At 69.8% G+C, this 203,614-nt stretch carries 183 protein-coding genes and 2 pseudogenes; 82 read left to right on the forward strand and 103 right to left on the reverse strand.

The window, feature by feature from the left end:
- The first annotated feature begins 17 nt into the window (after positions 1-17).
- The 7 genes from ACFY12_RS03880 (at position 18) to ACFY12_RS03910 (ending at position 4,338) form a co-directional block, all read left to right on the forward strand.
- The gene (locus ACFY12_RS03880) at positions 18-281 is read left to right on the forward strand and encodes a hypothetical protein (RefSeq protein ID WP_390714078.1); all 264 of its coding nucleotides are present in this window, start codon (positions 18-20) and stop codon (positions 279-281) included.
- The gene (locus tag ACFY12_RS03885) at positions 262-777 is read left to right on the forward strand and encodes a DUF6879 family protein (protein WP_390714079.1); all 516 of its coding nucleotides are present in this window, start codon (positions 262-264) and stop codon (positions 775-777) included. The genes ACFY12_RS03880 and ACFY12_RS03885 overlap by 20 nt, the downstream gene beginning before the upstream one ends.
- A gap of 3 nt (positions 778-780) precedes the next feature.
- A complete protein-coding gene (locus ACFY12_RS03890; RefSeq protein ID WP_390714080.1) occupies positions 781-1,629 on the forward strand; it encodes a helix-turn-helix domain-containing protein in 849 nt (282 codons plus the stop codon).
- Positions 1,630-1,907: 278 nt separating this feature from the next.
- On the forward strand, positions 1,908-2,102 hold the full coding sequence (locus ACFY12_RS03895; RefSeq protein ID WP_390714081.1) for a hypothetical protein: 195 nt from the start codon (positions 1,908-1,910) through the stop codon (positions 2,100-2,102).
- A gap of 90 nt (positions 2,103-2,192) precedes the next feature.
- Positions 2,193-2,402, forward strand: a complete 210-nt coding sequence (locus ACFY12_RS03900; RefSeq protein WP_390714082.1) for a hypothetical protein — start codon at positions 2,193-2,195, stop codon at positions 2,400-2,402.
- A gap of 312 nt (positions 2,403-2,714) precedes the next feature.
- Entirely contained in the window at positions 2,715-3,701 is a 987-nt protein-coding gene (locus ACFY12_RS03905) for a helix-turn-helix domain-containing protein (protein WP_390714083.1), read from the forward strand.
- A 49-nt stretch (positions 3,702-3,750) separates the two neighbouring features.
- The gene (locus ACFY12_RS03910) at positions 3,751-4,338 is read left to right on the forward strand and encodes a Uma2 family endonuclease (protein ID WP_390714084.1); all 588 of its coding nucleotides are present in this window, start codon (positions 3,751-3,753) and stop codon (positions 4,336-4,338) included.
- A gap of 6 nt (positions 4,339-4,344) precedes the next feature.
- Here ACFY12_RS03910 and ACFY12_RS03915 read toward each other — a convergent pair whose 3' ends face one another.
- The gene (locus ACFY12_RS03915) at positions 4,345-4,974 is read right to left on the reverse strand and encodes a PH domain-containing protein (RefSeq protein WP_390714085.1); all 630 of its coding nucleotides are present in this window, start codon (positions 4,972-4,974) and stop codon (positions 4,345-4,347) included.
- 213 nt (positions 4,975-5,187) lie between these two features.
- Here ACFY12_RS03915 and deoC point away from each other — a divergent pair, with 213 nt between their 5' ends.
- From deoC to ACFY12_RS03930, 3 genes are read left to right on the forward strand one after another with little or no spacing between them, the layout of a single operon-like run.
- Entirely contained in the window at positions 5,188-6,183 is a 996-nt protein-coding gene (gene deoC / locus ACFY12_RS03920) for a deoxyribose-phosphate aldolase (RefSeq protein WP_390714374.1), read from the forward strand.
- A 7-nt stretch (positions 6,184-6,190) separates the two neighbouring features.
- A complete protein-coding gene (locus ACFY12_RS03925) occupies positions 6,191-7,621 on the forward strand; it encodes an aldehyde dehydrogenase family protein (protein ID WP_390714086.1) in 1,431 nt (476 codons plus the stop codon).
- Positions 7,614-8,510, forward strand: coding sequence for an aldehyde dehydrogenase family protein (locus ACFY12_RS03930; protein WP_390714087.1), 897 nt, complete (start codon positions 7,614-7,616; stop codon positions 8,508-8,510). Before ACFY12_RS03925 ends, ACFY12_RS03930 begins: the two co-directional genes overlap by 8 nt.
- 123 nt (positions 8,511-8,633) lie before the next feature.
- On the opposite strand, the gene ACFY12_RS03935 is transcribed toward ACFY12_RS03930, so the two are convergent.
- The gene (locus ACFY12_RS03935; protein ID WP_390714088.1) at positions 8,634-8,918 is read right to left on the reverse strand and encodes a hypothetical protein; all 285 of its coding nucleotides are present in this window, start codon (positions 8,916-8,918) and stop codon (positions 8,634-8,636) included.
- Positions 8,919-9,101: 183 nt separating this feature from the next.
- On the opposite strand from ACFY12_RS03935, the gene ACFY12_RS03940 reads away from it, so the two are divergent.
- A complete protein-coding gene (locus tag ACFY12_RS03940) occupies positions 9,102-9,758 on the forward strand; it encodes an ATP-binding protein (protein WP_390714089.1) in 657 nt (218 codons plus the stop codon).
- A 245-nt stretch (positions 9,759-10,003) separates the two neighbouring features.
- On the opposite strand, the gene ACFY12_RS03945 is transcribed toward ACFY12_RS03940, so the two are convergent.
- Positions 10,004-10,837 (reverse strand): SigE family RNA polymerase sigma factor, encoded by an 834-nt coding sequence (locus ACFY12_RS03945; protein WP_390714090.1) that lies wholly within the window; start codon positions 10,835-10,837, stop codon positions 10,004-10,006.
- Positions 10,838-11,072: 235 nt separating this feature from the next.
- Here ACFY12_RS03945 and afsQ1 point away from each other — a divergent pair, with 235 nt between their 5' ends.
- From afsQ1 to ACFY12_RS03970, 5 genes are all read left to right on the forward strand, one after another.
- Positions 11,073-11,750, forward strand: a complete 678-nt coding sequence (afsQ1, locus tag ACFY12_RS03950) for a two-component system response regulator AfsQ1 (protein WP_390714091.1) — start codon at positions 11,073-11,075, stop codon at positions 11,748-11,750.
- On the forward strand, positions 11,747-13,588 hold the full coding sequence (locus ACFY12_RS03955) for an ATP-binding protein (RefSeq protein ID WP_390714092.1): 1,842 nt from the start codon (positions 11,747-11,749) through the stop codon (positions 13,586-13,588). The genes afsQ1 and ACFY12_RS03955 overlap by 4 nt, the downstream gene beginning before the upstream one ends.
- Positions 13,585-14,301, forward strand: a complete 717-nt coding sequence (locus ACFY12_RS03960; protein WP_390714093.1) for a hypothetical protein — start codon at positions 13,585-13,587, stop codon at positions 14,299-14,301. The genes ACFY12_RS03955 and ACFY12_RS03960 overlap by 4 nt, the downstream gene beginning before the upstream one ends.
- A 167-nt stretch (positions 14,302-14,468) precedes the next feature.
- Positions 14,469-15,023: a VanZ family protein gene (locus tag ACFY12_RS03965; protein ID WP_390714094.1), complete on the forward strand. Its 555-nt coding sequence runs from the start codon at positions 14,469-14,471 to the stop codon at positions 15,021-15,023.
- A gap of 46 nt (positions 15,024-15,069) precedes the next feature.
- Positions 15,070-15,279, forward strand: a complete 210-nt coding sequence (locus tag ACFY12_RS03970; protein WP_390714095.1) for a PspC domain-containing protein — start codon at positions 15,070-15,072, stop codon at positions 15,277-15,279.
- 118 nt (positions 15,280-15,397) lie between these two features.
- Here ACFY12_RS03970 and ACFY12_RS03975 read toward each other — a convergent pair whose 3' ends face one another.
- Both ACFY12_RS03975 and ACFY12_RS03980 read right to left on the reverse strand, forming a co-directional pair.
- The gene (locus ACFY12_RS03975) at positions 15,398-15,742 is read right to left on the reverse strand and encodes a hypothetical protein (RefSeq protein WP_390714096.1); all 345 of its coding nucleotides are present in this window, start codon (positions 15,740-15,742) and stop codon (positions 15,398-15,400) included.
- A gap of 166 nt (positions 15,743-15,908) precedes the next feature.
- Positions 15,909-17,045: an adenosine deaminase gene (locus ACFY12_RS03980; protein WP_390714097.1), complete on the reverse strand. Its 1,137-nt coding sequence runs from the start codon at positions 17,043-17,045 to the stop codon at positions 15,909-15,911.
- Between the two features lie 103 nt (positions 17,046-17,148).
- Here ACFY12_RS03980 and ACFY12_RS03985 point away from each other — a divergent pair, with 103 nt between their 5' ends.
- A complete protein-coding gene (locus tag ACFY12_RS03985) occupies positions 17,149-17,928 on the forward strand; it encodes an alpha/beta hydrolase (RefSeq protein ID WP_390714098.1) in 780 nt (259 codons plus the stop codon).
- A 72-nt stretch (positions 17,929-18,000) separates the two neighbouring features.
- On the opposite strand, the gene ACFY12_RS03990 is transcribed toward ACFY12_RS03985, so the two are convergent.
- Complete coding sequence (locus tag ACFY12_RS03990) at positions 18,001-19,056, reverse strand: LysR substrate-binding domain-containing protein (RefSeq protein WP_390714099.1); 1,056 nt, start codon at positions 19,054-19,056, stop codon at positions 18,001-18,003.
- 65 nt (positions 19,057-19,121) lie between these two features.
- Here ACFY12_RS03990 and ACFY12_RS03995 point away from each other — a divergent pair, with 65 nt between their 5' ends.
- On the forward strand, positions 19,122-20,474 hold the full coding sequence (locus tag ACFY12_RS03995) for an MFS transporter (protein WP_390714100.1): 1,353 nt from the start codon (positions 19,122-19,124) through the stop codon (positions 20,472-20,474).
- A 170-nt stretch (positions 20,475-20,644) separates the two neighbouring features.
- On the opposite strand, the gene ACFY12_RS04000 is transcribed toward ACFY12_RS03995, so the two are convergent.
- The 5 genes from ACFY12_RS04000 to ACFY12_RS04020 all read right to left on the reverse strand — a co-directional run bounded on the left by ACFY12_RS04000 (position 20,645) and on the right by ACFY12_RS04020 (position 23,121).
- Positions 20,645-21,922: a thymidine phosphorylase gene (locus ACFY12_RS04000; protein WP_390714101.1), complete on the reverse strand. Its 1,278-nt coding sequence runs from the start codon at positions 21,920-21,922 to the stop codon at positions 20,645-20,647.
- A 163-nt stretch (positions 21,923-22,085) separates the two neighbouring features.
- The gene (locus ACFY12_RS04005; protein ID WP_390714102.1) at positions 22,086-22,334 is read right to left on the reverse strand and encodes a hypothetical protein; all 249 of its coding nucleotides are present in this window, start codon (positions 22,332-22,334) and stop codon (positions 22,086-22,088) included.
- Between the two features lie 12 nt (positions 22,335-22,346).
- Positions 22,347-22,601, reverse strand: a complete 255-nt coding sequence (locus ACFY12_RS04010) for a hypothetical protein (RefSeq protein ID WP_390714103.1) — start codon at positions 22,599-22,601, stop codon at positions 22,347-22,349.
- Entirely contained in the window at positions 22,598-22,801 is a 204-nt protein-coding gene (locus ACFY12_RS04015) for a hypothetical protein (protein ID WP_390714104.1), read from the reverse strand. The genes ACFY12_RS04010 and ACFY12_RS04015 overlap by 4 nt, the downstream gene beginning before the upstream one ends.
- Positions 22,801-23,121 carry a hypothetical protein gene (locus ACFY12_RS04020; protein ID WP_390714105.1) on the reverse strand — a complete coding sequence of 107 codons (321 nt, stop codon included), beginning with the start codon at positions 23,119-23,121 and terminating at the stop codon, positions 22,801-22,803. Before ACFY12_RS04020 ends, ACFY12_RS04015 begins: the two co-directional genes overlap by 1 nt.
- A 296-nt stretch (positions 23,122-23,417) precedes the next feature.
- On the opposite strand from ACFY12_RS04020, the gene ACFY12_RS04025 reads away from it, so the two are divergent.
- Together ACFY12_RS04025 and ACFY12_RS04030 are read left to right on the forward strand one after the other, a co-directional pair.
- The gene (locus ACFY12_RS04025; protein WP_390714106.1) at positions 23,418-24,779 is read left to right on the forward strand and encodes a tetratricopeptide repeat protein; all 1,362 of its coding nucleotides are present in this window, start codon (positions 23,418-23,420) and stop codon (positions 24,777-24,779) included.
- 35 nt (positions 24,780-24,814) lie between these two features.
- On the forward strand, positions 24,815-25,315 hold the full coding sequence (locus tag ACFY12_RS04030; RefSeq protein WP_390714107.1) for an NUDIX domain-containing protein: 501 nt from the start codon (positions 24,815-24,817) through the stop codon (positions 25,313-25,315).
- A gap of 113 nt (positions 25,316-25,428) precedes the next feature.
- Here the strand turns inward: ACFY12_RS04030 and ACFY12_RS04035 are convergent, their stop codons facing one another.
- Entirely contained in the window at positions 25,429-25,785 is a 357-nt protein-coding gene (locus tag ACFY12_RS04035) for a hypothetical protein (protein ID WP_390714108.1), read from the reverse strand.
- A 166-nt stretch (positions 25,786-25,951) separates the two neighbouring features.
- Entirely contained in the window at positions 25,952-27,106 is a 1,155-nt protein-coding gene (locus tag ACFY12_RS04040) for an alpha/beta hydrolase family protein (protein ID WP_390714109.1), read from the reverse strand.
- A gap of 85 nt (positions 27,107-27,191) precedes the next feature.
- On the opposite strand from ACFY12_RS04040, the gene ACFY12_RS04045 reads away from it, so the two are divergent.
- A complete protein-coding gene (locus ACFY12_RS04045) occupies positions 27,192-28,160 on the forward strand; it encodes an ArsR/SmtB family transcription factor (RefSeq protein ID WP_390714110.1) in 969 nt (322 codons plus the stop codon).
- A gap of 82 nt (positions 28,161-28,242) precedes the next feature.
- On the opposite strand, the gene ACFY12_RS04050 is transcribed toward ACFY12_RS04045, so the two are convergent.
- Positions 28,243-28,644, reverse strand: coding sequence for a cytidine deaminase (locus ACFY12_RS04050; RefSeq protein WP_390714111.1), 402 nt, complete (start codon positions 28,642-28,644; stop codon positions 28,243-28,245).
- A 204-nt stretch (positions 28,645-28,848) separates the two neighbouring features.
- Here ACFY12_RS04050 and ACFY12_RS04055 point away from each other — a divergent pair, with 204 nt between their 5' ends.
- Positions 28,849-30,069: an RNA-guided endonuclease InsQ/TnpB family protein gene (locus ACFY12_RS04055; RefSeq protein WP_390714112.1), complete on the forward strand. Its 1,221-nt coding sequence runs from the start codon at positions 28,849-28,851 to the stop codon at positions 30,067-30,069.
- Between the two features lie 34 nt (positions 30,070-30,103).
- Here the strand turns inward: ACFY12_RS04055 and ACFY12_RS04060 are convergent, their stop codons facing one another.
- From ACFY12_RS04060 to ACFY12_RS04100, 9 genes are all read right to left on the reverse strand, one after another.
- A complete protein-coding gene (locus ACFY12_RS04060) occupies positions 30,104-31,384 on the reverse strand; it encodes an ABC transporter permease (protein WP_390714113.1) in 1,281 nt (426 codons plus the stop codon).
- Positions 31,381-32,544: an ABC transporter permease gene (locus ACFY12_RS04065; RefSeq protein ID WP_390714114.1), complete on the reverse strand. Its 1,164-nt coding sequence runs from the start codon at positions 32,542-32,544 to the stop codon at positions 31,381-31,383. Before ACFY12_RS04065 ends, ACFY12_RS04060 begins: the two co-directional genes overlap by 4 nt.
- Positions 32,541-34,034, reverse strand: a complete 1,494-nt coding sequence (locus ACFY12_RS04070; protein WP_390714115.1) for an ABC transporter ATP-binding protein — start codon at positions 34,032-34,034, stop codon at positions 32,541-32,543. The genes ACFY12_RS04065 and ACFY12_RS04070 overlap by 4 nt, the downstream gene beginning before the upstream one ends.
- 286 nt (positions 34,035-34,320) lie before the next feature.
- Positions 34,321-35,352, reverse strand: coding sequence for a BMP family protein (locus ACFY12_RS04075; RefSeq protein WP_390714116.1), 1,032 nt, complete (start codon positions 35,350-35,352; stop codon positions 34,321-34,323).
- Positions 35,353-35,568: 216 nt separating this feature from the next.
- Positions 35,569-36,816: an amidohydrolase gene (locus tag ACFY12_RS04080; RefSeq protein WP_390714375.1), complete on the reverse strand. Its 1,248-nt coding sequence runs from the start codon at positions 36,814-36,816 to the stop codon at positions 35,569-35,571.
- 131 nt (positions 36,817-36,947) lie between these two features.
- On the reverse strand, positions 36,948-38,333 hold the full coding sequence (locus ACFY12_RS04085) for a hypothetical protein (RefSeq protein WP_390714117.1): 1,386 nt from the start codon (positions 38,331-38,333) through the stop codon (positions 36,948-36,950).
- Between the two features lie 28 nt (positions 38,334-38,361).
- Positions 38,362-39,324, reverse strand: a complete 963-nt coding sequence (locus ACFY12_RS04090) for an N-acetylneuraminate synthase family protein (protein WP_390714118.1) — start codon at positions 39,322-39,324, stop codon at positions 38,362-38,364.
- 127 nt (positions 39,325-39,451) lie between these two features.
- Positions 39,452-40,720: a cytidylyltransferase domain-containing protein gene (locus tag ACFY12_RS04095; RefSeq protein WP_390714119.1), complete on the reverse strand. Its 1,269-nt coding sequence runs from the start codon at positions 40,718-40,720 to the stop codon at positions 39,452-39,454.
- A 104-nt stretch (positions 40,721-40,824) separates the two neighbouring features.
- Positions 40,825-42,180 carry a DUF6716 putative glycosyltransferase gene (locus ACFY12_RS04100; protein WP_390714120.1) on the reverse strand — a complete coding sequence of 452 codons (1,356 nt, stop codon included), beginning with the start codon at positions 42,178-42,180 and terminating at the stop codon, positions 40,825-40,827.
- Positions 42,181-42,367: 187 nt separating this feature from the next.
- Here ACFY12_RS04100 and ACFY12_RS04105 point away from each other — a divergent pair, with 187 nt between their 5' ends.
- The 3 genes from ACFY12_RS04105 to ACFY12_RS04115 are packed head-to-tail and all read left to right on the forward strand — an operon-like array spanning position 42,368 to position 46,082.
- The gene (locus ACFY12_RS04105; protein WP_390714121.1) at positions 42,368-43,345 is read left to right on the forward strand and encodes a glycosyltransferase family 2 protein; all 978 of its coding nucleotides are present in this window, start codon (positions 42,368-42,370) and stop codon (positions 43,343-43,345) included.
- On the forward strand, positions 43,345-44,844 hold the full coding sequence (locus ACFY12_RS04110) for a polysialyltransferase family glycosyltransferase (RefSeq protein ID WP_390714122.1): 1,500 nt from the start codon (positions 43,345-43,347) through the stop codon (positions 44,842-44,844). Before ACFY12_RS04105 ends, ACFY12_RS04110 begins: the two co-directional genes overlap by 1 nt.
- Positions 44,841-46,082, forward strand: coding sequence for an acyltransferase family protein (locus ACFY12_RS04115; protein WP_390714123.1), 1,242 nt, complete (start codon positions 44,841-44,843; stop codon positions 46,080-46,082). Before ACFY12_RS04110 ends, ACFY12_RS04115 begins: the two co-directional genes overlap by 4 nt.
- Positions 46,083-46,099: 17 nt before the next feature.
- On the opposite strand, the gene ACFY12_RS04120 is transcribed toward ACFY12_RS04115, so the two are convergent.
- Positions 46,100-46,576 carry a DUF1453 domain-containing protein gene (locus tag ACFY12_RS04120; protein ID WP_390714124.1) on the reverse strand — a complete coding sequence of 159 codons (477 nt, stop codon included), beginning with the start codon at positions 46,574-46,576 and terminating at the stop codon, positions 46,100-46,102.
- 72 nt (positions 46,577-46,648) lie between these two features.
- On the opposite strand from ACFY12_RS04120, the gene ACFY12_RS04125 reads away from it, so the two are divergent.
- A complete protein-coding gene (locus tag ACFY12_RS04125; RefSeq protein ID WP_390714125.1) occupies positions 46,649-47,266 on the forward strand; it encodes a TetR/AcrR family transcriptional regulator in 618 nt (205 codons plus the stop codon).
- Positions 47,267-47,346: 80 nt separating this feature from the next.
- Here ACFY12_RS04125 and ACFY12_RS04130 read toward each other — a convergent pair whose 3' ends face one another.
- Entirely contained in the window at positions 47,347-48,051 is a 705-nt protein-coding gene (locus tag ACFY12_RS04130) for a TetR/AcrR family transcriptional regulator C-terminal domain-containing protein (RefSeq protein ID WP_390714126.1), read from the reverse strand.
- 38 nt (positions 48,052-48,089) lie between these two features.
- Between ACFY12_RS04130 and ACFY12_RS04135 the strand changes: the two genes are divergently transcribed.
- A complete protein-coding gene (locus ACFY12_RS04135) occupies positions 48,090-49,823 on the forward strand; it encodes an FAD-dependent monooxygenase (RefSeq protein ID WP_390714127.1) in 1,734 nt (577 codons plus the stop codon).
- Here ACFY12_RS04135 and ACFY12_RS04140 read toward each other — a convergent pair.
- The 6 genes from ACFY12_RS04140 to ACFY12_RS04165 all read right to left on the reverse strand — a co-directional run bounded on the left by ACFY12_RS04140 (position 49,804) and on the right by ACFY12_RS04165 (position 57,633).
- On the reverse strand, positions 49,804-51,699 hold the full coding sequence (locus ACFY12_RS04140) for a hypothetical protein (RefSeq protein WP_390714128.1): 1,896 nt from the start codon (positions 51,697-51,699) through the stop codon (positions 49,804-49,806). The genes ACFY12_RS04135 and ACFY12_RS04140 overlap by 20 nt on opposite strands.
- 89 nt (positions 51,700-51,788) lie before the next feature.
- Positions 51,789-52,628 carry a nucleic acid/nucleotide deaminase domain-containing protein gene (locus ACFY12_RS04145; RefSeq protein ID WP_390714129.1) on the reverse strand — a complete coding sequence of 280 codons (840 nt, stop codon included), beginning with the start codon at positions 52,626-52,628 and terminating at the stop codon, positions 51,789-51,791.
- A gap of 81 nt (positions 52,629-52,709) precedes the next feature.
- Positions 52,710-53,339, reverse strand: a complete 630-nt coding sequence (locus tag ACFY12_RS04150; protein ID WP_390714130.1) for an SUKH-4 family immunity protein — start codon at positions 53,337-53,339, stop codon at positions 52,710-52,712.
- 66 nt (positions 53,340-53,405) lie between these two features.
- Positions 53,406-55,118 carry a nucleic acid/nucleotide deaminase domain-containing protein gene (locus ACFY12_RS04155; protein ID WP_390714131.1) on the reverse strand — a complete coding sequence of 571 codons (1,713 nt, stop codon included), beginning with the start codon at positions 55,116-55,118 and terminating at the stop codon, positions 53,406-53,408.
- 400 nt (positions 55,119-55,518) lie between these two features.
- Positions 55,519-56,916 (reverse strand): gluconate:H+ symporter, encoded by a 1,398-nt coding sequence (locus ACFY12_RS04160; RefSeq protein ID WP_390714132.1) that lies wholly within the window; start codon positions 56,914-56,916, stop codon positions 55,519-55,521.
- Positions 56,917-57,003: 87 nt separating this feature from the next.
- The gene (locus tag ACFY12_RS04165; RefSeq protein WP_390714133.1) at positions 57,004-57,633 is read right to left on the reverse strand and encodes a gluconokinase; all 630 of its coding nucleotides are present in this window, start codon (positions 57,631-57,633) and stop codon (positions 57,004-57,006) included.
- 131 nt (positions 57,634-57,764) lie between these two features.
- Between ACFY12_RS04165 and ACFY12_RS04170 the strand changes: the two genes are divergently transcribed.
- The gene (locus ACFY12_RS04170; RefSeq protein WP_390714134.1) at positions 57,765-58,466 is read left to right on the forward strand and encodes a FadR/GntR family transcriptional regulator; all 702 of its coding nucleotides are present in this window, start codon (positions 57,765-57,767) and stop codon (positions 58,464-58,466) included.
- A 146-nt stretch (positions 58,467-58,612) separates the two neighbouring features.
- Here ACFY12_RS04170 and ACFY12_RS04175 read toward each other — a convergent pair whose 3' ends face one another.
- Entirely contained in the window at positions 58,613-60,214 is a 1,602-nt protein-coding gene (locus ACFY12_RS04175; protein WP_390714135.1) for a methylmalonyl-CoA mutase, read from the reverse strand.
- A 162-nt stretch (positions 60,215-60,376) separates the two neighbouring features.
- Between ACFY12_RS04175 and ACFY12_RS04180 the strand changes: the two genes are divergently transcribed.
- Positions 60,377-61,228, forward strand: coding sequence for a L,D-transpeptidase family protein (locus ACFY12_RS04180; RefSeq protein ID WP_390714136.1), 852 nt, complete (start codon positions 60,377-60,379; stop codon positions 61,226-61,228).
- Between the two features lie 114 nt (positions 61,229-61,342).
- A complete protein-coding gene (locus tag ACFY12_RS04185; RefSeq protein WP_189748194.1) occupies positions 61,343-61,690 on the forward strand; it encodes a VOC family protein in 348 nt (115 codons plus the stop codon).
- Positions 61,691-61,723: 33 nt separating this feature from the next.
- Here the strand turns inward: ACFY12_RS04185 and ACFY12_RS04190 are convergent.
- From ACFY12_RS04190 to ACFY12_RS04200, 3 genes and pseudogenes are all read right to left on the reverse strand, one after another.
- Positions 61,724-62,596, reverse strand: a pseudogene (locus ACFY12_RS04190) (IS5 family transposase).
- Positions 62,597-63,076: 480 nt separating this feature from the next.
- Positions 63,077-64,258, reverse strand: a complete 1,182-nt coding sequence (locus ACFY12_RS04195) for a hypothetical protein (protein WP_390714137.1) — start codon at positions 64,256-64,258, stop codon at positions 63,077-63,079.
- On the reverse strand, positions 64,258-65,205 hold the full coding sequence (locus ACFY12_RS04200; protein ID WP_390714376.1) for an RNA polymerase sigma factor: 948 nt from the start codon (positions 65,203-65,205) through the stop codon (positions 64,258-64,260). The genes ACFY12_RS04195 and ACFY12_RS04200 overlap by 1 nt, the downstream gene beginning before the upstream one ends.
- Before the next feature lie 728 nt (positions 65,206-65,933).
- On the opposite strand from ACFY12_RS04200, the gene ACFY12_RS04205 reads away from it, so the two are divergent.
- Positions 65,934-66,218 (forward strand): hypothetical protein, encoded by a 285-nt coding sequence (locus ACFY12_RS04205; protein WP_390714138.1) that lies wholly within the window; start codon positions 65,934-65,936, stop codon positions 66,216-66,218.
- 78 nt (positions 66,219-66,296) lie between these two features.
- Here ACFY12_RS04205 and ACFY12_RS04210 read toward each other — a convergent pair whose 3' ends face one another.
- Positions 66,297-68,063: a glycoside hydrolase family 20 protein gene (locus ACFY12_RS04210; protein WP_390714139.1), complete on the reverse strand. Its 1,767-nt coding sequence runs from the start codon at positions 68,061-68,063 to the stop codon at positions 66,297-66,299.
- A gap of 698 nt (positions 68,064-68,761) precedes the next feature.
- Between ACFY12_RS04210 and ACFY12_RS04215 the strand changes: the two genes are divergently transcribed.
- The 5 genes from ACFY12_RS04215 to ACFY12_RS04235 all read left to right on the forward strand — a co-directional run bounded on the left by ACFY12_RS04215 (position 68,762) and on the right by ACFY12_RS04235 (position 72,952).
- Complete coding sequence (locus ACFY12_RS04215; protein WP_390714140.1) at positions 68,762-69,202, forward strand: 2-oxo-4-hydroxy-4-carboxy-5-ureidoimidazoline decarboxylase; 441 nt, start codon at positions 68,762-68,764, stop codon at positions 69,200-69,202.
- A gap of 332 nt (positions 69,203-69,534) precedes the next feature.
- Positions 69,535-69,915, forward strand: coding sequence for a succinate dehydrogenase, cytochrome b556 subunit (gene sdhC / locus ACFY12_RS04220; protein ID WP_079123594.1), 381 nt, complete (start codon positions 69,535-69,537; stop codon positions 69,913-69,915).
- A gap of 6 nt (positions 69,916-69,921) precedes the next feature.
- Positions 69,922-70,401, forward strand: a complete 480-nt coding sequence (locus ACFY12_RS04225) for a succinate dehydrogenase hydrophobic membrane anchor subunit (RefSeq protein ID WP_066925929.1) — start codon at positions 69,922-69,924, stop codon at positions 70,399-70,401.
- A gap of 20 nt (positions 70,402-70,421) precedes the next feature.
- Complete coding sequence (sdhA, locus tag ACFY12_RS04230; protein ID WP_390714141.1) at positions 70,422-72,176, forward strand: succinate dehydrogenase flavoprotein subunit; 1,755 nt, start codon at positions 70,422-70,424, stop codon at positions 72,174-72,176.
- A complete protein-coding gene (locus tag ACFY12_RS04235) occupies positions 72,176-72,952 on the forward strand; it encodes a succinate dehydrogenase iron-sulfur subunit (RefSeq protein ID WP_066925923.1) in 777 nt (258 codons plus the stop codon). The genes sdhA and ACFY12_RS04235 overlap by 1 nt, the downstream gene beginning before the upstream one ends.
- 173 nt (positions 72,953-73,125) lie before the next feature.
- Here the strand turns inward: ACFY12_RS04235 and ACFY12_RS04240 are convergent, their stop codons facing one another.
- The 3 genes from ACFY12_RS04240 to ACFY12_RS04250 form a co-directional block, all read right to left on the reverse strand.
- A complete protein-coding gene (locus ACFY12_RS04240) occupies positions 73,126-73,623 on the reverse strand; it encodes an FBP domain-containing protein (protein WP_390714142.1) in 498 nt (165 codons plus the stop codon).
- Positions 73,624-73,805: 182 nt separating this feature from the next.
- The gene (locus ACFY12_RS04245; RefSeq protein WP_390714143.1) at positions 73,806-74,531 is read right to left on the reverse strand and encodes a hypothetical protein; all 726 of its coding nucleotides are present in this window, start codon (positions 74,529-74,531) and stop codon (positions 73,806-73,808) included.
- 197 nt (positions 74,532-74,728) lie between these two features.
- Positions 74,729-75,052, reverse strand: a complete 324-nt coding sequence (locus tag ACFY12_RS04250; RefSeq protein ID WP_390714144.1) for an SCO4848 family membrane protein — start codon at positions 75,050-75,052, stop codon at positions 74,729-74,731.
- Between the two features lie 10 nt (positions 75,053-75,062).
- Here ACFY12_RS04250 and ACFY12_RS04255 point away from each other — a divergent pair, with 10 nt between their 5' ends.
- Positions 75,063-76,628, forward strand: coding sequence for a D-alanyl-D-alanine carboxypeptidase family protein (locus ACFY12_RS04255; RefSeq protein ID WP_390714377.1), 1,566 nt, complete (start codon positions 75,063-75,065; stop codon positions 76,626-76,628).
- A gap of 44 nt (positions 76,629-76,672) precedes the next feature.
- Here ACFY12_RS04255 and ACFY12_RS04260 read toward each other — a convergent pair whose 3' ends face one another.
- The 3 genes from ACFY12_RS04260 to trpS form a co-directional block, all read right to left on the reverse strand.
- Positions 76,673-77,557 (reverse strand): YihY/virulence factor BrkB family protein, encoded by an 885-nt coding sequence (locus ACFY12_RS04260; RefSeq protein ID WP_390714145.1) that lies wholly within the window; start codon positions 77,555-77,557, stop codon positions 76,673-76,675.
- A gap of 126 nt (positions 77,558-77,683) precedes the next feature.
- Complete coding sequence (locus tag ACFY12_RS04265) at positions 77,684-78,289, reverse strand: 2'-5' RNA ligase family protein (RefSeq protein WP_390714146.1); 606 nt, start codon at positions 78,287-78,289, stop codon at positions 77,684-77,686.
- 347 nt (positions 78,290-78,636) lie between these two features.
- Positions 78,637-79,650 carry a tryptophan--tRNA ligase gene (trpS, locus tag ACFY12_RS04270; protein ID WP_390714147.1) on the reverse strand — a complete coding sequence of 338 codons (1,014 nt, stop codon included), beginning with the start codon at positions 79,648-79,650 and terminating at the stop codon, positions 78,637-78,639.
- A 321-nt stretch (positions 79,651-79,971) separates the two neighbouring features.
- Here trpS and rocD point away from each other — a divergent pair, with 321 nt between their 5' ends.
- Positions 79,972-81,192 (forward strand): ornithine--oxo-acid transaminase, encoded by a 1,221-nt coding sequence (gene rocD, locus ACFY12_RS04275; protein ID WP_390714148.1) that lies wholly within the window; start codon positions 79,972-79,974, stop codon positions 81,190-81,192.
- A gap of 289 nt (positions 81,193-81,481) precedes the next feature.
- Here the strand turns inward: rocD and ACFY12_RS04280 are convergent, their stop codons facing one another.
- Together ACFY12_RS04280 and ACFY12_RS04285 are read right to left on the reverse strand one after the other, a co-directional pair.
- Positions 81,482-82,678, reverse strand: coding sequence for a glutathionylspermidine synthase family protein (locus ACFY12_RS04280; protein ID WP_390714149.1), 1,197 nt, complete (start codon positions 82,676-82,678; stop codon positions 81,482-81,484).
- 125 nt (positions 82,679-82,803) lie between these two features.
- Entirely contained in the window at positions 82,804-83,286 is a 483-nt protein-coding gene (locus ACFY12_RS04285) for a hypothetical protein (RefSeq protein WP_390714150.1), read from the reverse strand.
- A 287-nt stretch (positions 83,287-83,573) separates the two neighbouring features.
- Here ACFY12_RS04285 and ACFY12_RS04290 point away from each other — a divergent pair, with 287 nt between their 5' ends.
- Positions 83,574-84,374 carry a DUF6796 family protein gene (locus ACFY12_RS04290; RefSeq protein ID WP_390714151.1) on the forward strand — a complete coding sequence of 267 codons (801 nt, stop codon included), beginning with the start codon at positions 83,574-83,576 and terminating at the stop codon, positions 84,372-84,374.
- A 234-nt stretch (positions 84,375-84,608) separates the two neighbouring features.
- Entirely contained in the window at positions 84,609-85,271 is a 663-nt protein-coding gene (locus tag ACFY12_RS04295; protein ID WP_390714152.1) for a DUF4232 domain-containing protein, read from the forward strand.
- Between the two features lie 114 nt (positions 85,272-85,385).
- On the opposite strand, the gene ACFY12_RS04300 is transcribed toward ACFY12_RS04295, so the two are convergent.
- Entirely contained in the window at positions 85,386-85,784 is a 399-nt protein-coding gene (locus ACFY12_RS04300; protein ID WP_390714153.1) for a hypothetical protein, read from the reverse strand.
- Complete coding sequence (locus ACFY12_RS04305; RefSeq protein ID WP_390714154.1) at positions 85,781-86,041, reverse strand: hypothetical protein; 261 nt, start codon at positions 86,039-86,041, stop codon at positions 85,781-85,783. Before ACFY12_RS04305 ends, ACFY12_RS04300 begins: the two co-directional genes overlap by 4 nt.
- Positions 86,042-86,116: 75 nt before the next feature.
- Here ACFY12_RS04305 and ACFY12_RS04310 point away from each other — a divergent pair, with 75 nt between their 5' ends.
- The gene (locus ACFY12_RS04310; protein ID WP_390714155.1) at positions 86,117-86,779 is read left to right on the forward strand and encodes a LysE family translocator; all 663 of its coding nucleotides are present in this window, start codon (positions 86,117-86,119) and stop codon (positions 86,777-86,779) included.
- Positions 86,780-86,828: 49 nt separating this feature from the next.
- Here the strand turns inward: ACFY12_RS04310 and ACFY12_RS04315 are convergent, their stop codons facing one another.
- The 4 genes and pseudogenes from ACFY12_RS04315 to ACFY12_RS04330 form a co-directional block, all read right to left on the reverse strand.
- Entirely contained in the window at positions 86,829-87,377 is a 549-nt protein-coding gene (locus ACFY12_RS04315; RefSeq protein ID WP_390714156.1) for a DUF1062 domain-containing protein, read from the reverse strand.
- 228 nt (positions 87,378-87,605) lie between these two features.
- A pseudogene (locus tag ACFY12_RS04320) lies at positions 87,606-88,186 on the reverse strand (IS5 family transposase); the annotation flags it as partial.
- Between the two features lie 183 nt (positions 88,187-88,369).
- Complete coding sequence (locus tag ACFY12_RS04325) at positions 88,370-88,777, reverse strand: hypothetical protein (protein ID WP_390714157.1); 408 nt, start codon at positions 88,775-88,777, stop codon at positions 88,370-88,372.
- Positions 88,746-88,958: a helix-turn-helix transcriptional regulator gene (locus tag ACFY12_RS04330; protein WP_390714158.1), complete on the reverse strand. Its 213-nt coding sequence runs from the start codon at positions 88,956-88,958 to the stop codon at positions 88,746-88,748. The genes ACFY12_RS04325 and ACFY12_RS04330 overlap by 32 nt, the downstream gene beginning before the upstream one ends.
- Positions 88,959-89,118: 160 nt before the next feature.
- Between ACFY12_RS04330 and ACFY12_RS04335 the strand changes: the two genes are divergently transcribed.
- Positions 89,119-89,562, forward strand: a complete 444-nt coding sequence (locus ACFY12_RS04335) for a hypothetical protein (protein WP_390714159.1) — start codon at positions 89,119-89,121, stop codon at positions 89,560-89,562.
- A 155-nt stretch (positions 89,563-89,717) separates the two neighbouring features.
- Here ACFY12_RS04335 and ACFY12_RS04340 read toward each other — a convergent pair whose 3' ends face one another.
- The 8 genes from ACFY12_RS04340 to ACFY12_RS04375 all read right to left on the reverse strand — a co-directional run bounded on the left by ACFY12_RS04340 (position 89,718) and on the right by ACFY12_RS04375 (position 95,500).
- On the reverse strand, positions 89,718-90,554 hold the full coding sequence (locus ACFY12_RS04340) for a hypothetical protein (protein ID WP_390714160.1): 837 nt from the start codon (positions 90,552-90,554) through the stop codon (positions 89,718-89,720).
- An 8-nt stretch (positions 90,555-90,562) separates the two neighbouring features.
- A complete protein-coding gene (locus tag ACFY12_RS04345) occupies positions 90,563-91,906 on the reverse strand; it encodes a WXG100 family type VII secretion target (protein WP_390714161.1) in 1,344 nt (447 codons plus the stop codon).
- A complete protein-coding gene (locus ACFY12_RS04350) occupies positions 91,903-92,220 on the reverse strand; it encodes a WXG100 family type VII secretion target (RefSeq protein ID WP_390714162.1) in 318 nt (105 codons plus the stop codon). The genes ACFY12_RS04345 and ACFY12_RS04350 overlap by 4 nt, the downstream gene beginning before the upstream one ends.
- Before the next feature lie 213 nt (positions 92,221-92,433).
- Positions 92,434-92,982 carry a GNAT family N-acetyltransferase gene (locus ACFY12_RS04355; RefSeq protein WP_390714163.1) on the reverse strand — a complete coding sequence of 183 codons (549 nt, stop codon included), beginning with the start codon at positions 92,980-92,982 and terminating at the stop codon, positions 92,434-92,436.
- On the reverse strand, positions 92,979-93,866 hold the full coding sequence (locus ACFY12_RS04360; protein WP_390714164.1) for a protein kinase: 888 nt from the start codon (positions 93,864-93,866) through the stop codon (positions 92,979-92,981). The genes ACFY12_RS04355 and ACFY12_RS04360 overlap by 4 nt, the downstream gene beginning before the upstream one ends.
- Entirely contained in the window at positions 93,836-94,453 is a 618-nt protein-coding gene (locus tag ACFY12_RS04365; RefSeq protein ID WP_390714165.1) for a hypothetical protein, read from the reverse strand. The genes ACFY12_RS04360 and ACFY12_RS04365 overlap by 31 nt, the downstream gene beginning before the upstream one ends.
- A 5-nt stretch (positions 94,454-94,458) precedes the next feature.
- Complete coding sequence (locus tag ACFY12_RS04370; protein WP_390714166.1) at positions 94,459-94,869, reverse strand: hypothetical protein; 411 nt, start codon at positions 94,867-94,869, stop codon at positions 94,459-94,461.
- A gap of 418 nt (positions 94,870-95,287) precedes the next feature.
- The gene (locus tag ACFY12_RS04375; protein WP_390714167.1) at positions 95,288-95,500 is read right to left on the reverse strand and encodes a hypothetical protein; all 213 of its coding nucleotides are present in this window, start codon (positions 95,498-95,500) and stop codon (positions 95,288-95,290) included.
- Between the two features lie 333 nt (positions 95,501-95,833).
- Between ACFY12_RS04375 and ACFY12_RS04380 the strand changes: the two genes are divergently transcribed.
- The gene (locus ACFY12_RS04380) at positions 95,834-97,174 is read left to right on the forward strand and encodes a tetratricopeptide repeat protein (RefSeq protein ID WP_390714168.1); all 1,341 of its coding nucleotides are present in this window, start codon (positions 95,834-95,836) and stop codon (positions 97,172-97,174) included.
- Between the two features lie 56 nt (positions 97,175-97,230).
- Here ACFY12_RS04380 and ACFY12_RS04385 read toward each other — a convergent pair whose 3' ends face one another.
- The 3 genes from ACFY12_RS04385 to ACFY12_RS04395 are packed head-to-tail and all read right to left on the reverse strand — an operon-like array spanning position 97,231 to position 99,261.
- The gene (locus ACFY12_RS04385) at positions 97,231-97,632 is read right to left on the reverse strand and encodes a hypothetical protein (protein ID WP_390714169.1); all 402 of its coding nucleotides are present in this window, start codon (positions 97,630-97,632) and stop codon (positions 97,231-97,233) included.
- Positions 97,633-97,654: 22 nt separating this feature from the next.
- Positions 97,655-98,941, reverse strand: coding sequence for a WXG100 family type VII secretion target (locus ACFY12_RS04390; protein ID WP_390714170.1), 1,287 nt, complete (start codon positions 98,939-98,941; stop codon positions 97,655-97,657).
- A complete protein-coding gene (locus ACFY12_RS04395; RefSeq protein WP_390714171.1) occupies positions 98,941-99,261 on the reverse strand; it encodes a WXG100 family type VII secretion target in 321 nt (106 codons plus the stop codon). The genes ACFY12_RS04390 and ACFY12_RS04395 overlap by 1 nt, the downstream gene beginning before the upstream one ends.
- A 395-nt stretch (positions 99,262-99,656) precedes the next feature.
- Here ACFY12_RS04395 and ACFY12_RS04400 point away from each other — a divergent pair, with 395 nt between their 5' ends.
- Complete coding sequence (locus tag ACFY12_RS04400) at positions 99,657-100,196, forward strand: GNAT family N-acetyltransferase (protein ID WP_390714172.1); 540 nt, start codon at positions 99,657-99,659, stop codon at positions 100,194-100,196.
- Positions 100,197-100,367: 171 nt separating this feature from the next.
- On the opposite strand, the gene ACFY12_RS04405 is transcribed toward ACFY12_RS04400, so the two are convergent.
- Entirely contained in the window at positions 100,368-100,925 is a 558-nt protein-coding gene (locus ACFY12_RS04405; protein ID WP_390714173.1) for a DinB family protein, read from the reverse strand.
- 177 nt (positions 100,926-101,102) lie between these two features.
- The gene (locus ACFY12_RS04410; protein ID WP_390714174.1) at positions 101,103-102,554 is read right to left on the reverse strand and encodes a PLP-dependent aminotransferase family protein; all 1,452 of its coding nucleotides are present in this window, start codon (positions 102,552-102,554) and stop codon (positions 101,103-101,105) included.
- Positions 102,555-102,601: 47 nt separating this feature from the next.
- Between ACFY12_RS04410 and ACFY12_RS04415 the strand changes: the two genes are divergently transcribed.
- Positions 102,602-103,159, forward strand: coding sequence for a carboxymuconolactone decarboxylase family protein (locus ACFY12_RS04415; protein WP_390714175.1), 558 nt, complete (start codon positions 102,602-102,604; stop codon positions 103,157-103,159).
- A 91-nt stretch (positions 103,160-103,250) separates the two neighbouring features.
- Here ACFY12_RS04415 and ACFY12_RS04420 read toward each other — a convergent pair whose 3' ends face one another.
- The 11 genes from ACFY12_RS04420 to ACFY12_RS04470 form a co-directional block, all read right to left on the reverse strand.
- The gene (locus ACFY12_RS04420; protein WP_390714176.1) at positions 103,251-104,438 is read right to left on the reverse strand and encodes a trypsin-like serine peptidase; all 1,188 of its coding nucleotides are present in this window, start codon (positions 104,436-104,438) and stop codon (positions 103,251-103,253) included.
- A gap of 246 nt (positions 104,439-104,684) precedes the next feature.
- Positions 104,685-105,593 (reverse strand): ABC transporter substrate-binding protein, encoded by a 909-nt coding sequence (locus ACFY12_RS04425; RefSeq protein WP_390714177.1) that lies wholly within the window; start codon positions 105,591-105,593, stop codon positions 104,685-104,687.
- Positions 105,594-105,788: 195 nt separating this feature from the next.
- On the reverse strand, positions 105,789-107,879 hold the full coding sequence (locus tag ACFY12_RS04430) for an ABC transporter permease (protein WP_390714178.1): 2,091 nt from the start codon (positions 107,877-107,879) through the stop codon (positions 105,789-105,791).
- Entirely contained in the window at positions 107,876-108,082 is a 207-nt protein-coding gene (locus ACFY12_RS04435; protein WP_390714179.1) for a hypothetical protein, read from the reverse strand. The genes ACFY12_RS04430 and ACFY12_RS04435 overlap by 4 nt, the downstream gene beginning before the upstream one ends.
- The gene (locus tag ACFY12_RS04440; protein ID WP_390714180.1) at positions 108,082-109,191 is read right to left on the reverse strand and encodes a glycine betaine/L-proline ABC transporter ATP-binding protein; all 1,110 of its coding nucleotides are present in this window, start codon (positions 109,189-109,191) and stop codon (positions 108,082-108,084) included. Before ACFY12_RS04440 ends, ACFY12_RS04435 begins: the two co-directional genes overlap by 1 nt.
- 2 nt (positions 109,192-109,193) lie before the next feature.
- On the reverse strand, positions 109,194-110,735 hold the full coding sequence (locus ACFY12_RS04445; protein ID WP_390714181.1) for a GMC family oxidoreductase: 1,542 nt from the start codon (positions 110,733-110,735) through the stop codon (positions 109,194-109,196).
- Positions 110,736-110,853: 118 nt separating this feature from the next.
- Positions 110,854-112,362, reverse strand: coding sequence for an aldehyde dehydrogenase family protein (locus tag ACFY12_RS04450; protein ID WP_390714182.1), 1,509 nt, complete (start codon positions 112,360-112,362; stop codon positions 110,854-110,856).
- Positions 112,363-112,590: 228 nt separating this feature from the next.
- Positions 112,591-112,911, reverse strand: coding sequence for a DMT family transporter (locus ACFY12_RS04455; protein WP_390714183.1), 321 nt, complete (start codon positions 112,909-112,911; stop codon positions 112,591-112,593).
- Positions 112,912-113,079: 168 nt separating this feature from the next.
- On the reverse strand, positions 113,080-114,237 hold the full coding sequence (locus ACFY12_RS04460; RefSeq protein ID WP_390714184.1) for an SRPBCC family protein: 1,158 nt from the start codon (positions 114,235-114,237) through the stop codon (positions 113,080-113,082).
- 136 nt (positions 114,238-114,373) lie between these two features.
- Complete coding sequence (locus ACFY12_RS04465) at positions 114,374-115,369, reverse strand: aldo/keto reductase family protein (RefSeq protein WP_390714378.1); 996 nt, start codon at positions 115,367-115,369, stop codon at positions 114,374-114,376.
- Between the two features lie 101 nt (positions 115,370-115,470).
- Positions 115,471-119,874, reverse strand: a complete 4,404-nt coding sequence (locus tag ACFY12_RS04470) for an amino acid adenylation domain-containing protein (RefSeq protein WP_390714185.1) — start codon at positions 119,872-119,874, stop codon at positions 115,471-115,473.
- Positions 119,875-120,463: 589 nt separating this feature from the next.
- On the opposite strand from ACFY12_RS04470, the gene ACFY12_RS04475 reads away from it, so the two are divergent.
- The gene (locus ACFY12_RS04475; RefSeq protein ID WP_390714186.1) at positions 120,464-121,306 is read left to right on the forward strand and encodes a hypothetical protein; all 843 of its coding nucleotides are present in this window, start codon (positions 120,464-120,466) and stop codon (positions 121,304-121,306) included.
- A gap of 100 nt (positions 121,307-121,406) precedes the next feature.
- Here the strand turns inward: ACFY12_RS04475 and ACFY12_RS04480 are convergent, their stop codons facing one another.
- Positions 121,407-121,979 carry a carboxymuconolactone decarboxylase family protein gene (locus ACFY12_RS04480; RefSeq protein ID WP_390714187.1) on the reverse strand — a complete coding sequence of 191 codons (573 nt, stop codon included), beginning with the start codon at positions 121,977-121,979 and terminating at the stop codon, positions 121,407-121,409.
- A gap of 109 nt (positions 121,980-122,088) precedes the next feature.
- Between ACFY12_RS04480 and ACFY12_RS04485 the strand changes: the two genes are divergently transcribed.
- Positions 122,089-122,298 carry a DUF5988 family protein gene (locus tag ACFY12_RS04485; protein ID WP_390714188.1) on the forward strand — a complete coding sequence of 70 codons (210 nt, stop codon included), beginning with the start codon at positions 122,089-122,091 and terminating at the stop codon, positions 122,296-122,298.
- Between the two features lie 141 nt (positions 122,299-122,439).
- Here the strand turns inward: ACFY12_RS04485 and ACFY12_RS04490 are convergent, their stop codons facing one another.
- Genes ACFY12_RS04490 through ACFY12_RS04500 form a run of 3 tightly spaced genes read right to left on the reverse strand, consistent with a single transcriptional unit; the run spans position 122,440 to position 125,598 of the window.
- Complete coding sequence (locus tag ACFY12_RS04490) at positions 122,440-123,387, reverse strand: hypothetical protein (protein ID WP_390714189.1); 948 nt, start codon at positions 123,385-123,387, stop codon at positions 122,440-122,442.
- Positions 123,388-123,389: 2 nt separating this feature from the next.
- A complete protein-coding gene (locus tag ACFY12_RS04495; protein WP_390714190.1) occupies positions 123,390-123,764 on the reverse strand; it encodes a hypothetical protein in 375 nt (124 codons plus the stop codon).
- Positions 123,751-125,598: a hypothetical protein gene (locus ACFY12_RS04500; protein WP_390714191.1), complete on the reverse strand. Its 1,848-nt coding sequence runs from the start codon at positions 125,596-125,598 to the stop codon at positions 123,751-123,753. Before ACFY12_RS04500 ends, ACFY12_RS04495 begins: the two co-directional genes overlap by 14 nt.
- Positions 125,599-125,874: 276 nt before the next feature.
- Here ACFY12_RS04500 and ACFY12_RS04505 point away from each other — a divergent pair, with 276 nt between their 5' ends.
- The 3 genes from ACFY12_RS04505 to ACFY12_RS04515 all read left to right on the forward strand — a co-directional run bounded on the left by ACFY12_RS04505 (position 125,875) and on the right by ACFY12_RS04515 (position 128,596).
- Positions 125,875-127,326, forward strand: a complete 1,452-nt coding sequence (locus tag ACFY12_RS04505; protein WP_390714192.1) for an amidase — start codon at positions 125,875-125,877, stop codon at positions 127,324-127,326.
- 467 nt (positions 127,327-127,793) lie between these two features.
- Positions 127,794-128,219, forward strand: coding sequence for a hypothetical protein (locus ACFY12_RS04510; protein WP_390714193.1), 426 nt, complete (start codon positions 127,794-127,796; stop codon positions 128,217-128,219).
- Between the two features lie 161 nt (positions 128,220-128,380).
- Positions 128,381-128,596 carry a hypothetical protein gene (locus tag ACFY12_RS04515; protein ID WP_390714194.1) on the forward strand — a complete coding sequence of 72 codons (216 nt, stop codon included), beginning with the start codon at positions 128,381-128,383 and terminating at the stop codon, positions 128,594-128,596.
- 147 nt (positions 128,597-128,743) lie between these two features.
- On the opposite strand, the gene ACFY12_RS04520 is transcribed toward ACFY12_RS04515, so the two are convergent.
- The 6 genes from ACFY12_RS04520 to ACFY12_RS04545 form a co-directional block, all read right to left on the reverse strand.
- Positions 128,744-129,733, reverse strand: a complete 990-nt coding sequence (locus ACFY12_RS04520) for a malate dehydrogenase (RefSeq protein ID WP_390714195.1) — start codon at positions 129,731-129,733, stop codon at positions 128,744-128,746.
- Positions 129,734-130,270: 537 nt separating this feature from the next.
- On the reverse strand, positions 130,271-131,326 hold the full coding sequence (locus ACFY12_RS04525) for a DUF2690 domain-containing protein (RefSeq protein WP_390714196.1): 1,056 nt from the start codon (positions 131,324-131,326) through the stop codon (positions 130,271-130,273).
- Positions 131,323-132,204, reverse strand: a complete 882-nt coding sequence (locus ACFY12_RS04530; protein ID WP_390714197.1) for a helix-turn-helix domain-containing protein — start codon at positions 132,202-132,204, stop codon at positions 131,323-131,325. Before ACFY12_RS04530 ends, ACFY12_RS04525 begins: the two co-directional genes overlap by 4 nt.
- Before the next feature lie 506 nt (positions 132,205-132,710).
- Positions 132,711-135,188 carry an ATP-binding cassette domain-containing protein gene (locus tag ACFY12_RS04535; protein ID WP_390714198.1) on the reverse strand — a complete coding sequence of 826 codons (2,478 nt, stop codon included), beginning with the start codon at positions 135,186-135,188 and terminating at the stop codon, positions 132,711-132,713.
- Between the two features lie 159 nt (positions 135,189-135,347).
- On the reverse strand, positions 135,348-135,905 hold the full coding sequence (locus ACFY12_RS04540) for a DUF3017 domain-containing protein (protein WP_390714199.1): 558 nt from the start codon (positions 135,903-135,905) through the stop codon (positions 135,348-135,350).
- Positions 135,906-135,953: 48 nt separating this feature from the next.
- The gene (locus ACFY12_RS04545; protein ID WP_390714200.1) at positions 135,954-136,808 is read right to left on the reverse strand and encodes a bifunctional methylenetetrahydrofolate dehydrogenase/methenyltetrahydrofolate cyclohydrolase; all 855 of its coding nucleotides are present in this window, start codon (positions 136,806-136,808) and stop codon (positions 135,954-135,956) included.
- A gap of 334 nt (positions 136,809-137,142) precedes the next feature.
- Between ACFY12_RS04545 and ACFY12_RS04550 the strand changes: the two genes are divergently transcribed.
- Positions 137,143-137,922 (forward strand): RDD family protein, encoded by a 780-nt coding sequence (locus tag ACFY12_RS04550; RefSeq protein ID WP_390714201.1) that lies wholly within the window; start codon positions 137,143-137,145, stop codon positions 137,920-137,922.
- A 113-nt stretch (positions 137,923-138,035) separates the two neighbouring features.
- Positions 138,036-138,701: a hypothetical protein gene (locus ACFY12_RS04555; protein ID WP_390714202.1), complete on the forward strand. Its 666-nt coding sequence runs from the start codon at positions 138,036-138,038 to the stop codon at positions 138,699-138,701.
- 104 nt (positions 138,702-138,805) lie between these two features.
- On the opposite strand, the gene purH is transcribed toward ACFY12_RS04555, so the two are convergent.
- A complete protein-coding gene (gene purH / locus ACFY12_RS04560; RefSeq protein ID WP_390714203.1) occupies positions 138,806-140,398 on the reverse strand; it encodes a bifunctional phosphoribosylaminoimidazolecarboxamide formyltransferase/IMP cyclohydrolase in 1,593 nt (530 codons plus the stop codon).
- A complete protein-coding gene (gene purN / locus ACFY12_RS04565; RefSeq protein ID WP_390714379.1) occupies positions 140,395-140,997 on the reverse strand; it encodes a phosphoribosylglycinamide formyltransferase in 603 nt (200 codons plus the stop codon). Before purN ends, purH begins: the two co-directional genes overlap by 4 nt.
- A gap of 527 nt (positions 140,998-141,524) precedes the next feature.
- Between purN and ACFY12_RS04570 the strand changes: the two genes are divergently transcribed.
- Positions 141,525-142,538, forward strand: a complete 1,014-nt coding sequence (locus tag ACFY12_RS04570) for a hypothetical protein (protein ID WP_390714204.1) — start codon at positions 141,525-141,527, stop codon at positions 142,536-142,538.
- A gap of 79 nt (positions 142,539-142,617) precedes the next feature.
- Here ACFY12_RS04570 and ACFY12_RS04575 read toward each other — a convergent pair whose 3' ends face one another.
- Positions 142,618-143,538 carry an NAD(P)-dependent oxidoreductase gene (locus tag ACFY12_RS04575; RefSeq protein ID WP_390714205.1) on the reverse strand — a complete coding sequence of 307 codons (921 nt, stop codon included), beginning with the start codon at positions 143,536-143,538 and terminating at the stop codon, positions 142,618-142,620.
- A gap of 104 nt (positions 143,539-143,642) precedes the next feature.
- On the opposite strand from ACFY12_RS04575, the gene ACFY12_RS04580 reads away from it, so the two are divergent.
- Positions 143,643-144,005: a winged helix-turn-helix transcriptional regulator gene (locus ACFY12_RS04580; protein ID WP_390714206.1), complete on the forward strand. Its 363-nt coding sequence runs from the start codon at positions 143,643-143,645 to the stop codon at positions 144,003-144,005.
- A 150-nt stretch (positions 144,006-144,155) separates the two neighbouring features.
- Entirely contained in the window at positions 144,156-144,545 is a 390-nt protein-coding gene (locus ACFY12_RS04585; protein ID WP_390714207.1) for a VOC family protein, read from the forward strand.
- A gap of 74 nt (positions 144,546-144,619) precedes the next feature.
- Here ACFY12_RS04585 and ACFY12_RS04590 read toward each other — a convergent pair whose 3' ends face one another.
- Positions 144,620-145,060: a MarR family winged helix-turn-helix transcriptional regulator gene (locus tag ACFY12_RS04590; protein WP_390714208.1), complete on the reverse strand. Its 441-nt coding sequence runs from the start codon at positions 145,058-145,060 to the stop codon at positions 144,620-144,622.
- Between the two features lie 112 nt (positions 145,061-145,172).
- Between ACFY12_RS04590 and ACFY12_RS04595 the strand changes: the two genes are divergently transcribed.
- Both ACFY12_RS04595 and ACFY12_RS04600 read left to right on the forward strand, forming a co-directional pair.
- Entirely contained in the window at positions 145,173-146,096 is a 924-nt protein-coding gene (locus ACFY12_RS04595; RefSeq protein WP_390714209.1) for a zinc-binding alcohol dehydrogenase family protein, read from the forward strand.
- Between the two features lie 156 nt (positions 146,097-146,252).
- Positions 146,253-146,723: a pyridoxamine 5'-phosphate oxidase family protein gene (locus tag ACFY12_RS04600; RefSeq protein ID WP_390714210.1), complete on the forward strand. Its 471-nt coding sequence runs from the start codon at positions 146,253-146,255 to the stop codon at positions 146,721-146,723.
- A gap of 94 nt (positions 146,724-146,817) precedes the next feature.
- Here the strand turns inward: ACFY12_RS04600 and ACFY12_RS04605 are convergent, their stop codons facing one another.
- From ACFY12_RS04605 to ACFY12_RS04615, 3 genes are all read right to left on the reverse strand, one after another.
- The gene (locus tag ACFY12_RS04605; protein WP_390714211.1) at positions 146,818-147,057 is read right to left on the reverse strand and encodes a hypothetical protein; all 240 of its coding nucleotides are present in this window, start codon (positions 147,055-147,057) and stop codon (positions 146,818-146,820) included.
- On the reverse strand, positions 147,054-147,272 hold the full coding sequence (locus ACFY12_RS04610) for a hypothetical protein (protein WP_390714212.1): 219 nt from the start codon (positions 147,270-147,272) through the stop codon (positions 147,054-147,056). The genes ACFY12_RS04605 and ACFY12_RS04610 overlap by 4 nt, the downstream gene beginning before the upstream one ends.
- Positions 147,273-147,456: 184 nt before the next feature.
- Complete coding sequence (locus ACFY12_RS04615) at positions 147,457-147,774, reverse strand: hypothetical protein (RefSeq protein ID WP_390714213.1); 318 nt, start codon at positions 147,772-147,774, stop codon at positions 147,457-147,459.
- A gap of 197 nt (positions 147,775-147,971) precedes the next feature.
- Here ACFY12_RS04615 and ACFY12_RS04620 point away from each other — a divergent pair, with 197 nt between their 5' ends.
- On the forward strand, positions 147,972-148,706 hold the full coding sequence (locus tag ACFY12_RS04620; protein WP_390714214.1) for an XRE family transcriptional regulator: 735 nt from the start codon (positions 147,972-147,974) through the stop codon (positions 148,704-148,706).
- A 300-nt stretch (positions 148,707-149,006) separates the two neighbouring features.
- Here the strand turns inward: ACFY12_RS04620 and ACFY12_RS04625 are convergent, their stop codons facing one another.
- The 4 genes from ACFY12_RS04625 to ACFY12_RS04640 form a co-directional block, all read right to left on the reverse strand.
- Positions 149,007-149,537, reverse strand: a complete 531-nt coding sequence (locus tag ACFY12_RS04625) for a hypothetical protein (RefSeq protein WP_390714215.1) — start codon at positions 149,535-149,537, stop codon at positions 149,007-149,009.
- Between the two features lie 7 nt (positions 149,538-149,544).
- The gene (locus ACFY12_RS04630; protein WP_390714216.1) at positions 149,545-150,888 is read right to left on the reverse strand and encodes a DNA/RNA non-specific endonuclease; all 1,344 of its coding nucleotides are present in this window, start codon (positions 150,886-150,888) and stop codon (positions 149,545-149,547) included.
- Positions 150,888-151,208: a WXG100 family type VII secretion target gene (locus ACFY12_RS04635; protein ID WP_390714217.1), complete on the reverse strand. Its 321-nt coding sequence runs from the start codon at positions 151,206-151,208 to the stop codon at positions 150,888-150,890. The genes ACFY12_RS04630 and ACFY12_RS04635 overlap by 1 nt, the downstream gene beginning before the upstream one ends.
- A gap of 243 nt (positions 151,209-151,451) precedes the next feature.
- Positions 151,452-153,155, reverse strand: a complete 1,704-nt coding sequence (locus tag ACFY12_RS04640) for a DUF6350 family protein (protein WP_390714218.1) — start codon at positions 153,153-153,155, stop codon at positions 151,452-151,454.
- Positions 153,156-153,331: 176 nt separating this feature from the next.
- Between ACFY12_RS04640 and ACFY12_RS04645 the strand changes: the two genes are divergently transcribed.
- A complete protein-coding gene (locus ACFY12_RS04645; protein WP_390714219.1) occupies positions 153,332-154,282 on the forward strand; it encodes a hypothetical protein in 951 nt (316 codons plus the stop codon).
- Between the two features lie 290 nt (positions 154,283-154,572).
- Here the strand turns inward: ACFY12_RS04645 and sucD are convergent, their stop codons facing one another.
- Positions 154,573-155,457 (reverse strand): succinate--CoA ligase subunit alpha, encoded by an 885-nt coding sequence (gene sucD, locus ACFY12_RS04650; protein ID WP_390714220.1) that lies wholly within the window; start codon positions 155,455-155,457, stop codon positions 154,573-154,575.
- Positions 155,458-155,478: 21 nt separating this feature from the next.
- Complete coding sequence (gene sucC / locus ACFY12_RS04655) at positions 155,479-156,657, reverse strand: ADP-forming succinate--CoA ligase subunit beta (protein ID WP_390714221.1); 1,179 nt, start codon at positions 156,655-156,657, stop codon at positions 155,479-155,481.
- Positions 156,658-157,351: 694 nt separating this feature from the next.
- On the opposite strand from sucC, the gene ACFY12_RS04660 reads away from it, so the two are divergent.
- The 19 genes from ACFY12_RS04660 (at position 157,352) to ACFY12_RS04750 (ending at position 188,163) form a co-directional block, all read left to right on the forward strand.
- Positions 157,352-159,208, forward strand: a complete 1,857-nt coding sequence (locus ACFY12_RS04660) for a phage tail sheath family protein (RefSeq protein WP_390714222.1) — start codon at positions 157,352-157,354, stop codon at positions 159,206-159,208.
- Positions 159,209-159,314: 106 nt separating this feature from the next.
- Positions 159,315-159,839 (forward strand): phage tail protein, encoded by a 525-nt coding sequence (locus ACFY12_RS04665; RefSeq protein WP_390714223.1) that lies wholly within the window; start codon positions 159,315-159,317, stop codon positions 159,837-159,839.
- A gap of 97 nt (positions 159,840-159,936) precedes the next feature.
- A complete protein-coding gene (locus ACFY12_RS04670) occupies positions 159,937-160,701 on the forward strand; it encodes a hypothetical protein (RefSeq protein WP_390714224.1) in 765 nt (254 codons plus the stop codon).
- Positions 160,694-161,539: a hypothetical protein gene (locus ACFY12_RS04675; protein ID WP_390714225.1), complete on the forward strand. Its 846-nt coding sequence runs from the start codon at positions 160,694-160,696 to the stop codon at positions 161,537-161,539. The genes ACFY12_RS04670 and ACFY12_RS04675 overlap by 8 nt, the downstream gene beginning before the upstream one ends.
- Positions 161,536-162,351, forward strand: a complete 816-nt coding sequence (locus ACFY12_RS04680; protein WP_390714226.1) for a DUF4255 domain-containing protein — start codon at positions 161,536-161,538, stop codon at positions 162,349-162,351. The genes ACFY12_RS04675 and ACFY12_RS04680 overlap by 4 nt, the downstream gene beginning before the upstream one ends.
- 32 nt (positions 162,352-162,383) lie before the next feature.
- Positions 162,384-164,336, forward strand: a complete 1,953-nt coding sequence (locus ACFY12_RS04685) for an ATP-binding protein (protein ID WP_390714227.1) — start codon at positions 162,384-162,386, stop codon at positions 164,334-164,336.
- The gene (locus tag ACFY12_RS04690; protein WP_390714228.1) at positions 164,327-164,734 is read left to right on the forward strand and encodes a hypothetical protein; all 408 of its coding nucleotides are present in this window, start codon (positions 164,327-164,329) and stop codon (positions 164,732-164,734) included. Before ACFY12_RS04685 ends, ACFY12_RS04690 begins: the two co-directional genes overlap by 10 nt.
- Positions 164,731-171,444, forward strand: coding sequence for a DUF4157 domain-containing protein (locus tag ACFY12_RS04695; protein WP_390714229.1), 6,714 nt, complete (start codon positions 164,731-164,733; stop codon positions 171,442-171,444). The genes ACFY12_RS04690 and ACFY12_RS04695 overlap by 4 nt, the downstream gene beginning before the upstream one ends.
- 14 nt (positions 171,445-171,458) lie before the next feature.
- Positions 171,459-172,136, forward strand: a complete 678-nt coding sequence (locus ACFY12_RS04700; protein WP_390714230.1) for a hypothetical protein — start codon at positions 171,459-171,461, stop codon at positions 172,134-172,136.
- Complete coding sequence (locus tag ACFY12_RS04705) at positions 172,133-172,801, forward strand: hypothetical protein (RefSeq protein ID WP_390714231.1); 669 nt, start codon at positions 172,133-172,135, stop codon at positions 172,799-172,801. Before ACFY12_RS04700 ends, ACFY12_RS04705 begins: the two co-directional genes overlap by 4 nt.
- A gap of 3 nt (positions 172,802-172,804) precedes the next feature.
- The gene (locus ACFY12_RS04710) at positions 172,805-173,197 is read left to right on the forward strand and encodes a hypothetical protein (RefSeq protein WP_390714232.1); all 393 of its coding nucleotides are present in this window, start codon (positions 172,805-172,807) and stop codon (positions 173,195-173,197) included.
- Positions 173,190-174,332, forward strand: a complete 1,143-nt coding sequence (locus ACFY12_RS04715) for a hypothetical protein (protein ID WP_390714233.1) — start codon at positions 173,190-173,192, stop codon at positions 174,330-174,332. The genes ACFY12_RS04710 and ACFY12_RS04715 overlap by 8 nt, the downstream gene beginning before the upstream one ends.
- Before the next feature lie 39 nt (positions 174,333-174,371).
- Positions 174,372-174,896, forward strand: coding sequence for a phage baseplate assembly protein V (locus tag ACFY12_RS04720; protein WP_390714234.1), 525 nt, complete (start codon positions 174,372-174,374; stop codon positions 174,894-174,896).
- Positions 174,897-175,308: 412 nt separating this feature from the next.
- Positions 175,309-175,695: a GPW/gp25 family protein gene (locus ACFY12_RS04725; protein ID WP_390714235.1), complete on the forward strand. Its 387-nt coding sequence runs from the start codon at positions 175,309-175,311 to the stop codon at positions 175,693-175,695.
- 32 nt (positions 175,696-175,727) lie between these two features.
- On the forward strand, positions 175,728-179,117 hold the full coding sequence (locus tag ACFY12_RS04730) for a putative baseplate assembly protein (RefSeq protein WP_390714236.1): 3,390 nt from the start codon (positions 175,728-175,730) through the stop codon (positions 179,115-179,117).
- Positions 179,114-183,049, forward strand: coding sequence for a putative baseplate assembly protein (locus ACFY12_RS04735; protein ID WP_390714237.1), 3,936 nt, complete (start codon positions 179,114-179,116; stop codon positions 183,047-183,049). Before ACFY12_RS04730 ends, ACFY12_RS04735 begins: the two co-directional genes overlap by 4 nt.
- Positions 183,046-185,229 carry a hypothetical protein gene (locus ACFY12_RS04740; RefSeq protein ID WP_390714238.1) on the forward strand — a complete coding sequence of 728 codons (2,184 nt, stop codon included), beginning with the start codon at positions 183,046-183,048 and terminating at the stop codon, positions 185,227-185,229. The genes ACFY12_RS04735 and ACFY12_RS04740 overlap by 4 nt, the downstream gene beginning before the upstream one ends.
- A gap of 199 nt (positions 185,230-185,428) precedes the next feature.
- Positions 185,429-187,237 (forward strand): DUF6519 domain-containing protein, encoded by a 1,809-nt coding sequence (locus ACFY12_RS04745; protein WP_390714239.1) that lies wholly within the window; start codon positions 185,429-185,431, stop codon positions 187,235-187,237.
- Positions 187,237-188,163, forward strand: a complete 927-nt coding sequence (locus tag ACFY12_RS04750; protein ID WP_390714240.1) for a peptidoglycan-binding protein — start codon at positions 187,237-187,239, stop codon at positions 188,161-188,163. Before ACFY12_RS04745 ends, ACFY12_RS04750 begins: the two co-directional genes overlap by 1 nt.
- A 164-nt stretch (positions 188,164-188,327) precedes the next feature.
- Here the strand turns inward: ACFY12_RS04750 and ACFY12_RS04755 are convergent, their stop codons facing one another.
- From ACFY12_RS04755 to ACFY12_RS04775, 5 genes are all read right to left on the reverse strand, one after another.
- A complete protein-coding gene (locus ACFY12_RS04755) occupies positions 188,328-189,368 on the reverse strand; it encodes a hypothetical protein (RefSeq protein WP_390714241.1) in 1,041 nt (346 codons plus the stop codon).
- Positions 189,369-189,471: 103 nt separating this feature from the next.
- Positions 189,472-190,470 carry a hypothetical protein gene (locus ACFY12_RS04760; RefSeq protein WP_390714242.1) on the reverse strand — a complete coding sequence of 333 codons (999 nt, stop codon included), beginning with the start codon at positions 190,468-190,470 and terminating at the stop codon, positions 189,472-189,474.
- Between the two features lie 135 nt (positions 190,471-190,605).
- The gene (locus ACFY12_RS04765; RefSeq protein ID WP_390714243.1) at positions 190,606-191,823 is read right to left on the reverse strand and encodes a VWA domain-containing protein; all 1,218 of its coding nucleotides are present in this window, start codon (positions 191,821-191,823) and stop codon (positions 190,606-190,608) included.
- Positions 191,824-191,828: 5 nt separating this feature from the next.
- Positions 191,829-194,609 (reverse strand): DUF5682 family protein, encoded by a 2,781-nt coding sequence (locus tag ACFY12_RS04770; protein ID WP_390714244.1) that lies wholly within the window; start codon positions 194,607-194,609, stop codon positions 191,829-191,831.
- Positions 194,606-195,718, reverse strand: a complete 1,113-nt coding sequence (locus ACFY12_RS04775; RefSeq protein WP_390714245.1) for an AAA family ATPase — start codon at positions 195,716-195,718, stop codon at positions 194,606-194,608. Before ACFY12_RS04775 ends, ACFY12_RS04770 begins: the two co-directional genes overlap by 4 nt.
- Before the next feature lie 330 nt (positions 195,719-196,048).
- On the opposite strand from ACFY12_RS04775, the gene ACFY12_RS04780 reads away from it, so the two are divergent.
- Both ACFY12_RS04780 and ACFY12_RS04785 read left to right on the forward strand, forming a co-directional pair.
- Entirely contained in the window at positions 196,049-197,410 is a 1,362-nt protein-coding gene (locus ACFY12_RS04780; RefSeq protein WP_390714246.1) for an SWIM zinc finger family protein, read from the forward strand.
- A gap of 309 nt (positions 197,411-197,719) precedes the next feature.
- Entirely contained in the window at positions 197,720-199,321 is a 1,602-nt protein-coding gene (locus ACFY12_RS04785) for a DUF5691 domain-containing protein (protein ID WP_390714247.1), read from the forward strand.
- A 155-nt stretch (positions 199,322-199,476) separates the two neighbouring features.
- On the opposite strand, the gene ACFY12_RS04790 is transcribed toward ACFY12_RS04785, so the two are convergent.
- The gene (locus tag ACFY12_RS04790; RefSeq protein WP_390714248.1) at positions 199,477-199,935 is read right to left on the reverse strand and encodes a cobalamin B12-binding domain-containing protein; all 459 of its coding nucleotides are present in this window, start codon (positions 199,933-199,935) and stop codon (positions 199,477-199,479) included.
- Positions 199,936-200,307: 372 nt separating this feature from the next.
- Between ACFY12_RS04790 and ACFY12_RS04795 the strand changes: the two genes are divergently transcribed.
- Both ACFY12_RS04795 and ACFY12_RS04800 read left to right on the forward strand, forming a co-directional pair.
- Positions 200,308-201,267, forward strand: coding sequence for an esterase/lipase family protein (locus ACFY12_RS04795; protein WP_390714249.1), 960 nt, complete (start codon positions 200,308-200,310; stop codon positions 201,265-201,267).
- Between the two features lie 190 nt (positions 201,268-201,457).
- Positions 201,458-203,254: a peptidoglycan DD-metalloendopeptidase family protein gene (locus ACFY12_RS04800; RefSeq protein WP_390714250.1), complete on the forward strand. Its 1,797-nt coding sequence runs from the start codon at positions 201,458-201,460 to the stop codon at positions 203,252-203,254.
- Positions 203,255-203,614 lie beyond the last annotated feature (360 nt).

Here is a 203,614-nt window from a genome sequence, read left to right on the forward strand (position 1 = left end):
TCAGGGAGGGGTAAGACATGAAGCTACGTTTCCTCGGGATCATCCCGAACACGCCCGACATCGATTCACCAACCATCTGGCTTGACGAAAAGTCGGGTGACCTGCTGATCCAGTCTTACAAGGCCACCGCAGAAGAGGTGAAGGCATGCCAAGAGATCGGCTCGATCCCCGGCCATTCCACGGCTGTCCCGAACCACGAGACGATCATCCGGCTGCCAAAGGTCATGCGCCAGTACATCCCCCGCTCGGAGGACAGCACCGTTGAAGAACCCCGTACTTGAGGGCCTGGCGAAGGCCCAGCGCTCCGCCGTTCATCTGGAGATGCGCGACGCCTACCAGCCCACAGACCCGGAGTTCATCGCGTGGCAGAACGGGAAGCGCCTTGATCCTGCTGCCGACCGTTCGTCCTGGTGGCGTCCGTTCCTGGACGTGGTAAATGAGACGACCGAACGCGGCGTCGTCATGCGACGGGCACGGATCGTGTCGGAACCGGTGACGGACTACATCAAGTACGAGCACGACGTAACGTTCCCCAACGTGGCAGCCGGAGAGCTAATCCGCTGGTTGCCCCGACGCAAGGCCGCTGACATTCCACTGCCTGGCACCGACCTGTGGATGTTCGACGGGGCCTCCGTGCTGTTCACCTACTTCTCCGGCGTCGGTGAGGTAGTTGACCGGGAGTGGCGCACGGAGCCGGCCGTTGTGAAGCTGGTCAATTCGGCGTTCGAAGCGGTGTGGGAGCGGGCTACGCCGCACGAGGAGTACAACCCCGTCTGAGTCATGGCAGTTTCGTCATCATCCAGCGTCCAGGCGGCCCGGCAGGTACTGGCAGATCGCCTTCGCGAGATCTGCCGGGACGCCGGCTTGGAAGGCAAGCAGCTCGCTCAGACATGCGGTTGGCATCCATCGAAGGTGTCCCGAATCGCGACTGGGAAGACCTCGCCCAGCACCGACGACATCCGCACGTGGTGCCAGGCGTGCAATGCGGAGGACCAGACGGAAGACCTCATCGCCTCTCTTCGGAACGTAGAGGGCATGTGGTTGCAGTGGCACCGCATGGAGCGCAACGGCCTTCGACGCGCCCAGGAAGCCGTTCTGCCGCGCTACGAGCGCACCCACTGGTTCCGGTGCTACTCGCCCAGTTTCATCCCTGGCCTCATACAGACTTCCGGTTACACAGAAGACGTGTTGCGGGCGGTCCAGCGAAGGCGGGTTGAAATCGACGACGTGGCCGACGCCGTGGCAGCGCGCATGGAGCGTCAGCGCGTGCTGTATGAGGGGCAACGCCGCTTCGCCTTCCTCGTTGAGGAGTCGGCGTTGCGCAACGGACTGGGTAGCACCGACACGCAGATTGAGCAGCTTGAACACTTGCTGACGGTCAGCTCACTGCCAAACGTCAGCGTCGGAGTGATCCCAGTCAAAGTCGGCAGGACACGCATGCCGGTAGAAGGCTTCGTGATCTTCGACAAGGTGCAGGCCAACGTGGAGTTGGTATCCGGCTATCTCACACTCACACAACCCAGCGAAGTGGCCATGTACGCCGACACGTTCGCCATGCTTGCAGACATGGCCGTATATGGCACGAAGGTTCGCGCGTTGATCACAGCGGCTATGGACTCGCTTGGGTGATCGTCTTGCAATCATGTGCAATCGGCTGGGAGTTGGAGCCCGCCAGCTCCTAACGTTGTCGCCATCGAGGTGACGCGCAAACCAAACGGCGGAGATGCCATGACATCCCCGATTCGATACAGCCGAGTCAAAACCTGAGACTCCCGCCCCGGCGGCGGAAACCTGGACAGTCGAGCAGCCGGGGCGGGTGACCACCGCAGGGAAAACCCTGCGGACCTACGGGCCATGCCTTCGACAGTACGGCGGCACGGCCCCCTCGCGAAAGAGGAGGTTGATAGATGAGCGCTGTAGCAGTGGAGACGTACGAGACACGCGTGCCCGACGCCGAAGGATGGCGCGGAATCCCGTTCCGACACCCCCGGGACCTCGTGGTCGTCGCCGAGGCCGACGGCGGAAAGCACGACGGTGGGCCCATGCCCCCGGAGGCACCCCGCGACCCCGCTCCCAGCGGCGGAGACGGCGATAAGAAATAGGTCATGCCGTAGGCGCATCTGACCACCGGCGTCCGGGCTCAAAGGTCCGGACGCCGGCCATTTTCCAGGGCGTTCAAGCAGGAAGGCAACGTGAGCAACGGCGGCGCAGAGCACAAGATCACTGGATGTCCTGGCTGCGACGCCGAGGAACACCAAACGGCCGTACGGGAACGCGAGAAGCAGCAGAGTCAAGAACGCGCCATGTCGGCCAGCCTGGTCCTGGCCATGGCTGTCGTCGGTTTGGTGTTGATCGGCCTATGGGCTGGCGTGATGGCGCTCCTGTCACGCGCCTTCAGCTGACCGACCAGACCCCCGCCTCACCGCAACGCGGTGAGGCACGTCCCGGTGGGTCAGTTGCCGGTGCGGCCCGACATCAACTACCCAATAACCAGGGGAAGAAAGAACCCTTCCCAACCCCACCGGCCTGCCCGTCACCCACAAGGGTGGGATTCGCCAACTGCGCTGGATTTCGGGCGGGTTGACGGTCATATGCTCGGCGCAACAACCGCAAGAAAGACGTCGGCCCCCGGCGGGACTAGCGATCCCGGTCGAGGGCCTGACCACCGAGGAAGCTCACTTCCTGATGGATACGCAGAGGAAGTTCACTCCCTGATGGGTACCCAGAACCCTAGCGCGCCTTCGTGTGCCGCGTCTCCCGTTCCCGCGAACGTTGACCCGTCCGTGGCCGTGACCGCGGCCGTGACCGCGACCGTGGACGATGCCACGGCGGCCGTGGCCCGCCCCGGCATCGTTCACGCCAACATCCGCCACACCAGCCGCTTCACGGTCGTCGGCAACCACCTCGCCCAGCACCGCGGGCTCACCCTCACCGCGATCGGGCTCGCCCTCCACATCCAGTCGCTGCCCGCCGGGGCCAAGGTCACCATCAAGGCGCTCGCGGCCCGCTTCCCGGAGGGCGAGACCCGGATCGCCGCCGCACTGCGGGAACTGGAGACGCACGGCTACCTGGCGCGCATCCGGAAGCGCCTCCCGAGTGGCCGCATCGTCACGCACACCATTTCGTACAACCAGCCGCGCACGGCCATCACTTCGGCTTCTGAGCCACCCCAGGCACCCGAACCACCGCAGACCTCCGTACCGCCCCCGGCCCCGGCCTCCACTCCCGCCCCGGATCCCCTGCCCGAACCCGCAAAGACCCCTGCACCCACCGCCGCCCCCGCACCCGCACCCCGCCCCGTACCTCGGGAACCGCTCCCCGAGCCGCGCACCCACGACCTGGAACGTCACCGCACCGCCGCCGCCCTCCTCGCGGAGCTGCGCCGCCACGAGCCGCGACTGCTGCTCGCAGAACGGGACGTCCGCCGCCTGGCCCCGGCCGCGGCGGCCTGGCTGGAACGCGGCGCCACCCCTGACGCCGTACGCCACGCCCTGACCGCACGTGTCCCCGACGACCTGAAGCACCCGGCCGCCCTGCTCGCACACCGCCTCACCGCGCTGCTGCCGTCGCCCCTGCCCCCCAGTCCGGCGGCTGTACGACCCGCCCCGTTCCAGACCTGCGAAGGCTGCGACCGCGCCTTCCGCGCAGCAGAACCCGGCCACTGCCGCGACTGCCGCCCCGACAACAGAAAGGCCGCCTAGCATGAACGTAACGACCCTTGCCCCTGAGCACAGACGAGGAGCGCACACGGTGACCATCGCCCCGGACGGCACACGAAACGGCGGCTCCCAGTACCAGGCGATGCGGGAATTCGTGGAGTCCATGAGCGACACGCTTCCCGGCAAATTCGAGATCACCAAGGAAGGGATCGTTCACGACATGATGGCACCGGTAGGTCCGCACGAGCTGACCGTGGCACAGGTCAGCCGACGCCTTGAGAGGATCATGCCGGACAGGCTTCTGGCCCACACGGGGACCCCTGATGTGGAAAGCCAGCCCGAGGGCATCATGCGTCACCCCGACATCATGGTGATCGCCTGGGAGGACATGGAGATCCAGGGCTCTTTCGACCCCCACACCATCATCGCTGCCATTGAAATCGTCTCCCGCTCCAACCCGGACAACGACTGGGTGAGCAAGGTGCGGGACTACCCACTGCTCGGCATCCCCATTTACGTGATCTTCGATCCGCGCGAGGGAGAGGGCGCAGTCCTCTCGGACATCCACTCCACCCCCGATGGGCCCCGCTACGCCACCCGCAAGGACTTCGTCTACGGCGAGGACGTCACTATCGGCGAGTGGACGATCTCCACCGAGGGCCTGCCTCTCTACCCGTAGCGGCTCTCAGAGAGCGATCATCACCGCGAGCCCGATAGCGCCCACCACGCTCGGTGAGATGACCTCGTACGCCCACCGGACCACCGGCTTCCCCTGGGCGCTCTCCCGCTCCTCTCCCCGTTCCTTGATCTCGCGGAGTTCGTCCAGCGCCTGATCGGCCATGGCGCGGGGCACAGGGCCGACGTCGGCGTTCGGGCCGAAGCGGGGCCGGGGTGCGGTGGCGCCGCGCATCGCCTGCCGGTTTGCCTTCTTGCGCTGGCGGAGGGAGACCGGGATGGCCCACATCTGGTACTTGTCGCCGCCGGTGGTGAACACCTCGGTAGAGAACGACGCCCGCAGGCCCTCCACCGCGCCCCACGGGAGAGTGATCGTGCGGAAGGGGTTGCGGATGGTCAGGCGGTCCTGGCCCGCTCGTACCACGGGACGGAGGGTATAGGCGGTGACCAGCGGTACGAGGAGCAGCAGGGCGAAGAGCGCCGTGAGGCGGGTGTGCGCGGCGCCCCGGAGGAGGGCGTCGCCGCCGAGCCAGAGGGCGAGCACGAGGAGGAGCACACCGCCGGCGAGGGCCGCGGGCGAGCGGTAGCTGCGCTCGGCGTACTGCTGCGGAGGCGGGGTGGTCCGGTCCTGGGGCGTCATGCCGCCGATTCTGCCCGACCGTCCGGATGCCGGACATTGCGTTACGGCATCAGTCCTCTCTGCCTCAGACATCGGCCATGCGTTACGGCATCAGTCCTCGCTGCCTCAGACATCGGAGATTGCGTTACGGCATCATTCGGGCGCGGCGCCGGATTCGGTCCCGTAGGAGGGATGACACGACGCTACGCGCGTAGATATGCTCCCCTCGTGACCATGCCCATCACTGTTCCCGCATACGGCAAGGAAGCCGCGGGGCGTCTGGCGTCAATGGCGGACGTGACCGCCGATGACGGTGCGCTGCGCCGCTTCCTCCACGGCCTCCCGGGGGTCGACGCGGTCGGGCTGGACGCCCGCGCCGCCACCCTCGGCACCCGCTCGATCAAGACCACGGCGAAGGCGTACGCCATCGACCTCGCCATCTCGATGATCGACCTGACGACCCTTGAAGGCGCGGACACCCCGGGCAAGGTCCGGGCGCTGTGCGCCAAGGGCATCCAGCCGGACCCCACCGACCTCACCGCACCCAAGGTCGCGGCGATCTGCGTCTACCCCGACATGGTCGCGACGGCCAAGGAGGCGCTCGGCGGCTCCGGTATCCACGTCGCGTCCGTCGCCACCGCCTTCCCGGCCGGCCGCGCCGCGCTGCCGGTGAAGCTCGCCGACACCCGGGACGCGGTCGCGGCCGGGGCGGACGAGATCGACATGGTGATCGACCGGGGTGCCTTCCTCACCGGCCGCTACATGGAGGTCTTCGAGGAGATCAAGGCCGTCAAGGAGGCGTGTGCGCGCCCGGACGGCAGCGCCGCGCACCTCAAGGTGATCTTCGAGACCGGTGAGCTCCAGACGTACGACAACGTCCGCCGGGTCTCCTGGCTGGCGATGCTGGCCGGCGCCGACTTCATCAAGACCTCGACCGGCAAGGTGAGCGTGAACGCGACCCCGCCGGTCACGCTGCTGATGCTGGAGGCGGTGCGCGACTTCCACGCCGCCACCGGCGTCCAGGTCGGTGTGAAGCCGGCCGGCGGCATCCGTACCACCAAGGACGCGATCAAGTACCTGGTGATGGTGAACGAGACGCTCGGCGAGCCCTGGCTGACCCCGGACTGGTTCCGCTTCGGCGCCTCCAGCCTCCTGAACGACCTGCTGATGCAGCGCCAGAAGCTCAGCACCGGCCGCTACTCCGGCCCCGACTACGTCACGGTGGACTGAGGCACCCATGACCTTCGATTACGCACCCGCACCCGAGTCCCGCTCGGTCGTCGACATCGCGCCGTCGTACGGCCTGTTCATCGACGGCGAGTTCGCCCCGGCCGCCGACGGCAAGGTCTTCAAGACCGTCTCCCCGTCGAGCGAGGAAACGCTCTCCGAGGTCGCGCAGGCCAACTCCGACGACGTCGACCGTGCCGTCAAGGCGGCCCGTAAGGCGTTCGGGAGGTGGTCCGCGCTGCCCGGTGCCGAGCGCGCCAAGTACCTCTTCCGGATCGCCCGGATCATCCAGGAGCGCTCGCGCGAGCTGGCGGTGCTGGAGACGCTGGACAACGGCAAGCCGATCCGGGAGTCCCGGGACGCCGATCTGCCGCTGGTCGCCGCGCACTTCTTCTACTACGCGGGCTGGGCGGACAAGCTCGACCACGCCGGCTTCGGGCCGAACCCCCGGCCGCTGGGTGTGGCCGGCCAGGTCATCCCGTGGAACTTCCCCCTCCTCATGCTGGCGTGGAAGATCGCCCCGGCCCTGGCGACCGGCAACACGGTCGTCCTGAAGCCGGCCGAGACCACCCCGCTGTCCGCGCTCTTCTTCGCGGACATCTGCCGTCAGGCCGGGCTCCCCAAGGGCGTCGTCAACATCCTTACCGGCGACGGCTCGACGGGCGCCGCGCTGGTGGCCCACCCGGACGTCGACAAGGTCGCCTTCACCGGCTCCACCGCGGTCGGCAAGGCCATCGCCCGTACGGTCGCCGGCACGGACAAGAAGGTGACGCTGGAGCTGGGCGGCAAGGCGGCGAACATCGTCTTCGACGACGCGCCGATCGACCAGGCCGTCGAGGGCATCGTCAACGGCATCTTCTTCAACCAGGGTCAGGTGTGCTGCGCGGGTTCGCGCCTGCTGGTCCAGGAGTCGGTCCAGGACGAGCTGCTGGACGCCCTCAAGCGCCGGATGCGGACCCTGCGGGTGGGCGACCCGCTCGACAAGAACACCGACATCGGTGCCATCAACTCCGCCGAGCAGCTGGCCCGGATCACCGCGCTGGCCGACGCCGGCGAGGCGGAGGGCGCCGAGCGCTGGGCCCCGGCCTGCGAACTCCCCTCCTCCGGCTACTGGTTCGCACCGACCCTCTTCACGGGCGTGACCCAGGCGCACCGGATCGCCCGGGAGGAGATCTTCGGCCCGGTGCTGTCCGTGCTGACCTTCCGTACGCCGGAAGAGGCCGTCGCGAAGGCGAACAACACCCCGTACGGCCTCTCCGCCGGCATCTGGACGGAGAAGGGCAGCCGCAGCCTGTGGATGGCGAGCCGGCTGCGCGCGGGCGTCATCTGGTCCAACACGTTCAACAAGTTCGACCCGGCCTCGCCCTTCGGCGGCTTCAAGGAGTCGGGCTACGGCCGCGAGGGCGGCCGCCACGGTCTGGAGGCGTACCTCGATGTCTGACAAGCCTGACAAGACTGGCAAGACCGACAAGTCCGAGCGGCTGAGCGTTCTCAAGACCTACAAGCTGTACGTCGGGGGCAAGTTCCCCCGGTCCGAGAGCGGGCGGGTGTACGAGGTGACCGACTCCAAGGGCAACTGGCTGGCCAACGCCCCGCTGTCGTCCCGCAAGGACGCCCGGGACGCGGTGGTCGCCGCCCGTAAGGCCTTCGGCGGCTGGTCGGGGGCCACGGCCTACAACCGCGGCCAGATCCTCTACCGGATCGCCGAGATGCTGGAGGGCCGCCGCGACCAGTTCATCGCCGAGGTCGCGGACGCCGAGGGGCTGTCGAAGTCCAAGGCCGCCGCTCAGGTGGACGCGGCCATCGACCGCTGGGTCTGGTACGCGGGCTGGTCCGACAAGGTCGCCCAGATCGCGGGTGGCGCCAACCCGGTCGCCGGGCCGTACTTCAACCTCTCCGCCCCCGAACCGACGGGTGTGGTCGCGGTCCTGGCGCCGCAGGAGTCGTCCTTCCTCGGACTGGTCTCGGTGATCGCCCCGGCGATCGTCACCGGCAACACGGTGGTCGTGGCGGCGTCCGAGGGCGCGCCGCTGCCCGCGCTGTCGCTGGCCGAGGTGCTGGCCACCTCCGACCTGCCGGGCGGGGTGGTCAACATCCTCTCGGGCCGTACGGCGGAGATCGCGGCCCCGCTCGCCGCCCACCAGGACGTCAACGCCATCGATCTGGCGGGCGCCGACGCGGAGTTGGCGAAGACCCTGGAGGAGGCCGCGGCGGACAACCTCAAGCGGGTGCTGCGCCCCGGCCCGGTGGACTGGGCCGCCGCCCCGGGCACGGGCCGCCTCCTCGCCTTCCTGGAGACGAAGACGGTCTGGCATCCGATGGGCGTCTGACGTCTACGCGCCAATACGCGCCAAACCGTGCGGGGCCTCACCCTTCGAGAGGTGGGGCCCCGCACGGCCATGGAGAAGCGAGTCAGAAGCGGTCTGAGGTGGCCAGAGGTGGCCACAAGCGGGTCAGAAGTGGGTCAGGCCCTTGGTGCTGATCTTTTTGAAGTCGCCGACCTGGGTCTCGATGGTGTTGCTCAACGGGTTGGAGAGCACCAGCATTTCGGTCAGCCCCGCGATGGCGGTGGCGCTGGGGTTGCCGCGGGCCAGGGCACGCGCCTTGTCTGCCGGCATCGCACCGGCCGTCGCCGTACCGCCCGCCGCGACCGCGACACCGGCCGCGGACATCACCAGCCCGACGCGCAACAGGGTGCGCGGGATGCGACGGGTCTTGAGACGTGTGGGGGAGGACATGTGCCACCTGCCTGGGGATCGAAGCGCCGCACGAGCGGAGGACGGGAACGACCGGCTGCCGGCTCGACCGGGCAACCGTTTCCGTATTCGTTCAACTCCGCAGCGTAGTTACTGTCGGGCGCCCGATTCCAGCTCGCACGCCAGGGGTACCCCACTCGGCCCAATGAGCGACAATCAGTGCCCGTGAGCCCCCACTCCTCCGCCCTCCCGGCCCTCCCCGCGTCCACCCGTGTCGTCCTGCTGACCGGCCCGTCCGGTTCCGGCAAGACCTCCCTCGCCGCCCACACCGGCCTGCCCGTCCTCAACCTCGACGACTTCTACAAGGAGGGGACGGACCCGACGCTTCCCCAACTGCCGGGCGGCGGCGCCGACTGGGACTCACCGCTCTCCTGGGACGCCGATGTCGCGGTCGCGGCGATCGACGCGCTGTGCCGTACGGGGCGGACCGAGGTGCCCGTGTACGACATCTCCGTCAGCGCCCGGGTCGGCGCGTCGGAGCTCGACCTCGGGGGCGCGCCCCTGTTCATCGCGGAGGGGATCTTCGCCGCCGATGTCATCGCAGCCTGCCGGGCGGCGGGCCTGCTGGCCGATGCGCTGTGCCTGTGCGGCCGTCCCGCCACGACCTTCCGCCGACGGCTGGTGCGCGATCTGCGCGAGGGCCGGAAGTCGGCCCCGTACCTCGTCCGCCGCGGTCTGCGGCTGCTCCGCGACGAACGCTCGGTCGTCGCCCGCCAGACGGCGCTGGGCGCCCACCCGTGCGCGAAGCCCGAGGCCCTGGCCCGGATATCGGCCGCGGGCGCGGGCGCGACGGAAGCGGTGGGCGCGGGCGTACGTGCCTGACCCGCGTCCCTGCGCGGGCGTACGTGCCTGACCCGCGTGCCTGCGCGGGCGTACGTGCCTGACCCCCGGCGCCTGACCCTCGCGCCTGGCCCCGTCCCTGACCGAGGGCGCACGAAGAAGCGGGCTCGGACAGACCCCCGGCCGTCCGAACCCGCTCCCTTCCCCCGTATCCCCCGTGTCCCCGTATCCCCCGTTCGTTTCCCCCGTAGCCCTCGGGCTCCCCCGACCCCTCGGGCGACCATCCCTCAGGCGACCAGCTCGCCGAAGGACTCCTCCTGGTCACGGCCGAAGCTGAGGACCTCGTCGTCGCGCAGCCGGCGCAGGGCGCGCCAGATGCTCGACTTCACCGTGCCGACGCTGATGCCGAGAATGTCCGCGATCTCCGGGTCCGTACGGCCCTCGTAGTAGCGCAGGACGAGCATGGTGCGCTGGTTCTCGGGCAGCCGGGCCAGCGCCTGCCACAGCACGGCACGCAGTTCGGTGCCACGCATCGCGTCCACGTCACCGGCCGTCTCCGGCAGCTCCTCGGTCGGGTACTCGTTGAGCTTGCGGCGGCGCCAGGCGCTGATGTGCAGGTTGGTCATGGTGCGCCGCAGATAGCCGCCGAGCGCCGCCTTGTCACTGATCCGGTCCCAGGCCCGGTAGGTCGAGAACAGCGCGCTCTGCAGCAGGTCCTCGGCCTCGTAGCGGTCGCCGGTCAGGTGATAGGCGGTGGCGTACAGGGAGGCACGGCGCTCCTGGACGTAGGCGGTGAAGGCCGCTTCGGCCGTACCCGCCTCCGACGCGGAGCGCCGGTCCCCCGTGGCCTCCCCGTACTCCGCTCCCCCGGTGGTTCCCCCGTGGGCGGCGTCACTCTCCCGCCGCCCGTTTCCCCCGTCGACCTCCACCGTGGTCGCGTCGATGGCCACCATGTACGGCGGCCGATGACGCCCGGCGCCGCGAGCGCACCCCCGCAGGGAGGTGCCGCCACTCACACCGGACTTCTCGATGTTCCGCACACCGGACTTCTCCGCGACCCGTACGACGTCATGAAGTCGCGTGATAACTGCGCTGGAAGTGCTGCCGTGCAGTGTGGTCATCTCGCGCCCCCCGTCGTAGAGCCAGCTCGTTCGGTTTCTCCCGGTCGGGGATCAGCGTTGATCTCTCCCGGTGCGGAAGACTCTGCCAACCCAGTTTCATCGCGTTGTCCGCCGACTGTCACAGGCCTGTCACAGGGGCAGCCGGGCGCCACCGTACGGATCCCACCCGTGCGGGCCTGGTGTCCCTGGGCGCCGTCGGTCGATGTCCCGGCGTCCATGGGACAGAATGGCTGCCGTGCCTTTCCTGTTGCTGATCGAGGACGACGACGCCATCCGCACGGCCCTCGAACTCTCGCTGTCCCGCCAGGGCCACCGTGTGGTGACCGCGGCGTCGGGCGAGGACGGCCTGAAGCTGCTGCGTGAGCAGCGCCCGGACCTGATCGTGCTGGATGTGATGCTGCCGGGCATCGACGGTTTCGAGGTGTGCCGCCGGATCCGGCGTACCGACCAGCTGCCGATCATCCTGCTCACCGCCCGCAACGACGACATCGACGTCGTGGTGGGGCTGGAGTCCGGCGCCGACGACTATGTCGTCAAGCCGGTCCAGGGGCGGGTGCTGGACGCCCGTATCCGGGCGGTGCTGCGCCGCGGCGAACGCGAGGCCAGTGACTCGGCGACGTTCGGCTCACTGGTGATCGACCGCTCGGCGATGACGGTCACCAAGAACGGCGAGGACCTGCAACTGACACCGACCGAGCTGCGGTTGCTGCTGGAGCTCAGCCGCCGGCCCGGCCAGGCGCTGTCCCGGCAGCAGCTGCTGCGGCTGGTGTGGGAGCACGACTATCTGGGCGACTCACGCCTCGTGGACGCCTGTGTGCAGCGGCTGCGCGCGAAGGTGGAGGACGTACCGTCCTCGCCGACGCTGATCCGCACGGTCCGTGGTGTCGGCTATCGACTGGATTCCCCGCAGTGACGGAACGTTCCCACACGGCCGGATCGGCGGACGGCGACGGCAAGGGTGACAGCAACCGCGACGGCAACCGTGACGGCGACGGCACCGCGGCACGGCGCCTCCTGCGCCTGCTCCGCCGCCCCGCGGGGCTGCTGCGCTGGACCAGCCTGCGGCTGCGGCTGGTCGTGGTGTTCGCGCTGGTGGCGCTGACCGCGGCGGTCTCCGCGTCCGGCATCGCGTACTGGCTGAACCGCAACACCGTGCTCGACCGCACCCAGAACGCCGTCCTCAACGACTTCCGCAAGTCGCTGGAGGACAGTACGCGGTCCCTGCCGCTGCGCCCGCGGTGCAACGAACTGCAGGACGCGGCGCGGCAGATAGCGAGCGGGCCGCAGAACTACGCGGTACTGCTGACCGGTGTGGACCGCGCGGGCAAGGACTGCGTGGCCACCACCAACAAGGATCTGCTGACGCCCCAGCGGGTGCCCGAGTCGCTGCGCCGAGCGGTCGGCGAGGTCCGTCCGGTCAGCGAGTCCAACCGCTACCCGCACCATCTGTACTGGCAGCGCCGGGAGGTCGGGGGCGTGCCCTACCTCGTGGCCGGCGCCAAGGTGATCGGCGGCGGGCCGACCGGCTACATCATGAAGTCGCTGGCCGCCGAGCGGCAGGACCTCAACTCGCTCGCCTGGTCGCTGGGGATCGCCACGGCGCTCGCGCTGGTCGGCTCGGCGCTGCTGGCGCAGGGCGCCGCGACGACCGTGCTGCGGCCCGTACAGCGGCTGGGGCACGCGGCGCGCCAACTGGGCGAGGGGCGGCTGGACACCCGGCTGCGGGTAACCGGCACCGATGAACTCGCCGACCTCTCCCGTACGTTCAACCGTACGGCGGAGCGGCTGGAACAGCGGGTGGACGAGCTGAGCGCCCGGGAGGCCTCCTCCCGGCGCTTCGTCGCCGACATGTCGCACGAACTCCGTACGCCCCTGACGGCGATCACCGCGGTCACCGAGGTCCTGGAGGAGGAGGCCGACTCCCTGGACCCGATGATCGCGCCCGCCGTCCAACTGGTGGTCAGCGAGACCCGGCGGCTGAACGACCTGGTGGAGAACCTGATGGAGGTCACCCGCTTCGACGCGGGGACGGCGCGGCTGGTGCTGGACGATGTCGATGTCGCGGACCAGGTGACCGCCTGTATCGACGCGCGGGCCTGGCTGGACGCGGTGGAACTGGACGCCGACCGCGGCATCGTGGCCCGGCTGGACCCACGGCGCCTCGACGTCATACTGGCCAACCTGATCGGCAACGCCCTGAAGCACGGCGGCTCGCCGGTCCGGGTGTCCGTGCGTACGGAGGAGGCCCACCGGGGCGGCGAGGCGACGGACGCGGCCGAGGGCGGCGCCCCGGCCACCGCCGCACCCGGGTCCGACGCGGAGGGCGAGCCGGGAGCCGTCGGCGAGGAGACCTCGGCGACGGCTGCGGGGGTGGCCAGGACGGCCAGGACGGCCGGCGAGCAGCTGGTCATCCGCGTACGCGACCACGGCCCCGGCATCCCCGAAGAGGTGCTGCCGCACGTCTTCGACCGCTTCTACAAGGCCAGCGCCTCCCGGCCGCGCTCGGAGGGCAGCGGCCTCGGCCTGTCCATCGCCCTGGAGAACGCCCATATCCACGGTGGTGAGATCACCGCGGCCAACCTCCCCGAGGGCGGCGCGGTCTTCACGCTGCGGCTGCCGATGGACGCCTCTCCGCTGGCGGACGGCGGCCGGGACGGCGACCCGGACGGCGCCCCCGGCAATGGCATGGGCAGTGGCATGGGCAGTGGCACGGACAGTACGACCGGCGAGGGCACGGAGGGCAGGCGATGAGGCTGACCACCGGACGGAGCCGGCGGTGCCGGCGGCACGCGGCCGGGGTGGCGGTCCTGCTGCTCGCCGTCGCGGGCTGCGGGATCCCAGGCACGTCCGTACCGGTCGACGCGGGCGGCGCGCCCTCACGGGTGAGCTGCGACGCCCCTACGGACGGGACGGCGTCGGCGTCGGCTACGGGGTCGGCGGACGCCACGGGCTCGGCGAACGGGACCCCCTCGGCGAGCGCCACAGCCACGCCCACAACCACAGCCACAGCCACAGCCACTGCGCACGGCGAGCCCGGCGGCACACAGGTCACCGTCTACCTGGTGTGCGGCTCGGCGCTGGCACAGGTCGAACGGACCCTCCCCCCGGCCACCGGCACGTCGCCGGCCACCGGCACGCCCGCCGCCGACCCGCGGCTGCGCACCGCCCGCGCCCTGCTGGAGGAGCTGCAGCGGACACCGTCCCCGGCCGAGGCGAAGGCCGGCTTCAACAGCGCTCTGCCCACGGACCTCAAGGTCACGGGCCCCCGCCCCGGCGACCCGGCGGACGCCCTCCGTCTGAACACCCCGCCCGACGACCTCCCGCCCTTCGCCCTGTCCCAGCTGGTCTGCACCTACGGCGCGCACCCGGGCCTGGGGCGGACGCGCGGGGCGCTGCTGGGCGGACCGGGGTCCGACGCGCCGCAGCGCTACAAGTGCGGTGACCCTTCCGCGGCGCTCGACTGACGTACCGCACGACCGACCGACGTACCGCACCGCACGATCGACGTACCGCACCGCACGACCGACCGGCCGACGTACCGCACACGCTGTACCGCACACGTCGTACCGCAGCGCCAGCCGCTGCCCCGCCCTGGCGGAACCGCACAGCCGGCCTCGGCGTCATCGCCATCGTGCAGCGACATGGCCCCGGCACCACCGCCGCCCCCCGTACGCGCGTCACGGGACTTCTGCTCCTTGTGGCGCATCTGCTGATCGTCGGCTGGCTCACGCTGCGTCCTCGAACGGTGCCGTGGGTGCCGGCCGCAAATCTCAAGCCGCTGGCGACGATCCGGGCCGAGCTGGCACAGGGGCTGTCGTGGGAGGCCGTACTGCACCTGGGCGGGCCGGTGCTCCTGCTGGCGCCGCTGGGGGTGCTGCTGCCGCTCTCGGCCGGGCGTCTGAACGTTTCCCCGCTGGTGTCGCTGACCCGTACCGTCTTCGCCGGCGCGATGATCGCGCTGGCCATCGAGCTGTTGCAGTCAGGGGTACCCGGACGGGTCCCCGATGTCGACTCGGTGCTGCTGAACACACTGGGAGTGGCGGTGACGCACCTGGCGGTCGTCCCCAGGGCCCGGTTCGTACTCCGTCGCCGGTACGAGCATCTCAGGGGTGCGACCCCGAGAATCTCCAGGGTTGACGTCGCCCCGCAGGCTGACGTGCTCTCGGGCGGCCGGACCTACTTTTGAGGCATCGGGGCAGACGCCCCACGAAGCCGAAAAGGAGTTGTCCGTCATGGCCGCCGCACTGGTCCGCCCCCGCAACAACCGAATGATCGCCGGAGTGTGCGCGGGCCTGGCCCGTCGCTTCGGCACGACGCCCGCGACGATGCGCGTGATCTTCGTCCTGTCGTGCCTGCTCCCCGGCCCGCAGTTCCTGGTCTACCTGGCGCTGTGGATACTCCTGCCCACCGAGAACAACAGCACCGGCGCCTCCACCTGGTGATACCCGGACGGGCCGGGGCCTCATAGCCCCATGTCGTCATGACGCCATGACGCCATGACAACGCCCCGGCCGGCAGCGCGAGGGCTGCGACCGGGGCCGCCTTCAGCCAGCCGACTCGTCAGCCCAGCTTGGGCAGGGGCTTGCCGCCCAGCTTCGGAAGGGACTTGCCGACGGTGTTGTGGGTCGGCAGACCTCCGAGCAGCGGCTCGTTGCCCTTGGTGGAGGCCAGCTCGGGGTTGACCTCGTTGCCGGCCGGCTTGGCGGCGGAGACGGTCTTGGTGGCCCCCGAGAGGGCATGGGTGGCGTCGCCCACCGACAGGTTCGACAGCGCACCGGTGGCGTCGGTGGAGGCGGTCACCGGAGACGCGGCGCTGGCGGCGCCCGCGGCGGTGACGGCGAAAGCGGCACCGAGCGCGGCGGTACCGATGGCCTTGATGGTTCCCTGCTTCGTTCCCTGCTTCATCGAATTACGTCCTCATGATGGGGGCTTGACCGGCAAATCAACTTAGTGATGCGGCAACCGGCGTCGCAATCAGCCACAGGGCGAAGAAAAAACGGCCGGTGGACATTCCACCGGCCGTTGCGCTATATGCTCGCGCTACTCCCTCCTCGGAGGGCGAAACCACTGATCAGGAGGGGGTCCCACCCACGGGACGGAAGAGCCATTCGGCCCGCAATTCCGCGTAACCGGGCTTGATGACATCGTTGATCATGGCCAGACGTTCATCGAAAGGAATGAAAGCTGATTTCATCGCATTGACTGTAAACCACTGCATGTCATCGAGCGTGTAGCGGAATGTCTTGACCAGGTGCTCGAATTCCCGGGACATGTTCGTGCCGCCCATCAGCCGATTGTCGGTGTTGACCGTGAGCCGGAACTGCAGTCGGCGCAGCAGGCCGATGGGGTGCTCGGCGTAGGACGAGGCGGCGCCCGTCTGGAGGTTGGAGGTCGGGCACATCTCCAGCGGGATGCGCTTGTCCCGTACGTACGAGGCGAGCCGGCCGAGCTTCACGGAGCCGTCGTCGGCGACCTCGATGTCGTCGATGATCCGGACGCCGTGGCCGAGGCGGTCGGCGCCGCACCACTGGAGCGCCTGCCAGATGGACGGCAGGCCGAAGGCCTCACCGGCGTGGATGGTGAAGTGGTTGTTCTCCCGCTTGAGGTACTCGAACGCGTCGAGGTGGCGGGTGGGAGGGTAGCCGGCCTCGGCACCGGCGATGTCGAAGCCGACGACACCGGAGTCGCGGTAGCGGTTGGCGAGTTCGGCGATCTCCAGGGCGCGCGCGGCGTGCCGCATGGCGGTGAGCAGCGCACCGACCCGGATCCGGTGACCGTTCTCCCGGGCCCGCCGTTCGCCTTCCCGGAAGCCCTCGTTGACCGCTTCGACGACCTCTTCGAGGGTCAGCCCCTGCTCCAGGTGCTGCTCGGGGGCGTAGCGGACCTCGGCGTAGACGACACCGTCCGCGGCCAGGTCCTCGGCGCACTCGGCGGCGACGCGCTGGAGGGCTTCCTTGGTCTGCATGACGGCGCAGGTGTGCGCGAAGGTCTCCAGGTAGCGCTCCAGAGAACCGGAGTCGGCGGCCTCGCGGAACCAGATCCCGAGCTTCTCCGGGTCGGTCTCGGGCAGCCCTTCATAGCCGGTCTCGCGGGCCAGGTCGACGACCGTGGCCGGGCGCAGGCCGCCGTCGAGGTGGTCGTGGAGCAGCACCTTGGGTGCGCGGCGGATCTGTTCGGTGGTGGGGAGGGTGGTGGTGTCGCTCGTCATCTGCGCACTCTAGCCCCTACGCGCGTAGATATCACCGAACGATACGTAACAGTGACCGGTACACAGGGTGGCGGGCACCTCTCCTTCTGCCATCGTTCTGGTCATGGCTCAGCAAGCGCTGCCGGTGCGTGAGGCCCGGCTGGGAAGTCCGCTGGGAAATCCGCTGGGAAGGAACGGCACGCGACGGGCGGTGAACGGGGTCGCCCTCGTACTGCCCGGGGGCGACGCGACCGGGGTGCGGCGCCCGTCACCGGTGCCCGCGCTGACCGTGCGGCCGCTCGCGGTCCGGCTGGCACGGGCCGGCCGCGCCGAAGGGCTGACCACGCACGTCGTGCACTATCGCTGCGGTGGCTGGAACGGCGCCGCGGCCCACCCCGCGCGCGATGCCGCCTGGGCCCTCGACGAGGTGGTCCGCCGCTACGGCGATGTCCCCGTCTGCCTGGTCGGCAAGGGCATGGGCGCCCGTGCCGCCCTGCACGCCGCGGGGCACCCGGCCGTCAACTCCGTACTGGCGATCGCCCCGTGGCTACCCGATGCCCGCCGCCCCGAAGAGCAGCCCGACCCGGTCAAGCAGCTCATCGGCCGCCAGGTCCTCCTCGTCCACGGCACCAACGACGAGCGCCACGACCCCGACCTCTCCTACCGCTACGCCCAGCGCGCCAAGAAGGTCAACCGCGACATCTGCCGCTTCGAGGTGCACTCCGACGGCCACTCCCTGCACCAGCACCGCAGCGAAGTCCACGCCCTGGCCGCCGACTTCATGCTCGGCTCCCTCTTCGCCCGCGACTACTCCCGCCCCGTACGCGACGCCCTGGCCGCCCCTCCGCCCCTGGGCCTCCGCATGCCCCTGGCCTCGGGCTTCGGCGCCTCGCTACGGCCTTGACCACGCCCCCCCGGCCCGCACCGGCCGTCACCGGCCCCGGAACCTGGCCGGCCGGCCGGTATCCCTCCCCCCTCACCGAGGCAGCAACAACCCCCGCCGACTCAACAAAAACTTCTTGAACGCGGCCACCGGCGGGGTGTCCGGATACCCGGCCGGCCAGGCGACCCCGATCTCCCGGACCGCACGCGGGGCGGTCACCGTCAGCTCCACCACACCCGGCCGCGGCACGGCGGGCGGCGGCAGCAGCGCCACACCGAGCCCGGCGGCCACCAGCCCACGCAGCGTCTCGGCCTCCTCCCCCTCGAACGCCACCCGTGGAGTGAAGCCCGCCTCGGCGCACAGGGCGTCGGTGATCCGACGCAGCCCGTACCCCGGTTCGAGGGTGACGAACAGTTCACCGGCGGCCTCGGCGAGCCGGATCCGCTTACGGGTGGCCAGTGCGTGGTCCTCCGGTACGACCAGGCGCAGCTTCTGCTCGTCGAGCCGGCGCGCGACCAGATCGGGGTAGTCCGGGACCGGCGAGGTCAGGCACAGATCAAGATCCCCGGCGCGCATCCTCTCGATCATCGCCTCGCCGTAATTCTGGACCAGTTGGAAGCGGACGCGCGGGTGGTCGGCACGGAAACTGCGGATCAGGCCGGGCACGGTCTCCGAGCCGAGGGTGTGCAGAAAGCCGAACGCCACCTTCCCGGCCGCGGGATCGACATCGGCCCGTACGGACTCGGTCGCCCTCTCCAGATCCGTCAACGTCCGCTCGGCGGACGCGAGGAAGGAGCGCCCGGCCGGGGTGAGGGAGAGATTACGGCCGTGCCGGGCGAAGAGCGTGACACCGAGATCGTGCTCCAGCCGGACGATGGCCCGGCTCAGCGTCGGCTGCGGCATCCCCAGCTCCTGAGCGGCACGGGTGACATGCTCGTGCCGGGCGACAGCAACGAACTGAGCCAGCCGCGGCGCAAGCACCACCGCCCACGAGCCGACCCCGAGCTCAGCCGCCTCACCCCCGTCCCCGCCCCCGCCCCCATCTCCGCCCAGGCCAGGCCCACCACGCCCCGCCCCCACCCCCGCCCCCGCTACATCTTTTCTGTTGCGACCGTGCAACAGAGACCCCTGCCACCTGCGCTCATGCATCACAGAATCGATTATGCAGTTTCCATGCATTGGACGCATGAACCGAACCGTCCTACCTTCCCCCTATGCCTCCCGCTGATACCGGGGCGTCCGTCACCGACCGTGCGGCCGCCTCACCCCAGTCCCCCACAGACTCCCCTTCCTCCCCCTCCTCCTCCACTCCTCCCTCTCCGGAGGCTCCCTCTCCTGAGGCGGACAAACTGCGGCCGGGCGGCCCCGGCTACCGCCGGATGAGCTTGGCCCTCTTCGCCGCCGGAGTGGCCACCTTCGCCCTTCTCTACTCCACCCAGGCGCTGCTGCCCGCGATCTCCAGCGACCTCGGGGTGAGTCCGGACCGGGCGAGCTGGACGGTATCCGCGGCCACCTTCGGCCTGGCGCTCGGCGTGATCCCGCTCAGCGCGTTCTCCGAACGCTTCGGCCGCCGCACCCTGATGACGGCCTCCCTCTCCATCGCCACCGTCATCGCCCTGCTCATCCCCTTCGCACCGTCGATCGACGCGCTCATCGCCCTGCGCGCCGTCCAGGGCGTCGCGCTGGCCGGCCTGCCGGCCTCGGCGATGGCGTTCCTGGCCGAGGAGGTACGCGCCAAGGCGCTGGTCGCGGCCATCGGCCTGTTCGTGGCGGGCAACAGCATCGGCGGAATGTCCGGCCGCATCGTGACCGGCTGGGCGGCCCAGGCCTGGGGCTGGCGGGCCGCGCTCGCCGCGGTAGGCGTACTGGCCGTGCTGTGCGCGGTGACATTCCGTCTACTCGTCCCCAAGGCCCGCCACTTCACGCCCCGTTCAGTGGGCCCACGCGCCCTGGCCCGTACCCTCACCGGCCACCTCTCCGATCCCCTCCTCCGCCGCCTCTACGCCATCGGCGCCCTGTTCATGACGGTCTTCGGCGCGGTCTACACGGTCATCGGCTACCGCCTGACCTCCGCGCCCTTCAACCTCCCCCAGGGAATCGTCGGCTCGATCTTCGTCATCTACCTCGTCGGTACGGCCTCCTCGGCCGCAGCCGGCCACCTGGTCGCCCGAACGGGCCGCCGCGGCGCCCTCTACCTCGCCGTCGCCACCACCTCAACCGGCCTCCTCCTGACCCTCGCCGACTCAGTGGCCGCGGTGCTGACCGGCCTGATCCTCATCACCGCCGGCTTCTTCGCAGGCCACGCCGTCGCCTCGTCGGCCGTCAGCCGCACCGCCAAGACGGCCCGCGCGCAAGCCTCGGCCCTTTACCAGTGCGCGTACTACATCGGCAGCAGCCTGGGCGGCGCCCTCGGCGCCACCGCCTTCCACGCCCTCGGCTGGAACGGCACCGTCACCCTCGCCCTGGCCGCCATGGCCGGCGCCGCCTCCATCACCCTCTACGCCACCCGCAAGGCCGTCACCGAACGCCGCCTCCTCCACCTCCAGCAACTGGAGAAGGCCGCGTAACCCGCTACCCCGGCCCCCGGGCCGAAGGGCCCGCCCCGCCACCTGTCCTGGCGGGGCGGGCCCTTCGTCGTCATCATTCGCCCGTCGGCGACGGGGGCGCCTCGCCCAGAAGGACTGAGGCACCCCGGCACCGCGTCAGCTGAAGCGCCCCCGGCTCCGCGTGCTCCCCGTCAGCCGATACGTTCCAGCACCACCGGCGAGGCGGTGAAGGGCGTGTCCTCCGGCGCGATGTCGCAGGCGTCGGCCAGGGCCTCCACCGCGTACGGCATCTTCTCCGGGGTGTCGGTGTGGAGGGTGAGGATGGGCTGGCCGGCCGTTACCGTGTCACCGGGCTTGGCGTGGAGTTCGATGCCGGCGGCGGCCTGGACCGGGTCCTCCTTGCGGGCACGGCCGGCGCCGAGGCGCCAGGCGGAGAGGCCGACGGCGTAGGCGTCCAGAGTGGTGAGGACGCCGGTCCGGTCGGCGGTGACCACGTGCTGTTCGTGGGACACCGGGAGGGGGGCGTCCGGGTCGCCGCCCTGGGCGGTGATCATGCGGCGCCAGTGGTCCATGGCGGAGCCGTCGGCGAGGGCCTTGGCCGGGTCGGCGTCGGGCAGGCCGGCGGCGTCGAGCATCTCGCGGGCGAGGGCGAGGGTCAGGTCGATGACGTCCTGGGGGCCGCCGCCCGCGAGGACCTCGACGGATTCGCGGACTTCGAGGGCGTTGCCGGCGGTCAGGCCGAGCGGGGTGGACATGTCGGTGAGCAGGGCGCGGGTGGTCACGTCGTGGTCGGTGCCCAACTCGACCATGGTGGCGGCGAGTTCGCGGGCGTCGTCGAGGTTCTTCATGAAGGCGCCGGAGCCGACCTTGACGTCCAGGACGAGGGAGCCGGTGCCCTCGGCGATCTTCTTGGACATGATCGAGGAGGCGATGAGGGGGATGGACTCCACGGTGCCGGTGACGTCGCGGAGCGCGTAGAGCTTCTTGTCGGCGGGGGCCAGGCCGTCGCCGGCGGCACAGATGACGGAGCCGACGGAGCCGAGGACGTCCAGCATCTCGTCGTTCGAGAGCAGGGCGCGCCAGCCGGGGATGGACTCGAGCTTGTCGAGGGTGCCGCCGGTGTGGCCGAGGCCGCGGCCGGAGAGCTGGGGTACGGCGGCGCCGCAGGCGGCGACGAGGGGAGCCAGGGGGAGGGTGATCTTGTCGCCCACGCCGCCGGTGGAGTGCTTGTCGGCGGTGGGGCGGGTGAGGGAGGAGAAGTCCATGCGCTCGCCGGAAGCGATCATGGCGGCGGTCCAGCGGGCGATCTCCTTGCGGTTCATCCCGTTGAGGAAGATGGCCATCGCCAGGGACGACATCTGTTCGTGGGCGACCTCGCCGCGGGTGTACGCGTCGATGACCCAGTCGATCTGTGCGGGGGTCAGCTCGCCGCGGTCGCGCTTGGTACGGATGACGGAGATGACGTCCATGGACGGTTCCTTTCGAACGGGTAGATCCCGTTTCTACACGGAACTCGTTCTACACGCATAGACATCTGGGTGCCAGACACAGGCTCGGGGGGGGGAGGTTGTGCGGGGGGGGGAGGTTGTGCGGGCAGGGCGGCCGGTACACCATGGCGGCCCCGCCCTGCTCTTACGCCGTCGGCCGGGTGGGGTTCACCGCAGGGTCGGTCAGGGTGGCGTCGAAGTACTGGAACGCCGACAGCTCGTAGACGCCGTGCCGTGTGGCTCCCGCGTGCTTGAGACACCACATCTGCGCGTCGGAGGGATCAGCGGTGTCCACCGAGTGCTCCGCGCAGATCAGACACTTGCCGATATGCCGCACGACCATGCCCGGCACGGCCGACAGCGTCCATTCCAGGAACCGGTACCGCGTCCTCATGACGTGCCCTCATCACGTGCCTTCATGATGTCCCTCCGGACGGTCCGGAACGGAACTGCCTGCTGCCCGCATGGAGTCGATGCACTGATTGAGGCCACGCATCATCTCCGCCAGCCCCTCCTCGGTCAGCTCTTCCATCCACGCCGTACGGGCCTCGGCCTCCGCTCGCTTCTGATCAAGATGCCGGTACAACTCCCGGTACCGGACGTGCCGGTTCCACGCTTCCTCGACCCGGAAGCGCAGCCGTTCCCACCAACCCACGCTCATGACCGCGCCGCCTTCCGCTCCGGGTGGGGGTGGCTGCGTAGCTCGATGTTGCAGTCGATCACTATCGACAGGTTCCCGACGGCGCGCGCCGCCGCGCGCTGCCCGGCCAGAGCGGAGCACACGTCGCACCCGGCAACCGGCTCGGGCTCCGGCACCGAAACCGGTTCTCCCAGATGGACGGGGCGGCAGTTGCGCGGCATCAGGCTGTCACCTCCACACCGTGAATCCGACGCGGCCCGGCATCGACGCCGTACGTCGCGAGCCACAACACCTGGCGTCGCCCACGCTGCAACCGCCGCTCCCGCCGCTCCTCGGGGGTGAGGACATACGGGCGGATCAGGTGCACGTCCTCGCCACGCAGCAACCCCGGCCGCCGGACGGGCACGCGGGGCAGGGCAAGCACCGGCTCGTCCTCGCGCCCCGTGTCCGGCAGCGCGCGGTGCGTCCGGTGGCGGCCGCGCACCGGAAGCAGCAGCCGCAGCAGCCGCAGGATTAAGAAGCTCGTTGTGGCATCGGCCATGTTGTCAACTCCGTGATAGTCGATGGCCACGCCCTCGGATCGTTCGCCCGATCGCGGGGTCCTGCGTGTGGCCTGTTGAGTCCCCGAGGCACCGTCCGGGTCCAGGCACAGGCGTGCCCGGACCGGTGTAGGCGTACGGCACTTCGGGAAGCCGCCCGGACCAAGGGGAAGCCTGGATCACGGTCGCGCCGTTCCGAGCGGCTGATGATTAGTGAACCCGCTGTCACGCACAGTGGGTACGGTGAGAGCCGGTTGAAGCGGTATACGTGGTTTACAGCTCCGGATCGGAGGCGATCGTGGCTGGGCAGAGAGCACCCAACTACCGCCTGCGCGAGGCCATCGACGCGATCGGCTGCACTTACGAGGCTGTGGCCAAGGATGTGAGGCGCGTCGCCGCGGAGAACGGTGAGATCCTCCAGACCAATAAGTCGGCCATCTCCCACTGGGTGAACGGCACCCGCCAGCCCACCGGCCGCACCGGCCAGTACCTCGCCGAGGCGCTGTCTCGCCGAGCGGACCGAACCATCACCCAGATGGAGATCGGCCTGGGCCCAGCCGAGGGCCACGATTCAACGGAAGTGGAATCGGACCCAGTCCTCGCCGCCACCGACCTTGGCCGCGCCGATGTGGAGCGCCGCCGCTTCCTCGCGGTAGCCGCGTTCTCCACAGCTGGCGTCGCGATGCCGCTTGCCTACGATCACGAAGCCACCGCTCGCATGCTCCGCGCCCGTACCGGAGCGGCCATGGTCGGCGTGGAGGACGTGGACGTCGTACGCCAGATCACCACCGCCTTCAGCGCGGCCGACGAACGCCTCGGTGGCGGCCACGGCTTGACCACCGTCACTGCCTATCTCGCCGACACCGCAGCCCCCATGCTCCGCGGACGCTTTCCCAGCGACGCCTTACGCCGAGCCGCCTTCGGTGCGGTCGCCGAACTCGCCTACCTGGCCGGCTGGAAGCACCACGACCTCGGCCAGGAAGGCGCAGCCCAGCGCTACTACCAGGTCGGCTACCAACTCGCTTGCGAAGCCGACCCACACGGCCACGCCGCCTGGATGATGCGCGCCCTCGCCCACCAGGCCCTCAGCCTCAAAGAGCCGCACCACTGCGTAGACCTCGTCGCTGCCGCGCTCACCCGCGGTCTCGGCCACGTCGATGGCCAGACCGAAGCCCTCCTCCACATCACCCACGCCCGCGCCTACGCCGCCATTAGTGAGAAACCCGCCGCAGCACGCGCCCTCCTCGCAGCCGAGGACGCCCTCCTGCGCGACGACGGGCCCCAGCCCAGCTACTCCCGTGTCAGCGGCCCAGCCGCCGGCACCGTCGCCAGTCACACCGCCCGCACCCTGACCGACCTCGCCGACCACATCGGCACCGAGCAGCGGCACCGCGAGGCCCTTATCCGCTGGGACCGTCAGAAGTACAAACGCGTCCACGCCCTCACCTACGCAGACCTCGGCGACAGCCTGGCCGCTCAGGCACGCGCTGACGAAGCCGTCGCCGCTTGGGCCCAGGCCCTGAGCCTCATGGAAGGCATGACCTCCGGCCGTACGCGCAAGGCGATCACATCGCTCAGATCAACCCTTGCCGTCTACCAGCGGCGCAAAGTACCGGGCGCCACCGAACTCGCCCGCCGCGCACGAGAAGCGCTGGCCTAAGCTGCCGACCAACCCGGCCGACGAAGGGATGCACCGTGGCTCAGCCGAAGACCGACGACCAGACGAAAGCCCTCAAGCCCGCCCTCCAAGCCATGACCCTGCTGGTCGCCGCCATCATCGTCCACGACACGGCCGCCAACCGCGTCGTCCTCCTTCAGCGCAGCCACAACGCCAAGTTCGCACAGGGGATGTGGGACCTGCCCGTCGGCAAGAGCGAGCCCGGTGAGCCGATCACTGAGACCGCCGTACGCGAGCTGTACGAGGAGACCGGTCTGACCGTGAAACCCGAGGCGCTGAAGGTCGCCCACATCATCCACGGCGCCTGGGGCGTAGAAGCCCCCAACGGCTTCCTCACCGTCGTCTTCGCCGTCCACGAATGGACCGGCGAACCCGAGAACCGGGAACCGCGGAAGCACGACCAGGTGTGCTGGGTCGACGCCGACGCTGTCCCCGAGGAGTTCGTCGATACCACCGCCAGCGCTCTTCATCACTACCTGGCCGACGGGCAACAGGTATCGCTGGACGGCTGGAAGTAGACGCCGGGGTGCCGAACCGCGGTTCCCAGCCACCGCGAAGACGCCGCCGGGCTCCAGGCGCCGTCGGGTGCGGGGGAACAGCGCCCTCGTCGACTACCGCGGACTGGGGCGGCTCATGACCTGAGCTGCTGCACCTGAGGGTCGTAGCAGACAAGCCCCATCGACGAGGCGACTTCTGCCGCATAGGCCGATGCCTCGTCGGCCATGCTGTAGCACATCGGGAAATAGATCAGCGGCCCCTTGGCCTCCCCGATCAGCGGCCCGGTGGACCAGGGAGAGACGTCGTCCTCGTCCTCTGCGAGATCAGGCCACCGCTCCAGAAGTGTGGTGACGTACTCGGCTATGTGATCGGTCGGTGGATGCTCGACATCGGTTTGCGTGTAGCGATTGAACAGGTCATGGAAGATCTTCCCGGCAGTGGCGTCATCCGCGGGACGGTGCCCCTCCCAGACAGCAAGGTCGTAGCTCATACACGCGAGGCTGCCACACGTCACTGACACTCACGGATCGGCACTCAACGGAATGCGACCAGAGAGATCCACCACCAAAAGAAACGACGTCTAAGCGGGCAATGAAACCCCTAGGGACTGTTCGAGGGGTCATGTGACAGGCCGGGCGCGGGCGGCGAGGGAAGAGCTAGGCCCGCAGGTGCCGGGCGAAGAACGAGCGTACGTAGCCGCGTACCAGCGGCACCGATTTTTCCGGGGTGATCGCACCGACGAGCTTGTTCCGGTTGTCGGGCGTCATGAGTCCGGCTGCCTGCAACTGGGGCGCCATGGAGGCGAAGTCCGTGAACACCCCATGCGTGGCGTTGGCGATCTGCCGCCGGTGGACCTGCCGCACGATCGACCAGGAACGCTCCAGCTCCTTCTTCTCCGAGAAGCCGTCGGTTCCCAGCAGGAGCAGTGGCCGGTCCGGCCCGTGCTCGGCAACCGGGAACAACGTCCCGTCCGGGTAGTCCAGAAAGCCCTCCAGGTTGATCGCCGCGTTGATGCGGCGGTCCTGGTGCATCGCCTCAGCCGCCGTCGTCCCACCCGCCGAGTGGCCGTAAATGCCCACCCGCCTCAGATCCAGCGCACGGCCGAGGTCGTGTCGCCCGGCGGCCAGGGCTTCCAGCTGATCCAGTACGAATCCGGTGTCCGCGATCCGGGTGTCGATGGTGGTGCGGAAGATGGTCGGATCCGTCCGGGGATCTCCCCTGAAGACGCTCTCCCGGATGGACTTGTCGGGGAACTCGACCTCGGAGGCATCGCCGGGGTGGTCGATGGTCACCACCACATACCCGTGGCTCGCCAGCTCCTCGGCGACGCCGGTGCCCAGCGTGCGCGGATCGCCGCCACCGGGGCTGTACAGCAGTACCGGCCGCCGCACGGGCTGCGCGGGTGCGCCCGCGTGCGCGTGGGTCACGGTGGCCGCCCAGTCCACTCCGGCCCGCGGCAACTCCGGGCGGAACAGCGGGGCGAACTCGTGGAAATGCTTCGCGGCCCCTGCCGTCATCTGAGGTGCGACCGGGTAGCCGCGGACGTCGCAGGCCGGATAGAACAGCGTGACCATCAGTGCGCGAACGATGCCCGGCTCCCACGGGTCGCGCCTGGAGCGGTCGGTCAAGTGCAGTGTGGTGACGCCGATCCGGTGTGGGCCGGTCGGGGCGGGCAGTCGCAAGGTGAGGCCGCCCGTGGCAGCTCGTGCCACGCCACCGCCGACCGGCAACAGCAGTGCCGCGGCAGCCAGTGCGGCCGACTTGGTGACGGTACGCCGGTCTACAGTGAAGGAAGAAGAAGAACAAGGCATGCCCTGAATGCTGGCTGCCAGTCGTGAGGGCAGCCATCGTTCAGGCCCCCGCCGAAACGATGGCGCCGCACCGCCCGGGAGAGTAGTGATCCGGATCCATTTCACGGCCGCCGACTTCGCCCGTGTCCGGTTCGCGCCTCGGCCGGCCCCGTTGCAGGAGCTCAACGCGGCTCTCAGGATGTGGTGCGGTCACGACGACGACGACGTGCTCTTCGGCCGCTGGAGGCGGCGGCTGCTGCGCTCCATGCCGGTCATCGCCGAGCCGTTCGGGGACCTGGTCCCCGCGGGAGAGGCTCCCGCCTTCATCGACGTGTTCAGCGACACCTTGACGGAGGGACTGGACGCCATCCGGGTCTCGCGTCCGAAGCTGGTCCGCTCCGAGATCGAGCGTGTCTACGCCCAGCATGCGGGCCGGCCCCCGCTGTGGATCCGCCAGCTGCACCGGGGCGATGCCGATGCCTGGCAGCTCCTCCGCCGCGCACAGCACGCCGCCTTCGAGACGGTCCTGCGCCCGGTGTGGTCCGTGGTGCAGGACCTGCACCAGAAGGAGTTCACCCGGCACGCCGTTGCCGTGGCCGAGCACGGTATCGGCGCCGTACTCGCAGAACTCGTCCCCAGCGCCCGGATGCGCGGTGGCGAGGTCTGGGAGCTGGAGGGGCCCGGCGCGCGGGACATCAAGCTGGGCGGTCGTGGCGTGGTGCTGCTGCCCACCTTCCACTGGACCGGCCACCCCCTCATCGCCGACCTGCCCGACCGCCCGCTGTACCTGACCTACCCGGCGGGCCCCGGCCTGCCGCTCTCGCCGGCTGAGGTGGAGGGCCGGGACGACGCACTGGCCGGGGTGCTCGGGCGAACTCGCCTCGCCATACTGCTTCTCCTCGCGGATGAGCACACCACCAGCGGGCTCGCCCGACGGCTGGGCGTCAGCAACGCCACCGCTTCCGCCCACACCGCTGCGCTTCGCGGCGCGGGCCTGATCACCACGGTCCGTGCCGGGCGGGCCGTACTGCACCGGCGCACGGAGCTGGGGAGCCTGCTGGCGCGGTGGCGCTAGGGCCGTACAGCAAGGAGCCGCCGCCGTCCTCGCCCGGCCCACCGTCAGCCCGTCAGCCCATCAGGTGCGTAGGCCCACCCCGTCAGCCCGTCAAGTGCCCCGGCCCGAACGCGTCCGGCAGGAGTTCCGAGAGTGGGCGGATGCCCGCCTGGGTGTCGACCAGGAGGTCGGGGCCGCCGTGTTCGTGGAGGAGTTGGCGGCAGCGGCCGCAGGGGACCAGTAGCTCACCCGCGCCGTCCACGCACGTGAAGGCAGTCAGCCGCCCCCCGCCGCCGGCGAACAATGCCGACACCAGGCCGCATTCGGCGCAGAGGCCGAGGCCGTACGAGGCGTTCTCGACGTTGCAGCCGGTGACGGTGCGGCCGTCGTCCACGAGGGCGGCGGCGCCGACCGGGTAACCGGAGTACGGGGCGTAGGCCCGGGACATCGCGTCCCGGGCCAGCGCGCGCAGTGCGGTCCAGTCGACCGGTACCGGTGAGGTCATCATTTTCTCCTTCATGGATGCCCCGGCTTTAGGCGGGGTGGGGGTACCTCCCGCTTACGGGGGAGAAATGAAGCTCCTGTAGAGCAGGGCATTGGTAGCTGTATCGCCGTCAGGGGTATACGGCGTTCACCCACCGGGGTGGCGCGGCAGGCGATATCGGGCTGGAGGTATCAACTGTCCTACCTCCCAGGTAGTTTGAGGGTCATGACGACAGCAGCGACTGAGGAGGCCGGGCATGCCCGGTACACCTACAGGCTCCGCGTGTCGTCCACGGCCCGCGCTGCGCTGCTCGCAGAGTGGGACCGTTGCCGGTGGGTGTGGAACGAGTGCGTGGCCAAGTCCAAGGCCGTCCACCTGCACAACATCAACAACCCCGGGGACACCCTGACGTGCGGCCCGGTAGGACTCAGCAAGATGCTGACCGAGGCCCGTGCCCGCACCCCGTGGCTGCGGGAGGGAGCCTCGGTGCCGCAGCAGCAGCTGATACGCGACTTCGGCAAGTCCCGTGCCAAGGCCCTGAAGGACATCCGAGAGCGGCTGCCGACATACCGCCGGGCGGGTATGCCCAAGTGGAAGAAGAAAGACCAGGCAGCCCCGACGTTCGAGTACACCCGGCGCGGCTTTCGTCTCACCGACGGCCGCCTGCACCTTGCCGGCGGGATCGTCCTGACTGTGGCGTGGTCCCGTGACCTGCCCGCAGAGCCGTCCTCGGTGCGCGTGTACCGCGATAGCCTCGGCCACTGGTACGCGAGTTTCGTTGCCCCCGCCCAGGCCCAGTTGCTGCCCGAAACCGGGCGGCGCATCGGTGTCGACTGGGGCGTGCGGGAAACCGCGACCACCACCAGCGACGACCATGACCTTCCCCACTCCGAGCACGGTAAAAAAGCTGGCAAGCGGCTGGCCCGCTACCAGCGCATGATGTCCCGCCGTGAACGCCCGAAGAGGAAGGCCCAGACACGGGGCTATCGTGCCGCCAAGCGGCAGGTGGCGAAGCTGCACAAGAAGATCGCCCGGCAGCGTCAGGACACCGGTCGCAAGTGGGCCAAGAAGATCGTCCGCGACCATGATGCCATCGCGGTCGAGGACTTCCATCCGAAGTTCCTCGCGAAGTCCCGCATGGCTCGCAAGGCGGCCGATGCCGCGATCAGCGCGACAAAGGCCGCCTTGGTCGAGATGGGCCGCAAGCACGGGCGGGACGTCCGCCTCGTGCAGCCGGCGCACACCACGATGGACTGTGCGCAGTGCGGAGCGAGAGCCAAGCACGCACTGCCTCTTTCCGAACGTACCTACACCTGCACCGCGTGCGGAGCCGTGTCCCCCAGGGACAAGAACTCCGCCCGCGTGATGCTGGTCCGGGCTGGTCTCGACCCGGCTGGTGCTGATCGCGTAAGACTCGATCGCTCGCCGAGCGGCCAAGCAGCGTGAGCCAGGAATTCCCCTCGTTCGTGGGGGGAAGGGGTCAAGTGCCTTGTCCTCGGCGGTAAGGCCTGCCGTTCGCCTTCGGCGGGCGGAGGCGTTGGGAGAAGAGGGCGAGGACCAGCAGGGTGGCGATGTACGGGCTGGCTTCGACCAGTTCGAGGGGGACGGTGTCGGCCAGGAAGTACCACAACAGCAGGGCGGCCGCGGCGGTCGCCGACAGGGCTGCCTGGGTGCGCTTGGCGGCGCGCAGGCGGAGGAGTGCGATGACGGCCAGCAGGGCCGCCAGGCCGAGGAGGAGGGCGTGGACGGTCGGGCCGCCGCTGCGGAGTTGCATGGCGTCCATGAAGCCGAAGAGGCCGGCGCCCATCGCGACGCCGCCGGGGCGCCAGTTGCCGAAGATCATGGTGGCGAGGCCGATGTAGCCGCGGCCGCCGGTCTGGCCGTCCTGGTAGAAGTGCACGCCGATGGAGAGGAAGGCGCCGCCGAGGCCGGCGAGGGCTCCGGAGATCACCACTGCCGCGTACTTGTACGTGTAGACGCTGACGCCCAGGGACTCGGCGGAGATCGGGGCCTCGCCGCAGGAGCGGAGGCGGAGGCCGAAGGCGGAGCGCCAGAGGAGGTAGAAGGTGCCGATGAACAGGCCCACGGTCAGCAGCGTCAGCCAGGAGACGTTGGTGACGGCGGCGCCGAGGATGCCGGCCGCGTCGGAGACGAGGAACCAGTGGTGGCCGGCGATGGAGTTCAGCCAGTCGGACAGGCCGGGGATGGTGAAGGTGGGCATGTCGGGCATGGGCGGGGACTGTTTGTCGTTGCCGCCGGCCTTCATGGCCGCGCTGCCTTCCTGGCCGAACCAGAGGGTGGCCAGGTACTGGGTCGCGCCGAGCGCCAGGATGTTGACCGCGACACCGGAGACGATGTGATCGACGCCGAAGGTGACGGTGGCGACGGCGTGGATGAGGCCACCGAGGGCGCCGCCGATGATGCCGGCGAGGGCGGCGGCCCAGGGGCCGTGCTGCCAGCCGATCCAGCCGGCCGCGAACGAGCCGAGCATCATCATGCCTTCGAGGCCGATGTTGACCACGCCGGCCCGCTCCGACCACAGACCGCCCAGACCCGCCAGGCCGATCGGCACGGCGGCGCTCAGCGCGGCCCCGAACTGGCCGGTGGAGGTGAGGTCTTCGGCGCCGGTGAGGGCCCGGAGCGCGGCGACCGCGAGCAGGCCGACGGCGATGATCACCAGGATCCAGGGGTACGTCAGCCGGCGTCGGCCGGTCTCTCCGGGGACCACGATCTTGGTCGCGGTCTTGAGGTCCGCACTCACGCCGACACCTCCGGCTTGTCGCGCTTGTCAGAGTCATCGGCGGTATCGGCGTTCCCCGTGCGGGCCAGGGCGGCCAGCTCCTCGCCGACCTTCCGCTGCTGGAGGCGCTGCCCGTAGCGGCGGACGACCTCGTAGGCGATGACCACGCACAGGACGATGACGCCCTGGATGACGCCGACGATCTCCTGGGCGTAGCCCTCGAATTCGAGGCGGCCGCCGGTGCGGTCGAGGAAGGCCCACAGCAGGGCGCCCAGCGCCATGCCGACCGGGTGGTTGCGGCCGAGCAGGGCGATGGCGATGCCGGTGAAGCCGATACCGGCCGGGAAGTCCGTGCCGTAGTTGAAGGATTCGTTGAGGAGGGTGGGCATACCGACCAGGCCGGCCGCGGCGCCCGACAGGAGCATGGAGATGACGACCATGCGCTTGACGCTGACGCCGCTGGCCTCGGCGGCCGGCTCGGAGGCGCCGACGGCGCGCAGGTCGAAGCCGAACCGGGTGCGGCTGAGCAGGAACCAGTACAGCGCGCCGGCGAGGACCGCGATCACCACGAAGCCGTAGACCGGCTTGGGGTGGGTGGGGAACGAGAAGAAGTGGCTCGATTCCGGGAGGAACTTGGTGTGCAGGAGGTTGCCGTCCTTGATGGCGAGGCGGCCGTCCTGCAGGAAGTAGCCGATGACGGAGGCGGCGATCGCGTTCAGCATGATCGTGGTGATCACTTCGCTGACGCCGCGGGTGGTCTTGAGCAGACCGGCGATACCGGACCAGATGGCGCCCACCAGCATCGCGATGGCGATGAGGAGGATGATCTGGAGGGCGCCCGGGAGGGCGATGGCACCGCCGACCGCCGCGGCGGCGAAGGCCGCGAGGCGGTACTGGCCGTCGACGCCGATGTTGAAGAGGTTCATCCGGAAGCCGATGGCCACCGCCAGCGCCGAAAGGTAGTACGGCACCGCCTTGTTGATGATCCAGACCTGGCTGTCGCTGTAGTGACCGTAGTCGACCATGATCCAGTACGCCCGGAGCGGGTTCTCACCCGACGCCAGGAAGACCAGGGACGAGATCACGATGGCGGCGGCGACGGCCAGCGCGGGCGCGGCGACCGCCAGGATCACCTTGTTCTTGTCGAGCCTCTTGCCGAGCCTCTTGTCGAGCGCCTTCACTGCTGGTCACCGCCTTCGTGGGTGAGGTGGCCACGGGCGGCACCGGTCATGGCGGAGCCCAACTCCTCCGGGGTGATGGTGGTGGGGTCGGCGTCGGCGACCAGTCGGCCGCGGTACATCACCCGCAGCGTGTCGGAGAGCCCGATCAGCTCGTCCAGGTCGGCGGAGATCAGCAGCACCGCCAGGCCCTCCCGGCGCGCTTCGCGGATCTGCTCCCAGATCTGCGCCTGCGCGCCGACGTCGACGCCGCGGGTGGGGTGGGCGGCGATCAGCAGCTTGGGGTGGTGGCTCATCTCCCGGCCGACGATGAGCTTCTGCTGGTTGCCGCCGGAGAGCGAGGCCGCGGTGACCTCGATGCCGGGGGTGCGTACGTCGTACTGCTCGACGATGCGCTCGGTGTCCTTACGGGCACCGGCCAGGTCGAGGAGCCGGCCCTTGCTGTTGGGGCGCTCGGTGACGTGGCCGAGGATACGGTTCTCCCACAGGGGGGCGTCCAGCAGCAGGCCGTGGCGGTGGCGGTCCTCGGGGATATAGCCGATACCGCCCTCGCGCCGGACGCGGGTGGAGGCGCCGGAGAGGTCCTTGCCGTCCAGGGTGATCGTGCCGCCGTCGGGGGTACGGGTGCCCATGACCGCCTCGACGAGCTCGGCCTGGCCGTTGCCCTCGACACCGGCGACGCCCAGCACTTCGCCCTTGCGGATGGTGAAGGAGATGCCGTCGAGGACAGTGCGGACCACGCCGTCGGAGTCGGTCGCGGAGAGGTGGACGTCGCTGACGCGCAGCATCTCCTCGTCCGTGACGGTCGACTCCCGGGTCTCGGGGGACGGGAGTTCGCTGCCGACCATCAGCTCGGCGAGCTGCTTGGGGGTGGTCTCGCCGGGCACGACCGAACCGACGGTGGTGCCGCGCCGGATGACGGTGATGTCGTCGGCGACCGAGAGCACCTCGCCCAGCTTGTGCGAGATGAAGATGACGGTCAGGCCCTCGGACTTGAGCTCGCGCAGGTTGTCGAAGAGCGCGTCGACCTCCTGCGGGACCAGGACGGCGGTCGGCTCGTCGAGGATCAGGGTGCGGGCGCCGCGGTAGAGGACCTTGAGGATCTCCACGCGCTGGCGGTCGGCGACGCCGAGGTCCTCGACCAGGACGTCCGGCCGGATGCCCAGCCCGTACGCGTCGGAGATCTCCTTGATCTTCGCGCGGGCGCCGGCACCGATGCCGTGCAGCTTCTCCGCGCCGAGGACGGTGTTCTCCAGGACGGTGAGGTTGTCGGCGAGCATGAAGTGCTGGTGCACCATGCCGATACCGCGGGCGATGGCGTCGCCGGGGGTGTGCAGGGTGACCTGCTCGCCGTCCAGCTCGATGGTGCCCTCGTCCGGCTTCTGCATGCCGTAGAGGATCTTCATCAGGGTGGACTTGCCGGCTCCGTTCTCGCCGCACAGGGCGTGAACGGTGCCGCGGCGCACGGTGAGGTGGATGTCGTGGTTGGCCACGACACCGGGGAACCTTTTGGTGATTCCACGGAGTTCTACTGCAGGGGCGTCCGGGGCGGACGGGCCGCTGCTCGTGGGTGCTGCGTTGATGGCGCACTCCCCTCGGGGTCAAGGAGCGGACGGACGAAGGACAGGGGAAGAGAGAGGAAGCGGGAAGAAGAGCAGGAAGAAGAGCGAGAAGAGGAGCGAGGAGAAGGAGAAGGGCAGGAAGGCGGCCGGAGCGGTGGCCGGGCCGGCGGGCAGTGCGTCGGGCCGGGCGCGGTGGCTGCGGTGGCGCTGGTGGTGATTACGGCGTCTCCTTGACCTTCACCCGGCCCTCGATGATCTTCTTCCGGGCCTCGTCGATCCGTGGCTGGATGTCCTTGATGAAGCCGCCCGAGGTGGCGAGCGAGACACCGCCGTGCCGGGTGTCGTACGCGTGGATGCCGGTCAGCGGCTTGCCCTGTTCGACGCTCTTGATCAGGTCGAAGACGGCCACATCGACGTTCTTCACCACCGAGGTGAGGATGTGGTCCTTGTAGCGGGCCAGGCCCGGCTGCTGGTACTGGTCGGAGTCCACACCGATCGCCCAGGCGCCCTTGTGCTTGCTGATCGCCTCGATCGAACCGGCGCCGGACTGGCCGGCCGCCGTGTAGATCACGTCGACTCCGCGGTCGAGCATGCCGCCGGCCTTGGCCTTGGCCGCCGCCGGGTCGTTGAAGCCCTTGTCGTTGTTCGGGTAGAGGTACTGGGAGGTGACCTGGGCCTTCGGGTCGGTGTCCCGGACGCCCTGTTCGAAGCCGGCCTGGAACTTCTGGATCAGCGCGTTGTTCACCCCGCCGATGAAGCCCACCTTGTGGCTCTTGCTCTTCAGCGCCGCCGCGACCCCGGCCAGGTACGAGCCCTCGTGCTCGGCGAAGACCATCGCGTCGACGTTCTTGCCCTGCGGTACGGCGTCCACGACACCGAAGGTGGTGTCGGGGAAGTCCTTGGCGACGTTCTGCACCGCCTGGCTGTAGGCGAAGCCGACACCGATGACCGGGTTGTAGCCGGCCTCGGCGAAGGAGGTGAGCCGCTGCTCGCGGTCCGCCTCGGTCTCACCGTTCTTGGCGGTCAGCATCTTGACCTTGACGCCCAGCTGCTCGCGGGCTTTCTCGGTTCCGCGGGCGGCCGCCTCGTTGAACGAGTGGTCGTCCCGGCCGCCGATGTCGAAGGCCAGCCCGACCCCCGCGTGTTTCGCGCGGTTGGCCTCGGCGAAGCTCTGACCGCACGCGGTGGCGGTGAGGGCGAGACACGCGGTGGCGGCGGCCGCGGCGACAATCCTGGTGACCCGACGCACGGGGCCTTCCCTTCGCTCTAAGCGCCTCCCTCGGCGCTGGCTTTGTCGGGAGATTAACGCGCGTAGACCTGGCGCAAAACCCTCCATGGCGTGGACGTTATCGATTCGAGGCGTAGGGCACCTGGACGAAACACCACGGCCGCCACTGCCGGAGCAATGACGGCCGCGATGTCGGGGCTCGTACCCGTATGCCCTAGTTACTCGTACCTGTATGCCCTAGTGAGGGGCCAGCAGGGCGGCGGCGGTGAAGAGCTCCACGCCGGCCTGGATCGCCCGCTCGTCGACATCGAAATCACCGCGGTGGAGATCGTGCCGGCTGAGCTCACCGGGCGGCCGGACGCCCAGCCGGGCCATGGCCCCCGGGACGTGCTCCAGATACCAGGAGAAGTCCTCGCCCCCGAGAGACTGCTCGGTGCCCTCGACACTGTGGACGCCGCGCCGGGCGACCATCGCGTCCCGCAGCAGCTGGACGCTGACGGCCTCGTTGACCACCGGGGGGACGCCCCGTACGTAGTGGATCTGCGGCTTGGCGCCGTGCAGCACGGCGACCTCGTCGATGGCGGCGTGGATCATATCCGGCGCCGCACGCCAAGCGTCGAGATCAAGACACCGGACGGTGCCGGACAGCTCGGCGTGCTGAGGGATGACATTGCAGGCATGTCCGGACACCATCCGGCCCCAGGTGACCGACAGCCCGGCCCGGGCATCGACCCGGCGGGAGATCACCGCCGGCACGTCGACGGCGACCCGGGCGGCCGCGGTGACCATATCGGTGGTCAGATGCGGGCGGGCGGTGTGCCCGCCGGGCCCGTCCAGCTCGACCTCCAGCCGGTCGCAGGCCGAGGTGATCGCTCCCGTACGCAGCCCGATCCGGCCGGCGTCCACCCGCGGGTCGCAGTGCACGGCGAGGATCCGGCCGACCCCGTCGAGCACCCCGAACTCCACGGCGTCGGCCGCACCCCCGGGCAGCACCTCCTCCGCGGGCTGGAAGATCAGCCGCACCGGGCGGGGCAGCGCGCCGGCCTGGGCCAGCTCGGCCAGAATCAGACCCGCACCGAGGACGACGGTGGTGTGGACGTCATGGCCGCAGGCATGGGCGCGGCCGGGGACCGTGGAGGCGTAGTCGACGGTCTTGGTGTCCGGGATGGGCAGCGCGTCGATGTCCGCCCGCAGCGCCAGAAACGGGAGATCGCGGCCGCTGCCGCCGCCGTCGGTGCCCGTACCGATGTCGCACACCAGGCCCGTGCCGGTGCCCAGGACACGGGGCCGCAGACCGGCCCGCTCGAGGCGCTCCTTGATCGCCGCCGTGGTCCGGAACTCCTGGTTGCCGAGCTCGGGGTGCCGGTGCAAGTCGCGGCGGAAGGCGATGAGTTCGGCGCGCAGCGCCTCGGGAACTGTGCCGGGAAGGGCGGCCCCTCCGGCGGTGTCGGCGGGGGCGTCGGCGTCGGCGGTTTCAAGGGACATCAGTTGGTTCACCTGTTGAAGGTTACGGGTGTCCACGGGGCAACTGTCCCTCGAACTACAAAAGTTCAGCCCCTCAGGGGAAGAAAATCTAGGCCGCTCGGCGCATGGACGGTTTATGGGAAGGGTATGAACTATGGCTTCGCTACGGGCTTCCGGCTGGGCTCATCCGGTGGCCGCCCCGTGGCCATCCGCTGGACGAACGGCAGTCGTTGCACGTCACGGGCGGTACTGGTGACCCCGTCGAGGAAGCCCTGGGCGCGCGGCGAGGCATGGTCCGTGAGCCACTCCGGGTCGATGTCACAGACCGCAACCCTCACCTCCGTACCCAGGAGCGCGAGCGGCAGGGTGTGCACGACGGTGGACGGGAAGCTGACGATCAGCCGTCCGACGGGGCCGCGCCGGGCGATCAGTTCGAGGGGCAGATCGGGCCGTACGACCTCCAGGCCGGTCGCGTGCGCGAGCCGGCGCAGCTTCTCGGTGCTCTCCCGGCGGTGCGCGAAGTAGCGGGCGGCGCCGTACGTACGGGCCAGGGCGCCGACCGCCGCCAGATAGCGGTCGTCGGCCACGACACCGGTCTCGACGAGCGAGGTGCCGACGATATCGGCGGCGTCCATGACGCGGGGCGGGCCGAAGCGGCGGCGGGTCCAGGCGAACTCGTTGGCGGTGACGCGGATGCCCTCCGGGGCCTCGTCCACCGGCATCGCGCTGAACAGGCCGACGGTGCGCCGGCCGCCCTCGGGCGGCGGGGTGAGCCGGCGCCGGACGGTGGCCGCGAACGGTGCGAACACCAGGTCGCGCGGACGCCGCCCGCTGCCGTGCCGGTGCCAGCGCACCAGCCGCCCCCCGCAGGCGAGTTGGGAGACGAACTCCATGGTGGCGGTGCCGTCGTCGACCACGACCAGATCGCGCGCCGCGGTGAGGGTGAGCAGCAGCTGGACGTAGCGGGAGAACGGGTCGCCGATGACGACCCGGCGGGACCGGCGCAGCAGTGGGGTGAGCCCGCCGATGGTGCGCAGGGGGGCGGTCGGGCCGCCGCGGGCCTCCTCCCAGCGCACCGTATGGCCTTCGTCCCGGGCGAGTTCGGCCATCCGGCGCAGCTGGCCGCGGGTCATCGGGTCGTGCGGGGAGAGGACGACCACGGTCAGGGCGGCGGCCTCGGGCCACCTGTCCGGCCCTGCCTCACCTCCTGCCCTGCCTGCCCCAGCGGACCCAGTGAGCCCAGCAGACCTGGTGGACCCAGTGGACCCACCTGACCCAGCGGGCCCAGCAGACCCGGTGGACCCAGCCGGCCGGCCCCCGGCCGAGTGCGCCCATTCGAGGACGTTGAGCAGCTGTGCGGGGCTCTCGACGAAGGCGAGGGTGCCGATCCCCGCGGGGGCGGCGCTCGTGTCGTCACCGGCGGGTTCGGTCCGGTTGCGCTGCCGGGGCACGCCCAGGAGACGACGGGCGGGAGTACCCGTCATCTCCTGGGACGGGACCTCGGCGCCTTCGGCGCGGGTCCCTTCTGGTGAGCTCACGAGGCCGACTCCTGTCTGCCGGGGCTCGTCAGACGGCAGCCGGCTCGCGCTCGGCGTCGGCCCCCTCGGCGTCCGCCCCCTCCGCGGCTTCGGTCTCGGCGACCACACCGGTGACCCGGCGCAGCTTCTTCATCGGGCCGAGCTCGCTGGCGTAGACCTTCTTGACGCCGTCACCGAGGGACTCCTCGATGATGCGGATGTCGCGGACCAGCCGGGACAGGCCGCCGGGCTCGACGGAGGCCGCCTGGTCGGAGCCCCACATGGCGCGGTCGAGGGTGATGTGGCGCTCGATGAAGGCGGCGCCGAGGGCGACCGCGGCGAGGGTGGTCTGGAGGCCGGTCTCGTGGCCGCTGTAGCCGATCGGGACGTTGGGGTACTCCTCCCGCAGCGTGTTGATCATGCGGAGGTTGAGCTCCTCGGCCTTGGCCGGGTAGGTGCTGGTGGCATGGCAGAGGAGGATGTTGTCGCTGCCCAGGACCTCGACGGCGTGCCGGATCTGCCTGGGGGTCGACATCCCGGTGGAGAGGATCACCGTACGGCCGGTGGCACGCATCGCGCGCAGCAGTTCGTCATCGGTGAGGGAGGCGGAGGCGACCTTGTAGCAGGGCACGTCGAACTTCTCCAGGAAGGCGACGGACTCGACGTCCCAGGGGGAGGCGAACCACGCGATACCGCGCTTGCCGCAGTACTCGTCGATGGCGCGGTAGCCGTCCTCGTCGAACTCCACGCGGTGGCGGTAGTCGATGTAGGTCATCCGGCCCCAGGGGGTGTCGCGCTCGATGTCCCACTGGTCGCGCGGGGTGCAGATCTCCGGGGTCCGCTTCTGGAACTTCACCGCGTCACAGCCGGCGTCGGCCGCGGCGTCGATCAGTGCGAAGGCGTTCTCCAGGTCACCGTTGTGGTTGATGCCGATCTCGCCGGTGACGTAGACGGGGCGGCCGGGGCCGGCCTCGCGGTCGCCGAGCTTGCGGAGGCGGGAGGTGCTGCTCATGGGGAGGGTTCCTTCGTGTGGATAAGCGGGGTGTTGGGGAGATGGGGGGGTGGGTTCGGGGGTGGGATCTCGGGATTCGGGGGTGGGATCTCGGGAAGAGGGATGGGTCAGAGCGACGGGGGATGGATCAGAGGGACGGACCGAGGAGCCAGGCGGCGATCTCGCGGATGGCGCCGCTGCCTCCGGGGGTCGCGGTGACCGCGCGGGCCGCGCCGCGCACCACGTCGTGCGCCCCGGCGACCGCCACGGGCCAGCCGACGAAGTCGAAGCAGGGCAGGTCGTTGACGTCGTTGCCGACGTAGAGGACGCGCTCGGGCGCGACGCCCTGCTCCTCACACCACTGTTTGAGGGCAAGGTCCTTGCGGTCGATGCCGTGCAGGACGGGCACCCGCAGCTTGCGGGCCCGTGCGGCGACGACCGGGTGGGTCTCGGTGGACAGGATCAGCAGCTTCAGCGCCGCCTTGCGCAACGCGGCGACACCGAGGCCGTCGCCGCGGTGGACCGCGACGATCTCCCGTCCCTCGGCGTCGATCAGCACCCGGTCATCGGTCTGGGTGCCGTCGAAGTCCAGTACCACGGCGTCGATGTCGTCACGGGTGGGGAGGGCACCGGGGCGGGGAGCGTCCAGCAGCGGCGCGAGCGCGCGGGCGCGGTGGAGGTCGTGCGGATCGTCGATCTCCAGCACCCGGGCCGGGTCGGTGCGGACGAGTTCGGTACGGCCGAAGAAGCGGTGGCCGCTGGTGCGGAAGCCGGCCGCGTCCATGGCATAGGCGGCACCGGTCTCCAGCAGGTCCTGGGGACGGTCCTGCCGGCGCGGCCGGACGGCCTTGTCGTGGTTGACGCCGAAGCCGCCCCTGCCGTGAGGGACGCCGAAGCCGCCGTCTTTGTCTCGGTTGACGCCGAAGCCGCCGTCGGTGCCGGTGCCGGTGCCGGTGTCCGCCGCCTCCGGCTCGGGATCCCGCCACACGAAGCCGTGGAAGGGCGCCACGGTCAACGCGCTGTCCGCGCCGCCCTCGACGACCGCGGCGGCCACCCCGTCGATGTCCTCACGGACCAGGAACGGGCTGGTGCACTGGACCAGCAGCACCGCGTCGACCGTGGTGCCCCGCTCCGCCTCGTACGCGTCCATGGCGTGCAGTACCGCGGCTTCGCTGGTGGCGGTGTCGCCCGCGATATCGCCGGGGCGGCGTACCACGACGGCTCCGGCACCGCGGGCGGCGGCCGCGATACCGGCGTCGTCGGTGGAGACCACGACATCGGTGACCAGGCGGGCGGCACGGCACTCGCGGACCGCGCGGGCGACCAGCGGTACGCCCCCGACGGCGGCGAGGTTCTTGGCGGGCACGCCCTTCGATCCGCCGCGGGCGGGTATGACGGCAACGACTGTCGGCGGCATGGGGTGCTCCTTCGGGCGATCGAAAGGTGCGGCGCAGTGGGGGTCCCCCCGGACGACGTCTGGGGGAGCCTCGATCTGGGGTGGCGGTGGGCGACGGGCGGGCGTCACAGCTGCCCCCATCGGCGGATGGCGGGGGCGACGCGCTGGACGCCGTGCCGGTAGGCGCCGCGGGCGGCCTCGCGGACCGTCTCGCGGGCGACCCGGCGCAGTCCGCCGGCCTCCTCGGGGGTGTCGGCGTAGCCGGGGAGCGGCTCACCGCGCGGGTCCAGGCCGTGCCGGGCGAGGATGCCGGGGAGGTAGCCGGGGGCGGTACGGGGTGTGTAGTACGGGCTGAGCGGCGGCAGGCTGTCGGCTTCGCGCAGCTCGGTGACCCGGGCGCGGGCCGCGTCGAAGGCCTTCTCGTACGCGTACGGGCCCTCGGCGGCCACGCCCTGCCGGGCCAGCCAGTCCCGGTCGGGCTCCGGGCGGTGTCCGGCGTCCAGCTCGTCCCAGGAGGCCAGGCAGCCGGAGCCGAGGAAGTGGTGGTTGCCGAGGACCTCGCGGATACCGAGGTCGGTGAGGACGGCGGTGGGGATGCCGCGGTGCAGCGACTCCAGCGCGGCCGTGGAGCTGACCGTCACCAGCAGGTCGGTGCCGTCCAGGACCTCGCCCATATTGCCGTACACCAGGCGGCAGTTGGCAGGTAGTCCGCCGGGGGCCTTGGCGGCGAGCTTCTGGTAGGGCAGTTCCTCGATGTGCGTGGTGTGCTCGCCCGGCTTGCTGCGGAGCTTGATCAGCACCTGGCGGTCGGGGTGCGCGCGGGCGTGCTCAACCGCCCGGCGCAGCAGGTACGTTCGGTCCGTACGGTTGTCCGGTACGGACGGCTGGGCGGCGAACACCACGGTGTACGGCCGGCGCCGGTCGGCGTGGCCCGGGTAGCTCTCGCCGCCGAGGAAGGGCAGGGCACATTCGACGACGCTGCCGTCGTCGGCGCCGACCCCGCGGTAGACGGCGCGGAACCGGTCGGCGTCGTGCCGGGAGTTGGCGAGAACGACATCCGCGCCGTGCCGCAGCAGCAGCCCGTCCGCGAGCTTCTCGTAGACCACTCCGACATAGCCGGTGACCACCACGGGACGGCGCCCGGTGCCTTGCCAGGCACGGGCGAGACCGTGCAGCATCGCCTGCACCGCGCCGCCGACGCAGGCCAGCACGACTACGTCGTACCGCGGACCGTTGACGGACCGCACACTGTGTTTCATCAGGTCGAGAAAGGCGCCGGCGCGGATCTCCCGCACCGATTCCGCACGGGCGCCGACCTCGTCGAGCTGGCGGACCGTGGGGGTGGCGCGGCCGCGGAGCAGATACCCGTCGAGCCGGCTGTCCGGTTGGATCCGGTACGCTGTCAAAGCACCCCATTTCCACCGGGTATCCGAGTCGGCGAGAACGGCAACTCGCGGCGGTGAGGTCGTCACGGATGGCACATCGAAGACGCTAGGAAGGCATTCCTTTTCCTGGACCAACTGGGCCGCAACAAAGGGTTAACAGCACGCCGACGAACAGCGAACCAGCATATTAATCAGCCGGGTTCACCGTTCCGACATTCTTCGTTCACCTCTGTGCCCGCACCACGTAAAGACGAATGACGGCTCCGCATCTACCGTCACCCGAGTGGTCAAGCTCTCCGTCATCGTGCCGTTCTACAACGTGCAGACATATGCGCCCGACACCCTGAAAAGCCTCGCGGCGAACGCCCGTGACGACTTTGAATTCCTGCTCGTCGACGACTGCTCGCGCGACGAGACCCCGGAGATCCTCGCGCGCGCCGAGCGAGACCTCCCGGGCTCACGAGTGCTGCGGCACGAACAGAACGGCGGTCTGGCCACCGCCCGCAACACCGGCCTGGACGCGGCCCGCGGCGAGTACCTCACCTTCCTGGACGGCGACGACTGGCTCGCCCCCGACTACTTCCCCCAACTCCTCTCAGCCATCGAGGAGTTGGGGTGCGACTTCCTCCGTACCGACCACGTCCAGTGCACCGCCCGGGCCCGCGCCGTCCACCGCGTCCCGCACGGCCGGCGCGGCGTGGTCCTGAACCCGCGCGATGTCATCCTGCCCGCCGATCGCTCCACCCCCGTCGACTACGCCTACGCCTGGGCGGGCATCTACCACCGGCGGCTGCTCGACGACGGCCTGCTGCATTTCCGGGACGGACTGCGCACCGCGGAGGACCGCCCCTGGATCTGGCGACTGCACCGCGAGGCGAAGTCCATGGCGATCGTCGGACTGCTGGGCGTTTTCTACCGGCGCGGGGTGGCATCTTCCCTCACCCAGATCGGCGATGCCCGGCAACTGGATTTCCTTCGCGCTTTCGACCAGGTGATCGAGGAAACCGCACGGGACCGTGATGCGGAAGTACTGCTGCCCAAGGCGGTCCGTACCTATTGCGCGATCATTTCCCACCAGCTCGGCGCAATCGAACGATTCGAACCGCCGATCGCCCGTAAATTGCGCTCGATGAGCGCCGCGGCACTGAAACGCATGCCGCAGGACGTCCTGAAGGAAGCCCTCGATTCGATGGATACGCAGCGCGCGTCCCGGCTGCGACGGCTGCGCCGTCGTCCGGTCTCCGCGGAGGTCGCCGCCTGATGCCCACCCGTCCGCCTCACCCGTCCCATCCGACTCGTCCGCCCCATTCGCCCCATCCGCCCCGTCCGCGTACCCAGATCTTCGTGGCGTCCACGCTCTACGGCGCGGCGACGCTCGCCGCCGCGCTGGACGCCGACCACTTCGCACCGGCCGACCGCCGGCTGCTGCTGGTCTGCAACAGCGCCGCGACCCCGGAGACCACCCCGTCACTGGACACCATGCCCGGCTTCGACCGGCTCCGCGGCCGCTTCGACCGCGTCCTGTCCTGGAACGAGACGATCAGCCCCTTCCACCCCGGCGGCTGGTCGCCCCGCTCCGACGACGCCCCTCTCTGGGAACGCCACCTCCGCCTCCTCTGGGACCTCGGTGACGACCACATCCACCTGGTCCTGGAGTCCATCCAGGTCAACCCGGCCCAGGCGATCGCCCGGCTCTTCGCCGACGCGCCGATCGACATCTACGCCGACGGCCTGATGAGCTACGGCCCCACCCGCAACAAGCTCGATCCTCTGATCGGCACCCGCATCAACCGCCTGCTGTACCTGGACCTGGTTCCCGGCCTGACACCTCTCCTCCTCACCGAGTTCGACGTCGAGCAGCGCCCCGTACCGACCGACGCCTTCACCAAAGTCCTCTCCGAAATCGCCGATGCGGTCGACGAGTTGGCCATCCTGGACGCCTTCCGGCTGCCCGACCGCGCTGCCGAACGCCTTCCCGGCCGCCTACCCGAACGTCTTCCTGGCCGCCTGCCCGATCGCCTTCCCGGGGGCGCCGCCCTCCTCCTCGGCCAGTACCTCTCCGCGCTCGGCATCCTCACCGCCGAGGAGGAGGAAGAACTGCATGTGCGGATGATGCGCGGCGCCGTGGAGCGCGGCCACCGCGAGATCGTCTTCAAACCGCACCCGTCCGCACCAGCCCGCTGGTCGCGGCTGCTGGAACGGGAGGCCGGGAAGCTGGACGTCACCCTGACCGTGCTGGACACCCCGGTTCTCGCCGAGATGCTCTACCAGCGGATGCGCCCCGCCCTGGTCGTCGGCTGCTTCTCCACCGCGCTGCTGACCGCGTCCACCTTCTACGGCCTGCCGGCCGCGCGCACCGGCACCGATCTGCTGCTGGAGCGCCTGACCCCGTACCAGAACAGCAACCGCGTCCCGGTCACCCTCGTGGACGCCCTGGTACCCGACCTCCGCGACACCAGCGAGCAGCCAACGGCCCTCACCACCACCGCCGACGTCGAGGGCCTCATCACCGCGGTCGGCTACGCCATGCAGCACCAGCTCCATCCCCGGCTCCGCCCGGCCGCCGAGCGCTACCTCGCCACCCACCTCGACGCGTACACCCGGCGCTACTTCAAACGTCGCCGGCTGACCGCGCTGGCGCTGCCCGGCGCGATCCCGTCCCAGCTCTCGTTCATCCCGCGCAACGCCACCGTCCGCAGGGTCGCCCGCCGGGCGCGCGCGATACAGCGGCGGCTGAAGAAGCGGGTCGCGTTCGGATGACCACGCCCCCGCGGACGGACGATGCACCGGCGGTCGCGCAGGGCCTGGCCGCCGGCCCCCCGAAGGCCACCATACGAGGACGAGGACGAGGACCGGGGCCAGGACCAGAGCCACGACCAGGAGGTGGAGGACGAGGACAAGGACGCGGACGCGACCCCGGCGGCCCCTCCCGACTCCGCGCCCTCGACGGCCTGCGCCTGCTCGCCGCCCTGATGGTCGCCGGGTACCACTACGCCGGCCGCAGCGGCGACATATCCCAATCCTGGGGCACCTCCCCCGCCCACCAATTCCCCACCACGGCCCCGCTCTTCGCCTACGGCTGCCTGGGCGTCCAGATCTTCTTCATCATCAGCGGCTTCGTCATCTGCCTCAGCGGCTGGGGCCGCACGCTACGGGCGTTCATCGCCTCCCGCGTCTCCCGCCTCTACCCGGCCTACTGGGCCGCCATCCTCCTGGTCACCGCCGTCTTCGCCCTCCCCTGGGTCGCCCAGAAGGCGCTCCCGCCCAGTGAAGTCCTGACCAACCTCACCATGCTCCAGCAGCCACTCGGCGCGCACCGCGTCCTCGGCGTCTGCTGGACCCTCTGGGCCGAGATGCGGTTCTACGCCCTCTTCGCGCTCTGCGTCATCCTTCCGGGCGCCACCCGTACCCGCGTCGTCCTCTTCTGCGCCGGCTGGACCCTGGCCGCCACCGTCGCCCAGCAGGCCCACCACCCCCTCCTCAACACCCTCCTCATGCCCCAGTACGCCCCCTTCTTCATCGGCGGCATCGGCCTCTACCTCCTCCACCGCTACGGCGCCCGCGACCCGATCGCCTGGGCGATAGTCCTGGTCAGCTGGCTGCTCGGGCAGCACTACGCGGTCACCGGCCTCTGGCACGCCCCGTCCGCCCACGCCTTCTCCTACCGCTCGGCGTCCGTCATCATCGCCGTCGTCACCCTCGGCTTCGCCCTGGTCGCCCTCGTCGCCCTGGGCGGTCTGGGCCTGCGCCGGGTCAACTGGCGCCGGCTCACCCTCGCCGGCGCGCTGACGTACCCCTTCTACCTCGTCCACGAACACCTGGGCTGGGTCGTCATCCGCGCCCTGCACCGCACCCTCGCCCTCCCCTCGTACGCGACCCTGCTCCTCACCGTGGCCCTGATGCTCCTCCTGGCCTGGCTACTGCACCGCTACGTCGAACGCCCCCTGACACCACGCCTCAAGCGGGCCATCGACCCCCGGCCCGCGCACCGGCACTAGAGTCACCGGCCCTGGAGTCAGCGCGTACGCGCCGGGGCGAAGGGGATCCCCGAAGCCATGCCGCGGCGGCCGACCATGAGGGACTCACCGAGGAAGCTCACGCCGATGGAGAGCTGGATGGGGCGTGCGTTCTCGTGCATGCCCATCCTCACCGCCAGGATGCCGAAGCCGACGGTGACAGCCAGGGTGCCGAGCAGGGCGAGGAAGGTGCGGCCGGAGTAGCGCTGCCACAGGACACCTCCCTTGTCGACGAGCTGAACGGTGGCGCCACGTAGTGCACCGAGTGCCGCAGCGAGGACGGCACCCGTCATGACCCAGGTGAGGTCGGTGCCGGTCAGGTCCGTCTTCTTGATGAGGGACAGGATGCCTATCCCGGTCAGGACCAGCGGGGCCACGAAGAGCTCCCTCGCATTGACCGGTTCACCGATCATCCGTCTGATCACGACCGCGATCACGACCGCCACGATGATCGCAGCGAGCAGCCAGGGGTTCACGCAGGCACCACCCATCTTTATAGCTTGCTTGAGCTAAAAAAATGGTAGCTCGGTCGTGCTATAAAAGGCAACGTGCCGAAGATCGTGGATCCCGTGGCCCGCCGCAGGGCAGTGGCGCAGGCCGTCCTGTCCGTCGCCGCCCGCCATGGGCTGGAGCACGCGTCGCTGCGCAACGTCGCCGAGGAAGCCGGACTCGCCATCGGGTCGGTCCGCCACTACTTCGCCGACCACGACGAGCTGATGACCTTCACGATGAGGGAGCTGAGCCGGCGCATCGGCGACCGCATCCGCACCCACGCCGAGCGTCTCCTGGCTCCCGACGGCCGCACCGACCGCCGCGCCGGAACAGAAGAGCTCCTGGCCGAGCTCCTCCCCCTGGACGAGCCCCGCCGCCAGGAGTCCGCGCTCTGGCTCGCCTTCACCACCGCAGCACTCACCCGCCCCGAACTGCGGCCCTGCGCCGCCGAAATGCAGGCCGACCTGCATGCTCTGCTGTCGCGCGTGCTGTACGAAGCCCAGCGCGCCGGCGGACTGCCGGACAGCATGGACATCGAACTGGAAAGCACGCGACTGGCCGCCCTCCTCGACGGACTCACCCTCCAGGCAACGCTGTTGCCGGACCGCTATCCGCCGAAACTGCTCCGGCAAGTACTGCGACGGCACCTGGACGCCCTCAGATCTGACAGCTGACCTCCGGCCAATGCGTCCAGCGCGCACGCCTCGGAGACATGAAGGTCGTCGAAGACCACAGCGCGGATCAGGCGAACGCCCTACTTACCGGCGGAGGCGTCCGTGCGGTCACAGGCCGTCGCCTCGATGCCGGCCACGATGATGCGGAGCCCGGTCTCGAAGCTGCGGTCGAGGTCGCCGAACATCTCGCGGCCCGCCTGTGCCGCGAGGGGATAGCTCCCGCCGAGTGCCCGAACGCGCTCGTCCAGGTCGTATGCCGGGTCACGGCTCTCCGGATCACGGCTCGCCGGGTCGCCCGGGACCGGGTAGATCGACTGCTCCTCGATCACCAGCCCGACGGTGAAGTTGTACGCGGTCCACCACGCCCGCGCCGCCTCGCCCAGCGAGAAGCCCGCCTCGGTGAACCGCCTCATGTAGACGTCGAGTGGCTGCGCATAGCTGCGGTCGGTCATCCGCGTACCGCTGAAGACCTTGCCGCCGTCGCGGTACTGGAGCAGTTCCCGGCGGACCGCCCGGCAGCTGCCGAGCACGGCCTCCTGCCAGGTCGCGCCGAATCCCGCTCCGCCGGCGTCCTGGTCCAGCAGGGGCCGGGTCATCCGCCGGAACATCTCGGTGGCCATCTCGTCCAGCAACTCCTGCTTGTTCGCGAAGTGCCAGTACAGCGCGGGTGCCTGGACGTTCAGCTGCTTGGCGATACGGCGGAGGGTGAGGCCGTCGAGCCCCACCTCGTTCAGCAGCCGCAGGGCGGCGTCCACCACCCGTGCCCGATCGATGCGCGAAACCACGTTGACAACTTAACACTGTTAAGCCCATGCTCGGAGACATGGAACTTAACAACGTTAAGGACGGCCTTCCCGTGGCGGACGGAGCGCCCGTGACCGTGGACGTACTGATCGCCGGCGCGGGCCCCACCGGCCTCGCCCTCGGTATCGACCTCGCCCGGCGCGGTGTGCGCGCCCTGATCGTCGAGCGGCAGGACCGCCTCTCCCCCGGCGCCCGGGGCACCGGCCTCCAGCCCCGCACGCTGGAGGTCTACGACGACCTGGGCGTCCTGGACGCCATACGGGCGGTCGGCGGCCTCTACCCGGACACAGCCATCTGGGACGACGGACGGATCGTCGAGACGCACGCGATGATCGAGCGGCGCGAACCCACGCCCGCCGCGCCCTACGCCGACCCCTGGATGGTGCCGCAGTTCCGCAATCTGGAGTTGCTGCGCGAGCGGCTGGCGGAGGTGGGCGGCGACGACGTACTCTTCGGTGCCGAACTCACCGAATTCACGCAGGACTCGGACGGAGTCACCGCACAACTACGGCTCTCCGGCGGGCCCTCCGGCGGCGAGGTGCGCAGCGTCCGCGCCCGCTACCTCGTCGCCGCGGACGGCGGACGCAGCACCGTACGCCGAGCCCTCGGCGTCGGAATGAGCGGGCCGTCGCTGGATCCGGACGCCGCGCCGACCACCCCGGATGTCACACCGACCACGCCGACCACCCCGGGTGTCACACCGGCCATGTCGACCACCCCGGGTGTCACGTCGATAGACCCCGGTGCCGCACTGATCGCGGATGTCCGGGTGGACGGTCTCGACCGGGACCACTGGCACCGCTGGCAGCAGTCGAGCGGCGGCCCCGTCATGATCCTCCCGCTCGCGGGCACCGACTACTTCCAGGCGATCATCGCCATGTTCTCCGAAACGCCGGACACCGCACCGGAGTTCGTCCGTACGGCGATCGCCCAGCACACCCACCTCACCGTCGACCAGATCGGTGAGGTGCTGTGGGCCTCCGTCTTCCGGCCCCGTGCGGGGATGGCCGACTCCTTCCGCATAGGCCGGGTCTTCCTGGCCGGCGACGCCGCGCACATCCACACCCCGGCCGGCGGTCAGGGCCTGAACACCAGCGTCCAGGACGCCTACAACCTCGGCTGGAAACTCGGCCAGGTGCTGCGGTACGGCGCCCCCGATGCCCTGCTCGACAGCTACGAGGCGGAGCGCCGTCCGATCGCCCACCGCATCCTGGACACCAGTACCCGGCTGTACCGCTCCCGCTCCATGCGTCGCGGCCGGGATCTGCACCAGCTCGACATCGGCTACCCCGACAGCCCGCTGACCAGGGAGCTTCGCACGGACGACCTGCCCGAGGACGCCCTTCGGGCCGGTGACCGAGCCCCCGACGCCCCCTGCCACACCGCCGACGGCAAGCCCACCCGGCTCTTCGACATCTTCCGGGGCCCGCACTTCACCGTGCTCGTCCTGGGCGACACAGACGCCGACACAGACGCCGACATCGACGCAGGCACCAACGCCTCCCTCGACGACATGGTCCTGCCCGCCGACCCGGACCTGCTCCGCCTCGTCCGCGTCGGCGGCCCGTCCCCCGACCTGATCGACACCGACGGCCACATCCGCGACGCCTACGGCACCGGGCCTGCCGTCCTCGTCATCCGCCCGGACGGATATGTCGCACTGGCCGCACCGGCGACAGGCGCGGTGAAGCAGGTACGTGCCGCTCTTGCGACGTACGTCGGGACGCCCGACGTCAGCCCCAGAGGCGAGTGAAGTCGAGCCGGACGGTGTGCAAGCCGTCCGGGCCGCCGATGGTCAGATGTCCGGTGGCGGAGAGGCTCAGGGCGCTGCAGCGGTGGAGAAGCGGCAGTGTCCTGAGCTTTCCGCTGGTGAGGTGCCAGAGGTGGAGCTCGGCGTCGTTCCACGCGGCAGCGATCAGTGGGCCGGCGGGGGTGTCGGCGGCGGCGAGGGCGGTGACGAGGGCCGGCCGTTGCTCGACGGGAGATTCCATCGGTTCCTGGGAGGTCTCCCACAGCCGGACCGAGCCGTCGAAGGCGGCGCTGATGACGAAGGTGAGGTCGTCGTCGGGCAGGCGCAGGCAGGTGACGGCGGTGACCGGGACCGTATGGAGGCGGCGGGAGCGTGGCATGGGCCAGTACTCGGTCAGGGACCACATGTGTACTGCTCCGCCGGTGTCGCCGACGGCCACCAGGCCCGACTCGGCGCAGGATCCGAGAGCGGTGGGCCGGGAAGAATTGTCGGCGGAGGCATCGGTGCCGGGCTGGATCGCGCCGTGGTGAGAGGTTATATGCCCGAGCACGGTACCGACCGCGCCCTCCTTGCCCTTGCCCTCGCTCTCGCCCTCGTCCTCGTCCGCATCCGCATCCGCATCCGCATCCGCCGTGAGGCTGTGCAGCGCTCCGGTCTCGTCGAGGATGAGGACCGCGTCGGGGCCGGCTGCGGCGATGCCGCTGGGGCGTATCGCGGTGGGTGAGGGCAGCGTTCCGGTGCGTGCCCCGGTTGCGGGGTCGTGCCGGTGCAGGCGGCCGAGGGGGTCCGAGGCGAGCAGTTGACCGCCGGTTGCCGGGATGGGGCAGTGGGCGGTGACCGGAGTGTCGTGCTGTGCCCACATGGCGGTCCACTGGTGCTGCTCGGCGAGGGGGCGCAGGTATTCGCTGAGAGTGGGGCTGGTGGTGAGGGCGGCGGCGTGCAGCAGGGCGGCGCGTGCGGTGTCGCTGTGTTCGGAGCCGGACAGTTGGGGGGCGGCGCGGTTCCAGATGGTGCGCAGGCCGGTGGGGGCGAGGGTGGTGGGGCTGTGGAGTGCGGCGGTGATGGCCGTGGTGGAACCGTGGATGAGGAACCCCGGATCGGCGAGCAGCGTACGCACCGCACTGCCGTCGCCTTTCACTTCCGCCCCTTCATCTCCGTCTCCGTATTCGTATTCGTCTCCGTCTTCGAATTCGAGGGCGGCGTCGAGGATGTGCTCCCGGCTCGTGTGCGGAGCTTGGTCCCAGATCGGTCTGCCGTCGGTCGTCCGGGGAAGGGCGGCCGCCAGCGTGGTGAAGTCCGCCCGCTGCGGGTCTTGGGAGGTGCCCGGATACGGCGCTGCGCCCAGGTCGATGAGGTGCGGGCCGGCGTTGCTGGTGCTGAGGAGCTCTGTTGTGCCGGTCTCCGCTACGAGTCGCACGTACGGGAACTCCAGGAGCGGGTTGAGGAGTTCCTCGACGATCGTCTCGGGCTGCGCGGAAGGCCGGCCGGAGGGGCCGCGTCCGGCGAGGTGGAGGTCGGGCACCACGAGCAGCAGCGGCCGTTGGTCGGTGGCGACGCGGTCCAGGAGGCGATGTGGGGGCAGAGGACCGTAGCCGAGTTGGCGGCTCATCTCCCAGGAGAGGGCGTCGGTGGTGAGCCCTTCCGAGGGGACAGTGGCATGAGCGGTGGTACGGGGGTGGGTGGCCGCCCCGACGAGGAACCATGCCAGCAGATGGCTCTTGCCGCTCGCCCGGGCGCCGCGGAGCAGGCACAGCCGCGGGAGGCTGTCGTCGGCCGCGGCCGCCCACTGGACCAAGGCCCTTCCGGCGTTTGCCCGATGCGCGTCCAGCGGCGGCCATGCCGCTGTATCGGGCGCCGGCGGAGGGCTTGCGGTGGTCATCGTGCGTCATCCCCCTACTGCGTCACTACTGAGTCACCACTGAGTCATTGCTGTCACTGCCGTCACTACTGCTACTGCTACTGCTACTGCTACTGCTGGGGAGGCTGCGCGGCGGCCTCACGGAGCAGGCGGATTCCTTCGGCCCGGGATTCGGCGGTCTCGCCGTAGGGGAAGTTGTGGGTCAGTTCGGCGTCCGGGAACGTCTGCGCCATCCACAGGGAGCAGTAGTGTCCGGGCATGAAACAGGCCTCCAACTCGGTATGGATACGCAGCACTTGACCAGGCTCGACGCCCGATCCGTGCAGCGCGGACCAAAGTCGCTCCTCGGGATGGAGACCGATACCGCCGGCGCGGGTCACGATCTGCTTCTGACCATCGGCGCCGACGTACTCGAACGCGGCGTACCACTCCGCACCGGCCGTGTCACGGAGATCATCGAGGACCAGCGGCCACCAGCTCTCCCGGTCGGCGAAGGCCTCCGGGTCCAGGCTCCGGAGCCGCCGCTCTGCCGCGGCGAATGCGTCGGCAGCAGCTGGGGGCTGGTCCGTACCGAGGATGGTGCGCAGTGCTTGATCCAGTACGAGAAGGGACTGGGCAAAGACCTCGGGCGAGGTGTTCACGAACCGGGGCGGCTCGTGGTAGCCGAGCAACAGCGCTTGCACGACACCCTCATGGTCGGCACAGATCTCGTATCCCTGGTCGGTACCCAATCGGGCCGGCTCGTGGTGCTCTTCGAACTCGATGACCCGCCCGACGGTCCGGGCGTATTCGCCCAGCGCGACGGGGTCATCGGCGGACGTGGAGAAATAGGGGCCCACCTGCCACGGGACGGCCACCTGCGCCAGTCGACGGACGGCGACGGGCACCGTACGCGGATCGCCTGCCGACTCTTGTCCGAAGTGCCGCAGTTCGCCCTCATGGGCATGCATGGAAAACTCCTCGACGCTTGTGTGACGCATTCCCGGTTGACCGGGGTCGCCGTTGACCGGGGTCGCCATGGATGACTCCGGCTAACCGACCGTCTCGTACACGGCTGAAAGAACACAGTCCCATGTCGGCATGCGCGGGGCGTCCTCTGCCTCCCAGTCGAACTCCTCCGACCAGGCCGGCTCCACCCCCTCGAAGGGGAGCGGATCGGCCCGCATCATCCGCTCCCGGAGCGACACCGCCACAGATTCCGGGTCGGGGATGTCGTCCGACACCGTGTAGTCGTAATGCGGACGCTCGCGTTCGAGCAGATAGAGGAAGAAGAGGAAGGAGTCGAGACTCTGGTTCAGCAGATGCGCCGTGTACTCTCCGTCCGGCAGGCAGTAAACAGCTCCCGACTTCGGGTCCAGGGCGACGACGTCGTAGTGAATCTCACCGATCACCAGCCAGTCCGCCCACCCGTTCGGCATGTCCTGGTACCGGGAAAAGTGACTGAGCTCCGCACATCGACGGAGCCGGCCGGGAGCCCCCTCCTCGAAGAGTCCTCCGTCGATCGCGAAAAAAGAACTGCGGTCATCCGGCAGGCCAGTGTCGACCAGAAGCGAACGAGCCACCTCATGAAGCCCCGCCGGGAGCTTTTCCTCATCCAGCGTCACAAGCTTTTCCGCGGGGAATACCGACTCCATCATCGAGCGGTCGGTGAGCTGGGGCATGTTTCGTCCTGTCGACGCGACGCAATAATTTCCGCGATGCTATCGGAAGCCACCCCTTCGAGTCAATCAGTGCCTCTTATGCCGATTGATGCCGTTGAGGTAATTCTCCATCTGTTCATTCCCCTTCTTTCTGGAAGCGTCCGTGTCGCCGTACTCGACGGAGTGCGAGACTTGTACACCTGCCGGAAGATGCTCCGCCATCCACGCACTGCAGTTTCTGGTACCGGGTCCGGTCGTACATGGCTCCCGCTCGGTATAGAGCTCGGTCATTCCCTTTGAATTCCCGGAGTCCAGGAAGGGTATACCGACCTGACGTTCCGAATGCATACCGGGCCACTTGCTCCGGCCGACAAGGATGAACTCGTTCTCTGCACCCGGCTCTCCGTACCGCGCTGCGGCATAGTTCCGGCTTGTGAAATTCCCCTTCGTCACCCGTCCATAATCTCCCGATTTACCGCCCGCCCCCGTGTTGGCATGCCGCGCCAACTGCGTAGCCTGAGACAGGTCTGTACTACCGAAGGGAACCTGGCGCGAGGGCTTTTTCTTGCGCTGCTCCACCGGAGGCAACGGGTAATTACCGGCCACTCTCCGACCAACGTGGTCATCCCCCTGAAGCCCGATGGGAGTAAGTCGCCTGCGATCCTGATCGGTAAGATCCTGATGTCCCGCAGAGGTAAGCCGGGTAACCTTCCCCTTGTCATCCACATGATACGTCGGCGCGTTGCCGTGCGACTTCTTTCCGATACTTTGGATCTCAGTCGCGATGCTGTCATCGTTCTCGCGATGGTTCAGCTTCATCTTCTTGATTCCGCCGACCATTTTTTCGTCGAGATGCTTGGCGGTTCTCTTGATGCCGGTCTCGAGTCCGTCGATGACCTTGTCGATCATGGGAGCGGCGGCGTTGGCGATGACGTCCTTGCCACGGGTACGGCCGTGGTGGTCCTTGGCCCGGCCGATCTTGCCGCCGGCCTTGTTGCGGAAGGTGCCGCCGGCGCCCTGCAGACCGGTGACCACGTTGTCGTGTGCGTCCGGGTCGAAGGTGAAGCCCCCGCTGCCGGCTCCGCCGCCTCCCCCACCTCCCCCTCCTCCACTCCCACCGCTTCCGCCGCCGGCGGTCAGCAACTGCATGTCGGTGGCGGCCGACTTCCCGGCGTCCTTGCCCGCCTGGGCGGCGTGACCGACATCGATCCCCTTCTGCAGGCCCAGGGCATTGGCCCCGACCTGGACCACCAAGTCGCCGACCATTGCCCCCAGCGCTTCCTCCACAGGGGTCAGGGCGACGCTGACGATCTGCTCGACCACCTGCTCGCAGACCTCTTTGATGATCCTGCGGACGGCGAGACGGGTGGCCTGGGTTCCGGCCAGTGCGCCGAGCTCGGACAGGCCGAAGGTGAAGGGGGCGGCGGCCTGTGCGGCGATCACCTCGGCCGCGAGGATGGCGAGTTGGGCGATGGCCCCGATCTTGGCGCCCTCGATGAGGACGGCCACGGCATCCATGGCCGTGGCAGCCAGGCGACCGCACTCGGCAAGCCCTTTCAGATGCTTCCCGTTGATCTTGCCCCAGTGGGCGTTGAGGGCCTCCACCCCCAGCGAACCGCCCGACGCCCCCACCAGGCTCTGAATCACCTGATGTGCCTGGTTGGCGCCGTGATCGATGTCGTCGGCGAACTCCCGCAAGGAGTCCGCCATGTCGCGATAGTCGTCCTCGTCCACGTTCGGCCACGACACACCGATGATGTCGAGTATCTCGTCCGCCCACCCCGGCAGCACCACACCCACGTGAACACGCCCCCCCGATCGAATTCGAACGGAGAGACGTTCTCATCCACGTGACGGTTCCTCAAGCCCGATGCGGTCACATTCCTTCCGCATTCCGCGAGGAAGCGATATTCCGTGAGGAAGCGATCGCGGCTGACCTCAAGCGCAGCAGGCCGGGCCTCCCTTCACGAGACCCCCTGCGCGAGGCCCCCGAGCACGAGGCCCCCGTGCACGAGGCCCCCACCTACGGATGTCCGCAGGTGGGGGCCTCGTATCAGGGACGGGCGCCGGAGGGGGGTTGGGGCGCCCGGGGCGGTATCCCGCCCAGATGGTTTCTCACAGGTGATGCCGGGGCTGTCAGAGGGCCAGGCCGCTGAAGAGCCCGGGAGAGCGGGAGCTGAAGAGCCCGGGAGAGGAGGAGCTAAAGAGCCAGAGAGAGCAGGAGCACGCACGCCATTCCGACGACCGAGATCAGGGTCTCCATCACCGACCATGTCTTCAGCGTCTGGCCGACGTTCATGCCGAAGTACTCCTTGACCATCCAGAACCCGGCGTCGTTGACATGGCTGAAGAAGAGCGAACCACAGCCGATCGCCAGCACCAGCAGCGCGCCATGGGTGGTGCTCATCTCCGCGGCGAGCGGGGCCACCAGTCCGGCCGCGGAGATGGTGGCCACCGTCGCGGAACCGGTCGCGAGCCGGATGGCGACCGCGATCAGCCAGGCGAGCAGCAGCGCGGAGATGTGCCACCCCTTGGAGAGGTCCAGGATCATCTGGCCGACACCGGCATCCACCAGCGTCTGCTTGAAGCCGCCGCCGGCGCCGACGATCAGCAGCACCCCGGCGATGGGCGCGAGCGACTTCTCGACGGTGGTGGCGATCCGGCCGCGGGTGAAGCCGGCCGACCGGCCGAGCGTGAACATCCCGACGACGACGGCGGTCAACAGCGCGATCAGCGGCGAGCCGACGACGTCGAAGACCTTCCGGACGGTGTGCCCCGGATCGTCGACGACGATGTCCGCCAGCGCCTTGGTCAGCATCATCGCCACCGGCAGCAGCACCGTGGCAACGGTGATCCCGAAGCCCGGCCGCTTCTCCAGCTCGTCCGAAGCGCGCTCCGGCACCAGCCTCTCGGGAGGACGGACATCGACCCACCGGGCCGCGTAACGGGAGAAGACCGGCCCCGCGATGATCCCGGTCGGGATCGCGACGACCACACCGAGCGCCAGCGTCACCCCAAGGTTCGCGCCGACCGCGTCGATCGCCGCCAGCGGCCCGGGGTGCGGCGGGATCAGCCCGTGCATCACGGAGAGTCCGGCCAGCGCCGGGACACCGATCCGCATCAGGGAGAAGTTGCCGCGCTTGGCGACCAGCAACACCACCGGGATCAGCAGCACGATCCCGACCTCGAAGAAGATCGGCAGCCCGACGATCCCGGCGATCAGCACCATCGCCCAGGGCATGACCCGGCTTCCCGCCCTGGCCAGGATCGTGTCGACGATCTGGTCCGCGCCACCGGAGTCGGCGAGCAGCTTCCCGAGGACCGCGCCGAGCGCGATCAGTACGCCCGTGCCCGCGACCGTCGCGCCCAGACCGGCCGAGAAGCTGGCGATGGCCTTGTCGAGCGGCGCCCCGGCCGCCGCGCCGAGCGCCAGCGAGCCGACGATCAGCGACAGAAAGGCGTGCAGCTTGAACCGGGTGATGAGCAGGACGATGACGGCTATACCGGCCAGGACGGCGATGCCCAGCTGTGCGTGACCGGCCGAGGTGATGGGCTCGGTCGCATCCGCTGCGAGCATCTCGACGCTGAGATGTGTCACGGCGATTCCCTTGCGTGGAGGGGAGGGAGAGGGTGGGAGAAGGGCTACACGGGGTCTGCGGGCTACGGGGGTCTGTGGGGTCTGTCGCTACAGGGCCTGTGGGCTACGGGGTCTGTCGCTACAGGGCCGTAGGACGACGGGCGCGGTCCGCGCTCGGAGTGCGGCCACCGCCCGCCCGGCGATCTCCTCCGGCGTCCCGGAGACATCCACCGCGACACCCGCCTCATCGCGCCCCAGCGGTTCGAGCGTGGCGAACTGGGAGTCCAGCAGCGCGGTCGGCATGAAGTGGCCCTTGCGCTCGGCCATCCGCGCCTCGATCAGCGCACGGTCGCCGGTCAGATGCAGAAAGACGAGACCGGGGGCGCCGTAGCTGCTGCCGGGGGTGCTGCCGGGAACGGCGGCGGCCCGCAGCCGGTCGCGGTAGACCCGCTTGAGCGCGGAGCTGCTGACGATCCCGCCCCGCCCGGCCCGGCCGCGCGCCCAGGCGCCGATCGCATCCAGCCACGGCCCGCGGTCGTCGTCGTCCAGCGGTGTACCGGCCGACATCTTGGCGATGTTCGCCGCCGGATGGAAGTCGTCACCCTCGGCGTACGGAACGCCCAGTGCGGCGGCGACCAGCGGACCGATGGTCGTCTTGCCGGTACCGGCCACACCCATCACGACGATGACGTCAGTGGCTGCGGGGGTGGCCGCAGGGGTGGCCGCGGGGGTGCTCATCCGGTGGTACCTCGCTGTCTTCGTCGACCCCGTACGGCACCCACTGAAACCCATTAGGTATGACGTATTCAAGCCCCTGTGACTCAAACGTCATACTTAATTGCTCCAGCCGGGGAACGTAGGCTTGCCCCATGGCAAACGAGGGGAAGGGACTGCACGCCCGTGTGCTGGAGTCCCTCGGACCCGCGATCACCGCGGGCGACTACCCTCCGGGCACGATCCTGCGCACGGACGAGCTGGAGCAGCGCTTCGACGTCTCGCGCACGGTCATCCGCGAGGCGATCCGGGTACTGGAATCCATGCGGCTGGTCGCCTCCCGGCGCCGGGTGGGGGTGACCGTCCGCCCCACCGAGGAGTGGAACGTCTACGACCCGCGCGTGATCGCCTGGCGGCTGGCCGGCCGCGACCGCCCTCGCCAGCTGCGCTCGCTCACCGTCCTCCGCTCGGCCGTCGAACCGGTCGCCGCAGGCCTCGCCGCCCAGCACGCCACCCCCGCCCAGTGCGCCGAACTCACCGAGCACGCGATGGGCATGGTCGCCACCTCACGCGGCCAGCAGCTCGACGCCTACCTCGTCCACGACATGGCCTTCCACCGGGTGGTACTGACCGCCTCCGGCAACGAGATGTTCGCCCGCCTCGGCGAGGTGGTCGCCGCCGTCCTGACCGGCCGCACCCAGCACCAGGTGATGTTCCCCGACCCCGACCCCGCCGCGGTCACCCTCCACGTCCAGGTCGCAGAGGCGGTACGGACGGGGGACGCGGCGCGGGCGGAGGAACTGACGCGGCAGATCACCACGGGCGCGATGGCGGAACTGGACGTGCTGGCGCCCTAGACGCGTGCTGGCACCCTGGACGGCGGCTTCCGTACGGACACGCGTGTCCGTCTGCGCGCCACAACAGATCCGTAAGGACACCCGCAGGGACACCCTCAAGGACATCCGCAAGGGCATCCGTAAGGACAAAGGGACATACGTGTTCGTCAGAACGCATCCGTAGGGACATACGTCCCCCAGACGTTCCGCAACGCGTCGCACACCTCGCCCACCGTCGCCCGCGCGCGCAGCGCCTCCCGCATCGGGGGAAGGACGTTGTCCGTGCCCTCCGCGGCCTTTCGAAGGTCGTCGAGGGCCGCGGTGACGGCGCCCCGGCTGCGGCGGGCCCGCAGTACCGCGAGGCGCTCGACCTGCTGGGCCTCGATCGCCGGGTCGACCCTCAGCGGGGTGTACGGCTCCTCCTCGTCCAGCTGGAAGCGGTTGACGCCGACGACCACCCGCTCGCCGGCGTCCGTCTCCTGAGCGATGCGGTACGCGTTGCGCTCGATCTCGTCCTTCTGGAAGCCCCGTTCGATGGCGGCCACCGCGCCGCCCAGGTCCTCGACCCGCCCCATCAGCGTGACCGCCGCCTCCTCCACCTGATCGGTCATCGACTCCACGGCGTAGGACCCGGCGAACGGATCTACGGTGGCGGTCACATCGGTCTCGTACGCCAGCACCTGCTGCGTACGCAACGCGAGCCGGGCCGCTTTGTCCGTGGGCAACGCGATGGCCTCGTCGAAGGAGTTGGTGTGGAGGGACTGGGTGCCGCCGAGAACCGCGGCCAGGCCCTGGATCGTGACCCGGGCGAGGTTCACCTCCGGCTGCTGGGCGGTGAGCTGCACTCCGGCCGTCTGGGTGTGAAAGCGCAGCATCTGCGATCTGGGGTTCCGGGCGCCGAATTCCTCCCGCATCACCCGGGCCCAAATCCGCCTCGCCGCACGGAATTTGGCGATCTCTTCGAGCAGTGTCGTACGGGCCACGAAGAAGAAGGAGAGCCGCGGCGCGAAGTCGTCCACGTCCATCCCGGCGGCGATCGCGGTACGGACGTACGCGATGCCGTTGGCGAGCGTGAAGGCGATCTCCTGCGCGGGTGAGGCGCCCGCCTCCGCCATGTGGTAGCCGGAGATCGAGATGGTGTTCCACCGGGGGATCTCGGCCCGGCAGTACTGGAAGATGTCGGCGGTCAGGCGGAGCGAGGGCTGCGGCGGGAAGATGTACGTACCACGTGCGATGTACTCCTTCAGGACGTCGTTCTGAATCGTGCCGTTGAGCCGGCCTGGGCTCACCCCCTCCTCCTCGCCCACCAGTTGGTAGAGGAGCAGCAGCAGTGCCGCCGGGGCGTTGATCGTCATCGACGTCGACACCCGGTCCAGCGGAATCCCGCCGAACAGCACCCGCATGTCCTCGACGGAGTCGATGGCCACCCCGACCTTGCCGACTTCGCCGGAGGCGAGGGGGGTGTCCGAGTCATGGCCCATCTGCGTCGGCAGGTCGAAGGCGACCGACAGGCCCGTGGTGCCATGGGCGATGAGCTGCCGGTAGCGGGCGTTGGACTCGCGGGCGGTGCCGAAGCCGGCGTACTGCCGCATGGTCCAGGGCCGGCCGGTGTACATCGACGGATAGACGCCACGCGTGAAGGGGTAACTGCCGGGGGCGCCGAGCCGGCTCGCGGGATCCCAGCCGTCCAGAGCCTCCGGGCCGTAGACCGGCTCGATCGGCAAGCCGCTCTCGTTGCGCCGCACACCGCCGTCCGATTCCTGCACCATGGACGTACGCCTCCCATTGAACTGACGTGATATCCGCTATTTCGCTATTCCGCTTTGCACCGTTCTACTCCGTGGTGGCCGCATGCCCGCAGGTTCGCCACGCCGCGGCGCTGGGCAGCATCCCGGTGGCCGGTCGGGGGCACCGAGATCCGGGAGCAGCGCATGAAGCGGAGCAACGGCAGACGTACCGCGGCCGCCGCGGTACTGGTGGCGGCACTCGCGGTGGGCTGCCGTCCGGTGACGGTCACGAAGACGGGCGGCGCACCGGACGGCAGCGGCGTACGGTACGGCCCCACCGCCCCCGCTCCCCCGCCACTCGGCCCGCACACACCGCCCGCCCCCTCCCCGACCGAACACACCGCCCGCTCCGCGACTCCCACCCCCGAGCCGGTCATGGCGTACGGCTCACAGGGCGCGCGGGTCCGCGAACTCCAGGCCCGGCTGGCCCAGCTGGGCCTCTTCGACCACGTCCCGACGGGCAACTACGCGTCGGTCACCGCCGCGGCGGTCCGCGCTTTCCAGCAGCGGCAGGGCCTGCCCCGTACGGGCGCCGTACAGCCGGAGGCCTGGCGTACGCTGCTCGCCCGTACGCACCGGCCGTCGCCGGCGGAGCTCCGCCCCCGCACCGCCCGGCCGGTCGGCGCGGCCGATCCGCGCTGTCTGCGGGGCCGGGTGATCTGCATCAGCAAGCGGAGCAACATCCTCGCCTGGATTGTTGACGGGCAGGTCGTCTCGGCGATGGACGTCCGCTTCGGCTCCCAGTACACCCCCACCCGCGAAGGCACTTTCGCCGTCACGTTCAAGAGCCGCCACCACGTCTCGACGATCTACCACACGGCCATGCCGTACGCGATGTTCTTCAGCGGCGGCCAAGCCGTCCACTACTCCGCGGACTTCGCCGCGCGCGGCTACACCGGCGCCTCACATGGTTGCGTGAACGTGCGGGACGAGGGGAAGATCGCCGCCCTGTTCGGCGCGGTGCGGCAGGGTACCAAGGTGGTTGTTTACCACTAGGGGGCGTTCGAACGGATCCCCTAGGGCGTGTTGCGAAAGTGTGTGCGGTGGCGGACGTGGCGTAGTACTCCTGGGGGGACATAGAGACACGTATGTTCTCACTTGGAGTTGTCGATGGCCGTTCGCCGTGTCGTACCCAACATCCAGTCGGAGGCCGCGCAGGAGAGCCGGGAGTTCTATGGCCTGCTGGGATTCGAGGAGGTCATGAACCACGGCTGGATCATGACGCTCGCCTCCCCGTCCAGTCCGGCAGCGCAGATCAGTGTCATGACCAGTGACAAGACCGCGCCTGTCGCCCCCGACATGAGCGTCGAGGTGGACGACGTGGATGCGGCTTATGCGGTCATGCGGGAGAGCGGTGCGGAGATCGTGCACCCCTTGCAGGATGAGGAGTGGGGCGTGAGGCGGTTCTTCGTCCGCGATCCCAGCGGACGGGTGGTCAATGTGCTGGGCCACCGGTGACGGCCTCTTCCGCGCCCCTGGTGAAAGTGCTGGTCACAGCCACTCGTTGATGGCTGCGACGAGGACGGTTGCTTCGTAGCGGACGGCGAGCTTCTCGTAGCGTGTGGCCACTGCCCGGTGCCTTTTGAAGCGGTTGACACCGCACTCCACGGCGTGCCGCTCGCGATAGTCGATCTTGTCGAACCTCGGCGGGCGGCCGCCGCGCGAGCCGCGCTCCTTGCGGTTGCGGGCCTGGTCAGCCTTGTCCGGGATGGTGCAGCCGATCCCGCGCCGCCACAGGTAGGCACGATTCTTGCGGGAGGCGTACGCCTCGTCGGCCCGCACCCGGTTCGGCCGGGTGCGCGGCCTGCCGGGCCCGACACGGCGCACCCGGATCTTCTCCAGCACGGGCTCGAACTGCGGGGCCCCCGCGCTGCCCGCCCGTGATCACGATCGACATCGGCTTCTGGCCCTGCTCCACGGCCAGGTGCAACTTGGCGGTCAGGCCGCCGCGCGAGCGTCCGAGCCCGTGGTCATCCGGCTCAGTAGCGACGCCACCGGGCGGCTCGACCTGCAGGTCCCCTTTTCCCGTGCGCCGGCGGCGTGCTGGTGGGCCCGGCAGACAGTGGAGTCGACGTTGATGTCCCAGGTGATCAGCTGCTTCGCGCCGGCCACGGCCTGCAACTCGGAAAAGATCTGCTGCCAGGTGCCGTCTCGCTGCCAGCGGCGGAACAGGTCGTACGCCCGCCCCCAGGGCCCGTACCGCTCCGGCACGTCCCGCCACGGCGCCCCGGTACGGGTGCGCCACCGTATGCCGTCGATCAGCTGCCGCCTGGTCCATACCGGCGGGCGTCCCGGCTTCTTACCCACTGGCAACAGCGGCTCCAGGCGGGCCCATTGCACATCCGTCAAATCTCCACGTGCCACAAAGCAAGATCATCCCATCTCAAGATCCACTTTCGACACGCGCCCTAGGGGTTGCGAGCGCCCCCTGTGGGGCCACAACCCGATGGGGCGGGTCGGTATTCCCGATTCCCCCTTGTCCCTTACCCCTTCCCCAATTCCCATGGCCTGCACGGGATTTCCTTGCGGGACAACCCTTGTGTGACAGCCAGTTCTCTTCAACAGAAGCGACAATTGAGCAACCCCCACACACAGCAGCCCCCTCCACGAGAGCGGCGCCGGTTTAGGCGCAAAGAGGGGGGCGGCGCGGGCAGGGCCGGGGGAACGTGCCCCACCCGCGCCAGATGCGCTGAGCCGAGGTACGGGGGGGGAAACCCCGGCTTCTCGCGCAGCCGATGACCAGTCGGCTTCATTTCTTACTGCGTCACAGGGTCGAAAAACGTCACACCACGCTGGTGGCCGGTGCACCGGGGAAGGACATTCCGGCCAGAAGTGGGCCAGAAGTCAGGTGAGTGGCGCGGACGGCGTGGACGGAACGGGCGGCGTGGGCGGCACAGGCGCGGTGGGCGGAGTGGACGGAGTAGGCGGAGTGGGCGGTTCGGAGGCCGGGGCGGGGGTGCCGGCGAGGTGGCCGGCGCTGAGCGTCCGGGCCGATGCTCCGTCCTTCTTGCCGCCGCCGGAGCTTCCGGAGCCACCGGAGCCGGCAGAGCCATGGGTTCCACCGGAGTTACCGTTCCCGCCACTCCCGCCACTCGCGCCACTCGCGCCACTGCCGCCACCGTTGCCGCCGACGCCATCGTTGTCATCCGAGCCGCCGCTGTTCTGATGGCGTGCGAGGTAGGCACGGCAGAAGCCGTGCACCTTCTCCGCGCCGCCGGCCTTGCTTTCGAGGTGACGCAGCAGCTCACGCGCCATTTCGCCCCGTTTGCCGGACTCATAGCTCCGGCAGAGGTCGAGCAGAGGGTTTTTTCCGTCGTTGTCACGGTGGCCGGGCCCACCGTCCCCGTCCTTGCCCTTGTCCCCGCTCTTGTCCCCGTCACGGTCATCGTCGTGGTCGCCGCCTCGCCCCTTGCCGTCGCCGGGCGTGCCCGTGCCCGGGCCCTGCGTCGCGCCGGGGCTGCCTGGCGCCGGGGTGCCGGCGGGCGCGCCGGTCCCGCCGCCGTGCGTGGCGCCCGGGGTCGGCGCCGCCGTCCCCCCGGTCTCGGCGCCGGGCGGGTAGGTACCGAGCGTGCCGGGGGTCTCGGCGGCGGAGACGCTGGAGCCCGGTTCGGGCGCGTCGCCGCCACCCCGGAAGGGGGCGGGCAGGACGCCGGTGCCGGCCGCGACGGCGACCCCGCCGATGGTGCAGACGGCGAGGGCGACGGCGATACCGCGCCGGAAGGGACGGCCGAACCGGGGCCGTTCGGCACCGCCTGTGGTGTGCAGGGTCGTCAGCGGGCTGTCGGCGGCCCGGCCGCGCGCCGTCACCCCGGCGCCCCGGTGGGCGGCACGATGGAACGCGGCGACCGCGGCCTCTTCCCCGGGAAGCGGAGCGGCCCCGGACGGCCCGGTGCCGGTTGCGGCGGCGGCCTCCAGCAGTTGTTCGAGCTCGTGTGCGCCGTCACCGTGCCGGGCACTGACCGGTTCACCGCGCAGCAGCTGCTCCGCGGCGTCCTTGTCGAGCCAGTTGTACCGGTCGTCGGCCATCACATGTCCTTCTGCGTTCGTGCGGCCGTTTCCGTCACACCTGGTACGTACGATTCCGCCACGCCGTTGCGGCGTCTTCGGTCCTGCATGGGCATCCCGCTCAGCGTTCCGCCGCCCTTGCCCGGAGCCCGTGCGGACGGGCCAGGCGCGCCCTCGTCGGCACCGGCCACACCGCCACCGGAACCGGCGCCACTTCCGACTCCCGTGCCCGTTCCGGCCCCCGTTCCGACCCCCGTTCCGGCTCCCGTTCCGGTCCCGGCCGCCCTGTTGTCAGCGCCCGCCACTCCGCCGTCGGCACCCGCCACCTTGCCGTCAGCACCCGTCGCGGGACCGCTCGGTCCACCGGCGGCCGGACCGCCGCCATCCGTGCCGCCGCCATCCGGCCCGTCACCGATCAACTCGGCGAGCCGGCGCAGTCCGCGGTGCGCGGCGGTGCGCACCGCGCCGGGCCGTTTGCCGAGGACCTCCGCGGTGCTCTTGGCGTCCAGTCCGACGACCACCCGCAGCACCACGGCCTCGGCCTGGTCCTGCGGCAGTCTGGCTATCAGCCGCATGGCACGGCCGGTGCCGAGAGCCTCCAGCGCCTCACCCGCGGTATCGGACGCGCCGGGGGTGTCAGCCAGTTCGCTCTCGTCGCCGCCGACCACCGGGCGCCGACCGCGCATCCGTATGTGGTCGAGGGCGCGATTGCGGGCAATACGGGCGGCCCAGCCGCGGAAGCGGTCGGCGTCGCCGCTGAAGCGCCCAAGGTCGCGGGTTATCTGCAGCCAGGCCTCGGAGGCGACATCCTCAACGTCCGCTTCGCCCACCAACGTCCGTACATATCCGAGAAGTCGGGGATGTACGGCGCGGTAGACGGTACGGAACGCCGCCTCATCACCGTCCTGTGCCGCCTGTACGGCCACCGTCAACCGGCGGTCGTCCGGCTGAATGTCGTCCCCTCGCACGGGTCCATCCTGTCGCACCTGGAATGTCCGCCGCCCGGTCCTTACCGCTTTGTTGATCCACTCGACGTCACTGATCCGCTCAGCTCCACCGATCCACTCGGCTTCGCTGACGAGCCCGGCTCCGCCCACCCACTCGGCTTCGCTGACGAGCCCGGCTCCGCCCATCCACTCGGCTTCGCCGATCCGCTCGGCCACTCGCCGTCCGGCCGTACCGTGCGGCGCCGGAGCTCTCGCCGGCTACCGCCCGCCGCCGGTCACAGCGCACCGGGGACACATGGTAGAGAACCCGTGGTATCGCGGCTGCTCCCGGAGACCGTAACCCGTACCCACACCCGCTCTGAACCCGGGCCGGGCACAGGGCCGTGCCCAGCGCCCCGGAGCCCGCCCCCCTGTGACGCTTTCGGGCCGTCCGGCGCTGTACCGGATAGGGGGCCGTCACGGCCCTTCGCGAAGACGGCCGGGGCCTCTCCTGTGGGGGGTGGCGGCCCCGGCCGTCCTCTTGGATTCGGGCCGTCGCGGAACCTGATGCCGAATTCACCACCCGCCGTCGAAGGCAACCTCACCCCGCATCCGGGGGTGGCGGCCCCGGCCGTCCTCCTCTTCTTCTCTCCTCATGTCTCCTCATGCCACTGGCCTACAGCAGCCACTGCGGTGTCGCGCCGGGTATGCCACTATTCGTGCGCACACATCGCACTACGAGGGACCATTCCATTCACGCTTCCGCAGTCATGGTTCTCGCCCTCACCGAGAACGAACCGCCCGCCCGATACCTCCGGCTCGCCGCCTTCTGCCTCGCCGGAGCTGTCCTGCTCCTCTGGATCGGCCGCACTCAGCGCCGTACGGGCCGGAACTTCCTCAGTCCGAACGAGACGATGCGATGCGGTGACCAGCTGATCTCTCCGCCTCCTCCGAGCAGGCTTCAGCGGGCCCTGGGCCGCGTCATGACCGGTTTCGGGTACTTCTGTGCGCTGGGCGCTGTCGTCAACCTGGCTATCGGCATGAGTCACCTCTGATCAGGTTCCATGGAGCCAGACCTGGTCCGATCCGACGCCATGGAGCCCGATCTGGCGCCATGGCGCCGTAGCGCCTGATCACCCGGCCGCCGCTCCCACCCGGTTGGCCAAGGCGCTGAAGTCCGTCCAGGGCAGGGCGGGCGTCCGCGGGTCCCAGGTCTTCTGTGCCAGGGCCGCCAGCGGGAGCCGGATTCCGGCCGCGACCTGCTGCGCGGTCTGCGCCTGCGCGCGGTCGCACCAGATCGCGAACCGAGCCCCGGGGATCCGGTCCGGGCCGGTCGCACTCGCGGGCACCGCCACCGGCTGGGTGCCGCGGAGTACCCGCGGGGTCCAGCTCTCGTAGATCCGCCGGCCGGTCGGATAGGTGAACTGGTTGGGCTCGCCGAGGACGTAGTAGAGGTACTCGTCGTTGACGTTCAGGACGGTGCGGCCCTCGCGCAGGAACTGTGCGGGGTCGCGCTGGCCCAGCTCCTTGCCGGTCCAGTAGTCGACCGTCCGGTTCTTGTCGGCGTTCACCGCCGTGTCCGCGAAGAATCCGTCGTTCCAGGCCTCGATCCGGTTCTTGCCCTGTGCCTCGACGGTCTTCTGGCGGTCGTTGAGCCAGCCGGTCGCCAGGTCCTCGATGGTGCCGTCGGGCCCGTACTTCTGCCGCGCGGCCCGGGCGAGCTGCGGGTACGACGTCGACGGGGAGGACGACATCAGCGCCTGGTACTCGTCGCCGCCCAGGTGCCAGTAGGCGGGGGCACCCTTGGGGCTGGTGAACAGGTCGCTCATCTCCTTGAGCAGGGAGTCGACCAGCGGACCCGCCTCGGGGTTCGAGATGTCGATCGCGCCGCGGATCGTCCGGCCCGAGGCGTTGCGGAGCTGCAGCTCGGGGAAGTGGTCCAGCACGGCGCCCAGGTGACCCGGCGAGTCGAGTTCCGGGACGACGGAGATGTGCAGGCTCTGCGCGAGCTGGATGATCTGACGGACCTGGGCCTTGGTGAGATGGTCCGCGGAGACGATCTGGGGATGGGTGTCGCTCTGGATGCGGAAGCCCTGGTCGTCGGAGAAGTGCAGCTGGAACTGGTTGAGCTTGAGGTCGGCGATCTCCCGCAGCCGCGCCTCGATCCAGTCCTGGGTGAACGGCTTGCGTGCGTTGTCCAGCGACAGTCCGCGCTGCGGGCGGTCCGGCCGGTCCTCGATGGTGCCCTCGGGGAGTCCGCCGGCGGCGCGTACGGCCTGTTTGACGGTACGGGTGCCGTAGAAAATTCCCGCGTCGGTGGGGGCCGTGAGAGTGAGCCGGGCTCCGCGGGCGGTGAGGGTATAGGCCTCGTCGGCGGTACCCCGGACGGGAACGTTGTTGGCGGCGAGGCTGTTCGCACCCGTTCCCCCCTTGGTCACCTTTTTCGCAGATCTACCTACCCCTTCCCCTCTGCCCTTTTCTGTACTGCTTTCTGCTCCACTTTCCGTTCCGCTGTTGCCCGTCAGCTTCACTTCGATGTCACCGGGCCGCACGGCCTCGTCCTCATAGACGACCGCCAGCCCGCCCAGATCATGGGCCATCAGTTGCGCTTCGTCCGCAACGTTGCTCCCCTTCCCGGCCGGCACCACCACACGAGCCGCTTTCGTCGGGCGCCAGCCGCGCCCCTCGGCCTTCCGGAACTCCTTTACGGCGGGGATGACCTGCGGAGTTCCGGTCACCGGGGCCCAGGTCGGAGCGGCCTGGGCGGACGGGTTCACCTTGGCGCTGGTGCTGCCGGGCGGCTCGGTGTCCGCGGAATCGGAGCAGCCGGCGAGCAGCAACGCGCCGGTGAGCACCACGGCCGGCAGTGCGGCGCGCGGCTGCCGCATCGGGTTCGACATCGTGCAATCCTCACTTTTCTGGGCGAAGCATTGCCAGGTGTGCGGAGCCGGTTGTCCACTGAACGCGCGAAAGCTCTCTCATCCGGGTGAAATTCGCGCACCCCTCGGACAGTGATCGACAGGCGTCGTTAGCGTGGCGTCTCTCCTCGTCACCCCTCTCCCACCTCTCCCAGGGCCTCGTGGAACCGCCGGATATCGCCGGGGTGTCGTGCCACACACCACCGCCACACCCTCACTCTCCGCCGTTCCGTCACATGTCCCGGCGCCGGTCGCCTTCGGTCCCGCTTCGATCTCACTTCGGCCCGTATCAGTCCGCCTCGGTCCGCTTCCCCCAGCTTCCGTCAGCCGCCCGCCCCGCACCCGTCGAAAAGATCCAGTCGAGAAGATCCCGCCGAGTAGCCCCCCGAGAAGATCCAGAAGAACCAGCAGATCCAAAGCATCAGCAGCGCCAGAAGCGCCAGAGAGCGCCGGAAGACCCAGAAGATCCGCCGTCATCATTCGATTCGTCATTCGATTCGTCCGAGGAGCCCACGCTGTCCGGCGATACCCCGGCCGCCCGGCCGACAACGCTGCCCCGCCCGCAGTCCGCGCGGCGCGGTATACCTCCGCAGCTCCGCGGCACCGCCCCGCTCCGGCCCCGCCCCGAGGCGCTCGGCCTGGACCGCTTCAACGCGCTCGCCCCCGACGAGGCCCTCGCCGTGCTGCTCGGCTGCTGCGCCAGCCGCCACTGGGCCGAGCGGGTCGCCGCGCACCGCCCCTACCCGAACCCCGAGTCCCTGCTGGCCGCCGCCGACGAGGCCTCGTACGACCTCACCCTGGCCGAGCTGGAGGAGGCGCTCGCCGGGGAGTCCCCCACCGGGCCGCCGCCGGCCGACGCCCGCGGACCCGGCGTGCTCGCCGCCCGTACGGCACTGCGCGCGGCGCACGCCGAGTACCGGCGGCGCTTCCGCCACACCTTTGTGATGTGCCTGGACGGCTACCGCGAGGACGAACTGCTCGACCAGGTCCTGTGCGGAATCCGCACCCGGCTGGGCCATGCGCCGGTCGAGGAGCGGGCGGTCACCGCGGAGGAGCTGCGCCGCCTGGCCCGCGGCCGGCTCACCCGGCTCACCCGGCTCGCGACCGCCGCGAACCCCTGAGCCCTCTTGCCCCCGTACCCCCGTACCCCCACCCTTCGTGCCCCCGTCACCCTTCATGCCCCGAGCCCCCGAGCCCGCGAGGTCGTAGGCCCGCGCGCCCCGAGCCCGTAAGCCCCCGAAGCCGTAAAAATCGCACTTCGAGCTTGTGTGATAGCCCGTTGGTGCCTGTTTGATCACACCTGAGGACCCCCGCGCGAGAAGCCGACAGCTCGTCGATACGATGACGACCGGCCGGTGGACCGTATCCGGCCGGGCCCGACCGACAGTGCGGCATCAAAGGTGCTTACGCGTGGCGGCGCGGCCCTCAGTCCCCGCTCCCGGAGGGTTCTTCCGTGCCGGCTGGAACGCTGTACCGCGGCCGGGAAGGCATGTGGTCCTGGGTGGCTCATCGAGTCACTGGCGTCCTCATCTTCTTCTTCCTGTTCGTCCACGTCCTCGACACCGCTCTCGTACGCGTCTCCCCGGAGGCGTACGACAACGTCGTCGCGACCTATAAGACGCCGATCGTCAACGTCATGGAGTACGGCCTGGTGGCCGCCATCCTCTTCCACGCGCTCAACGGCCTCCGGGTCGTCGCCGTGGACTTCTGGTCCAAGGGCCCGAAGTACCAGAAGCAGATGCTGTGGACCGTTGTCGGTGTCTGGGTCGTGCTGATGGCCGGTGCCTTCTACCCCGTGCTGCAGCACACCCTGCGCACGCTGTTCGGGAGCTGACGCAAGATGTCCGCTGAAACCACCTCCGCAGCTGCCGCCGCGCCGGAGCAGGTCCGGCTGTACGACGTCGACAACCCGGCGCCGGTCATCGAGGCGCCGCGCAAGCGCACCAGGAAGACCGGCCGGGCGTCCCGGGGCAACTTCGAGATGCAGGCCTGGCTGTTCATGCGGCTGTCCGGCATCGTGCTGGTCGTCCTGGTCCTGGGCCACCTGCTGATCCAGCTGGTCCTCGACGGCGGCGTCTCCAAGATCGGCTTCGCCTTCGTGGCCGGCCGCTGGGCCTCGCCGTTCTGGCAGGTCTGGGACCTGCTGATGCTGTGGCTGGCCATGCTGCACGGTGCCAACGGCCTGCGTACCGTCATCAACGACTACGCGGAGCGGGACAACACCCGCTTCTGGCTGAAGATGCTGCTGTACACCGCGACGGTGTTCACCGTCCTTCTGGGCACGCTGGTGATCTTCACCTTCGACCCGAACATCTCCTGAAGCCGGGGCTGACTGGAACCATGAAGATCCACAAGTACGACACCGTCATCGTCGGCGCCGGCGGCGCGGGCATGCGCGCCGCCATCGAGGCGACCAAGCGCAGCCGCACCGCGGTCCTGACGAAGCTCTACCCGACCCGCTCCCACACCGGCGCCGCCCAGGGCGGTATGGCCGCCGCCCTCGCGAACGTCGAGGAGGACAACTGGGAGTGGCACACCTTCGACACGATCAAGGGCGGCGACTACCTGGTCGACCAGGACGCCGCCGAGATCCTCGCGAAGGAGGCCATCGACTCGGTCCTCGACCTCGAGAAGATGGGCCTGCCGTTCAACCGCACGCCGAACGGCACGATCGACCAGCGCCGCTTCGGCGGTCACAGCCGCAACCACGGTGAGGCGCCGGTGCGCCGCTCCTGCTACGCGGCCGACCGCACCGGCCACATGATCCTCCAGACGCTGTACCAGAACTGCGTCAAGGAGGGCGTGGAGTTCTTCAACGAGTTCTACGTCCTGGACCAGCTGATCACCGAGGTCGACGGCGTCAAGAAGTCCGCCGGTGTCGTCGCGTACGAGCTGGCGACCGGCGAGATCCACGTCTTCCAGGCGAAGGCCGTCATCTACGCGTCCGGCGGCACCGGCAAGTTCTTCAAGGTGACGTCCAACGCGCACACGCTGACGGGCGACGGCCAGGCGGCGGTCTACCGCCGTGGTCTCCCCCTGGAGGACATGGAGTTCTTCCAGTTCCACCCGACCGGCATCTGGCGGATGGGCATCCTGCTGACGGAGGGCGCCCGTGGTGAGGGCGGCATCCTCCGCAACAAGGACGGCGAGCGCTTCATGGAGAAGTACGCGCCGGTCATGAAGGACCTCGCGTCCCGTGACGTCGTCTCCCGCTCCATCTACACGGAGATCCGCGAGGGCCGTGGCTGCGGTCCCGAGGGCGACCACGTCTACCTGGACCTCACCCACCTGCCGCCGGAGCAGCTGGACGCCAAGCTCCCGGACATCACCGAGTTCGCGCGGACGTACCTGGGCATCGAGCCGTACACGGACCCGATCCCGATCCAGCCGACCGCGCACTACGCCATGGGCGGCATCCCGACGAACGTCGAGGGTGAGGTGCTCGCCGACAACACGACCGTGGTTCCCGGTCTGTACGCCGCCGGCGAGGTCGCGTGCGTATCGGTGCACGGCGCCAACCGCCTGGGCACCAACTCCCTCCTGGACATCAACGTCTTCGGCCGCCGGGCCGGCATCGCGGCGGCGGAGTACGCGGCCACGGCCGACTACGTCGAGCTGCCCGAGGACCCGGAGAAGCTCGTCGTCGACCAGGTCGAGCGGCTGCGCAACGCCACCGGCAGTGAGCGGGTCACCGAGATCCGCAAGGAGCTGCAGGAGACCATGGACGCCAATGTGATGGTGTTCCGCACCGAGCAGACGATCAAGACCGCGGTCGAGAAGATCGGCGAGCTGCGCGAGCGCTACCAGAACGTGTCCATCCAGGACAAGGGCAAGCGGTTCAACACCGACCTGCTGGAGGCCATCGAGCTGGGCAACCTGCTCGACCTGGCCGAGGTCATGGCGGTCTCCGCGCTGGCCCGCAAGGAGTCCCGCGGCGGTCACTACCGCGAGGACTACCCCAACCGCGACGACGTCAACTTCATGCGGCACACCATGGCGTACCGCGAGGTGGGCGCAGACGGCGCCGAGTCGATCCGCCTCGACTACAAGCCGGTCGTGCAGACCCGCTACCAGCCGATGGAGCGTAAGTACTGATGGCTACCCCGACCCTGGACAAGGCCGCCGAGGCCGACAAGCCCGAGCCCGGCTTCGCCGACTCCCCGTACATCACGGTCACCTTCCGGATCCGCCGGTTCAACCCGGAGGTCTCCGACGAGGCCGGCTGGCAGGACTTCCAGCTGGAGATCGACCCCAAGGAGCGCGTCCTGGACGCCCTCCACAAGATCAAGTGGGACCAGGACGGCTCGCTGACCTTCCGCCGCTCCTGCGCCCACGGCATCTGCGGCTCGGACGCCATGCGGATCAACGGCAAGAACCGCCTGGCCTGCAAGACGCTGATCAAGGACATCAACCCGGAGAAGCCGATCACGGTCGAGGCCATCAAGGGCCTGACCGTGCTGAAGGACCTTGTCGTCGACATGGAGCCCTTCTTCCAGGCCTACCGCGACGTCATGCCCTTCCTGATCACGACGGGCAACGAGCCGACCCGCGAGCGTCTCCAGTCCTCCGAGGACCGCGAGCGCTTCGACGACACGACGAAGTGCATCCTCTGCGCGGCCTGCACCACCTCGTGCCCGGTGTTCTGGAACGACGGCCAGTACTTCGGCCCGGCGGCGATCGTCAACGCGCACCGCTTCATCTTCGACTCGCGTGACGAGGCCGGCGAGCAGCGCCTGGAGATCCTCAACGACAAGGACGGCGTCTGGCGCTGCCGGACGACGTTCAACTGCACGGACGCCTGCCCGCGCGGTATCGAGGTCACCAAGGCGATCCAGGAAGTGAAGCGGGCGCTCATCACGCGGCGCTTCTGATACGTCCCGGTCCAGTACGTCCAGTACGTCCATGGCGCTTCGCGCACTTCTCGTACTCGTACGTCCAGCGGCACATGGCAGGGCCCGGCCACCGGTCGATGCACCGGAGGCCGGGCCCTGCCATGTGCCGAGTCAGCTCGGGCCCACAGCCGTCCCGTTACGCCTTCTCCCGCTTAATTGAGCACCTTTTCCAGAAAAGCATCCAGATTCCGCACGGTGCGCGCGATCCGCTCCTCCAGCGGCAGCGTCTCCTCGTGCCGCCCGGCAAGCTGGGACTGCTTGCGTCCCCGGACATAGAGGGAACAGGCGAGGTCGGCGCAGAGGTACGTCCCCACGGTGTTCCCCTGCCGTCCCGCGGGCCCGGCCCGGCGCGCCGCGAGCAGAGTGACACCGGACCCCGGATGTCCGGTCATGCACACCGAGCACACCGTCGTCTTGGTGAAACTCCGCCGTACGCCCTGCGGCACCCGCAGCGTCACCCCGATCAGCCTGTCGCCATGCGGCGCCACCAGATAACTCCGGTCCGGCGCACCGGGATCCCGCCACCCCAAGAAGTCCAGGTCTTCCCAGGGAAGTCCGGCCAGTCCCGCCGGGATATTGATCCTGCTCGCCTCCCCCTTCGAGCAATTCACAAAGGAGGCACGTATTTCTTTTTCACCGACGGGGTCCATAAGCACCGAAGCTAACAGCGGCTGCGCGGTCCCGTCATGTCATTTTCCCGAGGCTCGGAGGCCGGAGGCCAGAGGCCAGGAAGCCAGAGGCCAGGAAGCCGGAGGCCAGGCACCTGCCAGGTCCCGGCTCCAGCACCAGCTGTTGCGCGCCGCTGTACGTACGTCCCTCGGCCGCTGTTCCGCTACGGGTGCGGCTGGCGTGGGCTGTTCCTCTCGTTCTCACGCGAGATAACAACTTCCCGGTACGCAGCGATAACTGGTCCGTGCAAGCGGTTTCCTTCTTTACGCACCCGCGGTGCTCGCATCATCAAGAGAACGGCCAGAACCAGTAGCGTCACGGCGCATACCTGAAGTACCGCGTAGGGCAGCCAAAATCCCCAGACGATCCTTGCAAATCCTTCTGCCGTCAGGCCGGCCAACATGCAGAGAAACCCGCCCACAATGACCCTGTCACTCTTGGCGCGGGACTTCCTCAACCCCTTCTCGGCTGCGATGAGGGTGGCTTCATCCAGCGGGTCGAAGCCGTCCCGTTCATGGATCCAGCGAGCCGTACGCTGGGCTGCCGCACTCTCCCGCAGCACGTCAAGCGCGGGACCGCCTCGCATATCCACTTCCGCCGAGGAGCCGGGCCGCGTACCCGTACGGTAGAAGAGCCACTGCCCCTTGGCGCCATGTGCCTGGCGCAGGAACCCCTCTGCGCGGGCCATGTCTTCGGCCTGGTTGGTGGAGATACCCGGGTAGTTGGACGGGTTGATACGAATGTGGCCCCGGACGTTCGGAACCCCAGTGCGCAATTCCTGTCGCAGTTCCTCGACACGCTGCTCCAACGGAACCTTCTTGCGCTGTCTGCGCGTGTCCCACGCCGTGTAGGCGCCGAAGAGCAACCAGAGCCCCAGCCCGATCACCATCCAGCGAGGTATCCCCAGGCCGGCCTCTCCACCAGCAACAGCCAGAAGCAATTCGGCTCATCCCTTACCTCTGAGTGATCTCCGAGTGATCTCTGAGTGCAATGCTGATGTGCCGCTGCCCACCTGCTGGCCAGGCCCGGAGGGCAGCGGGGCGAACGACCCGGCTGTGCCGGTGCCCTCCCTCGGCGACGGTCGGGTCAGGCGGACGTCGTGTCCGTCAGGTCGGCCGGTGACTGGTTCGCGGCGGCCGCGTGCCGAAGGGCCCGTACGCCTCGGAACCCGATCACGCCGATTGCCGTCCCCAGAAGAAAGGAAAACACCGCGAGCAGCAAATGCACCCAGAAGTAGCCGGTCGGGTCACCCGCGTCGTCGAAGGCGAGGCCGCTCCCGTCCTTCACGAGGTTTTTGACGAAAGTGATCCAGATGAACCAGCTCCACACCCCGAAGGCGAGCAGGAACCAGGAGACGGGGCGAGAGAGGGTCGCCGGGGTGCGGGGGGCGGTCCCCGAAGAGCGCAACATGTACTCCAGTATGGGGAGCGGCTCCATACGGCGGTCGGGAGGGGCACTCTTCCGTGGTGTGCTGGCGGCGTCGCGGCCAAAGAAGGGTACGTTCAGCGACGTGCCGACGACCTTCTGTACTTTCACGGCTGCCAACCGTCCAACCGCCGCCATGACTCCCCCGGCCGCCGCGACCGCCATGGCTGCGACCGCCGCTGAGGCCGCCACGGCTGCGACCGCCGCTGAGGCCGGTGCGGCCGCTGGGAGCGGACGTGCGGCGCGTCATGGCGTTTCCGTACGTGCCCCCCTTTCCGTACGTGCTCCCCTCCGGGCTGCCGCCGCGCTGGCCGTCACCGGGCTGCTGGCGTCCCCGCTGCTGGCCGGCACCGCGTACGCCGATGATCCCAAGGCTCCCGCGCCGGCCAAGCCGCCGGCCAAGATGTCGCAGATCGGCGGGGAGCGGCTGGGCATGCCCGGCGTCCAGGTGGCGCCGCGGGCCGGGGCGCCGAAGCTGCCGGGACCGCATGCCTTGACCGCCCGTTCCTGGATCGTCTCGGACGCCGACTCCGGCAAGGTGCTGGCCGCCAAGAACCCGCACTGGCGGCTCGCACCGGCCAGCACGCTGAAGATGCTGTTCGCGGACACGCTGCTGCCGAAGTTCCCGAAGGACCAGAAGTACACCGTCAAGCCCGGCGACCTGGTGGGGCTGGGCGAGGGCAGCAGCATGGTCGGGATAAAGGAGAACCTGCCCTATGCGGTGCACGACCTCTGGCTGGGTGTCTTCCTGCGATCCGGGAACGACGCGGTGCACACGCTCGCCTCGATGAACGGTGGGGTCGCGGCCACCGTCAAGCAGATGCAACAGCACGCCGAGGATCTGAACGCCAACGACACGCATGTCGTCACCCCGGACGGCTATGACGCGCCGGGGCAGGTCTCCAGCGCGTACGACCTGAGCCTGTTCGCCCGGTCGGGACTGCGGAACGCCGACTTCCGCGAGTACTGCTCCACGGTGAGCGCGCAGTTCCCCGGTGACAAGGGCAAGGACGGAAAGCGGGGGACGTTCGGGATCCAGAACACCAATCGGCTGCTCAGCGGCGATTACGACGTCAAGCCGTATCCGGGGATCGCGGGCGTGAAGAACGGCTCGACGACGAACGCCGGGTCCACTTTCACCGGTGTCGCCCAGCGCGGCGACCGCAAGCTGCTGGTCACCGTCATGAACCCGGAGAAGAAGGAGCACAACGAGGGCTACCGGGAGGCCGCCAAACTCCTCGACTGGGGCTTCGCCGCGGCCGACAAGGTGGACCCGGTGGGCCGGCTCGTCGGACCGCGCAGCGAGGACGACGGTACCGGCGCGGAGGGCCCCCACGGGAAGGGCGCCCATGAGAACACCCAGGCGGCGCTGGACGGCTCCGGTTCGAGCGGTACGTGGATGTCGGTGGGGATCGCCGGTGGCACGCTGGCGCTGGTGGGCGCCGTGGGCCTGATCGTGCACCGTCGGCGGCCGCTGCCGGAGCGCGTACGGGGCAAGGGGCGGGGGCGCGGGCGGGAGCAGGAGCGGGAGCGGGAGCGGGAGCACTCTTCCGGAGAGTGAGCCGACCGCCCACTACCCCGCTACCCCTCTGCCCCTCCACCCCGCTACCCCGCGCGTTCGTCTCCCTCGTCCGCCGCTGCCCGCTCGCCCGCCGTGGCCGTCCATGAGGCGCAGTACACCAGCAGCTTCGCGGTGAAGTTGATCCACAACAGCAGGGCGATCGGGGTACCGAAGGCGCCGTACATACTGCGTGCGGCGACGCCCTGGAGATAGCCGCTGAGCAGCAGCTTCAGCAGTTCGAAGCCGACCGCGCCGAGGAGCCCGGCGATCACCACGGCGCGGTGCGGCGGGCGGGCGCCGGGCAGCTTGGTCAGGACGTAGACGAGCAGCAGGAAGTCCGCGAGGACGGCGATGCAGAAGCCGGCGGCCCTGAGCAGGAGGGCGCCGGCGCTCTGCTCGGACAGCCCGATCGCGTCCACCGCCCGGTCCACCGCCGCCGTGGCGAAGACGGAACAGCCGAGCGAGAGCAGGGCGACACCGCCGAGCCCCAGCAACAGGCCGCCGTCGCGGAGCTTGCCGACGAAGAAGTTGATGTCCTCGTCGTCCTTCTCCCACACGGCACGCAGACAGTCGCGCAGCGAATCGACCCAGCCGATGCCGGTGAACAGCAGCACGGCACCGGCGACCAGGCCCACCGTCGTGGCGTTCTCGACCAGTGCGGTGACGTCGAGCTGAGCCGAGATACCGGGGAACTGCTGGGCGATCGTGCCCTCCAGTTCATGCAACTGACGGTCGCTCAGCATCGTGGCGCCGATCGCGACGCCCACGGTGAGAAGCGGAAAGAGCGCGACGAAACTGGTGAAGGTGATGGCCGCGGCCAGCCTCGTCCACTTGACGCGGAGCATGCGCTCGTAGGCCCGCCAGGCGTGAGTGCCCATCAGCCGGCCGACGGCCGGCCCGACCACCGGCAGCCTCCTCAACCAGTCCATGGCGTTCCCCTTGTGCAGCTTCCGATCACACCTGAGGGGCCACCGTAAGCCGCCGCTGCCGCTCGGCGGTGGCGTCAGCGGAAGGGTGTCGTCAGCGGAAACGGTGTCGTCAACGGAGCGTTGTCGTCAGCGGAACGGTGCCGGTGGGCGCGTCAGATCGGCGGGCTGACGGGGAACGGCGGCCTGGTGGGCGGCGGCAGCCGGGTGGGGAGCGGCGAAGGGGTATTCGCGGTCGAGGCGCCAGACCGCGTCGGGGCCCTGTTCGTAGAGGGCGAAGCCGTCGATCGTCCAGGTGGCCGTGAAGTCGCTGAGGTCGGCCTGGGCGCGGTCCATGGCGGCTTCGGGGATGCCGTGGGCGATGGTGACGTGGGGGTGGTAAGGGAACTGCAGCTCACGGGCGCAGGGGCCGGAGGCCGCGCGGACCCGGGCCTGGAGGGCGGTGCAGCCCGCCTCGCCCTCGGTGACCTTGACGAAGACCACCGGGGAGAGCGGGCGGAAGGTGTCGGTGCCTTCCAGGCGGAGGGGGAAGGGGCGGGAGACGGCCGCGACCCCGGCCAGATGGCGTTCGATGGCGGGGAGGGCGTCGGCGTCGACCTCTGTGGGCGGGAGGAGGGTGATGTGCGTGGGGATGCCGTGCGCGGCGGGGTCCCCGAAGCTCTCGCGCTTCCGCTGGAGGAAGCGGCCGAACGGCTCCGGGACCGCGATCGAAACGCCCAGCGTTACGGTCCCCACGGCGTTCTCCCTCCTGAGCGGCTGATACTGCCTGACGGCTGATGCTGCCCGACAGCTGATACTGCCTGACGGCTGATGTCTGTGCGGCTGCTGTTGCTGTACGGCTGTCTGTACGGCGCGCTCCCGCACGCTCTTAGTGTGCCGGTGCGGCTCCCTTTACGGGGAGTGCCCTCGGTCTCGTCCAGCTCGTACGGGCTCGTACGGGCTCGTACGGTCTCGTTCAGCTCGTACGGTCTCGTTCAGCTCGTACGGTACGCACGAGCAGGTCCCGGGCCTCCGAGAGCGGCGGCCCGTGGACAGTGCGGGGCCCGCGCGGCCGCCCGGGGCGGACCGTGCGGGCGGCCCCGTCAGTGCTTGGCCGGCAGGAGTCCGAGCCGGTCATACGTGGTGGCGAGGGTTTCGGCGGCAACCGCACGAGCTTTCTCCGCGCCCTTGGCCAGGATCGCGTCCAGCGTCTCGGGGTCGTCCAGGAATTCCCGCGTGCGGTCCCGGAACGGTGTGACGAAGTCGACCATCACCTCGGCGAGGTCGCCCTTGAGGGCCCCGTACATCTTGCCCTCGTAGGACTTCTCCAGGTCCGGGATGGAGGTGCCGGTGAGGGTGGAGAGGATGCTGAGGAGGTTGCTGACGCCGGGCTTGGCCTCGCGGTCGAAGCGGATCACGGTGTCGGTGTCGGTCACCGCGCTCTTGATCTTCTTGGCGGTGGTCTTGGGGTCGTCGAGCAGGTCGATGAGGCCCTTGGGGGTCGACGCCGACTTGCTCATCTTGATCGACGGGTCCTGAAGATCGAAGATCTTGGCCGTCTCCTTGACGATGTACGGGTTGGGGAGCGTGAAGGTACCGCCGTAGCGGGTGTTGAAGCGGTCCGCGAGGTCGCGGGTCAGCTCCAGGTGCTGGCGCTGGTCCTCACCGACCGGGACCTGGTCGGCCTGGTAGAGGAGGATGTCGGCGACCATCAGGACGGGGTACGTGAAGAGGCCGACCGTCGTGCGGTCCGCGCCCTGCTTGGCCGACTTGTCCTTGAACTGGGTCATCCTGGACGCCTCACCGAAGCCGGTGATGCAGTTCATCACCCAGGCGAGCTGGGCGTGCTCGGGCACATGGCTCTGCACGAAGAGCGTGCAGCGCTCCGGGTCGAGGCCGGCGGCCAGCAGCTGGGCGGCCGCGATCCGGGTGTTGCGGCGCAGCTCGGCCGGATCCTGCGGAACGGTGATCGCGTGCAGGTCGACGACCATGTAAAAGGCGTCGTGGGACTCCTGCAGCGCCACCCACTGGCGGACCGCGCCGAGGTAGTTGCCGAGGTGGAAGGAGCCGGCGGTGGGCTGGATGCCGGAGAGCACACGAGGACGATCTGAGGCCATGCTCAGCATTCTCTCAGGTGCCCTGCGTTACTGGGGAACAGGTGCCCCGCGCCCCTGGGGAACAGGTGCCCCGCACCCCCGGGGAACCGGTGCCCCGCACCCCTGGGGAACCGGTGCCCCGCACCCCTGGGGAACAGGCGTCCGCGGGCCGGTTCCCTCGGCCTGCTTCCGAACATCTCGCATGCGCGGCACTATGAAGAGGCATATCAGGGCATACACCCCATAAACCCCTACGCATCTGCAAACCGCTCTACACCTGTACGTACGGGCACTCGAAGCGGAGCCCGAAACGGGGCCTGAAACGGAGCCCGAAACGGAGCCATGGTGACGCCGTCCACGGAACGCGGCATCGATGCCCTCGCCGCCGCCGAAGCGCACAGCGCGCACAACTACCACCCGCTCCCCGTGGTGGTGGCCACGGCCGAGGGTGCCTGGATGACGGACATCGAGGGCCGGCGCTATCTGGACATGCTCGCCGGATACTCCGCGCTGAACTTCGGGCACGGCAACCGGCGCCTGCTCGACGCCGCCAAGGCCCAGCTGGAACGGGTCACCCTCACCTCGCGCGCCTTCCACCACGACCGGTTCGGCGCCTTCTGCACACAGCTGGCCGAGCTGTGCGGGATGGAGCTGGTACTGCCCATGAACACCGGCGCCGAGGCGGTCGAGACGGCGATCAAGACGGCCCGTAAGTGGGGCTACCAGGTCAAGGGCGTCCCGGACGGCCGGGCGAAGATCATCGTCGCCGACAACAACTTCCACGGCCGCACCACCACCATCGTCTCCTTCTCCACCGACCCCGAGGCCCGCGCCGGCTTCGGCCCGTACACCCCCGGCTTCGAGATCGTCCCGTACGGCGATCTGGCCGCACTGGAGGCGGCCGTCGACGCCGACACGGTCGCCGTCCTCCTGGAGCCGATCCAGGGCGAAGCGGGCGTACTGGTACCTCCGCCGGGCTATCTGGCGGGGGTACAGGAGCTGGCCCGCCGCCGGAACGTGCTCTTCATCGCCGACGAGATCCAGTCCGGCCTGGGGCGTACGGGCCGGACCTTCGCCTGCGAACACGAGGGCGTGGTGCCCGATATGTACGTGCTGGGCAAGGCGCTGGGCGGCGGTGTGGTGCCGGTGTCGGCGGTGGTCTCCTCCCGCGAGGTCCTGGGCGTCTTCGCGCCCGGCGAGCACGGCTCGACCTTCGGCGGCAACCCGCTCGCCTGCGCCGTGGCCCTGGAGGTCATCGCGATACTGCGGACCGGCGAATTCCAGCAGCGGGCCGCGGAGTTGGGCGAGCACCTGCACCGGGAGCTGGGGCTGCTGGTGGGCGGCGGCGCGGTGGACGAGGTACGCGGCCGCGGACTGTGGGCGGGGGTGGACATCAACGCATCCCGCGGCACCGGGCGGGCGGTGTCCGAAGAGCTGATGGCGCGCGGCGTGCTCGTCAAGGACACCCACGGCACGACGATCCGGATCGCCCCGCCACTGGTGATCAGCAAGGAGGACCTGGACTGGGGGCTCGCCCAGCTCCGGGACGTACTGGAGGCGTAACGCAGGCCCACGACAGGAGCAGGGGCAGCGGCAGACGCAGGAGCAGGAGCAGGAGCAGGGGGCCGCAGCGTGCAGCGGGCGGTCGGCGGGCGAGGAAGGCCCTGGCCGCTCGTTGCGCCATGTGGTCACGTAGCTATGTGGACACGTAGCTATCTGGATACGTAGCTACGTGGATACGTGGCTACCCAGCCGCACACGGCGGCCGGGGCGGGGGACCTCCCCCCCCGCAGGTTCCCCCAGGCCCCCTAGGCCCCCAGGTCCCCCCAGGTCCCCCGCAGGTCCACGCCCCTCAGCGGATCACATGTGGCACGAAGCGTGCGAACTCGTCCGTGACCGGCCCCGCCGACTCGCGGATGCCCAGCCCCGCCGACTCGTCCTCGACGACCCAGGCGCCGAGCACCACACGGTTGCCGTCGAAGTCCGGCAGCGGCGCCAGCTCCTGGTAACAGCAGGGATCGCCGGGACCGCGCGGCACCGGTTCGGCCCCCGGCTCGTGCAGCGTCACCCCGGCTCCCTCCCGCCCGAGCAGCGGCTTGGCCGCGTAACCACGGGCGCCGGCATGCGCCAGCTCGCGCGGGCCGTCGAGGTAGGCGGGCAGCAGGTTCGGGTGGCCCGGATACAGCTCCCAGAGGACCGCCAGCAGCGCCTTGTTGGAGAGCAGCATCTTCCAGGCGGGTTCGATCCAGAGGGTGGAGCCGGTGCCACCGCCGTTGTCGAGCGTGTCCAGGACGTACGGGCCGAAGTCGTCGGTGGCCAGCCACTCCCACGGGTAGAGCTTGAAGCAGGACCGTATGAAGCGCAGCCGCTGGTCGACGAAGCGCCCCGAGAGGCGGTCCCAGCCGATCTCCTCCACCGGAATCGCCACCGTCTCCAGGCCCGCCTGCCGCGCCGTCTCCTCCAGATACGCCACGGTCATCAGGTCCTCGCCGAGCTCATCGCCCGAGGAGTGCGCGAAGTGCAGCGGCGCGCCTGGCGGCAGCAGCGCCGCATGCCGCCGCCAGGCCGCCACCAGCCGCTCATGCAGCGAGTTCCACTGGTCGGCGCCGGGGAAGCGCTCCTCCAGCCAGAACCATTGCGGGCTCGCGGCCTCGACCAGAGAGGTCGGCGTATCGGCGTTGTACTCCAGCATCTTGGCCGGGCCGGTTCCGTCGTAGTGCAGGTCGAACCGCCCGTAGAGGGACGGGAGTTCATCGCGCCGGCGCCAGGACTCGGCGACCAGTCCGGCCAGCCGGGGGTCGTCGATGCCGAGGTCGGCGAAGCGGTTCCGCTCGACGATGTGCGCGGCCGCGGCCAGGCACATACCGTGCAGCTCCTCGACGACCTCCTCCAGGGCCTCGACCTCGGGGAGAGTGAAGGAGTAGTACGCGCTCTCGTCCCAGTAGGGGCGGAGGGAGTCGTCGGGGTAGCGGGTGAGGGGGTAGATCAGCCCCTGCGCCTCGACGGTCTGCTGCCAGCCGGGGCGGGGCTGGATGGTGTGCCGTTTCATGACCGTGCCTTGCGGTGCCTTACGGCGCCTTGCCTCACCGTTCCGTTTCCGTGTCCGCGTCCGTGTCCGCGTCCGCGTCTGTGTGTGCGTCCGCGTCTATGCCGTTCCATGTCCCTCTTCGCCGCTCAGCCACCGATCCGGCCGTGCGACCCGCCCGAGCCCGACCTCGAGCCCGACCCGGAACAACCGAAGCCGCCGCGATTCACCGCGGTGGTCTTGCTGAACGTGCCGTCGGCGGCGTACGCACCGCCCTTGTTGCTCGGGTCGTAGTACCACTGGGCATCCACGGCCCGCTTACCCGCCCCGTTCCCCGCCCCGTTCTTCGTTCCCTTCTCCGCTCCGTTCCCCGCTCCGCCGCCACGGCCCTTCTTGCCGTAGCCGCCGGCGGCGCTTCCCGTCCCCCCGTTTCCGGAAGACGAGTCGCCACCGCCCGCTGAGCACTTCGAGGAGTCGACGATGCGGTACCCCTTGAGGGCGTCGTAACTGTTCCGGTCGACGCATCGCTTGTCGGGCTCGGAACCGCAGGACGTCAGGGCGGCGGCCAGGGCACCCATGCTGCCCAGAATCACCGTGCTGGACCTCAGCCGTCGACGTGCTTTTTCGGACATCGTTTATTTCCCCCGTAGACGGACATCCGCCCACGCCCAGATCCGCGCGAGCGGGGCCAGCCTAGAGACCGGCTCCCCGCACGCCGGACACAGCCCCGTCCTGTTTCCGACTCGTCCCGTATCGGGTAGGCGAGCCGGGGTGGCCCGACTTTACGCCCCTGACGCCCGCCTTCAATGCTGCCGAAAAGGTTCTTGCAGGCGGCATCCAGATCCCGCCTTCCCCACCCCCTCGAGATCAGTTAGCTTAGGCTCACCTAACCATCCATCTCGCACGCCACGGGGGACACATGCCGACCCAGCCAACCCACCCTTCCCCACAGGCACCACACCACCACTCCAACTCCCGCAACACGCACACCACATGGACCCGCTTAGCACGCCTCGCCGGCATCTGCGGAATCCTGGCCTCCCTCACCTGGCTCATCGGTGACATCCTCCTGCTGGGCGAGCCCATGGCCTCCCCGGACCGCTACCCGATCCTGAGCGCCTACAGCGGCATCACCGGCGACTCCCTCGCCGCGATGCTGCCCGCCTCCACCACCCGCCTGGCCTGGGGCGCGCTGCTCGGCGTACTGACCGGCCCGCTCTACCTCGCCGCCTGCTGGCACCTCTACCGCGGCCTGCGCCCAGCCCGCCGCCTCCTCTCCCTCCCCCCGTTCCTCCTCCTGGCCACCGGCTTCGTCCTCGCCCCGTTCGTACACGGCTCCTTCTACTACTGGGGCCAGGCGGCCAAAGCCATCCACGCCTCCGGCACCGGTAACGCCTCCCCCGCCCTCACCGCCCTCCCCGGCGACTTCGCCACCGTCCTCTTCATCCCTTACGCACTCCTCCTGGCCTGCTGGCTCATCGCCTCCCTCTGGATGACCGTCGCCATCCTGCGCGGCACCACCTCCTTCCCCCGCTGGATGTGCGCCGCCACTCCCGTCGTCTGCATCCTCATCGGCCAGCTCCTGGCCAAGGGCATCCCGGGCCCGGCGGGCGTCCCCCTCCAGGGCGCCCAACTCAGCCTCGCCAACCTCCTCTTCTTCACCCTGACCACCCTCACCCTGTGGAACGCCCACCGCCGTACGGCACCCCCGCAGCCGTGAACTCGCGGTACCGGAACGAACGATCACCCGACGGCACCGACAAAACAGACAACCAAAACAGACACGAACACCCCCGAGAACAACCGAAACGGACACGAGCGCTCCGACGACAACTGATACGGATGCGATCGCTGCGACAACAGAGGCAACCCCAGACGTACGAATCCCTGTCCTCATCAACAGGAAGCTTCTGAAAGCTTCAGGAAGCCTGATACGGAACGAACAGGGGAATTCGTGCGTCGGCGTTCACTTGTCGCGGCGACAGCCGCGCTCACTTTGACCGTCACCCTCGTCCTGGGACTGGTCGGCTGCGGCTCGCCCCGGATGATGCCGCTGCATGCGGCCTGTACGACGAAGGGCCTGCACTGGAAACTCACCCTGCTGAAGAAGAAGCCGGACAGCACGCACCGCGACGCGCAGCTGTCCATCGCCAACAAGGGCCCGGAGCCCTGCGCCTTCCGCGGCTTCCCGCGCCTCGAGGTCCATATCGGCAAGGGCCCCTCTTCCGACGCGAAGGGCCGCGGCCGCCCCCTCCCCATAGACCTGCCCCGCGGCGGCACACTGACGACCCCACTCCGCTACAGGGACTCCGACCCCGCCCCGCGCCCCACTGACCCCAACAAGCCCAACGGGCCTCACAAGCACAACGGATCTCACAAGCCCAACGAGTCCAGCAAACCCCACGGACCCAACAAACCCCACGGCCCCAATAAGCCCAACGGGTCCAACGAACCCCACAGCTGCCTGATCAGCAATGGCACAGCCTGGGTCACCGCACCGCACGACCGCGGACACGGCCAGCCGATAAGAGCCCAGGACGAGGCCGGCAAGCCGGCCCAGATGAACATCTGCGAGGACACCATCTGGATGAGCCCGCCCAAGGAGATCGCGGAGTAACCCGGCTATCGAGGGTTCAACCCGGCTGGCCATTGGACCTGACCGCACCGCACATACCTGTGGCTCCACCCCGGCCGGAACCCCGGAACCAGGGTGGAGCCCAGGGAGAACCGACTAAGGTCGGGCCGCAGTCAGCGCGTCGACGATGCCCAGTGCCAGGGCGTCGAAATTCTCCCGGTAGAAGCCCATCCTCTGGTGGAAGGGCTCCTCGGAGAACCGCCCGCGTTCGAGGAACAGGGGCGCCACAGCGGTCAGGGCGCTGTGCATGGTGTGCAGCTCTTGGGCCCGGAACCGGATGTCGCGCGTTCTGCCGTCGTCGTCCGTGAGGCGTTCGACGAGGTCGTCCACCGTCGCGCGGTCCGCCCCCAGCTGGAGCGCGAGGACCGCGTCACCGAGCTCCCTGCTGCGCAGGAACACCAGCGCCTCATGCACGGCCAGCGCCTGGGACGGCGTGAGCCGTGCGACGAACACCTCTCCGTCGTCTTCGGGGGTGAGCCTGATCTGTGTCCTCATCTGATCCCGTTCCGCTTCCTGTTCCGCTTCTTGGTCCGGCTCTTCCTGTCTGGGACCGGATCTTCCTGACAGTGCCGGCAGTGTCGGCGCTTGTTCTTCTTGTAGCGGCTCCCCTTCAAGAAGTCGGCCTTGGGCAGCTTGTACCCGTGGATGAAGCGGCTCGTAATGATGATGGCGCCCTTGTGGGCGGCCCAGTACTTCTGCCAGTACAGGATCTGGTCAGCCTGCCACGCCTGCCGGATCGCCTCAACGAACACCGAAGCGGACCCACGTGCCCGATTCCGGGCAGAAAACTGGCAGTTCGGCGATCGATGGTCGTACATTCACCTGCCATGACCGACCTTTCCGCCCTGTGCGGGTTCGCTGTGGTCGTGGGACTCCTCACCCTCACGCCCGGCCTGGACACCGCCCTCATACTGCGTACCGCAGCGCTCGGCCACCGCCGTCGCGCCTGGGGTGTGGTCCTCGGCATCCAGTCCGGAACCCTGGCCTGGGGCCTGCTCACCTCCCTCGGCATCACCGCCCTGTTGACCGCCTCCCACCTCGCCTACGCGATCGTCCGCTGGGCGGGCGCCGCCTACCTGGTGTGGATGGGCGCCCGGATGATCTGGTCCGCCCGGCGCCGTCCGGCCGATCCGGAGGAAGCGGCAGGCGACGACGACACAATCGGCCGGGGCCGGACAGGTGGCGCCCCGGACACACTGCGCGGCGGCTGGCGCCAGGGCGCGGTGACCAATCTCCTCAACCCCAAAATGGGCGCCTTCTACGTCGCCGTCCTGCCGCAGTTCATGCCGCCCGGCACCTCCCAACTCGCCATGGGCGTGCTGCTCGCAGGAGTCCACGTCGTACTGGCCGTGCTCTGGTCCTGCGTACTGATCGCCTTCGCCCGAGTACTCCGCAACCACCTGCGGCGGGCTTCCGCACGGCGATTGCTCGACCGGATCACCGGCACGGCCATCGGCGCCTTCGGCATCCGGCTCGCACTCGGCGACTAGGGCCTGTCCGGTGGACCTTGCCGGACAGGCTCCTGGTCCCGAGGAGGGCTCAGCGCTTGAGCGTGAAGGTGAAGTCGCCGGAGAGCTTGCCGCTCAGCCGGACTGCCGAAACGAGTTTGCCGTCCGTGATCAGTCTCTCGACCTCGGCCCGCGACAGACCGCACCCTTCAGCGATCAGTCGCACCGGCCGGACAGGGATCCGCGCCGTGAAGCGGACCGAGACGTCGATCACCTCGCGGTCCAGGTGATCCGATCCGCCGGTGTCGAGGCGCCAGGCGTTGTCCCAGTCGAGGGCGATGCGATTACGGCGCCGCACGACCGGATCCTGGAGCAACTCAGCCGCCAGGCCAGGGTCGTTGTCATGCATCCGGTCCAGCAGCTCAGGCCGTACGGAGCGCACGTTCATCCGCTCCAGGACCGTGAGCTTTGCCGTGTCCCCGCAAGCGGTGCAGAGCACGAGGAGCCAGGCATCGAGGAGCTTGTGGTGTGCGTTGACGCGGAACTTGCCGTTCGCCTGGAAGCGACCGGACGCGCACGCGGGGCAACGGCGGAGAACGGTCGGCAGGCAGGTGGGCATGACCACCCAGTCATTGAGCACAGAAGTACACCGGTTTCAGTGAGAAGTCCGCAGCAAACAGCAGCGCGGCGCACAGGCGCGACGCGCGACAGATCAGCACTCGGGAGGTCTCACAGGGTGTACAACGGCACGTCCTTGCCTTGACGACTTGGCCGGGCAGCACGGTAATGGCGCACAGCGGTGCTGCTCCACTGGTTTTCGAGCGCCTCACCGCCAGGTTCTGCCCGGCAAATCATGGGCGGAGCCAGAGTCGGGTCGGGTACGCGGGTATCCGCCACCGGCGCGGCCGACGCGGATGCGTTCCATGACCGCGATGAGCTGTGGGGCATCGTCCCACTGGCCCGGAGTGATCAGCAGGGCCAGTGGGCGGCGTCCACCCTCACCTGCCAGATGAATCTTGCAGGTCAGACCGCCCCGGGAGCGTCCGAGTCCCTAGTCGGGGCGGTGCTGCCGGGGCATGCGTCTTTCCCTGGCACCCGCGGCGCCGTCGTACGAGCCCCGGCGGCGTGCCGGTGGGCCCGGCAGGAGGTCGAATCGACGCTCACCATGGACCAGTCGATGCGGCCTTCCGCGTCGGCGTCGGCCAGGACGGCCGCGAAGATCTTGTCCCACGTGCTGTCCGCCGACCAGCGTCCATGGCGTTCACACACAGTCTTCCACGGACCGAAACGCGCAGGTAGATCCCGCTACGGCACCCCGGTGCGCAGTCGGTACAAGATGCCGTTGATGACCCTGCGGTGACTGGCCCAACGGCCGCCGCGCTGCCCGGCCTTCGGCAGATGCGGCTTCAGCCGGGCCCACTCCACATGCGTTAAATCTCCCCGCCCCATGCCCATGGCAACGACCTGAAGTCACGACGGTCACAACCTCCCCGGACGGAACACCTAGGGCGCGTATCGAGTGGTGGCCAATGGCTGATCACGTCGGTATGGCCGACACCGACCTCCGGTGGCCAAGGTCATCGCGTTGCCTGGTCGGACATACGGTGGCGAGCCGTTCGAGGCGATGGCTTCTCAGGTATGCCGAGAGAAGAAGGCGACGAACGCGATATAGGCGATGGCGGCGGTGGCCACGAACCAGAAGTACGGATCGCCACTTCTTCCGGATGCCAGCTCACCGATGAAGGCACAGAGATTCCCCACGGTAAGGACCACTCCCGTGCCGGCCCAGGCTCGCCCTCCGATCCGGGCGAAGCGCTCGTCGGGATTTTTCTCGGTGAGGCCCTGATAGGTCTCGCTCCGGCGCCCCAACAGCACTAAGGCAAGACTGCAGACCGCCAGGATCCCGAACGTCACCAGGCCGAGAGCGAAGTGGCCGCCGAAAGTCGCAGCCACGAGGCATCCGGCTCCGACGGCGAGGAAGAAGCCGGGGACGGACCGCCTGGCCGTGTTACCGGCCATCTGCTGGGCTCTCATCGACATGAAACATCTCCTCAACGCCGACCTCGAAGAACTTGGCCATGGACAAGGCGAGCGGCAGGGAAGGCGTGTACCGCTCGGTCTCGATGGCGTTGATCGTTTGCCGTGAGACCCCGAGTGCCGTGCCTAGCTGGCCCTGGGAAAGCCCTCGTGACGACCGCAGTTTCCTGACGCTGTTTCGCACATGTAAAGCTTACTTGTCACCCCTCGGCGACTGTCAAGCTTGCTTTACAGGGAGGGCGGGACTCACACAGCGCTCGCCCTACGGCCCGCCCGCCGGGAACCCGGCAGCTCATGGGGCCGTGCGGCACAAGCGCAGTTCGCCGCTCATGCGACCATGCCTCATGCTTCTCATCTTCTTCGGCCTTCCTGCGGCAATGGTGTGGATAGCGGCCCTCTTGGGGCTGGTCCGGCACGCCAGGCAGCGGATCCGGGAAGGGAACAGGCCGCGTCTGGCGAGCCCCAAGCCCTTGATGCTTGTGTTCGCGGTGTCCCTGAGCGCCGTGTTCCTGGTCTACAGCTACGCGACGGGGGTCTACTCGCCAGGGCTGTTCCCCGACAAGACCTGCTACTTCCGGATGGGGGCCAGGACCTTCCCGGAATCGTTCAGCGAATTCCCGATCAGTACCATCTGCAGCGGCGTGGAAATCGTCCCAAGTTGGGTAAACCCAACGCTCTTTGCGTTGATCGCCGTGTCGGCAGCAACTCTCGGGGCCACACCCTTCGCGTACTTGGTACGCCGATTCCCCGCCACGCTACGACGGACGCGCGGCGGCTCAGCCAGCTGACACACACCACGATTCACCTGATTCCCGCGAGATGACGAGGGGCCTTCAGGGCAACACGCGCACGGGCGGACGAGGTTCCCACCGCACTGGTACCGCAGGGGCGGTCTCGGGCTACGGCGCGGCAGCCAAGCCGCACAATACGAGCAGCACAACGACTACTTGCCCGGGCCGTCCCACGGAGGGTTCAGCGGACGCCGGTACCAATACCACGCACGGTCGGTAATCGGCACTTCGGCAGCCTTGGCCAGGTTTTCTCCACCGTCATCATGAGTAAGAGCCCGGTACTTTGCGTCCACCTGCTCCATGACCTCTCTGGCCGGCTGCTGGTCTTCTGCAGGCAGCTGCGCGATCACGTCTTCGAGCTGGTCGCGCAGTTCAAGATCCTCCACGTACATCGAGGCCGGGTACCACGCGGACGGGGGCCAGTCCCTTTCCATGCGGACTGTGAGTCGCTCCCAGTTCACCAGGGGGAAGCAGACGCGCCGCTGCGCGTGCTCTTTCGGGATGCAGGCATCGGTGAGCGGGGTCGGCAGTTGAAGCTGCCTGATGATTTCGGGGATGCGTCGCACTTCCGCTTCGGGGAATTCGGGAATGTGGATCTCGGAGATCGCTACCGTCCACCGGGGAGGCTCACCCTCCTCTTCATCGGTGTTGACATAGCAGACCTCACCCCGAGGGGTCGCGGCGCGATCGATCCACGAGATGTCCGGGTAGTCGGAAGAGAAGATGACGACGACGCCGAGCGATCGCGCCACAGTCAGCGCGAGATCCTCTTCGGATTCAGAGCGATGTGGGGTCTCATCGGTGGCGATGGCCAACGACCACCTCAGATCGCCACCGAGCGACATGTATTCACATGTGACCGAGGCATCCCAATCACGGTTTTCGAGATCCCATGCGTCACAGAGATCAACGTCATCGACGGAGGTGCCGAAGAACCGAGCCAGGACTGGGGCGATACGACCAAGAACCCCCTCACCGGTCGTCAGCAAGGTACACATCATCGCTGGTACGTCCTATACAGATCGATCGCCGTCTGGACAGCATGAGGTTCTTGCTGGAACTGCTTGGCGTTGGCGAAGAATTTCTCGCACTGGGAAAGGTCACCGTTAGCGCGCATGATGGCCCCTAGAGCACCGTACTCGGCGCGGCTCATGTCGATGAGACCCGGCCCTGAAACCGGGAAGACGGTACCTGATGTCTCGACTTTGTACGATCTTCCATTGATCTCGTAGACCTGGTCTTCTGAGTTCCATGCTGCTTTGCCAGACGCTATCTCAGAAATATCCTCCCTCACTGCCTGGTTGTATCCCGGCAGAATCACGGTGTTCTCGTGCTTCGCCAGGCCTCGCTTGATCCCACCCCAGGTGTGCCGGGGGTGTGGAGCTTGGATCGTCTTCCCCCGGGCAGCCCCTTCGACACCACTTCCCACGTGCCACGAAGCGCGGCTTCCTCCTCCGCCGCCTTGAACATCGCGCATCAAGGGGCGCCAGGTCGGGCCGGCAGGACCGATGGGCCCCTCACCGGTCATGGCGAGGCGCGCGCCGCCTGAGTTGAGCAGAGGCATCTCGAAGTCGCGCAGCGGGTTCCTGAGGTTTCCCAGACCGTCCAGCTTCGTCTTGCCGAAGGCGTTCTTGAAGCCACCGGCATCGCCTACAGCTTTTGCCGCGCGCCCCGCGCCGCCCAGGGCACCACCCAGCAGGACCCCGGTGGCTCCGGCGTCTTTGATCTCGGCAAGGTTGATGCCCTGTTGCTCGCCGAGGAGATTGCGGCCGCCCTGAGCGACGACCACGTCCACGGTGATGGCTTCGATGCCGCCGATGGCGGCGGTGGCCAGGACTGTTCCGGCGATCTCGGCGACGGTCGCGGAAACGGCGACGCCCGCCGCGCTCGCCGCAGCAACGATCGCCTCGGTGGCGCCCACTGCCGCGACTTCGCTGATACCGCCGGTGAAAAGAGCCAGGGCAGTACCGGCGACCAGGACCGCGCCGGCGATCTCCAATTCGTGTTCGATCTTCTTCTTCGCCTCGGCGACCTGGTCGGCGTATCTGTCCAGGGCCTTGGCCATGTCACGGGCAGCGGTGGCCACGTCATCGAGGTATCCCTTGCCGCCGCCGTGGTAGCGCCGCCAGAATTCTCCAAACGCCTCGATCGACTTGCCCTTGTTGGTGTCGATGACGTCCTGGGCCTTCTTGTGACAGGCAGCCGTGCAGTCCTCGACGTCGTCGGCGTAGGTGCGCCAGGCGCGGGCGGCCTCGCGGAGTTCGTCCTCGTCGCCTTCCGGAAACCACATACCGGTGAGGTCCTGGACGATCTCCTTCGCTTTGTCGGCGGCACTCATCATTTGCCGCCTTGTAAGCCGATCTTGGCGGAACGGTCCGCGTCTTCGTGGTTGGCCGCCATGTCGTTCATGGCCTTGGTGATGCTGGACAGACCCTTGGCCAACGCCGCGGTGGCCTTTTCGATCTGTGCCCGGTGCGGCGCGTAGGCGTGCTCGAACTTCTTGCCCTGCTCGTCACCACCCCACGGCTGCCCCAGGGCGTCGAGCGTATGCCGGAGCTTTGCCGTCGCCCGTTCCAAGGCGACGGATTCCCGGTGGAATGTCGGTGCGGTGGACTTGAGTTGATCGGTGTCTATGTCATAGCCGTCACCAGCCATGCATCGCCTCCCCCTAGGCCTCTTGCACGTATCCCCTCGGCAGCCGCTGACCGTAGGTCCGGCTCCCCAACTAGTGACGATGGCATACGGAATAACGGGCCTGGTAGAGGCGCAATTCGGCCACGGCGGTGCGGCTTTTCGAGAGAGGTGGAATCGAGTCGCACCGCCCGAGCCGGTGGAGGTTCAACTCGCGGATGCGAGCGGCGGCTTCCGTCATGAGGCGGGAAAGCTCCTGGCTAACCTCACGGGCTGATCGATAGGCATGGCCCCACCCCCCGGGGTGCGGTGGATCTCGTAGACCGGATAGGCCACCGGCGCACCGTCCGCCTGTCCCTGGAAGACGGTGGTGCGGGTGAACCCGGCCTTGGCCAGTACGCGACCGGAGCCGGGATTGCCCGGGTGATGCTTGGCGCTCAGCCGGTCCACATGGGTGGCGGTGAACGCGTACGCGATGACCTGTCGGACGGCAGCGGTGCCGTACCCGCGCCCCCAACTGTCTTCCCGCAAGATGTAGCTCAGGGTGGCGTGGCCAGCGCCACGATCCCGGAATTTGATCAACCCGACCAGGTCATCACCGGCGGTGACGCCAAAACACCACCGCTCGCGGGGGCTCACCCGAGCCTGGGTGATGGCGGTGGTGACGCAGGTGTGGGCCTCTCCGATGGTCATGGGGTGGCCACGAGTGAAGCCGGCGGAAGCGCCGCTGTAGATCCTCTGCACGGCCAACACGTCGCCGGGCACCAGCGCCCGCAGCGTGATCACTGGGTCTCCTCGATGATCGTGACCAGGTCGGCGGCGGTGGGCCGCTCCTCGGCGACCGGCGCCATGCACGCGAAGATGATCTCCTCGAAGACCGGGAAGAACCATGGCCGGGCGTCATCGAACCGGAGGCGTTTCCCGTCGGCGATGGCCCGCAACTTGTCCGTCCGCGGGGTGTCGTCGGCGTAGGGGACGGGACGGCGTCCGGTCCAGCACCAGAACAGCGATGCGCCCAGTCCCCAGATGTCGGCCGGTGGCCGGACCTGGATGTGGGTATCGGCAGGTGTGGCCAGGAGGGCGTCGGCGATCTCGGGGGCGGTGGTGTGGGTCAAGGCGCCCCGGTACGGAAGACGCCCCGTCGTCTCGGGCCCGCACGACAAGGCGAAGTCGAAGATGGCGGCGCGGCCGTCGGAGGTGATGAGGGTGTTGGTGGGCTGCACGTCGGCGTGAGCCCAACCGGCGGCGTGCAGCCGTTCAAGCTGCTCCGCCCACGTACGGGCGATGCCCAGGAGCCACGGCCGTACCGAAGGCCGGTCACCCTCGGGGCCGCGGGCCAGCGCCATGGCGTTCCACAGTGGTGTTCCGTCGATCCAGCCGACCGCCAGCCACCGGCCTCCCTCCCACACGCCGGCATCGACCCGATACCCAGGACTGAGGGCGCCCGCCTCGGTGAGGGCGAGAAGGTGCCGGTCCTCCTGGGCCGTCTCCGCGGCCTTGTCGCGTCCCGGGACGACCTCGGGGTTGTTGGCCTTCAACGCCGCAGTACCCCGGGAGCCCATGACCTTCCACGCGCGGGAGCCTCGCCGGTCGCTGAGCAGATCGCAGGTGACCGGACCCAACTGCTGTTCCAGAGCGGCTACCGCCTCGAAGGGAGGTGCTGCGCCCATAGCCTGATCTCCTTCCAGTCGTGCCCGAGATGACTGAATACGTCGCGGCCGTCGTCCCTCGCAGATGCCACGGCAGCCGCCAGGTTCGGGGTGTGTTGCAGGAACCGCCCGTCGCGGGGCCTGACAGCGGCCCGTACCGGGAGGAACGAGACCGGTGGTGGCGGGATACCGCGACCACTGTGGTCGGTGCGCTCCTCCCCCACAGCAAACTTGCCGATCATCAGCCCCACCGGTCCGTAGAGGTGCTTCAGGGCCCAGTGCGGCCACTGCAACACTTCCCGTCCGGCGCCCAGGATGGCGACGTTTTCGCACACGAACGCGCCATGGGCACGGGGCGCCAACGGTCGCACCCGTTCGGCTGCCTGCACGGCGGCGTGGAACACCTCGGCCTCGACGTCCGCGGGGGCGCCGACAGCTTCGTAGAGCGTCCAGCCGGTCAGGCCACGGTCAAGGGACGGGGTGAGGTAGGGGCAGTGGGCTGTCACGGTCCCCACGTAGGCGGCGATGTCCGCCCTGGGGGTGGTGGTGCGGGGCGCGATGAGGCGGAGCGCCCCAGCACTGAGGCGGAGCGCTCGGCCAACGGACATGGCGGTCACAGGGTTGCTGCCGCCGTCTGCCGCGTGGGGGCGGCCACGTCGCCGAGGGCCGGCGAGCAGTCCCATTCGGCGACTACGGTCCCGGTCTCGCGGTAGTGGGTCAAACCCTGGTGGTCCAGGCACCCGTCCTGGTCGGTGAACCAGATCTCGGGCAGCGGCCCGAACAACTCCTCATAGGCACGGACCCAGGAGATTTCACCGGCTCCCACGTTCGGCGCGTGCCCGATCCGACGCCCGGCGTGCTCGGTGCAGAACGCCTGATAGTCGGGCGAGTCGAGAAGACGGTGCCATTCGCCGTCGATGGCCGGAGAGAACATCTCCGGGGCAGTACGCCCGGCGTCGAACTGCCGGGCGGCGACCTTCAAGAACCTGCCGAGTTCGACCTGTTCCACGGTTTTGGTGCTCATGATGCGCTCCTCTGGTTGATTGATTCGAGTGACGCCGGCAGCCGGGCGGAGCTGTCCTCCTCCCCGCCAGGCCAACGGGGTTCAGGCCGGGCCGGGGTTCAGGCCGGGCCGGGCTGTCCGGCCCTTGAAGTCATGACGTGGACAGGTGACGGGGTGCGCAGCCCCTCCTACTCCACGGCAGTTGTCTCGCTGCCGCCTGGCCGACCGCGCGCGCTCGGTCGTCACCCGCGCCCCCGCTTCGGGTGGGGGTGACGGCGGATCTCGATGTTGCAATCGGTCGCCTTCGACTTGTCTCCGATGGCGTGTGCTCTCACGCGCTGCTCGACCAGCGCGGCACATACATCGCACCCGGCAACCGGCTCGGGCTCCGGAGCCGACACCGGATCCCCCAGGTGAACGGGGCGGCAGATGCGGGCCATCAGCCCACCACCTCCATCCCGTGAATCCAGCGTGGTCCTGCGTCGATCCCTTGCGAGGCGAGCCACAACACCCGTCGCCGCTCACGCCGCTCACGCCGCGCCCGTCGTTCCTGTCGCTCCTCGGGGGTGAGGACATACGGGCGGATCAGGTAGATGTCCTCGCCCCGCAGAAGCTCCTCCCGGCCACCGGGCACACGGCAAGGTGCGAGCATCGGTGCCTCCTCGTACCCGACTGCGGGCATAGAGCTGACAGACCGGTGGCGTCCTCGCGATGGCAGTAACAGCCGCAACAGCGGTTCGAAGATTCTGGCGATAGTGTTCGCCATGTCGTCAACCTCCCAGGGGTTGGTGGCCATGCCCCCGGGCCGAAGCACATCGGTTGCGGGGGTCCTTCGTCTCTCGCATCAGATCCCGGCGGTTGCGATCGGGCGGCTGATGCGATCTCGCTCTAGGCAACCGCTCCGCTACGGACAGCGGTACCGTGACAGCACAAGCAGCTTTCAAAAGCTTCAAACGCTCGGACCTGCGGGGAGAGTGGAGGACCAGTGGGCAGCAGGAAGCCAAACACCGTCCTGGAGAGGCTGTTTCGCGAGACAGGGTGGACGCTGCGTCAGTGTGCTCAGGCCGTGAACAAGATCGGCACAGAGCAGGGGACTCCCACGGCGGTGCGTGAACAGTCCGTTCACCAGTGGCTCAAGGGCCACGTCCCGAAGCCGGCGGTGCGTCCCTTGCTCGTGGAAGCTCTGTCACGGCGACTCGCACGTCCCATCACACATGCAGAGGCTGGATTCCCGTCAACTGTCGTAGCGTCAAACGGCGAACCAGGCACGGTCGAAGGGCTTATCGACCTCGGCAGGCACGACATGGACCCATCACGCCGAAGCGTGATAGGCGCCAGCCTCTTCTCCGTCGCACTCGCCGTGCCTAATTGGCCGGACGTCGTGGGCCGCATGGAGGCCGTTCAAACCGGAGCAACACGGCGCGTAGGAATGCCCGAGGTCGACATGGTCACTGCCATGACCGAGCGAATCTCAGAACTGGACGATCAGTTCGGGGGGCGTCACGCACGCCCGATGGCTGCATCTTTTCTGGTGAACAGCGTGGCCCCGTACCTTCGGGCTGACGCTACGGATCACGTCAGAAAAGCGATGATGTCGGCCGCCTCTGACCTGTGCTACCTCACCGGATATATGGCAGTGGATGAAGGCTTGCACGGCTTGGCTCAGCGGTACTACATGAAGGCTTTGGAGCTTGCCGGGGCTTCGGAGGACCACTTGACGTACTGCACGACGCTGCGCGGAATGAGCGTTCAGGCCGTTGACCTAGGGCACGGCATGAAGGCCACACGCTTGGCTGACGCGGCCGCAGCCGCATCCCCGCAGGCCGGTCCACGGATGCGGGCATTCCTCGCCGGTCAGCAGGCGCACGCTTATGCACAGACCGGCGAACGCAGCAACGCGTTGACGTACCTTCGGGAAGCCGACGTGGCCATGGAAAAGGCCGAGTCGAGGGGGAAGGCATTCGGCTCGTACGACCCGGCAGCGCTCAACTACCACATCAGTCAGGTGCGTTACGAACTAGGCGACACTCGCGGAAGCATCGAGGCGATGCAGCAGTCGGACAAGGTTCGTTTCAGCGTCTACCGTCGCGCCCGGGTTCGGCACAGGGCCACGCTCGCGGAGCGGCAACTGGAAGTCGGCCACCTGGAAGCCGCCTGCGCCACCTGGCATCAGGCCCTGGACGACTACCCCATGGTGCAGTCCGGCCGCGCCGACGACCGGATCAGGGCCATGGTCAGCCACCTTCGCCCGCACTTGAAGAACGCCGCCGCACGAGCACTGTACGAGCGGGCGCGCAGCGTCGTACCGTCAAAGCTCCCCACCTGATCACGTACGACTGCCTGGCGCAGTGCGTTCATGGGGCGGTCGCCATCATGGAGGTACTAGCTCCAAGGGGAAGGACGCTTAGGAAAAAGCTCAGCCATGATTTCTCGCGCACGCTCATCGGGTACGGTGGGTGCTCTGTACTTGAAATTCCTTACGCGATCGAGGAACTCGTCCGGCAGGGAGATGTGATAGCGGGAGAGATAGTGGACAAGATATCCATGCCATACCCACGCCCCGTCCGTAAACAAGCATCCACCGTCAGCGATCCACTCCCCCGAGATAACGTCCTCCTCGGGTCCCATCACGCTGTAGATCTCCACACCGCCGGCCAGGTAGGAAAGAACTCGTGCCTCATCCGGTGCTGATGGGCCGGCCATAGCAGCGGACAGCGACGTGCCCCGCGCCGCAGGTTCACCGCTGTCATCATGTTCTTCGAAGTATCCCAAACGTTGAATCATTGTTCCTCGCAATGTTGGGCTATCAATCAGTGATGGGGAGGAACAGTCGCCAGTAGCCGCCCTTGTCGATCGTCGGCACCTGAGTCCCTAAAGCACGATTCACACCAATCCGGTCTGTCGGAGCATACACAGGAACACCCAACTCATTGGCAACATCCTGGCCTAGAGGTTCGGTTCCTGCTCCTGACCGGCAAGAAATCAATCGCACGGTTCCCCCATCGTAGTTGGGGTTGTTGCGAAGCGCCTCCACAACATGGTGAGGACTCACCGGATAGGTGATTCTCGCCTCCCCCGCTGGATTCACATGTCCTGCGAGGAATGTACCTTTCTTCGTGCCGTGAACCACCACATCGTGAACGCCCGGCTCCCGTGCCACACGCTCCAGGTTAGAAAGCGTCAGGTCGTCGTAGCCAATGGTTGTGGTCTGTTTACCGTGGTAGATCGGGTGGCCAGACGGCAGCACATCGTCTCCGGGCTTCACCGGCGATGCCATCGCATCCGATTCCTTGGCGTGGTAAAGCTGCCAAGTACGGCGCTTACCCATCTGGTCCATCGCCGGGCGAAGCTGGAGACCGTCCAGCTTGATATCTGCCAAGGCTGACTTAAATCCGCCGGCGTCTCCAACGGCCTTGGCTGTGCGTGCTGCGCCGCCGAAGGCACCACTGAGCAAAACGCCCGTGACGCCAGCGTCTTTAACCTCGGCGAGGTTGATGCCCTTCTGGTCGCCGAGGAGGTTGCGGCCGCCTTGGGCGATGACGACGTCGACGGTGATGGCTTCGATGCCGCCGATGGCGGCGGTGGCGAGGACTGTTCCGGCGATTTCGGCGATGGTGGCGGAGACGGCGATGCCTGCGGTGCTGGCTGCGGCGACGATGGCTTCGGTGGCGCCTACTGCGGCTACTTCGCTGATGCCGCCGGTGAAGAGGGCCAGGGCTGTGCCGGCGACGAGTACCGCGCCGGCGATCTCCAGTTCGTGTTCGATCTTCTTCTTTGCTTCGGCGACTTGGTCGGCGTATTTGTCCAGGGCTTTGGCCATGTCGCGGGCGGCGGTCGCTACGTCGTCGAGGTAGCCCTTGCCGCCGCCGTGGTACTTGCGCCAGAACGCCCCGAAGGCCTCGATCGACTTGCCTTTGTTGGTGTCGATGACGTCCTGGGCCTTTTTGTGGCAGGCCGCGGTGCAGTCCTCGACGTCATCGGCGTACGTGCGCCAGGCACGGGCGGCTTCGCGTAATTCGTCCTCGTCGCCTTCCGGAAACCACATGCCGGTGAGGTCCTGGACGATCTCCTTGGCCTTGTCGGCCGCGCCCATCAGGAACCGCCGCTCTTGAAGCCGGACTTGGCCGAGCGGTCGGCTTCCTCGTGGTTGGCAGCCATGTCGTTCATCGCTTTGGTGATGCTGGACAGGCCCTTGGTCAGGGCTGCGGCGGCCTTCTCTATGTTCGCGCGGTGTGGGGCGTAAGCGTGCTCGAACTTTTTGCCCTGTTCGTCGCCTCCCCATGGCTCGCCCAGACCGTCGAGTGCGTGCCGGAGTTTGGCCGTTGCCCGTTCCAAGGCGGCGGACTCTCGGTGGAACGTTGGAGCGGCGGACTTGAGTTGGTCGGTGTCTATGTCGAAGCCGTCGCCAGCCATGCCTCCCCCTTGGCTTTTGATTCCCCGTAATCTTCGCGAGCCGCTGACGAGGCGTCTGGCTCTCGGTATCGACGATGGCATACGGCACTGACAACCGACCTGGTGAGGGCGCAAACCAGCCAGGGCCCTCGGTGCAGCCGATGGTGATGGGGACCTTTGAAAACGGCCGGGGCTGCTCCTCGCCCCACTTGCTTGGTCTTTGAACTGTCTGGGGAAGATGGGGAGTGGGGAGCGGTCCTTGATCACCAAAATCTTCGGTTTTGGCTATGCCTGTGAGTGGCGGATGGATCGGAACGGGTCTGCACGGCCTCGTTGGTGAGTGTGGGGTCCGGGCCGTTGGCTTGATCGGTCCGCGAGCCTTGATCGTTGCCGAGCCTGCTGATTAGTTGGTCGGCATGGCTGAACTCGGATCCGTCGCCTGGCCGCCTGCCCCGATCAAGACTGAGCGGCTCGTGCTCCGAGAGCCCGAGGCCCGAGACCGTGGGGCGTTTATCGAGCTGTTGGCGTCGCCAGAGGTGCACACCTATCTCGGCGGCCCCCGGCCGCGCGAGGAGCTTGAGCGCGAGATGCCCGGGGTGCCCGAGCGGTGGCCGGGGAGTTTCGTCGTTGATCTGGACGGGGCGATGATCGGCCAGATCCTGCTCAGGAGGGCAACGGAGCATCTTCGCCCGGCTGCTGCGGGGAAGGTTGATCTCGGCTACCTGTTCCTGCCGCGGGCGTGGGGATTCGGGTATGCCGCCGAGGCGTGCGCGGCGGCACTCGATTGGTTCGACGGCGTCCTTCCCGACGAGCCGGTGGTGCTCGCCACCCAGACCGCCAACGTCGGCTCGATGCGCCTCGCGGCAAAGCTGGGGTTCACCGAGGTGGAGCGGTTCCAAGCCTGGGACGCCGAGCAGTGGCTCGGCTTGCGGTCCCCGGTCACGCCGTCCGCTTGAACTCGTGGACGAAGCCGCGTTGAGGGCCCGTCAACCGTCAGGTCGGCGGGCCCGGTCATCGGTGGTGGTCATCGAAGCTCACTCGAGGCGTCTGAGTGGGTGGTGGGTGGGGGTGCCCTGCCCCAAAGGGCATGGGCACTCCTGTGCCGTACCTGCCGGTAGGCGGAGTCGCTAGCTCATACTCATGGCGCCGTCCTGGGACTCACGGATGATGTCGGCGTGGCCGGCGTGCTGAGCGGTCTCGGCGATGATGTGCATCAGCACCCGGCGGGCCGACCACCGCGCACCGGGCTCGGACCACGGGGCTTTCGGCAGTGGCCACGTGGCGTCCAGGTCGGGCAGAGTGGCGACCAGGTCGTCGGTCTGCCGACCCACCTCGGCGTAGTCGGCCAATACACCGGCCAGCGTCTCACCGGGCAGCATCCGGAACTCGTCGGCCCGACGTGCCCAGTCAGCCTCGGTCATGGCCGTGAAGTCCCCCATGGCAGAGGGGCCGTTCAGGATGAAGGCCACCCAGTTCCGCTCGACTGCGGCAACATGCTTGACCAGACCGCCCAGGCACAGCTCGCTGGCGGTGGTTCGCAGCCCGGCCTGCTCGTCGGTGAGGTCACGGGTGGTGAAGCGCAGGAAGTGCCGTTGCTTGGCCAGCATCTCCAGCCATTCGGCGCGCTCACCTGCGCCGGCCGGGGCCCCAATCAGGTCACGGGTGGTCAGCTCGTTAACGGTCATGGCATCCGTCTTCCGGTGTTCCTCTTCCGTCGGTCAAGGACCACGCTATGGACCATGCAGGTCAGGTTCTGTCCTATACGGAGGGAGGGTGCGCCACGCCAGTCACACCACCTGTCGGACACGGCTTAAGGCCATATAACAGGGCGGCCCCTACGACCCCTTCGGCTCGTACGGCCCCTACGCCCCCGGTGCCGGTGGCAAGGTTCTGATCAGCGCGTCCAGGACGCTGCCGAAGGCATGGTCCGGTGGCCTGCCGTATGTCACGACGAGAGCGTCGCGGACGGGTTGCGGGGCGGCGGGGTCGCGGAAGTAGTTCAGGCCCGACAGGGCGAGGTCCTGCCAGCGGGCGGCCTGGACGATGGACTGTTCGGTGCCGGGCGGGAGTTCGAGGAGGGCGTGCAGTCCGGCCGCGATGCCGGAGATGTGGACGTGTGGTGCGCGCTCGGCGAGTGCGGCGACCAGTTGGTCGCGGCGCCGTCGGTAGCGCTGGCGCATCCCGCGCAGATGGCGGTCGTAGCCGCCGGAGGAGATGAACTCGGCGAGGGTGAGCTGTTCCAGTGCCCCGGACGCCCATTCGCCGCAGCGTTTGACGGCGAGGACCGGCTCGACGAGGCGGTCCGGCAGCACCATCCAGGCCAGCCGCAGCGCGGGGGCGAGGCTCTTGCTGGCGGTGCCCAGGTAGACGACGTGGTCGGGGTCGAGTCCCTGGAGGGCGCCGATGCGCTGGCGGTCGTAGCGGAATTCGCCGTCGTAGTCGTCCTCCAGGATGTAACCGCCGGTGGCACGGGCCCAGTTGACGGCGGCAGCGCGTCGGTCGGGGTGGAGCGGGACGCCGGTGGGGAACTGGTGGGCGGGGGTGAGGAGGGCCGCGCGTACGTCGTCGAGGGCGGCCAATTGCTCGGTGCGGGCACCGTGTTCGTCGATGAGGAGGGGGACGGTGTGCAGCCCGGCGCGGGTGATGACGTCGCGGTGGAAGCCGAGGCTGTACGACTCGGTGGCCAGCCTGCCGGGGCCCAGGGCACGGGCGAGCAGGGCCAGGCTCTGCATGAAGCCGGTGCAGATGACGATCCGGTCGGGGTCCGCGTGGACGCCGCGGGCGCGGGCCAGGTAGTCGGCGAGGACGGTGCGCAGCTCCGGGCGGCCGGCCGGTGGGCTGTAGCCGAAGGCCTCGCTGGGAGCCGTGGCCAGCGCCCGGCGGGCGGCGGCGAGCCAGGCGGTACGGGGGAAGGCGGAGACGTCCGGGGTGCCCGGGGTGAGGTCGAAGCGCGGTCGGCCGGGGCCGCTGCCGGGTGGGGCGGGTGCCCGCCGGGCGGTGGGTGTGGTGCGCGGCAGCGCCCGCTCGGCGACGCGGGTGCCGGAGCCCTGGCGGGCGCTGAGCCAGCCCTCGGCGACGAGCTCGGCGTAGGCGTCGGCGACCGTGTTACGGGCGATGCCGAGGTCGGCGGCGAGGGAGCGGGAGGAGGGGAGGCGGGTGCCCGGGGCCAGCCGTCCGGACCGTACCGCGTCCCGCAGTGCGCGCAGGAGGGCGGCGCGCAGTCCGCCGGGGCGGGGGCCACCCTCCGTGCCGGTGCCGGTGCCAGTGAGGTCCAGATGCAGATCGCGGCCGAAAGTGGCCCAGGAATTCTCCACGGAAGTGGACCATACAGGTGCGCCACTGCCGCCGTAGCGTCGTATCCATGACCGACGCGATGACCACTGAGAACACTTCTGGAACGGCAGCGGAACAGGCGCCCGGGCACGCGCACGGGAACGGGCACGAGAACGGGCACGGGTCCCGCCTCGGCATCCGCTGGGCACGGCTCGCCCCCGAGGCCTACAAGGCCATGATCGCGCTGGACGCGGCGGCACGTAAGGGCCTGGACCCGGCGCTGGTCGAGCTGGTCAAGATCCGGGCGTCGCAGCTCAACCGCTGTGCGTTCTGCCTCGACATGCACATCGCGGACGCCCGCAAGGCCGGTGAGACCGAGCAGCGCGTCTACCTCCTCAGCGCCTGGGAGGAGGCCGACGGCTTCTACACGGAGAAGGAACGGGCCGCCCTCGCCCTCACCGAAGCGATCACCGTCCTCACCGATGGCTTCGTCCCGGACGCCGTCTACGAGCGCGCCGCCGCCCACTTCGAGGACGCCGAGCTGGCCCAGCTGATCGCCATGATCACCACCATCAACGCCTGGAACCGCTTCGGTGTCTCCACCCGCATGACACCGGGACAGGCAGAGCCGAATCGGCCGGCATAGCCGAATCGGCAGGTGAAACCGGCAGGTGTAACCGGACTCCGGCCGGGGGCGCACAGGGGACGCCCCCGGCAGACACTCCCATGCCCGCCCGCTACCGGTTCGCGAACTTCCGGCTGATGGTGCTGAAGACGCGCTCGGCCTCCGGGCCCAGGTGGGGGCCGGCGAGCCAGGTGTGGGTGCTGGAGCTGATGGAGGTGTTGGACACCAGGGCCAGTTTGCCGTCGCGTTCGACGAGCCAGCCGCCGCCGGAGGTGCCGCCGGTCATGGTGCAGCCGATACGGTCCATGGCCGGCGTGCCCTGCTCCATGACGAGGCGGCCCGGACGGTCCTGGCAAGCCATCATCTGCGCGCCGTCGTACGGCGGCGCCGCCGGATAGCCGATGGCCCGTACGACGCTGAGGCCGGCGGCGGACGGGGCGTTGAACCAGACCGGGATGGCGTTGCCCACGGTCTCCTGGAGGGACTTGCCGCTGCCGGTCTCCGGCTTGACGTGCAGCACCGCGAAGTCGTACGCCGAGCCGCCGTTGCCGCGCTCGTCGCTGCCCATGGTGATCCACTCACCGGAGGTGGTGATCCAGTCCGCCCAGAAGCGTCCGTACGGCGTGACCTGCTGCGACGGCATCCGGCCCACCCGGTTCATCGGCACGCCGTAGTCGTTGTACGAGGGGACGAAGACGATGTTGCGCATCCAGCCGCCCCGCTTGCCGGAGTGCACGCAGTGCCCGGCGGTCCACACCAGGTTGGACTTGCCGGGATGCGCCGGGTCCTCGATGACCGTGCCGGAGCAGACCATCGGGCCCTTGGGGCTGTCGAAGAAGATCTTCCCCACCGGGGCCATGTTCCGGTGGTAGGGGCGGCCGACCTGTATCGCGGTGACGGGTTGCGGCTCGGGGTCGGTGGCGTCGAACTCACTGCCCACGCCGACGGCCTTCACCCCGATCTCCGGGACGGGCTTCGCCTGGGCGAGGCGCTCGTTCTTCCAGTGGTCCTTGATGATCGGGTTGGCGAAGTCCTGTGCCTTACGGGCCCACTTGTCCCAGTGCTGCCAGCCGCCGTCCTTCCACTTCTTCAGATCGTCGATGCTGGTCGGCATGTCCTCGGGGAGCTTCAGGCCGCCCTTGCCCCCACCGTCCCGGCCATCCCGGCCGTTCTGGTCGGCGGCGGCCGAACCGCCGGGCGCGGCGGCCTTGTCGCCGCTGGGTCCACAGGCGGTGACGGTGACCGCGAGCAGCGCGGTGAGTGCGGCGGCCACGGCGGTGGAGCGTCGGATGGACAGCATGGGTCGCATGGGTCGCATGGGTCGCGTGGGTCGCACGGGTCGCATAGGTGGCGTGGGCGGCATGGAGCAAGTCCCCCTGGTTCGTGCGGCGTCGCCGGACCTCGGCCACGCCGTTTCCTTACGTGTTCATGCCCCGGTTCGGGCCACGCTCCACTATGCCCCTCCGCCGAAACGGCATGCGAAGGGGGAGGACCAGCTGGTGGTCCTCCCCCTCTTCTGCGACCGGGGACGCGGCAGCCCGTCCGCCTACTGCTTCGCCTCCTTCGGCAGCCACCGCTTCCACGCGTCCGGATGCTTCTCCACCCAGCGCTTCGCCGCCTGATCGGTCGTGAGGCCGTCCGAGGCGACCGATTCGGAGACCTCGTTCTGGTCGGCCTTGGTCCAGCTGAAGTTCTTCAGGAACTTCGCGGCGGTGCTGCCGCTGTTGGCGAAGTCGGTGTTGAAGTACTTCTGGAGGGGGACGATGGGGTACGCGCAGTCGATGGACTTCGGGTCCTTGGCCCCCTTCTCCCCGCAGGCCTCGGTGTACTCGGGGAGTTTGACCTCCACCATCGGCACCTGGTTGAAGAGCCACTGCGGCTCGTACCAGTACGTGAGGAAGGGCTTCTTCTCCTTGGCGAACTGCTTGATCTGGGTGATCTGCGCCGCCTCGGACCCCGCGAACACCACCTCGTAGTTGAGATTGAGGTTCTTCACCAGCGCCTTGTCGTTGGTGACGAAGGACGGGGAACCGTCGAGGAGTTGGCCCTTCTTGCCGCTCTCCGCGGTGCGGAGCTGGTCGGCGTACTTGTCGAGGTTCTTCCAGTCGGTGACGTCGGGGTGCTTGTCGGCCCAGTACTTGGGGACCCACCAGCCGATATGGCCGATGACGCCGTTGCCGCCGCCCGCCGTGACCGTCTTCTTGTCCTTGACGTAGCGCTGTTCCTCTTCGGGGTGGCCCCAGTCCTCCAGGATGGCGTCCACCCGGCCCTGGCTGAGCGCGTCCCAGGCCGGCTGCTCGTCCACCTGCACGGTGTCGACGTGGTAGCCGAGCTCGTGCTCGAGGAGGTACTTCGCCACGGCGACGTTGGCCTGCGCGCCGACCCAGGTTCCGATGGGCAGGCTGACGGACTTGGCGCCGCCCACCGCCGCGTACGGCGAGGCCTGCTTGGTCATGTCGGCGGCACCGCAGCCGCTGAGGGACAGCGTCAGAGTGCCGGCGGCCAGCACGGCGCCGACGGCCGTCCTCCACGTACGTGCGGTTGTCCTCCGCGTACGTGCGGTTGTCCTCCGCGTACGTGCGGTTGTCCTCCGCGTACGTGCGGTTGTCCTCCGCGTACATGCCGTTGTTCTGCGCGTACGTGCCATGGTTCAGGCTCCCTTCCGCGCGCGGCGTTCCGTCGGCTGCGTGACGCGGTCGAGCGTCAGGCCGAGGCAGACGATGGCCACGCCCGCGACCAGGCCGAGGTCCAGGTCGCCGGTCGCCAGGCCGGTGACGACGTCGTAGCCGAGCGCGCCGCCGCCCACCAGGCCGCCGATGACGACGACCGCGAGGATGAGGACCACGCCCTGGTTGACGGCCAGCAGCAGCGAGGGCCGGGCGAGCGGGAGCTGGACCTGGCGCAGGATCTGCCAGCGGGTCGCGCCGAGCGAGCGGGCGGACTCCATCGCCGCCGGGTCGACCCGGCGCAGGCCCTGGGTGGTGATGCGGATGACCGCGGGCAGGGCGTAGACGACGGCCGCCGCCACCGCCGGGGCGCGGCCCACGGCGAAGAGGGCGACCACCGGGATGAGGTAGACGAACTGCGGCATGGTCTGCATGACATCCAGGACCGGGCGCAGCAGCCGCTCGAAGCGCTCGCTGCCCGAGGCCAGGATGCCGACGCCGACGCCGACGATCAGCGTCGCCACAAGGGCGGCGATGACCTGCGAGAAGGTGTCCATGGAGGGCTTCCACACGCCCAGTACGCCGATGGCCGCCAGCGCGAGCACGGCGGTCAGGGCCGTGCGCCAGGTGCCGATGAGCCAGGCCAGCGCGGCGACGATCAGCAGCGCGCCCCACCAGGGGAGCGCGGTCAGGCCGTCACGCAGCGGGTCCAGGACCCAGGAGGTGAAGTTCGCGGCCCAGTCGGCGGTGCCGCCGACGACCGGGACTCCGGAGTAGAGGTGGTCGACCATCCACTCCTTGAAGTCGTTGACCGGCGGGGCGATCTCCACGACCCAGCCGGACGGCCAGACCGTGGAGCCGGTGAGCCGGCCCACGAGGGCGAGGGCGGCGGTGACGACGGCGACACCGGCCCAGCCTCGCCAGCCGCGCAGCAGGCGCGGGCCGTCGGCGGAGCCCGGCCTCGGCTTCGTACGGGCAGGGCGGTCCGCCCCGCCCGCCGCCGCGGTCATCCGGTCCATGACGATCGCCAGCAGCACGATCGGGATGGCGGCGGCCAGCGCGGCGCCGACGTCGACCGAGGCGAGTGCCTGGTAGACGCGGTCACCGAGGCCGCCGGCGCCGATCATGCAGGCGATCACGGCCATCGAGAGCGCCATCATGATGGTCTGGTTGAGGCCGAGCAGCAGTTCCCTGCGGGCCAGCGGGAGGCGGGCGGTCAGCAGCCGCTGCCGTCCGGTCGCACCCAGGGAGGACACGGCCTCCAGGACGCCCGGGTCGGCGCCGCGCAGTCCGAGCGCGGTGAGCCGGGCCATCGGCGGGGCCGCGTACACGACGGTCGTCAGCAGTGCGGCGGGCACGCCGAGGCCGAAGATCAGCACGACCGGCAGCAGATAGGCGAAGGCCGGCATGACCTGCATGGTGTCGAGTACGGGCCGCAGCAGGCGGAACATCCGGTCCGACAGCCCGCCGGCGAGGCCGAGCAGTGCGCCGACGACGACCGAGGCCAGCACCGACACGATCATCAGCGCGAGGGTCTGCATCGTCGGTACCCACATGCCGAGCAGGCCGCTGAGCGCGAAGGACAGCAGGGCGACGACGGCGACGCGGCGGCCCGCGACGCGCCAGGCGACGAGGGTGACGCCGGCGGTCACACCGGTCCAGCCGAGCGTGAGGAGCACGACGTAGACGGCCCGTACGGACATCACCACGGCGTTGCTGATGTGGCCGAAGAAGTACAGGAACAGCGGGTGGCTGTCGCGGTTGTCGATGATCCAGTCGCTGACCTTGCCCAGCGGCTCGCTCAGGTCGACCGACAGGGCCCCCGGCCACGTCCCGCTGCCCCAGGTGGCGCCGGCGATCGGGACGAGGACCGCCGCGGCGACGGCGAGCAGCAGGATCTTGCTGAGGCCGCGGTAGCGGAGGAGCGCTTGGCTCGGGGTGGCCTTGGGGGTGTCGGTGGACCCGGTGGACCCGTCGGGGCCACGGCCCCCAGGCCCGCCGGAGCGGCCGGTCTCTCCGGAAGCCACGGACTTGGCCGTCCTCTCCCGCGCCGGAGCGGTGGTCGCGGTACTCATGCGCGGCCCCGTTTCACCGTGCCGGCCGGCACATTCATCGCGGCAGCCCGCTGGGCCTGGCGCCACTGACGGCGGGCGGCCGAGGTCAGGGCCTCGGCGGCAGCACGGATACGGGCCCGCGCGCCCGGGGTACGGACCTGGGCGCGTACGCGCGTGGGGGCGTGGCCACGTACGCGAGCGGGGACGTGAGCGGTGGCGGACATCAGGCAGCCGCCTCCTCACGCTCAATACGGGCCACGACGTTCAGCAGACCCGCATGGTCCACCACGCCGATGCAGCGGCCGTCCTCGACAACGCGGGCCGCGCCGCCGGAGCGGGCGACGGCCTCGATGGCGTCGGCGCACAGCGTGTCCGGGGTGAGCGCGGCGCCCTGCTCGGCCTCGCCCGCGTCGGCCGGACGCATCGCGCGGCGGACGGTGAGGACCTGCTCGCGCGGCACATCGCGGACGAAGTCACGGACGTAGTCGTCGGCCGGGGAGCCGACGATCTCCTCGGGGGTGCCGAGCTGGACGACCTGGCCGTCGCGCATCAGCGCGATGCGGTCGCCCAGCAGCAGCGCCTCGGCGAGGTCGTGGGTGATGAAGACCATCGTCCGGCCCTCCTCGCGGTGCAGGCGGACGACCTCCTCCTGCATATCGCGCCGGATCAGCGGGTCGAGCGCGCTGAACGGCTCGTCGAAGAGCAGGACTTCGGGGTCCACGGCGAGCGCGCGGGCGAGCCCGACGCGCTGCTGCTGGCCGCCGGACAGCTGTCCGGGGCGGCGCTGTTCGAGGCCGCCGAGGCCGACCTTCTCGACCATCTCCTGGGCCCTGGCGCGCCGTTCGGCCTTGCCCACGCCCTGGATCTCCAGGCCGTACGCGACGTTGTCGAGGACGGTGCGGTGCGGCAGCAGACCGAAGTGCTGGAAGACCATGGAGACGCGGTTGCGGCGCAGCTCGCGCAGCGCGGTCTTGTCCATGCCCCGCACGTCCTCGCCGTCGATCTCCAGCGTGCCGCCGGTCGGCTCGATGAGCCGGGTCAGGCAGCGTACGAGCGTGGACTTGCCGGAGCCGGACAGGCCCATGACGACGAAGACCTCGCCCTTGTGGACGTCGAAGGAGACATCGCGGACGGCCGGGGTACAGCCGGTGCGCTCGCGCACCTCGGCGGCGGTCAGCCCGTTGAGGGACTCGTCGCCGGGGATGCGCTCGGCCTTCGGGCCGAAGACCTTCCACAGGTCGCGTACGGAGAAGACGACGTCCCGGCCTTCCTCGGCCGGCGCGGCGTTACGGGGCTCGGGTATGCCGGATGCGTCGGCGGCAGCGGTAGCCATTTTTACGCATCACCTCCCTGCGTCGTGGGCTTGACGAGCATTTCGGCGCACTTCTCTCCCACCATCAGGACGCCGACCATCGGGTTCACGGCGGGCACGGTCGGGAAGACGGAGGCGTCGGCGATGCGGATGCCCTGCATGCCCCGGATCTTCAACTCCGGGTCGACGACGGCGAGTTGGTCATCGGCGGCGCCCATCCGGCAGGTGCCCGCCGGGTGGTAGACGGTGTGCGCGGCCTTGCGCACCAGCTCGCTGATCTCCTCGTCGTCGGTGACCTCCGGGCCGGGGAAGACCTCGCGCTTGAGCCACTTGGCGAACGGCTCGGCCTGGGCGACCTTACGGGCCAGCTTGATGCCGTCGACGAGCGTGCGGCCGTCGTAGTCGCCCTCGTCCTCGAAGTACCTGAAGTCCAGCGCGGGCTGGACCTCGGGGTCGGCGGAGGTGAGGTAAAGGCGGCCGCGGGCACGGGACTTGGGGATATTGGGGGTCATCGACACACCGTGCTCGGGGCGTTCGTAGCCCAGCCGCTCGGGGTTGTCGGTGAACGGGATCTGGTAGAAGTGGAACATCAGGTCGGGGCCCGTGTGCTCCGGGTCCCGCTTGACGAACATGACCGCGTCGGAGTCCATCGCGGAGTTCTCCGGGATCGGCCCGTCGGTCTCCCAGACGATCACCGACTCGGGGTGGTCCTGGAGGTTCTCGCCGACGCCCGGCAGGTCGACCAGGCAGGGAATACCCAGCGCCTCGAGGTCCTTCTTCGGACCGATGCCGGAGTGCAGCAGCAGCCGGGGGGTGTCCACGGCTCCGGCGCAGACCAGCACCTCGCGAGCGGCTTCGAGGTAGACCTCGTCGCCCTCCTTCGTACGGACGTGGACGCCCTTGGCCCGGGTGCCGTCCAGCTCCAGCTTGTACGCCCAGGTCTCCAGCAGCAGCGTCAGGTTGGGGCGGTCACCGGCCTCCATGTGGGGGTGGAGGTAGGCGACGGAGGCGGAGGAGCGCTTGTTGTTCTCCGGGTGGTAGGCCAGGTCGAGGAAGCCGACGCCCTCCTCGAAGGGCTTGTCGTTCCAGCCGATGACCTCGGGCACGCCGAGGGCCTTCGTGGAGGCCTCGATCCAGTCGGTGGCGATCTGGTTCTGGTCCTTCTCGGCCACCCGCACGATGTTGTTGCGCAGCTTGGCGAAGTACGGGTCCATCTCCTTGTAGCCCCAGCCGGCGGCGCCCGCGGCCTCCCACTCGTCCCAGTCGGACGGCAGCGGCCGGAAGGAGATCAGGGTGTTGTGGGAGGAGCAGCCCCCGAGGACCTTGGCGCGGCTGTGCAGGATGTGCGAGTTGCCGCGCGGCTGCTCGGTGGTCGTGTACTTGTAGTCCAGCTCGCCGCCGAGCACGCTGAGCCACTTGCGCAGCGTCAGCACCTCCTCGCGGTCGATGTCGCTGGGGCCTCCCTCGATGACGGCCACGGTGACGTCCGGGTCCTCGGTCAGCCGGGACGCGATCACCGATCCTGCGGTTCCGCCGCCGACGACGACGTAGTCATACACGGTCATGGGGGTGCTCCTTCTCCTGCAAAACTGCTGTGTCTGCAAAGTGCGTGCGTGTGCGCGGGGGTGCGAACAGACGGACGTACCAACCCTGCTGACGGTTGGTCAGCAGGGCAACGGGTGGTCAGCCGGCGAACCAGCGGACCGGCTCGGGCCGGAGGTTCTCGTAGACGTGCTTGCTCTCCCGGTACTCGGCCAGGCCGGCGGGGCCCAGTTCGCGGCCGATGCCGGACTTCCCGAAGCCGCCCCACTCGGCCTGCGGGAGGTAGGGGTGGTAGTCGTTGATCCAGACCGTGCCGTGCCGCAGCCGGGCGGCGACCTGCCGCGCGCGGGCGGTGTCGGCGGAGAAGACCGCTCCGGCCAGGCCGTATTCGGTGTCGTTGGCGAGCGCGACGGCCTCGTCCTCGGTCGTGAAGGTCTCGACCGTCAGGATCGGGCCGAAGGTCTCCTCGCGGACCACCTTCATCTCGCGGTGGCAGCCGTCCAGGACGGTCGGCGCGTAGAAGTAGCCGGTCGCGGGGCGGACGTCGCTGGGCTCGGGGCGCTTGCCGCCGCAGCGCAGCTGGGCGCCCTCGGCCAGCGCGGAGGCCACGTACGCCTCGACCTTGTCGAGCTGCTGCTGGGAGACGACCGGGCCGCACTCGACGCCGTCGGCAGTGCCGCGGCCCAGCTTGATCTTCTCGGCGCGGCGGGCGAGTTCGGCGACGAAGCGGTCGCGCACCGACTCCTCGATGATCAGCCGGGAGCCGGCCGAGCAGACCTGGCCGCTGTGGATGAAGGCGGCGTTCAGCGCCTGGTCGACGGCGGTGTCGAAGCCCTCTTCGGTGGCGCAGGCGTCGGCGAAGACCACGTTGGGGTTCTTGCCGCCCAGTTCGAGGGCGATCTTCTTCGCGCCCGCGACGGCGGCCGCACCGGCCTTGGTACCGCTGACCAGGCCGCCGGTGAAGGAGAACAGGTCCACGTCCGGGTGCTCGGCCAGCCGCTGGCCGACGGGCAGGCCCGCGCCGGTGACGATGTTCGCCACACCGGCCGGCGCACCGGCCTCGACGACCAGCTTGACCAGGTGGACGGTCGAGAGCGGGGTGACCTCGCTCGGCTTGATGACGAAGGTGTTGCCCGCGGCCAGCGCCGGGGCGATCTTCCAACTGGCCTGGAGCAGCGGGTAGTTCCAGGGGGTGATCATCGCGCAGACGCCGACCGGCTCGTGCACGACGATGCTGTGCACGTTCGGGTTGCCCGCGTCCACCACCCGTCCGCCGCTCTCGTTCATGACGAGATCGGCGAAGTAGCGGAAGGCGTCGGTCACGCAGTCGACGTCGACCCGGCCCTCCTCCAGCGTCTTACCGGTGTCGCGGCTCTCGATGAGCGCGATGTCCTCACGGTCGCGCTGGAGCAGGTCGGCGACGCGGCGCAGCAGCGCGGCGCGCTCGGCCACGGGCGTCAGGGGCCACTCGCCCCGGCCGCCATCGAAGGCCCGCTTGGCGGCCGCCACGGCGGCGTCCACATCCTCGGCACCCCCCTCGGCGACCGTGGCGAGGGAGGTCGCGTCGGCGGGGTCGAGGACCTCCCGCGAGGCGCCGGATGCGGCCTGACGCCACACCCCGTCTACGTGAATGGTCTCGACTGCCGACACGTTGTGCTGCCTTCCACTTACAGAAATGCGTTCCCGCTGGTCGTCACCAGCAGCTTGGACCCCTCCCCACATCCCGAATACGTATGCGTAAACATTCCTCGAAAGTGACCCGACTCACTTAGTGCGCGGACCAATGCCCCGGAACGTCCGTTTAACGCCCGATACGTTCCTGCTCGATTCCGGTTCCGGTTCCTGTTCCTGTTACGTCTGCGGCTTCGGCGCCATCGCTCAGTGGTCGCTGTTCAGGTTGAGCATGACGCAGCCGCCGATGATCAAAGCGAGCCCCAGGATCTTGACCGTCGTCACCGATTCGTCCATGAAGAGCATCCCGATGACCGCGATCGCAGCCGTGCCGAGGCCGGACCAGATCGCGTAGGCGATGCCCAGCTCCATCTTCTTGAGCGCCTGGGCCAGCAGCGTGAACGCGGCGAGGTAGGAGACCGCGACCACCACGCTCGGGACCAGCTTGGTGAAACCCTCGCTCAGTCGCAGGAACGAGGTGGCTATGACCTCAGCGGTGATGGCACTGATCAGCAGCACCCAGACCATGGCCGCCTCCCAATATGTCGTTATGTCGTTCGGTCAATGAAGGCAAAGGAGTCAGAGACGTCAGAGACGTCAGAGAAGTCGTCCGGTGGCGCGAGCGGTACGAGCAGGAGGGCAGGGCGAACCGCCCTCCTGCTCGCTCAGAGGTCACACCGGGTAAAGGTGCGGACGTCACGAACCGTCGGACGGCCGGTCCCACGGGGGCATGCCGCCGTACGCGCGTCCGACGAGGGCCACCCACCGGTGCACGGAGTCCTCGATCGGTGCGAACGGCCCGGGCCGGTAGTGCGGTGAGGTGAGCCCGCGCTGGACGGATTCGCAGGCGTCCCAGTCCTGGAGGTTGATGCGATGCCAGAAGTCAATGGGGCTTGCGTCGATGGTCCCGTCCAGGGTGTACCAGGCGCACTCGACGCGGGTGTGGTGCGGAGAGGACGCCTTCAGGTGATGGGTCAGCACGTAGTCGGGGTGCAGGGAAAGGAGCAGGTTGGGGAAGAGCGCGGCGTAGAAGACCTTGCCCCGCTCGGCGTCGGGCAGGAAGGGAGCGCCGGGCCGCCCGTCCTCCGACATCGTCTCCGCGCCCTCCGCCAGTTCCTGCGTGCCGCCGACCCAGGCTCCCGGCTGGTCGGCGATGTAGCAGGCGGTGCTGGGCGGGGCCACCGGAACCAGTTCGGGGTGGATATGGGGACAGTGGTAGCACTCCTGGTAGTTCTCGACGATGACCTTCCAGTTCGCCTCCACCTCGTAGCTGCGCGTCGCGGCCGGCTTCAGTTGCTCGGGCGCGTACGGCGCGACGAAGCCGGCGAGCGCTCCCAGGTAGTCGGGGAAGGGCGCGGCATCGGCACTGGCATTGACGAAGATCCAGCCGTGCCAGACCTCGACAGGCAGCTCTATCAGCCCGTGATCGGCCGGCAGGTCGGGGAACCGGGGCGCCGTGCGCAGCGAGCCGTCCAGTTTGAACGTCCAGGAGTGGTACGGACAGTGCGCCACCCGCTTGCTCGACGAGCAGCCGTCGGCGAGCAGTTCGTGACCGCGGTGCCGGCAGATGTTGGCGAACGCGGCGATCCGGTCGCCGTCCCTGGTCACCAGGACCGGCACGGTCCCCACCTGCCGGGCGTACTGGGTCACGCCCTCGGTGAAGACCTCGTCGAGCCGGCCGAGGCAGCTCCATGTGCCGGCGAAGAGGTGGCGTCGCTCCCAGGCGAACACCTCCGGGGAGGTGTAGGCCGCCGCCGGCAGCATGCTGGCCTCCCCGAACGGCCCGGTCACACGCCGCACTTCGTCGACGGGCAGCGGCGCGTGCGGCCAGCCGGTCGGTGTGATCGTCGTCATCAGGCTTCCCCTCCGGTAGTCAGGCGAGCAATTGGGTGTCTTCTTCCGGACGTTCTCCCGGACGTTCTTCCGTACGTTCTCCCGGACGCGCGAGGTCCCACGGTCGTCACGGGCGCGGACCCTCGTCCCACGGTCGTCACGGGCGCGGGTCCTCTCGGGCGGTCCGGGCCGGATCCCGTTCGACGACCGGGTCCAGAATGTCGTCGATCCGCGTGCGCAGCTCCTCGTCCAGAGTGACACCCGACACCGCCGCGTTCTCGGCGAGTTGCTTCGGGTTCGACGCGCCGACGATCGCGGACGCGACGTGGGGGTTCTGCAGCGTCCACGCCACCGCGAGCTGCGCCAGGGTCAGCCCGGCCGACTCCGCCAGCGGCCGGAGCCGCTGCACCCGGGTGAGCACCTCGTCGCTCATGTACGGATCCACCCACTGGCGGCTCTCCGCGTCCGCGCCGCGCGACCCGGAGGGCGGCTGCTGTCCCGGCAGATACTTGCCGGTCAGTACGCCCCCGGCGATCGGTGACCAGACGATCTGGCCCATGCCCAGCTCCGCACAGGCGGGAACCACCTCGGCCTCGATCACCCGCCACAGCATGGAGTACTGCGGCTGGTTGGCGATCAGCGGAATACGTAGTTCCCGGGCGAGCCGGTGCGCGGCGCGGATGTCCTCGGCACGCCATTCGGACACACCGATATAGCGGACCTTTCCCGCCCGGACAATGTCGTAGAACGCCTCCATCGTCTCTTCGAGCGGCGTCTCGACGTCGTACTGGTGAGCCCAGTAAATGTCCACGTAATCGGTGCGGAGGCGGCGCAGTGATCCGTCGATCGCATCCAGAATGTGCTTACGGGACAGGCCGCGGTCGTTGGGCCCGGGGCCGGTCGGCCAGTAGACCTTGGTGCTGATTTCCAGCCCGGCCCGTCGCTGTTTGGCCAGTGCCCGCCCCAGTACCTCCTCGGCACGGGTGTCCGCGTACATATCGGCGGTGTCGAAGGTGGTGATTCCCGCGTCAAGTGCCGCCGCCACACAGGCGTATGCGGCGTCCTCGTCGATCTGCTGGCCATGGGTGAGCCAGTTGCCGTATGCGATTTCGCTGACCATCAGTCCGCTTTTCCCGACGTGACGGTGCTCCATCATTCCTCCTCGAACTCCTCGAATCCCTCGGATCCCTCGAACTCGTCGTCGCCCACCAGGACTGTCGGATCTGTCAGGACAGTCGGAACAGTCAGGACAGTTCAGCCCTGGTGCCCGGTCGGTGCGGGCAGGAACCCGGAATCGACGAGGTACGCGAGGTACCGGTCGAGCAGGGGCTGATCGATGGCGGGGCAGTCGATGCCCGAGGTGGCGAGACCTCGCGAGGTGTTGGTCCGGTCGTAGCCGTAGTCGTCGAGCTGAAGGGACTCCACCGCCGCGCTGACCAGCACGAGGGTCGCCCGCACCGAGCTGTCCCGGTCATCGGCGAGGGTGTCCGCGTGCCGCTGGAGCCGGCGCGTCCACTCCTCGTACGGCACGGCCTCGATCCGGTGGCCGAGGGTGCGGATCCGGTCGATGATCGCGTCGATCCTGACGGTCCGTGGATTGGTCAGGTTGAACTCGCGGCCGATCGACTCCGGTTGCAGTGCGAGCCGCACATAGGCCTTGGCGACGTAGTCGACCGGCACCACATTCACCTCGGTCCAGCCGGCCCCGGCGTACGGTACGGCCCCGATCTCCACACACGCGCGGATGTAGTGCCAGAGTCCGTCGTTCACGCCCACGGCACCGGTGTCCGTGTGACCGCCGATCTGCGCGGGCCGGTACACCGCCGAGGGAATTCCGCGCACCCGCGCGATGCGGAGCATTTCCTCGGCCACCCATTTGGTGCGCGCATATCCCTCCGCGGGCATCAGATCCGGATCGACCCGCCGGTCCTCGGCCAGCGGCTCCGGGTTGTCCGCGGTGCCGATCAGCGCGCTCGTCGCGGAGACGTAGTGCATCGGCTTGACCCGCTTGCTCGCGGCCAGCCGCAACAACTCCCGGGTGCCGCCGACATTGGCCGCCCGGAGACGGCTGTACGGATCGACCAGATTGACCCGTGCGCCATTGTGGAAAATGAGGTCGACCTGCTCGGCCAGCATGTCGAATTGCGGTTCCGACAACCCGCAGAGGGGCTTTTCCAGGTCCGCGGCGATCGCGGTGATCGCGGTGATCCGGTCGGCATGCACCCCCTCCGCCAGACCGTAGCCGCGCAGGCTGTCCAGCACTCGGTCCAGCGCCTCGGTGTCCTCGCTGGCGCGCACCAGGCAGTAGATCCGGGCGTCCGTGCCGTCGAGGAGCTCCCTGAGCACGAACGACCCGACGAAGCCGGTCGCACCGGTCAGCAGGACCGCGCGCGGAGCCCGGACCAGGTCCCGGTCCAGCGGCGCACTTCCCGCCGTCGATATGGCCGGGTCGAGGAAGGCCTCCGCCACGAGGTCCACATCGGCGGCGTAGTTCTCGGCGTAGTTCTCTGCGGCGTAGTCCTCGCCGGATTCCGCGGATTCCGGGCGGATGAGCAGATCCGCGAGCGCGGCCGCGGTCGGCCGGGCGAATATCTCGTGAACCGGCAGATCGACGCCGGTCCGCTGCTTCACCTGGCTGGCCAGCCGGACCGCGAGGATGCTGTTGCCGAACTCGAAGAAGTTGTCGTCGACCCCGACCTGCGGCACCCCGAGCACCTGGCTGAACAGCTCACACAGCGTCTCCTCCATCGAGTTGCCCGGCGCCCGGCCCGATGCGGCGGCTGTCCGTCGCGGTGCCGGCAGCGCCGCGCGGTCCAGCTTCCCGTTCGCGTTGACCGGCAGGGCGTCCAGCCGTACGAAGGCCGCGGGAACCATGTAGTCCGGCAGCGTCGTGGCCAGATGCGCCCGCAACGAGGCGGTCGGCAGATCGGCCGCGACGGCCGCCATCGGCGCGTTGGCATAGGAGGCCAGCGGCGCCTTCTCCTCGGCTCCGGGCCGGTAGAGGTCGGACAGCACCGGATAGCCGGGCCCCTCCGCGGGGGCCAGGACGCAGTCGAAGCTGCCGTCCGGCGCCCCGGACCAGGTGAGGATGGCCTGATACCCCAACTGCTCGGCCAGGAGCCGCAGTTCCTCGGGATCGACACCGCGCGGCTCGCCACGCAGCTCGGACAGGACCACGCCGATGTCCGCGCCTTCGGCGAGACGGTCGGCGGCGGCGATCTCGTTGGCGATGCGCGCGTTCGGAATGCCCGAGACGCGGAGCGGCGCGGACGCCGCCGGACCGCCCAAGTGGCCGTCCACGTGGCCGCCCAAGTTGCCGCTCAAGTAGCCGCTCAGTTCGCCCAGTTCGGTGATGTCCTGCCCCCATCGGAGGACGGGCAGCTCACCCAGCGACTCGGCCGCGGGCCCGTCCCCGTCCCCGTCCGCGTCCCCACCCGAGCGCTTGCGCAGGACGACGTCGTAGCGGTACCGGGTGAACTCGTTGTGGTACCGCCCGGGCTTGAGGCGCATGTCGACAGCGGCGACGGAGTCCATCCGGTCGGCGAGCGCGACGAAGAACTCCGGCGGCATCATCAGGTCTTTCTCCAGCGCCAGCGCATGCTCGACGTCGCGCCGCACCTCATCGGCATCCGTCCGCTCATCGGCACGGTGGAGGTGGATCGCGGTCTTCAGACTGCGCAGCAGACCGAGATGGCGTACGTCCCCGACGACCACGGAACCGCCGGGGCGGATCAGGTCCATCGCGTTCGTCAGGACCCGCACGAGGTAATCGACCGTGGGAAAGTGCTGGATGACCGAGTTGATGATGACCAGGTCGAAGAAGTCCCTGGGCAGGCCGTCGAGGTCGTCCGCCGGCTGGCACCGCAGCTCGACCTTCCCGGCCAGCGCGGGATCCTTGTCGACCTGGGTCCTGATGTTGTCGATGACCGGGGCGGAGAGATCCGTGCCCCAGTAGGCGTCACAGAACGGCGCCACCCGGGCCAGCGTCAGGCCGGCGCCCACCCCGATGTCCAGTACGCGGCGCGCCCCCAGCGACCGCAGCCGCGCCGCGGTGTCGTCCTGGATCTCCCGGAGCTGCTCCATCGGGAGCAGGTGCCCGTCGTAGCTGCTCTTCCAGACCCCGAAGTCCTCGCCGAGCGGGGGCTGGGCCGAGTCGGTGCCGGTGCCCGTGCCGGTGTAGACCGAGTCGTACACCTGCTGCCATTCGTCGACCTTCTCCCGCGCCGCCTCCTCGGACTCCCCTTGCGGGGCCGGTACGACGTAGGCCGCCAGCTGGTGGTCGCCGGGGCGGTCCTCGCGCAGCACGACCGCGGCCTGACCGACCGACGGGTGCGCGGCCAAGGCGGTTTCGATCTCGCCGAGCTCGACCCGGTGCCCACGGATCTTGACCTGCCGGTCGGCCCGGCCGACGAATTCGAGATCGCCGTCGGCGGACCAGCGCACCAGGTCCCCCGTGCGGTACATCCGCGACTCGCCCTGGACGGACGCATCGCCCTTGACGAACGGATTGTCGACAAAGCGTTCCGCTGTCAGAGTCAGCCGGTTCAGATAACCCCGCGCGACCCCGGCTCCGGCGATGTACAGCTCACCGGTCTCCCCCGTCGGCACCGGCAACCCGTCGGAACCGAGCACATAGACCTGGGTGTTGGCGATCGGCCGCCCGATGGGCGGCGGGCCGGAGACCTCGCTCAACGGCGCGAGGGTCGACCAGACGGTGGTCTCGGTCGGCCCGTACAGATTCACCACCTCACGGCCGAGTGCGAGCATCGCGGTGGCGACGGTCGGGGGCAGCGCCTCGCCGCCGACCAGCATGCGCAGTCCGCGCAGGCTGTCCGGGATCTGCTCGACCAGCATGCCCCACCAGGTCGGCGTGCCCTGCGCGAGGGTCACACCGTGCCGCAGCAGTTCGGCCACGGTCGCCGGCTCGCGGTTGGCACCCGAGGGCGCGAGCACGATGCCGGCCCCGCGCACCAGCGGCAGGAAGATCTCCACGCCGGACATGTCGAAGCCCAGTACCGAGGTGGCCAGCATGCGGTCCTCGGCCGTCAGGCCGAACCGCTCGCCCAGGTCGGTCAGCAGGTTGGCCAGGTTGCCGTGAGTGACCACGACGCCCTTGGGGCGGCCGGTCGAACCCGAGGTGTAGATCACGTACAGCGGGTGGGTGGACCGGAGCGGCGCGATGCGGTCGTCATCCGTCAGGTCGTCATCGGCCCACACGCTGCTCTCTGAGCGCTCCGAGCTCTCCGAGCGCTCAGAGAAGAGCGATACGTCGTCGAGCGCGATGGCCGGAACATCGCTGTCCGCCAGCCCGGGTGTGCTGGATCCGGCCGTGGTCAACACCAGTTTCGGGCACACCTCCTCGACCATGAACGCGACCCGCTCGGCCGGATGCTGGGGATCGATGGAGAAGTACGCCGCCCCCGCCTTGAGCACCGCGAGCAGCGCCACGATCATGTGCTCGGTCCTCGGCAACGCGACGGCCACGAAGTCCTCGGGACCGATGCCGCGCGACACCAGTAAGCGGGCCAGTCGATTGGCGCGGGAGTTCAACTCCCCATAGGTGTAGGTGTGGTTCGCGGCGACCAGCGCCACCGCGTCAGGAGAGGCATCAGCACACGCTTCGAACAGCACCGGTATCGTCGACCGCGAAACGGTCACCACAGCAACCTACTTTCGTGATACGCCAGTTGTGATTTCAGCGACAGGGCAGCCCGGGCCTGTCAGGGCCCGTTACGGGACGACGTCGTTCCCCGCGGCCAACCCGGTGAAGGACGCTAACTCAGCGGTCATCGCAGCACCAGACTCACCGACCCCGCCCACCTCACCCGCCACACCGGGCGGTTGACAAGGGCATACTCCAGGGTTATCCGCGCTCCACTGCCTACCCACGCCCGGTGCGGTGATTCCTGTACGACCGGGCCCTCATGGCCGCATCGCCGTGCGGAACTCAGTGACGGCATCGCGGCGCTCCGCGGCGGTCATCGGGCGCCCTGGGGGCTGAAAGTCGCGGGTGAGATTCAGCCGAAGATGGCCAGAAACCACGTGGCCGGAAATCGCGTGGCCGGAAAGGCAGCCCTGCGCGCCGGAGGCGTCGCGGCGCTCTGCGCGGGCCTCAGGAAACGAAAATGCGCCGTATGGGTCATTATGCCGCAGAATATTCCGGTACGTACCCTGAAGGGCCCTCTCCCCACGAGTGCCCCTCCCCTCACCTATGAGTGCCCCCTCCCCTCCGGCCGGAGGTGCCGAGATGACCACCAGACGCCGTGCCGTCGCCACCACAGCCGCCCTTACCTGCGGCGCCGCCCTGATCGCCGGAGCCGCATACACGGGATACACGGGATACACGGGCGCGCCATCGGCGGCCGGCGACCCCGACGGCGAGGGCGACCTCGCGGGCAAATCGGCCCAGCAGATATCCGACGACGCCCTCGGTGAACTCGTCGCCGCGAAATCCCTGCGTCTGCGCACCGAGACCACCGCCAACCCCACCAAGCTAGATCTCACCCTCGACCAGGCCGGCAACTGCGCCGGCGCGATCAGCAAGGGCCCGTTCGGCCGCGTGCAGATCATCAAACGCGGCAACAAGGTCTGGCTGAAGCCCGACGCGGCCTTCTGGAAGAGCCAGCTGCCCGGCCGCGAGGGAACCGACGCGGCCGAGAAGTACAAGAACAAGTACCTGCACGGCACGACCCGCGACGACTTCCTGCAGAGCCTCTCCGTGGCCTGTGACCTCACTGCCTTCCAGGAGTCGGCGGTCGGCCCCAACCGGCCCCCCACCGGCACCCCGCCGCCCTCTCACCCGCTTTCTCCCACCCCCACCCCCACTCTCTCCAAGGGCAAACCCACGGTCCACGAAGGCAGGCCGGTTCTCCCCGTCACCAAGAAGTTCGACGGAATCGTCCAGACCCTCTACGTCGCCACGAAGGGCAGGCCTTACCCCCTCAAACTCACCGCCGAGGCCGACCACCAGATCGGCACGATCCTGCTGAGCAACTACGGGACCCCCGTTCCCGCCAAGACCCCCGCTCCCCGCGACACCGTCGACATCGCGGTGTACGAGGACCTGATCCAGGGGACGAAGAGCGTCTGAGCGGCATGCATACGCACACGTCGACGCATACGCCCACGCATACGCATACGCATACGCATACGCCGACGGCAGGCACCGCGCATCCGGGGCGAAGGGCCCGCTAGTTGCCGGGTTTGGTCAACGGGATCGCGCAGTTGTCGGAGAAGCCCTGGCTGTGCAGGCCCATGGCGCTGTTGATGCGGGAGCGCAGGTTCTCCACCGCCACCATGGTGGTGAGTTCGACGAACGCGGCCTCGCCCAGCTGCCTGCGCAGGCTCTCGGCCAGTTCGTCGGTCACGTCCGGCGGGGTCGCGGTCATCGCCTCCGCGTACTCCATGACCTGGCGCTCGAGCTCCGTGAAGGAGTCCTGGTGTGCCCGCCAGTCCGGCACCTTGCTGATCTTCTCCAGCGGGTGCCCCAGCTTGTCGGCCTGCCAGTAGCCGAAGTCCACGCACCACGAGCAGCCGATCAGCGCCGCCGACGACAACACCGCCAGGTGCTTCAGCCCCGGATCCAGTGCCTTCCAGCCGGCCACCTTCCGCTCGAAGGAGAAGTACTGGCGCAGCAGTTTCGGGTGGTGGCCCAGCGCCAGCGCGGGCTGCACGACCTCGCCGTATACGCGTCGGCAGTACCACTCCGCGAAGCGCATGGTGAGGGTGCGGCGCGGGGTGAGGGAGATGCGGGCGGTAGCCATGTCTGTCAGTGCCTCCTCGTCGGTGTGCGCGGGGCCCGGAAGCGAGCCCCTCACCCGAATGACGTACCGGTACCGCCCGATGTGACATCCGGGGAGCGACAATGCAGGCATGGCTGAGACAGCGGCGAAAGCAGTGCTGGAGGGCGGGCCCGAGGAGCTGCCCAAGAGGATCGTGCCGGCCGGTCCTCCCGGGGAAGACCTGAAGATTCCGTTCCGTAACGGCTACGAGCACTTCCGTGCCACCAGCCGGAGGCAGGACACCCCCGACGGTCCGCTCCCGGTCTACGAGTGGTGGGAGCGGACCGAGCTGCCCGGGTAACACCGGCCGCCCGGGCAGCCGGTCTCACCTCCCCGTGCGAGTGCCCTCGATTCCTCCCCGTGCGAGTGCCCTCGATTCCTCCCCGTGCGAGTGCCCTCGATTCCTCCCCGTGCGAGTGCCCTCGGTTCCGTGCGAGTGCCCTCAATTCCTGGGGGCGAAGGCTTGCAGGGCGATCCGCTGGGTCCGCTCCTGCTGCGGCCATTCGGCCTCGGTACCCAGGACCAGTACGGCGAACTGACGGCCGTCGGCAGCGGTGAACGCGCAGTCGACGGCCTTGACGCGGGTGCCGACCCGCTTGCTGTCATAGGCGTAGATCAATTGGGCGGCGTCCGTGCCGGGCGCCTCGCCCCCCATCGGTCCGAGACTGATTTCCGCATAGCCAGGGTTGCCGGAGAGCCCCTTGGAGGCCGTACGGAGCGCCTCCTCCGGCGTGGTGTCGGGCTCGGTGATCTCGAAGATCTGCACCAGGCCACGCTCGTCCGGGGCGGTGTAGAAGACGCCGGCCGGGCGCTCGCTCCGCTGCCAGCCGTCCGGTACGGCGGTGGTGAAGCCCTTGGCGTCGTGGACGAGGTGGTAGCCGGCCGGAACCGAGGGCGAGGGAGACCACGGGGACGAGGGGTCCGCGGACGGTTCGGTGGACGACTGTGGGTTGCTGCTGTCGGCGGTGACGGAGCTTTGTGCGACGGAGGACGGGGGCTGAGCCGCGGGCGGGGAATCGGCGTCGCCGTGGCCGAAGAGGAGGTAGCCACCGTAGGCGGACGCGGCGATCACGGCCACCGCCGTGGCGGCGACCAGCGCGGCGGTACGACGGCTGGTACCGCCACCGGGACCGCCGAAGCCGCCACCACCACCGCCACCGGGGTCGGGGTAGGGATACGGACCGGAGTCGGGATACGTGCCGGGGTCGGGATACGGGTCGAAGCCCGGACCGGGCATCGACCCGGGCCCCGGACCGGCCACCGGCCCGGGCTCCGGCGCGAACGTCGGCCGGGGCGGCATCGGCCCCGTATAGGAACGGACCGGCGCCGGTGCGCCGTCCTCCCACCGCTGCGTCTCACTGTTCCAGCGGGCCTGGCCACCGCGCCGCACGGTCAGCCTCCCACCAGGGCAGCGACGGCCTGGACCACCGCGGCACCGGACGCCAGCAGGCCGACCACCGCGCCGGCGTCGGTGAGCGCCGTACGGAGCCGCGCCAGCCGTCCGGGCCCGGCCTCCCCGCGTTCCGCGATCTCCGCCTCGGTGTCGGCGAGTTCCCTGCCCAGCGCCGTGATCTGCGGGTTCTCCACCGCCCGGGACAGGTCCTCACGCAGCTCCCGGAGGGCGCGCAGCAGCTCCTGCTGCGCCGGATCCGCCGCGGTGCCGCCCCCTCCTTCATTGTTCGTCACCGTGTTGTGGTCGCCGATGGCGAAGGCGCCCTGGACGCTGCCGATGTGGATGCCCTTGCCGCGCTCGTCAGCCGTTGCCACGCTGGTTCCTTCCCTTCGCCGCGGAGCCCTTCGAGCCGTGCGGTGTGCTGCTCGAAGTGGCGTTGTTGGTGATCGTGTTGTGGTCGCCGATGCCGATCGCGCCCTGCGCGGACTCGATGTACGTACCGCCCTCGGCGACATGCACGATCCGCTGCTCGAACTCGTCGGTCTGGTAGCCGGCCTCGTGCAGCGCGGTGGTCACCCCGGCCGCCACCCGCTGCTGAATGGTCTTCAGATAGCGGGCCACGTCCATGTCCTGGAAGAGCGAGGACTCGCCGTACGAACCCAGCTCGCGGACCGAGGCGCCCGGGCCCTCGGGAAGCGCCGCGCCGTGTCCGGCGGTGGCCAGCCGCCAGGCCGACAGCAGACCGCGCACCAGCGTGACCACCGCCGCACCGGCGGAGCGGGGCGTCTGGGCCAGCGCCCAGACCGCCCGGCCGAAGTGGTGGTGGTGCCGGTACTGGTGGGCGAGCCGGTCGGCGTCCTGGAACACCTGCCGCAGCGGCCACAGCACATGCGGCGCGACCTCCAGCATCAGCATCCCGCCCTGGGTGTGCACCCGTACGAAGACTGTGGTGACCACGCCCTCGTTCCAGCCCCCGACCCGGATCCGCAGGAAGTGCCGGCGGGTCTCGCCGCCCTCCTCCACCGCGGCGGCCCGGTGCTGCTCGATCGCCTCCGGTGCGTACGGCGCCGCCTCACGGGTGGGCAGTCCCTCGGCCGGCAGGAAGACGCACTCGTCGATCTCCAGGGCCCGGAGCCGGTCGCGGACCGCATCGGCCGCCGCCGGCGAACCGTGCGGGGACGGCACCCGCAGCGCCGCCACCAGCGGCACGATGCGCGCCAGGATGGCGCTGTTGTCGAGCGGTTCGACCTCCCGGTCCGCCCGCGGGTTCAGCTCCACCGACAGCGACCAGGTCTTGTACGGCCATCCGGCGCCGCAGAACGGGTCGGCGGCGCGGTACATCACCAACGGCCCGTGCTGCTCGATCCGCACCCGGTCCCGCAACCGCCGGAAGCGCATTCCCTCGGCCCGCTCAGCGGGGTCGGACATCACGTCCGGGAAGCGTTCGCGCGACAGTTCACCGGCCAGCGCGCGGGCCCACTGCCCCCGCTGCAACGCCACCAGCATGGCCACCAGCACCGGCAGCAGCAGGGCGACCCACACACCGAAGAGGGCGCTCGACGAGCCGCCCGAGAAGAGCCCCGGGAAGGCGAACGACGGCAGCAGCCCGCCGACCGGCAACTGCCCCAGGCCGTACAGCGCTTCCGCGGTGATCACCACCATCAGCAGCGAGAACACCACGAAGATCAGCGTCAGCCGCCCGTACCAGCGCAGCACGAACGAGAGCGGCCGGGCCAGCCACTGCGGGATCGGCGCCCGGCGCACGAGCCGGCCGAGCCCCATGACGATGATCGGGAACAGGTAGAGCGCCACCAGCCCGGACGACAGGGGAAGCGCCACGATCCACGCGAACAGGATCCCGGCGGCCCAGCCCAGCTCCAGACGGCGGGCGCGCAGTGCATGGGAGAGTACCCGGGCGGCGTCGATCCCCAGGGAGGGCGCAGCGAACCGCTCCTCGTGGACGTACAGCTCGTCGATGACCGCGTCCCGGAACTCACCGTCCAGGTACGTGCCCGCACACAGCAGCCGAGTGGCCTCACTCGCGCCGGGCGGGGTGGCGGGGAGAGGAGCCGGAACCCAGGCCGCTCCGGTCGACGCCGGTGGCGAAGGCGGCTCAGGCGGCGACCCGGACGGCTTCTCGAACGGCCACGGGGTGTTCCCGGCACCGCCGGGCCCCCCAGCCTGCGCAGGCACGTCCATCCCGTTCATCGGCCTCCCCCGTTTACGCCAACGAGCGCACCGCGCCAACGGCCCACCACGGCGATGCGGAAGCCGCAGCATAGGCGAGAGAACCACTCCGTGTCAGCGCGATAACCCAAGGTTGCCGAACCGGAGTTCAGCCGGGCGTGCGTGATGTTCCGCGACAGGGACACACCACCTCAGGCCTGGCTGCCCATGAAGAGGAGTGAAGAGGGGTGACGCATCAACCCCGTTGCGCAAAGCGCCATTTTATGACCTCTCCCAGGGGTCTCTACGGTCGGATTCATGGACTGGAATTTTTCGACGGCCGAAGGACTCGCGGCCGCTTTGCGAGCCGGTGAAGTGACCTCGGTGGAACTGACCGACGAGGCGATCGCCCGTATTGAGCGGGACGACAAGGAGATCAACGCGATCTGTGTGCCGGACTTCGACCGTGCACGGGCCGCCGCGCGCGGCGCCGACCAGGCACGCGCGCGCGGTGAGGACCAGCCGCTGCTCGGCATTCCGGTGACGGTCAAGGAGTCCTACAACATCGCCGGGCTGCCCACGACCTGGGGCATGCCACAACACCGGAACTACCTGCCGGCCGAGGACGCGGTGCAGGTGTCGCGGCTCAAGGCCGCGGGCGCGGTGGTGCTCGGCAAGACCAATGTGCCCCTGGGGCTGCAGGACATACAGAGCTTCAACGAGATCTACGGCACCACCAACAACCCGTGGGACCACCGTCGTACGTCGGGCGGATCCTCCGGCGGCTCGGCGGCGGCCCTGGCGTCCGGATTCGGCGCGCTGTCCATCGGATCCGACCTCGCCGGTTCGTTGCGCACCCCCGCACATTTCTGCGGTGTCTACGCACACAAGCCGACACTCGGGCTGGCGGCGACCCGCGGTATGGTCCCGCCGTCCGCGCCGGCCCTGCCGACCGACCACGACCTCGCCGTCGTCGGTCCGATGGCGCGCACCGCCCGCGACCTCACGCTCCTGCTCGACGTCATGGCCGGACCGGACCCGCTGACGCTCGGTGTGGCGTACGACTTGACGCTGCCGCCCGCGCGCCACGAGCGGCTCTGCGACTTCCGGGTCCTGGTCCTCGAAGAGCATCCGTTCATTCCGACCGGGGACGCTGTGCGGGCGGGCGTGAACCGGGTGGCCGACGCGCTCGTGGACGGCGGCGCCCGCGTCGAACGGCACAGTCCGCTACTGCCCGATCTGACCGAAGCCGCGTTGCTCTACCGGCAGTTGCTGTTTTCGGGCTCCGTTGCGCACTTTCCCGTCGAGGCGTACGAGCAACTGCGGGCCCGCGCCGCCGGACTGAGCGCGGACGACCAGAGCATTGAAGCGGCGATGCTACGCGGCATGGTGTGCAGTCACCGCGACTGGATCGAGGCCAACAGCCGTCGCGAGCTCCACCGCCACGGCTGGCGGCAGCTCTTCGCCGAGTTCGATGCCGTGGTGTGTCCCGTCACGCCCACTCCCGCGTTCCCGCACGACCACCACCCCGATCCGAGGGAACGCCGGATCGACATCGACGGCGCCGAGTACCCGTACTTCGACCAGCTCGTCTGGGCCGGTCTGCCCACGATGCCCGGTCTGCCCGCCACGGCCGTACCAGCGGGCCGGTCCCCCGAGGGTCTGCCGGTGGGAGTGCAGCTCATCGGCCCGATGTTCGAGGACCGGACCCCGCTGCGGCTGGCCGAACTGCTCGAGCAGGAGATCAGCGGCTTCCAGGCACCGAAGTAGGGCGTACTGCCTTTGATCTTTGGTGAAGTGAGCTTTGATCTTTGGCGAAGTGGGCTAATTGCCTTGCTGGCCAATAATTTGAAAGGGGGTCACCAATTCAGGGGGGCTGGGCGGTCGCAGCTTTCCTGGTTATTGATCAATCTTGCCTCGCCATTGATCAACAATTGATCAACAGGGGGCGCCTCGGAGAATCCGCGTTTCGGCCTGATCGGCCTGGCACTTCTGTGAGCAGGCTCACAGATCAGAGAATTTGAAGGCCGTGTTCAGGTCAAGGTACGTTCATTTTCCCGCCGGGGCGGCCCTGACCAGTCCGTCCCAATTGGCGGGATTCCAGTGAAATTTGCACGGGGGGGAGTGAAATGCACGCCGGATCGTGTGTGTGCAAATCTTTCCGGGGCGCTGATTCCACGCCCCCCTTGCGTGTATACGCAATAGGGAAGTATAACGTGAATCGCAAGATGACGCGTGTGGGTGCCGCCGCTGTGATGGCCGCGCTGGCCTTCGGTGTTGCCGGAACCACCGCCCACGCCGCCGCCCAGCCGGTACGCGCCGAGGCGGCCTCGGCCACCATCTCCGAGAATGAGGCGGCCCGGCAGATTGCCGCGAACCTCCTCAAGTACGAGGGCAACCGTTTCAACGCCCAGGACCGGGCCGAACTGCAGGCCATCGCGGACGGCACCGCCGTGGAAGCCCAGGGCATCCGGGCCGGCGGCGGCAAGTTCGGCGCCCTGATCAAGGTACTGAAGAAGGTACCGGGCTTCGCCAAGGCCGTCATGAAGAAGTACGACGACTTCAAGAAGTGGTACGGCGGCCTGCCTTGGTACGTCCGCGGCCCACTGGCCGCCATGGGTGTCGGCTCCGACCTCTACGGCATCTGGCAGATGTTCCACTGATCCTTACCCGGAATCAGTGACACGTTGACCCACGGCTGACGTCCCCCGGTATCTCACACCGGTATCCCGATCGGTATCTCCAGCGGCATCTCCATCGATATCTCCACCGGTATCTCCATGCCGGGGGACGTCAGTTCAGTCCACGAAGACAAGGAATCACCGTGCCCTCCACCGTGAACGACACGAAGAAGTCGGAGTTCCCCACTCTTCCCCTCTGGCTCACCGTCATCATCGGGTTTGCCGTCGCGTTCATCCTCGGCGAGTACTACGGCTTTCCCTGGTGGCTGCGTTTCCTTGCCGTCGGCGCCGTCAGCCTCGTCATGGAAGCCGTCAACCAGGCCGTCCGGCGCGTGGCACACAGCAGGAAGAACGATTGATCAGCGACGGTACGGTCGAAGACGGTACCGTCGAAGACAGTACGGTCAAAGACAGTACGGTCGAAGGCAGTACTGTCGAACGAGCCGAGCCCGCACGGCCGTTGGGGCCATACGGGCTCGAAGCGGAACTCAGGCTGGGCGGGTGGCTCAGATGAGGCCGAGAGCGCGGACCGCGTCGCGCTCCTCCGTCAGCTCCTTGACCGACGCGTCGATGCGCGCGCGGGAGAAGTCGTTGATCTCCAGGCCCTGAACGATCTTGTACGTGCCGTTCTCGGTGGTGACGGGGAACGAGGAGATCAGGCCCTCCGGGACGCCGTAGGAGCCGTCCGACGGGATGCCCATGGAAGTCCAGTCGCCCGCGGCGGTGCCGTTGACCCAGGTGTGGACGTGGTCGATGGCGGCGTTGGCGGCGGAGGCGGCGGAGGACGCGCCACGGGCCTCGATGATCGCCGCACCGCGCTTGGCGACGGTCGGAATGAAGGTGTCGGCCAGCCACTGCTCGTCGTTGACGACCTCGGCGGCGTTCTTGCCGGCGACCTCGGCGTGGAAGATGTCCGGGTACTGGGTGGCGGAGTGGTTGCCCCAGATGGTGAGCTTGCGGATCTCGCTGACCGGGGTGCCGGTCTTCTGCGCGAGCTGCGAGACGGCGCGGTTGTGGTCGAGGCGGGTCATCGCGGTGAAGCGGTCACGCGGCACGTCCGGGGCGGCGGCCTGGGCGATCAGCGCGTTGGTGTTGGCGGGGTTGCCGACGACCAGGACCTTGATGTCGTCCGCGGCGTGGTCGTTGATGGCCTTGCCCTGCGGCTTGAAGATCCCGCCGTTGGCCTCCAGGAGGTCGCCGCGCTCCATGCCCTTCGTACGGGGGCGGGCGCCGACGAGCAGGGCGACGTTCGCGCCGTCGAAGGCGACGTTCGGGTCGTCGGTGATCTCGATGCCCCGAAGCAGCGGGAAGGCGCAGTCGTCGAGTTCCATCGCGGTGCCCTCGGCGGCCTTCAGGCCCTGCGGGATCTCCAGGAGGCGCAGCTTGACCGGCACGTCCACGCCGAGCAGATGACCGGAAGCGATGCGGAAGAGGAGTGCGTAACCGATCTGGCCGGCGGCGCCGGTGACGGTGACATTGACGGGAGTGCGGGTCATGGCGATCTCCTGCGCGGTGTTTACCGGGTTTACCGGGGACAGGGCCCTGTACCACCTGGGGTGGCGGTGGGTGTCCCTGCCCTGCTATCGAGGTCTCTTGGTATCGAGAGACCCGGCCGTCAGGCTATCGGACCGCTGCCCGCAGCAGGTGGCGGGCCGGTGTGGAACACCTCACCGGGTGCGCCGGGCGTCCGCCCCGTGACGGGCATCCGCCCCCGTGAGAAGTATGGCGGCCGCCCGCTCAGGGAGGGGAGGCGGGCGACCGCCGAGTGGTGCCACACCCGTGGGGGGTATCGGTGCGCATGCCCGGGATACGGGCGGGCATGCGCCCGACATTGCGGAGGGGCTTCCTCTACGGCGATTACCGGCCAGTGGGCCGGGGACGGTTCCGGTCGGTGGGCGAGGGACGGTTCCGGCCGGTGGGCCAGGGACGGTTCCGGTCGGCGGGCCAGAGACGGTTCCGGCCGGCGGGCCCGGCGCCGGTTCCGAGCGGGGAGCCCGTACCGACAGGCGTCCGTCCGGTCGCCCGGGCGCGCCTCACCGCTCCACGCACTCGCGGGGCGCGCCTTTCGCCGGGTAGAGGCAGAGCAGGATGCCCCGCGGTCCGCGCGTCGCCGCCATCGACGTGACCAGGTACCCCTCGGCGTCGAAGCGGTCCGCCACCCGCACCGACCGCGGCTCCGCCCCCGGCACCACGATCTCCATCCGGTCGCCGATACGGCCGCCGCGGAGCCGCCCCCAGGCCGCGCCGCACGCCTTGGCATAACGGATCTCAATGTGCCGCCCTCCGGCGGTGGTTCGCTCGGTGAGCTTCTCCACCAGACCCGCGACTCCGCAGGACATCGAGTACGGGTCCGCGCCGTCGCACGCCGATCCACGGCAGCCGGTCACCGCGGAGGGCGTGGGCGCGGTGCTCACCCCCGCACCGCCCGAGCCCGGGTTCTCCCCCCGCCCCTCGCCGGCCCAGAGGGCCAGCGCCGCGACGATCGCCAGCCCGCCGAGCACCGCACCGGCCGCCCACGGCACGACCCGCCGCCGGAGCCACCCCGGCCCGCGCGGCGACGCGCTCCGTGACCCGGGCCCGGGCCCGGCCGCATCCGCTCCGAGGTCTCTCTGTTCCGCGTCACTCCGCCCGGCGTCACCCCGTCCGTCATCACCCCGTCCCGCGGCGCTACGTCCGTCATCGCCCCGTCCTGCGACGCTGCGTCCGTCATCGCCCCGTCCTGCGACGCTGCGTCCGTCATCGCCCCGCCCCGCGGCGCTACGTCCGTCATCGCCCCGTCCCTCGGCGCCGCGTCCGGCATCCGTCACCCCCGGTGCCGCCGCCCGGCCGCTCCAGGCCGCGTCCGCCAGTTCCCACAGCGCCACCAGCCGTCCGGCCGGCTCACCGGCCAGTCCGCACAGCGCCTCCACCGCATCGCGCGGCGGCAGCTTCTTGCCGTTGAGATAGCGCTCCCACGACGACTTGCTGTACGAGGTCTTGGCGGCGAGCGCGGCCAGGCTCAGCCCCGTACGCGCCCTCAACTCCCGCATCCCCGAGGCCAGTCGGGCGCTCTCGACGCCCTCGCGCAGCCCGCTGCGGTTGCCGCTCACCGGCGGAGCACCTTCCAGGTGTCGGGCCCCACGATGCCGTCCACCGGCAGCCCGGCCTGGCTCTGCAGACGCTTGGCGGCGCGCAGGGTGCGCTCACCGACGATGCCGTCCACCGGGCCCGGGTCGAAGCCGTGATGGCGCAGCAGACACTGCGCCTCGACGACCTCCCAGCCGCCGACGCCGTTGCCCAGGATCGCCGTGGCGGTACGGCTGTGTCCGGCGGACAGGGTGCCTGCCGTGCGCTGTACACGGCAGGTGAAGGTCTCCCCCGGCCGTCGGCTGAACGTCGGTGCGGCGCTGACGGTCCGGCCGACCGCCGAAGTGCCCGTACCCGGCCGGGCATCGGTGTCCTGCTCGTGCTGCCAGGGCCGTACGACCAGCAGCACCGCACCGGCCGCGACGAGCACGGCCAGCACGGCCAGCGCCCCCCGGGTGGCCGGTGACCCGACCCGCGCGCCCCTGACGACGGCGTCCGGCGCCGCATTCACGCCGGCAGGTTCCGGGACGACGGGTTCCTGGATGACGGCTTCCTGGACGACGGGTTCCGGGCCACCCTCCGGCTCCCTCTCCCCCTCCCCCTCCGGGCCGAACTCCCGGTCGGACTCCCGGTCGGACTCCCATGCCTGTGCCGCGACCTCGTGCAGCACCAGCAGCCGGGTCGCGTCGACGCCGCAGACCCGTGCCAGCGCCTCCACCGCCTCACGCGGCGGCAGCTTCTTGCCGTTGAGATAGCGCTCCCACGACGACTTGCTGTACGAGGTCTTGGCGGCGAGCGCGGCCAGGCTCAGCCCGCTGTGGTCCTTCAGCCTCCGAAGCTGTATGACGAGCTGCCGCACCCGATGGTCGAGTGATGCGGGCAGCCCCTTCCAACGCGACATGTTCCACCCCATACGCGTTTTGTTGCCCCCCGAGGCATAAGCCCCCTTGTGCTCAGATGATGGCCCGGATCCGGCCTCCGGTTCCCGTTTTCGCGCATTCCGCACGGCACCCGGGCATCCGGACCTCCGCGCTCCCACTCCTGCCCCTCCCCTGCCCCCACCCTTGCCCTCACTCCTGCCCCCACCCCTGCGTCCCAGGACGACGTCCGGAACGCCGGAGCCCTCGCAGGTCAGCGCCTGGGACGTCCCACGGAGTCCCTACTGGTGCGGGCACGGTGGCGGGCCGGTTCCCCGGTGGGGCACAGTCGTTGCGGCGCCACCGGGCGGCGCGGTCCACCCCGCGCCGCCTCCGCCACAAACGGGGGAGCGGACGGCGGCTCGTCCTCTGACAAGTCATCGGGGGAAAGGACGGGCCGCCATCACGCCATGTTGCCGTCACACCATGTCGCCGTCACGGCATGTCGCCATCACGCCATGTCGCGTCACGCCACCACGACGTCCCGCCCTCACGCACCGACGTAATCCGCCAGATGCTCACCAGTGAGAGTGGAACGGGCGGCGACGAGGTCAGCAGGTGTGCCCTCGAAGACGATCCGGCCGCCGTCGTGCCCGGCACCGGGGCCGAGGTCGATGATCCAGTCGGCGTGCGCCATGACCGCCTGATGGTGCTCGATGACGATGACCGACTTGCCGGATTCGACCAACCGGTCCAGCAGGCCGAGCAGTTGCTCCACGTCGGCGAGGTGCAGGCCGGTGGTCGGCTCGTCGAGTACGTAGACACCACGGTCGGCGCCCTTGTCTCCCAAGCGGGTCGCCAGCTTGAGCCGCTGCCGCTCGCCGCCGGACAGCGTGGTGAGCGGCTGGCCGAGGGTGAGGTAGCCGAGCCCGACGTCCACGAGCCGGCCCAGGATGCGGTGCGCAGCCGGAGTACGCGCCTCGCCGGAGCCGAAGAACTCCGCGGCCTCGGTCACCGGCATCGCGAGCACCTCGCTGATGTCGCGGCCGCCGAGGCGGTACTCCAGCACCGCCGGCTGGAACCGCTTGCCCTCGCAGTCGTCACAGGTGGTGGCGACACCCGCCATCATCGCCAGGTCGGTGTAGACGACGCCGGCGCCGTTGCAAGCGGGGCAGGCGCCCTCGGAGTTGGCGCTGAACAGCGCCGGTTTGACGCCGTTGGCCTTGGCGAACGCCTTGCGGATCGGGTCGAGCAGTCCGGTGTACGTCGCCGGGTTGCTGCGCCTGGAGCCGCGGATCGGCGCCTGGTCCACCGATACGACCCCTTCGTCGGCCGCCCCCGGCTGTCGGCACAGCGAGCCGTGCACCAGCGAGCTCTTTCCGGAGCCGGCCACGCCCGTGACGACGGTGAGGACGCCGAGCGGGATGTCGACATCGACGCCGCGCAGGTTGTTCGCGGACGCGCCGCGGATCGCCAGCTTGCCGCTGGGCTTGCGCACCGCGCCCTTGAGGGACGCGCGGTCGTCGAGGTGGCGGCCGGTGATCGTGCCGCTGGCCCGCAGCCCCTCGACCGTGCCCTCGAAGCAGACGGTGCCGCCCGCCGTACCGGCGCCGGGGCCGAGGTCCACGACGTGGTCGGCGATCGCGATCGCCTCCGGCTTGTGCTCGACGACGAGGACCGTGTTGCCCTTGTCCCGCAGGCGCAGCAGCAGGTCGTTCATCCGCTGGATGTCGTGCGGGTGCAGACCGATGGTGGGCTCGTCGAAGACGTAGGTGACGTCGGTGAGCGAGGAGCCGAGGTGGCGGATCATCTTCACGCGCTGCGCCTCGCCGCCCGACAGCGTGCCCGAGGCGCGGTCGAGGGAGAGATAGCCGAGCCCGATCTCCACGAACGAGTCGAGGCTGTGCCGCAGCGCGGTGAGCAGCGGCGCCACCGAGGGGTCGGTGAGGCCGCGGACCCACTCGGCCAGGTCCCTGATCTCCATCGCGCAGGCGTCCGCGATGCTGATCTTCTTGATCTTCGATGAGCGGGCCGCCTCGCTGAGCCGGGTGCCGTCGCACTCGGGACAGACGGTGAAGGCGACCGCCCGCTCCACGAAGGCCCGGATGTGCGGCTGCATCGCCTCGGGGTCCTTGGAGAGCATCGACTTCTGGAGCTTCGGGATCAGGCCCTCGTAGGTGAGGTTGACGCCGTTGATCTTCACCTTGGTCGGCTCGCGGTACAGGAAGTCGTGCCGCTCCTTCTTCGTGTACCTGCGGATCGGCTTGTCCGGGTCGAAGAAGCCCGACTCCCTGATCACCCGCACGACCCAGCCGTCACCGGTGTAGGTGGGGATGGTGAAGGGGTCCTCGTTCAGCGACTTGGCGTCGTCGAAGAGCTGGGTGAGATCGATGTCCGTGACCGCGCCCCGGCCTTCGCAGCGCGTACACATGCCGCCGGTGCGGCTGAAGGTCACCTTCTCGGTCCTGGTCTTCTCGGCACCGCGGTCGACCGTGAGCCCGCCGCTCGCACTGACCGAGGCGACGTTGAAGGAGTACGCGCCGGGCGGGCCGATGTGCGGCTTCCCGAGCCGGCTGAAGAGGATGCGCAGCATCGCGTTGGCGTCGGTGACGGTGCCGACCGTGGAGCGGGGGTCGGCTCCCATCCGCTGCTGGTCGACGATGATCGCGGTGGTCAGCCCGTCGAGTACGTCGACCTCGGGCCGTGCCAGCGTCGGCATGAAGCCCTGTACGAAGGCGCTGTAGGTCTCGTTGATCAGCCGCTGCGACTCCGCGGCGATCGTGTCGAACACCAGCGAGCTCTTGCCCGAGCCGGAGACGCCGGTGAAGACCGTCAGCCGACGCTTCGGGATCGCGACGCTGACGTCCTTGAGGTTGTTCACGCGCGCGCCGTGCACACGGATCAGATCGTGGCTGTCGGCGTCGTGCGGCGTCTCGGCATCCTGCGGCGCAGGCGACTGCGGGTCCGCCTTGGACAGGTCCGCCTTGGACAGGTCCGCCTTGGACGGGTCCGCCTTGGACATGCTCATCGTGTCTCCATGTCTCCATGGTGTGGCCCGGTACGTCTCCATGGTGTGGCCCGGTTCCAGCCGAACGCCCCGGGTGACGGAATGGTTCCGCCGCCTGCCCGCACACATCTCCGTGCGGGCAGGCGGCGTACAGCGGCGTACAGAGCCGTGTGCGGGTGGTCAGCGCAGGACGAAGTGCACGATGTCGTCGAGGAACGGGAGGCGCAGCCACGGCTTGGGCTGCACCATCAGCGCCAGCATCACGGTCACGAAGCCGAGCAGCCCGTAGGTCACCATGTCCGTGAAGCGGGAGCGCACAGCCAGCATGCCCACCGACGGCACCGCCCACCGCAGCCCCGCACCGGCCAGCAGCGACAGCCCAATGATGATCGCGCCGATCCGGAACGCGTCCAGCGCGACGAGCAGCAGCCCCAGCGCGACCCCGCCCGTCACGACGAGCAGCGGCCACTGCCGGGCGGGCGCCGGGTAGTCACCCGAGGCGGCCCGTCCGCCGCCCTCCGGCCGGGCGGTATCGCGGGTCAGCGTCGGAAAGCGGCGCGAGGGACGCGAGGGACGTTCCGGGGAGCGTTCTGGCGAGCCCTGCGAGGAACGTCCCGGCGAGCGCTGCGAGGATCGTTCCGGGGAGCCCTGCGAGGAACGTCCGGGGGAACGCTGCGACGAGCGTTCCGGGGAGCGCTGTGGCTCGGAGGCGCCGTCCGAATGCGCTTCGGCAGCCATGACTGGCAGTCCTTCCGGTCTGAGGTCTCAGGTCTCAGGTCTCAGGTCTCAGCCGGCCGCGCGCTCGGCCGCCTCGACGACGTTGACCAGCAGCTGGGCGCGGGTCATCGGACCGACACCGCCCGGGTTGGGGGCCACCCAGCCCGCAACCTCGGCGACGCCCGGGTGCACATCGCCGACGATCTTCCCGGCCTCGTCGCGGCTGACGCCGACGTCCAGGACGGCCGCGCCGGGCTTGACGTCCTCCGGCTTGATGATGTGCGGCACACCGGCCGCGGCGACGATGATGTCGGCCTGCCGGAGGTGCGCGGAGAGGTCCCGGGTGCCGGTGTGGCACTGGGTCACCGTGGCGTTCTCCGACCTGCGGGTCAGCAGCAGCGGCATCGGCCGGCCGATGGTGACACCGCGCCCGACGACCACCACATGCGCGCCGTTGATCTCGACGTCGTGCCGCCGCAGCAGCTGGACGATGCCGTACGGAGTGCACGGCAGCGGGCCCTCGATGCCCAGCACCAGCCGGCCCAGGCTCATCGGGTGCAGCCCGTCGGCGTCCTTGGCCGGGTCCATCAGCTCCAGGACGCGGTTGGTGTCAATGCCCTTGGGGAGCGGGAGTTGGACGATGTAGCCGGTGCAGGCCGGGTCCTCGTTCAGCTCCCGTACGACCGCCTCGATCTCCTCCTGGGTGGCGGTCGCCGGCAGCTCGCGCTGGATCGAGGCGATACCGACCTGGGCGCAATCGCGGTGCTTGCCGTTGACGTACCAGCGGCTGCCCGGGTCGTCGCCGACCAGGAGGGTGCCGAGGCCGGGCTGTACGCCCTTTGCCTTGAGCGCCTCGACGCGCACGGCGAGCTCTGACTTGATAGCGGCTGCGGTGGCCTTGCCATCCAGGATCTGGGCAGTCATGACTCCATCCTCCCGGATGAGGGCGGCCACGTTCCAATCAGGGCACGCCCGGCCCCGCCGACAGGGCACGCCCGACCCCTCTAGCGGCCCCTCCGGCGGCCTCTCCGACAGCCCTTTGGCAGCCCTTTGGCTGCCCTTCTGGCGGCGCCCCTGGCCGAAATCGATCATTGCACTTGGACAACAGCAGCGGCCCTTGACTGGACAGACTCAACGTGCAACTAGAAGGATTGCCGTACAGTGCCGCAGGCTTCGTCGGGGGGTGGCCAGTGAAATCTGTTTTTCCTCCGAGTCATGCCGCGTCGTCCCCCACTGACCCAACGGAGGAAAACCGCAGATGAGTTTCGGTGACCCGAACAACCCCTACGGCCAGCAGCCGCCGCAGGCCCCGTACGGCCAGCAGCCCCCGGCCGCGCCGCAGGGGCAGCCCGGCTACGGCTACCCGCAGCAGCCGGCAGCACCGTACGGGCAGCAGGCACCGTACGGGCAGCAGCCCCCCGGCGCGCCGCAGGGACAGCCCGGGTACGGGTACCCGCAGCAGCAGCCGGCGGCCCCGTACGGGCAGCCGGGCATGCCGGGGATGATGCCGGGGATGCCGACCGGTTACGCGAGCTGGGGCGCCCGGGTCGGCGCGTACCTGATCGACGGGCTCATCATCGGTGTGATCCCGGCCATTCTGTACGTCATCGGCATCGCCGTGGCGGCCGGCTCAGCGCCGTCGTACAAGAGCCCGGACACCTCGCACTGCCCGCCCGGCGACTACCAGTGCATCAGCGACACCATCAACCAGGCCTCGACGAGCAGCAGCGCCGGCCTCTCGGCCGGTGCCGTCATCCTCTTCCTGCTGGCCGCCCTCATCGGCACCGTCGCGGGGCTCTTCGTCGTCGCCAAGGAAGGCAAGACGGGCCAGTCGCCGGGCAAGAAGGCGCTGGGCATCATGCTGGTCAAGGAGACGACCGGTCAGCCCATCGGCTTCGGTATGGCCTTCGTGCGCAAGCTGTGCCACTTCCTGGACGGGCTGCCGTGTGACCTCGGTTACCTGTGGCCGCTGTGGGACGAGAAGTCCCAGACGTTCGCGGACAAGATCGTCGGCACGGTGGTCGTCAAGACCAAGTGAGCCGGTCCGGGGCGTCGTCCCGGCCCGCTGCGCACCTCTCCTCGAAGGCCCCCTCGCAACCACGCGATCGGGGCCTTCGTGGCTCCGTTCAAGTCGCTTGAAGGACACCGCTCGTGAGCTACCCCAACCAGAACCCTTACGGTCCGCCGCCGGGTCAGCAGCCCGGCTACGGCTACCCCCAGCAGCAGCCGCCACCGGCGCCCGCGCCCGCTCCCCCGCCCGCACCTGGCCCCTACGGCTCTTATCCGGGCGGCCCCGGGATGTCCGGTGCTCCCGGCGCACCGGGCATGCCCGGGATACCCGGAATGCCCGGGACACCCGGGATGCAGCAGGCGCAGTACCCGAAGCCGCCGTACCCGATGGTGATGCCCGGCGGGGTCAAGGCCGCCCGGGTGATGCTGTTCGTGCTCGCCGGCCTGAACCTGATCGGACTGATCCTCGCCGTGGCGGGGCTGGGCAGCGTCAGCAAGGCCTCGCACAACGCCTCGTCGTACGCCGGCCAGGACGCCATGACGGCGTTCAACGTCGGCAAGGGCCTGCTGATCGTGGTGATCGTGCTCATCGTGATCTTCACCGCGGCCGCGATCACCCTGGCCGCGCAGTTCGGCAACGGTGGCGGCGGCGTCCGCGTCGGCACCATCGTCTTCGGCGTGGCCACCACCATGGTGAGCCTGTTCAGCTTCCCGTTCGGCCTGGTCCACACGGCCCTGGGCGTCCTGGTGCTGGTCCTCGTCGCCAAGGATGACGGCAACGCCTGGTTCAGCCGCCCGCGTTACTGACGTCACGCTTGCCGACGCCACGCGCCCACCGCACACCACCGAGGCCCGCACCGGACACTTCCCGGCGCGGGCCTCTCCGCTGTCAGTTGAAGATCAGTGGAAGATCAGTGGAAGAAGTGCCGGGTACCCGTGAAGTACATCGTCACGCCGGCCTTCTTCGCGGCCTCCACGACCTGCTCGTCACGGATCGAACCGCCCGGCTGGACAATGGCCTTGACGCCGGCGGCGATCAGGATCTCCGGGCCGTCGGGGAACGGGAAGAACGCGTCCGACGCGGCGTAGGCGCCACGCGCCCGCTCCTCCCCCGCCCGCTCGACGGCCAGCCGGCAGGAGTCGACGCGGTTGACCTGGCCCATGCCGACGCCGACCGAGGCACCTCCCTTGGCGAGCAGAATCGCGTTGGACTTCACCGCACGGCACGCCTTCCAGGCGAAGGCCAGCTCGGCGAGCTCGGTCTCGGACAGGGCCTCGCCGCTGGCCAGTGTCCAGTTCGCCGGGTCGTCGCCGTCGGCCTGGAGGCGGTCGGTGACCTGAAGCAGCGCGCCGCCGTCGATGGGCTTGGCCTCGACGGGGTTGGCCGGTGCTCCCTCGGCCCTCAGCACGCGGATGTTCTTCTTCTTGGCCAGGACCTCGACCGCGCCGTCCTCGTAGCCGGGGGCGACGATGACCTCGGTGAAGATCTCGGCGACCTGTTCGGCCATCGCCACCGACACCGGGCGGTTGACGGCGATGACGCCGCCGAACGCGGACAGCGGGTCGCAGGCGTGCGCCCTGCGGTGGGCCTCGGCGACATCGGCGCCGATCGCGATACCGCACGGGTTGGCGTGCTTGATGATGGCGACGCAGGGCTCGTCGTGGTCGTACGCGGCCCGGCGCGCGGCGTCGGTGTCCGTGTAGTTGTTGTACGACATCTCCTTGCCGTGCAGCTGCTCGGCCTCGGCGAGGCCGCCCTCACCGGTGACGTACAGCGCGGCGCCCTGGTGCGGGTTCTCGCCGTAGCGCAGCACGTTCTTGCGGGTGTACGTGGTGCCCAGGAACTCGGGGAGGGCCCCCGCGGCAGAGCCGCTGTCAGATTCAGATGCGGTGTCGACGTACCCGTCCAGGAACCAAGAGGCCACCGCCACGTCGTACGACGCGGTGTGCTGGAACGCCTCGGCGGCCAGCCGCTTACGCGTGGCCAGGTCGAAGCCGCCGGCCTTGACCGCGGCGAGGATGTCGGCGTACCGCTCGGGGCTGGTGACGATGGCCACGGACGGGTGGTTCTTGGCGGCGGCACGGACCATGGACGGGCCGCCGATGTCGATCTGCTCGACACACTCGTCGGGGGTGGCACCGGAGGCGACGGTCTCGCGGAACGGGTAGAGGTTCACGACGACCAGGTCGAAGGGCTCGACGCCCAGCTCGGCCAGTTGCTCACGGTGCGAGTCGAGGCGCAGGTCGGCGAGGATGCCGGCGTGCACGCGCGGGTGGAGGGTCTTGACCCGGCCGTCCAGGCACTCGGGGAAGCCGGTGAGCTCCTCGACCTTGGTGACGGGGACACCGGCGGCGGCGATACGGCCCGCCGTGGACCCGGTGGAGACGAGCTCGACACCGGCCTCGTGCAGCCCGCGCGCGAGGTCTTCCAGCCCGGTCTTGTCGTAGACGCTGACGAGCGCCCGGCGAATGGGCCGCTTGGTGCTCTCGGCGGTGGCGGTCACTGGATAACTACCTTTCGTCCCTCAATGCGATAGCCGTTGCGGGCGAGCCGCCCCACGACCTCGACGAGCAGCCTTCGCTCGACTTCCTTGATGCGCTCGTGCAGCGCGCTCTCGTCGTCCTCGTCCCGGACCTCGATCACTCGCTGGGCGATGATCGGGCCGGTGTCGACCCCGTCGTCGACGAAGTGGACGGTGCATCCGGTGACCTTCGCGCCGTACGCGAGCGCATCGCGCACGCCATGGGCACCGGGAAAGCTCGGCAGCAGCGCCGGGTGGGTGTTGACGATCCGGCCGCCGAAGCGGGCCAGGAACTCCTTGCCCAGGATCTTCATGAAACCGGCCGAGACCACCAGGTCGGGCTCGTACGCGGCGGTCGCCTCGGTGAGCGCCGCGTCCCAGTCGGCGCGACCGTCGTAGTCCTTGATCCGGCAGGTGAACGTCGGGATCCGCGCGGACTCGGCGCGCTGCAGCCCCGCGATGCCCGTACGGTCGGCGCCGACGGCCACGATCTCGACGCCGTACGCCTCCGAGCCCTGCTCGGCGATGGCGTCCAGCAGCGCCTGCAGATTCGTGCCGGAACCGGAGACGAGGACGACGATCCGGGCCGGGCGGCCGGAACGGCCTGAGCGACCGGGGCGGCCGGAACTTCCGGGGCGGTCAGAGCGGGCGGACGGGGCGGACACGTCGGCCTTGCCGGACGGGGCGGAGGGGTCGGCCTTGCCGGACTGGTCGGACGGGGCGGAGGGGTCGGGCGGGAGGGGGGCTGATGACGAGGCCACGATGGGGCTCTTTCCGATCTCGCGCGGATCCGCGGATTCTTCGTGGTCGTTGATCGCTGGTCGTTGATCGCTGGTCGCTGATCGCCTGCATAGTCATGGTCATTTGTGTGGTCGTACAAAGCCGCGGGTACCGCAAAACCGGGGGACCCTACGAAGGCGCCGACCGCCAGCAACGATACCGGCACACCGAGCGGCCCCCACGGGACGGGGGCGAGGACGGGAGGTAGCGTCGGGCATAAGACTGCATGCGGCAGTGCGCGTGCAGTGCAGCAGTGCAGTTCGTGGGAACCCGTGCGCCGGCCACGAGGTCACGCGCACGGACGAGACAAGGGGAAGACGCACTCCAGATGACGGACCGACGCCGCCGCGCGGCCCTCCTGCTCCCGCTGCCCGCCACCTCCCCGGGGGCGGTGCTGCTGCGGGATCGCAAGTCTCCGTCCTCTTCCTCGGGGCCGTCCTCCGCTCCCACGGGACCATCCTCCCCTCCCGCAGGATCGCCCTCGTCCGCTTCGGGGCCGTCCTCATCTGCTTCGGGGCCGTCCTCCTCATCCGCTCCGGGCTCCGACCAGGACACCCCGGACAAGGACACCCCGGACAACCCCTTCGCGCCGCCGCCGGCCGACGCCCCCGACCAGGAATGGCGCCCGCGCTACCCGGCCTCGCACGCCCACGGCCAGGGCCGGGACGGCAACGGCAACGGCAACGGTGACAGCGACAGCGAGCACCCGGCACAGGACGGCAGGTCGGCACCGGCGGCCTGGGGCAGCCAGTGGAGCCCCCGCCAGCCGGGCCGGCAGAGCGGCGGCGGATTCGGCACCCGCCCGGGCGGCCGCAACGGCCAGCAGAGCGGACCCGGCGGCCCCGGCAACCTGCGCTGGGACCCCACCGATCCGCTCCAGCGCCGAGCCCGCTACGCGCTGCTGGCCGGTATGTGGGCGTTCTTCTTCGTCCTCCTCTTCGGCCTCCCCGAGGTCTCCCTGCTCCTCGGCGCGCTGGCGATCTACTGGGGCATCAGCTCCCTCCGCGGCAAACCGGACGCCACGAAGTCCGCCGCCGCGGCGGCGGCGACCACCGCCGCCATGGAGGGCCGCCCGCCCCTCACCGACACCACCCCCACCCCCGGCCTCCCGCCCGGCACCCCGCAGAGCCCCGCCCGCCCCCAGGCCACCGCCGCGATCGCCGGCCTGGTGACCGCCTCCCTGGCCCTGATGCTGGTGGCCGCGACCTTCACCGTTCAGATCGCCTACCGCGACTACTTCACCTGCGTGAACGACGCCCTGACCCGCTCAGCCAGCAAGTCCTGCGAAAACCTCCTCCCCAAGCAACTCCGCCCCCTGCTGAGCACGGCCACGGAGAGGTAACCCACCCCGGGGACGCCCCGGCCAGTCAGCTCACTCAGCTCACGCAGGCCACTCAGGTCACTCGGGTCACTCGGGTCACTCAGGCCACCAGCAGGTCGATCACGCCCGTCAGATCCTCCTCCCCGCTCCCCTCGGCCAAGCGGCGGCGCATCAGCTCGAAGTACGGGCTGAGCAGCTCCGGGCTGACGCCCTGCTGCTCAGCGGTCCTCAGAAAAGTCGGCGTACCGGCCACCTGCATGGCGAGATTCGAGACCACGCCCTTGGTGTAGTCGCCGCTCCGCAGCTGGTCGGCGGTCTGGTGCACCGCCGGGGCCATCGCGACGAGCCAGTCGGCGAGCAGCGGGGCGAACGACACGGGGTCGATGTCCTCCCTGCGGATCAGGGCGAAGGCGTGCGCGGCCCCGGCGAACATCCCGTACATGGCGCTGAGCAGGGCTACATCGTGCAAGGCCGCGAAGCCCGCGTCCGTGCCGACGTAGGTGGTGCCGGCCGGGACGCCCAACGTCTCCCGATGCCGCTCGAACAGTTCCCGCGAGCCGCTGTAGAAGACGTAGCCACCGGCCTCCGGCACACCGATCATCGGCGGGACCGCCATGATCCCGCCATCCAGATAGCGAGCACCGCGCTCGCGGGCCCACTCGGCGCGGGCGCGAGCCTGCGCAGGGGTGCTGGTGGTCAGGTTGACCAGGTCCCGGCCGGCCAGCTCAACTCCGGCCAGCGCCTCACCCACCGAGGCATCATCCAACAGACAAACGACGACCAGCCTGCTCACCGCAACCGCCTCCGCAGCGCTGTCCGCAACCCGCGCCCCCTCGGCGGCAAGCGCCTCGGCGCGGGCCGGCGTACGGTTCCAGACGGTCAGCGGCCGACCGGCGGCGAGCCAGGCACGCCCCAACGCGGCGCCCATCGCACCAAGCCCCAACAGCGTGACGCCGATCTCCTCAACCTTCTCGACCTTCTCGACCTTCTCGACAACCTTCTCAACAGTGTTCTGTGCCATGCCGATTAGCCTGGTCACAGGCCCAAAGATGATCAAGTACGTACTTTGAAGTGGGCGCTTACCCCAGGGTGAGCAAGCAGGTCAGAAGCTCAGAAGGGTGGGGCATGACAACGCTGAACCGGCCAGGGGCACCAGACGGACACGTCTGCGGGATCGACGCCGCGATGGAGGTGATCGGCGGCAAGTGGAAGGTGCTGATCCTCTGGGCGCTGCACGAGCACCCGTACCGCCGCTTCGGCGAGCTGCGCCGGCTGCTCCCGGGGATCACCGAGAAGGTGCTCGCCTCCCACCTCCGCGAGCTGGAAGCAGACGGCGTCGTGCACCGCGCCTCCTACGACGAGGTACCGCCCCGCGTCGAGTACTCACTGACCGAGAACGGCACCCGCCTCAACGACGCACTCCAGCCGCTGGCCGCCTGGGGCCGCGAACAGCCCACCACTCGACGGCCGGAGAAGAGCACGGACTAGAGGAGCACGGACCAGAAGAGCACGGACCAGAAGAGCACGGACCAGCTGGAACACAGACCGGACAACGTCTACCATCGGCGGCGGCACCGCGTGTCGGTCACCGGCTGGGTGAGGCATGGAGGTGCTGGGAGATGCCCTTGGAGGCATTCCTTGTCAGTTGAGCTGAATCACACGATCATCCATGCCCGGGACAACCGGGAGTCCGCCGAGTTCTTCACGAACCTGCTGGACCTTCACATCACCGCCGAGTGGGGCCCGTTCATCGCGGTCGGCCTGAGCAACGGCGTCACGCTGGACTTCGCGACGATCCCCGCGGACCGGATCACCCCGCAGCACTACGCCTTCCTGGTCTCCGACGAGGAGTTCGACGCGGCGTACGCACGCATCACCCAGCGCGGCATCGAACACTACGCCGACCCGCACGGGCAGCAGCCCAACACGATCAACCACAACGACGGCGGCCGCGGCGTGTACTTCATGGACCCGGCAGGCCACGCCATGGAACTCCTCACCGTCCCCTACGGCGGCTGGCCGTCATAAGCCCATAACCCCGAGGGCCGCGACCCGCGCCGGGACGCGGCCCTCAACGGCAACGACCCCACGCCTCCGCCGGCTCACCGCACCCCGCTGATCCTCCGCAGCATCTCCAGGAACTCCTCCCGCTCGGCCGCCGACAGCGGGGCCAGGAGTTCGTCGTTGGCCCACTCCCCCGCCTCCGTGCACTCCTCCAGGCGCCGCTCGCCCTCGGCGGTAAGACACACCGCGTTCTTGCGGCGGTCGGCCGGATCGGGAGTGCGGACGACAAGACCCGCCGCCTGAAGATCGTTGAGGACACCGACCATGTCCTTCGGGTCGAGCGACACCGTCCTGCCCAGTTCGGCCTGGGCAATCGGACCGAGATCCGCGACGGCCGCAAGGACCACGTGGTGCCACATCTTCATGTCGTGTCGCGCGAGCGCCTCTGCGACCAGGCCGCGCCCACGGGCCGCCGCACGGCCGAGGAGCCAGCTCGGGAGGGCACGGATTCGGCTGGGCGCCGTGGGGTTCTCTGCCATGCACAGCAGCGTACGGGAAAACGTTGGACTTCCCCACGATCTCTCCCTTATCGTTGGGATCCCCAATGAACTCCAAGGGCATCGAGACAAGGGCATCGGGAGGCGATTGCGCATGCGACGCATTCGGTATGAACACAGCGGCGGACCCGAAATGCTGTTCCAGGAGGAGGTCCCCGTCCCGGAGCCCGGAGCCGGTGAACTGCTCATCAGGACCGAGGCGATCGGCGTCACGCTCCCCGTCGTACGCAAAGTACGCGAGGGCACACAGCCCGTCCCGCTCGGTGGCGAACTGGCCGGCGAAGTGGTGCGCGTCGGCGAAGGCGTGAGCAGGTACGCGCCGGGCGACCGGGTCACCGGCCTCTGCTTCGGCCACGGGTACGCGGACTACACGCTGCTGCATACCGCGATGGCCTCACCGATCCCGACGGGCGCCACCGCCAAGGACGCCATCGTGCTGGTCCGCAGCGGCGTGGTGGCCCTCGGCGCCCTGGAGGCCGCGCGCCCCGAGAAGGGCGAGTCGGTTCTCGTCACCGCAGCAGCGAGCGGGGTGGGCCACCTCGCCCTACAGCTGGCGAAGTTGAGAGGCGCCTCGCGCGTCGTCGCCGCCGTGAGTGACCCTGCCAAGGCGGACTTCGTACGCTCCCTCGGCGCCGATGCCGTGGTGACGTACGAGGAAGAGAGCTGGGGCGAGCCGGTGGACATCGTGCTCGACGCGGTCGGCGGCGCACTGCTCACGCCCGCTGTCAAAGCACTTGCGCCTGGTGGACGATTGGTCGCGTACAGCTCTGGCGGCGGCACCATCGAGGCGTACGACCTCCTCGTGGGCGGCAAGTCGGCCATCGGGTTCCAGGTGGCGATCGTGGCCAGGACCCAGCCACAGCGGTACGCAGGGTGGGTCGAGGAGCTGTGGCGGCGGTTCGGCGAGGGGGTCCTGCGGCCCACGGTCCACGCGGAGTTCGCCCTCGCGGACGCGGCACAAGCGCATGCGGCGATCGAGAACCGGACCAATCGGGGAAAGGTCGTCCTGGTGCCCTAGAGAGGACGTCGAGAGTTCCGCGCCTGGCACGCCCGCGCCCGATGCTGCATTGTCGGGCTGTCCGAGTACGCCCGGCACGAGGACGGCAGCCCTCCGCCTTGCGACCTACTTCCGCCGCCGGATGTGACCAAGCTGCTCACGCCATAGCCTCCCCGTATGACGACAGTTGACTCTCGCCTCAGCGGACCCCGCAGCCCGGAGCAGCGCAAGCGCGAGGCGCTTGAACGGCTCGCGCGGGACAACGACGTATGGGTCGCCACAGCCGATGCCACTGGTGAGCCGTGCCTCGTTCCGCTGACCTTCTGGTGGGACGGTGAGACGGTGTGGCTGTCCACCCGCGACACCAACCCGACCGGACGCAACCTGTGCGCCTCGGGCCGGGTCCGGCTCAGCTTCGGCCATACCCGGGACGTGGTCCTGGTCCACGGCACCGTGCGCACGCTGACCCGCGAGGAGCTGCCGGCCGAGGTGGGCGACGCCTTCGCCGCCAAGGACGGCTGGGACCCTCGCAAGGACCACCCCTCGTACGTCTTTTTCCAGGTCACCCCGCAGGTGCTCCAGGCATGGGGAACAGTTCCCGAAATGACCGGACGGACCCTGATGCGCGACGGGAAGTGGCTCGTCTAGGGCGTGTCCCGAACTGGCCCCCAGCCACTCGACGATGGCTGCGAACAGCACAGTCGCCCCACATGCCCTACGTGCCCTACCTGCCCTACCTGCCCTACGGGGCACCGCCCGCCGCCGGATCGGTGAGGGCGGCAGTGAAGTACTGGAACGCCGACAGCCCATAACGGGTATGGCCGGTGGCGCCCGCGCGCTTGAGGCACCACACCTGAGCCTCGTCGGCGGACACGGTGTCGACGCAAAACTCCGCGCAGAGCAGGCACTTGCCCACGTACCTGAGGCCTACCCTCGGATCGGCCGGCAGCGTCCACTCCAGAAACCAGTAACGCGCCCTCACGACACATCTCCCAACTCCCTTACGCACTCCTCCTGGAGTCGCTCGACAAGGCCACACCGCATCGCCACCAGATCCGCCTCCGTCAGCTCATCCACCCACGCCACACGCGCGTGCCGGTACTCGTCGAGAAGCCGGTGCAGGTCCCGGAACCTCACATGCCGGTCCCACTCCTCCCCGACCGCACCACGCAGCCGCGCCCACACACCCGAGCTCATGACCGCGCCGCCTTGTGGGGATGGTGGCGGATCTCCACGTTGCAGTCGGACGCCTTCGACCTGTCTCCGACGGCGTAGGCTGTCGCTCGCTGCTGCGCCAAGGCCGCGCACACATCGCACCCGGCAACCGGCACGGGATCCGATACCGGTTCCCTCAGGTGGACGGGGCGGCATCTGCGGGCCATCAGCCCACCACCTCCACACCATGAATCCAGCGCGGCCCTGCGTCGATCCCACGCGACGCGAGCCACAGCACCCGTCGCCGCTCACGCTGCGCCCGCCGTTCTCGCTGCTCCTCGGGACTGAGGACGTACGGGCGGATCAGCGCCGAGTCCTCCCCACGCAGCGGGCCCGCATGCCGCACGTGCATACGGGAAAGCACGAGCGTCGGCGCGTCCTCGCACCGCGCGGCGGGCAGCGCGCTGGCCCACCGATGGCGGCGCGCCGCTCGCAGTAACCCACGCAACATCGCTTCGACTAGACGGGCGGTACAGGTCGGCATGTTGACGCTCCTCTACAGCGTTGACCATGCCCCGGGCCGCTCCCATCGCAGCCGCGGGGTCTCTGTCAGGGCCAGACTGACCGCCCGTGAGGGTCGTAGGAGACCGTTTCTAGGGACCTTCCGGCCTTCTGGGGCTACCGTCGAAGAACGCCCAGATGTCCCTAGGGGGAACCTTGAACACGGCCTTACGATCAGCTATGAAGACGGCCGGTCTTTCGCCCAGGATGCTTGCGTTCCGTGTGGGAGTTTCCGGCAAGACCGTGGAACGGTGGATCGCGGACGAAGAACTGATCCCGCACGCGAGGAATCGGGAAGACGCCTCCAATGCATTGGGAGTTGAGGCAGAGATGTTGTGGCCGAAAGCCGTCAAGGAGCGGCTCAGGGGCGGTGGCGGCCAGGAGGTTGTGGAGAGTTATGCGTTCCGGTCGGCCTGCCCGTCCGGCATCTGGGCCGACCTGATCTCGGACGCGAGCGATGAGCTGTTCTTCGGCGGCTACACGTCCTACTTCCTCTGGACGCAGATCCCGGCCTTCCCCGAGACCTTGCGCCGCAAAGCCGAGGGCGGCTGCCGCGTCCGCTTCCTGCTCGGTGACCCCGACGGGGACGTGACACGTCAACGCGAGCAGATCGAGGACGTCCGTCTGACGGTCTCCACGAGGATCAACACAACGCTCGAGCAGGTTGCACGGCTGGGCCGGGTCGACGGCCTCGAAGCCCGCTTCTCGGCACCGACCGACGCCATGAATCACGTCTCGCTTTCCGTCTTCCGTTTCGACGACGAAGCGCTGGTAACCCCACACCTGGCGACGGCTGTCGGACACGACTCACCGCTGATGCGCCTGCGACGCCGCAGCGACCAGGGGGTCTTCTCACGGTTCGTGGCGCACTGCGATGAGCTCTGGGAGCGGGCCACCCCAGTACCAGAGGGGTGAGTTCATAGGTAGGCGCGACTACGAGGACGCTCCGGACGACTGGCGGTGTCCGAGGAGTCGACCGATGTCCGCTGGTTCGAGCCCGGAGAGGTGGACGCACTCCCCATGGTTCCCAGCATTCGGATGCGCGTGAACGACTGGCGCGACGGCAACATGCCCGCTGCCCGATAGCTGACGAACGCTGATGGAAGCGTACACAGCTGCTACGGATTCAGCACTTCCTGGAAAACCGCCCAACTCCATATTTGGGATAGCCTACGACCGGCCACGTAGCCGGTCGTAGGGACTTCGCTACGCCCGCTAGATCCACGGGTTACGCTCAAAACTGGGTTCCTCGTCAGGGAAGTCCTCCGGGAAGACCTCACTCACCAAGTCACCCCGGAGGACGCGCAGGAGGTAGCTCTCCACGGGACCTTCGTACAGGTCGTATTCGTCGCCTCGACCAATCACAGTGAGGACGGTCCACTGGTCCGGATCCTCATGCGGAATCAGAAAGCACATATCGGCGTTATCAGTGCCGCCCCACGAGACCAGCTGCGATGGCTCTATCCCGCGCTCGGCCAACAGGCTCTGGATCCACGGCCTTGTGACCTCCATCGTGTGCCGGGCCTTGAGCGTGTTGGCCACTAGGTCAACGTGCTGGTTCTCGGCACCTGCTCGATACACCCGCAGGAAGTCGTCGAACTTCGCTCCACCGAACGCATCGAGAAACCGCTTGAACGCATCTGGAAATGTGACATTAAGGGTCCGCTCTGCATCATCCCAGTCGTTTAGAACCTTCCCAGCTTCGCCACCCTCCGGAAACAACCCCAGGAGTTCGAGATCTTCCATGAAACACCTACTTGTTGATAATGGTTTGGTCGATGTGCAGGCCAGAGCCTATCGCCCTGACGTGAACACCTGAAGCTATAACGTCACCAGGATTGGCATAGACAGGAGCGGCGGAGTATTCCACGCTTCCACGATTCTTTACTGTTTCATATATTTGCTCCTCAAGCTTTTCCATCACCTCGTTGTTAGCCGTTTTATACATGATGACGATGTTCGCCTCGGAGTGGCCATCGCCTCCCAGTGACCGGGCAAGAAGGTGACCGCGAGTGTGCTCTGCCGCTTCTCCTTCCCAACCGGGTGGCTTCACCCTCCTGGAAGCCTTGGTACCGGTATCGAGCATGTCTTGCGTGATCCTCGTTTCAACACCGGTGGCCCGCCCCGTGCTGTCCAGCGGCTTGCAGTACGGCGGGATGGCTTTCTGCGGTGCGCGTCCGCCCCCTCGACCGTTCTCCGCATTGCGCAGCAACGGACGCCCTGCCGGTCCCTTACTGGTCATCGACACGTACGGGCCGATGCCGGTGGGGCCGTCGCCTGCCACGGCCAAGCGGGGTCCACCGATGTTGAGTTGAAAGCCCTCGAAGGACTTTGAGTTGAGGCCCTTGAATGCCTTGAGGTTCAGACCGTCGAGGTGGGAGACGATGTTCTTGATGCCGCCGGCGTCGCCTACGGCCTTTGCCGTGCGGCCCGCGCCGCCCAAGGCGCCGCCCAGTACCAGACCGCTGACACCGGCATCCTTGACCTCCTGGAGGTTGATGCCCTTCTGGTCGCCGAGGAGGTTGCGGCCGCCCTGAGCGACGACCACGTCAACGGTGATGGCTTCGATGCCGCCGATGGCGGCGGTGGCGAGGACTGTTCCGGCGATTTCGGCGATGGTGGCGGAGACGGCGATGCCTGCTGTGCTTGCTGCGGCGATGATGGCTTCGGTGGCGCCGACTGCGGCGACTTCGCTGATGCCGCCGGTGAAGAGCGCCAGGGCCGTACCGGCGACGAGGACTGCGCCGGCGATCTCCAGTTCGTGTTCGATCTTCTTCTTGGCCTCGGCGACTTGGTCGGCATATTTGTCCAGGGCTTTGGCCATGTCGCGGGCGGCGGTGGCTACATCGTCGAGGTAGCCCTTGCCGCCGCCGTGGTAGCGCCGCCAGAACGCCCCGAAGGACTCGATCGACTTGCCTTTGTTGGTGTCGATGACGTCCTGGGCCTTCTTGTGGCAGGCCGCGATGCAGTCCTCGACGTCGTCGGCGTAGGTGCGCCAGGCGCGGGCGGCTTCGCGTAATTCGTCTTCGTCGCCTTCCGGAAACCACATGCCGGTGAGGTCCTGGACGATCTCCTTGGCCTTGTCGGCCGCGCCCATCAGGAACCGCCGCCTTTGAAGCCGGACTTGGCCGAGCGGTCGGCTTCCTCGTGGTTGGCGGCCATGTCGTTCATGGCTTTGGTGATGCTGGACAGGCCCTTGGTCAGGGCTGCGGCGGCCTTCTCTATGTTCGCGCGGTGTGGGGCGTAGGCGTGCTCGAACTTCTTGCCCTGTTCGTCGCCTCCCCACGGCTCGCCCAGCCCGTCGAGGGTGTGCCGGAGCTTGGCCGTCGCTCGTTCCAGGGCGACGGATTCCCGGTGGAATGTTGGTGCGGCGGACTTGAGTTGGTCGGTGTCTATGTCGAAGCCGTCGCCGGCCATGCCTCCCCCTTGGCTCTTTCCTCGTCCCCATGGCGAGCCTCTGACAATGCGTTCGGCTCCCAGGTGGTGACGATGACATACGGCACTGACAGCCGCCCTGGTGACGATGCATTCCAGCCACGAGGCAGGTGGGTGGTGAGGGTGGGTGGTGGGGGTATTGGGCGGTCGAGAGTCGCCGATACCTCAATCAGAGGCGGCCGTAGGGAAGGCGCCCTGCCGAGCGGGGCAGGGCCTGGCTTCCGCTCACGTCGTCGCTTCGTCGGGCTGTTGGTCGCCGACCCCGGGTCCTGTTGCCGTGGCGTCGCTGCACCCCGTTGCCGTAGCGTCACCGGCCCCACACCCCGTTGCCGTGGCGTCGCGAGTCGCGTGCCCTCCCGTCGTGATGTCACCGGCCTTGCGGCGCGCCCGCAGGTGCCAGGCGCGGAAGGCGAGGGTGGTGGGGATGCCGGTGAGGGCCGTCCAGGCGGCTGCCGCGAGGCCGGTGCGCCACCAGCTCGGGCCGAAGGCGGCGAGGGCGTCCGTGCCCAGTGCGCCGCCGGAGAGTGCGCCGAGGGTTGCCATGAGCGCGCCGCAGATGCCGGTGGCGAGGACGGCCGTGCAGGCCGTGGTCCACGGTGTCCAGGGGTGGGCCGGATCTGTCGTAGGGCCTGGTGTAGGAGTTGTCGTCAGGCTTGTCGTGGGGCCTGGTGTCGCTGCGGTGCGGCCGAGTTGGCGGGCGAGGAGTAGCCCAGCGAGCACCGGTACCGCGGCCACCGCCCAGGTGAACGGGGTTCCCGGGCCCGGGTCCGGTACGCCGCCGAGCAGTGGCAGATGCGGCATCGCCGGGTACGTCGAGGCGCCGAGCGGGCCGATGGTGCTGCCCGCGCCGAGGGTGAAGCCCGGGCCGAGGCCGTATGAGGCGCCCCAGACGGCCGCGTTCGGGAGCAGCAGGAGGCAGAGCAGGAGGATCGTGGCGCGGCTCGGCCAATCCGGCGCGAGCTGGAGGAGGTCCTGGTGCACCCGGCCGCCGTGCAGGACGAGTGCGAGGACGGTGAGCAGGGCGCCGCAGGTGAGCAGGGTGAGCAGGGCGGTACCGGCGGCGCGTTGGGCGGCAACGAGGCGGCCGCCCAGCAGGCTGCGGAGCAGGAGACGGAGGAGGGATCGAGGGAGGGAGCGCAGGAGGGGGCGGAGAGGGGGGAGGAGGCGGAGGAAGCCGCGGAGGGGGGCGGGTGGGCGGAGGTGGGAGCGGGTGCGGTGGAGGTACGCGGCCGCTCGGGTGCGGGAGTTCCGGATCCAGGAGGGCAGCAGGGTGGCCGCGGCCGGGCCCAGGATGTGGCTGGTGCCGGTGGACCGGAGGAGATGCCAGGTGGCGGCGGGGCCGAGGATGTGCCAGGTGGTGGCGGTGAGGATGGCGACCGTGGTGGTCGGTACGTAGAGCGCGATGCTGAGCGGGTCGGCGGCCAGCTGCCCGGTGGAAGCGTAGAGCAGCGCGCCGGCCACGACCAGCAGGTAGCCGCCGAGGAGTGCGCCGAGCAGGGTACGCGGCGGGGGCATATCGGCGCTGTGGCGCGGCGCCGACGGGCGCGGCCCGGGGGCGTCGGGGTCGGCGATCGCGGTCGCCAGGGTGTGGCGGGCGGCCCGGTACAGCAACCAGACGGGGAGTACGGAGAGCAGCAGCGGGGTCACCGCGACCGGGACCGGGAGGCCGGAAGGGGACGTGGTGCGGACGAGGTCGCCGCCGTGCGCCAGGAGCCAGAGATCGGCGGCGAGGTGCAGGGCGCGGGAGGGGCCGCTGTCGGGGTAGGGGGAGGCGACCCAGAGCAGCAGCACGGCGACCGTCAGCGCGCCGAGGCCGAGGCCGGCGGCTGTCACACCGCCGAGGAAGGCCGCACCGATCGCGGAGGAGCGCCGGGCGGCGGTCCGGCCGTACGAGGAGAAGGTGGCGCCGCGGTCGATCAACTGGCTCACGTGGCCATGCTGCCAATAACACCTGTTTTGTCCCCGTACTGGGCAGATGGTCGACGTGTCGTGGATGGCGGGTGTGTCGAGGTGATTCCGTCGGGACGGATTTTCAAACTGCTGGTCATGCTCAAACTGCTGGTCATGCTGCTGGTCATGTCTTGCCCCAGTGCCAGGAGGTGCCCGTGAGCCGACGGGAGGAGGCCCCGGCCGCGGTCGCCTTCGACGAGCTCTGCGTCCGGAACGCGGCCGCGCTGATCCGGCAGGTGTATCTGCTCACCGGGCGGCCTCGGCTCGCGCGGCGGGCGGTGGAGCGGGGGTTCCGGCTGGCGTGGCAGCGGTGGCCCGAGGTCGCGGTCGACCCGGATCCAGCCGGGTGGGTGCGGGCGGCGGCGTACGAGTACGCGCTGACGCCCTGGCACCGGCTCTGCCCCGGACTGCGGACCGCCCGGAGCCCGGCACGCCTGCCGGGGTCGGAATCCGCAGGGCCCGCCGGCCGGCCGCTGGGGCCCGCGGGCCGGGTGCTGCTGGAGGCCGTACTGGCCCTGCCCGCCCCGTACCGGCGGGCGTTGTTGCTGCATGACGGGGTCGGCCTCGGGCTTCGTGCGACGGCGGCCGAGGTCGAGGCGAGTGTGGCGGCGACGGCGGGGCGGCTGGCGTATGCCCGGGAGCGGATCGCGGTACGGCTGTCAGTGCCGGAACCGGGCCTCGACGGGCAGCCGCAGGAGCGGCAGCAGCGGCAGGGCGAGATCGTGCGGGGGCGGCTCGGGGAGCTGATGACCCGGGTGGACGAGTTGCTGCTGGCGGAGGGGGTGGAGCCACCGTGCGGACCGGGGGTTCGGGCCTCCGGCGAGCGCAGCGCCCGCAGGACCACGCTGGCGGCGCTCGGGCTGACGGGAGTGTTCGCCCTGGTCACTCTGGTCGCGGTGGCGGTTACGCCGGACCGCGGTGCGCGGCTGTGGGAAGGAACGCGCGTGACGGTCCCAACTGAGCGACGCCTGACGGTCCCGGCAGAGCGACGCCTGACGGTCCCGGCAGAGCAGCGTGTGGCAGTCCCGCCAGAGCCCCGTGTGGCAGTACCGGTCGCGCCGGACAGCCTCGGGCAGCAGGCCCGGCTCAGCCCCGATCTGCGATGAGCCGGCCACGCGTGTGGGCCACGTCCGTACCGGAATACGGCCCCGGGCCCGGACCCACCGTGGTGAGTACGGGCCCGGGGCCGTATCCCCTAAGGGGCACTCGAACAGATCCCCTAAGGGACGCGAGCACCCCCTGCGGGGCCATAACGAGGCAGGTCCACGTGGTATTCCCGAAGGACCTCAGCCGTTCAGCTGGTTCAGCTGCTCCAGCCGTTCAGCTGCGCCAGCCGCTCAGCCGCTCCAACCGCTCAGCCGCTCAGCTGCTTCAGCCGCTCAGCTGCTCAGCTGCTTCAGCCGTTCAGGATCTGGCGGGCCAGGACCGCCGTCTCCGACGGGGTCTTGCCGACCTTGACGCCGGCGGCCTCCAGGGCCTCCTTCTTCGCCTGGGCGGTGCCGGAGGAGCCGGAGACGATGGCGCCGGCGTGGCCCATGGTCTTGCCCTCGGGCGCGGTGAAGCCCGCGACGTAGCCGACGACCGGCTTGGTGACGTTGGCCTTGATGAAGTCGGCCGCGCGCTCCTCGGCGTCGCCGCCGATCTCGCCGATCATCACGATCAGCTCGGTGTCGGGGTCCGCCTCGAACGCGGCGAGGGCGTCGATGTGCGTGGTGCCGATGATCGGGTCGCCACCGATGCCGACGGCGGAGGAGAAGCCGATGTCGCGGAGCTCGTACATCATCTGGTACGTGAGCGTGCCGGACTTGGAGACCAGGCCGATGCGGCCCGGCTTCGTGATGTCGCCCGGGATGATGCCGGCGTTGGACTGACCGGGGGTGATGAGACCCGGGCAGTTCGGACCGATGATGCGGGTCTTGTTGCCCTTGGACTTCGCGTACGCCCAGAAGGCGGCGGAGTCGTGGACGGCGATACCCTCGGTGATCACGACCGCGAGCGGGATCTCGGCGTCGATGGCCTCGACGACGGCGGCCTTGGCGAAGGCCGGCGGCACGAAGAGGACGGAGACGTCGGCGCCCGTCTTCTCCATCGCTTCCTTGACGGAGCCGAAGACCGGGACGGACGTGCCGTCGAAGTCGACCTCGGTACCGGCCTTGCGCGGGTTGACGCCACCGACGATGTTGGTGCCGTCACCGAGCATCAGCTTGGTGTGCTTCATGCCAGTGGCACCGGTCATGCCCTGGACGATGACCTTGCTTTCCTTGGTGAGGAAGATAGCCATGGTGTTGGAGTCCCTCGTCCCTTACTTCGCAGCCGCGAGCTCGGCGGCCTTGTCGGCCGCGCCGTCCATGGTGTCCACGCGCTGGACCAGCGGGTGGTTGGCGTCCGACAGGATCTTGCGACCCAGCTCCGCGTTGTTGCCGTCGAGGCGGACGACCAGGGGCTTGGTGACCTCCTCGCCCTTGGACTTCAGCAGCTCCAGGGCCTGGACGATGCCCTTGGCGACCTCGTCGCAGGCGGTGATGCCACCGAAGACGTTGACGAACACGGACTTGACGTCCGGGTCGCCGAGGATGATCTCCAGGCCGTTCGCCATGACCTCGGCGGAGGCGCCGCCACCGATGTCGAGGAAGTTGGCGGGCTTGACGTTGTCGTGCTTCTCGCCGGCGTAGGCGACGACGTCGAGGGTGCTCATGACGAGACCCGCGCCGTTGCCGATGATGCCGACCTGGCCGTCGAGCTTGACGTAGTTCAGGCCCTTGGCCTTCGCGGCGGCCTCGAGCGGGTTGGCCGCGGCCTTGTCCTCGAGGGCCTCGTGCTCCGGCTGGCGGAACTCGGCGTTGGCGTCCAGCGAGACCTTGCCGTCGAGGGCGAGGACGTCACCGCTGGCGACCTTGGCGAGCGGGTTGACCTCGACGAGGAGCGCGTCCTCCTTGATGAAGGTCTCCCACAGGGTGACGAGGATGTCGGCGACCTTGCCGGCGACCTCGGCCGGGAACTTCGCGGCCTCGACGATCTCGCGGGCCTTCTCCGGGGTCACACCCTCGTTGGCGTCGATCGGGGTCTTGGCGACGGCCTCGGGGCGCTCCTCCGCCACCTGCTCGATCTCCACGCCGCCCTCGACGGAGGCGATGGAGAGGAAGGTGCGGTTGGTGCGGTCGAGGAGGAAGGAGACGTAGTACTCCTCCGCGATCTCCGGTGCGGTCTCGGCGATCATCACCTTGTGGACCGTGTGGCCCTTGATGTCCATGCCGAGGATGTCCGTCGCGCGGGCGACGGCCTCGTCCGGGGTGGCGGCCAGCTTCACGCCACCGGCCTTGCCGCGGCCGCCGACCTTGACCTGGGCCTTGACGACCGACTTGCCGCCCAGTCGCTCCGTCGCCTCGCGCGCCGCCTCAGGCGTGTCGATGACTTCACCGGCCAGCACCGGTACACCGTGCTTGGCGAAGAGGTCCCTCGCCTGGTACTCGAACAGGTCCACGCGCGTCCGTCCCTTGTCTTCTCAGAATCGCCGTAGTGATCGCGGTTCGTTGTCTGCGATGGGCGTGCCGCGAAGGGCAACGTGACGGCGGTGTCACAGGGGAGGCGTACACGGTGACCGGATACGCGGCATGTCCGTCTCGCAGGTTATCGCCGCAGGACGTGAGGCCCTAAATCACAGATCACACTCCAGCGGTGATTACGGTCACAGATCCCGGGCCGCACGCTCCGCGTTCACGCGCCCACGCATTGCTACGCACCGTGACGAAGAGGTTTCGGGAGAGCAGGAATCCGCTTGGAAAGAACGTGCGACGCACCCGCACAACACCTTCGCAGCCGGAGTCCGGAAAGAGCCTTGTCCGATCAACTCCCCCCATTGCACACTGCGTTGAGCACTTTCGCATCAGGAGTCACAAGCCGGAACCGCGGCCGGAATCGCAGCCGAAACCGCAGCTGAAACCGCGCGCTCCGGGCTTGGTCCCGTGCAGGTCGTCCGGCAGCCCACGGACCGCCCGCACCGGATGCAGACGGGGGAACTTGATGAGCAGTGGGGGGATGCGCGACCACGGCCGGTGCGGTGTGCCGTCGTGGGCTGGTCCGCACCCGAGTCCCTCCCCTCTCCTCCCGCCACCCCTCCCGGCTTTCTCGATGTCCTGGTGCCCTCACATTCGGTGCCTGAAGGGATTGGAGGGGGAATGCCGACACATACCGCCCATCGGGGCTACCCCGGCGTCTATGTCGAAGAGCTTCCCAGCAGCGTCCGCAGCATCACCACCGTCACCACCTCCGTGACCGCGTTCGTCGGCCACACCCGGCGCGGCCCGCTCAACCAGCCGGTACGGATCACCAGCTTCGCCGACTTCGAGCGCCGCTTCGGCGGGCTGACCTCGCAGAGCCCGGTCGCGTACGCCGTCCACCAGTTCTTCGGCAACGGCGGCACGGTCGCCGTGATCGTCCGGGTCACCAAGGCCGGCAGCGGCGAGGCCGCCCACGCCACCCTGGAGTCCACCGAGGGGCACAGCCAGTGCCCGGTGCTGAAGGTGTACGCCAAGGAGCCCGGCGTCTGGGGCGACGGCCTGCGCGTGGCCGTGGACTACGACACCCCGTGTCCGGAGGAGACCTTCAACCTCCAGGTCCTCGACGCACACGGCCACTCCCGCGAATCCTTCACCGGCCTGTCCATGGACTCCTGCCACGGCCGCTACGCCGAAACGGTGATCAACGCCGGCTCCGCGCTGATCCGCGCCGAAGTCGTCGGCGAGGGCCGCCCGGACCCCTCCGGCACCGTCTCCAAGGCCTTCCACCATGAACTCCCGGACCTGAACGTCGAATTGACCGTCAAGATCGGCGAGGTGGAGCGGGAGTTCACCCTCTACGACCCGGACTGCGACGGCGAGCCGCCCTGCGACGTCACCGAGCTGGCCCTCCTCCTGGAACGCAAGCTGCGCGCCCTGCCGGACGCCCCCGGCAAGCACGCCTTCGCCGGCGCCGAGGTCATCCCCTTCGGCCACCGCATCCAGGTCGTGGCCGGGTCCACCGACCCGCGCGACATCGTCCGCTTCCTCGGCGAGTGCGCCAACGACCTCGGCCTGGAGGCGTCCGTCAACCCGCCGGTGTTCCCGCTGTGCGGCGGCGAGGACGGTGACCCGCCCGGCCCCCGCGACCTGATCGGCAGCGAGGCCCACAAGAGCGGCCTCCAGGCGCTGCGCGACGTCGACGACGTCAACCTGCTCGCCCTGCCCGAGCTGGCCTCGTACGAAAGCACCGACGACATCGTCTCCGTCCTCTCCGCGGCCGAGCGGCTCTGCCAGGAGCGCCGGATCTTCCTCCTCGTCGACGCGCCCGCCGCCTGGGGCGGCGTGGACGCCGCCCGGGCCGGAATCGCCGCGTTCGCACCCGTCCGCGGAAACCACTCCGCCCTCTACTTCCCGCACCTCCAGCTCACCGACCCGCTCTCCGGCCGGCTGCGCTCCTTCCCTCCGTGCGGCGCGATCGCCGGTGTCATCGCCCGTACGGATGGCGAGCGCGGGGTATGGAAGGCGCCTGCGGGAACCGAGGCCCGGCTGGCGGGAGTTCACTCCCTCGCCGTCAAGCTGACGGACCGTGAGCACGGCTTGCTCAACCCGCTCGGCATCAACTGCCTGCGTACGTTCCCGCTGGTCGGCCCGTTGGTATGGGGCGCCCGTACGCTGCAGGGCGCGGACGCCCTCGACAGCGAGTGGAAGTACGTACCGGTCCGGCGGCTGGCCCTGCACATCGAGGAGAGCCTGCTGCGGGGCCTCCAGTGGGTCGTCTTCGAGCCCAACAACGAACAGCTCTGGCTCCAGATCCGTCTCAACGTCTCGGCATACCTGCACTCCCTCTTCGAGAAGGGCGCCTTCAAGGGCAGCACGCCGCGGCAGGCGTACTTCGTGAAATGCGACAAGGACACCACGACGGAGGCCGACATCGAGAACGGGATCGTGAACGTCGTGGTCGGTATCGCGCCCGTCAAGCCCGCGGAGTTCGTGATCGTCAAGATCCAGCAGATGGCGGGCCAGTTCGAGGTCTAGGTCTAGGTCTAGGTCTAGTTACAGGTCCAGATCAAGGTCACGGTCCAGATCAAGGTCAAGGTCAAGGTCCAGGTCAAGTTCTACTGAAGGAAACTGAAGGAATCCGATGGCAGAGTTCCAGATCAACGCCCATCGCTTTGACCCGTACAAGAACTTCAAGTTCCTGGTCCTGTGGGACGGCCGTACGGTCGCGGGCGTCAGCAAGATCAGCCCGCTGAAGCGGACGACGGAGGTCGTCAAGCACCGGAACGGCGGCGACCCCAGCTCACCGCGCAAGTCGCCGGGGCGCTCCGAGTTCGAGGGCATCACCCTGGAGCGCGGGGTCACCCACGACCCGGAGTTCGACCGCTGGGCCAACAAGGTCTGGCAGGTCGGCGCGGGTCTCGGCGCCGAGGTCTCACTGGCCGACTTCCGCAAGGACATCATCATCCAGGTCCTCAACGAGGCCGGCCAGGTCGCCGTCTCGCACAAGATCTACCGCTCCTGGCCGAGCGAATACCAGGTCCTGGGCGAGATGGACGCCAACGCCAACGCCGTCGCCATCCAGAGCCTGAAGCTGGAGTGCGAGGGCTGGGAGCGCGATTACGAGGTCCCGGAACCGGAGGAGCCGTCGTTCACGCACCCGGCGTGAGCCTGGCCTCCCACGCCCCTGAGGCAGTGCGGGAGCAAGGCAGCGCGGGAGCCAGGCAGCGCGGGAGCGCCGAACGGGACCGAACGGGGGTGAACGCATGACGGTCGCCGGGCCGACGGAACTCCTGGCCATCTGGGAGGCCGGGCTGGCCGAGCAGGGCAGCGGCCGGGCCCTGCTGCTGCATCGCGCTGCCCGCCCCGAGGCCGGCCCCGACGCGCTGCTGTCGGTGCCGCTCGGGGAGCGGGCGGCCGATCTGTTCGCGCTGCGCCGGGCGCTGTTCGGGGAGCGGATGCAGGTCACCCTGGACTGCGCCGATCCGGAGTGCGGTGCGGCGCTGGAGTTCGAGCTCGACGCAGCCGAGCTGGGCCCCGCCCGGCCACAAGTGCCCGAGGGTGGCCTGCGGGTGGCGGCGGACGGGTGGGTGGTGCGGTTCCGGCTGCCGTGCCCGGCCGATCTCACAGCCGCCGCGGAGGAGGCCGCGGTGGCGGAGGACGCCCGGCGGCTGCTGGGTGCCCGTTGCGTCCTGTCGGCGGTACGGGACGACGGGCGCGAGGTGACGGGCCAGGAGGACCTCGCGCGGCTGCTGCCCGACCCGGTGCTCAAGCGGTTCGGCGAAGCGGCCCAAGAGGCCGATCCAGCGGCCGAGTCGGCACTGAACATCACCTGTCCGGAGTGCGGCGCGGCCACCCCGGCGGAGCTGGACATCGCGGCGTACCTGTGGACCGAACTGGACGCCTGGGCACGCGATGTGCTCCTGGACGTGCATCTGCTCGCGTCGGCCTACGGCTGGAGCGAGCCCGAGATCCTGGCGCTGAGTCCCCTGCGGCGCCGCTACTACCTGGAGCTGTGCGCAGATGCCTGACGACTACTTCGGCCGGTTGCTGGCGCGGTACGCACCCGAGCGGCCCGGGGCCCCGTCCGCGGACCGGTCTGCGGACCCGTTCGCGGCCGCGTCCGACGGCCGTACGTACGGGACCGACGGCCGCGCGGACGGGGACGGGGCCGCCCGGCGCACGCTCGTACGGCCGCGGCTGCCCGGCCCGTTCGAGCGGATCGAAGCGCTGCGGGGCGCGTCCGGCGAACCGGGCGTGCCGGACGCTCCGGCGCCACCGTCTCCGCGGGCGGCGTGGTCGCCGCCGTTCGACGGGGAACGGATCCGGTACGAGCGGGAGATCAGGACCACCGAGCGCGAGCGGCGGACGACCGTCCTGCGGGGCGAGGAGGCGCCACGCGGCGCTGCCGACGGCCTTATCGGGCCGGCGGTGCGGCCGGCGGCCCCGCTGCTGCGGCCCGCGGCGTCCGTCGAGCCGGGGCCGCGCCGGGCCGCGTCCGAGGCCGTACGCCCGCGGCGGCCCGGGGCGGGAGCTGAGGACAGCGGTCCCGGCGCGGGTGCGAGGTCCTCGGTGTCCGCCCGCGCGCAGGCGGACACCGGCCTGCTGGCCTCGCCCCCGGCGCTGCGCCCGCGTACGGACGACGGACCGGCCGCCGCCCGGAACGCCGCGGCGCGGGCCGCGGTCTCCGGGCGACGCGGACAGCGCGGCGCCGAACGGGTGGTGCACGTACAGATCGGCCGTCTGGAGGTCCATGCGGCGAGTACCGAACGACTCCCGGGGAGCGGCCGGCCGGCGCGTACGGAGCGGCGGGCGCCCTCGCTGAGCCTCGCGGACTACCTGGCGCGCGGAGAGGGGGCCGGCCGATGAGCAACGCTCTCGCCGTCGCGACGGTCACCCAGGCCCTGGCACTGCTGATCGAGCACAATCTGCACCCGGAGCTCGATATCGCCGTGTCGGTGGAGACCCGTAAGCCGCCGTCCGACCCGCCGACGGAACCGACGATCACGGTCTTCCTCTACCAGGTCACCCACAACCCGTCGATGCGCAACAACGACCTGGTCACCCGCGCCTCCGACGGAACGCTGATCAAGCGGTCCGCCGCCGCGATCGATCTGCACTTCCTGATCAGCGCGTACGGCGAGGAGACCGAGCTGGTCGGGCAGCGGCTGATCGGGAGTGTGGTGCGCACTCTGCACGAAATCCCCATGCTGTCCAAGGAGTTGATCGAGGAGGCGGCCCGGCGTCCCTGTCTGGAGGGCAGCGACCTCGCCGATGCGCTGCAGCGGGTCCGTTTCACACCGACCCAGATGGACGTCGACGAGACGTCGAAGCTCTGGGGGATGCTCCACAACACGCCGTACGCACTGTCGGTCGTGTACCAGGCGTCGCTGGTGCTGCTGGACGGGCATGAGAAGCCGAAGCCGGCGAAGCCGGTGGAACGGCCGGAGGTGACGGCGCTGCCGTTCGGGGCGCCGGGTGCGCCGGAGACGCCGGGTGCGCCGGAGACGCCGGCATCTCCGGAACCTCCGGTGGAGACCACCGAGGCGGTGAAGGCCAAGCCCGCCGCGGCGAAGGCCGCCCGTCCTCGCGCCTCCCGCACCACCCGTAACTCCCGTGCGTCCCGTACCCGGAAGGCGACCGACAAGTCCACCGCACGTGACGACGGCGAGGAGAGCTGAGCGGGGTGCGCGGAGCGGGCGGAGCGGATGACATGAACAGTGGCGGCGACGGGGCGCTGGCGGCGGCCGTACGGTCCGTACTGGCGCGCCTGGACGCCCATGCGGCGCGAGCCGACCGGACCACGGAGGCCGCCGGGCCCACCGAGCCCACCAAGGCCGCGACCCCACCCACCGCCACTCTCGACGCGCTGACCGCCTGCTTCGGCCTCAGCCCCTTCGAGCAGGAGATCGTCCTCCTGGCCGCCGCGGCCGAACTGGACCCGACGACCGGCGCCCGCTGCGCCGCCGCGAGCGCCGACCCCGGCCACACCCACCCCACCTTCGCCCTCGCCCTGGCCGCGCTCACCGACCCGCACTGGAGCGCCCTCACCCCCGTCGCCCCGCTGCGCCGCTGGCAGCTGATCGAGCTGGACGACGAGACCCGCCTGACCACCACCCGCCTCCGCCTCGACGAACGCATCCTGCACTTCCTGGTCGGCGCGCCGTACCTGGACGCCAAGCTGCACGGTCTGCTGCGCCGTACGCACGCACCCGGCACCCTGCCGCCGTCGTACGACACCGCCGCGGACCGGGTCGCGGCAGGCTGGTCCGGCGCCGGCCCGGACTCCCCGCTCCGGGTGGAGCTGGTCGGCGCCGACCTCCGTACCCGCGCCGATATCGCGGCCACCGCGGCCCGCCGCTCGGGGCTCGGCCTGTACTCCATGGCCGCCGACGACATCCCGGCCGACCCCGCCGCACGCGACCGGCTGGCCCGCCTGTGGCAACGCGAGGCGATCCTGCTGCCCGCCGCCCTCCTCGTCGAGGTCGGCGAGCTGGACCGCGAGCAGCATGCCGCCGCAGACGCGTTCATCGTGGGCGCGGCCGTCCCGCTCGTCGTCTCCAGCCCGGACCCGCGCCGGACCGGCCACCCCCGCGGTGAGCGGGTGACCGTGCCCAGGCTCTCCGACGAGGAGCAACTCGGCCTCTGGCGGGACGCCTTCGTGGGCATCGATGACGTGACGGAACATCATCTCGGCGCTCTCGTCGCCCAGTTCCAGCTTCCGGCGCACGTCGTACGATCGGCCGCCGCCACCGTGCGCCGCGATCTCCTCGAGGAGACGCGTCTGCCGTCCTCCGGCGCCCTGGACGCCGCCGAGCTGGCCTGGCGGGCCGGTCTGACCGAGGCCCGGATGGGGCTGGACGAGCTGGGCCGCCGGATCGAGCCGCGGGCCGGCTGGGACGATCTGGTCCTCGCCGAACGGCAGACGCGCATCCTCCAGGAGATCGTCGCGCACGTACGCCGGCGCGGGACCGTCCACCAGGAGTGGGGGTTCGCGAAGTCGCTCCGCAGCGGCCTGGGCGTCACCGCGCTCTTCGCGGGCGGCTCCGGTACGGGCAAGACGCTGGCCGCCGAGGTCATGGCCAAGGAGCTGGGCCTGGATCTGTTCATCATCGACCTCTCCCAGGTCGTCAGCAAATACATCGGTGAGACGGAGAAGAACCTCAGCAAGGTCTTCGACGCGGCGGAGCGGGGCGGGGCGCTGCTCCTCTTCGACGAGGCGGACGCGTTGTTCGGCAAGCGCAGCGAGGTCAAGGACAGCCACGACCGTTACGCGAACCTGGAGGTCAGCTACCTGCTGATGCGGATGGAGGCGTACCGCGGCCTGGCCGTCCTCACCACCAACATGAAGAAGGCGCTGGACTCCGCCTTCATGCGCCGTATCCGGTTCGTCGTCGACTTCCCCTTCCCGGGAGAGAAGGAGCGGGCGGAGATCTGGCGCCGGGTGCTGCCCGCCCAGGCTCCCGTGAAGGGCATCGAACCCTCCCTGCTCGCCCAACTCACCGTCTCCGGCGGCTCGATCCGCAATATCGCGCTCTCGGGTGCCTTCCTGGCCGCCGACGAAGGCGACCGCCTCCAGATGCGCCATATGCTGGCCGCCGCCCGCACCGAGTACCTGAAGCTGGAACGTTCCCTGACCCCGTCGGAGGTCCAGGGATGGGTCTGAACGAGAGCACCGGACGACCACCGGGCACAGGTCCGGCGGAGGTGGCGCCGCAGTCCGCATCGCGCTTCCGTATCGACATCGGCGAGCTCGTCCTCGACGGCTTCGACGCGCGCGTCGACCCCGGCCGCGTCACCGCCGCGTTCCAGGCCGAGCTGGCCCGGCTCGTCCGCGAACGCGGGGTGCCACTGGCGGAGGACGGCACGGGCGCGGCGCTGGACGGCCTCACCGGGCTCAGGCTGCCGCCCCTGCCCGCGGCCACCTCTCCCGCACGCCTGGGTGAGGCGCTGGCACGCGCGGTACACGCAGGACTCGCCGGACGCAGTGGACGCACCGAACTCACCGAACTCACCGGACGCGCTGGACACACGGGACGCACCGGACGGGGGAATACGCGATGAGTACGTCCCAGGCCGCCCAGGACACCCGCTCGGCCGCCCACGACAAGCGCCGCAAGCGCCGGGAACGAGCCGCCAAGTCCCGTGCCCCGGAGCCGAAGGACATCGTCAGCGGCGCGGGCCAGCCGCTGGACCTGAGCGTACGGCGCGAGCTGGAGGAGCGGCTCGGCCACGACTTCAGCCAGGTCCGCCTGCACACCGACCGGGGCTCCGGGCAACTGGCGGAGATGATGGGCGCGGACGCCTTCGCCGTCGGCCAGGACATCTTCTTCCGCGAGGGCACGTACCGCCCGGGCACTGCGGACGGCCGGCGGCTCCTGGCCCACGAACTGCTGCACACCGTCCAGAATCCGCACGGACTGGGGGCCCTTCGCGCGGGCCGTGACCTGGGGTCCGTCAGCCTGCCCCAGGAATCCGTCGAGCGGGAGGCGGAGTCGGCGGCGAGGGCTTCCGTACGGGACGCCCTACAGGGGGCCACGCGCGAGGAGGACCCGGCTGCCGGGGTCGAACCGGGCCGGGCGACTCCCGGCTGGCTCCGCTACGCGACGGCCGGCGCCGACCGCTCCCGTATCGAGCAGCTCGACCCGGCGACGCTGGTGGACCGGCTGGCGAACGGGGTGCTGCGATCGCTGCGGGGGGATCCGGAGGATCTGTCGGGGCGGGTGCGCGGAGAGCTCGCCCGGATGGGGCCGGAGCTCCAGGAATCGGTCCTCGACCGTCTCGAAGTCCGGCTGCTCGCCTCCGAGTTCGACCGGGTGCTGGATCTGACGGCCGAGGCCGAGGCCGCCGCGCCCCTTGCCCTTCAGCCGTCGAACGTCCCCGAGCCGGTACCGGACGCCCTCGCGCCGCTCCAGGACGAGAGGTCGGCGGCGGCCGGGCAGAGGGAGGGCAGGAAGGAGTCGCGGGAAGCACGGGACGAGGACGCCGCCGAGGAGAAGCAGAACACCAAGGGCCGGGACGGCGAGCGGGAACAGGACCGCTCCAGGGCGGAGCAGGACGCGGCGGCGGAGAAGAAGGAGGCCGGCGAGCGTACGGCGCAGGAGGACGAGCGCGCCCAGGAGCTCGCGGACTCCCGGAAGGAACAGCAGCGGGACGAGGAGAAGCAGGGCCAGGAACGCGAAAAGGCGGACCAGGCCGACGCGGAGAAGGCCGAGAAGGGTCAGGAGGGCGCCGAGCGCACCAAGGAGGAGCGCAAGGAGCAGCGGGAGCGGGAGGAGCGGGACCCCGAGCAGGCCAACCGGCCGGGCGCGGACAAGCGCAAGCGCCAGGACGACGCGGCGAAGCCGGCGGACGGGGCGAAGCCGGAGGAGGTCGATCCGAGGGCGAGGAAGCAGCCCGGTCCCGTACGCCCGGAGAAGGTCGACGAGCGCGGCGAGCAGCGCGACAGCGCACTCAGCGCACACGGCCTGCACGAGAAGGACGAGGACGAGGGCGAGCCGCGCGAGGAGGAGCGGCCCCTCGGGCTGGAGGCCGGCGCGGACAAGGAGGTCGACGGCGGGCAGGAGGAGAAGCGGGGCGGCGGCGGTGGCAAGGGCGAGGCGGAGCTGAAGCCCGAGGACCATCTGCCGGAGACCGATCCCGACCTGTCCTCCGTACCGACGGCGGAGAACCCTTCGGCCGCCATGCCGTCCTTCCCGGCGCCCCCGCCCACCAAGGCGGAGCGGATTCAGCAGGAGCGGGAGAACGATACCGGCCAGGAGGAGGACGAGGAGGCGCCGGAGGCCGAGGCCAAGGCGCCGGGTGAGGAGCGGGGCCCGGTCGAGGGCGAGGCGCCGCAGCCCGAGCACGGCCCCGCCGCCGACGCTCCCGACCGCAGCGAGAAGGACCTGGCGCCGGAGAAGCCGGTCGAGCAGGAGGTCGGCCCGGATCCGGAGAACGAGGAGAAGCCCGAACCGGAGCAGGAGGCCGAGGAGAAGAGCCCCGAACAGCAGCAGGACCAGGACGAGGACGGGGCCAAGGCCGCCCGGCAGGACGCCGGGGACCGTACGGCGGACGCGGACGGCGACTCGGGCGACGGGCAGGAGAAGCCGGACGCGGCCGAGGCGCAGGACGAGCAGGACGAGAAGAAGGAACAGGAGCGGCACGAGGAGAAGGCGGAGGCCAGGGGCCGTCCTGAGGGGGCGGCCGCCGAGAAGCCCGCATCGGCTGCCGCCGGCGGCGGGCCGGGCGCCGGTGCCACGGCCGCGCCCGCCGCTGCCTCCCGTCCCGCGGGGGCGCCGAAGGAGCAGACGCGGGCCGAGGACCGGCACCCCTCCCCCGCCGCGCGCCGTACCGCGCAGCCGGACAGGGCCGAGCGTACGGAGCGGGAAGCCGCCGCGCCGCGCAGCCAGATCCCCAAGGAGAGCGGGCCGGGTGCGGCGCCGAGCGGCTCCGTCGGTACGTCCGAGCCCGCGGGCGGACCGAAGGCGGCCGAGGGGCCGGGGGGCGCGCCGTCGGCGGCGAAGGCCGCGGTCGGCCCGGCCGGCGAACAGGCGGACAGCCCGGGCAAGTTGGGCGCACCCGCGCCGGAGGGGGCCAAGGCCAACCCCGAGGCGTCGCTGGAGAAGGACGGCGGCGGGTGCGCCCCGCCGGAGCCCTCCGGGGAGCAGGACGCCGGCGGGAAGGTGGGCTGTGGCGGGAGTGGCGGTGCGGCGGCCCCCGAGCGGGAGAAGAAGCCCGAGCCCCCGGACGTCTCCGGCCAGGACCCGAAGGCCGCGCTGAGTACGGTCGGCAAGCTCCCGCCCGACCAGGCGCAGCAGGCGCTGCCCGGTGTGGACGGCGCGGCGGAGAAGAAGGTCGCCGACGAGCAGCGGCGGCTGGACGCCAACCCCCCGAAGCGCGAACGTCCTTCGGGTGCCCCGCAGACGCAGTCGGCGCCCCCGCCGCCCGCTCCCGCCGCGGCCCCGGTCACCGGGAAGCTGGAGCGGGCCGGCGAGGAGCAGGACAAGGGCGAGCAGAAGGCCAAGGGCGGTGAGAAGGCCGAGGGCGCCAAGGCGACGGAGAACGTCCGGAAGCCGGAACTCCCGCCCAGCAAGGACGGCAAGATCACGGCGGGGGACGCGGACAGCGTGGCGGAGGCCGCCGACCGGGTTCCGACCACCGACCCCGAGCTGAGGAACAAGACGGTCGGGCCCGCGCCGAAGATCAAACTGGAGGGGAAGAGCGACCCGAAGCGTACGGATGAACAGGCCGATGCGCTGAAGAAGAAGCAGGGGAAGATCCAGGAGACGGGACGCGAGGACGCGTCCAAGCCGCTGGGCGAGGACAAGATCTTCCCGAACGCGCCGAAGGAGCAGCTGGCGGGCAAGGCCGCCGGGGGCCGTCGTCGCGGGGGCGGGGGCCGGGAACGCCCCTCGGCGGCCCCCAAGGAGGGCATCGGTGTCGTCGCCCAGCAGGAGAAGGGTGCCGAACTCCGCGGCGGGGCGAACGATGCCCAGGGACAGCTGACGGCCAAGGAGAAGGAACACCAGCAGGGCGAGCAGAAGTCCAAGCAGGAGAAGCAGGCCGAGATCGACAAGGAGGTCGCCGCCAACGCCGATCAGCAGACGGCGGAACGCGGCCGGGCGGCCGAGGAGGCCACCAAGGAGCGTCAGAACTGGCGCGATGAGCAGGACAAGAAGATCGAGGAGGCGGACAAGGAGACCGAGAAGGAGCACAAGGACAAGAACGGGAAGATCACCAAGGGCCGGGACGACAAGGACAAGGAGGTCTCGGACCGCAAGGACACCGACAACAAGGACATCGACAAGAAGCGCGAGGACGCCGAGAAGGAGGCGGAGAAGAAGAAGGAGGACGAGAAGAAGAAGTCCGACAGCCTCCTGGGCAAGCTGATCGGCGCGATCTCCGACTTCTTCGACAACCTGGTCAAACTCGTCTCCGATGTCTTCGACAAGGCCCGCGGCCTGATCAACGGCGTCATCGACAAGTTCAAGGAGTTCGCCGACAAGGCGATCGACTTCGTCCGCGACCTGGCCATCGACCTCATCAACAAGCTTGCGGACGCGCTCATCGCGGTCTGTGACGTCCTGCTCGCCGCGTTCCCCGAGCTCCGCGACAAGTTCCGCAACAAGATCAACGAGCTGCGCGACGCGGCCATCAACACTGTCAACAGGCTCGCGGACGGCCTGAAGAAGGCCGTCAACACGCTGCTGGACGCCCTTGCGGCCGGGCTCAACGCACTCCTAGACGTCCTGGAGGCGGGCATCAAGGCCGCCATCAACGTCTACAAGGCGGTGATCGTCGGCGCGCTGAAGTTCGCCCAGGCCGCCATCGACGCGATGGGCAAGTTCGCCGAACTCCTCGCCGACATCGCCCCCGACCCGGGCGGCTGGCTCGGCAAGGCCGGCAGCGCCGCGAAGGCCGGCATCCAGGACCACCTGTGGGACGCCATCAAGACCGGTGTGAAGCGCTGGTTCGACACCAAGGTCGAAGGCATCCTCGGCCTCGGCAAGGCCGTGATCAACGTCCTGGTCAAGGGCTGCATGTCGATCAAGCAGATCGGCAAGATGGCGTGGGACGCCATCATCGCCTCCCTCCCGATGATGATCGCCTCTCTCGTCATCGAGAAGCTCATCTCCTCCCTGATGCCTGCCGCCGGCGCCATCCTCACCATCCTCCAGGGGCTGCTGGCGGCCTGGCGCAGCATCAGCTCGATCATCGCGGCCTTCGGCAAGTTCTGGGCCTACCTGAAAGCGGTCAAGGCCGGCCCGGCCGCCTGCCTTTTCGCGGAGGCGGTCGCCGCCGGCATCGTCGCCCTCCTCGACTTCATCTCCAACTTCCTCCTCATCCGTCTGGAACGAGCGACGAAGGGCGTCGGCAAGCGCCTCAAGGCCATGGCCCAGAAGATCATGCAGGGCCTGAAGAAGACCGGGAAGGGCGCCCGCAAGGCAGCCGGCAAGGCCGTCAACGCCGCCAAGGGCGCCGTCCGCAAGGCCGCCCAGGCCCTCCGCAAGCCGGTGCGCCCGGCCAAACCGAGGGGCCCCCGCGTCCCGGACCGCCCCGGCCACTCCACCGACCGCAACCCCGGCGGCGGCCCGCCCGCCCACCAGCCGAAGACCCATCCCGACGGCCGCCCGACGAGCCGGACACCGGACCCGCTGAAGAAGAGGCGTGAGGACGAGGCGGACGTCAAAAAGGCCAAGGACGAGTCCGGCCCGGACAGGACGCCCGCCCAGGACGGTCCGGGCAAGGCGCCGGCCAAGGACGGACCGGACCTCAAGAAGAGCAAGGGTCCGGACAAGGACGCCCCTGACGCCAAGAAGAGCAAGACGCCGGCGAAGCCTCCGAAGAAGAAGGAGGTCGAGGCTCCCAAGCGCCCCAAGAAGCAGCGGCCGAAGTCGCCGCTGGGCCGCGCCCTGAAAAAGCTCAGGGGCACGATCAAGGCGGCCCTGAAGAAGACCAGGAACGCGGTCAAGACGCTGGGCAGGAAGCTCACCAAGAGCAAACTGGGCAAGTCGATCAAGAACACCGGGAAGAAGCTCTACGACAAGTTCAAGAAGAAGCGTCATGACTGGCGCGACGAGAAGAACAGACGCACCCGGCACAAGAAGCAGCGCAAGGACGACAAAAAGAAGAAAGAGAACACCAGGGAGTCGAAGTCGAAGCGCCTGGACAAGGCGGTCGACAGAATTCGCGCGATACTTAAGAAGCTTTTGCGTCCGGGGCTTCCGCAAGCCATACACCGCGGCACGCTCGCCGTACTGCGCCGATGGTACCGACTCACCACGCTGGAAAAGCGCGGCAATCGCGAGCGATTCGAGGATCATGCGACACTCAACCCGCCCGACAAGGTCATCGGCGGATTCAGCGACCCGAAGGACAGGACGGACTATCTGGAAGAACAGCAGCTCCCCGATCCGAAGATCCCTCCACGCAAGGAGGACGCACTACCACCGACGGCCGCCGCTTATATGAAGGGCGTTCCCAACATCGGCAACAAGAAAACCAAGGGAGAATATCTCAGCAGGGCCGCGAAGCATACCGGCGAGAAACCCAACGTGGCGGGCGCCGGACAGCCGCTCGGCTGGCAGTACATCACGCATAAGAACATGTCCAGGATGAAGGGGGAATCCTGGGTACGCATGCACCTCCTCCCGGAAGCTCTGGGCGGTAAGGCGGGCGGGGACAACCTGGTACCCGCGCGAAGCCAGCAGACCAACCTGACCTTCTACCGGGAAATCGAGGGGAATGCCTATGAGGACGTCCCGGATCCGTACAAGATGATCTGGTACGAGGCGGAAGCGAAATTCGGGTACGACGACTTCCCGGGCTTCCCCAGCCATATCAACGCGCGCTACGGCACGTACACGAAGAAGAAGGGGACGGGACGCTCCCCCCGCGACTGGCGGGAAGACCCGGGCGCGAAGGACTCCTACGCCCAGACGAAGATCCCGAAGCCCGATCCCTCGGAACACAACAAACTCCCCATCAACAGCGCCGGCCCCAGCCAGATAAGGAACTTCCTCGGTCCCGAGACGCTGGAGGAGCGAGAGGCCCGATACCTGGCAGGGGTCACCGGCGACGGCGCGCGCTACACCAAGGATGCGGACGGCAACAGGATTCCCATCCCCCGGACGGTATTTCGCGGCCCGGCGGACGTAAGGAAATTCCTGACGGACAAACGGAATGAATCCAGGGGAAACAGAACACTCCCGAACCTGGAGCGGATCATGGCGAAAATAAACGAACGGAAGAAGGAAATCAACTGGGGCAATCCGTTTGAAAACTCCCGATGAAAAGGATATCGCAGATGACTGACGCCACCCCTTACGAGACTCGCGCCGCCCGTTCCGTGCAGGAGATGGCGGACAGCCCTTATGTAGATCTGGAGGCTCATCACATCACCCCCCTCTCGCCGGACCGAGCGGAGCCGGCGACCGCAGTTCGCCAGATGTCGAAATCCCTTGGTATCCCCTTGGACGGATACCAGCAACAGCTGTTCCAGGCCGACGAGATTCACGCCATCTGGCGGTCCGTCGAAGGACCTCTCATCGTCGGCGAATTCTGCCTGCCGAATCTTCACTACAGTTTCTTCGGGGACGAGTTCCCGCCGGAGGATCCAACCCTCCCCGCAGCTGACTACGCCAAGCTGAACAGGCTCAAGATAATCGACAGCGAACCGCACAGCGGATCGGGCAGCATCACGGGAATTCATGTGACGGAAGACGCCGGCCAAGAACTGTGGTTCTACGACGCGGGTCTGCACCGGCTCGAACGGTTGGACCTGGACTACCGCGGCTACCTCGACGCCGTACTGCTGACGAAGGGCACCTGTGGCTGGCAGTACCTTTTCGCGGACGTGCGCCTTGGCACATCGGAACTGCACACCACGGCCAGGTTCCTCCAGGTGATGCTGGAGAAGTTCCCCGAGCACTTCCCGCGCCACGACTACACCGCCCTTCGTGAACGCCTGGAGGCCCGGCTGTGACCCGCTACGCCGACATTCCCAAGCCCATCCGCTCCGGCATCGTGGTCGTCGACCCCGAGCGGGGGACGCCGCAGCGGATCATCGTGCTCCAGTTCAACCCCGACACGCTGGAGCGGTCGGTCGCGCCTCAGGCGGCGGGAGGCGAGGGAGACAGTGGCGGAGGCGGGAGTGGCGGGGATCGGAACGAGGCGCTTCGGCTGAAAGGGCCCGCGCAGGAGACGTGGAAGTTCACGGCGGAGATCGACGCCACGGATCAGCTGGATGTGGCGGCCCCGGACGGGATTCACCCCCAACTCGCGGTGCTGGAGATGCTTGTGCAGCCGACCACGGCGCAGTTGCGGGCCGCGTCGCATCTCAGCAAGAAGGGGACTATTGAGATCAGTCCGATCGAGACGCCGTTGACGCTGTTCACGTGGGGGAGTAAGCGGGTCATGCCGGTGCGGCTGACGGAGTTGTCGGTGAATGAGTCGGCGTTCGACGTGAATCTCAATCCGATACGGGCTTCGCTCAGCATCGGGCTGAAGGTGCTGACCGTGAGCGATCTGCCGGCCGGGCACCGGGGGGCGGAGCTTTACCTGGCGCATCTGGCGCAGAAGGAGCAGTTGGCGCGGGCGGCGCGGGGCGGGAGTTTCGCGGCGCTGGGGCTTGGCGGGAGGGGGATCTGAGGCGTGATCGAGCCGTATGAGCGGGCGTTGGACGAGGTACCGGGGGCGCATCCGTATCCGCGGAGCAGTCGGTATCACGGGGTGGAGATCGGGGTCCACCGGCAGCCTGATGGGACCGAAGTGCGGTATGCGAAGCGGCGGTTGCTGCCGGGGCCGGCCCTGGCCGACGCCGCCGAGGATGTCGTGCCGCACACCGTCAGGAGTGGCGAGCGACCGGATCAGTTGGGGCAGCGGTATTTCGGGGACCCGGGGCAGTGGTGGCAGATCGCTGATCGGAACCCGGTGCTGGATCCCCGGGAATTGACGGATGAGCCCGGGGAGGAGATAGCCGTTCCGCTGCCGGGCGGGTTCCCGGCCGGAATGGGCGGACCGGGGTCCGGAGCGCGCCATGGGTGATGACCAGCCTGTGGGGCGGGGGCCTGTTCATGTGTCGCTCTACATGGGGCCGAAGCTGGCCCGCCCGGTGCCGTACGAGGTGACGGAGGCCCTGCTGACGGCGCAGGTCACGAGTACGGCGGGTGAGCGGTCCGGGTTTCAGATCGCCTTTGATCTGACCAAGAAGGGTGCCCTGGTCCAGCGGTTGCTGCCGGAGGGGTTCTTTGATCCCAGGACGCGGGTGATTGTGGCCGTGTCGGTGAAAGGGACGCCGTTTGTGCTGTTGGACGGGGTGATCGTGCGGCAGGAGGTGGGGGCCAGTAATCAGCCGGGCCAGTCCACTCTCACCGTCACCGGTGAGGACCTCACCCTGCTCATGGACCTGGAGGAGCGGGCCGACCGGTATCCGAATCTCGCGCCGTCACAGCGGGTTGAGCGGATCCTCGGAAAGTACGCGGATTACGGGATCGATTCACGGATCATCCGGGAGCAGATTCCGCAGCCCCCGAGGGAGCAGCTTCGGGTCGACTGCCAGGTCGGGACGGATCTGCAGTATGTGAATGAGCTGGCTCGGGCGAACGGGTACACGTTCTACCTGGATCCGGGGCCCGTACCGGGGCGGTCGACGGCCTTCTGGGGGCCCGAACAGCGGCTGGGCCAACGGCAGCACGCCTTGAGCGTGAATATGGACGCGCATTCCACGGTTGATCAGTTGACGTTCGCCTACGACGGGACGGCGAGGGAAGAGCCGCAGGTGCGGGTGCAGGACCCCGTGACGCGGCAGGCGCCGTTGCTCGCCCAGCCGGATATCAGTCCGCTGCGGCCGCCGCTGGGGTGGCGGGCTTCGCCGGCGCTCAAGCGCCGAACGCTGAGCGGGACCGCCAAGCGGGATGAGGCGATCGCGCAGGCGGAGGTGCTGGCGCGGGCCGCGACGAGCGCCGATGCGATTTCGGGTTCCGGGAAGCTGGATGTGAACCGGCATGGATATGTGCTGCGGCCGCGGGAGTTGGTCGGAGTGCGGGGCGCCGGGGTGACGTATGACGGCGACTACTACGTGAAGAGCGTGACGACCACTCTTCGGCCGGGCTCGTATCAGCAGAATTTCACGCTGTCGAGGGAAGGGCTCATTGCCCGTAGCGGCACCGTACGTCCGTAGCAGGGCTCAGGAGATCCAGGATCCGGGAGATGCACACAGATGGCTGGCGCACCGAACAACCGCTTTCTCGGCAAGTTCCGCGGCCGGGTGGTGGACAACAACGATCCGATGGGGCGGGGACGGCTGATCGTCCAGGTTCCGGATGTGCTCGGTGACGAGCCGTCGACGTGGGCGCTGCCGTGTTTTCCGTTCACCGGACCGCAGGCGGGGCAGGTGGTCGTGCCGTCCGTCGGGGCAGGTGTGTGGGTGGAGTTCGAGCAGGGAGAGCCCAGTTATCCGATCTGGGTGGGGTGTTGGTACGGAAGCCGGGACGAATTGCCGGAGGATGCGCGGCGGGAACCGGTGACGGCGCATCCGGTGGTTGTCCAGACCCCCGGGAAGCACAAGATCGTGATGTCGGACGTGCCGACCGAAGGGATTCTGCTGGAGGCGCCGGGCGGTGCGTACGTACGGATCGATGCCACGGGCGTCCATATCAGCAATGGGTTCGGGGCCTCGATCTCCGTTCGGGGAGATCACGTCGATGTGAATGAGGGCCGGTTGATCGTGCCCCATAAGCGCTGAGGGAAACGGGGGAGGCAGGAGAGATGGCTCAGGGGAATGTGGTGCACGGAGGTGCGCTGATCAGCTGCCCGCACGGCGGGCGTGCGATATCCGTCTCGAGAGCGGGGGTGGGTATGGGCGCGGGTACGGGTGCGGGCGCGGAGGTATTGATCGATGGTGCGTCCGTGGTGACCGCGGCGGATGTGTTCACGGTCAGCGGGTGTCCGCACTCCGTCGGCGGCCGGGCGCGGCCATGCGTCACGGTCCGGTGGCCTCCGGACGCCGGCGATCACGCCGTATGCGTGGACGGTGTGCCGGTGCTGCTGGACACCACGGCGGGGATGTGTTTCAGCGCGGATCTGGTGCCGCAGGGGCCGCCGGCCATCGCGTCCGCCCCTCGGGGCCAGGGCGGTCGTCAGGGGGTTTCCAGTCGATGAGGACCAGGAGGCAGGTGCGTACCGAGATCGCGTTTCCGTTCCGGATCGACCGGCGGGGGCGGACCGCCCACGCCGACCACGATGCTCATGTGCGGGATCTGATCGAGCAGTTGTTGTTCACGAGTCCGGGCGAGCGGGTCATGCGGCCGGATTTCGGGTGCGGGCTGCTGGATCTCGTCTTCACGCCGAACAGCCCGGAGTTGGCGTCGGCCGTGGAGCTTTCGGTGCAGGCGTCACTACAGCGCTGGCTGGGCGACCTGATCGAGGTCGAATCGCTGGATGTGGTGAGCGAGGAGAACATCGTCCGTGTGTATCTGCGCTATGTGGTGCGCTCCACCGCGAGCCGGCGCGATGAGGTGTTCGAGGGACGGGGCGGGATATGAGCACGGGGCGGGATACGGGCACGGGTCGGGATATGAGCACGGGGCCGGGTAGCGGTATCAGCACGGTGGAGGATCGTCGTGGTCGCGTCCGGGCGGCTCGGCTCCATGGGATTGATGCGGTCGAAGTCGCGGATGACGGGGTGACATTGACGGTCACCTTTCTCGGAAAGGCGCCCCATGGGCTGCGTCCGGAGAATGTCCGTATCGACGGCGGGCGGCGCATCACCGGGCTGGAAGCGCTGGAGGTGTCCGTCGAACGGGAGGAGGATCCCGAACTCGACGACCGGTTGTTCGTCATCCTCGACCGGAGCGGGGACACCACCCGCTACCGGCTCTCCCTCGTCGGGACGGATCCTTTCGGGCGGCCCGGAACGGGGCCGTACGAAGGCTTCGACCAGCGGTACTTCAGCCGGGAATTCGCCTTCCGGCCCGATTGCCCCAGCCCTTTCGACTGCGCCGAGGACGCCGGTAATACGGACATCGGTACGGACGCCGGTACGGACACTGGTGCGGACGGCTGCCCGGGCACGGAGACCTTCCGGCCGGCCCCCGTCATCGACTACACCGCGCGCGACTACGGCACCCTGCGGCAGCTCGTCCTGGACCGGCTGCGGCTGACCACCCCCGACTGGGTCGAGCGCAACCCGGCCGACCTGGGGATGGCACTCGTCGAGCTGCTGGCGTACACGGCGGATCAGATCAGCTATCAGCAGGACGCGGTGGCGACCGAGGCGTACCTCGATACGGCGCGGCGACGGGTGTCCGTACGCCGGCACGTGCGGCTCATCGACTACCCGATGCACGACGGGTGCAGTGCGCGGGCCTTCGTCTCCGTGAAGGCGGTCGAAGAACTCACCCTCCTCCCCGGTGAGTTCCGCTTCGCCGCCGTCGATATCAGGACGTACGGTCCGCGCGACCGGCCGGAGACGGGAACGGTCATCGACGACCGGGATCTGGCCGTACTGGACGAGCAGGGGTCGGTGGAGGTCTTCGAACCGGTCACCGATGCGCCCTTCACCGTGCGGCCCCAGCACAACGCCATCCGGCTGTGGACCTGGGGCGGGGAGGTCCGTGTCCTACCGAAGGGGGCGACGGGCGCGACGCTGCGGGACGAGTGGACGGATGACGACCCCGCGGTTGACGACCGCGCGGCCCGGACAACCCGCACGGACGACCACCGCACAGCCCGCACAGACGACGACCGCACGGCCCGCTCCCTCCGCCTCTCCCCCGGCGATCTGCTGCTCTTCGAGGAGGTCAAGGGCCCCCGTACGGGCACCCCGGGAGACCAGGACCCGGCACACCGGCAGGTGGTCCGGCTCACCTCCGTCACCCCGGCCGTCGATCAGCTCGACGACCAGCCGGTGGTGGAGGTGACCTGGGCGCCGGAGGACGCGCTGGCCTTCCCGTTGTGCCTGTCCACCCGGGGCGGTGCCGACTGCGCCCCGGTGACGGACGTGAGTGTGGCACGCGGCAATGTCGTCCTGGTGGATCACGGTCGTTCGCTGACCTTCGGGACGGCGCCGGACACCACCCCCGAGCCGGACGCCACCCCCGAGACCGTCACCGTGCCGCCCGTCCCGGCCGTCCTGGGCTCCTGCGAGCCGCCCGGGTTCGGCTGTGACGATCACCGGAGCGCCGGGAACGTCACCGCGCGGGCCATCAACGACCTGCTGGAGAAGGCCAGTTGCCGGGAAGCGCTCACCGCCGACGATATCCGTGAGCTGTTCACCGTCGTCGGCGAGGAGGCGACCGCACGGGCCGGGCTCGGCCTGGAACAGGCCGGGCAGCGGCGCGAGAGAGTGGTGCCCGGCACGGCGCACGCACAGGCCGAGGCCCTGCGTACGCTGCTGGCGCAGTCCGTCTATCCGGGCATCGTGCCGCGCTTCCGGCCCGTACTGCACCGCTCCCCCGTCGCGCAGACGGTGCCCTTCCCGCAGCCCGCGCAGGTGGCCGCGGGGCAGGCCGACCTGCTGTCGGGCGTACCGGAACGGGTGCGGGCGCGGCTGGTGGAGCTGTGGCGGAGCGCGCGTGACCACGAGGGCCTGTCGGAGGCGGAGATCGCCGAGCTGGCCGTGCTCTTCGGCCTCCGGACTCTGGAGCGGCTCGCGTTGCGGAGGCATCCTGTCCGGGCCCTGCGCGAGTTGCTGCACCACACCGACCGGCTGCTGCACGCCAAGCTGCGCCGACTGGAGGTACTGACGGCGCGGTCCCGTGCCGGGACGGTGCTGGACGGGCGGATCGCCTGGGAGATCGCGCAGAGCTGGGGTCCGGCGTACGCGGTGGGGCTCCATCCGGAGGAACCGGTGCTGCACGGGCCGGCGGCGTCCCTGGTGCCCGATCCGCGGGCCGCGCTCCCCGCCGTACGGATCGAGGACGGGGAACACACCTGGCTCCCGCGCCGCGATCTGCTCTCCAGCGGCCCGCGCGACCGGCACTTCGTCGGGGAGCTGGAGGACGACAGGCGGATCGCGCTGCGCTTCGGGGACGGGCGCTACGGTGCCCGGCCCGAACCGGGCAGCCGGCTGACCCTCCACTACCGCCTCGGGGGCGGCAGAGCGGGCAACGTCGGGGCCGAGGCGATCAACCACCTGGTGATCGCCCGTGCCCCGGAAACGTCGGAAGCGCCGGAAGCCTCGGAGGCCGCCGGCCCCCTGCCGGTCGCGGGCGTACGCAATCCGCTCCCGGCCACCGGCGGTACCGAACCCGAGCCCGTCGAACAGGTCCGGCAGCTCGCGCCGCTCGACCTCAAGCGGACGCGGCTGCGGGCCGTGACGGCCGCCGACTACGCGGAGCTGGCATCCGCCCTCCCCGGAGTACAGCGGGCGGCGGCGGAGATCCGCTGGACCGGCAGCGTCCAGGAGGCGCATGTGGCGATCGACGCGGTGGGGACCGGCGAGCCCGGCCCCCGGCTGCTGGACTCGGTCGCATACGCGCTGGAGAAGTACCGCCGCATCGGGCACGACCTGGTCGTGGCGCCGGCCCGGATGGTTCCGGTGGATCTGGCGATCGACGTCTGTGCGACGCCCGGGCACCAACACGGGCAGATCCTCGCCGAGTTGTACCGCGTGCTGGGCAGTCGGCGGCTGCCCGGCGGACGGCTCGGATTCTTCCACCCGGACGCGCTGACGTTCGGCGAGCCGGTCCGGGTCAGCCGTCTCACGGCGGTGGCCGCGGCCGTGCCGGGCGTGGCGAGCGTACGGGTGACCCGGCTGGGCCGGATGTTCCACCAGGACGACGGAGAACTGGACGACGGAGAACTGGACGACGGAGAACTGGACGACGGAGAAGTGGGCGGCGGAGAAGTGGAGGACGGTGTGCTGCGGCTCGGCCCGCTGGAGATCGCGGTGTGCGACAACGACCCGGAGCGGCCGGAGAACGGGCGGCTGACGATCGGGATCGGGACCGGGGGTGTGCGATGACCAGCAGCGACTGCGGCTGCGGCTGCCGGGGCGGCAGCCATGAGCGGGGCGGCAGCGATGAGCGGCGCGCCCCCGACGCCCTCCACAACCCGCCGGGGCGGACGGCCCTGGACTACCTCGTCGGCGACCACGGCAGCTTCCTCGCCGGGATGCTCGACCGGCTCGCCTCGCCCGCCTACCCGGCGCTGCGCGGCCTGACGGTACGGACGGCGGACGACCCGGCGATCGGTCTGCTGGACGCCTGGGCGGTGCTCGGCGACGTCCTGACCTTCCACAGTGAGCGGATCGCCGACGAGGGGTATCTCCGGACCGCGAACGAGCACCGCTCGCTGGCCCTGCTGGGGCGGCTGGTGGGGCACCGGCCGCGGCCCGGAGTCGCGGCGGACACCCACCTCGCCTACACCCTCGACAAGGATCCGCGCGCCGAGGACCTGCCGGTGGTCATCCCGCGCGGTGCGCGCAGCCACAGCGTGCCGGCCGCGACCGGCGAGGAGTCGCAGACCTTCGAGACGGACGAGGATCTCACCGCGCGCTGGGCCTGGAACGAGCTGAAGGTGCGCAGGCGCCGCCCGGCCCTGCTGGTCCCCGAGGATCTGGCCACCCGGTCGGAGCTGTTCGTGGCGGGCACGTCCACCTCCCTCCAGACCGGCGACCAGCTGCTCTTCGACTTCGGCGGGACGCGGCAACTGCTGCTTCCCGTGGCGGGCGTGCGCGTCGACCGGGACGAGGACCTCACCGCCGTCCGGCTGCCGCGGTCCGCGCCGCCCACGCTGAAGGAGCTGGTGACCGAACTCCGGCAGTGGATCACCGAACCGGCGGACGGCGGTGACCCGGACGATCCCGGGGAGCCCGGACCTCCCACACCGGAGGTCCCGAACCCGCGGCCCGTCAGCAAGCTGATCGAGACCTTCGACCGCCAGGTGCTGGCGCCGCTGCGCAGGGACCTGGAGGGGGAGGCCGGATCGTCACCGGCCGCGTTCGCCGAACGGCTGGCCGGGCCGCACGAGCGGCTGACGGAGGCGCAGGTGCTGGCCGCGCCGTACGAGGAGGTGGCGGCCTGGTTCGAGCGGTTGGCGGCCGTGGTCGCCGAACTCCGAGAGCGGACGGAGGAGTTGGCACCGGCGCGTACGGTTCCCCGGCCCGCTGCCGGGGCGGCGACCGCCGGTGAGGCGGCACCCGCCGCCGGTGCCGCGGCCGCGCCCGCACTGCGGGCCCTCACCGCCCTGCTCCCCGCCCTCCGTACCCGGGTCGTCCGCCCACCCTTCGGCACCCGGTCCCCCGCCGGCGGCTCAGCGCGACCGGGAACCGGCTCGGACCTCTCCGCGCGCCTGCTCTCCGCCCTGGACCCACGCCTCGCGGACGGGCTGTACGCGGCATGGCGGCAGGCCGCCGCACCCACCGCTCCCGCCGCGCTGCGGGCGCTGCTGGCGATGCGGGTGACCGCCGCGCCCTTCGGGGCGACCGCGCCGCTCAAGCCCGTACAGGACGAGAAGGGACAGGTGATCCGGCAGGCCGACTGGCCGCTGACCGGCGGTGAGCTGACCAGCGTGCGGATCGTGTACGACACGGCCGGCAAGGTTCCGGTGCGGGCGGAGTTCGAGCACATCGAGACCGGTACGACCGTCCAGCACCGGGTGAATCTGCCGGCGGACGAGGCGTTCGGCCTCGGCCCCGGGCGGGTCGAGCTGTCCACGCGCACCGGGCAGGACCACGATCTGAGCTGGCTCGGCCGCCGTCCGACCGACTCGCAGGAGTCCGGGGTCACCGTCCGGCTGCGGCCCGGTCTGCCGGAGCGCGGCCTGTTCGTGGCCCGGCCGGACGACGAGGGCCGGATCGAGGTCGTGCTGAACAACGGCGCGACGCGGACCTGGCACCTCCGGCCGGGGGACCAGGACCAGATCCGGCACGGCGAGTTCGAGGTGACCGTGCGCCGTACGCCGGGGAGCGAACCGCCCGCCGTGGAGATCGGCCTGGCCACGGTCCCGGCACCCGCCAACCGCTTCGTACTGCCGCTGGATTCGGTCCAGGACGGCATCACCGTCGGCAGCTGGATCGCCGTCCGGCGGCCCCGTAAGGGCGCGGACGGAGACGACGGCATCCCGGGCGACAAGAAGCTGGCGCTGGTGATGACGCGGGTGACCGCGGTGCGGACCGCGGCGTACACCCACTTCGGCATCACCGGGCGGGGCACCGAACTGACGCTGGCCGACCCCTGGCTGGACGAGCACGACGTGGTGCTCTCCGCGATCCGGGATACGACCGTGTACGCGGGCGGCCGGCCGCTGCGGATGGCGGACGAGCCGCTGGGCGAGGACGTGCACGGGAACGAGCTGGAGCTGGCGGAGCTGTACGACGGGCTGCGGCCGGGGCGGCGCCTGATCGTCTCCGGTGTGCGCACCGACATCCCGGGCCCGGCCACGCTCCGCGCCACCGAGTTGGCGGTGATCGCCTCGGTGGACCAGCGCTTCGACCCCGACCTGCCGGGTGATCACGTCCATACGGTGCTCACGCTCACCGCGGACCTCGCCCACCGGTACCGGCGGGACACCGTCCGCATCCAGGGCAATGTCGTACCCGCCACGCACGGCGAGAGCCGTGACGAGCCGATCGGCAGCGGCGACGCCACCCGCGCCAATCAGACGTTCGCGCTCTGGCAGTCGCCGCTGACCTGGCGGCCGGCGGACACCCCTCCCCCAGCCTCCGGCCGGGGGGACCCCCATCTCGCTACGCTCGGCGCCACCCCGGAGCTGGAGATCCGGGTCGACGGGCTGCTGTGGCACGCGGTCGACAGCCTGGCCGGGCGCGGACCGCACGAGCGGGTGTATGTGACGGGGACGGCGGACGCGAGTACCTCCGGCGGGGGTACCTCCGGGGCGAGCGCGGCCGGGAGCGGGGGTGGCACCCGTACGACGGTGACGTTCGGCGACGGGGTGCACGGCGCCCGGCTGCCGACCGGGCAGGACAACGTACGGGCCCGGTACCGGTTCGGCACCGGGCAGGCCGCGAATGTCGCGGCGGACCGGATCACCCAGGCGGTCACCCGGCCGCTCGGGGTGACCGCCGTGACCAATCCGCAGCCGGCCACCGGAGGCGCGGACGCCGACGGGCCGGGCCTGACGCGGCGGACGATCCCGCTGTCGGTGTCCGCGCTGGACCGGCTGGTATCGCTCGCGGACTACGAGGACTTCGCGCGCTCCCGGGCCGGTATCGGCCGGGCGTCGGCCCGGGAACTCTTCGACGGGCGGCGCAAGGTGCTGCATGTGACGGTGGCGGGGGTCGACGACATCCCGCTGGCCCCGGACGCGGAGGTGCTGCGGGCACTGCGGTCCGCGCTGGCGGAGTACGGCGACGCCAGGCTGCCGGTCCGGGTGGACGTCCGCGAGCCGGTGCTGCTGCTGTGCGGGGCGAAGGTGAAGGTGGCGCCCGACCATACGTGGCCGCTGGTGGAACCACGGGTGCGGCAGGCGCTGCTGGACCGCCTCGGCTACGACGGGCGGGAGCTGGGGCAGCCGGCGCACCTGTCGGAGGTGCTGGCCGCGGCCCAGTCCGTACCGGGGGTCGACCACGTGGACGTGGATGCCTTCACGGGTGCGCCGGCGTCCGCCACGCCCGACGAACTCGCGGCTCTCGCGGGTTGGTTCACCGGCCGTCCCGAGGAGCCGGTGCGCGGGACGGTGCCGGCCCGGCTCGCCACGTACGACGAGCGGATCCACGAGGTCACGGCGGACGGTGGCGAGACGCTCACCGCCATCGCCGCGCACCACGGCCTTTCGCTGGACGGACTGCTGCGCCTCAACCCCGGCATCACCGACACCCGGCCGCTGCCGAAGGGCCGGGCCGTCTGCGTATTCCGCGGCATCCGACCGGCCCAACTCGCCCTGTTCGCACCGCAGATGGCGGACACCCTGATCCTCACGGAGGTCACCCGATGAGTGCGACGCGGGAGCCGGACGGGCTCGCGGAGCTGCTGCCGCAGTGGTACCGGCTGCGGGACGCGGAGGGCGGTGAGCCCCTGCGGGCGCTGCTGGCCGTGATCGCGGAGCAGGTGGACCGGGTGCGCGACGGGGTCGCCCAGCAGTACGACGACTGGTTCGTGGAGAGTGCGGCGGAGTGGGTGCTGCCGTACCTGGGGGATCTGGTGGGGTACCGCCCGCTGCCCGGGTACGAGCGGGTACTGGCCACCGGCCTTCGGGACGGCGGGCTGCCGGACTCCTCGCGGCGGCGGCTGGCCGAGGCGCTGGCGCCGCGCCGCGATGTGGCGGCGACGGTCGGCTACCGGCGCCGCAAGGGCACTCTGGCGCTGCTGGAAGAGCTGTCCGCGTCGGTGGCGGGCTGGCCGGCCCGGGCGGTGGAGCTCTCCCGGCTGGTCGCGCACCACCAGCCGGTGAAGCTGTACGGATCGGGTACCGAGGCCGTCAACGCGCGGCGGCGCGGGCGCGGGCGGCTGGTGGACGTCCGGGACGGGGCGGCGCTCGACCTGGCCGGCGGGCCGTTCGGTACGGTGGCCCGCTCCGTGGACGTACGGCGGGCCGACTCACCGCGCGGGCAGGGTGGTTGCACCCCGTCCGGGGTCGGTCTGTTCGTCTGGCGGCTGCGGCCGTACTCGGTGACGCGGGCGCCCGCGTACTGCATCGACCGGGCCCGCAACCTCTACACCTTCTCCATCCTGGGCAATGACACGGCACTGGTGACCCGCCCGGAGCCGGAGCCGTCGGCGGCGCATATCGCCACGCTCGACAATGTGCCGGCCGCGATCCGGCGCCGGCAGTTGCACGACCGGCTCGCGGACTACTACGGGCCGGGGAAGAGCTTCGTCATCCGGCGGGACGGCGACGACACTCCGGTGCCGCTCGCCGATATCGTCGTCGCGGACCTGAGCGACTGGCGCTACCGGCCCCGGCGCGGCCAGATCGCGGTCGACCCGGAACGGGGACGGATGGCGTTCGGCTCGCGGTCGGCGCCCCGGCAGGGCGTATGGGTAGACTACCACTACGGGTTCGGCGACGAGCTGGGCGGCGGTGAGTACCCGCGGGACCCGCGGGAGAGGGAGACCTCGCCGGGCGCCACCGTCTACCGGGTGGGCCCGGACCAGGACTTCCAGCGGATCATGGACGCGTACGGGGCGTGGCAGCACGACCGGCGGGCCGGGCGGTGCGGTCCCGAAGGGATCATCGAGATCACCCACAGCGGCGCCTACCAGGAACAGCTGGACTTCGACCTGGACCCCGGCGACCGGCTGGAGCTGCGCGCGGCGGAGGGCACCCGGCCGGTGATCCGGCTGCTCGACTGGTACAGCAACCGGCCGGACGCGCTCAACATCCGGGCGCGGGAGGCTGATTGCGCGGTCGGCGAGCGGCCCCGGATGGTGCTGGACGGGCTGCTGGTCACCGGCCGCGGCCTGAACGTGACCGGGCCGATGGGCGCACTGATGCTGCGGCACTGCACGCTGGTGCCGGGCTGGTCCCTGGAGCCGGAGTGCGCTCCGCACTCCCCCGAGGAGCCGAGCCTGGTCCTGGACCGTACGACCGCGTGTGTGGAGATCGACCGGACCATCCTGGGCACGATCGAGGTGACCGGCGACGAGGTGGGCACCGACCCGCTGCCGATCCATCTTCGCGACTCCCTCCTGGACGCCACCGCGTCCGACCGCGCGGCGCTCTCCGCACCCGACTGCCGGCACGCCCACGCGGTGCTGTACGCGCACCGGACGACGGTCATCGGCGAGGTGCACACCCACGCCGTGGAACTCGCGGAGAACTCGCTCTTCACCGGGCGGCTGCGGGTCGCCCGGCGCGGCATCGGCTGCCTGCGCTTCAGCTACGTACCGCCGGGCTCGCGCACCCCGCGCCGCTACCGCTGCCAGCCGGATCTGGCGGGCCCCGGGGAGGCCGCGCGGGTACGTCCGCTGCTGCGCGGCGAGCGCTACGGGACGCCGTGGTACGGGCAGCCGGCGGCGGAGTGCGCGCAGGAGATCACGCGGGGCGCGGAGGACGGTGCCGAGATGGGCGCGTACCACGATCTCTACCGGCCGCAGCGCGAGGACAGCCTTCGGGCCCGGCTGGCGGAGTACACGCCGGCCGGGAGCGACGCGGGGGTGTGGTTCGTGACCTGAATGCCGTGAGTGGCGGACACGGTGGGTGACCTGAATGCCGTGGATGGCGGACACGGTGGGTGACCTGAAGGCTGAGTGTGACCTAAAAGACCCGCCGGCCGTTCGCCGTTGAGTGACCGTCGAACCTCTGACCCCGTCGAACTTCTGACCTCGTCGAACTTCTGACCTCTGAGCATCCCGTACGAGGGGGACCCCTTTTATGCACGCTGATCTCTCCCGCAACACCTATCGGCCGGAACGGCGCTACTCCGCGGTCGTCGCCCAGCAGGGCCGGGTACAACTGGACGCCGACGCCAACGAACAGACCGCGATCCAGCTGTTCCAGGCCCGTACGCTCGCCGCCGACCTGATCGGGCAGCACGGCGGTCCGCACGGCGCCACCGGCTTCAAGGTCACGCTGCGGGGCGGCAGCCGTGAGCTGGACGACCTGGTCATCGGGGGCGGCCGCTACTACGTGGACGGCATCCTGTGCGAGGCGACCCGCCCGCGGCCCGGGGAGGCGGTGCCCGCACACGAGCCGGGGGATGCCGACGGCGCGAGGGATGCCGACGGGGACGCCGGAGGCCACGGCGCGGGCGCGGGTGGTGCGGACGCGGCGCCCACCACCTGGACGTACTGGGACCAGCCGGACGGCTTCCGGGACCCGGAGCGGCCCGGCGACCGGCTGCCCACCGCCTTCCCGTACGTGGCGTATCTGAAGGTGTGGGAGCGGCTGGTGACCGCGGCCGAGGACCCCGCGCTGCGCGAGGTGGCGCTGGGTTCGGCGCTGCCGGACACCGCGGCCCGTACGAAGGTGGTGTGGCAGGTACTGCCACTGCCCGCCGCCGAATTGGGGCTGCCGGGGCACACTGCGTCGGCGGACGAGATCCGTAAGGCCTTCGCCGCCTGGGCACAGAAGGCGGCGGCCCCCCGCTCCCGGCTCGCGGCGCGCAGTGAGCGCCCGGACCACACGTCCGACGACCCCTGTCTGGTCGCCCCGGACGCCCGCTACCGGGGGCCGGAGAACCAGCTCTACCGGGTCGAGGTCCATGACGCGGGCGGTGCCGGGGACGCCACCTTCAAGTGGTCCCGGGAGAACGGTTCGGTCACCTTCCCGGTCGACGAACTCGACGGCACCTGGGTCGAGTTGGCGACCCTGGGCGGCGACGACAAGCTGGATCTGCACATCGGCGACCGGGTGGAGTTCGTGGACACCGCCTATACGAGCCGGGGCGAGGCCGCGCCGCTGCTGCGGGTAGAGGAGCTGGATCTGCCGGGCCGGCGGGTGCGGCTGTCGGGCGAGCCGGCACCGGGTGTGGGGCGCCAGCCCGAGCTGCATCCGTTCCTGCGCCGCTGGGACCACCACGAGGGCCGCCGGAGAACCGTCGAGCGCGGTGAGCGGACGGCGGCCGGGCGGGGCGGCGACCGGCTCCGGCACGGCGCGCTGCCGGTGCGGGAGGGCGAGTGGCTGCCGCTGGAGGACGGCGTCGAGGTGTACTTCGCGCCCGGCGGCGGCTACCGCACCGGCGACTTCTGGCTGATCCCGGCCCGTACGGCCACCGGCGGGGTGGAGTGGCTCACGGACGCGGCACGCCGTCCGCTGCTGGAGCCACCGTCCGGCATCACGGTGCACTTCGCGCCGCTGGCGTGGGTGGCGGGCGAACAGGCGGAAACCGATCTGCGGCTGGCGTTCCGGCCGTTGTCGTCCGGGATTCCGGCGGCGGACGACGCGGCGCTGGCGGCCGAGGAGGCGGCCCGGGCCGAGGAGGCGGCGGGCAGCGGGGCGGACGCCGGGACGGACACCGGGACGGACGGCGGGGCGGACGGCGGGACGGACGGCGCGGTGGCCAGGACCTCTCAGACTGCCCGGACATCTCAGACTGCCGGGACCCCTCAGGCCGCCGGGCCGCCGAGCTCACAAGCGGGGGACTCCGGATACGACGCGCAGTGGCCGATACGCAGCAGGTCACAGACGACCGCTGAAGCCGAAGCCGCCGCCGACAACAACAACGAAGGGGGTAACGCCTGATGGCCACACCACTGACGGCAGACGATCTGCTGCGGGCACTGCGTGAGGAGGGCCTGACCGTCCACGAGGTCCGCGACTGGCGTCACCACAACCGCAACACCAAGGGCCAATGGGGCCCGATGCACGGGGTGATGATCCATCACACGGTCACCGAGGGGACCGACTACTCGGTGGGGCTGTGCTACGACGGCCACCCGGATCTGCCGGGTCCGCTCTGCCACGGCGTGATCGACAAGAAGGGCGAGGTGCATCTGGTCGGCAACGGCCGCGCCAACCACGCCGGGCTGGGCGACCGCGACGTCCTCGAAGCGGTGATCAACGAGGACGCGGAGCTGCCGCCGGACGACGCCGCCGACACCGACGGCAACCGGCATTTCTACGGCTTCGAGTGCATCAACCTCGGCGACGGCGAGGACCCGTGGCCGGAGGCGCAGAAGACGGCGATCGCGAAGGTCTCGGCGGCGATCTGCCGGGCGCACAAGTGGACCGAGCGCTCGGTGATCGGCCACAAGGAGTGGCAGCCCGGGAAGGTCGATCCGCGCGGTTTCGCGATGGACGGCATGCGGGAAGCGATCAAGCGGCGGCTGGCGGACGCGCCGGAGGGACCGGAGGGGCCCGTCTCGTCGGAGGAGCCGGAGGGGGACGGCCGGCCGGTGCCGCCGAAGCCGCAGCATCCGCCGTATGAACCGTTCCCCGGCAGCGGCTTCTTCCACGCGGGCACGCACAGCCCCGTCATCACAGCCATGGGCGAGCGGCTGGTGGCCGAGGGCTGCGGCCACTACGAGGAGGGCCCCGGTCCGGAGTGGACCGAGGCGGACCGCACGTCGTACGCGTCCTGGCAGCGCAAGCTCGGCTTCCGCGGCAAGGATGCGGACGGGGTGCCGGGGCAGGTCAGCTGGGAACGCCTGCGAGTCCCCAACTCATAACACCGACAGGCCACTTGGCCGAGAGACACACCAAGGCCGGGCAGCACCAAGGCCGGGCGGCCCTCCCCCACAGAGGTCCGCCCGGCTGTTCATGGGTGTTCATGGGTGTTCCGGCGTCGGCCGCCGCCGCGGCCGACGTACCGGTGGTGTCAGCCCCGAGGGCCTCAGACGCCCTGGACGGGGAGGGCCGGGAGGGCAGGCTGGGCCGGGAGCATCGGCAGGGCCGGGATGTTGGCGGCGTTGGTCAGATCGGCCAGGGCCGGGATGTCGGCGGCGTTGGCCGGCTCGGCCAGGCCCGCCAGGTCGGCGGGCACGACCGGGACGGCGACGGCACCGGTCTGGCCGGCCGGCAGGACCTTGACGACGATCTGCCGAGCGGCCGACGGCAGCGCGCCGGCGACGGTCTTGTCGACGAGCGGGCGGGCGGTGGCGGTCTTGTCGACGAGCGGGCGGGCGGTGGCGAGGGCCGCCTGGGCCTGCTTCGTCAGCTGCTCGGGACGGACACCCGCACCGGCGAGACCGGCCACCAGGTTGTCGGCGGAACCGGGGGCCTTGGGCAGCGCGGGCGCCTTGGGCAGCTGCGGCAGGCCGGCGGGCAGGTCGGCGGCGGGCACACCCGGGGTGGCGGGCAGCGACGGCACGGAGGGCAGCGTGCCGTCCGTGAGGTGGCCCAGCTCGCCGATCTTGCCCAGCTCGCCGGTCTTCCCGAGCTTCCCGAGGTCGGTGGTGACCTTGTCAGCCTTGATCGCCTTGACGGCCTTGACGCCCTTGACGGCCTTGGCAGGGTTCCGTACGGCCTTGGTGGCCTGCTTCAGCTCGACGGCGTCGCGCACCGCGCCAGTGTCGAGCAGACCCGCGCCACCGGCCAGCTTCTGCACGTTCTGCACGCCGTCCGCGGCACCGGTGGCCTCACCGGCCTGCGGCAGCTCGGCCTGGTCGGTCACGCCGCCCACGGTCTGCTGCACGGTGTCGGTGGCGGTGCCGGTCGCGGTGCCGGTGAAGGCGTCGGTGCCGGTGCCGGTGCTGGTGCTGGTGCCGGCCAGCTCACCGGCCGGCAGCTGCTCGGTGGCGCCGGTCAGCGTGCCGGTCGCCGGCAGGTCCGGGGTGACGGGCAGGTCGGCGGCGTTGGCGGCGACGGAGCCCAGGGCCCACAGGCCGGTGGCGGCAGCGGCAACGACGATGGAACGGCGGATGTTCGCACGCATAGAAAGGAAGTCCTTCGAATTCAGGATCAGGATTCAGGAGGTTTCGGGCAGACCTGTTCCACCCCCGCGTGGCAGGTCCGGTACAGACGCGGAACGGTCTGCCCTAGCCGGGGAATTCGAGGATTTCTTCGGCACGCCGACGCGTCGGAGCGCCATCGGCCGTGCGGACGCCACCGGGCAGCAGCCGGAACGGCGTGAGGTGTGCCGGGGCGGCGGCGTGCTGGTCCCCGTCACGGGGGCCATGGCCGTCACCGGCGGTGTGCGAAGCGGGTGCCGCCGGGCCCTGCGGAAGCTGCCCCGGAAGGCCGTCGTGGCCCGGGCGCGGCTGCTCGTGGCCGGTGGCGGCGGGCTCGGTGTGCTCGGAGATCGCCTGGCGCGAGCCGTCGGCGCACTGCTCGGGCTGAACGGCGGCGGCGCCACCGACGGCGGATGCCGTCGCAGCGGTCCGCGGACCGGCCGACTGCGCGTCACCCGGCGTACGGCCGGGCTGGTGCTGCCCGCCGTCGCCGTACCGTCGCGTGTCCTCTCCGGACAGAAGGCCGACGGACGGAAGCTTTACGGCCGGAAGCTCCACGGACAGCACGGCGCCGGCCATGTCACCGATCCCGGAGACCTCGCCGACCTCGCCGATCTTCCGTACGACCCGGCTCACCGGCCGGGCGAGCCCACCGGAGACCGGCTCGGCCTGCTCGGCGGCAGGCCGCACGGCCTCCGGTCGCGCAGCCTCGGACAACGCGGCGGAGCCGGACTGCGCACCCTCGGCAGACCCGGACTGCGCGCCCTCTGTGAACCCGGACTGCGCGCCCGCGCTGGACTTCGCCCGGGTCGCCGCCTGATCCGTATCCGCCGGTTCATCCCTCACGGCCGCATGCGCGTCGCCGGCCGCGCCCTCAGCCGCGTCCCCGGCCGGGGACGCGGCCCCGGTCAGGGCCTGCGTGCTGCCCATACCGTCCGTACGGTGATCGTCGGCGTGCGCGCCGGGACCGAAGGCGAAGCCGAGGGCGACGAAGCCCACCAGGAAGAGCCCGGCCAGCAGTGCGCGCCGCGCGGCCACCGTGCGCGGCAGGCGCACAGCGGCAGGCAGAGCGAACACAGCGGACACGGAGGGGACCTTCCCATACGGACGGGGACATCCGGGCATACAGCCTCGATGTCACACCCGTCGCGGGCGATCGAGCGATGGCCCAGATCCTTGCACGAGGAGCCAGGTGCCACGCAAGTCCCGCCGGGGCATCGGTCACCGTTGCTCCGCCATGTCCGGTATGGGCAGTGGCCGTTTCTCCAGTGCGGCGGCCATCACCTCCGGGAACAGATCTGGTGTACAGGCGAACGCCGGTGCGCCCAGGGCCGCGAGGGCCGCGGCGTGGTCCCGGTCGTACGCCGGGGCGCCCTCGTCGGAGAGGGCGAGCAGCGTGACGAACTGGACGCCGGACGCCTTCATCGCGGCGACCCGCTTGAGCATCTCGTCCCGGATACCGCCCTCGTAGAGATCGCTGATGAGGACGACGACCGTCTCGGCGGGGCGGGTGATACGGGACTGGCAATAGGCGAGCGCGCGGTTGATGTCCGTACCGCCGCCGAGCTGAGTGCCGAAGAGGACATCGACCGGGTCGTCCAGCTGGTCCGTCAGATCGACGACCGCGGTGTCGAAGACGACCAGCCGGGTGTCGATGGCCCGCAGGGAGGCCAGTACGGCACCGAACACCGAGGCGTAGACGACCGAGGCGGCCATCGAACCGGACTGGTCGATGCAGAGCACCACTTCCTTCTTCACCGACTGTGCGGCCCGGCCGTAGCCGATCAGCCGCTCGGGGACGACCGTGCGGTACTCCGGGAGGTAGTTCTTGAGGTTCGCCCGGATCGTACGGTCCCAGTCGATGTCGCGGTGGCGAGGGCGGCTGATGCGCGCGGAGCGGTCCAGGGCGCCGGTGAGCGTGGCGCGGGTACGGGTCGCCAGCTTCTTCTCCAGCTGCTCAACGACCTTGCGGACGACGGCCCGTGCGGTCTCCTTGGTCGTCTCCGGCATGACCTTGTTGAGCGAGAGCAGAGTGCCCACCAGGTGCACATCCGCCTCGACGGCCTCCAGCATCTCCGGCTCCAGCAGCAGCGCGGACAGTCCCAGCCGGTCGATGGCGTCACGCTGCATCACCTGCACCACCGAGGACGGGAAGTACGTCCGGATGTCGCCGAGCCAGCGCGCCACTCCGGGTGCCGAGGCACCCAGCCCCGCCGTGCGCCGCCCGCTGTCGGCGTTCCTGCCCGGCCCGCCCGGCAGGCGGCCGTAGAGCGAGGCCAGCGCCCCGTCCATGGCGGCGTCACGCCCTCGCAGCTCACCACCCGTACCGTCCGCGCCACCGCCACCAAGGACCAGCCGCCAGCGACGGAGACGCTCGGCCGTGGCATCGGCAGCAGCACTTGCCCTGGTGTCCGTACCGGAGCCCGATCCTGCTGACATGGCGCTCAACGTGCCACCCCCATAAAGCTGTTGGACTGCTGGATATCGGACTTCTGACTGCCGGACTTCTGACTGCCGGGCTGCGGGCTGCCGGACTTCTGATTGCCGGGCTGCGGGCTGCCGGACTGCGGGTTGTCGGACTTCTGATTGCCGGGCTGCGGGCCGTCGGACTGCCGGTGGGGCTCGTCGTCGAAGCCGTGCTGCTCGATCCCCAGCAGCAGGCGCAGGGTGGGAAGAACAGCCGCGGCACGGTCGCGGTCCAGGCCGGGGCCGAAGCCGGGCGCGGCCGGGGCCGAGGCATCGCCGGCCGGGCCGGACGCGCTGGTCGCGCTGGTCGCGGGGCCGCGGCGGATCAGTTCGCCGAGCGTGCGCCGCACCCCGGCCTCGTACTCCGCGAACGTTCTGCGCAGCAGCGGGAGGACGTCCGTGAAAGCATCGTCCGGCACACTCGTCAGCCAGCCGTCGACCAGCGCGAGCAGCCGTTCGTCGTGGACCAGCAGCATGCCTCCGTCCCCTCCGTCCCCGCTGCCCAGGAACCCCTCGACCCACCCGGCGGCATCGGTGGGCGGAGTACCCGGCGAGAGAGCCAGGGCCATCCGCCGTTCCGCGCCCCCGTCGCCCAACTCGCCCTCGCCCACATCACCGTTGCCCAACTCGCCGTTGCCCGGCCCGTCCCTGCCCGGCCCGTCGCTGCCCGACTCGCCGTCGTCCCGCAGCAGCCGGGCCGCCCGGCCACGGATCAGCCCCGGCACGGCATCCCGCCCGCTCACCGCACGCAGCACCCCGGCCCACCGCGCCCGCAGCCCGGCCGGCGCGGCCTCCGCCCCGGGCTCCGGATGGGCGAGCAGGCCGACGACCTGGTGGGTGGCGTCGAGATGGTCTCGCATCTCCGCGGCACCATCCGCATCCAGGCCGAGGCAGGCCGGCAGCAGTCCGACGAAGACCCGCTCGGCCAGGCCCGTTGCCACTTCGCGGAGCGCCCCGGCGTCCGTACCGCGCACATCTCCGTAGCGCACGGTGCGCACAAGGGCGGGCAGTGCCTGCGCGAGGTGCCCCACGTCCGCGTCGAGCGCCGCACGGTCGGACAGCGCGCGCATCACCACCGGCAGGGCATCGGGGAGTTCGGCGAGCAGACAGCGCTCGGCGAGCGCGGTCACCTCGGCGAGGGTGGCCGCCCCGGACGCCTCGGAGGCGGCCTTGGCGGTGGCGGCCCCGAGCACGGTCGTGCCCCAGATACCGGCCTCCGCGACCCGCACCGACAGCTCCGGCTCCCAGCGCAGCCGCCAGGTCTCCCGGAACGTCCCCGTGCCGCCTCGGGAGCGGCTGGGCTCGCCCCAGGAGATGCCGAGCAGCCTCAGCCGGTGCAGCAGGCGGCTGCGTCCGGCGTCGGTCTCCTTGCGCAGGTCCAGCTCCAGCTCCCGTTCCGGGCCCTCGGGTTTGAGCCGCAGCGCCCGCTGGCTGCGGGTGATGTCCCGTTGCAGCGGCACAGCGGGGGCGCCCTCGGGAACCTCGCCCAGTACGTCGCCGACCACCAGCCGGTCGTGGATCAGCGCGGACGGCGCATCGGAGCCGTTGCCCATGACGGCCCGGACGGCGTCGTCCAGTTCGGTCAGTCCGGCCAGTGGACGGCCGCGGACCGTGGCCAGCCCCTCGGCGAGCCGCACCGCCTCGATGACATGCGCCGACGAGACGGCGTAGTCCTCCTCACGGAGCAGTGCGGCGACCTTGGTCAGCCAGCGCACCACGGGGCGGTCGGGGGCGCTGAAAAGGTGGCCGTACCAGCCGGGTGAGGCGATGCCGGCGCCGTAGCCGCTGCGCCGGGAGAGCCGCCGGTGCGTCCAGGGCACCCAGGTCACCGCCGTCTTCGCCTTCGGCAGGCCCTTGAGGAGCTGCCGGTCGGCGGCCATGGTGGTGCGCCGCGTCAGCGCCGGGACGTGCCAGGCCCCGCAGACCACGGCGAGGTCGTCGCCGAACTCCTTCCGCGCGGCGCGGATCCGCAGCCGCATATGGGCCTCTCGCGCCGGGTCACGGTCATGCCCGCCGCCATCCCCGTACGCCTCGCGCAAGGCCCCCATCGCCTCGGCCAGCGCCACGAACGGGGCCAGCGCGTCCGCATCCGCCGCTCCCCCGTCCCGGCGGTGCTCGACCACGTCTTCCCACCAGCGCTCGGGGTCGTCGTATCCGGCGGTTTCGGCCAGCACCCGGATCGGATCGACCCGTACATCCACCTCACCGCGCCCCTCACCGAGCCCCTCGCCGAGCCCCTCTTCGCCGCCTTCCCGGCCGCCGCCTTTCTCCCCACCGGCCTCCTGGCCGCCGCTTACCCGGCTGCCGCCTGTCTCTCGGCCGGTCTCCTCGCCACCGGTCTCCTCGCCACCGGCTTCCTCAGCACCAGCACCGGCCTCCTGCTCGTCCTCCGTCGTGGCCGGCTCCTCCCTCGCCAGGGAGTGCGCCGCGGGCAGGTCGATGAAGCGGACGGGGACATCGCGCTCCAGCGCCCAGCGCATCGCCACCCACTCCGGGGAGAACTCGGCCAGTGGCCAGAACGCCGCGCGGGCGGGGTCGTCCTGCACATGGGCGAGGAGTGCGACCGGTGGCCGCATGTCCTCCCCTGCGGCCAGCGGCACCAGCGCGTCCGCCTCCGGTGGGCCCTCGATCAGGACCGCGGCGAGCCGACACTGATCCAGAGCGGCGCGCACCGCCCGCGCCGAGCCGGGTCCGTGGTGCCGCACCCCGAGCAGCACCGGCCCGCCGACACCCCCGGCGCGCTCGCTGTTCCCCGTCATGCCCCCACCTCACGGCAGGCGCGGTAGAAGTCCTTCCAGCCGTCGCGCTCACGCACCACCGTCTCGAGGTACTCCTGCCATACGACCCGGTCGGCGGCCGGATCGCGGACGACGGCCCCCAGGATGCCCGCGGCCACATCGCCGGCGCGCAGTACACCGTCCCCGAAGTGGGCGGCCAGCGCCAGCCCGTTGGTCACCACCGAGATGGCCTCGGCCGTGGACAGCGTGCCGGACGGCGACTTGAGCTTCGTACGGCCGTCGGCCGTGATGCCGTCCCGCAGCTCGCGGAAGACCGTGACGACCCGGTGGATCTCGTCCATGCCGTCCGCCGCGGGCAGATCCAGCGAACGACCGATCTGCTCGACCCGGCGCGAGACGATGTCCACCTCCGCGTCCGGGGTCGCGGGCAGCGGCAGGACGACGGTGTTGAAGCGGCGCCGCAGCGCGCTGGAGAGTTCGTTGACGCCGCGGTCGCGGTCATTGGCCGTGGCGATCAGGTTGAAGCCCCGGACGGCCTGCACCTCCTGCCCCAACTCGGGGATGGGCAGGGTCTTTTCCGACAGGATCGTGATCAGCGTGTCCTGTACGTCCGCGGGAATGCGGGTCAGTTCCTCGACCCGGGCCGTCATGCCCTGCGCCATGGCGCGCATCACCGGGCTGGGCACCAGCGCGTCCCGGCTGGGGCCGTGTGCCAGCAGCTGGGCATAGTTCCAGCCGTAGCGGATCGCCTCCTCCGGGGTGCCGGCGGTGCCCTGCACCAGCAGGGTGGAGTCGCCGCTGACAGCCGCCGCCAGATGCTCGGACACCCAGGTCTTGGCGGTTCCGGGCACGCCGAGCAGGAGCAGTGCGCGGTCCGTCGCCAGGGTCGTCACGGCGACCTCGACGATGCGGCGCGGGCCGACGTATTTGGGTGTGATGACCGTGCCGTCGGCAAGCGTGCCGCCGAGCAGGTACGTCGCGACGGCCCACGGCGAGAGCCGCCAGCGCGCAGGCCGCAGCCGGTCGTCGACGGCCGCAAGGGCCGCCAGCTCCGCCGCGAAACTCTCCTCGGCGTGCGGGCGCAGGGCCACGCCGTCCCCGGCGGCCTCCGGCGGCTGATCCCCCGTCATGCGGTCCACCGTCACATGGCCCCTCGTCGCACGATCAACCGCCACCTGATCCGTCGTCGCGCGATCAGCCGTTGCCTGATCTGTCGCCGCGTGATCAGTGGTCGCGTGATCTGGCGCCGCGTGATCCGTCGTCGTGAAGGTGTTCTCGGGCATGGCTCCCCCTATCGCAAGGACTGCGGCCGCCTCCGCGAAATCCCGTCGGCCGCTTGCGGAATCCAGCCTGCACCACACCACTGACAACGCCCCCGAAAGCACCTCTGACCTGCGATTTCATCGTGAAGAGCGGTCGACCGAGGGCGATTGTCAGTGCCGCGTCGTAGCGTCGGAGACATGAATTCGCAGGGGGAACGCTGGACGACGGATCAGGTGCTCGCACTGGCGCCTGACGAAGCATCACGAAAGGCAGGTGGCAAGCTCGCGACACCCGGCCCGTGGCCGGACACGGGCGCGGGGCGAAGTGCGGTATGGGGGCTGTGCAAGGGCAGCGGAAAGAAGCCGTACCAGACGGTCGTGGACACCAAGGGCCCTGCCTTCACGTGCAGTTGCCCGAGCCGCAAGTTCCCGTGCAAGCACGCACTGGGACTGCTGCTGCTCTGGGCCGGCGCGGAGGGGACAGTGGCGGCCGGGGAACCGCCGCCGTGGGCAGCAGAATGGCTGGCCGGCCGCCGGGAGCGCGCCGCCGGGCGGACAGCGGACGGGGCACCCGGCGGCGGTACCGCGTCGCGGGCGCCGTCCGACCCGGAGGCCGCCGAACGCCGGGCGGAGCGCCGGATGCGGCGGATCGGCGCGGGCGCCACGGAGCTGGAACAGCGGCTGGCGGATCTGCTGCGGTCCGGCCTGGCCTCGGCCGGCCGCACCGCCTCGTGGGGCGAGACGGCGGCCCGTATGGTCGACGCCCAGGCGCCCGGACTCGCTTCGCGGGTACGGGAGTTGGATTCGGTGGTGGCGGTATCCGGCCCGGACTGGCCGGCACGGCTGCTGGAGGAGTGTGCCCTGCTGCACCTCCTCAGCCGGGGATTCCTCGGCATCGAGCGGCTGCCCGCCCCGCTCGCGGCGACGGTCCGCGCACGCGTAGGACTGACCACGGAAGCGGCAGACCTGCTGGCAGGTTCCGGCACGACGACGGTACGGGACCGCTGGCTGGTGCTGTCCCAACAGGACAGCGACGACGGCAAGTTGACCACCCGCAGGATCTTCCTGCGGGGCGAGCGGACCGGCCGGATGGCGCTGTATCTCTCCTTCGGCGGCGCGCATCGCCCCCTGGATCTGGCGCTGCCGCCCGGTCTGGCGATCGATGCGGACCTCGCCTACTACCCGGGTGCCCGCCCGCTGCGCGCCCTCCTGGGTGAACGGCACGCCCAGGCGGCCCCGGGTCCGGTACCGCCGGGCTGCGGCGTCGATGCCGCGCTGGCCGCGTACGGCGACGCGCTGCGCGACGACCCCTGGCTGGACTCCTGGCCGGTGGTGCTCGCCGACGTCACCCCGATACCGGCCCGCAGCGGCGAGGGATGGCAACTGGCCGACGCGGACGGCGAATCGGCGATTCCGCTGGATCCGCGCTGTCTGGGCCGTACGGGCCTGTGGCAGCTGGCCGCGATATCGGGCGGCGAGCCGGTCACGGTCTTCGGCGAGTGCGGACACCGCGGTTTCCTCCCGCTGACCGCCTGGGACCCGGCCCCGGTGGCCCTATGACCGCGGCACCGGCCACGACACCCGCGTACCCCGCCCACCACACATGCCCGGAGCAAGCACATGACGACAGCCACCAGCCCCTGCACCCCCGGCAAAGCCCCCGACTCCACCTGTCCAGCCCCGTCTGCTTCTGCTTCTGCTTCTGCCTCTCCTCCTACTCCTGCTCCTGCCTCTCCCTCCGATTCCACCTCTCCCACCTCTCCCACCTCTCCCACCCCTACCGCGCCCACCGCCCCTGCCGCCGCTCCCCCGCCATCGGCCCCACCGGCTTCCGCCCCTCCGGCCGCCGCGGCCCCGTGGGCCGAGCTCGTGAGTGCGGCGCTGCTCGGCACCGAACGGCGGCTCCCGCCGGTGGCGGTGCGGTCCGGGCAGGGCGCAGCCGCCGCGCTGCTGGACGCGGCGGCGGTGGCCACGGTGCGCCGGCGCGGTGCGCTGCGCCCCGCCCCGGCCGGTGAGCGCCCCGCCCCGGCCCCGGCCGACCCACGGCCCCCATTGCCGCCGGCCGCGCGACGCAGGCTGTCCCTGCTGCTCGCCGACCGCGGCGGCAGCGCGAGCGGCGGCCGCCGCAGCACCGCTCCCGATCTCACCGAGCTGCTGCCGCAGTGGCTGACCGCCGCGCACGACCACGGCTACCGCGCCCCCGACGCCCTGCTGCCCGCACTGCTCGACGCCGCCCGGGCCCGTACGGACCTGCGGCCCGCGGCACTCGCCCTGGCCGGACCGCGCGCCCGGTGGCTGGCCCGGCTCAACGACGACTGGAAGTTCGCACTCCGCGGGGGTGGCTGTGGCCCCGCCGCGCTGTCCGGGGCGGACGGCCCCGAGGACGTACGGCGCCGGTGGGAGGAGGGCCTGTTCGCGGACCGGGTCGCTCTGCTGACGGCGCTGCGCCGCCGCGACCCGCGGGCGGGCCTGGAACTGCTCGGGACGACCTGGCCGACGGAACGGGCGGAGGACCGGCTGACGTTCCTGGACTCCCTGCGCGAGGAGCTCACCGCGACCGACGAGCCCTTCCTGGAGCAGGCGCTCTCCGACCGCAGCCGGAATGTGCGGGCCACAGCCGCCGAGCTGCTCTCCGCACTGCCCGGCTCCGCGCTCGCGGCCCGTATGGCACGGCGCGCCCACGCCTGCGTCGCGCTGGACCGCACGGCCGACGCGCCGGTGATCGCCGTCGAGGCGCCGCACGAGTGCGATGCCGGGATGCGGCGGGACGGCGTCGCGCCCAAGCCGCCCTCCGGGCGCGGCGAACGGTCCTGGTGGCTGGTCCAGTTGGTGGCGGCGACACCGCTGGACGGGTGGCGCGACCGGTTCGCGGGGCGCGGCCCGGCGGAGATCGTCGCCCTCCCGGTGGCCGACGACTGGCGCACCGAGCTGCACGACGCCTGGTGCCGCGCCGCGGTACGCCAGCGGGACACCGACTGGGCGCGAGCGCTGCTGGGCACGCCGGGCGCCCCGGACCAGTCCGCCGAGGTCGCACCGGCCGGCTCGGCACGGGATCTGACGAAGCTGCTGATCGTGCTGCCGGATGACGAGCGGGCCCGGTGGGTTGCGGAGTTCATCGCGGCGCACGGCCTGTCGGACGCCTTCCGGATGCTCGGCGTCTGCGCGGTCCCCTGGGCCGAGCCGCTCGGCCGCGCCGTCGTGGACGCGTTGGACATCGCCCGGGACGCGGGCAGCTATCCCTGGAGCTTCAGCGGGGTGATGGGCCTGGCCGAGCGCTGTCTGGACCCGTCCACGGCGGACCGCCTGGGCATGCTCACCGCGCTCACGGACGAGCCGGAGGGCGCTTCGCCCGGCTCCGGCGGCTACTGGTCCGAAGCGTTCCAGCGCCTGGTCGGCACGCTCCGGCTGCGCGCCACCATGCAGGCCGAACTGACCCCGCCGCCCGGCGACAACGACCGGACAACGCCATGACCGGCCGCGCCGTGATCCACGGTGCCGTGCTCTGTGGTCCCGTGATCCGGGGTGCTGTGATCCGGGGTGCCGTGATCCGCAGCGTCCCGTCCGCCCTCCGCCGGTTGGGCCGTCGGATGTTCCCTGGTTCCCTCCGTGGATCCCTCCGTGGAGCCTCAGACCGCCGCCGGGCGTACGTTCGCGTTGATCCACTCCACGATCGACGCGGTCGTCGCGCCCGGCGTGAAGATCTCCGCGACGCCCTGCTCCTTGAGCGGCGGGATGTCCTCTTCGGGGATGATGCCACCGCCGAAGACCTTGATGTCCGCCGCATCGCGCTCCACCAGCAGGGCGAGGACCTTCGCGAAAAGGGTGTTGTGCGCGCCGGAGAGGATGGACAGCCCGATCGCGTCGGCGTCCTCCTGGATCGCGGTGTCGACGATCTGCTCCGGGGTCTGGTGCAGCCCGGTGTAGATCACCTCCATCCCCGCGTCGCGCAGCGCCCGCGCGATGACCTTGGCGCCCCGGTCGTGCCCGTCCAGGCCCGGCTTGGCCACCACCACGCGGATCGGCCCCGAACGGCCCGCCGTGCCCTGGCTTCCCGCTTGCGCCCCGTCCTGCCGAGCCACACTCATCACAGCCTCCAAGCCACGCACGACACGATGGTGCCGAGCCGACAATCGATCGCGCGGCCGCGGTCCGGCGGCCACGAGCGTGAACGAACGTTATCTCCAGCATCCCGTACCCAGCCGTTTCGTGACATCCGGCGAGGGGGAAATCACACACGGGACACGTCCGCTACGCGCCGCGTTCCGCGTGTCGTCACCTCAGGGACGGGTGACTCCGTACGCGCGGGCCGCGCGCCCGGGGAGCCGCAGCCGGGCCACCGCGCCTTGAGGCGCGCATCAGGGCGAGTGCGCCGCACTCTCGCCCTCGCATGGGGTGGCTTCCCACGAGGGCATACGGGGGTCAGAGCCGTCTCCCGCGTGCCGTTCGGGAGGTCGGCTATGCGAGCCCTGCCCTTTCTCTCCGCACCCTTGCTGATCGCACGCGCCGTCTCGGCGCCCCTCCGGTGCGTACGCCTGCTTCCCGGGCGTGCGTCGTCGCTGCTGCTGCGCAGCACCGTCGTGGATCTGATGGTCCTCGCCGGACATCTCCTCCTCTACCCCACCGGCATCACCCAGGAGCGGCCCGTACCTAGGCCCATACCGCCCCCCACGACACAGGGCCCGGAAGGGCGTCCGGCGCCCGCACCGGGCCCCGCCTCGGCCGGCCAGCCCACTCTGCCCGCTCCGCCCGCTCTGCTCCCGACCGAGGGCCGGTCGCACCCGCCGGTCCTGCTGCTCCACGGCTTCATCGACAACCGCTCCGTCTTCGTACCGCTGCGCCGCTCCCTGCACCGCCATGGCTGGCGCCACCTGGAGGCGCTCAACTACTCCCCGCTGACCTGTGATCTCCGCAAGGCGGCCGAGTTGCTGAGCCGTCATGTGGAGGAGGTGTGCGCGCGGACCGGCCACCGCCGGGTGGACATCGTGGGCCACAGCCTCGGCGGGCTCATCGCGCGCTACTACGTCCAGCGGCTCGGCGGCGACACCCGTGTCCGTACGGTCGTCACGCTCGGCACCCCGCACTCCGGCACCCGTGTCGCCCCGCTGATGTCGGCGCACCCTGTCGTCCGGCAGATGCGCCCGGATTCCGAAGTGATAGCAGAGTTGGCGCTTCCGGCCCCGAATTGCCGAACACAATTTGTCGCTTTCTGGAGCGAGGAGGATCAGGTGATGGTGCCACCTGGCACAGCCAGAATCGATCACCCGGATTTGCTCGCGTACAACACGCAGGTAGTCGGCGTCGGACATCTCGCCCTGCCGGTCAACGCCACTGTCGCAGCCGGTATACGCGAGGCACTCACCTCAGGTGGCATACCGGCAGCGGCGGGAGCCGCCGACTCCGCGTCGGTGGTGGCCTGAACACCGACCCGCGAGGCGACGCATATCGAACAAACGTCGAACGGGGCGCCAAGAACTCGCATGAGAGTGCCGAAAGGCGGCCAAATGCCCGCCCTCGGCGAGCCCGGAACCCGTGGAAGATTGTCGCCGTCGCGTACCGCCGGGTACAGTCGCCGCTAATTCTCCTGCTGCCGAGGCGAAAGAGAAGTTGGTGAACGACCGTCGCCCTTCGGAAGGCCCTCTTCCGACCGACTCCGCTTCCGACGCCTCGTATGCGCACTACCCCGCCTACGACTCCTACGGGCAGCAGTATTCCCCGGCCGCCGGTGCCGAATACGGCGACGGCGCCCCCCTGTTCGGATCGTTCCCCGGCCCGTACGACACGGGGGTGTACGACACCGGCACGTACGACACGGGCACGTTCCACACCACCGGCTACGACGCCGGTACCCACGGCACCGACGCCTACGGCACGGACACCTACAGCACAGGGACGTACGACGTCACCGGGGCCGCCTACGACACCGGCTCCTACGACACGACGCAGTGGGCCGCCGGCACCCACGACACCGGCTCCCACTCCTTTACGGACCTGCAGTCGGATACCGCGTCCGCGGGCTACGCCCCGTACGCGCACACCGCGTACGAGAGCCCCGCGCCGGAAGCGGTCACGTACGGCGCCACCGCCTACGGGCATGGCGGCTATGACACCGGCAGCTACCCCACCGGTGCCTACGACACCGGCAGTTATGCCACGGTCACCTATGAGGCGACGGGTGCCTACGAGACGGCCGGAGCCGGGGCGCACGAGCCGACCGATACGTATGAGCCGACGGGCACGTACGGGACGACGGGCGGCTACGACACCATCGGCCCGCAGGCCACCGCCGTCGAGGACACCGCGGGCTTCGAGACAGCGGCGTTCGAGACCGCGAGCTACGAGGCCACGGCGATCTGGCCGGCCACGGACCCCGAGCTGACCGCCGGAATCCCGGCGCAGGCCGGCCCCCCGCCGGACGACAGCGAGCCATGGGTCCGCACCCCGTGGGAGGAGTTCGGCCGACGCGACGCCGACGCCGGCGACACCAGCGGCACCAGCGGCATGAGCCACACCGGTGGCAGCGCGGACACCGGCGACGCCGATGCCGACGTCGATGCCGCCGCCATCGCCGATGCCATGACGCAGGCCATGCCGGTCACCACGGTGGGTGCCGCCCCCGCCGCCCGCCGGGTCGCCGGGCCGGATCCCGGCAAGCCCGTCCGCGGCCGCGGACGACGGCGCCCGGCGAAACGGTCGGCGCTGCTGACCGTCGCCGTTCCCTCGGTCGCCGCCATAGGGGTGTGCGGGGTGGCCGCCGCGTCCGTCGCCGGTCTCGGCGGGGAGGACAAGGACGACACGACGACCAACCAGGCCGGCCCGGTCGACCCGGGGGGCGTCAAGAGCTCCGCGGCCAACAAGAAGCTCGATACCCAGCTCGCCGGACTCAGCGCCAGCGCCAGCGACTTCCGTGACCGTGCCAGCCGCACCCAGGAGCGGATCGACCTCAAGGAGCGCCAGGCGCTGGAGCGCAAGCGCAAGGCGGAGGAGGCGGCCCGTAAGGAGGCCATGCGGCCCAAGTTCGCGCTGCCGGTCACCGAGCACGGGCTGAGCGCGCTCTTCGGCCAGGCCGGCGTGAACTGGATGTCCGTGCACACCGGTATCGACTTCCCGGTCAGCTACGGCACCCCGGTCCTGGCCGCCACCGACGGCACGGTCCGTACGCAGTGGAACACCGCGTACGGCAACATGGCGATAGTGACCGCGCCCGACGGCACCGAGACGTGGTACTGCCACCTGAGCAGTGCCAAGGTCCGTTCCGGATCGGTCAAGGCCGGTGACCAGATCGCCTATTCGGGCAACTCGGGCAACTCCACAGGCCCACACCTGCACTTCGAGGTGCGGCCCAGCGGTGGATCGCCGATCGACCCCCTCCCTTGGCTGCGCGCCCACGACCTCAACCCCGACTGACCCCCGCCGTACCGTTCCTGCACGCCCCGGGTCACACCCGCGCACGCCGCGCCCCCCTCAAAGCTCCCGTACGCCCGGGGGTTCTCAGGGTGTTTCCCTAGGGGAGGCTCGAACAGATCCCCTAAGGGGCGCGAGCGCCCCCTGCGGGGCCACAACAAGGCGGGGGCGAGGGGTATTCCGTTCTCCTCGGCCCCGGGGTACCAGGGAAACCGAGGAGACAACGGAAACCGCGGAAACCACGGAAACCACGGAACCCCCGGAGACCGCGGCACGCGGCACGCGGCACGCGGCACGCGGCACGCGGCACGCGGCACGCGGCACGCGGCACGCGGCACGCGGCACGCGGCACGCGGCACGCGG

This window comes from Streptomyces sp. NPDC001339 (assembly GCF_042895955.1).
Lineage (GTDB): Bacteria > Actinomycetota > Actinomycetes > Streptomycetales > Streptomycetaceae > Streptomyces.

Coding starts and splice junctions, on each gene's coding strand:
- ACFY12_RS03880 (WP_390714078.1), top strand. CDS start 18: ATGAAGCTACGTTTCCTCGGGATCATCCCGAACACGCCCGACATCGAT.
- ACFY12_RS03890 (WP_390714080.1), top strand. CDS start 781: ATGGCAGTTTCGTCATCATCCAGCGTCCAGGCGGCCCGGCAGGTACTG.
- ACFY12_RS03895 (WP_390714081.1), top strand. CDS start 1,908: ATGAGCGCTGTAGCAGTGGAGACGTACGAGACACGCGTGCCCGACGCC.
- ACFY12_RS03905 (WP_390714083.1), top strand. CDS start 2,715: ATGGGTACCCAGAACCCTAGCGCGCCTTCGTGTGCCGCGTCTCCCGTT.
- ACFY12_RS03915 (WP_390714085.1), bottom strand. CDS start 4,974: ATGACGCCCCAGGACCGGACCACCCCGCCTCCGCAGCAGTACGCCGAG.
- deoC (WP_390714374.1), top strand. CDS start 5,188: ATGCCCATCACTGTTCCCGCATACGGCAAGGAAGCCGCGGGGCGTCTG.
- ACFY12_RS03925 (WP_390714086.1), top strand. CDS start 6,191: ATGACCTTCGATTACGCACCCGCACCCGAGTCCCGCTCGGTCGTCGAC.
- ACFY12_RS03930 (WP_390714087.1), top strand. CDS start 7,614: ATGTCTGACAAGCCTGACAAGACTGGCAAGACCGACAAGTCCGAGCGG.
- ACFY12_RS03935 (WP_390714088.1), bottom strand. CDS start 8,918: ATGTCCTCCCCCACACGTCTCAAGACCCGTCGCATCCCGCGCACCCTG.
- ACFY12_RS03945 (WP_390714090.1), bottom strand. CDS start 10,837: ATGACCACACTGCACGGCAGCACTTCCAGCGCAGTTATCACGCGACTT.
- ACFY12_RS03960 (WP_390714093.1), top strand. CDS start 13,585: ATGAGGCTGACCACCGGACGGAGCCGGCGGTGCCGGCGGCACGCGGCC.
- ACFY12_RS03970 (WP_390714095.1), top strand. CDS start 15,070: ATGGCCGCCGCACTGGTCCGCCCCCGCAACAACCGAATGATCGCCGGA.
- ACFY12_RS03975 (WP_390714096.1), bottom strand. CDS start 15,742: ATGAAGCAGGGAACGAAGCAGGGAACCATCAAGGCCATCGGTACCGCC.
- ACFY12_RS03980 (WP_390714097.1), bottom strand. CDS start 17,045: ATGACGAGCGACACCACCACCCTCCCCACCACCGAACAGATCCGCCGC.
- ACFY12_RS03985 (WP_390714098.1), top strand. CDS start 17,149: ATGGCTCAGCAAGCGCTGCCGGTGCGTGAGGCCCGGCTGGGAAGTCCG.
- ACFY12_RS03990 (WP_390714099.1), bottom strand. CDS start 19,056: ATGCATGAGCGCAGGTGGCAGGGGTCTCTGTTGCACGGTCGCAACAGA.
- ACFY12_RS03995 (WP_390714100.1), top strand. CDS start 19,122: ATGCCTCCCGCTGATACCGGGGCGTCCGTCACCGACCGTGCGGCCGCC.
- ACFY12_RS04000 (WP_390714101.1), bottom strand. CDS start 21,922: ATGGACGTCATCTCCGTCATCCGTACCAAGCGCGACCGCGGCGAGCTG.
- ACFY12_RS04005 (WP_390714102.1), bottom strand. CDS start 22,334: ATGAGGACGCGGTACCGGTTCCTGGAATGGACGCTGTCGGCCGTGCCG.
- ACFY12_RS04010 (WP_390714103.1), bottom strand. CDS start 22,601: ATGAGCGTGGGTTGGTGGGAACGGCTGCGCTTCCGGGTCGAGGAAGCG.
- ACFY12_RS04015 (WP_390714104.1), bottom strand. CDS start 22,801: ATGCCGCGCAACTGCCGCCCCGTCCATCTGGGAGAACCGGTTTCGGTG.
- ACFY12_RS04020 (WP_390714105.1), bottom strand. CDS start 23,121: ATGGCCGATGCCACAACGAGCTTCTTAATCCTGCGGCTGCTGCGGCTG.
- ACFY12_RS04035 (WP_390714108.1), bottom strand. CDS start 25,785: ATGAGCTACGACCTTGCTGTCTGGGAGGGGCACCGTCCCGCGGATGAC.
- ACFY12_RS04040 (WP_390714109.1), bottom strand. CDS start 27,106: ATGCCTTGTTCTTCTTCTTCCTTCACTGTAGACCGGCGTACCGTCACC.
- ACFY12_RS04050 (WP_390714111.1), bottom strand. CDS start 28,644: ATGACCTCACCGGTACCGGTCGACTGGACCGCACTGCGCGCGCTGGCC.
- ACFY12_RS04055 (WP_390714112.1), top strand. CDS start 28,849: ATGACGACAGCAGCGACTGAGGAGGCCGGGCATGCCCGGTACACCTAC.
- ACFY12_RS04080 (WP_390714375.1), bottom strand. CDS start 36,816: ATGTCCCTTGAAACCGCCGACGCCGACGCCCCCGCCGACACCGCCGGA.
- ACFY12_RS04090 (WP_390714118.1), bottom strand. CDS start 39,324: ATGAGCAGCACCTCCCGCCTCCGCAAGCTCGGCGACCGCGAGGCCGGC.
- ACFY12_RS04095 (WP_390714119.1), bottom strand. CDS start 40,720: ATGCCGCCGACAGTCGTTGCCGTCATACCCGCCCGCGGCGGATCGAAG.
- ACFY12_RS04110 (WP_390714122.1), top strand. CDS start 43,345: ATGCCCACCCGTCCGCCTCACCCGTCCCATCCGACTCGTCCGCCCCAT.
- ACFY12_RS04115 (WP_390714123.1), top strand. CDS start 44,841: ATGACCACGCCCCCGCGGACGGACGATGCACCGGCGGTCGCGCAGGGC.
- ACFY12_RS04135 (WP_390714127.1), top strand. CDS start 48,090: ATGGAACTTAACAACGTTAAGGACGGCCTTCCCGTGGCGGACGGAGCG.
- ACFY12_RS04140 (WP_390714128.1), bottom strand. CDS start 51,699: ATGACCACCGCAAGCCCTCCGCCGGCGCCCGATACAGCGGCATGGCCG.
- ACFY12_RS04145 (WP_390714129.1), bottom strand. CDS start 52,628: ATGCATGCCCATGAGGGCGAACTGCGGCACTTCGGACAAGAGTCGGCA.
- ACFY12_RS04150 (WP_390714130.1), bottom strand. CDS start 53,339: ATGCCCCAGCTCACCGACCGCTCGATGATGGAGTCGGTATTCCCCGCG.
- ACFY12_RS04165 (WP_390714133.1), bottom strand. CDS start 57,633: ATGAGCACCCCCGCGGCCACCCCTGCGGCCACCCCCGCAGCCACTGAC.
- ACFY12_RS04170 (WP_390714134.1), top strand. CDS start 57,765: ATGGCAAACGAGGGGAAGGGACTGCACGCCCGTGTGCTGGAGTCCCTC.
- ACFY12_RS04175 (WP_390714135.1), bottom strand. CDS start 60,214: ATGGTGCAGGAATCGGACGGCGGTGTGCGGCGCAACGAGAGCGGCTTG.
- ACFY12_RS04180 (WP_390714136.1), top strand. CDS start 60,377: ATGAAGCGGAGCAACGGCAGACGTACCGCGGCCGCCGCGGTACTGGTG.
- ACFY12_RS04185 (WP_189748194.1), top strand. CDS start 61,343: ATGGCCGTTCGCCGTGTCGTACCCAACATCCAGTCGGAGGCCGCGCAG.
- ACFY12_RS04195 (WP_390714137.1), bottom strand. CDS start 64,258: ATGGCCGACGACCGGTACAACTGGCTCGACAAGGACGCCGCGGAGCAG.
- ACFY12_RS04205 (WP_390714138.1), top strand. CDS start 65,934: ATGGTTCTCGCCCTCACCGAGAACGAACCGCCCGCCCGATACCTCCGG.
- ACFY12_RS04210 (WP_390714139.1), bottom strand. CDS start 68,063: ATGTCGAACCCGATGCGGCAGCCGCGCGCCGCACTGCCGGCCGTGGTG.
- ACFY12_RS04225 (WP_066925929.1), top strand. CDS start 69,922: ATGTCCGCTGAAACCACCTCCGCAGCTGCCGCCGCGCCGGAGCAGGTC.
- sdhA (WP_390714141.1), top strand. CDS start 70,422: ATGAAGATCCACAAGTACGACACCGTCATCGTCGGCGCCGGCGGCGCG.
- ACFY12_RS04235 (WP_066925923.1), top strand. CDS start 72,176: ATGGCTACCCCGACCCTGGACAAGGCCGCCGAGGCCGACAAGCCCGAG.
- ACFY12_RS04240 (WP_390714142.1), bottom strand. CDS start 73,623: ATGGACCCCGTCGGTGAAAAAGAAATACGTGCCTCCTTTGTGAATTGC.
- ACFY12_RS04245 (WP_390714143.1), bottom strand. CDS start 74,531: ATGGTGATCGGGCTGGGGCTCTGGTTGCTCTTCGGCGCCTACACGGCG.
- ACFY12_RS04250 (WP_390714144.1), bottom strand. CDS start 75,052: ATGTTGCGCTCTTCGGGGACCGCCCCCCGCACCCCGGCGACCCTCTCT.
- ACFY12_RS04255 (WP_390714377.1), top strand. CDS start 75,063: ATGGGGAGCGGCTCCATACGGCGGTCGGGAGGGGCACTCTTCCGTGGT.
- ACFY12_RS04260 (WP_390714145.1), bottom strand. CDS start 77,557: ATGGACTGGTTGAGGAGGCTGCCGGTGGTCGGGCCGGCCGTCGGCCGG.
- trpS (WP_390714147.1), bottom strand. CDS start 79,650: ATGGCCTCAGATCGTCCTCGTGTGCTCTCCGGCATCCAGCCCACCGCC.
- rocD (WP_390714148.1), top strand. CDS start 79,972: ATGGTGACGCCGTCCACGGAACGCGGCATCGATGCCCTCGCCGCCGCC.
- ACFY12_RS04280 (WP_390714149.1), bottom strand. CDS start 82,678: ATGAAACGGCACACCATCCAGCCCCGCCCCGGCTGGCAGCAGACCGTC.
- ACFY12_RS04285 (WP_390714150.1), bottom strand. CDS start 83,286: ATGTCCGAAAAAGCACGTCGACGGCTGAGGTCCAGCACGGTGATTCTG.
- ACFY12_RS04290 (WP_390714151.1), top strand. CDS start 83,574: ATGCCGACCCAGCCAACCCACCCTTCCCCACAGGCACCACACCACCAC.
- ACFY12_RS04300 (WP_390714153.1), bottom strand. CDS start 85,784: ATGAGGACACAGATCAGGCTCACCCCCGAAGACGACGGAGAGGTGTTC.
- ACFY12_RS04310 (WP_390714155.1), top strand. CDS start 86,117: ATGACCGACCTTTCCGCCCTGTGCGGGTTCGCTGTGGTCGTGGGACTC.
- ACFY12_RS04325 (WP_390714157.1), bottom strand. CDS start 88,777: ATGTCGATGAGAGCCCAGCAGATGGCCGGTAACACGGCCAGGCGGTCC.
- ACFY12_RS04335 (WP_390714159.1), top strand. CDS start 89,119: ATGCTTCTCATCTTCTTCGGCCTTCCTGCGGCAATGGTGTGGATAGCG.
- ACFY12_RS04345 (WP_390714161.1), bottom strand. CDS start 91,906: ATGATGAGTGCCGCCGACAAAGCGAAGGAGATCGTCCAGGACCTCACC.
- ACFY12_RS04350 (WP_390714162.1), bottom strand. CDS start 92,220: ATGGCTGGTGACGGCTATGACATAGACACCGATCAACTCAAGTCCACC.
- ACFY12_RS04360 (WP_390714164.1), bottom strand. CDS start 93,866: ATGGGCGCAGCACCTCCCTTCGAGGCGGTAGCCGCTCTGGAACAGCAG.
- ACFY12_RS04365 (WP_390714165.1), bottom strand. CDS start 94,453: ATGTCCGTTGGCCGAGCGCTCCGCCTCAGTGCTGGGGCGCTCCGCCTC.
- ACFY12_RS04370 (WP_390714166.1), bottom strand. CDS start 94,869: ATGAGCACCAAAACCGTGGAACAGGTCGAACTCGGCAGGTTCTTGAAG.
- ACFY12_RS04375 (WP_390714167.1), bottom strand. CDS start 95,500: ATGCTCGCACCTTGCCGTGTGCCCGGTGGCCGGGAGGAGCTTCTGCGG.
- ACFY12_RS04385 (WP_390714169.1), bottom strand. CDS start 97,632: ATGATTCAACGTTTGGGATACTTCGAAGAACATGATGACAGCGGTGAA.
- ACFY12_RS04390 (WP_390714170.1), bottom strand. CDS start 98,941: ATGGGCGCGGCCGACAAGGCCAAGGAGATCGTCCAGGACCTCACCGGC.
- ACFY12_RS04395 (WP_390714171.1), bottom strand. CDS start 99,261: ATGGCTGGCGACGGCTTCGACATAGACACCGACCAACTCAAGTCCGCC.
- ACFY12_RS04400 (WP_390714172.1), top strand. CDS start 99,657: ATGGCTGAACTCGGATCCGTCGCCTGGCCGCCTGCCCCGATCAAGACT.
- ACFY12_RS04405 (WP_390714173.1), bottom strand. CDS start 100,925: ATGACCGTTAACGAGCTGACCACCCGTGACCTGATTGGGGCCCCGGCC.
- ACFY12_RS04415 (WP_390714175.1), top strand. CDS start 102,602: ATGACCGACGCGATGACCACTGAGAACACTTCTGGAACGGCAGCGGAA.
- ACFY12_RS04420 (WP_390714176.1), bottom strand. CDS start 104,438: ATGCTGTCCATCCGACGCTCCACCGCCGTGGCCGCCGCACTCACCGCG.
- ACFY12_RS04425 (WP_390714177.1), bottom strand. CDS start 105,593: ATGACCAAGCAGGCCTCGCCGTACGCGGCGGTGGGCGGCGCCAAGTCC.
- ACFY12_RS04430 (WP_390714178.1), bottom strand. CDS start 107,879: ATGAGTACCGCGACCACCGCTCCGGCGCGGGAGAGGACGGCCAAGTCC.
- ACFY12_RS04435 (WP_390714179.1), bottom strand. CDS start 108,082: ATGTCCGCCACCGCTCACGTCCCCGCTCGCGTACGTGGCCACGCCCCC.
- ACFY12_RS04440 (WP_390714180.1), bottom strand. CDS start 109,191: ATGGCTACCGCTGCCGCCGACGCATCCGGCATACCCGAGCCCCGTAAC.
- ACFY12_RS04445 (WP_390714181.1), bottom strand. CDS start 110,735: ATGACCGTGTATGACTACGTCGTCGTCGGCGGCGGAACCGCAGGATCG.
- ACFY12_RS04455 (WP_390714183.1), bottom strand. CDS start 112,911: ATGGTCTGGGTGCTGCTGATCAGTGCCATCACCGCTGAGGTCATAGCC.
- ACFY12_RS04460 (WP_390714184.1), bottom strand. CDS start 114,237: ATGACGACGATCACACCGACCGGCTGGCCGCACGCGCCGCTGCCCGTC.
- ACFY12_RS04465 (WP_390714378.1), bottom strand. CDS start 115,369: ATGGAGCACCGTCACGTCGGGAAAAGCGGACTGATGGTCAGCGAAATC.
- ACFY12_RS04475 (WP_390714186.1), top strand. CDS start 120,464: ATGACCACCAGACGCCGTGCCGTCGCCACCACAGCCGCCCTTACCTGC.
- ACFY12_RS04480 (WP_390714187.1), bottom strand. CDS start 121,979: ATGGCTACCGCCCGCATCTCCCTCACCCCGCGCCGCACCCTCACCATG.
- ACFY12_RS04485 (WP_390714188.1), top strand. CDS start 122,089: ATGGCTGAGACAGCGGCGAAAGCAGTGCTGGAGGGCGGGCCCGAGGAG.
- ACFY12_RS04500 (WP_390714191.1), bottom strand. CDS start 125,598: ATGAACGGGATGGACGTGCCTGCGCAGGCTGGGGGGCCCGGCGGTGCC.
- ACFY12_RS04505 (WP_390714192.1), top strand. CDS start 125,875: ATGGACTGGAATTTTTCGACGGCCGAAGGACTCGCGGCCGCTTTGCGA.
- ACFY12_RS04520 (WP_390714195.1), bottom strand. CDS start 129,733: ATGACCCGCACTCCCGTCAATGTCACCGTCACCGGCGCCGCCGGCCAG.
- ACFY12_RS04530 (WP_390714197.1), bottom strand. CDS start 132,204: ATGTCGCGTTGGAAGGGGCTGCCCGCATCACTCGACCATCGGGTGCGG.
- ACFY12_RS04535 (WP_390714198.1), bottom strand. CDS start 135,188: ATGAGCATGTCCAAGGCGGACCCGTCCAAGGCGGACCTGTCCAAGGCG.
- ACFY12_RS04540 (WP_390714199.1), bottom strand. CDS start 135,905: ATGGCTGCCGAAGCGCATTCGGACGGCGCCTCCGAGCCACAGCGCTCC.
- ACFY12_RS04545 (WP_390714200.1), bottom strand. CDS start 136,808: ATGACTGCCCAGATCCTGGATGGCAAGGCCACCGCAGCCGCTATCAAG.
- ACFY12_RS04550 (WP_390714201.1), top strand. CDS start 137,143: ATGAGTTTCGGTGACCCGAACAACCCCTACGGCCAGCAGCCGCCGCAG.
- ACFY12_RS04570 (WP_390714204.1), top strand. CDS start 141,525: ATGACGGACCGACGCCGCCGCGCGGCCCTCCTGCTCCCGCTGCCCGCC.
- ACFY12_RS04575 (WP_390714205.1), bottom strand. CDS start 143,538: ATGGCACAGAACACTGTTGAGAAGGTTGTCGAGAAGGTCGAGAAGGTC.
- ACFY12_RS04580 (WP_390714206.1), top strand. CDS start 143,643: ATGACAACGCTGAACCGGCCAGGGGCACCAGACGGACACGTCTGCGGG.
- ACFY12_RS04590 (WP_390714208.1), bottom strand. CDS start 145,060: ATGGCAGAGAACCCCACGGCGCCCAGCCGAATCCGTGCCCTCCCGAGC.
- ACFY12_RS04595 (WP_390714209.1), top strand. CDS start 145,173: ATGCGACGCATTCGGTATGAACACAGCGGCGGACCCGAAATGCTGTTC.
- ACFY12_RS04600 (WP_390714210.1), top strand. CDS start 146,253: ATGACGACAGTTGACTCTCGCCTCAGCGGACCCCGCAGCCCGGAGCAG.
- ACFY12_RS04610 (WP_390714212.1), bottom strand. CDS start 147,272: ATGAGCTCGGGTGTGTGGGCGCGGCTGCGTGGTGCGGTCGGGGAGGAG.
- ACFY12_RS04615 (WP_390714213.1), bottom strand. CDS start 147,774: ATGCCGACCTGTACCGCCCGTCTAGTCGAAGCGATGTTGCGTGGGTTA.
- ACFY12_RS04620 (WP_390714214.1), top strand. CDS start 147,972: ATGAAGACGGCCGGTCTTTCGCCCAGGATGCTTGCGTTCCGTGTGGGA.
- ACFY12_RS04625 (WP_390714215.1), bottom strand. CDS start 149,537: ATGGAAGATCTCGAACTCCTGGGGTTGTTTCCGGAGGGTGGCGAAGCT.
- ACFY12_RS04630 (WP_390714216.1), bottom strand. CDS start 150,888: ATGGGCGCGGCCGACAAGGCCAAGGAGATCGTCCAGGACCTCACCGGC.
- ACFY12_RS04635 (WP_390714217.1), bottom strand. CDS start 151,208: ATGGCCGGCGACGGCTTCGACATAGACACCGACCAACTCAAGTCCGCC.
- sucD (WP_390714220.1), bottom strand. CDS start 155,457: ATGGCTATCTTCCTCACCAAGGAAAGCAAGGTCATCGTCCAGGGCATG.
- ACFY12_RS04660 (WP_390714222.1), top strand. CDS start 157,352: ATGCCGACACATACCGCCCATCGGGGCTACCCCGGCGTCTATGTCGAA.
- ACFY12_RS04665 (WP_390714223.1), top strand. CDS start 159,315: ATGGCAGAGTTCCAGATCAACGCCCATCGCTTTGACCCGTACAAGAAC.
- ACFY12_RS04670 (WP_390714224.1), top strand. CDS start 159,937: ATGACGGTCGCCGGGCCGACGGAACTCCTGGCCATCTGGGAGGCCGGG.
- ACFY12_RS04675 (WP_390714225.1), top strand. CDS start 160,694: ATGCCTGACGACTACTTCGGCCGGTTGCTGGCGCGGTACGCACCCGAG.
- ACFY12_RS04680 (WP_390714226.1), top strand. CDS start 161,536: ATGAGCAACGCTCTCGCCGTCGCGACGGTCACCCAGGCCCTGGCACTG.
- ACFY12_RS04685 (WP_390714227.1), top strand. CDS start 162,384: ATGAACAGTGGCGGCGACGGGGCGCTGGCGGCGGCCGTACGGTCCGTA.
- ACFY12_RS04690 (WP_390714228.1), top strand. CDS start 164,327: ATGGGTCTGAACGAGAGCACCGGACGACCACCGGGCACAGGTCCGGCG.
- ACFY12_RS04695 (WP_390714229.1), top strand. CDS start 164,731: ATGAGTACGTCCCAGGCCGCCCAGGACACCCGCTCGGCCGCCCACGAC.
- ACFY12_RS04700 (WP_390714230.1), top strand. CDS start 171,459: ATGACTGACGCCACCCCTTACGAGACTCGCGCCGCCCGTTCCGTGCAG.
- ACFY12_RS04715 (WP_390714233.1), top strand. CDS start 173,190: ATGGGTGATGACCAGCCTGTGGGGCGGGGGCCTGTTCATGTGTCGCTC.
- ACFY12_RS04720 (WP_390714234.1), top strand. CDS start 174,372: ATGGCTGGCGCACCGAACAACCGCTTTCTCGGCAAGTTCCGCGGCCGG.
- ACFY12_RS04725 (WP_390714235.1), top strand. CDS start 175,309: ATGAGGACCAGGAGGCAGGTGCGTACCGAGATCGCGTTTCCGTTCCGG.
- ACFY12_RS04730 (WP_390714236.1), top strand. CDS start 175,728: ATGAGCACGGGGCCGGGTAGCGGTATCAGCACGGTGGAGGATCGTCGT.
- ACFY12_RS04735 (WP_390714237.1), top strand. CDS start 179,114: ATGACCAGCAGCGACTGCGGCTGCGGCTGCCGGGGCGGCAGCCATGAG.
- ACFY12_RS04740 (WP_390714238.1), top strand. CDS start 183,046: ATGAGTGCGACGCGGGAGCCGGACGGGCTCGCGGAGCTGCTGCCGCAG.
- ACFY12_RS04745 (WP_390714239.1), top strand. CDS start 185,429: ATGCACGCTGATCTCTCCCGCAACACCTATCGGCCGGAACGGCGCTAC.
- ACFY12_RS04750 (WP_390714240.1), top strand. CDS start 187,237: ATGGCCACACCACTGACGGCAGACGATCTGCTGCGGGCACTGCGTGAG.
- ACFY12_RS04755 (WP_390714241.1), bottom strand. CDS start 189,368: ATGCGTGCGAACATCCGCCGTTCCATCGTCGTTGCCGCTGCCGCCACC.
- ACFY12_RS04765 (WP_390714243.1), bottom strand. CDS start 191,823: ATGTCAGCAGGATCGGGCTCCGGTACGGACACCAGGGCAAGTGCTGCT.
- ACFY12_RS04770 (WP_390714244.1), bottom strand. CDS start 194,609: ATGACGGGGAACAGCGAGCGCGCCGGGGGTGTCGGCGGGCCGGTGCTG.
- ACFY12_RS04775 (WP_390714245.1), bottom strand. CDS start 195,718: ATGACGGGGGATCAGCCGCCGGAGGCCGCCGGGGACGGCGTGGCCCTG.
- ACFY12_RS04780 (WP_390714246.1), top strand. CDS start 196,049: ATGAATTCGCAGGGGGAACGCTGGACGACGGATCAGGTGCTCGCACTG.
- ACFY12_RS04790 (WP_390714248.1), bottom strand. CDS start 199,935: ATGAGTGTGGCTCGGCAGGACGGGGCGCAAGCGGGAAGCCAGGGCACG.
- ACFY12_RS04795 (WP_390714249.1), top strand. CDS start 200,308: ATGCGAGCCCTGCCCTTTCTCTCCGCACCCTTGCTGATCGCACGCGCC.